This is a genomic window from Spirosoma sp. KUDC1026, assembly GCF_013375035.1.
Lineage (GTDB): Bacteria > Bacteroidota > Bacteroidia > Cytophagales > Spirosomataceae > Spirosoma.
This window is the reverse complement of record NZ_CP056032.1, coordinates 5,558,162-5,788,847: the sequence shown is the minus strand read 5'-3', so window position 1 is coordinate 5,788,847 and position 230,686 is coordinate 5,558,162. Positions and strand designations below refer to the sequence as shown.

General features: G+C 51.0%; 213 protein-coding genes, 2 tRNA genes and 1 pseudogene (2 of these 216 cut by a window edge). 118 read left to right on the top strand and 98 right to left on the bottom strand.

Features of this window, described 5'->3' with window-relative positions:
• A protein-coding gene (gene thrA / locus HU175_RS24490; RefSeq protein ID WP_176569066.1) for a bifunctional aspartate kinase/homoserine dehydrogenase I crosses the window boundary here: on the top strand, positions 1–1,781 show its 3' portion. 691 nt of this gene lie to the left of the window's left edge; only the last 1,781 of its 2,472 coding nucleotides appear in the window; its start codon lies beyond the left edge, outside the window; its stop codon occupies positions 1,779–1,781.
• Between the two features lie 70 nt (positions 1,782–1,851).
• Here thrA and HU175_RS24485 read toward each other — a convergent pair whose 3' ends face one another.
• Positions 1,852–3,597, bottom strand: coding sequence for a hypothetical protein (locus tag HU175_RS24485; RefSeq protein ID WP_176569065.1), 1,746 nt, complete (start codon positions 3,595–3,597; stop codon positions 1,852–1,854).
• A gap of 147 nt (positions 3,598–3,744) precedes the next feature.
• Here HU175_RS24485 and upp point away from each other — a divergent pair, with 147 nt between their 5' ends.
• On the top strand, positions 3,745–4,398 hold the full coding sequence (upp, locus tag HU175_RS24480; protein ID WP_176569064.1) for a uracil phosphoribosyltransferase: 654 nt from the start codon (positions 3,745–3,747) through the stop codon (positions 4,396–4,398).
• A 64-nt stretch (positions 4,399–4,462) separates the two neighbouring features.
• Here the strand turns inward: upp and HU175_RS24475 are convergent, their stop codons facing one another.
• The 4 genes from HU175_RS24475 to cysM form a co-directional block, all read right to left on the bottom strand.
• Complete coding sequence (locus tag HU175_RS24475; RefSeq protein ID WP_176569063.1) at positions 4,463–5,086, bottom strand: LolA family protein; 624 nt, start codon at positions 5,084–5,086, stop codon at positions 4,463–4,465.
• Between the two features lie 133 nt (positions 5,087–5,219).
• Positions 5,220–7,865 carry an FtsK/SpoIIIE family DNA translocase gene (locus HU175_RS24470; RefSeq protein WP_176569062.1) on the bottom strand — a complete coding sequence of 882 codons (2,646 nt, stop codon included), beginning with the start codon at positions 7,863–7,865 and terminating at the stop codon, positions 5,220–5,222.
• 117 nt (positions 7,866–7,982) lie between these two features.
• Positions 7,983–9,059: a quinone-dependent dihydroorotate dehydrogenase gene (locus HU175_RS24465; RefSeq protein WP_176569061.1), complete on the bottom strand. Its 1,077-nt coding sequence runs from the start codon at positions 9,057–9,059 to the stop codon at positions 7,983–7,985.
• A gap of 50 nt (positions 9,060–9,109) precedes the next feature.
• Positions 9,110–9,982 (bottom strand): cysteine synthase CysM, encoded by an 873-nt coding sequence (cysM, locus tag HU175_RS24460; RefSeq protein ID WP_176569060.1) that lies wholly within the window; start codon positions 9,980–9,982, stop codon positions 9,110–9,112.
• Between the two features lie 251 nt (positions 9,983–10,233).
• Between cysM and HU175_RS24455 the strand changes: the two genes are divergently transcribed.
• Positions 10,234–10,683 carry a LytR/AlgR family response regulator transcription factor gene (locus tag HU175_RS24455; RefSeq protein ID WP_228724266.1) on the top strand — a complete coding sequence of 150 codons (450 nt, stop codon included), beginning with the start codon at positions 10,234–10,236 and terminating at the stop codon, positions 10,681–10,683.
• A gap of 299 nt (positions 10,684–10,982) precedes the next feature.
• Here HU175_RS24455 and HU175_RS24450 read toward each other — a convergent pair whose 3' ends face one another.
• Positions 10,983–12,689: an AMP-binding protein gene (locus HU175_RS24450; protein ID WP_176569059.1), complete on the bottom strand. Its 1,707-nt coding sequence runs from the start codon at positions 12,687–12,689 to the stop codon at positions 10,983–10,985.
• A 491-nt stretch (positions 12,690–13,180) separates the two neighbouring features.
• On the opposite strand from HU175_RS24450, the gene HU175_RS24445 reads away from it, so the two are divergent.
• Positions 13,181–14,503 carry a sugar porter family MFS transporter gene (locus tag HU175_RS24445; protein ID WP_176569058.1) on the top strand — a complete coding sequence of 441 codons (1,323 nt, stop codon included), beginning with the start codon at positions 13,181–13,183 and terminating at the stop codon, positions 14,501–14,503.
• Between the two features lie 72 nt (positions 14,504–14,575).
• A complete protein-coding gene (locus tag HU175_RS24440) occupies positions 14,576–15,484 on the top strand; it encodes a carbohydrate kinase family protein (protein ID WP_176569057.1) in 909 nt (302 codons plus the stop codon).
• A 36-nt stretch (positions 15,485–15,520) separates the two neighbouring features.
• Here the strand turns inward: HU175_RS24440 and HU175_RS24435 are convergent, their stop codons facing one another.
• Positions 15,521–16,066, bottom strand: a complete 546-nt coding sequence (locus HU175_RS24435; protein WP_176569056.1) for a dihydrofolate reductase family protein — start codon at positions 16,064–16,066, stop codon at positions 15,521–15,523.
• 146 nt (positions 16,067–16,212) lie between these two features.
• A complete protein-coding gene (locus HU175_RS24430; protein WP_176569055.1) occupies positions 16,213–16,980 on the bottom strand; it encodes a Mut7-C RNAse domain-containing protein in 768 nt (255 codons plus the stop codon).
• Positions 16,981–17,174: 194 nt separating this feature from the next.
• On the opposite strand from HU175_RS24430, the gene HU175_RS24425 reads away from it, so the two are divergent.
• The gene (locus HU175_RS24425) at positions 17,175–20,627 is read left to right on the top strand and encodes an ATP-binding protein (protein ID WP_176569054.1); all 3,453 of its coding nucleotides are present in this window, start codon (positions 17,175–17,177) and stop codon (positions 20,625–20,627) included.
• A gap of 23 nt (positions 20,628–20,650) precedes the next feature.
• Here the strand turns inward: HU175_RS24425 and HU175_RS24420 are convergent, their stop codons facing one another.
• Positions 20,651–21,094, bottom strand: a complete 444-nt coding sequence (locus HU175_RS24420; protein WP_176569053.1) for a hypothetical protein — start codon at positions 21,092–21,094, stop codon at positions 20,651–20,653.
• Positions 21,095–21,266: 172 nt separating this feature from the next.
• Between HU175_RS24420 and HU175_RS24415 the strand changes: the two genes are divergently transcribed.
• Positions 21,267–22,058 (top strand): phytanoyl-CoA dioxygenase family protein, encoded by a 792-nt coding sequence (locus HU175_RS24415; protein WP_176569052.1) that lies wholly within the window; start codon positions 21,267–21,269, stop codon positions 22,056–22,058.
• Positions 22,059–22,061: 3 nt separating this feature from the next.
• On the opposite strand, the gene HU175_RS24410 is transcribed toward HU175_RS24415, so the two are convergent.
• The 9 genes from HU175_RS24410 to HU175_RS24370 all read right to left on the bottom strand — a co-directional run bounded on the left by HU175_RS24410 (position 22,062) and on the right by HU175_RS24370 (position 33,291).
• A complete protein-coding gene (locus HU175_RS24410) occupies positions 22,062–23,291 on the bottom strand; it encodes a glycosyltransferase family 61 protein (protein ID WP_176569051.1) in 1,230 nt (409 codons plus the stop codon).
• Positions 23,292–23,574: 283 nt separating this feature from the next.
• The gene (locus tag HU175_RS24405) at positions 23,575–23,745 is read right to left on the bottom strand and encodes a hypothetical protein (protein ID WP_176569050.1); all 171 of its coding nucleotides are present in this window, start codon (positions 23,743–23,745) and stop codon (positions 23,575–23,577) included.
• A 48-nt stretch (positions 23,746–23,793) separates the two neighbouring features.
• Complete coding sequence (locus tag HU175_RS24400) at positions 23,794–25,152, bottom strand: hypothetical protein (RefSeq protein WP_176569049.1); 1,359 nt, start codon at positions 25,150–25,152, stop codon at positions 23,794–23,796.
• 195 nt (positions 25,153–25,347) lie between these two features.
• Positions 25,348–25,419: transfer RNA gene (locus tag HU175_RS24395), tRNA-Arg, on the bottom strand.
• Between the two features lie 77 nt (positions 25,420–25,496).
• Entirely contained in the window at positions 25,497–26,183 is a 687-nt protein-coding gene (locus HU175_RS24390) for an NUDIX hydrolase (protein ID WP_176569048.1), read from the bottom strand.
• 370 nt (positions 26,184–26,553) lie between these two features.
• On the bottom strand, positions 26,554–28,764 hold the full coding sequence (locus HU175_RS24385) for an alpha/beta hydrolase family protein (RefSeq protein WP_176569047.1): 2,211 nt from the start codon (positions 28,762–28,764) through the stop codon (positions 26,554–26,556).
• A gap of 83 nt (positions 28,765–28,847) precedes the next feature.
• Positions 28,848–29,369: a DinB family protein gene (locus HU175_RS24380; RefSeq protein WP_176569046.1), complete on the bottom strand. Its 522-nt coding sequence runs from the start codon at positions 29,367–29,369 to the stop codon at positions 28,848–28,850.
• A gap of 362 nt (positions 29,370–29,731) precedes the next feature.
• Positions 29,732–31,879 (bottom strand): S46 family peptidase, encoded by a 2,148-nt coding sequence (locus tag HU175_RS24375; protein WP_176569045.1) that lies wholly within the window; start codon positions 31,877–31,879, stop codon positions 29,732–29,734.
• Positions 31,880–31,953: 74 nt separating this feature from the next.
• Positions 31,954–33,291, bottom strand: coding sequence for an NAD(P)/FAD-dependent oxidoreductase (locus tag HU175_RS24370; RefSeq protein ID WP_176569349.1), 1,338 nt, complete (start codon positions 33,289–33,291; stop codon positions 31,954–31,956).
• 258 nt (positions 33,292–33,549) lie between these two features.
• On the opposite strand from HU175_RS24370, the gene HU175_RS24365 reads away from it, so the two are divergent.
• The gene (locus tag HU175_RS24365; RefSeq protein WP_228724265.1) at positions 33,550–35,934 is read left to right on the top strand and encodes a TonB-dependent receptor domain-containing protein; all 2,385 of its coding nucleotides are present in this window, start codon (positions 33,550–33,552) and stop codon (positions 35,932–35,934) included.
• A 2-nt stretch (positions 35,935–35,936) separates the two neighbouring features.
• On the top strand, positions 35,937–36,860 hold the full coding sequence (locus HU175_RS24360) for a DUF4249 domain-containing protein (RefSeq protein ID WP_176569043.1): 924 nt from the start codon (positions 35,937–35,939) through the stop codon (positions 36,858–36,860).
• Between the two features lie 79 nt (positions 36,861–36,939).
• On the opposite strand, the gene HU175_RS24355 is transcribed toward HU175_RS24360, so the two are convergent.
• Entirely contained in the window at positions 36,940–38,043 is a 1,104-nt protein-coding gene (locus HU175_RS24355; protein WP_176569042.1) for a chorismate mutase, read from the bottom strand.
• Between the two features lie 254 nt (positions 38,044–38,297).
• On the opposite strand from HU175_RS24355, the gene HU175_RS24350 reads away from it, so the two are divergent.
• Entirely contained in the window at positions 38,298–39,524 is a 1,227-nt protein-coding gene (locus HU175_RS24350) for a proline dehydrogenase family protein (RefSeq protein WP_176569348.1), read from the top strand.
• Positions 39,525–39,659: 135 nt separating this feature from the next.
• Positions 39,660–40,430, top strand: a complete 771-nt coding sequence (locus HU175_RS24345; protein WP_176569041.1) for a lipoprotein signal peptidase — start codon at positions 39,660–39,662, stop codon at positions 40,428–40,430.
• A gap of 74 nt (positions 40,431–40,504) precedes the next feature.
• On the opposite strand, the gene HU175_RS24340 is transcribed toward HU175_RS24345, so the two are convergent.
• The 4 genes from HU175_RS24340 to HU175_RS24325 all read right to left on the bottom strand — a co-directional run bounded on the left by HU175_RS24340 (position 40,505) and on the right by HU175_RS24325 (position 44,977).
• Entirely contained in the window at positions 40,505–41,374 is an 870-nt protein-coding gene (locus tag HU175_RS24340) for a flagellar motor protein MotB (RefSeq protein ID WP_176569040.1), read from the bottom strand.
• Between the two features lie 551 nt (positions 41,375–41,925).
• Complete coding sequence (locus HU175_RS24335) at positions 41,926–42,921, bottom strand: ScyD/ScyE family protein (RefSeq protein ID WP_176569039.1); 996 nt, start codon at positions 42,919–42,921, stop codon at positions 41,926–41,928.
• A 147-nt stretch (positions 42,922–43,068) separates the two neighbouring features.
• Positions 43,069–44,610 (bottom strand): YifB family Mg chelatase-like AAA ATPase, encoded by a 1,542-nt coding sequence (locus HU175_RS24330; RefSeq protein WP_176569038.1) that lies wholly within the window; start codon positions 44,608–44,610, stop codon positions 43,069–43,071.
• Between the two features lie 154 nt (positions 44,611–44,764).
• Positions 44,765–44,977 carry a hypothetical protein gene (locus tag HU175_RS24325; RefSeq protein WP_176569037.1) on the bottom strand — a complete coding sequence of 71 codons (213 nt, stop codon included), beginning with the start codon at positions 44,975–44,977 and terminating at the stop codon, positions 44,765–44,767.
• Between the two features lie 241 nt (positions 44,978–45,218).
• Between HU175_RS24325 and HU175_RS24320 the strand changes: the two genes are divergently transcribed.
• The 3 genes from HU175_RS24320 to HU175_RS24310 all read left to right on the top strand — a co-directional run bounded on the left by HU175_RS24320 (position 45,219) and on the right by HU175_RS24310 (position 48,289).
• The gene (locus tag HU175_RS24320; protein ID WP_176569036.1) at positions 45,219–45,431 is read left to right on the top strand and encodes a hypothetical protein; all 213 of its coding nucleotides are present in this window, start codon (positions 45,219–45,221) and stop codon (positions 45,429–45,431) included.
• Positions 45,432–45,697: 266 nt separating this feature from the next.
• The gene (locus tag HU175_RS24315) at positions 45,698–46,837 is read left to right on the top strand and encodes a helix-turn-helix domain-containing protein (RefSeq protein WP_176569035.1); all 1,140 of its coding nucleotides are present in this window, start codon (positions 45,698–45,700) and stop codon (positions 46,835–46,837) included.
• Between the two features lie 69 nt (positions 46,838–46,906).
• Positions 46,907–48,289, top strand: a complete 1,383-nt coding sequence (locus tag HU175_RS24310) for a serine hydrolase (protein WP_176569034.1) — start codon at positions 46,907–46,909, stop codon at positions 48,287–48,289.
• Positions 48,290–48,413: 124 nt separating this feature from the next.
• On the opposite strand, the gene rsmH is transcribed toward HU175_RS24310, so the two are convergent.
• Positions 48,414–49,325 (bottom strand): 16S rRNA (cytosine(1402)-N(4))-methyltransferase RsmH, encoded by a 912-nt coding sequence (rsmH, locus tag HU175_RS24305; RefSeq protein WP_176569033.1) that lies wholly within the window; start codon positions 49,323–49,325, stop codon positions 48,414–48,416.
• Positions 49,326–49,379: 54 nt separating this feature from the next.
• On the opposite strand from rsmH, the gene HU175_RS24300 reads away from it, so the two are divergent.
• The 4 genes from HU175_RS24300 to HU175_RS24285 all read left to right on the top strand — a co-directional run bounded on the left by HU175_RS24300 (position 49,380) and on the right by HU175_RS24285 (position 54,286).
• Positions 49,380–50,636 (top strand): peroxiredoxin family protein, encoded by a 1,257-nt coding sequence (locus HU175_RS24300; protein ID WP_176569032.1) that lies wholly within the window; start codon positions 49,380–49,382, stop codon positions 50,634–50,636.
• 75 nt (positions 50,637–50,711) lie between these two features.
• Positions 50,712–51,182: a MarR family winged helix-turn-helix transcriptional regulator gene (locus HU175_RS24295; protein ID WP_176569031.1), complete on the top strand. Its 471-nt coding sequence runs from the start codon at positions 50,712–50,714 to the stop codon at positions 51,180–51,182.
• A gap of 12 nt (positions 51,183–51,194) precedes the next feature.
• Complete coding sequence (locus tag HU175_RS24290; protein ID WP_228724264.1) at positions 51,195–51,794, top strand: DUF6036 family nucleotidyltransferase; 600 nt, start codon at positions 51,195–51,197, stop codon at positions 51,792–51,794.
• A 56-nt stretch (positions 51,795–51,850) separates the two neighbouring features.
• Complete coding sequence (locus HU175_RS24285) at positions 51,851–54,286, top strand: 3-hydroxyacyl-CoA dehydrogenase/enoyl-CoA hydratase family protein (RefSeq protein WP_176569030.1); 2,436 nt, start codon at positions 51,851–51,853, stop codon at positions 54,284–54,286.
• 60 nt (positions 54,287–54,346) lie between these two features.
• Here HU175_RS24285 and HU175_RS24280 read toward each other — a convergent pair whose 3' ends face one another.
• From HU175_RS24280 to HU175_RS24265, 4 genes are all read right to left on the bottom strand, one after another.
• A complete protein-coding gene (locus HU175_RS24280; RefSeq protein ID WP_176569029.1) occupies positions 54,347–54,997 on the bottom strand; it encodes a DedA family protein in 651 nt (216 codons plus the stop codon).
• A gap of 87 nt (positions 54,998–55,084) precedes the next feature.
• Positions 55,085–56,974, bottom strand: coding sequence for an ABC-F family ATP-binding cassette domain-containing protein (locus HU175_RS24275; RefSeq protein WP_176569028.1), 1,890 nt, complete (start codon positions 56,972–56,974; stop codon positions 55,085–55,087).
• A 6-nt stretch (positions 56,975–56,980) separates the two neighbouring features.
• Complete coding sequence (locus HU175_RS24270; protein ID WP_176569027.1) at positions 56,981–57,208, bottom strand: DUF2442 domain-containing protein; 228 nt, start codon at positions 57,206–57,208, stop codon at positions 56,981–56,983.
• Positions 57,205–57,453, bottom strand: a complete 249-nt coding sequence (locus HU175_RS24265) for a DUF4160 domain-containing protein (protein ID WP_176569026.1) — start codon at positions 57,451–57,453, stop codon at positions 57,205–57,207. The genes HU175_RS24270 and HU175_RS24265 overlap by 4 nt, the downstream gene beginning before the upstream one ends.
• A gap of 90 nt (positions 57,454–57,543) precedes the next feature.
• On the opposite strand from HU175_RS24265, the gene HU175_RS24260 reads away from it, so the two are divergent.
• A complete protein-coding gene (locus tag HU175_RS24260) occupies positions 57,544–58,557 on the top strand; it encodes a formylglycine-generating enzyme family protein (RefSeq protein ID WP_176569025.1) in 1,014 nt (337 codons plus the stop codon).
• A gap of 75 nt (positions 58,558–58,632) precedes the next feature.
• Positions 58,633–59,115 carry a 2-amino-4-hydroxy-6-hydroxymethyldihydropteridine diphosphokinase gene (folK, locus tag HU175_RS24255; RefSeq protein ID WP_176569024.1) on the top strand — a complete coding sequence of 161 codons (483 nt, stop codon included), beginning with the start codon at positions 58,633–58,635 and terminating at the stop codon, positions 59,113–59,115.
• A 277-nt stretch (positions 59,116–59,392) separates the two neighbouring features.
• Here the strand turns inward: folK and gldG are convergent, their stop codons facing one another.
• A complete protein-coding gene (gene gldG / locus HU175_RS24250; RefSeq protein ID WP_176569023.1) occupies positions 59,393–61,060 on the bottom strand; it encodes a gliding motility-associated ABC transporter substrate-binding protein GldG in 1,668 nt (555 codons plus the stop codon).
• Positions 61,061–61,081: 21 nt separating this feature from the next.
• Positions 61,082–64,942: a putative LPS assembly protein LptD gene (locus HU175_RS24245; RefSeq protein ID WP_228724263.1), complete on the bottom strand. Its 3,861-nt coding sequence runs from the start codon at positions 64,940–64,942 to the stop codon at positions 61,082–61,084.
• Between the two features lie 209 nt (positions 64,943–65,151).
• Between HU175_RS24245 and HU175_RS24240 the strand changes: the two genes are divergently transcribed.
• Together HU175_RS24240 and HU175_RS24235 are read left to right on the top strand one after the other, a co-directional pair.
• Positions 65,152–65,982, top strand: a complete 831-nt coding sequence (locus HU175_RS24240) for an N-acetylmuramoyl-L-alanine amidase (RefSeq protein ID WP_176569022.1) — start codon at positions 65,152–65,154, stop codon at positions 65,980–65,982.
• A gap of 177 nt (positions 65,983–66,159) precedes the next feature.
• Complete coding sequence (locus tag HU175_RS24235) at positions 66,160–67,182, top strand: MlaD family protein (protein WP_176569021.1); 1,023 nt, start codon at positions 66,160–66,162, stop codon at positions 67,180–67,182.
• A 15-nt stretch (positions 67,183–67,197) separates the two neighbouring features.
• Here HU175_RS24235 and gldD read toward each other — a convergent pair whose 3' ends face one another.
• The 7 genes from gldD to HU175_RS24200 form a co-directional block, all read right to left on the bottom strand.
• The gene (gldD, locus tag HU175_RS24230; protein WP_176569020.1) at positions 67,198–67,785 is read right to left on the bottom strand and encodes a gliding motility lipoprotein GldD; all 588 of its coding nucleotides are present in this window, start codon (positions 67,783–67,785) and stop codon (positions 67,198–67,200) included.
• Positions 67,786–67,899: 114 nt separating this feature from the next.
• On the bottom strand, positions 67,900–68,190 hold the full coding sequence (locus HU175_RS24225; protein ID WP_176569019.1) for a hypothetical protein: 291 nt from the start codon (positions 68,188–68,190) through the stop codon (positions 67,900–67,902).
• Between the two features lie 77 nt (positions 68,191–68,267).
• Positions 68,268–69,014: a hypothetical protein gene (locus HU175_RS24220; RefSeq protein ID WP_176569018.1), complete on the bottom strand. Its 747-nt coding sequence runs from the start codon at positions 69,012–69,014 to the stop codon at positions 68,268–68,270.
• 89 nt (positions 69,015–69,103) lie between these two features.
• Positions 69,104–69,883: a TIGR00266 family protein gene (locus tag HU175_RS24215; RefSeq protein ID WP_176569017.1), complete on the bottom strand. Its 780-nt coding sequence runs from the start codon at positions 69,881–69,883 to the stop codon at positions 69,104–69,106.
• A 37-nt stretch (positions 69,884–69,920) separates the two neighbouring features.
• A complete protein-coding gene (locus tag HU175_RS24210) occupies positions 69,921–70,226 on the bottom strand; it encodes a hypothetical protein (RefSeq protein WP_176569016.1) in 306 nt (101 codons plus the stop codon).
• Positions 70,227–70,367: 141 nt separating this feature from the next.
• Entirely contained in the window at positions 70,368–71,909 is a 1,542-nt protein-coding gene (gene gltX, locus HU175_RS24205) for a glutamate--tRNA ligase (RefSeq protein WP_176569015.1), read from the bottom strand.
• 82 nt (positions 71,910–71,991) lie between these two features.
• Positions 71,992–72,372 (bottom strand): Rid family detoxifying hydrolase, encoded by a 381-nt coding sequence (locus HU175_RS24200; protein ID WP_176569014.1) that lies wholly within the window; start codon positions 72,370–72,372, stop codon positions 71,992–71,994.
• Between the two features lie 188 nt (positions 72,373–72,560).
• On the opposite strand from HU175_RS24200, the gene HU175_RS24195 reads away from it, so the two are divergent.
• Positions 72,561–73,694 carry an App1 family protein gene (locus HU175_RS24195; protein ID WP_176569013.1) on the top strand — a complete coding sequence of 378 codons (1,134 nt, stop codon included), beginning with the start codon at positions 72,561–72,563 and terminating at the stop codon, positions 73,692–73,694.
• A 1-nt stretch (position 73,695) separates the two neighbouring features.
• On the opposite strand, the gene HU175_RS24190 is transcribed toward HU175_RS24195, so the two are convergent.
• The 3 genes from HU175_RS24190 to HU175_RS24180 form a co-directional block, all read right to left on the bottom strand.
• Entirely contained in the window at positions 73,696–74,646 is a 951-nt protein-coding gene (locus HU175_RS24190; RefSeq protein WP_176569012.1) for a sugar phosphate isomerase/epimerase family protein, read from the bottom strand.
• Positions 74,647–74,864: 218 nt separating this feature from the next.
• Positions 74,865–76,553: a hypothetical protein gene (locus tag HU175_RS24185; RefSeq protein ID WP_228724262.1), complete on the bottom strand. Its 1,689-nt coding sequence runs from the start codon at positions 76,551–76,553 to the stop codon at positions 74,865–74,867.
• On the bottom strand, positions 76,550–77,746 hold the full coding sequence (locus HU175_RS24180; RefSeq protein ID WP_176569344.1) for a hypothetical protein: 1,197 nt from the start codon (positions 77,744–77,746) through the stop codon (positions 76,550–76,552). Before HU175_RS24180 ends, HU175_RS24185 begins: the two co-directional genes overlap by 4 nt.
• Positions 77,747–78,026: 280 nt before the next feature.
• Here HU175_RS24180 and HU175_RS24175 point away from each other — a divergent pair, with 280 nt between their 5' ends.
• Both HU175_RS24175 and nfi read left to right on the top strand, forming a co-directional pair.
• Entirely contained in the window at positions 78,027–78,650 is a 624-nt protein-coding gene (locus tag HU175_RS24175) for a hypothetical protein (RefSeq protein ID WP_176569011.1), read from the top strand.
• 12 nt (positions 78,651–78,662) lie between these two features.
• Positions 78,663–79,355: a deoxyribonuclease V gene (gene nfi / locus HU175_RS24170; RefSeq protein WP_176569010.1), complete on the top strand. Its 693-nt coding sequence runs from the start codon at positions 78,663–78,665 to the stop codon at positions 79,353–79,355.
• Here the strand turns inward: nfi and cydB are convergent.
• Together cydB and HU175_RS24160 are read right to left on the bottom strand one after the other, a co-directional pair.
• Positions 79,349–80,383, bottom strand: coding sequence for a cytochrome d ubiquinol oxidase subunit II (gene cydB, locus HU175_RS24165; RefSeq protein ID WP_176569009.1), 1,035 nt, complete (start codon positions 80,381–80,383; stop codon positions 79,349–79,351). The two genes, nfi and cydB, sit on opposite strands and share 7 nt — an antisense overlap.
• A gap of 105 nt (positions 80,384–80,488) precedes the next feature.
• Entirely contained in the window at positions 80,489–81,874 is a 1,386-nt protein-coding gene (locus HU175_RS24160; RefSeq protein ID WP_176569343.1) for a cytochrome ubiquinol oxidase subunit I, read from the bottom strand.
• A 349-nt stretch (positions 81,875–82,223) separates the two neighbouring features.
• Here HU175_RS24160 and HU175_RS24155 point away from each other — a divergent pair, with 349 nt between their 5' ends.
• The 6 genes from HU175_RS24155 (at position 82,224) to HU175_RS24130 (ending at position 89,264) form a co-directional block, all read left to right on the top strand.
• Entirely contained in the window at positions 82,224–82,757 is a 534-nt protein-coding gene (locus HU175_RS24155) for a hypothetical protein (protein ID WP_176569008.1), read from the top strand.
• An 80-nt stretch (positions 82,758–82,837) separates the two neighbouring features.
• On the top strand, positions 82,838–84,199 hold the full coding sequence (locus HU175_RS24150; protein WP_176569007.1) for a M20/M25/M40 family metallo-hydrolase: 1,362 nt from the start codon (positions 82,838–82,840) through the stop codon (positions 84,197–84,199).
• Positions 84,200–84,270: 71 nt separating this feature from the next.
• The gene (locus tag HU175_RS24145) at positions 84,271–85,233 is read left to right on the top strand and encodes a glycoside hydrolase family 43 protein (protein WP_228724441.1); all 963 of its coding nucleotides are present in this window, start codon (positions 84,271–84,273) and stop codon (positions 85,231–85,233) included.
• 175 nt (positions 85,234–85,408) lie between these two features.
• Positions 85,409–86,575, top strand: a complete 1,167-nt coding sequence (locus tag HU175_RS24140) for a pyridoxal phosphate-dependent aminotransferase (protein ID WP_176569005.1) — start codon at positions 85,409–85,411, stop codon at positions 86,573–86,575.
• A gap of 80 nt (positions 86,576–86,655) precedes the next feature.
• Positions 86,656–88,227 carry a flavin monoamine oxidase family protein gene (locus HU175_RS24135; protein ID WP_176569004.1) on the top strand — a complete coding sequence of 524 codons (1,572 nt, stop codon included), beginning with the start codon at positions 86,656–86,658 and terminating at the stop codon, positions 88,225–88,227.
• Between the two features lie 38 nt (positions 88,228–88,265).
• Positions 88,266–89,264: a Hint domain-containing protein gene (locus HU175_RS24130; protein WP_176569003.1), complete on the top strand. Its 999-nt coding sequence runs from the start codon at positions 88,266–88,268 to the stop codon at positions 89,262–89,264.
• A 71-nt stretch (positions 89,265–89,335) separates the two neighbouring features.
• On the opposite strand, the gene HU175_RS24125 is transcribed toward HU175_RS24130, so the two are convergent.
• On the bottom strand, positions 89,336–89,788 hold the full coding sequence (locus HU175_RS24125) for a type II toxin-antitoxin system VapC family toxin (RefSeq protein WP_176569002.1): 453 nt from the start codon (positions 89,786–89,788) through the stop codon (positions 89,336–89,338).
• Positions 89,778–89,993 (bottom strand): hypothetical protein, encoded by a 216-nt coding sequence (locus HU175_RS24120; protein WP_176569001.1) that lies wholly within the window; start codon positions 89,991–89,993, stop codon positions 89,778–89,780. Before HU175_RS24120 ends, HU175_RS24125 begins: the two co-directional genes overlap by 11 nt.
• Positions 89,994–90,032: 39 nt before the next feature.
• Here HU175_RS24120 and HU175_RS24115 point away from each other — a divergent pair, with 39 nt between their 5' ends.
• A complete protein-coding gene (locus HU175_RS24115) occupies positions 90,033–91,826 on the top strand; it encodes an enoyl-CoA hydratase-related protein (RefSeq protein WP_176569000.1) in 1,794 nt (597 codons plus the stop codon).
• Between the two features lies 1 nt (position 91,827).
• On the opposite strand, the gene HU175_RS24110 is transcribed toward HU175_RS24115, so the two are convergent.
• The 4 genes from HU175_RS24110 to HU175_RS24095 are packed head-to-tail and all read right to left on the bottom strand — an operon-like array spanning position 91,828 to position 95,316.
• The gene (locus HU175_RS24110) at positions 91,828–92,403 is read right to left on the bottom strand and encodes a ribonuclease HII (protein ID WP_176568999.1); all 576 of its coding nucleotides are present in this window, start codon (positions 92,401–92,403) and stop codon (positions 91,828–91,830) included.
• 2 nt (positions 92,404–92,405) lie between these two features.
• Positions 92,406–93,479 carry a VWA domain-containing protein gene (locus tag HU175_RS24105; protein WP_176568998.1) on the bottom strand — a complete coding sequence of 358 codons (1,074 nt, stop codon included), beginning with the start codon at positions 93,477–93,479 and terminating at the stop codon, positions 92,406–92,408.
• 2 nt (positions 93,480–93,481) lie between these two features.
• The gene (locus HU175_RS24100; protein ID WP_228724261.1) at positions 93,482–94,453 is read right to left on the bottom strand and encodes a hypothetical protein; all 972 of its coding nucleotides are present in this window, start codon (positions 94,451–94,453) and stop codon (positions 93,482–93,484) included.
• Positions 94,450–95,316 (bottom strand): DUF58 domain-containing protein, encoded by an 867-nt coding sequence (locus HU175_RS24095; RefSeq protein WP_176568997.1) that lies wholly within the window; start codon positions 95,314–95,316, stop codon positions 94,450–94,452. The genes HU175_RS24100 and HU175_RS24095 overlap by 4 nt, the downstream gene beginning before the upstream one ends.
• An 83-nt stretch (positions 95,317–95,399) precedes the next feature.
• Between HU175_RS24095 and HU175_RS24090 the strand changes: the two genes are divergently transcribed.
• From HU175_RS24090 to HU175_RS24080, 3 genes are all read left to right on the top strand, one after another.
• Complete coding sequence (locus tag HU175_RS24090; RefSeq protein ID WP_176568996.1) at positions 95,400–95,780, top strand: DUF4296 domain-containing protein; 381 nt, start codon at positions 95,400–95,402, stop codon at positions 95,778–95,780.
• Positions 95,777–97,123, top strand: coding sequence for a protoporphyrinogen oxidase (gene hemG, locus HU175_RS24085; protein ID WP_176568995.1), 1,347 nt, complete (start codon positions 95,777–95,779; stop codon positions 97,121–97,123). Before HU175_RS24090 ends, hemG begins: the two co-directional genes overlap by 4 nt.
• Before the next feature lie 72 nt (positions 97,124–97,195).
• Positions 97,196–97,996, top strand: a complete 801-nt coding sequence (locus HU175_RS24080; RefSeq protein ID WP_176568994.1) for a polyprenol monophosphomannose synthase — start codon at positions 97,196–97,198, stop codon at positions 97,994–97,996.
• Positions 97,997–98,042: 46 nt separating this feature from the next.
• On the opposite strand, the gene HU175_RS24075 is transcribed toward HU175_RS24080, so the two are convergent.
• From HU175_RS24075 to HU175_RS24060, 4 genes are read right to left on the bottom strand one after another with little or no spacing between them, the layout of a single operon-like run.
• A complete protein-coding gene (locus tag HU175_RS24075; protein WP_176568993.1) occupies positions 98,043–98,309 on the bottom strand; it encodes a DUF167 domain-containing protein in 267 nt (88 codons plus the stop codon).
• A complete protein-coding gene (locus HU175_RS24070) occupies positions 98,306–99,217 on the bottom strand; it encodes an SDR family oxidoreductase (RefSeq protein WP_176568992.1) in 912 nt (303 codons plus the stop codon). Before HU175_RS24070 ends, HU175_RS24075 begins: the two co-directional genes overlap by 4 nt.
• Before the next feature lie 20 nt (positions 99,218–99,237).
• A complete protein-coding gene (locus tag HU175_RS24065; RefSeq protein WP_176568991.1) occupies positions 99,238–99,942 on the bottom strand; it encodes a peptidylprolyl isomerase in 705 nt (234 codons plus the stop codon).
• A gap of 9 nt (positions 99,943–99,951) precedes the next feature.
• Positions 99,952–100,578: an ABC transporter ATP-binding protein gene (locus tag HU175_RS24060; RefSeq protein ID WP_176568990.1), complete on the bottom strand. Its 627-nt coding sequence runs from the start codon at positions 100,576–100,578 to the stop codon at positions 99,952–99,954.
• 127 nt (positions 100,579–100,705) lie between these two features.
• On the opposite strand from HU175_RS24060, the gene HU175_RS24055 reads away from it, so the two are divergent.
• A complete protein-coding gene (locus HU175_RS24055) occupies positions 100,706–101,284 on the top strand; it encodes a phosphoribosylglycinamide formyltransferase (RefSeq protein WP_176568989.1) in 579 nt (192 codons plus the stop codon).
• A gap of 14 nt (positions 101,285–101,298) precedes the next feature.
• On the top strand, positions 101,299–101,688 hold the full coding sequence (locus tag HU175_RS24050) for a hypothetical protein (protein WP_176568988.1): 390 nt from the start codon (positions 101,299–101,301) through the stop codon (positions 101,686–101,688).
• Between the two features lies 1 nt (position 101,689).
• On the opposite strand, the gene HU175_RS24045 is transcribed toward HU175_RS24050, so the two are convergent.
• Both HU175_RS24045 and HU175_RS24040 read right to left on the bottom strand, forming a co-directional pair.
• Positions 101,690–101,920 carry a DUF4834 domain-containing protein gene (locus HU175_RS24045; RefSeq protein ID WP_176568987.1) on the bottom strand — a complete coding sequence of 77 codons (231 nt, stop codon included), beginning with the start codon at positions 101,918–101,920 and terminating at the stop codon, positions 101,690–101,692.
• Positions 101,921–102,038: 118 nt separating this feature from the next.
• Complete coding sequence (locus HU175_RS24040) at positions 102,039–103,544, bottom strand: M28 family peptidase (protein WP_176568986.1); 1,506 nt, start codon at positions 103,542–103,544, stop codon at positions 102,039–102,041.
• Between the two features lie 134 nt (positions 103,545–103,678).
• Here HU175_RS24040 and HU175_RS24035 point away from each other — a divergent pair, with 134 nt between their 5' ends.
• Entirely contained in the window at positions 103,679–105,454 is a 1,776-nt protein-coding gene (locus HU175_RS24035) for a DUF6044 family protein (RefSeq protein WP_176568985.1), read from the top strand.
• A gap of 11 nt (positions 105,455–105,465) precedes the next feature.
• On the opposite strand, the gene HU175_RS24030 is transcribed toward HU175_RS24035, so the two are convergent.
• The 3 genes from HU175_RS24030 to HU175_RS24020 all read right to left on the bottom strand — a co-directional run bounded on the left by HU175_RS24030 (position 105,466) and on the right by HU175_RS24020 (position 108,431).
• Entirely contained in the window at positions 105,466–106,368 is a 903-nt protein-coding gene (locus HU175_RS24030) for a LysR family transcriptional regulator (protein ID WP_176568984.1), read from the bottom strand.
• Between the two features lie 9 nt (positions 106,369–106,377).
• Positions 106,378–107,706: a UDP-N-acetylglucosamine 4,6-dehydratase family protein gene (locus HU175_RS24025; RefSeq protein ID WP_176568983.1), complete on the bottom strand. Its 1,329-nt coding sequence runs from the start codon at positions 107,704–107,706 to the stop codon at positions 106,378–106,380.
• A 209-nt stretch (positions 107,707–107,915) separates the two neighbouring features.
• Entirely contained in the window at positions 107,916–108,431 is a 516-nt protein-coding gene (locus HU175_RS24020; protein WP_176568982.1) for a DUF2480 family protein, read from the bottom strand.
• A 185-nt stretch (positions 108,432–108,616) separates the two neighbouring features.
• Here HU175_RS24020 and dnaN point away from each other — a divergent pair, with 185 nt between their 5' ends.
• From dnaN to HU175_RS24005, 3 genes are all read left to right on the top strand, one after another.
• On the top strand, positions 108,617–109,756 hold the full coding sequence (gene dnaN, locus HU175_RS24015; protein WP_176568981.1) for a DNA polymerase III subunit beta: 1,140 nt from the start codon (positions 108,617–108,619) through the stop codon (positions 109,754–109,756).
• A gap of 104 nt (positions 109,757–109,860) precedes the next feature.
• The gene (locus HU175_RS24010; RefSeq protein WP_176568980.1) at positions 109,861–111,081 is read left to right on the top strand and encodes a TCR/Tet family MFS transporter; all 1,221 of its coding nucleotides are present in this window, start codon (positions 109,861–109,863) and stop codon (positions 111,079–111,081) included.
• Between the two features lie 15 nt (positions 111,082–111,096).
• Entirely contained in the window at positions 111,097–111,984 is an 888-nt protein-coding gene (locus tag HU175_RS24005) for a hypothetical protein (protein WP_176568979.1), read from the top strand.
• A gap of 6 nt (positions 111,985–111,990) precedes the next feature.
• On the opposite strand, the gene HU175_RS24000 is transcribed toward HU175_RS24005, so the two are convergent.
• The 7 genes from HU175_RS24000 to HU175_RS23970 all read right to left on the bottom strand — a co-directional run bounded on the left by HU175_RS24000 (position 111,991) and on the right by HU175_RS23970 (position 117,536).
• Complete coding sequence (locus HU175_RS24000) at positions 111,991–112,551, bottom strand: YceI family protein (RefSeq protein WP_176568978.1); 561 nt, start codon at positions 112,549–112,551, stop codon at positions 111,991–111,993.
• A 4-nt stretch (positions 112,552–112,555) separates the two neighbouring features.
• Positions 112,556–113,227 (bottom strand): hypothetical protein, encoded by a 672-nt coding sequence (locus tag HU175_RS23995; protein WP_176568977.1) that lies wholly within the window; start codon positions 113,225–113,227, stop codon positions 112,556–112,558.
• A gap of 16 nt (positions 113,228–113,243) precedes the next feature.
• Entirely contained in the window at positions 113,244–113,708 is a 465-nt protein-coding gene (locus tag HU175_RS23990; RefSeq protein WP_176568976.1) for a ubiquinol-cytochrome c reductase iron-sulfur subunit, read from the bottom strand.
• Positions 113,709–113,777: 69 nt separating this feature from the next.
• Complete coding sequence (locus HU175_RS23985; RefSeq protein WP_176568975.1) at positions 113,778–115,241, bottom strand: hypothetical protein; 1,464 nt, start codon at positions 115,239–115,241, stop codon at positions 113,778–113,780.
• Positions 115,222–115,800 (bottom strand): RNA polymerase sigma factor, encoded by a 579-nt coding sequence (locus HU175_RS23980; RefSeq protein ID WP_176568974.1) that lies wholly within the window; start codon positions 115,798–115,800, stop codon positions 115,222–115,224. The genes HU175_RS23985 and HU175_RS23980 overlap by 20 nt, the downstream gene beginning before the upstream one ends.
• Before the next feature lie 19 nt (positions 115,801–115,819).
• Positions 115,820–116,656 (bottom strand): hypothetical protein, encoded by an 837-nt coding sequence (locus HU175_RS23975; RefSeq protein ID WP_176568973.1) that lies wholly within the window; start codon positions 116,654–116,656, stop codon positions 115,820–115,822.
• A 109-nt stretch (positions 116,657–116,765) separates the two neighbouring features.
• Positions 116,766–117,536: an SDR family oxidoreductase gene (locus HU175_RS23970; protein WP_176568972.1), complete on the bottom strand. Its 771-nt coding sequence runs from the start codon at positions 117,534–117,536 to the stop codon at positions 116,766–116,768.
• A 195-nt stretch (positions 117,537–117,731) separates the two neighbouring features.
• Between HU175_RS23970 and HU175_RS23965 the strand changes: the two genes are divergently transcribed.
• Entirely contained in the window at positions 117,732–118,748 is a 1,017-nt protein-coding gene (locus HU175_RS23965; RefSeq protein ID WP_176568971.1) for a YncE family protein, read from the top strand.
• 77 nt (positions 118,749–118,825) lie between these two features.
• Here HU175_RS23965 and prfB read toward each other — a convergent pair.
• Positions 118,826–119,903 (bottom strand): peptide chain release factor 2 gene (prfB, locus tag HU175_RS23960; protein ID WP_176568970.1). Its coding sequence is split into 2 segments (ribosomal slippage): positions 118,826–119,842 and positions 119,844–119,903, totalling 1,077 coding nucleotides; the frame shifts between segments, so codons are not numbered across the junction.
• Positions 119,904–120,057: 154 nt separating this feature from the next.
• Between prfB and lpdA the strand changes: the two genes are divergently transcribed.
• The 31 genes and pseudogenes from lpdA to carA all read left to right on the top strand — a co-directional run bounded on the left by lpdA (position 120,058) and on the right by carA (position 138,616).
• Complete coding sequence (gene lpdA, locus HU175_RS23955; protein ID WP_176568969.1) at positions 120,058–121,458, top strand: dihydrolipoyl dehydrogenase; 1,401 nt, start codon at positions 120,058–120,060, stop codon at positions 121,456–121,458.
• Positions 121,459–121,930: 472 nt separating this feature from the next.
• Complete coding sequence (gene rplC, locus HU175_RS23950) at positions 121,931–122,551, top strand: 50S ribosomal protein L3 (protein ID WP_176568968.1); 621 nt, start codon at positions 121,931–121,933, stop codon at positions 122,549–122,551.
• A gap of 3 nt (positions 122,552–122,554) precedes the next feature.
• Positions 122,555–123,184: a 50S ribosomal protein L4 gene (rplD, locus tag HU175_RS23945; protein ID WP_176568967.1), complete on the top strand. Its 630-nt coding sequence runs from the start codon at positions 122,555–122,557 to the stop codon at positions 123,182–123,184.
• A gap of 4 nt (positions 123,185–123,188) precedes the next feature.
• The gene (gene rplW / locus HU175_RS23940) at positions 123,189–123,476 is read left to right on the top strand and encodes a 50S ribosomal protein L23 (RefSeq protein WP_176568966.1); all 288 of its coding nucleotides are present in this window, start codon (positions 123,189–123,191) and stop codon (positions 123,474–123,476) included.
• 26 nt (positions 123,477–123,502) lie between these two features.
• The gene (gene rplB / locus HU175_RS23935; protein ID WP_176568965.1) at positions 123,503–124,327 is read left to right on the top strand and encodes a 50S ribosomal protein L2; all 825 of its coding nucleotides are present in this window, start codon (positions 123,503–123,505) and stop codon (positions 124,325–124,327) included.
• 9 nt (positions 124,328–124,336) lie between these two features.
• On the top strand, positions 124,337–124,615 hold the full coding sequence (gene rpsS / locus HU175_RS23930; RefSeq protein WP_176568964.1) for a 30S ribosomal protein S19: 279 nt from the start codon (positions 124,337–124,339) through the stop codon (positions 124,613–124,615).
• Between the two features lie 77 nt (positions 124,616–124,692).
• Entirely contained in the window at positions 124,693–125,085 is a 393-nt protein-coding gene (rplV, locus tag HU175_RS23925) for a 50S ribosomal protein L22 (protein WP_176568963.1), read from the top strand.
• A gap of 6 nt (positions 125,086–125,091) precedes the next feature.
• On the top strand, positions 125,092–125,952 hold the full coding sequence (gene rpsC / locus HU175_RS23920; protein ID WP_176568962.1) for a 30S ribosomal protein S3: 861 nt from the start codon (positions 125,092–125,094) through the stop codon (positions 125,950–125,952).
• 38 nt (positions 125,953–125,990) lie between these two features.
• Entirely contained in the window at positions 125,991–126,419 is a 429-nt protein-coding gene (gene rplP, locus HU175_RS23915) for a 50S ribosomal protein L16 (protein ID WP_176568961.1), read from the top strand.
• 20 nt (positions 126,420–126,439) lie between these two features.
• Positions 126,440–126,637 (top strand): 50S ribosomal protein L29, encoded by a 198-nt coding sequence (gene rpmC, locus HU175_RS23910; RefSeq protein ID WP_176568960.1) that lies wholly within the window; start codon positions 126,440–126,442, stop codon positions 126,635–126,637.
• Positions 126,638–126,793: 156 nt separating this feature from the next.
• Positions 126,794–126,997, top strand: a complete 204-nt coding sequence (rpsQ, locus tag HU175_RS24995) for a 30S ribosomal protein S17 (protein ID WP_255433140.1) — start codon at positions 126,794–126,796, stop codon at positions 126,995–126,997.
• Between the two features lie 3 nt (positions 126,998–127,000).
• Positions 127,001–127,369 (top strand): 50S ribosomal protein L14, encoded by a 369-nt coding sequence (gene rplN / locus HU175_RS23900; RefSeq protein ID WP_012930232.1) that lies wholly within the window; start codon positions 127,001–127,003, stop codon positions 127,367–127,369.
• A gap of 3 nt (positions 127,370–127,372) precedes the next feature.
• Positions 127,373–127,729 (top strand): 50S ribosomal protein L24, encoded by a 357-nt coding sequence (rplX, locus tag HU175_RS23895; RefSeq protein WP_176568958.1) that lies wholly within the window; start codon positions 127,373–127,375, stop codon positions 127,727–127,729.
• Between the two features lie 21 nt (positions 127,730–127,750).
• Positions 127,751–128,308: a 50S ribosomal protein L5 gene (gene rplE / locus HU175_RS23890; RefSeq protein WP_176568957.1), complete on the top strand. Its 558-nt coding sequence runs from the start codon at positions 127,751–127,753 to the stop codon at positions 128,306–128,308.
• A gap of 9 nt (positions 128,309–128,317) precedes the next feature.
• Positions 128,318–128,587, top strand: coding sequence for a 30S ribosomal protein S14 (gene rpsN, locus HU175_RS23885; protein ID WP_163941461.1), 270 nt, complete (start codon positions 128,318–128,320; stop codon positions 128,585–128,587).
• A gap of 89 nt (positions 128,588–128,676) precedes the next feature.
• Positions 128,677–129,075 (top strand): 30S ribosomal protein S8, encoded by a 399-nt coding sequence (gene rpsH, locus HU175_RS23880; protein WP_176568956.1) that lies wholly within the window; start codon positions 128,677–128,679, stop codon positions 129,073–129,075.
• A gap of 12 nt (positions 129,076–129,087) precedes the next feature.
• Positions 129,088–129,645 (top strand): 50S ribosomal protein L6, encoded by a 558-nt coding sequence (gene rplF, locus HU175_RS23875; RefSeq protein ID WP_176568955.1) that lies wholly within the window; start codon positions 129,088–129,090, stop codon positions 129,643–129,645.
• A gap of 116 nt (positions 129,646–129,761) precedes the next feature.
• A complete protein-coding gene (rplR, locus tag HU175_RS23870) occupies positions 129,762–130,115 on the top strand; it encodes a 50S ribosomal protein L18 (RefSeq protein ID WP_176568954.1) in 354 nt (117 codons plus the stop codon).
• Between the two features lie 7 nt (positions 130,116–130,122).
• Positions 130,123–130,641, top strand: coding sequence for a 30S ribosomal protein S5 (gene rpsE / locus HU175_RS23865; RefSeq protein WP_176568953.1), 519 nt, complete (start codon positions 130,123–130,125; stop codon positions 130,639–130,641).
• A gap of 12 nt (positions 130,642–130,653) precedes the next feature.
• The gene (gene rpmD, locus HU175_RS23860) at positions 130,654–130,833 is read left to right on the top strand and encodes a 50S ribosomal protein L30 (RefSeq protein WP_176568952.1); all 180 of its coding nucleotides are present in this window, start codon (positions 130,654–130,656) and stop codon (positions 130,831–130,833) included.
• A gap of 95 nt (positions 130,834–130,928) precedes the next feature.
• Complete coding sequence (gene rplO / locus HU175_RS23855; protein ID WP_176568951.1) at positions 130,929–131,405, top strand: 50S ribosomal protein L15; 477 nt, start codon at positions 130,929–130,931, stop codon at positions 131,403–131,405.
• 31 nt (positions 131,406–131,436) lie between these two features.
• Positions 131,437–132,752: pseudogene (gene secY / locus HU175_RS23850) on the top strand (preprotein translocase subunit SecY).
• A 4-nt stretch (positions 132,753–132,756) separates the two neighbouring features.
• On the top strand, positions 132,757–133,596 hold the full coding sequence (gene map, locus HU175_RS23845) for a type I methionyl aminopeptidase (RefSeq protein ID WP_176568950.1): 840 nt from the start codon (positions 132,757–132,759) through the stop codon (positions 133,594–133,596).
• Between the two features lie 7 nt (positions 133,597–133,603).
• Positions 133,604–133,822, top strand: coding sequence for a translation initiation factor IF-1 (gene infA, locus HU175_RS23840; RefSeq protein ID WP_018618718.1), 219 nt, complete (start codon positions 133,604–133,606; stop codon positions 133,820–133,822).
• 63 nt (positions 133,823–133,885) lie between these two features.
• Complete coding sequence (gene ykgO, locus HU175_RS23835; RefSeq protein WP_018618719.1) at positions 133,886–134,002, top strand: type B 50S ribosomal protein L36; 117 nt, start codon at positions 133,886–133,888, stop codon at positions 134,000–134,002.
• 2 nt (positions 134,003–134,004) lie between these two features.
• Positions 134,005–134,382 carry a 30S ribosomal protein S13 gene (gene rpsM, locus HU175_RS23830; RefSeq protein ID WP_020603978.1) on the top strand — a complete coding sequence of 126 codons (378 nt, stop codon included), beginning with the start codon at positions 134,005–134,007 and terminating at the stop codon, positions 134,380–134,382.
• A gap of 100 nt (positions 134,383–134,482) precedes the next feature.
• Positions 134,483–134,878 (top strand): 30S ribosomal protein S11, encoded by a 396-nt coding sequence (gene rpsK / locus HU175_RS23825; RefSeq protein ID WP_176568949.1) that lies wholly within the window; start codon positions 134,483–134,485, stop codon positions 134,876–134,878.
• 79 nt (positions 134,879–134,957) lie between these two features.
• The gene (gene rpsD / locus HU175_RS23820; RefSeq protein ID WP_176568948.1) at positions 134,958–135,563 is read left to right on the top strand and encodes a 30S ribosomal protein S4; all 606 of its coding nucleotides are present in this window, start codon (positions 134,958–134,960) and stop codon (positions 135,561–135,563) included.
• A 166-nt stretch (positions 135,564–135,729) separates the two neighbouring features.
• On the top strand, positions 135,730–136,719 hold the full coding sequence (locus HU175_RS23815; protein WP_176568947.1) for a DNA-directed RNA polymerase subunit alpha: 990 nt from the start codon (positions 135,730–135,732) through the stop codon (positions 136,717–136,719).
• 88 nt (positions 136,720–136,807) lie between these two features.
• Positions 136,808–137,425 carry a 50S ribosomal protein L17 gene (gene rplQ, locus HU175_RS23810; RefSeq protein ID WP_176568946.1) on the top strand — a complete coding sequence of 206 codons (618 nt, stop codon included), beginning with the start codon at positions 136,808–136,810 and terminating at the stop codon, positions 137,423–137,425.
• An 87-nt stretch (positions 137,426–137,512) separates the two neighbouring features.
• Positions 137,513–138,616 (top strand): glutamine-hydrolyzing carbamoyl-phosphate synthase small subunit, encoded by a 1,104-nt coding sequence (carA, locus tag HU175_RS23805; RefSeq protein WP_176568945.1) that lies wholly within the window; start codon positions 137,513–137,515, stop codon positions 138,614–138,616.
• Between the two features lie 21 nt (positions 138,617–138,637).
• On the opposite strand, the gene HU175_RS23800 is transcribed toward carA, so the two are convergent.
• Positions 138,638–142,792, bottom strand: coding sequence for an AAA domain-containing protein (locus tag HU175_RS23800; protein WP_228724260.1), 4,155 nt, complete (start codon positions 142,790–142,792; stop codon positions 138,638–138,640).
• Between the two features lie 29 nt (positions 142,793–142,821).
• Positions 142,822–143,898 (bottom strand): TerC/Alx family metal homeostasis membrane protein, encoded by a 1,077-nt coding sequence (locus HU175_RS23790; RefSeq protein ID WP_176568944.1) that lies wholly within the window; start codon positions 143,896–143,898, stop codon positions 142,822–142,824.
• 132 nt (positions 143,899–144,030) lie between these two features.
• Here HU175_RS23790 and HU175_RS23785 point away from each other — a divergent pair, with 132 nt between their 5' ends.
• The gene (locus tag HU175_RS23785; RefSeq protein ID WP_176568943.1) at positions 144,031–144,774 is read left to right on the top strand and encodes a glycosyltransferase family 2 protein; all 744 of its coding nucleotides are present in this window, start codon (positions 144,031–144,033) and stop codon (positions 144,772–144,774) included.
• On the opposite strand, the gene HU175_RS23780 is transcribed toward HU175_RS23785, so the two are convergent.
• Entirely contained in the window at positions 144,731–145,918 is a 1,188-nt protein-coding gene (locus HU175_RS23780) for a type III polyketide synthase (RefSeq protein WP_176568942.1), read from the bottom strand. The two genes, HU175_RS23785 and HU175_RS23780, sit on opposite strands and share 44 nt — an antisense overlap.
• Before the next feature lie 115 nt (positions 145,919–146,033).
• On the opposite strand from HU175_RS23780, the gene HU175_RS23775 reads away from it, so the two are divergent.
• The 4 genes from HU175_RS23775 to HU175_RS23760 all read left to right on the top strand — a co-directional run bounded on the left by HU175_RS23775 (position 146,034) and on the right by HU175_RS23760 (position 149,032).
• Positions 146,034–146,897 carry a UbiA family prenyltransferase gene (locus tag HU175_RS23775; RefSeq protein WP_176568941.1) on the top strand — a complete coding sequence of 288 codons (864 nt, stop codon included), beginning with the start codon at positions 146,034–146,036 and terminating at the stop codon, positions 146,895–146,897.
• Between the two features lie 121 nt (positions 146,898–147,018).
• Positions 147,019–147,094 (top strand) — tRNA-Gly (locus tag HU175_RS23770).
• A 127-nt stretch (positions 147,095–147,221) separates the two neighbouring features.
• Positions 147,222–147,737, top strand: a complete 516-nt coding sequence (locus HU175_RS23765; protein ID WP_176568940.1) for an HNH endonuclease signature motif containing protein — start codon at positions 147,222–147,224, stop codon at positions 147,735–147,737.
• Between the two features lie 365 nt (positions 147,738–148,102).
• The gene (locus tag HU175_RS23760) at positions 148,103–149,032 is read left to right on the top strand and encodes a metallophosphoesterase family protein (RefSeq protein WP_176568939.1); all 930 of its coding nucleotides are present in this window, start codon (positions 148,103–148,105) and stop codon (positions 149,030–149,032) included.
• Between the two features lie 85 nt (positions 149,033–149,117).
• On the opposite strand, the gene HU175_RS23755 is transcribed toward HU175_RS23760, so the two are convergent.
• Complete coding sequence (locus HU175_RS23755; RefSeq protein ID WP_176568938.1) at positions 149,118–149,984, bottom strand: helix-turn-helix transcriptional regulator; 867 nt, start codon at positions 149,982–149,984, stop codon at positions 149,118–149,120.
• Positions 149,985–150,129: 145 nt separating this feature from the next.
• Between HU175_RS23755 and HU175_RS23750 the strand changes: the two genes are divergently transcribed.
• The 4 genes from HU175_RS23750 (at position 150,130) to HU175_RS23735 (ending at position 155,061) form a co-directional block, all read left to right on the top strand.
• Positions 150,130–151,035: a dihydrodipicolinate synthase family protein gene (locus HU175_RS23750; RefSeq protein ID WP_176568937.1), complete on the top strand. Its 906-nt coding sequence runs from the start codon at positions 150,130–150,132 to the stop codon at positions 151,033–151,035.
• Between the two features lie 79 nt (positions 151,036–151,114).
• Positions 151,115–152,119 (top strand): 4-hydroxyproline epimerase, encoded by a 1,005-nt coding sequence (locus HU175_RS23745; protein WP_176568936.1) that lies wholly within the window; start codon positions 151,115–151,117, stop codon positions 152,117–152,119.
• Positions 152,120–152,217: 98 nt separating this feature from the next.
• Complete coding sequence (locus HU175_RS23740; RefSeq protein ID WP_176568935.1) at positions 152,218–153,459, top strand: NAD(P)/FAD-dependent oxidoreductase; 1,242 nt, start codon at positions 152,218–152,220, stop codon at positions 153,457–153,459.
• A 54-nt stretch (positions 153,460–153,513) separates the two neighbouring features.
• The gene (locus HU175_RS23735) at positions 153,514–155,061 is read left to right on the top strand and encodes an aldehyde dehydrogenase (NADP(+)) (RefSeq protein ID WP_176568934.1); all 1,548 of its coding nucleotides are present in this window, start codon (positions 153,514–153,516) and stop codon (positions 155,059–155,061) included.
• Between the two features lie 84 nt (positions 155,062–155,145).
• Here HU175_RS23735 and HU175_RS23730 read toward each other — a convergent pair whose 3' ends face one another.
• The 4 genes from HU175_RS23730 to HU175_RS23715 form a co-directional block, all read right to left on the bottom strand.
• Entirely contained in the window at positions 155,146–157,263 is a 2,118-nt protein-coding gene (locus HU175_RS23730) for an acylase (RefSeq protein WP_176568933.1), read from the bottom strand.
• A gap of 40 nt (positions 157,264–157,303) precedes the next feature.
• Positions 157,304–157,801, bottom strand: coding sequence for a hypothetical protein (locus HU175_RS23725; protein ID WP_176568932.1), 498 nt, complete (start codon positions 157,799–157,801; stop codon positions 157,304–157,306).
• Between the two features lie 41 nt (positions 157,802–157,842).
• The gene (locus HU175_RS23720) at positions 157,843–158,196 is read right to left on the bottom strand and encodes a PadR family transcriptional regulator (RefSeq protein WP_176568931.1); all 354 of its coding nucleotides are present in this window, start codon (positions 158,194–158,196) and stop codon (positions 157,843–157,845) included.
• A gap of 234 nt (positions 158,197–158,430) precedes the next feature.
• A complete protein-coding gene (locus HU175_RS23715; RefSeq protein ID WP_176568930.1) occupies positions 158,431–158,838 on the bottom strand; it encodes an Hsp20/alpha crystallin family protein in 408 nt (135 codons plus the stop codon).
• Positions 158,839–159,101: 263 nt separating this feature from the next.
• Between HU175_RS23715 and hemC the strand changes: the two genes are divergently transcribed.
• The 3 genes from hemC to HU175_RS23700 are packed head-to-tail and all read left to right on the top strand — an operon-like array spanning position 159,102 to position 161,777.
• Complete coding sequence (gene hemC, locus HU175_RS23710) at positions 159,102–160,028, top strand: hydroxymethylbilane synthase (protein WP_176568929.1); 927 nt, start codon at positions 159,102–159,104, stop codon at positions 160,026–160,028.
• Positions 160,025–160,456, top strand: coding sequence for a GNAT family N-acetyltransferase (locus tag HU175_RS23705; RefSeq protein WP_176568928.1), 432 nt, complete (start codon positions 160,025–160,027; stop codon positions 160,454–160,456). The genes hemC and HU175_RS23705 overlap by 4 nt, the downstream gene beginning before the upstream one ends.
• Before the next feature lie 49 nt (positions 160,457–160,505).
• Positions 160,506–161,777, top strand: coding sequence for an ABC transporter permease (locus HU175_RS23700; protein WP_176568927.1), 1,272 nt, complete (start codon positions 160,506–160,508; stop codon positions 161,775–161,777).
• An 88-nt stretch (positions 161,778–161,865) separates the two neighbouring features.
• On the opposite strand, the gene HU175_RS23695 is transcribed toward HU175_RS23700, so the two are convergent.
• The 4 genes from HU175_RS23695 to HU175_RS23680 all read right to left on the bottom strand — a co-directional run bounded on the left by HU175_RS23695 (position 161,866) and on the right by HU175_RS23680 (position 168,025).
• The gene (locus HU175_RS23695) at positions 161,866–162,912 is read right to left on the bottom strand and encodes an adenylate/guanylate cyclase domain-containing protein (protein ID WP_176568926.1); all 1,047 of its coding nucleotides are present in this window, start codon (positions 162,910–162,912) and stop codon (positions 161,866–161,868) included.
• Positions 162,909–163,286, bottom strand: a complete 378-nt coding sequence (locus HU175_RS23690; protein WP_176568925.1) for a response regulator — start codon at positions 163,284–163,286, stop codon at positions 162,909–162,911. The genes HU175_RS23695 and HU175_RS23690 overlap by 4 nt, the downstream gene beginning before the upstream one ends.
• 85 nt (positions 163,287–163,371) lie before the next feature.
• Entirely contained in the window at positions 163,372–164,745 is a 1,374-nt protein-coding gene (locus HU175_RS23685; RefSeq protein ID WP_176568924.1) for an ATP-binding protein, read from the bottom strand.
• Between the two features lie 118 nt (positions 164,746–164,863).
• Positions 164,864–168,025, bottom strand: coding sequence for a cyclic nucleotide-binding domain-containing protein (locus HU175_RS23680; RefSeq protein WP_176568923.1), 3,162 nt, complete (start codon positions 168,023–168,025; stop codon positions 164,864–164,866).
• 321 nt (positions 168,026–168,346) lie between these two features.
• On the opposite strand from HU175_RS23680, the gene HU175_RS23675 reads away from it, so the two are divergent.
• Entirely contained in the window at positions 168,347–171,103 is a 2,757-nt protein-coding gene (locus HU175_RS23675) for a 2-oxoglutarate dehydrogenase E1 component (protein WP_176568922.1), read from the top strand.
• Between the two features lie 84 nt (positions 171,104–171,187).
• Positions 171,188–172,807 (top strand): 2-oxoglutarate dehydrogenase complex dihydrolipoyllysine-residue succinyltransferase, encoded by a 1,620-nt coding sequence (gene odhB, locus HU175_RS23670; protein ID WP_176568921.1) that lies wholly within the window; start codon positions 171,188–171,190, stop codon positions 172,805–172,807.
• A gap of 88 nt (positions 172,808–172,895) precedes the next feature.
• On the opposite strand, the gene gpmI is transcribed toward odhB, so the two are convergent.
• The 4 genes from gpmI to eno form a co-directional block, all read right to left on the bottom strand.
• On the bottom strand, positions 172,896–174,473 hold the full coding sequence (gene gpmI / locus HU175_RS23665; RefSeq protein WP_176568920.1) for a 2,3-bisphosphoglycerate-independent phosphoglycerate mutase: 1,578 nt from the start codon (positions 174,471–174,473) through the stop codon (positions 172,896–172,898).
• Positions 174,474–174,551: 78 nt separating this feature from the next.
• Positions 174,552–175,058 (bottom strand): low molecular weight protein-tyrosine-phosphatase, encoded by a 507-nt coding sequence (locus tag HU175_RS23660; protein ID WP_176568919.1) that lies wholly within the window; start codon positions 175,056–175,058, stop codon positions 174,552–174,554.
• A 68-nt stretch (positions 175,059–175,126) separates the two neighbouring features.
• Positions 175,127–175,438, bottom strand: a complete 312-nt coding sequence (locus HU175_RS23655) for an FtsB family cell division protein (RefSeq protein ID WP_176568918.1) — start codon at positions 175,436–175,438, stop codon at positions 175,127–175,129.
• Positions 175,439–175,582: 144 nt separating this feature from the next.
• The gene (gene eno / locus HU175_RS23650; protein ID WP_176568917.1) at positions 175,583–176,863 is read right to left on the bottom strand and encodes a phosphopyruvate hydratase; all 1,281 of its coding nucleotides are present in this window, start codon (positions 176,861–176,863) and stop codon (positions 175,583–175,585) included.
• A 253-nt stretch (positions 176,864–177,116) separates the two neighbouring features.
• On the opposite strand from eno, the gene HU175_RS23645 reads away from it, so the two are divergent.
• Together HU175_RS23645 and recA are read left to right on the top strand one after the other, a co-directional pair.
• Positions 177,117–177,605: a hypothetical protein gene (locus HU175_RS23645; protein WP_176568916.1), complete on the top strand. Its 489-nt coding sequence runs from the start codon at positions 177,117–177,119 to the stop codon at positions 177,603–177,605.
• Between the two features lie 282 nt (positions 177,606–177,887).
• Positions 177,888–178,982, top strand: coding sequence for a recombinase RecA (recA, locus tag HU175_RS23640; RefSeq protein ID WP_176568915.1), 1,095 nt, complete (start codon positions 177,888–177,890; stop codon positions 178,980–178,982).
• Positions 178,983–179,343: 361 nt separating this feature from the next.
• Here recA and HU175_RS23635 read toward each other — a convergent pair whose 3' ends face one another.
• The 3 genes from HU175_RS23635 to ffh all read right to left on the bottom strand — a co-directional run bounded on the left by HU175_RS23635 (position 179,344) and on the right by ffh (position 183,721).
• Positions 179,344–180,627 carry a citrate synthase gene (locus HU175_RS23635; RefSeq protein ID WP_176568914.1) on the bottom strand — a complete coding sequence of 428 codons (1,284 nt, stop codon included), beginning with the start codon at positions 180,625–180,627 and terminating at the stop codon, positions 179,344–179,346.
• Between the two features lie 259 nt (positions 180,628–180,886).
• On the bottom strand, positions 180,887–182,155 hold the full coding sequence (locus HU175_RS23630) for a metal-dependent hydrolase family protein (RefSeq protein ID WP_176568913.1): 1,269 nt from the start codon (positions 182,153–182,155) through the stop codon (positions 180,887–180,889).
• Between the two features lie 246 nt (positions 182,156–182,401).
• Positions 182,402–183,721, bottom strand: coding sequence for a signal recognition particle protein (gene ffh / locus HU175_RS23625; protein ID WP_176568912.1), 1,320 nt, complete (start codon positions 183,719–183,721; stop codon positions 182,402–182,404).
• 557 nt (positions 183,722–184,278) lie between these two features.
• Here ffh and HU175_RS23620 point away from each other — a divergent pair.
• From HU175_RS23620 to HU175_RS23530, 19 genes are all read left to right on the top strand, one after another.
• Entirely contained in the window at positions 184,279–184,635 is a 357-nt protein-coding gene (locus HU175_RS23620) for a hypothetical protein (protein WP_176568911.1), read from the top strand.
• 577 nt (positions 184,636–185,212) lie between these two features.
• Positions 185,213–186,256: a hypothetical protein gene (locus HU175_RS23615; protein WP_176568910.1), complete on the top strand. Its 1,044-nt coding sequence runs from the start codon at positions 185,213–185,215 to the stop codon at positions 186,254–186,256.
• An 81-nt stretch (positions 186,257–186,337) separates the two neighbouring features.
• On the top strand, positions 186,338–187,042 hold the full coding sequence (locus HU175_RS23610) for an OmpW family outer membrane protein (RefSeq protein ID WP_176568909.1): 705 nt from the start codon (positions 186,338–186,340) through the stop codon (positions 187,040–187,042).
• Between the two features lie 198 nt (positions 187,043–187,240).
• Positions 187,241–189,139, top strand: a complete 1,899-nt coding sequence (locus HU175_RS23605; RefSeq protein WP_317167771.1) for a YjbH domain-containing protein — start codon at positions 187,241–187,243, stop codon at positions 189,137–189,139.
• Between the two features lie 20 nt (positions 189,140–189,159).
• Positions 189,160–189,963, top strand: coding sequence for a polysaccharide biosynthesis/export family protein (locus HU175_RS23600; RefSeq protein WP_176568908.1), 804 nt, complete (start codon positions 189,160–189,162; stop codon positions 189,961–189,963).
• A gap of 11 nt (positions 189,964–189,974) precedes the next feature.
• Positions 189,975–192,302: a GumC family protein gene (locus HU175_RS23595; RefSeq protein WP_176568907.1), complete on the top strand. Its 2,328-nt coding sequence runs from the start codon at positions 189,975–189,977 to the stop codon at positions 192,300–192,302.
• Between the two features lie 114 nt (positions 192,303–192,416).
• Positions 192,417–193,085, top strand: coding sequence for a sugar transferase (locus HU175_RS23590; RefSeq protein ID WP_176568906.1), 669 nt, complete (start codon positions 192,417–192,419; stop codon positions 193,083–193,085).
• A 133-nt stretch (positions 193,086–193,218) separates the two neighbouring features.
• Entirely contained in the window at positions 193,219–194,502 is a 1,284-nt protein-coding gene (locus HU175_RS23585) for a lipopolysaccharide biosynthesis protein (RefSeq protein ID WP_176568905.1), read from the top strand.
• Between the two features lie 17 nt (positions 194,503–194,519).
• Positions 194,520–195,113, top strand: coding sequence for an acyltransferase (locus HU175_RS25045; protein WP_176568904.1), 594 nt, complete (start codon positions 194,520–194,522; stop codon positions 195,111–195,113).
• A 40-nt stretch (positions 195,114–195,153) separates the two neighbouring features.
• Positions 195,154–196,425: a hypothetical protein gene (locus HU175_RS23575; protein ID WP_176568903.1), complete on the top strand. Its 1,272-nt coding sequence runs from the start codon at positions 195,154–195,156 to the stop codon at positions 196,423–196,425.
• 19 nt (positions 196,426–196,444) lie between these two features.
• Complete coding sequence (locus tag HU175_RS23570; RefSeq protein WP_176568902.1) at positions 196,445–197,641, top strand: glycosyltransferase family 4 protein; 1,197 nt, start codon at positions 196,445–196,447, stop codon at positions 197,639–197,641.
• An 8-nt stretch (positions 197,642–197,649) separates the two neighbouring features.
• Positions 197,650–198,807 (top strand): glycosyltransferase, encoded by a 1,158-nt coding sequence (locus HU175_RS23565; RefSeq protein WP_176568901.1) that lies wholly within the window; start codon positions 197,650–197,652, stop codon positions 198,805–198,807.
• Between the two features lie 843 nt (positions 198,808–199,650).
• A complete protein-coding gene (locus HU175_RS23560; protein ID WP_176568900.1) occupies positions 199,651–200,817 on the top strand; it encodes an XrtY-associated glycosyltransferase XYAG1 in 1,167 nt (388 codons plus the stop codon).
• Positions 200,818–200,970: 153 nt separating this feature from the next.
• Entirely contained in the window at positions 200,971–202,095 is a 1,125-nt protein-coding gene (locus HU175_RS23555; RefSeq protein WP_176568899.1) for an XrtY-associated glycosyltransferase XYAG1, read from the top strand.
• 116 nt (positions 202,096–202,211) lie between these two features.
• A complete protein-coding gene (locus HU175_RS23550) occupies positions 202,212–202,790 on the top strand; it encodes a putative colanic acid biosynthesis acetyltransferase (protein ID WP_176569339.1) in 579 nt (192 codons plus the stop codon).
• A gap of 8 nt (positions 202,791–202,798) precedes the next feature.
• Positions 202,799–203,668 (top strand): glycosyltransferase family 2 protein, encoded by an 870-nt coding sequence (locus tag HU175_RS23545; protein ID WP_176568898.1) that lies wholly within the window; start codon positions 202,799–202,801, stop codon positions 203,666–203,668.
• 60 nt (positions 203,669–203,728) lie between these two features.
• Positions 203,729–205,009: a WcaI family glycosyltransferase gene (locus HU175_RS23540; RefSeq protein ID WP_176568897.1), complete on the top strand. Its 1,281-nt coding sequence runs from the start codon at positions 203,729–203,731 to the stop codon at positions 205,007–205,009.
• A gap of 183 nt (positions 205,010–205,192) precedes the next feature.
• Positions 205,193–206,167, top strand: coding sequence for a glycosyltransferase family 9 protein (locus HU175_RS23535; protein ID WP_176568896.1), 975 nt, complete (start codon positions 205,193–205,195; stop codon positions 206,165–206,167).
• A gap of 464 nt (positions 206,168–206,631) precedes the next feature.
• The gene (locus HU175_RS23530) at positions 206,632–207,054 is read left to right on the top strand and encodes a Fic family protein (protein WP_176568895.1); all 423 of its coding nucleotides are present in this window, start codon (positions 206,632–206,634) and stop codon (positions 207,052–207,054) included.
• Between the two features lie 454 nt (positions 207,055–207,508).
• On the opposite strand, the gene HU175_RS23525 is transcribed toward HU175_RS23530, so the two are convergent.
• Both HU175_RS23525 and HU175_RS23520 read right to left on the bottom strand, forming a co-directional pair.
• The gene (locus tag HU175_RS23525) at positions 207,509–208,282 is read right to left on the bottom strand and encodes a tyrosine-protein phosphatase (protein WP_228724259.1); all 774 of its coding nucleotides are present in this window, start codon (positions 208,280–208,282) and stop codon (positions 207,509–207,511) included.
• 352 nt (positions 208,283–208,634) lie between these two features.
• Positions 208,635–209,084 (bottom strand): hypothetical protein, encoded by a 450-nt coding sequence (locus HU175_RS23520; protein WP_176568894.1) that lies wholly within the window; start codon positions 209,082–209,084, stop codon positions 208,635–208,637.
• 348 nt (positions 209,085–209,432) lie between these two features.
• Between HU175_RS23520 and HU175_RS23515 the strand changes: the two genes are divergently transcribed.
• Positions 209,433–210,296, top strand: a complete 864-nt coding sequence (locus HU175_RS23515; RefSeq protein ID WP_176568893.1) for a sugar phosphate isomerase/epimerase family protein — start codon at positions 209,433–209,435, stop codon at positions 210,294–210,296.
• 434 nt (positions 210,297–210,730) lie between these two features.
• Positions 210,731–211,900, top strand: a complete 1,170-nt coding sequence (lepB, locus tag HU175_RS23510; RefSeq protein WP_176568892.1) for a signal peptidase I — start codon at positions 210,731–210,733, stop codon at positions 211,898–211,900.
• 147 nt (positions 211,901–212,047) lie between these two features.
• On the opposite strand, the gene HU175_RS23505 is transcribed toward lepB, so the two are convergent.
• The 3 genes from HU175_RS23505 to HU175_RS23495 form a co-directional block, all read right to left on the bottom strand.
• Positions 212,048–213,118, bottom strand: a complete 1,071-nt coding sequence (locus HU175_RS23505; protein WP_176568891.1) for an aminotransferase class I/II-fold pyridoxal phosphate-dependent enzyme — start codon at positions 213,116–213,118, stop codon at positions 212,048–212,050.
• Positions 213,115–214,167, bottom strand: coding sequence for a dipeptide epimerase (locus HU175_RS23500; protein ID WP_176568890.1), 1,053 nt, complete (start codon positions 214,165–214,167; stop codon positions 213,115–213,117). The genes HU175_RS23505 and HU175_RS23500 overlap by 4 nt, the downstream gene beginning before the upstream one ends.
• An 84-nt stretch (positions 214,168–214,251) precedes the next feature.
• Entirely contained in the window at positions 214,252–214,872 is a 621-nt protein-coding gene (locus HU175_RS23495; RefSeq protein ID WP_176568889.1) for a response regulator transcription factor, read from the bottom strand.
• Positions 214,873–215,298: 426 nt separating this feature from the next.
• Here HU175_RS23495 and HU175_RS23490 point away from each other — a divergent pair, with 426 nt between their 5' ends.
• Entirely contained in the window at positions 215,299–216,975 is a 1,677-nt protein-coding gene (locus HU175_RS23490) for a hypothetical protein (RefSeq protein WP_176568888.1), read from the top strand.
• A 1-nt stretch (position 216,976) separates the two neighbouring features.
• On the opposite strand, the gene trxA is transcribed toward HU175_RS23490, so the two are convergent.
• Both trxA and HU175_RS23480 read right to left on the bottom strand, forming a co-directional pair.
• Entirely contained in the window at positions 216,977–217,282 is a 306-nt protein-coding gene (trxA, locus tag HU175_RS23485; RefSeq protein WP_176568887.1) for a thioredoxin, read from the bottom strand.
• A 151-nt stretch (positions 217,283–217,433) separates the two neighbouring features.
• Complete coding sequence (locus HU175_RS23480) at positions 217,434–218,723, bottom strand: bifunctional 3,4-dihydroxy-2-butanone-4-phosphate synthase/GTP cyclohydrolase II (RefSeq protein ID WP_228724258.1); 1,290 nt, start codon at positions 218,721–218,723, stop codon at positions 217,434–217,436.
• Between the two features lie 1,389 nt (positions 218,724–220,112).
• Between HU175_RS23480 and HU175_RS23475 the strand changes: the two genes are divergently transcribed.
• The 3 genes from HU175_RS23475 to HU175_RS23465 all read left to right on the top strand — a co-directional run bounded on the left by HU175_RS23475 (position 220,113) and on the right by HU175_RS23465 (position 222,587).
• On the top strand, positions 220,113–220,985 hold the full coding sequence (locus HU175_RS23475) for a gliding motility-associated C-terminal domain-containing protein (protein WP_176568886.1): 873 nt from the start codon (positions 220,113–220,115) through the stop codon (positions 220,983–220,985).
• Positions 220,986–221,062: 77 nt separating this feature from the next.
• Complete coding sequence (locus HU175_RS23470) at positions 221,063–221,395, top strand: YbaB/EbfC family nucleoid-associated protein (RefSeq protein ID WP_176568885.1); 333 nt, start codon at positions 221,063–221,065, stop codon at positions 221,393–221,395.
• A gap of 163 nt (positions 221,396–221,558) precedes the next feature.
• Positions 221,559–222,587, top strand: coding sequence for a glycosyltransferase family 2 protein (locus tag HU175_RS23465; protein WP_176568884.1), 1,029 nt, complete (start codon positions 221,559–221,561; stop codon positions 222,585–222,587).
• Positions 222,588–222,609: 22 nt separating this feature from the next.
• On the opposite strand, the gene HU175_RS23460 is transcribed toward HU175_RS23465, so the two are convergent.
• A complete protein-coding gene (locus tag HU175_RS23460; RefSeq protein WP_176569336.1) occupies positions 222,610–222,831 on the bottom strand; it encodes a PspC domain-containing protein in 222 nt (73 codons plus the stop codon).
• 315 nt (positions 222,832–223,146) lie between these two features.
• Here HU175_RS23460 and HU175_RS23455 point away from each other — a divergent pair, with 315 nt between their 5' ends.
• Entirely contained in the window at positions 223,147–223,353 is a 207-nt protein-coding gene (locus HU175_RS23455) for a cold-shock protein (RefSeq protein WP_012930831.1), read from the top strand.
• A 64-nt stretch (positions 223,354–223,417) separates the two neighbouring features.
• Here HU175_RS23455 and lysS read toward each other — a convergent pair whose 3' ends face one another.
• On the bottom strand, positions 223,418–225,187 hold the full coding sequence (lysS, locus tag HU175_RS23450) for a lysine--tRNA ligase (protein WP_176568883.1): 1,770 nt from the start codon (positions 225,185–225,187) through the stop codon (positions 223,418–223,420).
• 206 nt (positions 225,188–225,393) lie between these two features.
• Between lysS and HU175_RS23445 the strand changes: the two genes are divergently transcribed.
• A complete protein-coding gene (locus tag HU175_RS23445; protein WP_176568882.1) occupies positions 225,394–226,263 on the top strand; it encodes an SPFH domain-containing protein in 870 nt (289 codons plus the stop codon).
• A gap of 111 nt (positions 226,264–226,374) precedes the next feature.
• Positions 226,375–226,566 (top strand): ribbon-helix-helix domain-containing protein, encoded by a 192-nt coding sequence (locus HU175_RS23440; protein WP_176568881.1) that lies wholly within the window; start codon positions 226,375–226,377, stop codon positions 226,564–226,566.
• Here the strand turns inward: HU175_RS23440 and HU175_RS23435 are convergent.
• The 5 genes from HU175_RS23435 to rpmH form a co-directional block, all read right to left on the bottom strand.
• Complete coding sequence (locus HU175_RS23435) at positions 226,547–227,323, bottom strand: type III pantothenate kinase (protein WP_176568880.1); 777 nt, start codon at positions 227,321–227,323, stop codon at positions 226,547–226,549. The genes HU175_RS23440 and HU175_RS23435 overlap by 20 nt on opposite strands.
• 101 nt (positions 227,324–227,424) lie before the next feature.
• Positions 227,425–228,117 (bottom strand): tRNA (adenosine(37)-N6)-threonylcarbamoyltransferase complex dimerization subunit type 1 TsaB, encoded by a 693-nt coding sequence (tsaB, locus tag HU175_RS23430; protein ID WP_176568879.1) that lies wholly within the window; start codon positions 228,115–228,117, stop codon positions 227,425–227,427.
• 107 nt (positions 228,118–228,224) lie between these two features.
• Positions 228,225–229,895 carry a S41 family peptidase gene (locus HU175_RS23425; protein ID WP_176568878.1) on the bottom strand — a complete coding sequence of 557 codons (1,671 nt, stop codon included), beginning with the start codon at positions 229,893–229,895 and terminating at the stop codon, positions 228,225–228,227.
• A gap of 14 nt (positions 229,896–229,909) precedes the next feature.
• Positions 229,910–230,305, bottom strand: a complete 396-nt coding sequence (gene rnpA, locus HU175_RS23420) for a ribonuclease P protein component (protein WP_176568877.1) — start codon at positions 230,303–230,305, stop codon at positions 229,910–229,912.
• Positions 230,306–230,366: 61 nt separating this feature from the next.
• Entirely contained in the window at positions 230,367–230,534 is a 168-nt protein-coding gene (gene rpmH, locus HU175_RS23415) for a 50S ribosomal protein L34 (RefSeq protein WP_080241397.1), read from the bottom strand.
• A gap of 143 nt (positions 230,535–230,677) precedes the next feature.
• Between rpmH and HU175_RS23410 the strand changes: the two genes are divergently transcribed.
• Positions 230,678–230,686 carry the 5' portion of a M61 family metallopeptidase gene (locus HU175_RS23410; protein WP_176568876.1) on the top strand. Its footprint extends 1,554 nt past the window's final position, so only the first 9 of its 1,563 coding nucleotides appear in the window; it begins with the start codon at positions 230,678–230,680; the stop codon falls past the right edge of the window.

Sequence of the window (230,686 nt, the reverse complement as noted above, 5' to 3'; positions counted from 1 at the left end):
CGGATGTCGACGGGATGATGACGGCTGACCCGCGGAAGGTACCCAATGCGTTCAATATTCCGACCATTACGTACGCCGAAGCGATGGAACTGTCGCATTTCGGCGCGAAGGTGATTTATCCACCCAGCCTGCAGCCCGCTTTCGCCCGCAACATTCCGATTCGGGTGTTAAATACGTTCAATCCGGAGCACGACGGAACCCTGGTGAGCCGCACGGCCGAACGGCGGCAATACACCATAACGGGTATTTCAAGCATTGACTCCATTGCACTTGTCAACGTTCAGGGATCGGGTATGATCGGCGTGGCGGGGGTGTCGGCTAAGCTGTTTGGCGTACTGGCGGCCCATCGAATCAGCGTTATCCTGATCTCGCAGGCTTCGTCCGAGCACTCGATCTGTTTTGCTATTGACCCACGCGGAGCCGAGGATGTAAAGATTATTCTCGAAACCGAGTTCGCCACTGAAATTCAGCACGGGTATATCGACAACATTGCCATTGAACGCGATCTGTCGGTCATTGCTACGGTAGGCGAGGGGATGCGCAAAAGCTCGGGTATTGCCGGAAAGTTGTTTTCTGTACTAGGTAAGAATGGGGTGAACATTGTTGCCGTCGCGCAGGGATCTTCGGAAATTAATATTTCGGTGGTCATCAACCGGAACAACCTGTCGAAAGCGCTTAACGCGCTGCACAACATCTTCTTCCAGTCTGAAGCGCGGATTCTAAATCTGTATCTGGTAGGAACGGGCCTGATTGGCCGGACGCTGCTGAAACAGATCTGTGATCAGGCGGCCTTCCTGCGGGACGAACGACTGCTGAAAGTGTGCGTCGTCGGGATGGCCAATACCAAAAAAATGCTGCTCGATCCCAAAGGAACATCACTGACGGACTGGACTGAGCGCCTGCTGACCGAGGGGGTTACGACATCGTTACCGGCCTTTGTCGAAAAAATTAAAGATTACAACCTGCCCAACAGCGTATTTATCGACTGCACATCCGACAAGGACATTGTTCAGTTTTACGAATCGCTGCTGGACGCCAACATCTCGGTCGTTACGCCGAATAAAGTAGCCAACTCGGGACCGTACAGCGAATACCGTCGTCTGCAACGTACCGCCCTGAACCGGGGCGTCAAGTTCCTGTACGAAACCAACGTAGGCGCTGGCCTGCCCATCATCAACACGGTGCAGGGGCTAATGACCTCCGGCGACCAGTTCCTGAAAATCGAAGCAATCCTGTCGGGAACGCTGTCGTTCATTTTCAATACGTTCCGACCCGGCGTGTCGTTTGCCGAAGTGGTACGGGAAGCCAAGGAAAAAGGGTATACCGAACCCGACCCGCGCGATGATTTAAGCGGTCAGGACGTAGCCCGGAAAATTCTGATTCTGGCCCGCGAAGCCGGTTTTCCACTGGAACCAGAGGACGTAACGATTAATAATTTGCTGCCGGAATCCTGTCTGGCGGCTCCTACGATTCCGGCTTTCTTCGACGAACTGGAACGTAACAACGACTACTTCGAAAACCTGCTGACCGAAGCGGAAGCAACGGGGCAGAAGCTGCGGTTTGTAGCTAGTTTTGAAAACAACAAGGCTGTTATTGGCCTTCGCCCAGTCGGGCCGGAGCATCCGTTCTACATGCTGTCCGGCTCTGACAACATCGTTTCATTCACTACGGAGCGCTATAAAGACCGGCCACTGGTAGTAAAAGGGCCGGGTGCCGGTGCCGAAGTGACAGCCTCGGGTGTATTCGCTGATCTGGTTAGCATCGGCAGCTATCTGGCGTAAACTAGTTGCGCCTAACGCAAAAGGGCCCGGTTTTGAAACCGGGCCCTTTTGCGTTAGATGGTCACTTGCCTTAGAACACCCAGTTGCGGTAAGGGATGTTCCAGCGGACGGCCAGGCTGGCGACCTGATCGCTGTAGCGGGCGGGCCGATACTCACTGTCCTGAAAACGATACAAATACCGGGCTTCCAGAAACACATTGTGCCGGATCATGTAGGAGCCCCGAATATCGCCGTAGGTAATAATGGTTTTGCGACCCTGACCAATGTGGTTTCCATCCTCACCGATGCGGGTGTTGTAATCCTGAAGAATATTACCACCGTAATTTCGGTCCGGCGAAGGATCGGCACCATACATCATTATCCCGAAAATACCACTAGCGGATAGCTTCTGACGCTGAAAACGAACAATACCCAGGCCTTCCATAAAATTCGCACCCAGCGGGTGAGCCAGGGGCTGGCTGTAGTGAACATAGTTGGTTTGACCAGGGCTAACTGTCGAAGAGCCACCGTGTGAGTAGGTGTAGGGCCGGGCAAGGTTCATTTCCAGCTGTAAATCCAGGTTCGGTACGTCGAACGCGTCGATGTATTTACCGCCCAGCTGCACGGCGAACTTGTTGGTCCAGCTGCCCCGGCCGCGTGTTAACTCACGTAGTACAAACTCATCCAGCATGACCTGTCCGTAGACCAGAAACTGCGACAGGAAATTGACTTTAGCATCCAGACCAATCAGGGCGTTGTCGGCGCTGCCCTGGCTGGATTCGACGTAGCGGTAGAAAATGATGGGGTTCAGGTAGCTCAGATCGACCCGGTCGCGGCTGAATACTTCGGCTTCAAACAGACCAATGTTGACGTGGTCGCTGACGTTGACACTCAGGTGGTGCATAGCCGCGAACTTGGGCGGAATCAACACATTCATGGCCGCTGGTAGGTTCTGGCTATTCTGTAAGTGCGTAAATAGGTTGGTATATTGAATCCGTTTACCCAGACGGGTCGAGAATTTGGCGAATAGGTATGGGGCGCTGTTATCGGATAAAAGCAGCGATCGGAAGCCGTTACCGATAAAGTTACGATCGTGACCGAACTGAATATTGATGACCTTGAGCGCGTTGAATGTGATATAGCCCCGTGCCGACAGGAAGTCGACGCCATTTGTCCGGTAATTCTTCGTAAAGCCCTCCCCGGGCGCTGAGCCTTCTTCGCCATTATACCGGCTGTACGTTCTGCCGTACTGCTGAATATATTCCGGGTAAATAGCCTGGTTTTCGGAAAAGAACGAGTAGAAACCTAATTTTTTGCCGATTGACCCCCGAAGCTCAACCCCACGGGAATTAATGAAATTCAGTTTCTGACCATCAGCTGGATTACTTGCCTCGTAGGATGCGCGTTCGACACCAGCGCCAAAATAAACGGCCGGGCTGATGTGGAGGTCGACATCTTCGGTCTGCAGGTTATAGAAATCCGCTTTCTTCTTGTAGAAATGTCTGAACAGCGGCTCGCGGCTGTTGCCTGGCTGGGGGTCGTCGGCCGTTGGCTTAACCCATTCCCAGCTATCATCCCGCAAGTAGTCCAGATTGAAATAATCGGAGTCGGAGAGATCGCGGGTTGGTTTTGCTAAAATACTGTCCGTCAGCTGAATAATACTTTGCCGGTTGTAGGGCTTAATGCTGCTGTGAAACCCGTCCGCCCATCGATCCTGCCGAATTTCGAGCCGATCAATCAGGTGATAATAATCGGAATTAAGCGGTGCGAAGGGACTTTGTGCGCGAACGGACAGGGAAAAAAAGAAAAGGCAAAGAAGGTAAACGTTATTACGCATGTGCGGTACTAGCTGTTGGTGCCCTACAATTCTGTTTTGCGACCGGGCCGCGCCACGGTGGCGTCGAGTAGGCCGGTTAAATTAGGCAATTGGTTTGGATATACGGTAACGGCGGGGCTAATTTACGGCGAAAGAAGCCTTACATCCATGTTTGTATTTGCTCAGCATTCTTCAGTTGCTAATCAGTTCATTGCCGAATTACGGGACGTAACGGTCCAGAAAGACCCGCTGCGCTTTCGCCGGAATCTGGAACGGATTGGCGAACTGATGGCCTACGAAATCTCCAAAACGTTGTCGTACAACAACGCATTGGTACAAACGTCGCTGGGCAAAGCCGAAGCACAGCTGCTGCGCCAACAACCTGTATTAGCAACAATCATGCGGGCGGGGCTGCCCTTTCATCAGGGATTTCTGAATTATTTCGACCGCGCCGAAAATGCCTTTGCGGGGGCTTACCGGGGTTACGCCCCGGATGGGGACGGGGAGGAGCAGTTTGAGATCGAAATGGATTACATCGTGTCGTCGGACCTGAGCGGTAAAACACTGATTCTGTGCGACCCGATGCTGGCTACCGGGCGCTCGCTCGAGAAAGTCTATCACGCCATGTTACGCTACGGCATTCCGGCCCAGACGCACATTGCCGCCGTGATTGCCAGCGCCGATGGCGTGCGTTACGTACAGCGTCAGCTTCCCCAGTGTCATTTATGGCTCGGCGCAATCGACCAGCACCTGAACGATCATGCGTATATCGTTCCCGGCCTGGGCGACGCGGGCGACCTGGCCTTCGGACCGAAAGTATAAAAAAAGGGACGTGGCCAGCGCTACGTCCCTTTTCACTTAGTATCGTGTTGTTTATTGATCCGTCTTACCGCAGGTCGACCACTTCCACCCCTGGATGTTTTGCTTTGTCGAAGACAAAATACGTGTCCGGTACATTCACGTTTGGTGTGAACGAGGTGATGGTGTAGGTTGACTTCTTGCCGTTTTTGTCGGTGATCAACCAGTTACGGATTGACTTGTCGGCTTTGTCAATCGCGAGCTGCACCGACGCTACGTTGATTTTCTTTTTGTTCGGTGTCAGCTGAATGATTTCCATCGTGCGACCGCCCTGTTTCTGCTCCCTGACAAATTTATAGTCGAAACCTTTTTTGTACAGGTTGTAAATCTGGGTGGGGTTCAGCTCGCTGGCGCCCTTTTCCTGATCCTGTATATTCAGTTCGTTCGTTTCCTTAATGAAGGTCGACATCGTTTTTCCATCACTGAATACTTCCTGATCACCCATAGCAAGCCGGAATTTCTCGTTTTTAACGGTCAGGTCACCTTTGTAGGATTCGGCTCCGGTGTACGAAAAGGCCGCTTTGTAGGAGTTCAATGATTTATATTTCTGGCTCATTGCGTCCAGAATGGTCTGCGCCTTTTTGTCTTTCTGCGCAAAGGCCGGGCTGGCTATCAGTAATGCCAAGCCCAATATGTATGCAAGATTTTTCATTCGTGAAAAGAATAGACTAAGTGGCGATCCGCCCGGATAGCCGTTCGCCCTGTTTTGTTAACTGATGCATCAGTTAGACCAAAAACAGGGCGAAAAGTTTAAGAAGTAGGCTGTGTTTTGCTACGCGATTGATTTACAGCTGTTTCAATATTTCTTCCAGCGTTTGCAGATCGTTGACCAGTACGTCGCGGGCTTTGCTGCCTTCGAATGGACCGACGATGCGGGCGGCTTCCAGCTGATCGATCAGGCGACCCGCGCGGTTGTAGCCGAGCTTGAGCTTTCGCTGAATCAGCGACGTACTGCCCTGCTGGTGAATGACGATCAGCCGGGCCGCTTCGTCGAACATGGGGTCGCGGTTATCCAGGTCAACGTCTTTTTCTTCGGACTGACCACCATCGTCACCCACGAACTCGGGCAGATGATACGCGTCTTCGTAACCACGCTGTCCACCCACGAAATCGCAGAGATCTTCAATCTCATTCGTATCGACAAAGGGACACTGGAGACGGATTAGGTCCGAATTGGATGACAAGAGCATATCGCCCATGCCCACCAGCTGTTCGGCACCACCCGTATCCAGAATCGTCCGGGAGTCAATTTTTGACGTTACCTTGAACGATAGCCGGGCCGGGAAGTTAGCCTTAATCAAACCCGTAATGACGTTTACTGAGGGACGCTGCGTCGCCACTACCAGGTGAATCCCGATAGCCCGCGCCAGCTGCGCCAGTCGGGCAATGGGCTGCTCGACTTCCTTCCCGGCCGTCATCATCAGATCGGCCAGCTCATCGATGATCAGGACAATATAAGGAAGGTATTTATGCCCTTTTTCGGGGTTCAGTTGCCGTTTGACGAATTTGGCATTGTACTCCTTTAAATTGCGGCAACCAGCATCTTTCAGCAGGTTGTAGCGGTTGTCCATCTCGATACAAAGCGAATTGAGCGTATTGACAACCTTCTTGGTATCGGTAATGATGGGTTCGTCGGCGTCAGGCAATTTGGCCAGGAAATGCCGCTCCAGCTTATTGAAGAGAGTTAACTCTACCTTCTTTGGATCGACCAGCACCAGTTTCAGCTGCGAAGGGTGCTTTTTGTAGATCAGCGAAGTGAGCAGTACGTTCAAACCCACCGACTTACCCTGACCCGTGGCGCCGGCCATAAGCAGGTGAGGCATTTTGGCCAAATCAGCAATGAAGATTTCGTTGGAGATCGTTTTGCCCAATACGACGGGCAAATCGAACTTGCTGTTGGCAAACACATCGCTCGTGATGACCGACCGCATCGATACCATCTCCCGATTTTTGTTCGGCACCTCAATCCCGATGGTACCCATGCCCGGCATGGGCGCGATGATCCGGATGCCCAGTGCCGACAGGCTTAGCGCAATATCATCGACCAGCCCTTTGATCTTCGAAATCCGGACTCCCTTCGCCGGGATGATCTCGTATAGGGTTACCGTTGGCCCGATGGAGGCCTGAATGGAATCAATCTCAATCCCGAAATTACGTAACGTCGTTTCGATCTTCTCTTTGTTGGCCGTCAGCTCGTCATCTGATACCTGAGCTTTCCGGTTGTTCTGGTAGTCGGTAAGCAGGTCGGTGGTCGGGGGTTGGTACTGCGGCAGATCCAGTGTTGAATCGTACAGACCGTGCTGGGCTACCAGATCATTGTCGTCAGGCAGGTCAACATCAAATGTCGGCGTCACGTCAACCGGCTCGGCGGGGGCTACAGCTACATCATCGTCGGCATCCCGGTTCTTGATTGTCAGCGTAACACCGTTGGATTTTACGGCGGTGGGCACTGCGTTTGGCGTTGGGCCTGGATAGACCGTTACGGGTGGTTCGGGTTCACTGACGGGCGGCTCGACGAAAGGCTCTGGTTCGGGGTCAACGTCGTGTCTGATAAACTGGTTAATGGGCGCCGTTGTACGGGGCACTATAGGTGTATCGTCATCCTCATCCTCGGGATCAGCATACCTATCCGCAGGGGTGACGTCCTCCTCTGTTTCATCGTATGTTTCGTCGTAGGTCTGCAGGGTACTATCGGCCTCCGGAGAGAAACGTGGGCGTTTGGCTACCGAGAACTTCGGCAGTTTCCAGCTGCGGATATCCGCGAAATACACCAGGAAAATAAACAGCAAAAACAAAATGATCGCCAGGTTGCCCCAGCCGAACAGGCTGTGGAGCGCTACGTTGATTTCGTAGCCGATACCGCCACACCAGACGCTGCCCGTTTCGGCCGAATCGGTTACCAGCACAATATAACCCAGGAGCAGACTCGTCCAGACGGCCGTGAAGATCAGACCCATCGTTGTCCGGTTCAGGGGGAGCAGCTCCCGTTGTAACGTCAGTTTATAACCGGCTAAAAATGGGATAAACGGCAGGGCGAGGGCGCCGACGCCAAACCAGCGAAAGACAAACACATGAGCTACCGAGGCTCCTACCAGGCCCAGCAGGTTCCGGGTTTCGGTACCTGACTCCGCCAGCGGTTCAGTCAGAGCCGCCCCCACGACGCTCTGATCGGCGGGGCCGTGCAGCAGGTACGACACGAAGGCAATCAGTAAACCAACGCCCAGACCCATGAACAACACCCCCAGAATCAATGAAGAACGCTGGTCGCTGCGAATCCGGTTGAAATTAATGGCCCAGTCCGACGATGGTTTTGGCGCCCTCGGCGGAGGAGACTGGGTATCCCGGTTCGTTCGGGGGCTGTTACCCCGCGGCCGCTCGGTAGCGGGTTGACGAAGTGTATTCTGACGGGGGGAGGTAGTTGGTTGAGCCATGCTGATAAACGCTGACTAGCGAAGTCAGAAGTAAATTTGCCATTTTTTCACGGAAAAAGCGCGAAGGAAAATTCCGATTCAGCCGGAACGGAGCTGCTACCGTAAAATAGACGGAATTTATGAGGGAACGGCTGGGGCTGAAACCCAATTTTCGGCAAGCAGGGCTTTGTTAATCTGTTTGGCCAATCCCGGGCCTTCGTAGATGAAACTGGTGTACACCTGAATCAGGCTGGCCCCAGCCCGGAGCTTTTCCAGGGCATCGGCCGGGGTGGCAATACCGCCTACACCAATGATTGGAAACGCTCCGCCCGACTGCTGATGCAGATACCGGATGACAGCCGTTGCCCGTTCTTTCAGGGGCTGCCCGCTAACCCCACCCGCGCCCATCTGGGTAACAATAGCCGGGTCGGTAGCCAGACCCTCACGGCTGATGGTTGTGTTCGTGGCAATAACGCCCGCAATTTTGGTATCGTTAACAATGGCGATAATGTCGTCCAGCTGCCCGTCGGTAAGATCCGGCGCAATCTTTAGCAGGATGGGTTTAGGAGCCGACTTTTTTCTGTTTTCGTCCTGCAAAGCGGCCAGGAGTCGGGTGAGAGGTGCGCGTTCCTGAAGGTCGCGCAGGCCGGGCGTGTTCGGTGAACTAACGTTAACGACGAAGTAATCGACGACGTCGAACAAATCCCGGAAGCTGAGCAGGTAGTCATTCAGCGCTTCGTCGTTGGGTGTGTCTTTATTTTTACCGATGTTGCCACCAACAATAACCCGTCGTTCGCCCCGGTTCTTCGCAAACTCGCGCAACCGGCCCGATGCGGGTCCGGCGCCTTTGTTGTTGAATCCCATCCGGTTAATGAGCCCTTGGTCGGCTTTAAGTCGGAACAGACGCGGCTGGGGATTACCCGGCTGCGGGCGGGGCGTAACGGTGCCGATCTCCACGAAGCCGAATCCCAGATCGCTTAGCTCGCTTACCAGCTCCGCGTTTTTGTCGAAGCCAGCCGCCATACCGATCGGATTGGGAAACGTCAGCCCAAATACCGTCCGGGCCAGTCGCGGATCATCAACAACGTAGAGCTTGCGGCAAAGGAACGATACACCGGGGATAGCCAGCGCAAAGCGGAGCAACGACGTAATGGTATGATGAATGGACTCCGCATCGAAGCGGAATAGCAACGGGAGAATCAGGCGCTTGTACATGCGGCAAAAATACGCAAATGTGACACCGGACGTAGCAAACTCACCGACAATCAACCAAACAGATCCGACGAAAGGTAACGGTCACCCCGGTCGCAGATGATGCAGACGATTACGCCTGATTCCAATTCCTGCGCCAGTTTCAGGGCGGCCCAGGCGGCACCGCCACTGCTCATACCGGCAAAAACACCCTCAACGCTGGCGAGCTGGCGAGTTGTCTGCGTAGCGTCTTCGGCCGAAACCTCGATAACGCGGTCAACCCGCGACGGATCAAAAATTTTAGGCAGGTACTCCACCGGCCATTTACGGATACCCGGAATCGATGAGCCATCTGTTGGCTGGCATCCCACGATCTGCACGTCTGGATTCTGCTCTTTCAGATAGCGCGACGTACCCATGATGGTACCGGTCGTACCCATTGATGAAACAAAATGGGTGACTGTCCCGGCCGTGTCACGCCAGATTTCGGGACCAGTGGTGTTATAGTGCGCCAAGTAGTTATCCGGATTGGCGAACTGGTTGAGGAGGTAGTAGCCGCCCTTTTCTACCTGAGCTTCGGCATAATCGCGGGCGCTTTCCATCGTTTCCGTCAAGATGACTTTCGCCCCGAAGGCTTCCATGGTCAGTACGCGCTCGCGCGTGGAGTTTTCGGGCATGATCAGTTCCAGCTCGAGGTCATAAAGCCGGGCAATCATGGCCAGGGCAATACCGGTATTGCCGCTCGTGGCTTCGATCAGCTTCATGCCCGGTTTCAGCTCATTCCGGGCCAGAGCGCCCTGAATCATACTGGCCGCAGCCCGGTCTTTTACGCTGCCACCGGGGTTGTTGCCTTCCAGTTTACCGTAAATTTTAATGTTGGGATTAGGATTCAGTCGGTTCAGTTCAACGAGGGGAGTGTTTCCAACCAAATCGAGTAGGGTAGCCATGGGAGTCAAATAAACCTGTTTGCTTTTCCAAGGTTAAAGGCGCTCAAATAGTTCGCAATGATCGGGTTAACCCGCTTTTTAGAGCCCGGTACCAGACTGTGTTCAAAAAGGGGGATCAAAAAATACGGTCTACTAAACGGTTGATAATGAAAATTTTGTAAACTTGCTTGTGATTCGGGTCAAGGCTACGGGTATGTATCGCTGGACTGATCTGAGTTTACAATTTATTCACACCATATCTAATCCTGTTTATGAAAGTAAGTCTGCAATCCGGACTGCTCAGCAGTACGCGCCGTGAGCAAATCGCCCATCAGTTTGCTATGTCAGACCTGGTATTACCGTTCTGGGGATACCGCAAAAAAATGCCGATGCATCAGATCGTTCGGCTGGAAGGTGAAGGCAACTACACCGTTTTTCACTTTGCCGATGGTACTCAGCTAATGGTATCGCTCACGCTCAAAAAGCTGGAAAGTCGGCTCTCGCCGAAAGTATTTGTCCGGCCCCACAAGAAGAACATCATCAACCTGCTTTATCTGGAAAGCATTAATCCCGACCGGCAGCAACTGAGCGTTAGTTTGTTAAATGGCGATCGGGTGGACGTATCGCGCCGGAAAGCCACGGCCTTCATGCAGCATCTGCGCGGCTTCCAGAAAGAGCTTGTACTGCTAGAAACACAGCCCGAACTGGCCGTAGCGGCCTGATTGATATAGCCTCAACCCCAGTCCTTCTCCCAACACCTAATCTTGTCGGGATCTTGTCGGGGTTTAGCTCTTACCACCGGCACGGGCCGCCCCGCCTAGCCCCTCCTAAAACAGGAGGGGAACGAGCAGAAGCGACCTTTTTAACACCCCCTCCTAATTTTTTAACGGTCCGCCGTTGCGGGAGGGGGCAGGGCGGGGCGGCCCGTGCCGGTGGTAGCTAGCAGCAAACTAGGCCAGAATTCTCTAACTCATAAAACCCCTACAATACTAGCTTTCTGGAGTCGGGGGTAACTGAATAATTACTTCGTCGCCAGTTTGGCCAGCGCTTCGTCCCGTAGCGGACGGCGCAGGATTTTGCCGACGTTGGACTTCGGCAGCTCATCCCGGAATTCAATGATACGCGGCACTTTGTATGCTGTCAGGTTTTCCCTGCAGAACGCTTTAATCGTGTCGGCGGTCAGTTCTGGATCTTTTCTGACGACGCATATTTTGACAACCTCGGTCGATTTCTCGTCCGGTACGCCGATACAGGCTACTTCCAGGACACCGGGGCACTGGGCTACTACGTCTTCTACCTCATTTGGATAAACGTTGAAGCCCGATACCAGAATCATATCTTTTTTTCGGTCGACGATTTTGAAGAAACCATCCTCGTTCATAATGCCGATGTCGCCGGTTTTGAACCACTCGCCCATCATGGCGTTGGCGGTTTCGTCAGGGCGATTGTAGTAGCCAACGAAAACCTGTGGTCCTTTAGCAACTACTTCGCCACGCTCGCCAATGGCGGCATCAGTCCCATCGTCATTGATGATTTTCATGTCGGTACTTGGCCAGGGAACACCAATCGTTCCAACCCGTACCGACCCATCCGTGGGGTTCGACGACAGCACCGGCGAGGTTTCAGTCAGGCCGTAGCCTTCACAGGGTGTAACGCCGGTCAGCGCCTTCCAGCGTTCGGCTACGCTCGTTTGCAGCGCCATGCCCCCCGCCGACGTAATGGTCAGTTTGCTGAAGTTGACTTCTTTGATGCGCGGGTGATTCAACAGGCCGTTGTAAAGCGTGTTTACACCCGTAAAGGCCGTAACCGTGTACTTTTTAAGATCATCAATGAAAGCATTCAGATCCCGCGGATTGGTAATAAGCAGATTCATGGCACCGGTACGTAGCCCCGCCAGGGCATTGGTTGTCAAGGCGTACACGTGGTAGAGGGGGAGGGCCGCCACAATGATTCCTTCCCCGTCGGGAATGCCGCCGGGTTGCATCCAGTAGTATTGCCCCTCTACGTTGGCGATCAGATTCCGGTGCGTCAGCATAGCGCCTTTTGATACGCCGGTTGTGCCGCCGGTGTATTGCACATAGGCCAGATCCGAACTTTTGATGGTTACAGGCGTGAATGGCTGCCGTTTGCCCCGGCCCATGGCGTCGCTGAACGAGATGGCGTTCGGTAGTTTGTAGGACGGCACCAGCTTCTTGACGTATTTGACAACGGCGTTAACGATCTGCTTTTTTGGAAAACCCAGCAGGTCGCCCAGTTCGGTTACAATAACGTGCTGAATATCGGTCTGCTCCAGAATCTTTTCCAGGTTGCTGGCAAAGTTGGCCAGGATAACTAGGGCTTTCGTTCCCGAATCTTTGAACTGGTGCTGCATTTCGCGGGGGGTGTACAATGGATTTGTGTTGACCACCGCCAGGCCCGCCCGCAGTGCCCCAAACATCACTACCGGATACTGCAACGTATTAGGCATCTGAATCGCCAGCCGGTCGCCGGGTTTCAGACCCAGATCATTCTGCAGGAACGACGCAAACTGTTTTGACAACGCATCCACTTCGCCGAACGTAATCTCCTTGCCCATGCAACTGTAGGCCGGCCGGTCGTGAAACCGTTGGCAGCCATCGTCCAGCAGGGCGGCTATCGAGGAATAAGCATCCGGATTGATCTCGTGAGGAACGCCTTTAGGATAAAAGCGTAACCACGGGTAGGGCTTCGTCACTGCTTGCGTTTCCATGTCAGTCAATTGCATGTTTTGTGGTAAAAATAAAACGAAAGAGAGAAGGTTTTCTATACAGTGGTTAAAATTTCAGCTACTGCCTTATTCGTAACAACTAGAAACCCCCAAAGTATAATCGTTTCTGGCTTGTAAGGCCTTAGAATTTAGAAATTCTGGTCGCTTGCTTCACTGTCTGGAAGCTCTCGATCTGCGTAGAACGGGCGTCGGGGCTGGGGGGTACTGGATGAGGAGCCGGGAAAGAGAAACGAAATTAAACGATAGCCCAGGCAATCAATAGGGTTATCCGGGCTGTTTTGGTTTAGCGAATAACTGGCCTGATCGCTATATTGGTCCCTCCAAGGCAAAAACGGTTGCCGTTTTATGGAGTAAACTGGTTGTCAGTCAATGCTTTGGCCGATGCGCAATTAGATGAAAATCGGCGCGTGATTACGCCTTTTTCTTCCTGTATCTTACCATAAACCCGTCGTGCATAGCGATTCTTTCTACGTATGAGTCAGAGCCAACGCATATTTCTTTGGTCGATTACGGCTGCCCTGGGCGGCTTTCTGTTTGGCTTTGATACCGCGGTTATCTCCGGCGTAGAACAGACGCTTCAATCGCTCTGGAACCTCAGCGACGCCGAACATGGTCTGACCATATCGGTAGCTCTGATCGGTACGGTCATTGGCGCCATGACGGGTGGTATTCCCGCCGAACGATTGGGACGCAAGCGGACCCTGTTCTGGATTGGGGTTATTTACCTGGGCGCTTCACTTGGTACGGCGCTGGCGCCAACTTGGGGATTTTTCTTCTTTTTTCGCTTGCTGGGCGGGCTGGGAGTCGGTGCATCGTCGGTAGCGGCTCCGATGTACATTTCCGAGATTTCCCCGGCCAAATCGCGGGGGCTGCTGGTCGCGCTGTTTCAGTTCAATGTCGTACTGGGTATTCTGATTGCCTACGTGTCCAACTATTTTCTGCAAAATTTCGGGGCTGAGCCCTGGCGCTGGATGCTGGGTGTTCAGGCCATTCCGTCGCTGATCTTCCTGGTTACCGTTCTGTATATTCCCGAAAGCCCGCGCTGGCTCCTGCTCAAAAAAGGAAAAGTTGCCGAAGCCAAGGAAGTGCTGAACATGATCGATCCGGAAACGGCCGATGCCACGCTGGCTACGTTACAGCAGCACGCCGATCAGCCCCAGACGGTCAGCCTGTTTTCCGGCAAATACAACACTCCCATTATGCTGGCGGTGCTGTTTGCGTTCTTCAACCAGGTGTCGGGGATCAATGCCATTCTGTATTACGCCCCCCGTATTTTCGAAATGACAGGCCTGGGTAAGAGCTCGGCCCTGCTGTCGTCGGCGGGGGTGGGGTTGGTCAACCTGATCTTTACGATGATTTCGATGAACCTGATTGACCGCTTTGGCCGCCGGACGCTGATGCTGGTTGGTTCCGTCGGGCTGATCGTGATGCTGGGCCTGGTGACACGGGCGTTCTATCTGGAAGAGTTTAATGGCCTGTCGGTACCCCTGTTCCTGTTCGGCTACATCGCCTTTTTTGGTTTCTCGCAGGGGGCTGTTATCTGGGTATTCATCTCCGAAATTTTTCCTAACGAAGTACGTTCCAGCGGGCAGGCACTGGGCAGCTTTACCCACTGGATCATGGCCGCCATAATCACCTATACCTTTCCGTATCTGACCGGCCAGTTCGGGCCTGCTGCGTCGTTTATGTTCTTTACGGTCATGATGATCCTGCAACTGCTGTTCGTCTGGAAGCTGATGCCCGAAACGAAAGGCACCAGCCTGGAGCAGATCGAACGTACCTTTGTCGGTCATTAAAACAGGCTGGTGCCGGTCGCCTGACGGATTTCAATGACCAGGTAACCGCCTACTCACGTAAAACCAATACCCATGAATCAGACAATCACCTGCTTCGGCGAGATACTCTGGGACGTACTGCCCACCAGCAAACAGGCGGGCGGTGCGCCCATGAACGTAGCGGCCGATCTTCGTAATTTTGGGTTGAACGCCCAGATCATCAGCCGCGTTGGCACTGATGAATTAGGCACCGAGATGCTGGCTTTCCTGAAAGACAAAGAGCTACCGCTTGATCTGGTCCAGGTTGGACAAACGCACCTGACCGGTGTGGCCAAAGCCAATATCTCCGACCGGAATGAAGTGACGTACAAGATCGTTCAGCCCGTGGCCTGGGACTATATTCAGCTGGAACCGGGCCTGACGGAGGTCGTTCAACAAAGCGAATTCTTTGTCTACGGTAGCCTGGCAGCACGTAGTACCCGCACCTACGAAACCCTGCAGGCCCTGCTGGACGTAGCGCCGAAAAAAGTATTTGATGTCAACCTGCGCGCCCCCCACTACGAACGGGACATCGTAGAAGCGCTGATGCATCAGGCCGATATGGCCAAACTGAACGAGCACGAACTGGCCGAACTGGCGGGCTGGTACGGTGACGCGAGCGATCAGGAAAAGGCCATGCAGCAGCTGCGCGAACGGTATACACTTGACACCGTATGCGTAACGCTGGGCGAAGAGGGAGCCATTTTACTGAACGAAACTGGCTTTGTCCGGCAGGGCGGTTTCCCGGTCGAGGTGGCCGATACGATTGGGAGCGGAGATGCGTTTCTGGCCGCTTTCCTGTACAAAACCCTACAGGGCGATACCCCCCAGCAGATTCTGGAGTTCGCCTGCGCAACGGGGGCTTATGTCGCCACGCAGCGGGGCGCTACGCCCGATTTTACGGAGGCAACCATCCAGTCGTTTCTGCAGCTTAGCCGGGTGAAAACTCATTCGGCCGATTAAACCGCAGAAACAAAACCCGTTCGTTAGCCCAACGAATCAATACGTAATGGCATACGACAACCGCATCATTCCGTTGTCGTATGCTTTACTTTCCAGCAGATTAAGTCTGACCTGGGTCGTGCTGGAACCGAACAGCCGAACCCCTTCCCCGAACACAATTGGATTCAGCTTGATGATCAGTTCATCGATCAGGTGCGCATCCAGCAGCAGCCCCGCTAGTTCACCTCCGCCACAGAGCCAGAGCGGTTTTCCTTCCTCGGATTTCAGCTGGCGTACTACGTCCAGTTCGTCGTTTGAAACGAGTTGAATCTGGTTGTTGGAGTCAAAGTCAATTGACTTCGAAAAGACGTAGTTCTTCAGCCGGGGATTAATCTGTGTGTAGGTTGGCTGGCCTTTCTGCAGGCCGTAATCATAGCCGTACTCGTACGTTTTTCGCCCCATCAGCACCGCCCCGTAGTTGCGGATCGCTCCGATAAAGTCCTGAATAAATTCGCCCTCGGTCAGAAAACCGGTTGTTGAGCCGTCCGGGTGGGCAATGAAATTGTCGAGGGTAGCCGCGACATGATAAATGAGTTTCCGCATCGGTTGTAGTGGTATAGGTTTTTTTGGACAGGATTAAGAATGGACAGGATTACAGCCGGGCCGCCGGGCGGATTTGATTAATTTTTAGATCCTGAAAATCCGCCCGGCGGCCCGGCTGTAATCCTGTCCATAAATCTTCATCTGCTTTAAGCGTAACGCTGAGTCGGTGGTGGATTCGTATGCAACAACGCCTGAATAAACGCCTGCATCCGCTGAAAGTGGGTGCCTTCCCAGTAGAGTCGGTTGCAGGTGTCACACCGCCAGAAGGCCTGCTGCCCTTCCCGTACGAGCGGGGACAACTGGTCCTTAACTGTTTCTTTCGCAACGGGCTCCATCGACCCGTTACAGACGAGGCAACGTTGGAACGGATGTATCTGGTCGGCTAATGGATAACGCGATATAATCTCCGACAACTGCTGCTTCGGGTTGGTACTGCGAACGTAATAACCGTACGTAACGCGGCTCCGCATCAGCAACTCCCGGTCGCGGGTGAGTAGTACGCGGTCATCTGTACTGGAAATCTCCGCCAGTTCCGGATCGGTGTAATCGTTGCGGTAGAGCGTATCGATACCCAGCATCCGCAGATACGTAGCGAGTTTGCCCAGGTGCGTGTCTAGTACGAATCGGTACGTAGCCAGCGGGGGCGGCTGCACCAGCGACACGACATTGAGGTCCGGCAGATCGACGAGTGGATAAACCAGAAACGTATCGTCCGGCCGAACGAGATGGGTGAAATCAATTGACTGCCCATTCGCCAGCAATAAACCAATTTCCGGATGCGGCACCCCCAGCGATTCAATTACGTCTTTGACGGATGTTCGCTGGCTGACCGGCCAATTAATGTCGACGGCTCGCTGCCGGGCGGGTAAAAAATCATTCAGACTACTGTAAAAGCGGAACGTAGCGTCAGCCATAATCCATGTTGTTCAGTAACGGTATAACCATCAGAAACCAGTGTTGTCCACATAACGCTTGATTTAAGCAGACGTAGTAACAGATTTGAACAAAGAAGCAGGCTACTAAAGCAGAAGTGAAGGATACCACCATCAGGAGAATGATGATTTATTACTTTTGTTGTTTATCCTTAGTATCCCATACAGATAACAATATGATTGAGGCTGAATCGTCGGAGCAATTTCTGGCGGGGGGCGGTGAAATGGGGCAGTTGATTCGGTCAATGGACTGGTCCAGAACACCACTTGGGCCCATATCGACATGGCCTCAGAGTCTACGAACCTCCGTTAGTTTGTGCCTTTCGTCAACATTCCCCATTTTGATTGCCTGGGGCCCCGAAACCATTCAGATCTACAACGATAGTTACCGACCCATCTGCGGAGCAAAACATCCGGAATCGATGGGGCAGAATTTCCGGATCTGCTGGGAAACGGCCCTGCCCGTGGTGGGCGACGCATTCAGCCGGGGACAACAGGGAGAAGGGACATACATCAAAGATCAGCGCATGTTCCTCGACCGGTATGGTTACCTGGAAGAAGCGTTTATGACTTTTTCCTTTGCGCCAATCCGGGATGAGTCGGGCCAGGTAGGTGGTATTTTTCACCCCATCACCGAAACAACCGACAAGATGCTGAGCGCTCGTCGGACACAGGTACTGCGGGACGTGGCGGCCCTGACCAGCCAGGCGAAAACGAACGAAGAAATTTACGCCAGTTTGACGGCGGCAGCGGTCGATTTTGCGCTGGATCTACCTTTCTTGCTTTTCTACGAACTGGACGATGAGGTATCCTCGGCTCAACTGGTGAGTAGCGCTGGCTTGGCACCCAACCAGCCTTTTCCCGAGGAGCTTGCCCGACTGAACGTAGCAGCCACCGAATGGCTCAGCGACCTGACGAAGTTGCAGGTCATCGATCAACTGACAAAACGGGTTGGGCGGCTGGTGGGCGGGCCATATGAGGAGTCCCCGCACACGGCCGTATGTCTGCCCGTGACGTTGTCGACGCGCGAACAGCCGATTGGTTTTCTGCTGGCCGGAATCAGTCCGCACCGGGCGCTGGATCAGGATTATCTTAACTTCTATGCCCTGCTGGCCAATACCATCAATACGGCTTTCTCCAACGTGTATGCCTATCAGGAGGAGCAGAAACGGGCCGAAGCACTAGCCGCTATCGACCAGGCAAAGACGGCCTTCTTCAATAACATCAGCCATGAATTCCGGACGCCCCTGACACTGATGCTGGGACCGTTGGAAGAGTTACTGCGCGATCCCGAACTGCTGGCATCCCCGTACAAAGTCCCTATTGAGGCCACTAACCGGAATGCGCTACGGCTGCTGAAACTGGTGAACAACCTGCTCGACTTCAGTCGGATCGAAGCTAATCGGGTCAAAGCCAGCTTCCGGCCGGTAGATCTGGTCAATCTGACGGTTGATCTGGCCAGTAGCTTTCGCTCGCTGATCGAACGGGCAGGCCTGGCGTTTATTGTTGACTGTAAGCCTCTGCCGTCGGTGGTGTATGCCGATGCCGAGATGTGGGAAAAGATAGTGCTCAACCTGCTCTCGAACGCGTTCAAGTATACGCTGCAGGGCAGCATCCGGGTCAGTCTGACAGTGGAGGAGGGTAATGCGGTGCTGCAGGTTACCGATACGGGCGTTGGTATTCCCGAGCGGGAACTACCGCACATGTTCGAGCGCTTTCACCGGGTCGAAAACGCCGGTGGCCGTACCTACGAAGGCAGCGGTATTGGGCTTTCGCTGGTGCATGAACTGGTTCGTTTCCACGGCGGAATGATTACCGTAACGAGTGTGGAAGGCGAGGGCAGTACGTTCACGGTTCGGCTGCCACTGGGAAAAGCGCACTTACCCGCCAGCCAGGTCATCGAAGGCGAACATGAAGCTACGATGAGCCGCTTGGCCGATACATTCCTTCAGGAAGCGAGTACAATGCTCGAAGATCTCCGGTCTGCTACGTCGGCCGACGCGCTGCCGGACGAGTTTCCGGCAGATCAGTCCACGAAGATTCTTGTCGTAGATGATAACGCCGACATGCGCGCCTACCTGACCCGGTTGCTGGAGCCTTACTTCACCGTGAATACAGCCGCGAATGGCGCTGATGCGTTGCAGCAACTGGGTAGTTACCAGCCTCAGTTGATTCTGAGCGATATTATGATGCCGGTAATGGATGGCAAGGAACTGCTGAGTACGCTCAGGCAAAACACGGCCACGGCGCATATTCCCCTGATTTTCCTGTCGGCCCGTGCCGGGCAGGAAGCTCGTATTGATGGGCTGGAAACCGGTGCGGACGATTATCTGGTCAAACCGTTTTCGGGGCAGGAACTGCTCACGAAAGTAAAGGCGCAGATCAATCTGAACCAGTCGCGTCGGCAGGCCGAAACCCGGCTTCGGAACCTGGTTCAGCATGCGCCGGTAGCCATGCTGCTGGTCAAAGGCGACGACTTGATAATCGAGCTGATGAACGAAGCCATGCAGACACTCGTTCAGCGCGATTCGAATGCCCTGGGTAAATCCTTGTTGTCGGTATTTCCGGAGCTTACCAAGCAGACGTTTGTCAGTCGGTTCCAGCAAGTATATCAGACGGGTGTTTCTGATCAGGGGGTGGCGGTAGAACTGCCCGTGTACCGGAACAGCGAGTTGCAGACAGGTTACTTCGACGTATTACTGACGCCGTATTACGAGGGAGATAAATTGACCGGAGTGCTGGAAATATGCACTGAGGTAACGGAGCAGGTGCAGTCAGGCAAAGCGCTGGCCAAAAGTGAAAACCGCTATCGGCTGCTGTCGGCTGAGCTTGATGAGCAGGTACAACAGCGGACCACTGAATTACAGGCCACGGTATATGATCTGCAGCGTTCAAACGATAACCTACAGCAATTCGCTTACGTAGCGTCGCACGATCTGCAGGAGCCGCTGCGCAAGATTCAGTCATTCGGTGATCTGCTGATGGGGCAGTATGCTGCCGAACTGGGTAACGGCGCCGATTACCTGACGCGAATGCAAATGGCCGCCAACCGGATGTCTATCCTGATTCGGGACCTGCTGGGCTTCTCCCGTATATCCACTCGTCAGGAGACGGCTGCGTCGGTTGCATTGGGAAAACTAGTGCAGACTGTACTGGCCGATCTGGAACTGGCCATCAAGGAAACTGAGGCTATCGTGCACGTTGACGTACTGCCGACGGTTATGGGCGATCAGTCACAATTGCGGCAACTGTTTCAGAATCTAATTTCAAACGCACTTAAGTTTCATCGAACGAGCCCATCCGGTACGCCGGTGGCGCCTGTACTTACGATTCGATCCTGTGAGGTGAACGTGAGCGATCTGCCCGCAGCAGTACGGCCAACGCGAGTGGTACCTGTGTACTATCAGATTGACGTAGCAGACAACGGAATTGGATTTGACGAAAAATACCTGGATCGGATTTTTCAGGTTTTTCAGCGGTTACATGGAAAGAATACCTTTGCCGGAACCGGAATTGGTCTGGCCATCTGCGAGAAAGTTGTGGCTAACCACGGCGGGGGTATCACTGCTGCCAGCCAGCCGGGTTTAGGCGCTACCTTTTCGGTCTATCTACCCGTACCCGAACTCTGACAAGGACGCCGATAAAGGCGTCGTTATTGAGTAGGGAACTGCCTATGTAACTCCTGCAACTGCCGGGCTGCCAGTAGCATATACTCGTAGTCCAGCTGAAACTGCATATCGAAGGGTTCTGCGTAGAAGGGCGTATCGGCCCAGGTGGGAGAAGCCAGCGCCGACATAGCAACCTGAACGGTAAACTGATTCTCGCCCGAAGACGTAGCACCGAATAACAAGCCTGGCTCAAGCAGCACCACCGGGGGCAGGGCAGCCCCCGCGGCAATTTGACCGAACCAGTTTCCCAGCGAGGAAAGTTCGTGGGTGGCCATCAGGCCAGCGGTTACTATGGAAGAACGGTCTCCGTCTTTGACCTGAATACTGATGTGTAACAGATTTTTATCCTGCCGGTAGGGAGAGTCTTTGTCTTGATAATCAAGCACATCTAAGGCAAAGTAGTGGCTGCCTGTTCCTAACGTAAACATGAACTTACAGAATGGTTAGCTAAAAGAGGGGGCAAACGTTGCCGAAAAATACTGATTTTAGAGTAAAAGATACAGAGTAAAACCTGGCAGTGACATCTTTTTTTGTGCCATTACGGGTGTCTGATCTTATTTTAATCTAAAATTTAGTTCGACCACGAACAGCCGCCAGCCTATGGGACCAGCATTGACACAAGCGCAGATTCAGGCATTTATCCAGGATGGTTTCGTTCGGGTGGATCAGGCGTTCCCGCGCGAGTTGGCCGATGAAGGCCGGGCTATTCTGTGGGCCGATACAGAGTTTAGTCCGCATAATACAGCTACTTGGCTGCAGCCCGTTATCCGACTGGGCAATTATAGCCAGACTCCGTTTCGGCAGGCGGTCAATTCGCCCCGGCTGGTGTCGGCCTATGATCAGTTGGTTGGCGTCGGTCGGTGGCTGCCCCGAACGAGTCTTGGTACGTTTCCAATCCGGTTTCCCAGCCCCGACGATCCGGGCGACGCGGGCTGGCACATCGACATGAGCTTTGGTACCGATAGCCCCAATTTTATGGATTGGCGTGCCAACGTAACGTCGACCGGGCGGGCGCTGTTGATGCTGTTTCTCTTTTCGGATGTGGGACCGGATGATGCACCGACCCGGATTCGGGTGGGCTCACACCTGACAATGGCCCAACTGCTGGCTCCCGCTGGCGAAGCTGGTTTGTCGTTACGTGAACTGGCGGCCAATAATTTTGACGAAACGGCTCACTGCCCAGAGGTGACCGCCGTGGGCGATGCCGGGACGGTTTATTTGTGCCATCCGTTTCTGGTGCATGGCGCCCAGGCTCATCGCGGCACAAGGCCCCGTTTTATGGCGCAGCCACCCCTTTTGCCCTCCCAGCCATTCCAGCTCGACCGACCCGACGGCAGCTACTCGCCCGTTGAGCAGGCCATTCGGCTGGGGATTTCTGGGGCGGTAACGTAGCTATTAGCTGGCTTCCGGTTCCGGGCTGGTCGTCAGGTACATCATCAGGTATTTTTCTACTTCGGGGATCGACACCAGAATGTTGTCGGTCAGGCCCAGCGCCCAGTCGTCGGTTTCGGCGGGGCCGTGGAAATAGGCGGAATAGTGTAGACCCAGCAGCCCGGCCATGTAACGGAAAAACTCCGGGTAATAGGCCGGAGAAAACAGCTCGAACAGGTGCGTACCGGGCTGGCACCACAGAATGTTGGTCATAGACGCGCCGTGGGGACCAATAATAAATTCGGCCTGCTGGTAGATAGCGACCTGCTCCGCCACCGATCGGGGAACGTCTTCGATGATCTGAAAGTCGTACGCTTTCAGCAGGGCAATCAGTTCGGTTTCGTTGAGGATACTCCGCCGACCGGCGCGGCTCATGTACACCCGGTTGCGCTTGCCGGCCGGAGCCGGAAACTGCGAAAGAATGTGTTTCCGGATGGCGTGAATATCGGCGGGATTGGGGTAGAACCAGTGCCCTACATCGGCCAGCACGCACCGATCAAACGTAACACTCGTTGTCCGGCTATCAACAACCCGGTCGGGCGGAATCCCCAGTAGTGCCAGGTATTCCCGCTCGTAGGACGTACCGAAAAGCGGATAGGCAACAAGTGCTTCGTCGAAGGTAGTTTCGGGCAGTACGTCTTTCATGCGGCACAGCTTCCCCAGCACCAGGAGCACAAAGTCGTAATACCCTCCCCACATAAAGCCATCCTGATAATGACTCCAGGGCGCAATCAGCGTTGGGGTATGGCGGGAGGTGCGTTTCTGTCGGTTCAGGACATTGCGGAAAAAATCGACGTCGTTCACATCCAGGCAAAGGACTTGCTGCTGGGCGACAATACCGCCGTAGGGGAGTTGGTACGTATGCCTATCGGTGACGTTGTAGTGCCAGACCGAGACTGGCTCGGGCTCGGCCAGCGTGGCCGGAAAGTAGATTTTTTCGGATTGACCAGCGTCTGTTACCTCTGGTAGAAATACGGCGTCGGGGGGATACGTCACCAGTGCGGAAGAAGCCAGGAACTCGTCCGTTTGTTTTTTATTCAGAAACTGAATCCCCCGCAGTCGGTATATACCACGAATTCCCCTGGTCAGCAAAATGCGACGAAGTTCGGCCAGAACCTGCTTTAGCCACCGTACTGGTTTCGACCAGATCGAGTGTCCAAACAGTAGTTTCCGAAATGACGATGGAGGGGTCATGTCGTTCAGTTATGTAGTTGGATACGTAAGCCTGTGTAGCCTGTTGTTACCTTATCGGTAAATCGATTTACTAATCTGTCTATCAGCTTTTTATGCTAAATAGACTTGTTAGTCACTATACTTACTTAGGACTCTGGTACAGGGGTCCCGTCATGTTTATCGGCAGCAGAAGAGAGATGTTTTTAGTGTATGTACAGGTAGATTGTCAGACGGTGGCAATAAAAAAATCGGAATCTGAAATTGCTTCAGATTCCGATTTAGTAAGTAGTAATACGGTGAGTGATCAGAACCAGTACGTATTCTCGCTGATCTGTTTTTTGTAGAGCCTACAAAGAATATTGAAGCCGTCGGTTTGCAGGCTGATCTCACGAACTCGGATGAGTGAATCCTGGGTGTAGCCTGAGGCCGTAAAAAGGAAAATTGACACAAGGAGGGCTGCGAAAAACGTTTTCACAAATAAGTTTGACGTGGTATGAGCGTCAAACTTATCTTTCCCACATCGCTATTTGTCGGGTACGTACCAGAACGGTATCGTTGTTATGGCCTGCGGTTTGGCCAGGGAGTCAGGCTGTAGGCTGATGCGAATCGTATTTTTCCCGGTTCTGAGATTGGAAGGAATCAGTACCGTTTTCCAGCCACGTTGCTGTTGGGAGCCCCGTTGCGCGAACAACAGATCCGGGCGACGATACACGGAATCGTTAACGGCAATCTGCATCATGTTGGTTATTTGTTGATGACTCCATTGCGCAAATCGACGGCGTGTCTCAGCCCTGGACAGCGTGTCGCTCCAGATGGGTTTTGGGGCTACTTTCGTCAGGAGCGTATCCAGGTCTTTGGGGTAAGCGATGAAGACCTGGATAAACGGATCACGGATTACGTCGGACTGAATGGAGGCCGTTGGTACGTATTCTCCGTCGGCTAACTGGTCGTCGTAAGAGGATGGATTGCTAAACAGGCTATCGAGCCGGGTCGTGTATAAATGCCGTCGGTCAAACGATACGCGTCGGTCAACCCGTGACAAGCTAGAGAAAACCTCAACCCCAATGAACGCAATAAAGACGAGAAAGAAAATCCCAATAGCCCGTACTATTTTTTTGTAAGGTAGATGGCTGTAGAAGGTATTGATAATGAAGCTGAAAGGAACGTGCATACCCCAGAAGAGGACCTTTCCGGCAGTTGTAAGTTTATAGTGCAGTTTCTCTCCGGTTGGGTGAGCTTTAATGGAAGGTAAACTTAGTACAGTGCTGGTAATGAGGTAAACGGCGAAGAAGGCGTATGAAATGAGTTCAAGAATATGCCTGATTTCCGCCGGAATCATTGGGCGAAAAATCGAAGAAACCAGCACAACGAGGATATAAGTGCCAGCAACGGCAATCAGGAATATGACAAACAGAAAGGCAACGGCAAAAACAATGTTGCACCGCAGGTCGAGCCGTAGAATATAACGGTCGAGGGGCCCCATCTCGGCGGCCATTCGTTTCTGCGTGTAAGGGGTCGAGAATGGAATCCGGTCGTAATGAATACCGCTTGGGTAGACGGCGAGCAGGCCGACCAGCCCTACCCAGAACGCCCGCATCACAAAGTTGGTCAGGAAGGCCAGAAACAGCACGTAACACATTGCTTTCATCATGCTGTAAGCCAGCAGGGGTAACAAATCCTGTACACCACCACCTTTAACAGAAGCAACATTGTACTGGAAATAGTCAAATGCCTGATCCAGCAGGTCGGGTAACTGCAATACGGCAAACAGGGCCGCGCCCGATATGACTAATTCGAGGTTCCAGCTTTGAGCCGTCAGCTCACGTAATTTTTCTTGTTGATCGGGCGGGAGGGAGGGTTGAATAGGATCTAGTTCGGCCATGATGGTCGTGAAGCAAGCGGACGGGAATGTCTGTTAGGGTGGTCGTTAACTACCCGCAAAATAAGAAAAATTCCTAGCAAACCGGCTGGCCTACTGTATGTTGCATTAGAAGACTACAATGTTTCATAATGCCCAACAGATTGGTAGATTAAAAGCAAAAAGCCTTCGTACACTGCGTACGAAGGCTTTTTCTTGTGCTCCCGAAGGGATTCGAACCCCTATCGTCGGTACCGGAAACCGAAATTCTATCCATTGAACTACGGAAGCATGTCCTTTGGGAGTGCAAAGATAGCAATACATTCCGCTAAAAGACAATAGGTCGGCTAGTATTTTTTGTCATAGGATTATAAGAGCCGCATGGTGTCGTAATCGCCCACGTGCTTTAGATACAGAAAATGGATCAGTAAACCGTTGACGTTCGTCACCAGTTTGTGGGCTTCCGGCAGAGTCGTCACGACCGTCGTGATCCGCTCGTGCTCCGATTCACTCCCCATATTCTTGTGGTGAAAGGCCATGATGTCTGCCCGGCTCATTTCCTGTTCCAGATAATAGAAGTGCATGGATTCGTCGCTGGTGCCGGTGCTGGGGTACCAGAGCGTGGGGTTGAGTTTAGTCAGTACCGAGGGGTCGACGAACAGACCGATTTCTTCACCCAGTTCGCGGGCCGCTACGTCGGCAGGATCGTCGCTGGCGTCGACCATACCCGCTGGGTGTTCGTACGTATGCGAGCCGTCGGAAATGCGCCGTTGCCGCACCAGCACCACGAATTTCTCTCTGGTTTCCTGCTCGATCAGGCAGACCAGCATCGATACCGCGTGCCCCTTCAGGAAGAGTGCCGGGGGGATCTTGTCGCCTTCGGGTGTGTCGGCATCCACTTCGAGCATGGCGAACAGCACTTCACCATTGTGCCTGTAGCGAATGTAGAAGTCTTTGATGTCGTTAATTTTCAGGCCATTCGCTTCGGCCTGCGATTTCCAGAATTTGAACTTCGGGGCCTCCTGTAAGGCCTCACGTTTTTGCTTATCACTCATGAGTTGACTGTATCTGCTTCGTAAAAAAGGATTCAAAGGCATGAAGACGGAAGAAGAGAGACGTAATATGAAAGAGTGATAATCGAGGGGATCTTGTCATATCAGTTTTTGTCATCTCGCACAGAGGGATCTTGTCGGGGTGTGGCTCTTACCACCCCCCGGCCCCCTCCGCAACGGCGGCTCGGCTAGAAAAATAGGAGGGGGAGAAAAAGGCCACCTCTGCCTGTTCCCCTCCTAAAACAGGAGGGGCTAGGCCGGGCGGCCGGTGCCGGTGGTAAGAACGTCCCCGACAAGAGTACCTCGATTATCACTCTTTCATTTTCCGTCTTTTCTCTTTCATCCCGTAATCCCTGTGTTGAAAAAACAAAGACTACTTCTGCGTTACGCCCTGCGCATCCGGGCCGACGTAACGTTCGAAGAATTCGTAGATGCGCAGCAGCCGGTCGATCCGCTGGCGAACGTTACCCGTGCGGCTCAGCTCGTGCGTAGCACCCGGCATCCGGACGTATTCTACGGGACGATTCAGAATTTTCAGGCTTTTGTAGAGCATTTCACTCTGCGCTACGCCCGTGCGGAGGTCATTTTCGCCATGTTTGATCAGCAGGGGCGTCTTGATGTTCTGCACGAATGAATACGGCGAATTGGCATCCAGCACCTTAGCGTCGGCATCCCAGGGATACACGAAGTAGTTTGGCACCAGGCGCCAGGCGTTGGCCTCGCCCATAAATGTTGTCAGGTCATACACGCCCCGCTGCGCGAAAGCCGCTTTGAATCGGTTGTCGTGGCCCACAATCCAGGCCGTCAGGTAGCCCGCGTAGGAGCCACCCGTAATCACCTGCCGACTCGTATCAACCCAGGCTTCTTTGGCAGCATTCGTAGCCGCTGCTAGTACGTCTTCGGCCGGACCGGTGCCCCAATCCTTGATGTTGGCCCGCTGGAAGTTGATGCCATAGCCGCCCGATCCGCGTGGGTTGGCGTACACGATACCGTAACCCTGCGATGCCATGTACTGAAACTCGTGCCACATCGACGCTTCGCCGGGGCCCCACATCGCCGTTGGCCCCCCGTGCATGTTCAGCAGCAGCGGGTGTTTTTTGTTGCTCTCCACTACCGTCGGCTTCATGATCCAGTAATCAACCGTCTGCCCGATGGAATTCTTGTACGTCCGTTTCTCCGGCAGGCTGAGCTGCCGCTGGGCTACCCAGTCGTTGTGATTGGTCAGCTTAATTTGCCCCTTGGCCTGCGCGTTCGCTGCATACAGTTCGGATGGGTTAGCCACTTCGGTTTTAGCAAACACTACCTGGTCGCCCACTACGTCGAACGCCGTTACGCCACTCGTAAAATCCGTAAGCTGGGTCACCTGCCGCGTGGCGGGGTCAAGTCGGTACAGCGGCACCCCGCCATTAGCCGACGCTGTGAAGTAGATTGCGTAGGCCGTGCTGGCTTTTTTGCCTTTACCACTGGCAGGCGCGCTGGTCCAGGTCACGTTACTGGCTGCCCGGTCGAACGTAACGAGCTGCATCCCCGATGCGCCGGTACCGGTAAACGTAGCAAGGCCAACCTGCGCAAAGTTAACCCCCTGCGATGGACTCACCTGGAACGCCAGTTGCTTGCCATCAGGCGAGAGTTCGGGCGATCCGTAGCTTTTACCTTCTTCGGCCAATACAGTGCTGCGTTTTCCCGATCCGTCGGCGGCAATGAAAACGATGGCGTTGTCCTGCTCCCGGTCCGGGTGTTTGAGCGAGTCGCGATCCGTTACGGCCAGGAGCCCTTTGCCGTCGGGGAGCCAGTTTCCTGCCTGGAACGACGTAAAACCACGGGTCAGCGCTTTGGCTTTGGCTCCTTCCTGCACGCTGATCACGTAAAGGTGGGTGAAACTGGGATCAGGCTCGGTCGTGAACTCACCCTGGAAATTCAGGCGGTTGATGACTTTGGCTTTTTTGTCTTCAACGTCTTTCTGTAGGTACGCGCGAATCTCGGCCAGCGAGCCATCGGGATTAGCTTTAGTTTTTTTGTCGGCCTTGACGAAGTTGTTGTTCGCAAAACCCGGTTTCTCCAGCGACCAGGCCGGTCCGCCTTTCGACGGGTTGAGGATGGAGTCGCCCATCATCTCGGCCATCGTTACGTTCGAGGAGAACGCAATCTGCTTCCCATCCGGCGACCAGACCGGATTCGACGCGCTGTATTTGCCGTTGGTAAGTTGCCAGGCTTCACCACCGTTTAGCGGCATAATGAAAATCTGGCTCTTGCCCTTCAGCGACCGGACAAACGCCAGGTGCTGTCCATCCGGCGACCAGACTGCCTGCCGGGCGGATTCGGCACCATGGGTCAGGGCTTTGGTATCGCCCGCTTTCAGGTTGGTGAGGTAGATGTGAGTGTGGTAGTCGTATTCCTCGGGCTTGGCGTCGGGATTGGGCTCGATGGTTGTGAGCGTATAGACCGCCCGTTTTCCATCGGGTGATAGCTCAATGCCGCCCACCTGTTTAAGGCGGAGTAGATCGGTCACCAGCACTTTTGATTTCGTCTGGGCGTAGCCAAACTGCGTCGCCAGCAGGATGAGGAAGGTAGTTCGTTTTAACATGGTTCGTCAGGTAGATTCCGGCGAACTTACAAAAAAACGGGCTGCGAATTTCCAGTTTTCGCAGCCCGTTTATGAATGGCCCTTCAGGAAAGGAGCGGAACGTAACGCTCCTGGATAACGGTAACATGGTGTCTGGCGTGGCCAACCAGCACATAACCCAGCGCCAATGCAGAGATTGGCTTACCGGACGCCGTTCCCTCCCGGATCAGCATGGCCGCGTCCAGACTACGAAAGAGCAGGATGCTCGACTGCCGAACGGCCGCGTATTCGTCGTATAAATCGGCGATAGACCGGTGATTTGCGCCTGTATTTTCGGCGTAGGCGTTCTCATCGAAACCGGGTAGGGGAGTCGGGTCATTACGCCCAATCCGCAGGGCGCGGTAGCTCATGATGCGTTCGGTGTCGATAATATGCTGCAAAATATCTTTTACGCTCCATTTGCCGGGTGCATAACGCAGGTCGCCGAGGGCTTCCAGCGTTTCTTGTCCGATCAGCTTATCGAACGTAGCGGTCTGGGTCAGTGCATCGAGAACATTGATGTCGTCGACCTGATTGATATACCGGTCAAAAAACGGCGGTAAGCTAGGTAAATCAGCTTTTGTCATGGGGTAGGGGAATTAACGGGCGCGGCAAGATAAGTGTTTATGAGTTGACCTTATTCCTCGCCATAGCATTGGCGGACTGCCAAAAACCTAAGCGGGTAGCACCACCCCTAGCCCCTCCTAAAACAGGAGGGGAACACGCAGAAGTGACCCTTTTCAATTACCTCATCCCCTTGATAAGCACCCTGTGTAGGCTGTCGAAACGTCCAAAGTACCCTTTCACCTCCCCCTCCTAATTTTCTAACGGTCCGCCGTAGCGGGAGGGGGCAGGGGGTGGTAGATAGCGAAAAACTAAGCCAGCCCGATCCACTACCTTATGAAACTCCTGCAAGATTATGTTTTAGGAGCGATAACTAACCAAACCCTTACTTACGCACATTTGCCGTTTTGCCGGCTTCGGTCCCCAGTAATTCCGTAATCAGCCGGTCGGCTTTGTAGATGTAACGCATGGCCGCGATGATCCCCCCCGCGTGGACCGAGATACTGCGGTTGGCGTCGGGTACGAAGATGAACTCGCCCGGCAAACTTTCGATGTTACCGTCGAATACCAGCCCAACAGCCTCCCGGTTTTTGTTGATCATCGGACTGCCTGAGTTGCCACCAATAATGTCATTGGTGCTGATAAAGCACATAGGCTCTTTCAGCAAAGCCGCTGGCGGATTTTTCCAGCGGGCCGGCAGGTTCCAGGGGGCTTTGTCGTTGAACGAGTAATTCCGGTCGTACAGCCCGGCGAAGGTTGTTTTGATGGGGGCTACCGTACCGTTGTAGGCGTATCCTTTCACCACCCCATCGTTGATACGTAACGAGAAGGTAGCATCGGGAGGAACGGCCGTGCCATACACGTCATACAGCATCCGCCCCAGCTGGCTACGTAACACTTCCTGTTGCTGAGCGATCTGCCGGGCCTGCCGGGCGGCAGTCAGGTAGCGCTGGAACCCAATACGGGCCAGCGCCAGCAGTGGATCGCTGGATGAATTGATGGCTCCTCCCCGAACGGCCAGGTCGCTCACAAAAGCCGGGTCGTTGAGTTTGCTGGATTTGATCAGATAGGCCGCAGCCTGGGCGGGTGTTTGTTGTTTGCCGTCCGGACCCGTTAGAGCCGCTTTCACATACGGATCATCACTGCCCAGACCCGCCAGCGCTTCGGTCAGGTGAGCCGCCAGGTAACCTTCTTCCAGCTTCATACTGACTATGTTTGGCGTAACGACCAGCGAGCGGGCTCGTTCGGCATCCTGCGGGCGGGTGGCCGCCAGCTGTCCGTACTGCGTCAACACATTGGCGAAAGTAAGTAACTCGCCCATGGTGCGCTCACTGGGCGCCAGGTAGTTTGCATCCCGGAACAGGCTGCGTAGCTGCGCCGTATTGCTGGCAATGGCGTTCCAGGTGTTCAGTTGCTCGGCCGGAAGGTTTTTAGCTTTGGCGTCGGCCTGAAACCGTTGCTCGAAGGTGACCTTGCGCGCCATCAGTGCTGGGTCGCGCAGCCCAGCTAACTGACCGTTGTAGGCTTTCAGGCTGTTCTCATAGCTGAAAATTTCGTTCAGAATACTGTCGCTTTTTGCCGTGGCGTTGTAGGCCTGCAGAGCCGCCGACCGGTTTTTGATCAGCTGAATTGTAGCGGGTGTCTGCAGATCACGGTCAAATTCGAGTTCGGCTACGGTTTTAAGTCGCTCAGTACGGCCGGGATTGCCAATCACGAAAATCGGCTCGTTCTCCCGAATTCCGTCCGGGTTGAATTTGAAAAAATGCGTCGTTTGCAGCGGTTTGCCGTTGTCGTATACCCGGAAGAATGAGCAGTCTAGCGCGTAGCGTGGATATGTAAAGTTGTCGGGGTCACCGCCGAAAAAGCCCAGCTGCAGCTCGGGCATGAACACCAGCCGCACGTCGGAATAGCGTTTGAAGCCGTACAGCGCGTAGCGGCCCCCATTGTAGAACGTAATGGTTTGCAGTTCAAGTCCCTGCCAGTCGGCTTTTGAGCCATACTGCTGCTTGACAGCGGTAAACACCTGCTCACGGGCCTGAAGCTGTGCCTGGGCTTCGGTGCCGGCTTTAGCCACAGCTTCCTGCACCTGCTTCGTTATGTCCTCAATTTTGACCAGTTGATCAACGAACAGCCCATCAACCTTCCGTTCTTCGGCCAGGGTCTTGGCGAAGAAACCCGTTGCGTTCAAATCCTCGCCCTTACGCGTTACGGCCGTTCCCGACTCACGCGCGCAGTGGTGATTGGTCATGACGAGGCCGTTGGCCGATACGAACGAGGCTGAGCAGTAATCGGCAAACCGGAGAGCGGCCAGCCGTGCTTCGTCAAACCATTTCTGGTCGGCGTTGAACTTGTATGTTTTCTGAAAAAAGGCGTTAGGAGGATTGTCGAAGGTCCACATCTTGCCCAGATCGAGTGGACTGCCTTTTACCGTATCGTTCGTAACATAAGGCGAGGTCTGGGCGCTGGCTGACGATAGCGTACCCGCCAGTAAAAGTCCCAGCAGGAGGGCAGGACGGTAACGAGGAATGTGCATAGGGCTGACATAAAAAAAGCCCATCGCTGCCAGCAGGGACAACGATGGGCTGGTTACGCCCTATAAAGCTAAATTTAGCTCATTTGGTTTTTGACGACGAACTCCTGACCGGCTTTGTCATCCTTACGAACGTACGGTCGGATGATGATCCGCGTACCGCGCTCGTAGGTGAACAGGCGGTACATCCAGTTGCTGAAAACAATCAGCTTGCTCCGGAAACCAACCAGGTACCAGATGTGAACGAACAGCCAGGCCATCCAGGCGAAGAAGCCACCCAGGGTCATGTTCCCCGGCAGATCAGCCACGGCTTTCATCCGTCCTACAATGGCCAGCGACCCTTTGTCGAAATACTCGAACGGTTCGGTTTTTTCGTTTTTACGCATCCGGCGAATGTTTTTCGCCAGGTGCTGCGCCTGTTGAATAGCGGGCTGTGCGACGCCAGGGTGCCCTTTCGGGTATTTCTCCAGCTTCATCAGAGCGATGTCACCGATGGCAAAGACGTCTTTCAGTCCCTGTACCTGATTAATGGGGTCGACCAGAATCCGGCCGCGCTCAACAGATGCTTCGGGTAAACCGTCAATCAACGCGCCCGTAACACCGGCACTCCAGACCAGCGTCTGCGTTTTGATCTGTTCTCCGCCCTTGAACGTAACGGTCGTACCGTCGTATGATTCAACCAACGTGTTCAGTCTAATATTGACACCCAGGCTTTCGAGATAAGACTGTGCCTTCTTACCCGCTTCGTCGGACATCGGCGGCAATACTTTGCCTAGCCCCTCCACGAGGTAAATATTCATCTGCGTGAAATCCAGTCCTGGATAATCGCTCGGCAGGACATTCTTCCGCATTTCGGCGAGCGACCCCGCCATCTCAACGCCTGTTGGACCGGCGCCGGCAATGACGAAGTTCAGCAGACTTTGCCGGTCTTCGGGGTCGGTAATGCTGGCCTGCTCGAAGCACTGCAGAAACTGACTCCGTACGTCGAGTGCTTCGGGTACGGTCTTCAGCGGGAAGGCGTATTTCTCAATTTCTTTGTTGCCAAAAAAATTGGATTTGGAGCCACTGGCAATAACCAGATAATCGTAAGTCAGATCGCCGATAAGCGTTGTGACGGTCTTGCTGGCGGGATCAATTTTATTGACCCGTACCATCCGGAAGTGAAAATCGTCGTAACCGTCGAACATCTTCCGGAAAGGTTCTGAGATAGCGTCGGGTTCCAGGCCCGCTGTTGCTACCTGGTAGAGCAGCGGCCAGAAACCGTTGTAATTTTGTTTGTCGAACAGGACAACCTGCATGTCCATGTCACGCAGGCTTTTAACCAGATTCATACCGCCAAATCCACCGCCGATGATGACAACGCGGGGCTTGGTAGTGTCAGGTATATTTAAAGAGAGTTTGTCGTATTGAAGCATGGCAATTTCGTCTGTATTCATGCCAGATATTCCTATAATAGTACTTGGTAATTAGTCGTTTTGTTCCGCATATTCCGTAAAAGTGAGCAATTCACCCAGCCAGCCTTTGTTTTGTTATACGAATACTTCTATAAGCGCTGTTAACTAATTAAGAATGGGGAAAAGCCCCTGCCGAATGACCGGCCTGACGCTGGTTTGCCTATACCTGTCGATTCACTTTTTAGCATGCCGGTACGAATACTTTTTGTGAGTTTACTAATGCTTGCTGCGCAGCTGTCCAGGGCGCAGTCGTCGGCCGGTCGAAACACCATCAGCGGCTACGTCCGGGAGGTGGGTAGTCAGGAAGCGCTGATTGGGGTAAATGTCTATATTCCCGGTACATCGACGGGTACCACAACCAATACGTACGGGTTCTACTCGCTCACCCTGCCCGCCCGCGACAGTGTGCGGCTGGCCTTCTCATTTGTGGGCTACAACACCCGGCAGGCAACGGTCGCGTTGCAGAAAAACGCCAGCCTGAACATCAGCCTGCAACCTGGACAGCAACTGGCCGAGGTCAACGTAGCGGGGCAGGCGACGGACGAAAAAGTGAGCGAAACGGCCCAGATGAGCCAGATTGATATTCCGATCACGCAGATCAAGAAAATTCCGGCCTTTCTGGGCGAAAAGGACGTATTGAAAGTGCTGCAGCTGATGCCCGGCGTACAAAAAGGCTCAGAAGGACAGACGGGTATCTACGTGCGTGGGGGCGGACCCGACCAGAATCTGATTATTCTGGACGACGCCATTGTCTACAACGCCAATCACCTGTTCGGCTTCTTTTCGGTCTTTAACGGCGACGCTATCAAAAGCATTGAGCTAACCAAAGGTGGCTTCCCCGCGCGGTTTGGCGGTCGGCTTTCGTCGGTGATCGAGTTGAACATGAAAGACGGCAACCGCGAAAAACTGCACGGTGAAGGCGGTATTGGTCTGATCTCGTCACGGCTGATGCTGGAAGGACCGCTGACTAAAAACCGCAGAGGTTCGTTCGTCGTTTCCGGCCGGCGTACGTATCTGGATGCCATTACGGCTCCGATCATCCGGGCGCAGAGCAATGGCGAAACGCAGGCGGGCTACTATTTTTACGACCTGAACGTGAAAGCCAATTATGACCTGGGGCCAAAAGACAAGGTGTACCTGAGCGGCTATTTCGGTCGGGATCGGTTCTACGCGCGTGAACAGTCGGCGGGTACCGATGTCAGTCTGGGCTGGGGGAATGCTACCAGTACCTTCCGGTGGAATCACCTGTTCAGCCAGAAGTTATTCTCGAACCTGTCACTGATTTTCAGCGATTACAAACTACAGATTTCGTCCGATCAACCCAGCACGCAGGTGAATGCCGCCGACCAGTTTTCGTTGCGGTACAGTTCGGGCATCCGGGATTTCTCGCTGAAGTACGATCTTGATTTTTACCCAACGCCCCAGCACTCAATACGGACAGGCGTGCAGACGATCTATCACCGGTTCACGCCCAGCGCCGTGGTGCTTCAGAACGCCAGTGATGCCGAATTTACCTCGACGGTTGAGGCCATCGACGCGGTAGAATCGGGCGTGTACGTTGAAGATAACTGGCGTCCGTCGGATCGGTGGCGAATTAACGGCGGAGTGCGTTTGAGTCATTTTCAGCAGAAGAACGCGGGGTATCTGCGGCCCGAGCCGCGGCTGTCGATGGGTTACACGCTACGTCCCAACTTGTCGGTCAAAGCGTCGTACGCACTGATGAATCAATACGTACATCTGCTGTCCAACACGGGTATCGGCTTGCCAACGGATCTGTGGGTGCCTACCACGGGCCGGGTCCTGCCGCAGCAGTCCCAGCAGGTAGCGGCTGGAATAGCCAAAGATTTTGCCGGAGCCGGTGCGCTGACCAAAGGCCTGACGCTAACCGTCGAAGGGTATTACAAAACCATGCGGAACATCATCAACTACCGCGAGGGCGCCAGTTTTCTGCTCATCTCCGATCCCACGTCGACTCGCCCGGTTAGCTGGGAGGATAACGTAACGACCGGGCGGGGCTGGTCGTACGGGGCCGAGGTGCTGTTACAGAAAAAAGTAGGTCGCCTGTCGGGTTGGCTGGGCTACACGCTGTCCTGGACGCAGTGGCAGTTTGCGGAGCTGAACGGCGGACGTCCTTATTTCCCCCGCTACGACCGACGACACGACATCTCGCTGGTGGGTATCTACGAACTGAGCAAAGGCATCACGCTCTCGTCGACCTGGGTGTACGGTACCGGGCAGGCGCTGACCGTGCCGGTGGGACTGTACGATACGTACCAGCCGGGTGGTACGCCCTTCAGTACGAGCAGCGGGTTGGTGCAGCGGCTATTGCAGCGCAACCGACAGGTGCAGGATTACGGAACCGAAAAAAACAGTTTCCGTGCCGAAGCGTATCATCGGATGGATCTGAGCCTGCAATTCCACAAGCAAAAAAAACGACACGAACGGACCTGGGAGATAAGCGTTTATAACCTTTACAACCGCCGGAACCCATTTTTCTACCAGCTCGAATCGGTCAATCAAACAGGTCAGGCTCCGCGAACGGCTTTGTACCGGTATTCTGTATTCCCGATTGTACCGTCTATCAGCTATAATTTTACATTTTGATCATGAACCTACAATACGGCTGGTGGCTAATCGGTTGTTTGTTCCTGCTAACGGGCTGCGGTAGTCTGCGCACGGAAGTAAACCCGGAGTTTCTGAACCGGGAGTCGGGCAAACTCGTCGTTACGGGCTTCCTGTCCCCGCAGGACACGGTGCTGGCGGTGAAGGTATCCCGCTCCCGGACGGTGCTGGGCGACAGCATTAATACAGGCGCTACCCAGAACATTCAAAACGCCGTGGTTACCATTCAGGAAGGTGGCCGATTAGTTGCTCTGAATAATAAGAACAACACGGCAGACTATTACAGCATTGAGGCCCGGTTCCTGCCTATTATTGCCGGCCGGACGTACAAACTGGTGGTGCAGACCCCTGGTGGTGAGCGGGCCGAAAGCAGCTGTACCATTCCCAGTATTGTCAGACTGGATGGTATTGCGTTTGATTCGGCTATCATCAATCAATTCTTTAATCAACAGAAACGCTACTACGTCCACGCCAGCTGGACCGACCAGCCGAATCAGGCAAACTACTATCAGCTAACCGGTTTGTTTCAGTTCATTAATGCCGACTCGGCCGGTCGTCGGGAGTACCGTAACGTCCGCTTTGATGCCGCGAACGGGAGTCTGCAATCTGACGAGAACCGGGACGGGGACCAGATCTTTTCGGAACGGGCGTATATCAGCCGAATCGACGTTAATAGCCCGGCGGCCCAGCGTAGTTTTTCGAGCCGGTTCCGGGATGCAATTGTTACGGTCAACCTGCTGAATATCGAGAAAACGTATTACCAGTACCAGACTGCCGCGGGGCTGCAGGCGCAGTCGTCCGGTAATCCCTTTGCCGAGCCGGTGCTTATTCCGTCTAACATACAAGGTGGGCTGGGGTGCTTTGCGGGCTATAACCGCTCCACCATGCGACTGAGGGTAAGCCGGTGAAGCTTTGTCTGGGCCAGTAGCAACAAAAAATCCCTCAGTTCGTGCCGAACTGAGGGATTTGACAAAACCAGCGTTCGGTTTAGGCGTTCTGCACCGAGCTGTTCATGATTTCGGTCTGCTTCCGGATCGACTCCATGTGGATGATTTTGTAAATCTCTTCCACTACTTCTGGATACAGATTCAGTTTCTTACCCAGGTCGGCCCGCGATTGCAGGATTTCTTTCCAGCGATCAGGCTGGAACAACGTAACGTTATTATCCCGTTTGTACTCAGCCAGGCGTTCAACCAGTGCCATCCGGGCCGCCAGCATCTCAACGATCTGCCGGTCAACGTTGTCGATGTTCCGACGGCTTTGCTCCATTACGCTCTGAAATTCCAGATTCTGTGATTCAACCTGGCGGATCTGCAGATGATCGAGCATTTCACCGAACGCGGCAGGTGTCAGTTGCTGAGCAGCATCACTCCATGCTTTATCGGGATCGATATGCGATTCAACGATCAGACCGTCGTAGTTGAGGTCCATCGCCATCTGCGCCAGTTCGTTGAGGTAGGCCCGCTTACCGGCCATGTGGCTGGGATCGCCAATGATTGGCAGTTGTGGGAAAATCGATTTCAGTTCGATGGCCATCTGCCACATCGGTACGTTCCGGTACTTGGTCGCTTCGCCCGTCGCAAATCCGCGGTGAATAGCGCCCAGTTTCGTGATGCCGGCTCCGGCAAGACGCTCGAAAGCACCGACCCACAGGGCCAGATCCGGATTAACCGGGTTTTTAACCAGTACAGGTACGTCAACGCCACGCAGGGCATCGGCAATCTCCTGAACGTTGAATGGGTTTACCGTTGTCCGGGCACCCACCCACAAAATATCAACACCGTATTTCAACGCCAGCTCAATGTGTTCCGGCGTCGCTACTTCAACGGCAAACGGCAGACCCGTTTCCGCCTTCGCCCGCTGAATCCAGGGGAGAGCGGCTTCGCCCATACCCTCGAAGCTGCCCGGCCGGGTACGGGGTTTCCATACACCCGCCCGAATCACATGCACCGCGTTCAGCTCTTTCAACTGACGGGCAGTTTCCACTAACTGGTCTTCGGTTTCAGCGCTACACGGACCAGCGATAATCAGAGGTTTGCCGTTGGTATCTATCCAGGATCCAAGCGGTTCTACGGTTAATTCTACTTTCATACAAAACGCGTAATTGGTCAATAACCAGGTACTCTATAAGGAACTTTTTGATGCAAATTTATGGTATATTTGCGAAGGGAATTGACTGTTTTTCAGGTCAGTTCCTTTATTTTTCTACTGTTGTTTCTAATTTGTCGAACAAGCCGCGCCGGTGAGCTTAACGGATAGGCCGAAATTTCGTTATATATTTCGACCGTGTTAACCGACACGCACCTAACGCTATGGAAGTAGCACCGTCAAAACGGAGCACTGATATGTCGAACCGAAGTAATCTTTTTCCGGAAACCGTCGAACGGCCAACGGAAGCAGTGCCAGTTTCATTTGAAGACACTTCGATTGCCTTTTCTGCCCAGTCGAATTCCAAACTTCGAAAGACCTACTGGTTATTTGCGTTGATGAATAAGGGATGGCTGGTAAATTTAGGGACTTTTTTCATAAAGATCGCCCTGCGTTTACATCTCCCCATCAAATTCCTTATTAAGAATACCATTTTTGAGCAGTTCTGCGGGGGCGAGAGCATCCGCGATTCGGAGCACACCATCCAGCAACTGCACAAGGCTCATATCGGGACCATTCTCGACTATTCGGTCGAGGGGGAAGAAACCGAAAAAAGCTTTGATGAAACCACGCTCGAGATTCTGCGTACCATCGAGCGCGCCAGCGAAGCGACTGATATTCCCTTCTCTGTTTTCAAAGTAACCGGACTGGCATCGACCGAATTACTGGAAGCCGTACAGATTGGCGACTCGCTTAATAAAGAGCAGAAAGCCGAATTTGACCGGGTGCTGAAGCGGGTCGATACGTTATGTCGCCGGGCTCACGAGCGGAACGTGCGGATCTTTATCGACGCCGAAGAAAGCTGGATTCAGGATACCATCGATACGCTCTCGTATGAGATGATGGATCGCTATAACCACGAGCGGCCTATTGTTTATAATACGTATCAGATGTACCGCTGGGAAAGTTTGGCTCACCTGCGTCGCGATACTGAAGAAGCGCGTGCCAAAGGATACTACTTGGGGGCCAAGCTGGTTCGGGGTGCTTACATGGAAAAGGAACGGGTACGCTCGCACGAAGACGAGTACCAGGATCCCATCCAGGCGACGAAAGAGGATACAGATCGTGATTTCAACGCGGCTATTGATTACGCGCTGGAAAACCGGGATGTCCTGTCGATCTGCCTGGGTACGCACAACGAGTACAGCTGTCAGTACTGTGTTCGGCGGATGCAGGAAATGGGTATTCCCGCGAATGATCCGCACGTTTACTTTGCCCAGCTGCTGGGCATGAGCGATAACATTTCGTACAACCTGGCCAGTGCTGACTACAATGTGGCGAAATACGTACCTTACGGTCCTGTTGAAGCGGTAATGCCATATCTATTCCGGCGAGCCGACGAGAACAAGTCTATTGCTGGTCAGAGCAGCCGGGAATTCACGCTGGTCGCTAACGAGTTGTGCCGGCGTAAAAGCTGCAAGTAATTTATCGTACAGATACGCACATACGGAGGGCATGGTTGCCGGAGCTGATCGACGGACTTTCCCGGATCAACGCCGACGCCAGACCCTCCGTATTTCTTTTAGTACCTATCAGGCTGGGTCTTCTATCTTTGCATCATGATTCAGAAAAATCCCCTTAAGTTTTTTTTACTGACCTTACTGCTGATTGCCGTGGATCAGGGCGTTAAGCTGGGCGTTCATTACTACATGGCTCCCGGCTTTGCGGGTCAGATCAATCTGATTGGCGACTGGTTTAAGCTGCACTACGTACTGAATCCGGGTATGGCCTTTGGTATGCAGTTAGGCTACGAGTACGGCAAATTATTGCTGAGCGTTTTCCGCCTGTTTGCTATGGTAGGCATTGGCTATTACCTGGTGTACCTGGCGCATCGGGGCGCTCCCAATGGTCTACTCTGGGCGATGGCGATGATTCTGGCCGGAGCTGTCGGCAATGTGATTGATAGTACGTTCTACGGGGTTTTTCTGAATAACGCACCCTATGGTTCTCCAACGCCCTGGTTTCATGGGCAGGTGATCGATATGATCTTTATTGACGTCTGGGAAGGTTTTATTCCCGAATGGGTACCGGTATGGGGAGGACAATATTATTCGACGCCGATCTTCAACGTGGCCGATGCCTGTATCTTCATTGGGGTTTGTATCATCCTGTTTTTCCAGCGTCGTTTCTTTGGTGAGCAATCGGCAGAGGGCGGGTTGCTACCTGCGTCTGGCCCGGATGCTACTGAAGCTGAAGTATTACCAACAACCGAGTATCTGGCTGAAGAAGGGGAAAAGGCGCCGTCCACTGAGCCCGACGATAACACTGTCACGTCGGCTTCCTCGGTTGATACGGACGAGCCAAAAACGAAAGAAGAAGATAAGCTATAACGCAATCACTTAATATGAAAAAGCCCCGCTGGCAATTGCCAGCGGGGCTTTTTCATATTAAGTGATTCAATTGATTATTTACCGTTCGACAGCAGGTTAAAGAACTGATCGAGTTTCGGCGTGATGATGATCTCCGTCCGGCGGTTTTGCTGACGACCAACCGACGTAGAGTTGTCATCTTTTGGCGAAAACTCCGAGCGGCCACCGGCCGTCATCCGTTCTGGCGATACACCAAATTTGGTTTGCAGCGTCCGGACAACCGACGTAGCCCGCAGAGCACTCAGGTCCCAGTTGTCTTTGATCGACGCCGTCGAAATGGGGACAGCATCCGTATGGCCTTCTACCAAGATGTCCAGCTCTTTGTGGTCGTTAACAACTTTGGCTACTTTGCCCAGTACGTTCTCGGCGCGCGTGGTGATATCGTAGCTACCCGAACGGAACAGCAGTTTGTCGGAGATCGATACATACACAACCCCTTTCTTTACCTCAACCGTTACGTCCTGATCATTTACATCGTCCAGCGACCGTTTCAGGTTCATAACCAGCGCCAGGTTGATCGAGTCCTTCCGCTGAATCGATGCGTTCAGGTTATTGGTGTATTTGGTTTGCTCATTCAGCGTTTCGAGCGACTTTTTGATACTCTCGGCGCCAGACTTACTTACAATCGACAGATCCGACATGCGGTCGAGCAGGTTGGTATTTGTCTTTTTCAGGTAATCAATCTGGGCTTGTAAATCACCAACCTGCTTCGTTTTGCCTTGCAGGTCAGCGTCTTTTGTTGTCAGTTGCGAACGCAGGTCAGCCGTACGCTGATCACAATCATTTAAGGAAGCTACTGCTTTATCGCGGGCTTCTTGAAGAGATTTGATTTCAGCCAACCGTTTCTTACTACCACAGGAAGAAAGCATAGCCACGGCGGCAAAAACTACTAATACGCGTTTCATACAATTAATTTTGGACTTGTTAGAAGGGTAACGAAAAGTTAGGTTTGACTGGTATTCACCCCAGTGAGCAGGCTAAACCATTCCACAAAAATAAGAATTTCTAACCGAAATGGTCAACAAACTCCCCAATTGCTGTGAAAAAAGTCTGACTATCAGGTAAATATACTTACGTGTATTTTTCTAACGTACCAGTAGTACTGCTCTTCTCAACTCCTGCTTTAGCCGAAATTTCCTGGCTGCTATCACGAACATTCGTGAAGAAATTAGCGAGTACATCGTCGTCTGCGTAAGGTTCAAAGCGAATTGCCCTGACGGGCTCGGCTTCACGGAAGGCCGCAGGAACAAAACAAGTTTAACGGGCAGACGAAAAAATCGTAAGCACCCTATTTGTATCGGTCAATCGTGGAGTTGGGTCTCAAGCTTCAGATGCATAAGGCAACATTTGTTGGTACCAGAATAACGCTACTCACGTTCCGTAAATCCCGAAAAAAAAAGTGCCGACGTTCTTCTTATAAGACGTCGGCACGATAAAAACTAACAACTGGAACGGGTTAATACGTAATCTTCTGGATTTTACCCGAACCCAGGCTAGTCATATAAAACGTGTTGGCGGCTCCGGCTTCCAGATCGGTCGGTAGGTTCAGGCCGCTGAGCAACGTAGTGTTTTGCCCGCTGGCAAACTGGGTAATCGTACCTGTGTTCGGCGTTGGACCCATCTGGCCAAACTGCGCTACGCTCAGAACGATTGGTCGTTTGTCGGCGCCCAGCAGAATATCGACTAAGCTGGTATAACCTTCCTGAAACAATGATACGTTGCCAGCCATGTCAACTTGATAAATCCGGGCTTTACCCGCTGGAAAAGGAAAGCCAAGCAGCGTTGTTACCAGCAGTTTCTGCCCGTCGAATGCCACGCCGGTGGGTACCGCCTGCACGTTGGGTGGGCCAACCGCCGTCGGATTCGGTATTCCCGGAATGGGGGCTAAAACGCTCAGTGTGCCAGATGGCGTCCGTTTAATAACGGCATTGGCGGCTGCGTCGGCAATAAACATGTCGCCGTTGGGCGCAAACGTGAGGTTATACAGGTTCGACTCGCCGGTATCTTCCGCAAACTTATAGTCGACGACAAACTGGCCGATAGGCTCGCTGGCCAGGCTGCTGGCCATCATCGGCTGATCGCCGGGTTTGAACGAACTGACGTTCACTTTGTACAGCTTATCGTCGACGCCATGCAAAATGTACAGCCAGCCGTCGCGATAGGCCAGGTGATTGAGACCGTCGGGCATGTTTTCCGGACTCAGGGCAACCGTAAATCCGGTAATAGCGGGATAACTCTTTCCGTCGGGCGTAACAACAGAAACCCGCCCGGTGGCTACTTCCGTAACCCAGAGCTGACCTTTGGGGTCCATAGCCATACCAAGAGGACCCGCCAGACCGGTGGCGTAGTCTTCTACCCGGAGTTGAGAAGGGGAGGTCAATTCGCGGTGATCCAAGCAGCCTGCCAGGAACAGGAGACTGGCAATCAGAGCAGTGTTGAAGAGTTTGTGCATATGATTTCGGAAAACGCCGACTAGTTCTCAACCGCTGAAAACCAAGCCGACAAGGTTGAGCCACAAACTATCGCAACAATTCTGCGAAAAAGAACTAATTTATAGTAATCGGTTATAAAAAGATCGTATGGTATTAATAGTCAAGTATTAACCAGCCCAACTCTCCCGGTCCAGACTGCGATATTGAATGGCTTCGGCCAAGTGTTCGATACGTATTTCCTCCGTGCCCGCCAGATCGGCAATCGTACGCGATACCTTCAGGATCCGGTCGTAGGCGCGGGCGGAGAGCCCCAAACGTACCATTGCCGTTTTGAGCAGGGCCCGCCCGGCATCATTGATCTGACAAATCTCTTTCACCATCTGCGAAGGCATCATAGCGTTGGAATAAATTCCTGGTTGTTCGGCAAAGCGAGCCGTCTGCAATTCCCGCGCCCGGATGACCCGCTCCCGGATGATCTCGCTGGACTCGGCAGGTCGGTTGGCAGTCATCTGATCAAACGATACGGGTGTCACCTCAACGTGCAGATCAATTCGGTCGAGGAGGGGGCCGCTGATTTTGGCCAGGTATTTCTGAACGACGCCCGGCCCGCAGACGCATTCTTTTTCGGGGTGGTTGTAATAGCCGCAGGGGCAGGGATTCATGCTGGCGATGAGCATAAAACTGGCCGGAAACTCCACCGCCCATTTGGCCCGCGAGATACTCACTTTCCGATCTTCGAGCGGCTGACGCATCACTTCCAGCGCCGAGCGTTTGAACTCGGGCAACTCATCGAGGAACAGTACGCCGTTATGCGCCAGGGAAATTTCGCCCGGTTGCGGAAAACTACCGCCACCTACCAGAGCCGCGTCGGAAATAGTATGGTGGGGAGCGCGATACGGCCGGGTCGCAATCAGATTGGCCCTGGTACCCAGCTTGCCCGCTACCGAATGAATTTTGGTTGTTTCCAGCGCTTCCTGCAAGGTGAGCGGAGGCAGAATGGTTGGCAGACGTTTGGCCAGCATCGTCTTGCCTGCTCCCGGCGGACCAATCATAATGACATTGTGCCCACCAGCAGCCGCAATCTCCAGCGCTCGCTTGATGTTTTCCTGTCCTTGCACGTGTGAGAAATCAACGTCATACGCGTTGATCTGGCTCAGGAATAGATCGCGCGTGTCGCTTACCACCGGATCAATATCTTTCTTGCCTTCAAAAAACTCGACGGCTTCCTGCATGTTTGTTACGCCGATCACATCCAGGTTGTTGACAATGGCCGCTTCCTGCGCATTCTCGGTGGGCAGGACAAACCCTTTGTAACCCCGCTTTCGCGCTTCGATGGCAATAGGAAGGACACCCTTGATAGGACGTAGCGTACCGTCGAGGGCTAACTCGCCCATGATAACGTAATCTTCCAGGCTGCGTTTGGTACTGATCTGTTCGGAAGCTTGTAGGACGCAAAGCGCAATCGGCAAATCGTAGGCTGACCCTTCCTTGCGCACATCGGCGGGGGCCAGGTTGACGACTACCTTCTGCCGGGGCATTCGGTAACCGAAAAATTTAAGAGAAGCTTCGACGCGTTGCTCACTTTCCTTAACGGCGCTGTCGGGCAGACCGACCAGATGAAAGTGGAGTCCCTGAGCAACAACGACTTCAATAGTAATAAGGCTGGCATTGACGCCATAAACGGCAGCGCCATAGGTTTTGGCAAGCATGATCGATTATACGTGTACGGGTGGGGCGATATGCACCAAAACTACAGTCTGAACTGCCGGAAAAAAAGTATTGATTGGAATAGGGGAAGATAAAGTTGTTTTACCGCCCCTTCCCCAATATACCCAGCTCTCTACGTACTAAGCCAGCGACCGCCTAGTCGGTTGGTTCGTCTGGCAAAGACTGGTTGTCTGCGTCAAGCGTGCTCTTTAACGCTTCTTCGCCATACTCACGCTGAAGATTACCTAGCTCCTTATCGGAGCGAGCATCCGTTTGGTCAGGGTTACGGACAGTTCCTGGTACTAAGTCGTGTTTCTTTTCCAGATTACCAACTTGGATGTCCGAGCGGTCTTTGCGGGTCTTGCTCATGATCGGAGAGATTGAATTTGTTTTTGTGTAGTATACAGGATGAGTAGGGTGTTTGTTCGACCTTTGTTGCTCATCCTCGACATTGCAGCAACTAACTTTTATTCGCCTTACATCAGAATAGGTCTTAAATATCTGTTTAACACCTGTTGTAAAGCGAGAAACTTACGCATATTTGGCTATGCTCATAGTGGGAATGATTGTGATGGTGATAATGGGTGCAGCTGGATTGCTTCAACGACGGATGGATTCAATGCGAGAGAAAGCGGCCGATCAGCAGCGAACGATTCAGACATTGACTAACCGAATGAATCAGTTAGAAGAATTGAATCGGGTGGGCTGGCAAAAACAGCAGGCAATGGTCAATCGATACGAAAAGAAAATACAGACTCAACAGGAGTTGATTGACGAGCTGGCTCAGCAACTGCAGGCGAACCGGCGTCTGCACGATAACTAGGCATGGCTCACAAATCAGCAGCATTGCCACCGGATAGAAGCCAGATTAGCTCCGTTACTTACTACCAGGTTTTAAGGCTTCCCAATGAGACAATGAAGAGTCATTACATCACTTGAATGTATCATTTTGCAGAATGATTACGGGACTACTTAAAGAAGCTAATCCTCAATTGAGACCACTTATAATTCTTCAGAAAACCGTGCGGGATTAAGTAGGTAGCCAAGACTATCCTGTTTAGAAAGTGAGTGCTTCCTGCTCATCTAATGATGAATGTATCCTTTTTCGATCTGCTTATTCTACTAGGTTCTCTGCAAGGGGTTATTCTGGCAGTTCTCCTCTGGCGAAACCGGCAGGGTAATTCGCTTGCCAACCGATTGCTGGCCGCTTTGATGGCAATACTGGCCGCGGCCTGCTTCTCTATCGGCGTACCCCTGAATCAGTGGACCAGTACGATGCTCGATTTGGTCCCCCTGATTATCGTCATGCCTGTTGGACCGATCATTTACTTCTATACCAAAGCCTCGCTTGATCCCAACTTCCAACTCGGCCGCCGACAGCAACTGCATTTTCTCCCCGCTATACTCGATATCAGTAAACAAGGCATTATCTGGGTGTACCTAATTGCCCTATGGACGGGCTTAACTAGCTACGAAAACCGGGGGTGGTGGGCCGACCTTAAAAATGGCTACGATACGTTGGTCGATATTCCCGGCTGGCTATCACTAACGTTTTATCTGGGATTAGCCCAACGCCGGATAAGCCAGCACAAACGAATAAATCCACACCCTTCAACGGAAGCTAACTATCAACTCCGCTGGCTACATACGCTCCTGAACGTCTGGTGCGGCTTTCAACTACTATGGCTTCTGTTTCTGATTCCTTACCTGTTGCCAGACTTCCGAAACACACTGCTTAATAGAGTAGGCTATTATCCGCTCTACATTCCTCTGGCCGGGCTCATCTATTGGATTGGGTTGCGTGGCTATTTACACACACTACGTACATTCGAACCCCAGAAACGGAAAGAGCCCACCCCGGCCCGGTCCGCTGGTCTGATCGAGACAACTCTTCAGCGGCTTCAGCAAGCAATGCAGGAAGACAGGCTATACCTGGATGCCGAATTGACTGTCGAACGGGTAGGTAAGCATCTAGGTATAGCTCCCAAACTCATCTCAGCCGTCCTAAATCAGCACCTGGGAAAAAGCTTTAATGCATTCATCAATGAGTACCGGGTGGCCGCTCTTCAAGCGAAGCTACTCGACCCCGCCCATCAAACCTCAACTATTCTAGGCCTGGCCTACGACTGCGGCTTCAATTCGCAGGCTACCTTTCAGCGAGCGTTCCGGGGGGTGACCGGACAAACCCCCAAGCAGTACCTACAAAACGAGCAGTATTTGAAGAAATAAGGATCAAATCCGGATTTGAGTAGCTATTAGGAGCAACCATGACGGTATTGCGCCCTAAAACAATCACTCATGAAGACGATTTGTTCGCTGCTGCTGACGAGCCTGTTACCCTTATTTTCTCTCTTAACCCAGTCACCGAGTACTGGAAAAATTCCCCAGCAAGTAGATCAATACCTTACGGCGGCTTACCGGGAAGACCGCTTTAATGGCGTTGCGCTGGTGCTTCATCGGGGGACGGTGTTATTCCATAAAGCTTACGGAATCCGCCATGTTGCTACCAAAGCGCCTAATGATACGACTACCCGCTTCCCTCTGCTGTCGATTACCAAATCATTCACAGCCGCGTTGATCCTGAAGCTACAGGAGCAGGGGAAATTATCCATCGATGACAAGTTAAGCCAGTACCTACCTGGTTTTGCCAAAGGGGATTCGATTACCCTTCATCAGTTGCTGACCCATACCTCGGGATTGTTCAACTACACGGAGCTGATTGATGAAGCCGACTCCGCGCTGGTCTGCCATCCGGTTCCTAAAGAACGTATCGTCGATATCATCCGGGACAAACCGATGTCGTTTAGTCCGGGTAAGCAATTCAGCTATTGTAACTCAGGCTATTTTCTGCTCGGTCTGGTCATTGAGAAAGTCACGGGGAAGTCCTATGAGCAGAGCATGCGCGAGCTGATCTTGCAACCGCTGGGGATGAGCCAGTCGGGCTTCGATTTCATCAACCTCCCCGCCCAGAGCCGAGCTTTTGGCTACGATACCTTGACAGCTAGGTATTCTTCTCCATATCCCCACCCTGACTCGACTGTTTTGTATGCCGCGGGGGGGCTCTACAGCACCACGGGCGACATGCTGCGGTGGGCCAAAGCCGTTACCAACCGGCAGCTGCTATCGGCTCATTCCTGGCAGCTGGCTTTTACGCCCCGCCTGAACGGCTACGGCTACGGCTGGCAAAACGATCAATTTGGTGGCAAACCATACCTGCGCCACAGTGGCGGCTATCCAGGATTTATGTCTGAGTTTGTGCACTATCCGAAGGAAGAGCTCACTATCATCCTGTTCAACAATTTCGGCAATTACGGTGATTCACTATTTCCCATCGTGCAAAGCTTATCGGTCATTGTCTTTGGGATGCCTGATGAGCTGTGGCTACCCAAGCAGGAGGTCGTTCTAGAACAGAAGCAGTTAGAGCAATACGTTGGCCGCTACGTGGCCGACCAACCAAGCGGTTACGGAGCGAATGTCGTCTTGCGGGATGGCCGCTTGTATTCCCTGGGGCATCACCCGAATCAACTGCCGGAACTGGCTTTGTATGCCAGTAAAGTGGACCATTTTTTCCCCCAGATGTATAACAGCCGTATGACGTTCCAGCGCGATTCATCGGGGAAAGTGATTAGCTGCGTTATCCAGGAGAATGGCCAGCGCTTTGAGTGGAAAAGGGTTGACTGAGGGAACGATTCGCTGAGCTGTTTCAAAGATTCCTTCAGCGATAGGCCAAACGTAGCCTTGACTGACCGATCTCTCGAGTGGCCCACCTAGTTTCATGGGCCAGCTTACGAACCAGAATAGCTCGTTAAATCTTCTCGGCAATACGCAGTTTGGCACTCCGGGCGCGTGGGTTCCGGGCAATCTCGTCGGGTGTTGCTTCGATGGGTTTGCGGGTTACCGAACGTAGTGGTTTCAGCTCATTACCGAACAGATCCTTCTCGACCTCCCCCTGGAATTTCCCTTTATTGATGAAATTCTTCACCGGCCGGTCTTCCAGCGAGTGATACGACATGACAACCAGTCGGCCGCCCGGCTTCAGGATGTCCGGCACCTGTTCCAGAAACTCTTCCAGCACCTGCATTTCTTCGTTCACTTCGATACGTAACGCCTGGAAAACCTGCGCGAAGTATTTATTTTCCTTGCCGCGAGGAGCAAGTCGTTGTAGGGCTGCTTTCAGATCATTAACGGTCTTCAGGCCCCCCGAACGGTTCGAACGGGCAGCGACCAGTGCCGTGGCGGCCGTACGGGCGTTGGTGATTTCCCCGTACATGCCCAGAATCCGGTGCAGGTCGGCTTCGCTGTATTCGTTAACAACGTCGCGTGCTGTCTTGTCAGCGTGCTGGTTCATCCGCATGTCCAGGTCAGCGTCGAAGCGCGTTGAGAAACCCCGCTCGGGTGTGTCGATCTGGTGCGATGAAATACCCAGGTCAGCCAGGATACCGTCTACCTGTTCGGCTTTGTAAAGCTTCAGGTAACGCTTGATGTTGCGGAAATTAGACGCGACAAACGTAAGACGCGGATCATCGATGGCCTGGGCGTTAGCGCGTGCGTCTGGATCCTGATCAAAAGCGAACAGGCGACCTCCTTCAAGCTGCCGCAGAATTTCGCGGCTGTGGCCACCACCGCCAAAGGTAATATCAACATAAGTGCCGCCGGGCTTCAGGTCAAGTCCTTCGATACAGGCCTGTAATAAAACGGGATCGTGGTAATTGGTCATTCAGAAACTAAGCTTATACAGTGCTCGTTACAAACGTATTCGTTCTTTTGTGGTATGAAAAAGCTCTTCCTTGCAGCCAGCGCGCTGTTCATTACACTCACAGGTTGCGCAGGCCAGTCGAAACCGGCAACTCTTCAATCCGGTACCTACCGAGCCACGTTGAAAACCCGTGGCGGTATTCTTCCGTTCGGCCTGTTAGTGCAGAAAACCAGTCAGGCAGATACCTATACCGTTATGGCTGTCAACGGCAATGAAAAACTACCTATGGATGCGGCCACCGTAAAAGGTGATTCGATTTACATTCCCATGTCGCTGTTCGATTCAGAACTGGTGGCAAAGATAGATGAGAATACGTCCGGAACGCTGCGGGGTGTCTGGCGTCGGCGGCAGGCGACAAAGCAATACCAGAGTTTACCTTTTGAAGCCAGGCTGGGCGATACGTATCGGTTTGTACCAGATAGCAAACAGGCCGCTACAAGCCTGACCGGCAAATGGGCTACTGAATTTGGTAACAAAAGCGGCAAGGTCGATACGGTCAATGCTGTTGGTATATTCGATCAGAAAGGAAACCGCGTAGCCGGTACGTTCCTGACACCCACGGGCGACTATCGCTATCTGGATGGCAACGTAGTGGGCGATAGTCTGTTTCTGTCCTGCTTTGATGGCTCGCACGTGTTTCTCTTCAAAGCTAAATACAATTCGGCCGACCAATCGCTGAGGGGGGGGATGTGGGCCGGTATTGCCGGATACGATTCGTGGGTAGCCAGGCTGGACCCCAAAGCGGAACTGCCCGATCCGGCTAAGCTGACCTATCTGAAACCCGGTGCTAAAACGCTGAATTTCTCATTCCCAACGCCCGATGGCAAGACCGTATCGCTGTCCGATCCTCAGTTCAAAGGTAAAGTAACGGTTATTCAGATCATGGGCTCCTGGTGCCCAAACTGCATGGACGAAACTAATTTTCTGAGTCCGTGGTACAAGCGTAACAAAAAGCGAGGGGTCGAAATCATTGGCCTGTCATTCGAGCGCTCGGCGGACATGGCGGTGTCCGGTCCTAAAATTGAACGGATGAAAAGCCGGTTCGCCATCGATTACCCGGTTGCGCTGGCCGGCACAAACAACAAAACAGAAGCGGCCAAATCTCTCCCCGAGCTGAACGCCGTTGTTGCTTTCCCCACGACTATTTTCGTCGACAAAAAAGGGCAGGTGCGGCATATTCATACGGGTTTTTCTGGTCCCGGAACGGGTAAATACTACGATCAATACGTGGATGAATTCAATCGGCTAATCGACAAATTACTGACAGAATAAAAATGGTATGCTTGCATACTATTTACAAAAAAATAGTAGATTTACACGTCTGAATAGGACAAAGCGACATCTACTATGAAAAAGGAAAAGACCGTTGATTTTCATATAAAGTGGGCCTGGCATGCCATTTCGCGCATGTATAATGCCCACGCGGGTCAGTTCGGGATCACGATGGCAATCGGCTACGTACTGCTCAACATCGATCTGGACGAAGGAACACCTGCCACGAAAATTGGCCCACTACTTGGTATGGAACCCCGTTCGCTGGTCAGGATGCTCAAGAATCTGGAAGAACGGGGACTCATTCGCCGGGAGATTGACGGCAACGACAAGCGCTTTGTTCGCGTTTTCCTGACCGAGGCCGGGAAGGAAAAACGGGAGATGGCCCGCGAAGGCGTGATCCGGTTCAACAACCTGATCCGGGAAAATATTCCACTCGACAAGCTGGTTACGTTTTTTGAGGTCATCAAAGACATTAACCGTTTGGTTGAAGACGAAAACGCCAAGATCAAAACCACCGAGACCGAAGAACTACCGTTGGATTAATCCCGATACGTCATGCCAGTTACTATCAACCATAACGCGGAAAACAGACTGAAAGCGTTTACCCGGCTAATGGCACTGGCATCAAAACTTTATCATGCTAATCCGAAAAACCGGGCAAAATCTATGGATATCACTGATCGGGACGTACAGCAGTTGCTGGAGAGCCTGAATCGTTATGACGTCAAGTTTATGCTGGTTGGCGGTACGGCAGGTGTAGTTCATGGTCATGTCAGAACGACACAGGACATGGACCTTTGGTTACGGTCAGATTCGCTCAATAAGACTAGCTTGATTCAGGCGCTTAAAGAAAACGGAGTCGCTGGCGCTGATTACCTGAAGGACGTGCCATTGCTGTTTGGCTGGACGTCGGTAGCAGTTGGTAAGCATGGTTTTACGCTGAATATGGGATACAGTCTGAAAGCATTTGCCGAAACAGACTTCGATGCCTGCTACGAACGGGCTATTGACGTAGTGTTCGATGATATCCCTTTCAAAGTAATTCAGCTTAATGATCTGATTACTGAAAAGAAAAAAGTGGGCAGTCCGAAGGATCTCAACGATGTAGATGAATTAACTAAACTAAACCAAGAGCGGGACGAGGATATTTTGTAGAAGGATAGCGCCACAAACGCTTCCTGTTATACTCTCAACGTCGCTTTTTCCGTAGTATGGAAGCAACCCTGGAAAAACCTAAAACCCAAGTCAAGAATCGTACTATCCGGCGAGTGGCCGTGCTGGGGTCGGGTATTATGGGCTCGCGCATTGCAGCTCACTTTGCCAATATTGGCGTTGATGTTCTGCTGCTGGACATCGTGCCGAAAGAACCTAATGCCGCCGAACAGGCCAAAGGACTGACTACTGAAAGTCCCGTGGTACGTAACCGCATTGTGAACGACGCGTTTCAGACGATGTTGAAAGCTAGTCCGGCCGCGTTGTACAGTGCTAAGTTCGCCAGTCGGATCAAGCTGGGCAACTTCGACGATAATCTGAAAGAGATTACCGCTTACGACTGGATTATTGAAGTGGTTGTGGAGCGGCTGGACATCAAACGGTCGGTGTACGAACGTATTGAGCAATACCGCAAGCCCGGCACACTGATTACATCGAACACCTCGGGGATTCCGATGCACCTGCTCACGGAGGGCCGGAGCGACGATTTCAAAAAGAACTTCTGCGGAACGCACTTCTTCAACCCACCTCGTTACCTGCGTCTGCTGGAAATTATTCCTGGTCCGGACACCGATCCGGCCGTAATCGATTTCTTGATGAAGTACGGCGATTTGTATCTCGGCAAAACGACAGTGTTGTGCAAGGACACACCCGGTTTCATCGCTAACCGGCTGGGTATTCAATCGCTGATTCAGACGATTCGGGTGGCCGAAGAACTGGGGTTGACCGTTGAGGAAGTAGATAAACTGACGGGACCTGTCGTTGGGCGGCCTAAATCGGGCACGTTCCGGCTATCGGACGTAGTGGGGCTGGATACAACGGTAAACGTTGCCAGTAACCTCGTCAAGATGGAGCACGACGAGTCGCGGGCGTCGTTTGAACTGCCGTCATCGGTAGTCAAGCTGATGGAGAACAAGTGGCTTGGCGATAAGACGGGGCAGGGGTACTATAAGAAAACGAAGGATGCCAACGGCAAGACGGAAATTCTGGCGCTGGACCTCAAGAGTTACGAATACAAACCTTCTGCTAAGGTCAAATTCGCTACGCTCGAAAGTACCAAAGCGATTGACAACCTGCGGCAGCGGTTCCCCGTTTTAATCGACGGGAAAGACAAAGCGGGTGAGTTTTATCGCCGGACCTTTGCCGACGGATTCCGGTACGCTACGTATCGCATCCCCGAAATTTCAGACGAACTGTATCGCGTTGATGCCGCCATTACGGCTGGCTTCGGCTGGCAGCTGGGCCTATTCGAAACCTGGGATGCTATCGGTGTTCGCAAGGGTGTAGAACTGATTGAAGCGCTCGGTCAGAAACCCGCTCAGTGGGTGTATGACATGCTGGACGCGGGTTTCGATAGTTTTTACAAGATCGAGAACGGCATCCGTAAGTATTACGACATTCCGAGTAAAAGCTACAAAGCCATTCCGGGCACCGAATCATTTACGATTCTCGAAAACTTGTCGAATAACGTTGTCTGGAAAAATAAAGGAGCCAACATTATTGACCTGGGTGACGGGATTCTAAACGTCGAGTTCCGGAGTAAGATGAACACCTTCGGTCCCGAAGTGCTGGAAGCGGTCATGAAGGGTATTTCGATGGCCGAGAAAGATTTCCGGGGCCTGGTGATTGGGAACGACGATACAGCGGCCTTCTCGGCGGGAGCAAACCTGGGCGCTTTGTTCATGTTTGCTATTGAGCAGGAGTTTGATGAGGTGAATCTGATGATTGCGCAGTTCCAGAAGATGATTGCACGCATCCGATATTCGTCCATCCCGGTTATCGTCGCTCCGCATACACTGACGTTGGGGGGAGGCTGCGAGGCCGTACTGCATTCAGACCGGGCCGTTGCTCACGCCGAAACGTATATGGGACTGGTTGAAGTCGGTGTCGGTTTGATTCCGGCTGGTGGCGGAACGAAAGAAATGGCCGCCCGGGCGTCGGATCTGTACCAGTCTGGTGATCCTGAGCTGAACATTCTGCAAAACATCTTTATGAACATTGCTACGGCGAAGGTCTCTACTTCGGCGCAGGAAGCGCTGGAAATGAGTTATCTGCGGTCAACCGATCAGATTGTACTGAACCGGAGCCGTCTGATTGCCGAAGCCAAGCAGGCTGCTATTGAACTGTCAGAAAATGGCTATACGCAACCCAAGCCACGCGCGGATATTAAAGTACAGGGTAAAACGGGAATCGCGCTCTTCAAAGCTGGAATAACGGCCATGAAAATGGGTCGTTATATATCCGACCACGACGCCAAAATTGCTGACAAGCTGGCGTATGTCATCTGCGGTGGAGATCTGAGTGCTCCTCAAAACGTATCCGAACAATACCTGCTCGATCTGGAACGCGAAGCCTTCCTGTCGCTGAGCGGTGAGAAGAAAACGCTGGAGCGGATTCAGAGTCTGCTGACGGGCGGAAAGCCACTACGCAACTAAGGAGGACATAGAACATAACTGGAATAACAAAAGCGGCCAGTTCATAACTGGCCGCTTTTGTTATTCCAGTTTGGCTTTCTCGGCCCGCCGTTCACGCCGGGCGTTCAGGTAACCGCGGACGACGGTGAACGTGGTAACACCGAGGAAGAAAATGATGATCCAGTGAACGTAATTGATAATCCAGGGAAACTGCTCGCCGAAGAAGAAACCACCGCCAACCAGCGTAACGACCCAGATTGCGCCCCCCGTAACGTTATACAGCATGAAGCGACGGAAATCCATGTGAATCAATCCTGCCAGCACCGGAGCAAACGTGCGGACAATAGGCAGAAAACGGGCAACGATGAGCGCGCTGGTGCCGTATTTTTCAAAAGCAACCCGTGTGTTCGTAATGTACTCTTTCTTGAATAACAGGGAGTCCGGGCGGTTTTGCAGCCGTCCGCCGGCGAAATAGCCCGTCAGGTAGCCGGTGAGCGATCCGAGCACGGCCGCACCGAAAATACAGGCCAGTAGTAACCAGAGTGATACGTCGAGCAGCCGTGTACCCGCAAAGACGCCGGACAAAAACAGGAGGTAATCGCCGGGTAGAAAAAACCCGAAAATGACTCCGTTTTCAATAAAGATGATAAGGGTAATCAGCACTAGCCCCCCCGTCTGAATGATTTCTTCGGAGTTGAGTAAGTACCTGAAAAACTCAATAATCTGATCCATTAGTAAAGAGCGAAAGAGCGAATGAGTGAAAGAGCGATTAATGAGTGATAGTAAATTTACTCTTTCGCTCTTTCATTCTTTCGCTCATTAAATATATTCTGCCAGCTCCAGCCAGCGGTCTGATTTTTGGGCTACATCCTGATCAATCTGTTCAATTTCGCGCGCCCAGGCGGTCAGTTGCTCGTGATGACCACCGGCGTTGAGCAGTTCGACAACTTCGGTTTTGCGCTGTTCCAGTAACTCGATATCCTTCTCGAGCGTTTCGTACTCCTTCATTTCCTTAAAAGACAGCTTCTTTTTGACCGTGTTGCTCGCCGAATCCGCCGATTGAGTCTTGGTACTACTGGCGGCAGATGTGGGCTCCTTCCGGGTATTGTCTGATGCCGTAATACGTTTGGGTTGGGCGTCGCGCCATTCGCGATAATCGGTGTAGTTACCAGGATAATCGCGCACTTTGCCCTCACCTTCCAGCACAAATACGTGGTCGACCAGCCGGTCCATGAAATAGCGGTCGTGGGTAACGATCAGCACACAGCCACCGAAGCTCAGCAGAAAGTCTTCCAGTACGTTCAGCGTCGTGATATCGAGATCGTTAGTCGGCTCGTCAAGAATCAGGAAGTTCGGGTTCTGCACGAGCACCAGCAGCAGCTGAAGCCGTCGTTTTTCGCCCCCGCTTAGTTTCGCTACGTAATCGTATTGCTTGGCGCGGTCGAAGAGGAAACGACTGAGCAGTTGCGTTGCCGTAACGGTATCGCCATTCGCCAGTTTCATCACTTCAGCTACATCCTGCACAACGTCGATAACCCGCTGATTTTCGGGTAAATCCAGTTCGTTCTGCGTGTAATAGCCAAATTTGACGGTTCCTCCCGTTGTAATCTTGCCGGAGTCGGGCCGAAGCTCGCCCGTCAGCATATTCATCAGCGTGGTTTTACCCATGCCGTTCTTGCCAATCAGGCCAACGCGGTCGAACCGTTTGAAGGTGTAGGTAAAATGATCGAGCAGCACCTTGTCGCCAAAACGCTTACTTAGGTTTTCCACTTCCAGAATCTTGCTGCCTAGCCGGGTCATGCGCAGGTTCAGGTCCAGTTCGCCGTCGTTCCGTTTTCCGCTGGTTTTTTCTTTCAGGTTTTCAAACGCGTCGATCCGATACTGGGCCTTCGTACCCCGTGCCTTGGGTTGGCGACGCATCCATTCCAGCTCCCGCCGGAACGTATTACGGTCTTTCGCCAGCTCTGATGCCGCTGCCGCTTCGCGCTCATCCTTCTTTTCGAGGAAATACGCGTAGTTTCCTTTGTAGGTGTATAATTGACCTCCATCCAGTTCCGCAATCTGGTTACAGACCCGATCCAGGAAGTAACGGTCGTGAGATACCATCAGCAACGTACCATTGTTGGTATTCAGGAAGCTTTCCAGATACTCAATGGCTTCCAGGTCGAGGTGGTTAGTGGGCTCATCCAGAATCAGCAGATCGGGATTCTGAATCAGCACCCTTGCCAGTGCCACCCGTTTCCGCTGTCCACCCGAGAGTGAGCCAACCCGTTGGTCGACGTCCTGAATACCGAGTTCACCCAGAATTTGCCGGATCTGGGCTTCATAATCCCAGGCTTCGAGCTTTTCCATATCGCTCATGGCCCGTTCGAGTGCGTTCGGGTCGTCGCTTACCAGTGCCTGTTCGTAGGCACGTACGGCATCGAGCTGGGCACTTTCGCCCGCCAGCACTACTTCCATGACGGTCAACGCATCGTTCAGATCGGGTTGCTGATCAAGGTAGCCAATGCTGATGTCTTTCCGGTGACTGACGACGCCTTCTTCGGGTGGAACAGCCCCCGCCAGGATAGACAGGAGGGTGGTTTTGCCGGAGCCGTTTGCGCCGACAATAGCGACCTTATCGCCCCGATTGATCCCGAAGGTGAGATTACGGAACAGAATACGGTCGCCGTATGACTTGGTTAAATTTTCGGCTGAGAGGTAATTCATAATTACTTATTTGCGGAAAGTAAGCATACCTTCCACGGACAAATCTTCATCAAGGTCTTCCCAATGTACACCAGTTCCTCCTGCAATAAGCTCCCATTTATTTTTCTGCTCTATAGGCGCTTTATCAAGACGAGGAAACCACTGCGTGGGGCAACCAATAATTCGGCCGTCAGACAGCTCCATAAAAATCCTGTTTTCTGAAAACCAGACGTTTGAGGCAGTAAGACGGCTCATTTTAATTCGTTTTTATCGCCAAAATATTCTTTCCAGCGGTTATTGATTACGTCAGTATTTTCTTCGATTATACCTTCCGCAATTTTGAGGTCTTTGGATTTCATGCCATTATTCTCAATCAATAAAATAGGGTTAAGAGCGAATTTGGCATCTCCATCAGCATTACGTACGTGTACATGAACCGGAAGGTGTTCATTACTGTAAAAGAAGAACCGCATTCCATAAAACCTGAAGAGTTCGGGCATCCTGGTTATTTTTTACAAAGGTACAACAAAGGAGATCGTTCGTACTTTTAGCTTTTAAAGAGGATCAACCCTTTTTGTCTGAAACGAAAAATGCAATCGAAACATCTCCTGATAGCCGTACTCATAACGATGTTGTGGGGCAAAAACGCAGCCGCACAAACCACAACTGACTTTAAATCATACACTCAGGTCATTCCCGGTAGTAACCAGGTTTACGCCATGGTCGCCATTCCGGGCGGCAAGGGTTTGATTGGAAGTCTGCCCGATCAGAAAGGACATCAGGCCGACGAGGAACCTGTACATGGCGTAACGATCGAGCCGTTTTACATGGGGAAATACGAAGTAACCTGGGATTTGTACGATCTGTTTGCCTTCACGAATATGGAAAAGGAGATGGCCGCCAAGTACACCCAAACGGACGCGAATCTGAATAAAACGGACGCAACCACCCGACCAAGTCCGCCTTATGTCGACATGTCGTTTGGAATGGGCCGGGCTGGCTATCCGGCTATCAACATGACGCAGTATGCCGCCATTAAATTCTGTGCGTGGCTGTATGCAAAGACGGGTGTGTTTTACCGCCTGCCAACCGAAGCCGAATGGGAATACGCCTGCCGGGGCAACGACAAAAACGCAACGCTGGCCTATTCATTCGGAAATGACCCCAAGCAGTTGGGGGAGTATGCGGTTTACAAAGGCAACAGTAACGGGTCGTACAAGAAAATAGGTACGAAGAAGCCAAACTCCTTTGGGTTGTACGATATGCACGGTAACGTCATGGAATGGACGCAGGACCAGTATATCCCGGATTACTACAAGCAGGTTGCCAGCGGGGCTGTAAAAGAACCTTACGCGCCAACCACCCAGCTGTATCCTAATTCCGTTCGCGGGGGCTCCTGGGATGATGAACCCGAGGTGTTACGTTCGGCGGCCCGGACGCCGTCGGCACCAGCCTGGAAGGTGCTCGACCCACAGAGCCCCAAAAGCGACTGGTGGCTGACATCGGCTTCATTCGTTGGCTTCCGGATCGTGCGTCCTGCCAAAGCGCCCAGCGCCGAGGAGATTAAGACGTACTACGATATTCAACCAATCAAGGACTATTAAATTTAAAGAGCGAAAGAGTGAAAGAGTGATTTCCCGGAGGCTTCACTCTTTCACTCTTTCGCTCTTTCGCTCTTTATGACCTATCTCCTTCTTGGCGCTAATCTTGGTGACCGGGTGGCTACGTTGGTCCGGGCGGCCCAACTCATTAATGGCCGGGTGGGGAGCGTTGTTCGGGCATCGGGATTGTATGAAACGGCACCCTGGGGCGTTACGGATCAACCGTCATATCTGAATCAGGTGCTGGCGGTTGAAACGGACCTGAAACCGGAGGAATTGTTGCAACAAACGCAGGCGATCGAGCAGGAGCTGGGACGCGTTCGGCTTGAGAAATGGGGGGCACGGGTAATCGATATTGACGTACTGTATTACGACCAGCTCGTCTGGCAAACGTCTACACTGACTGTGCCGCATCCATACCTGCACCAGCGACGCTTTACGCTCGTGCCGCTGGCCGAAATTGCTCCGGATTTCGTGCATCCTGTCTTACAAAAAACCAATCGGGGACTGTTAATGGACGTAGATGATCCCAGTGAGGTGACACGCTACGTGCCTGCATGAGTTTATAGTTTCCGCTACTTTATAATTAGACGGCTGCTGTTCCGCGTTTATCGCGTCGGCGTTTCAATTCTGTAACGGCCGCCTGGATGAGCGGGTCAGTGTGGAAGTTATCGACGATGTCCTGCTCGGCCTGGCGTTTGTCGTCGATGAGCCGTTTCAGGATGGCCGCTGCCTGCTGGTGGGGTGTCTGCGTTGATGCTGTTTTTTCGTTCGTTTCCGTGAGTAGCAGATTATCAGCTAAGCATACGACGACTTGTCCAGAAAATGTTCATAGCCGTTACTGACCGTATCGACGCTTCCGAACGACTTGCCATACTACGCCAACCAGACCCAGTAGAGCCAGCGGCCCGAGTACGTTTACCGCCTGCCAGCCCGTACGGTTCGCATTGACGCGGATCTTGTCTAATGGACGGAGGGTCACCTGGCGGGCGCGGGCGGCAATAACGCCGTTCGGATCGACCAGGTAATCAATGGCGTTCAGGGCAAAATCCTTGTTGGCAAACGTAGTACGCGTAAAGCGATCAAAGCCTAGTGGATAAGGCGTGTTGCGTTTATAATCTACGTCGTTAACAACCAGATCGCCGTCGGAGCAAATCAACACCCGCGACGCATTGCCTTGTGCCTGAAAACCGTTGGCGCGTGGATCGCCGGGAAGAATCTGGTTGGCATAGATCGATTGAAAACGGCCTTCCAGCAAACAGCTCACCAGCTGATGGCCGTCGCTGTAGGTACTGGGATCAGGTTGCTGCCGGGCTTCGTTGTACGAAATCAACGCCGGTGTTTTCAGGATTTTTGTGTATTCTGACGTGAGCAGCAGTGGGGTCTTTTTGATACCCGTTGCCTGTACGGTATCCATAGTGCTGACAAAACGAGCTAGCACCGCATCCAGATTACGTACGATGGGGTTACCACTGGTGCCGAAATTGTTCAGCAACGGATAGAATCGCCAGGGGAGAAGCTGAATGTTAGGCTTATCGCCCGTGTTGCCCACATTGAGTGGGATGGGCGCGCAATACATGTCTTTGACGATGTCCCGATTGATGCGAATGCCCCACCGGAAGAACAGATTGTCGAGATTCAGATTGAGCGGCTGGGCGTAGGTACCTTCGGCATTGACGCTGTCGACGCGCTGGCCATCCACAAAAAACAACGCCCGTCCCCCTTTTACTACGTATTGGTCGAGTTTGAAAATCTCATCATCTGAAAACGGCACATCTGGTTTAAGGACAAGGACCGCATCTACGTTGGCGATGGGATCGGGTTTGCTCATGTCGACCAGAAAGAGGTCGTAGTTTTCCTGAACCGAAGCCAGCAAATCGGCGAAACGGGAGGGCGGGACCTGCGTGTGTCCGAAGATCAGGCCAACCCGGCGTTTGTTTTCTTCCGTCCGGGTTAGCCGGCGAATGGCAGACGCCAGTTGAAATTCAACCCCTTCGTATGATTGGTTCAACTGCTCCTCGGACGAGGCAGCCTTATTTCCTTTCAGCAATAAGACACCCGTTTCCTTGCCCTTGTAGTAAATCACCACTCCCGGAAAAATCAGTTTCTCGGTACGTGTCCCGCCCTCGTTGGCGAAGACGTTGGTGGGCAGTAATCCAACCTGCTGCAATCGATCGATCAGCTTATTTTTCTGCTCCGTGTTCGTAATTAGGGCTGAATCGATGGCTCGGTACGTAATCCGGTTACCTGCTACGGCCTGAAACTCATCCAATGTTTCACGAATGGCATTCTCGAGCCGTTTGAAGCCGGGCGGTAGGTCGCCCGTGAGGTAAACATCGACATGTACATCATCAGGCAGTTCTGCCAGCAGCGACTGGGTGGCTTCCGACAAGGTGTAGCGTTTCTCCTCGGTCAGATCGAGTCGAAAAAAGACAAAAGCCGAGAGAATATTGACGGCTACCAGAGCCGCCACGATTGTAAGCGTGCGAAGGGTTGTCGCTTTCATGCGTAGCTGTAACGAAAACAATTAGCGTCCGTAGAAACCGCCGGTATCGTAGAAACTCCGACGACGGCTGAGCTTAAGCTCCTGTAGAATCGACGAGCGGGCCCGCAGATCGAACGAGTAGTTTCCCGAACGGATGTTGCTGCCGGAGTAGGGCGTCCAGTTGAAAGCCATTTCCCAGCAGTGCAGATCGCGGTTGATGCCGATGGTTGTCAGCGTCGGGCTCTTGAACTGGAAGTCATAACCCGTACTAATCGTTATTTTCCACTTCGGTGTCAAGCTCAGATCGCCGGTTAGTGTCAGTGCCTGAAGGACCTGTGATACTTCCGGCGTCAGTTTGTTCAAGCCGAACGTATAACTAACGTTGAACGACCAGGGGATGTTGAAATCAACGTACAACTCAGGGTTATTATTGATTGCTTTCATCGTGGCGTCCGTCGCGTTATTGCTCGTCTTGGGCTTCTGCGACTGTTTGGGAGCGAATCGGGCGCTCAGATATGCCTGTAAATTAGTCAATCGGGCAATTCCCTGGCCTTCGGTGTAGGCAAATCGATTAACCCGAGCGTACTGCTGACCTGTATAATCAATGACACGTAAAATCGCAGGGGAGTACGTCAATGGCGTAGGCGTAAACGTAGAGCTAGTGTTAGTATACGTTTCCAGCTCATAGACGCCTGTGCCTCCGTAAGCTACCTGAGCATAAGGGTCGAATGTCGATGAAAAGTTAAAGCTGATGTTCTTGAAAATCTGGGTATTCGCGCTTACCGTAATTGGCGATAGTTTATACTCCGGGGCCAGGAAGTTGTAACTACCATTCAGGCTGATGTTGTCAAAGATCGGAACCTTCTTGAAGTCATTACCCGTCGAGTCATTACGGGTTCGGACTCTCATTTCCAGCTGGTTTACGATACCGAAGGAGACAAAGGCCGCCTGGGTACTGGTGCCGCTGCTTCCCGTACCGTTTAAGCCCCGAAACACAGAGAGCGTACGACGATAAAGAGGAAGATTATTGATCTGAGAACCCGGAGGTCCCTCAATTACTGCAAACTGACCAAACGCCGGATTAGTGAAATCGGGTACGTAGCTGAATGAAATCGATGGCGCTACCGTATGGCGAATAGCATCGATCCGTTTTCCCCTAATTTGATACGTGCCGTAAAAACGCGTGTTCACACTGGCATTAACGGCGAAGTTATAGGAAGGGAAAAACCCTTTTGCCGTGTCGGCACGTACGGAATCACGCGCACCGTTGCGGCCAGGAACGTACACATAATTTAGTTTCTTGGTGTAAATATTCCCCTGCAGCGAGAAACCTGGCGTAACGTTGATGTATCGCAGCAGTTTTATGTTGGGCAGCGTAATCGGAATGCTGTAGCGCGCCTGTACCAGCCGGTTTTCCCAGAGCTTACCCAGGTTGTCCCGATTAAACAGAATAAGCGTTGGATCCTGAAGAATCTGACCTGTTCGAAGCGCTATGGCACGATCTGCACTGTCCTGCGCCCGCTTGACAGGGTTAGTCGCTGCTAGTCGGGTAATGACCGGGAATCCCAGTCCACTTGTGTCCACCTGCGTCCGGATGGTGTTGTTAACCGTAATCGAGCCGCTCACGTCCAGGCCAAAGCGGAAGCTTTCGTACCAGCGCCCCGAACCACCCCGTAGTGCGAACGGTGCTATCTGGTTCAGACCAAAGTTGAAGTCTGACGAAACGTCCGTTTTGCCGTTCACACGTCGGTTTGTAACCGGATCCAACTGCCCGAATTGCTGGTTAACGCGCAAATTAGCTCCTGCCCGGGCGTATTGACCAAGCGTCCGGCTGTACTGAACCGACGATCCCGCTACGTTGGAAATATAAGCATTGGTGCCGGTATAAGCGTTGATCTGATTATAGCTGTTACTGCTGACGTTTACGTTGGCGGAAAAACTTCCCCGTCCCCGCGGCACCGGCGTATGCGACCAGGTGAAGGAGAAATCGTTACGGGCCGGCGTTACGTCGACAGGGTCACCAGTGCGGTTGCGGGCAAACTGCAGGTTGACGCCCCCGCTGTATGTGTACCGTTTATTGTAGGCCGATGATACGCCTACGCCCCAGCTGCCGCGGGAATAAATCTGTCCCTTAAACTGAAGACCAAGGTTTTCATTGACCGCCCAGTAATATCCGCCATCGCGCAGGTAGTACCCACGTCCGTTTGGCTCTTCACCGTACTGCGGCATGAGAATTCCCGACACGCCAATCTCTTTCCGTTTCGGAAATGGGAAAAAACCAAAGGGCAATCCCAGTGGTAACGGAATCTGGTTGATGACCAGGTTAAACGGCCCGGCAACGACCTGTTTATTGTGGATGACTTTCAGTTTGCTGGCATTGATGTGGAAGTGGGGAGTCGCCAGGTTACAGGTTGTGTAAATGGCTTTCCCGATGTAGAGATTATCCTCGTCGTCTTTCTTGACGTTCTGCCCCCTGATATTTCCCTCCCCCTGCTGCGTGATAACGCCCTGAATCTTGCCTTTCTTCGATTTGAAGTTATAGCGAATCTCCTTGGAGTCGTATTTCCCCTCGCCATCCTGAAAAACAGGGCGGCCAATCAGCTTATTCTGCGTAGAGTCGAAGCGGCCACGGGCATAAACCTCATTGGTGAGGTAGTTGAGCCGGATGTAGTCGGCTTTGAGGGAGATGTCGCCGTAGATGACGCTGGCATCCCCGAACAGCTCAACGGTCTGCCCGTCGGCCGCGTAAATGGTTGAATCCTTTGCCTGATACTTGACTGTCGTTTTGAACGCATCAGCCGAGTTCGCCGAATCGGCAGCGGCCGAATCTTTCGCGGTTACCCGTAACGTATCGCTGCTCAGTGCGGTCCGGCTCTGTGGCTGAACAATATTTGGTGAAACGATGCCCGGCTGTAGGACGCGCTGTGGAGGTGTCGTCGTCTGCGAAGCTGGTGCAGTCGTGGTCGCACTAGCCGGCGCGCTGCCCGACGCCGGGTTACCCGCGGGGGTCGTCATAGCCGGCGAATTGCCGGATGGCGCTCCTGACGGCGCGTCCGGAACGCGCTGTGCTGGTACCGTAGCGGGTGGAATTCCCCCTTTACCCGGCTCCTGCGGGAGCGGTTTTGCCTGAACCGGTGCGCTGCCCTGCGCCGGAATAGGTCCTGTTTGGGCGGGCGTGACCGTACGTGAACCCGCCGGCGTTACTGTTGCCGACGTCGGTTTTGCTGTTGGTTGAGGGGTTACCTGAGCGGGTGTTGTACTTCGGGGCGGTGTAACCCCCGTTTTAGCTGGAGATACGGTTCGTGAACCCGCCGGCGTTACCGTTGCTGATTGGGGCTGAGCCGTTATCTGAGCGGGTGTTGTCGTCGGGGGGGGAGCAATACGAGTGTTAGTAGGTGTGGCGCTTACTGCCTGCGGCCTTGCCTGAACAGGCACGGTAATTGGCACGGGCGTAGCTTTGGGCGCTGTTACTGTCCGTGATTCAGTTGGCGTTATGACCGTCGACGATGTTCCGGCCGTGACTTGGGGTGGTTTGACCGTCGTGTTTACCTTACCCGGATCTCGTTGGACTGGAATGGACTGGACCTGACGAGTAGAGTTTGTATCTTTTCTGACCGGTTTGGCAAATCTGGGTGAAATAGATTCCGGGCGGCTCGGGCTGGGACCAAGTCGGTTCGGGCGCGAATACCGGCGGTTGAGCTGGCGTTCCAGATCGCTCTCTTCGGTTACGCTGCTGGCGGGATTAGTTGACGAAGCTGGTAATGAATCCTTCCTGGGCGTAGAAACTGTGGCAGTCTGTGAAGCCGGAACCGTCTGTTGACCAGATGGTTTACGCGTTGAGTTGCTCTGTCCCAGTACGTTGAGTGCGCAGAGGAGCCAGATAAGGCAAAAAGAAAGACGCATCAACATGGGGTATAGTCGGAAGGGCCGCAAAATAAAGTATCCCTTTTTCTGTTCTATCAAAAAAATTACATTTGCTATAAGGCCGTTAAGCTTATAGTACCACAAAGTTATTCACGAACAGTTATCCCTTCATTGCTTTGAAACTGTTTCCCCTGTTAAAAAAATTAAAATCAACGTCTACTGATTTACCGGTAACGACTCCCGGAATAATGACAACCCTGTTGCTGGTGACAATTCCATTGCTGGCACTGACGGTTATTCCCGGTCCGGATGCCCTGATTCAGGATACGGTGCGTCGGTCAGAAGCCGAGGCTACCGAGACCAGCTCGCCTACGCAACTACGTACCGTCGTGATCGATGCGGGGCATGGCGGCAAAGATCCGGGCTGCGTAGGGCGCCGGACGCGGGAATCCTGGGTCGTGCTTAAACTGGCGCTTCAACTGGGTCGTAAGATCAAGCAGGAAATGCCGAAGGTCCGCGTTATCTATACCCGCTCCTCCGATCACTTTGTCGAGCTGGCCGAGCGCTCGGCAATTGCCAACAGAAATCGGGCCGATCTGTTTATCTCGCTGCATTGTAACGCTAGCCCAAGCTCCAGTCGTGTGTATGGTACCGAAACCTACACCATGGGTCTGCACAAAACGGAAGGGAACCTGGACGTAGCGAAACGCGAAAATGCCGTAATTCTGAAAGAGGACAACTATCAGCAGACGTATAAAGGCTTTAACCCGAACTCACCACTGGCGCATATTATGCTGGCTAATTATCAGCACGCGTTTATGGGTAGCAGCATAAACTTCGCTGAGAAAGTAGAACGGAGTTTCCGCCGGAATGCCGAGCGTACCAGCCGGGGTGTAAAACAGGCGGGGTTTCTGGTTCTCTGGCGCACAACTATGCCCAGCGTGCTGATCGAAACGGGTTACCTGACAAACCCGACCGAGGAAGCGTTCCTGATGACACAGGAGGGGCAGGAACAAATCACGAATGCCATCTACAAGGCGTTCGAGCAATACAAAGAAGAAATTGACAGTGCTGGCTGAGAATACTAACAGCAGATAAAGGAAACGAGGGGGACCGGGCCGGTTCTCCTCGTTTTGTTTTAGCAGGTAATGGCTTGCAGCTTTTTGCGGTTCTTTGAGACAAATAGCCGCGAATGTTGGTTATACGTTCAGCCATATTGATTTGGGCAGCTCAACGGTTGTTCACTACATACACGCATGAAAATTTCTCAGGAAGTAAAAGTTGGTTTATTGGCCGTTGTTACGTTGCTGATGCTCTACTTCGGATTCAACTTTCTGAAGGGAACCGACTTCTTCTCTTCGTCTCACAAGTACAAAGTTATTTATAGTACCATCGACGGCCTGACAACGTCTAATCCGGTACGGATCAACGGGCTGGCGGTCGGTAAGGTTGACCGGATCGACATTCTGCAGGATCAGGGAAACAAACTGCTGGTCACCCTGGACATCAACAAAGATATTCGCATTACACGGGGCACCCGGGCAGTACTGGCTGATGACGGACTGCTGGGGGGCAAGGCGATCCGGCTGGGTATCAATCCCCGGGGGCAGGAACTGGAAAGCGGTGATACACTGGTTTCGGCTAAAGAATCGGCACTGTCGGCCCTGATCCGGGAAAAAACGCTGCCGGTATTGAACAATGTAGATTCGCTGACTTACCAGCTCAACAGAATTGTCGCCCAGTTCGATCAGACGGGTGTTACGTTAAACCAAACGCTACGTAGCGCCAACGCCGGACTGAAAACGCTGGATCTGACTATTGATGAAAATCGTGCTGGCCTGCGTACCACGCTGGCGAACGTAAACAAACTGTCGGCATCATTGATTGAGACGCAACAACAGTTGAAGCCAATCCTGGCCAAGGCTGATACGTTTGCCGATTCGCTCCAGGCGCTTCAACTGAAGCAGACGCTGGGCAGTGTGAATAAAACGGTGGATAACCTGCAGCAACTGCTGGCCAACATCAACAAAGGACAGGGTTCGCTGGGCAAACTCACCTCCGACGATCTGCTCTATCTAAACGTGAACCGTACGACAGCCAGCCTGGAACGCTTACTGACCGATCTGCGCGAAAACCCAAAACGATACGTGCATTTCTCGCTATTTGGTAAGAAAGACAAGACACCACCGCCACCCGTAACCCGGGTACCGACACTCCCCGTCAGTACGACAGTGACAACCGTCACAACCTATGATGCTGATACGACCCAGCAGCGCTAGCTATTAACCAGAAAGTCAATTCCGCCATTTCAATGTATTCAGCATGTGGATAATGTCCTTGCGAATGTAATCAATAACGGGCTGCAGGGAGTCGTTTTCCGTAGCCGTATTGAAATACAGGGCCCCGCGCAGAAAGTGCTTTGTCGAATCAGTCGTAACGAACTGAACCTGGCTGGGAACCTCTCCCGCCAGATCAATAATGCTAGCTTCCAGCCCCGACTTTAGCCGGATCTTCCGCTGCTCAATCGCCGTAGCCCGGATTTGGTGCCGGGATGCGAGCTTATACGAATCTTCCAGCATAGCCCGCAGCCGGTTGATGTCGTTTTTTACCGGCTTGTACGTCAACTGAACGCTGGCGTGATAGGCGGGGTAATTGATGAAAATCCAATCGGGTTCCGAGCGGGCGAAACTATCGGGCAGAATTCGGGCCGCTTTGTTGTATTCAAAAGTATACGGATGCGTTGGCTCAAGTTGTTTGTATTCCTGGGGAGGTAGGTCAATGCGGGGATATCCTTTCGGTTTCGGGACGTAGTTGTCCGACGAGCCGCCACCGCAGGCAGCTGCTGTAAGGCCAAGCAACAGGAAAAGTGAATAACGTAGCACAGAATCTAGGCGAGTTGACTGGAAAACGACCGGCAGCGCGAGCCGGATACGCAAAGAACGAAAAAGCCCGGCCTTTTGGTGCCGGGCTTTTCTCGTGTTTAGTATCTAGACAAGCTAAACGTTAACGTCTTCCAGTTCTTCCTTCATCACGGGTTGACCCAGCAACGTAGCGAACCGATTCACGTTAAACGTAGGTTCGAACCAGACCTCGCCCATAACCGGGTGTTTAACAGGAACTTCGGGGTTCTGAATTTCCTGCAGCAGCACACCCGTATCGCCGGTGGTATGCCGCTTCACCTGACGGATGGTATAAAGCTGATCGCGCTTGGGGGTTTGCACGCCAAACTCAGCGTAAAATGCCAGCACCGGCGCGGGAAAATTGTCGTTTGTGCAAATAACTTCCATACGAATAGAAACTTTCGTTTTCTGGCCGTGTAACAAAAATAGTTGACTTTTGGTGCGAATAAAGGCAAGTCGGGTTATCAATTTCGATTGGTTACCTTCGAAACTAACGTTACGCCGATCTGTACAAAGAGCATATTCGAACGAAAACTAGCCAGCTCGTTGACAGTACCATCGCCGTAACGCCACGTTTTACTACGAACCAGCGGAAGCTGATAACCAACGCGCGCACCTACCCTGAAATCATCATAGAAGCTTTTTAGCCAACCCGTTTTGTAATCGGCGCTGATTGCACCGGTGAGATTGGTGTAGAAACCTTGTCGTAGCCGTACCGTACTGTAATAAGTTGGATTGGCGATGATGTTTGACAAATTTAGGTTTTGAGGGTCTTTGGGTAGAATTCGGAGCCGGTACCACATGAAATCGACCCCTACGGTAGGGCCAACCATAAACCGTTTGGTATCAGCTAGTTTAAACGTCTGGGTTCCGCCAAAGCCAAAGCCATAAAAAACAACGCTTTTGTCAGTATTCGTGGTTGTGGGGTCAACAGTATTCGAATTAACGTACAAAATTCGACTCTCAGTCAGAACTTTCTGTCTGTCTCTAACAAGCGATAGAGCGGTTGTCACAAAACGATTCCCTATGCCAGATGCGTCAACGCCAGTCTGCTGAAACTGCTGCTGGAGGATACCAAGGCTTTTGTTGTTCAAGAGACTGATATCTGACGAGATACGAACGCCAATCCGGGCTTTTGTGTAAGTAGAATCCTGAGCGTTAACAGAAAAGAGACTTGTACACAGGATTACTGGTAGAAGAAATTTTGTCATGATTTAGTTGAACAGGTGCTGAGTGGAAAAAGAAAAAGCCCGCCCTAAACTCATCATTTAGGCAGGCTTTATTATTAAATCATGATCGATTAATCCTCAAAGAGATTACCTAGCTGACCCAATACCGAACCTCCTTCTTTATGGGCCTGACCACCGGTAGGCGAGAGCCGCTGTACCAGTTTTGAGATCGGCATCGACTGAATCCAGACTTTACCGCTGCCCCGCAACGTAGCAAGGAATAAACCCTCGCCACCAAATACCATGCTGCGCAGGCCACCAGCCCGTTGAATATCAAAATTAATACTAGGCTCAAAACCGACCACGCAGCCTGTATCGACACGTAGCATCTCGTTGTTGAGCGTACGTTCAATCACGACGCCCCCAGCATGAACAAAGGCCATGCCGTCGCCCTGTACTTTCTGCAGGATGAAGCCTTCGCCCCCGAAGAAACCGGATCCCAGCCGCTGGTTAAACTGAATGCTCAGTTTAGTACCCAATGCCGCACACAGAAACGCATCTTTCTGCACGATCAGCGTATTTCCGTACACGTTTGCCAGGTTAATCGGCATGATCGTGCCTGGGTAGGGAGCTGAGAACGCTACCTTCCGTTTGCCATAACCCCGGTTGGTGAAGTGGGTCATAAAGAGCGACTCGCCTGTAATCAGCCGGGAACCCGCCTGGAAAATCTTACCCATAAACCCCTGATCGGGCTGGGAGCCGTCGCCCATTTTGGTTTCAAACTGGATGCCATCTTCCATGTAGAGCATGGCACCAGCTTCGGCAACTACGGTCTCGTTGGGGTCTAGTTCGACCTCAACAATCTGAATGTCTTCACCAATAATTTTGTAATCGATCTCGTGGGAGTACATGGTAAAAATGGTTAGAGGAAGGGTAATTTTATGCGTATCAGCGCCGTTTTGGCGCTTTTTTTGGCGTTTCGTCCATGTCGATGTCCTCGTCGTCAAGGTTCAGTTCATCGTCCGATTCTTTGTCCGTTTGGTCGTCGGGTTCCGGATCACCTTTTAAATTCAGGTCGGTCCGGTGCCGCAGTTTTTTATCATCGACCGTCTTATTCAGAAACTGGTTGATCTTGTCAATATCGAAACTCGTGGTGATCTCGCCAAACGAGTTGATCTGAATATCGAAGCCTTCGAGTTCCTTATGGACGCGGGGTTTCTCGTTTTCGTCGGGGTTTATTTTTTTCTTAGCCATAGTCGTAGTTCAAATACTGTTGTTACTCAAAACCCTGCTGGGCTGAATGAGTTACGGAAAGCTCGAAAAAAATGCCCGACCTGCCAAAAGTAATCGTTTGGAAAGGTCGGGCAATGGTCCGTTTTGTCAACGGTCAAAATTCTAGTTAGTCGGCGTTTTTAGCGTATTGAGTGCCTTATTCAAGCGACTGATGGTTTCGTCTTTGCCAATGATTTCCATGGTTAGCATCAGGTCTGGCCCTGCACCAAGCCCCGTCAGGGCTACACGCAGGGCCTGCATGATTTTGCCTTGTTTGATACCCGCCTGCTGCATCGTATCCGACAATAGATGTTTAATGTCATCGGCTATAAAGCTATCCTCAAACGATTGTAGGGCATCGTGGAAAGCAGTGACGGCTTTAACGGCATCTGCATTCCACTTGGCGGCTACTACGGTTTCATCGTAGGCCGTTGGGGCGTAGAAGATGGTAGCCGCTTCGCCGAAAATTTCGTGGGCGAAGTTGACACGTCCTTTCAGCAGGGCGGTAATTTTCTCGGCTTTCTCCAGCGAGCAGGCAAACCCTGCGGCTTCGGCCTGCTGCTGAACGGCGGGCGCTAACGTAGCATCCGGCTGTTCACGGATATACTGGTGGTTGAACCACTGTGCTTTCTGAATATCAAAGCGCGCACCAGCTTTGTGCACCTGGCTGATGTCGAAACTGGCGATCAGTTCGTCCATCGTGAATAACTCCTGTTCAGTACCGGGGTTCCAGCCCAGCAAAGCCAGGAAATTAACCGTAGCTTCGGGTAGGTAACCGTCCTCGCGGAAGCCGCGTGCTACGTTGCCCGTAAAGGGATCTTTCCACTCCAGCGGAAACACTGGGAAACCGCCCAGATCGGCGTCGCGTTTGCTAAGTTTACCGTTGCCTTCTGGCTTTAACAACAGGGGCAGGTGAGCAAACTGCGGCATGGTATCTTCCCAACCCAGGTAGCGATATAGCAGTACGTGCAAGGGGGCCGACGGTAACCATTCTTCGCCCCGAATTACATGGGTAATGCCCATCAGGTGGTCGTCCACAATGTTGGCCAGGTGATACGTAGGCAACCCGTCTGATTTGAGCAGGACCTTGTCGTCAATGGCTGATGAATGCACATTCACCCAACCGCGAATAAGGTCGTTCAGCCGAACTTCTTCCTTGCGGGGCGTTTTCAGGCGGATAACGTAGGGATCACCGGCATCCATGCGCGCTTTTACGTCCTCTGATGACATCGTCAGTGAGTTGCGCATCTGCATCCGCGTAATGGAGTTATACTGCGCAGCGGGCGCATTCGCTTCTTCAAGCCGCTTCCGCATGGCATCCAGTTCCTCGGCCGTATCGAAGGCGTAATAGGCTTTCCCTTCCGACACGAGCCGCTCAGCTTCCTGACGGTAAATGTCTTTACGTTCGGACTGGCGGTACGGCGCATGGGGGCCACCGGTTCCCTGTCCTTCGTCGATGGTAATGCCCACCCATTTCAGGGCTTCCAGGATATAATCTTCGGCACCGGGCACGAAGCGGTTCTGATCCGTATCTTCAATACGTAGCAGCATCTGACCACCCATCTTCCGGGCGAACAGGTAATTGTATAGGGCGGTACGTACTCCGCCAATGTGCAGCGGCCCGGTTGGACTAGGCGCAAACCGGACACGAACAGGTTGGGACATAAGAATAATGGCGAATGAGCGAATGAGCGAATGAGTGAATGCGATAAACAATCACTCTTTCATTCTTTCGCTCTTTCACTCTTTAGATCGCTATTACAGAAATTTCAACATTGACGTCTTTGGGGAGACGGGCGACTTCGACCGTTTCGCGGGCGGGTGGCTCCGACAGGAAGAAACGACCGTATACTTCGTTGATGGCTGCGAAGTTATTCATGTCTTTCACGAAAATGCTGGCCTTCACGATGTTTGAATAGTTCAGACCGGCTGCCTTCAGAATTTCGCCGATGTTTTCCATCACCTGCTGCGTCTCGGCCTGAATGTTGCCCGTAGCCGCTGCATCCAGCGCAATCTGACCCGATACGAACAACATGCTCGCTGGCGAAGCGATAGTTACTTTAACGGCCTGACTATATGGCCCGATAGCCGCGGGGGCTTTTTCGGTAAAAACAATTTGCTTGCTCATTGCTTCTTTTGGTGAGTCAATCAGCAGGAACGTGCTCGAACCGGCTGACTGAAAATTGTGCCCGCAAGTTACCACCGCTTCGGCGGTCCAACAAACCTACAGCGGTTCAAATGTCCCGATTCAGCCAGGAGTGAGGCAGAAAGCAGTCGGGGTTAAAAAGGTCGTTAATCGGCAGAAAACGGAGTTATATGACTACCTGGAAGGATTTTTTGGTTAACACATCGGCGGAGGCCGAACAGCAGTTTGATCGGCTTAAGAACAGATTATTTGGCCGACTTGATAAAAACAAACCGTATCGAATTGTCTATTACCGCGGATTTGGTAGCCCCACAGCTGTCTGGCTTAAAGGCCGGGTGCTGCGCGAACGGGATCTGAGTACGCCTTCCGATAACGATACGTTCTGGCAGAATCTATTGGCAACGTACCAGCGGTTCGAGAGTGACGAAGTACCTGGTGTTACGGTTCGAGTCGAGGCATTTGACCAGTCGCACACGACGGTAACTGATGAAGAAGGCTATTTTGAGGTAACCATCAACCCGCCCAATGACCTGCCGCCCGGCCGGGCCTGGTTTCCAGTGCGGTACTCGCTGGAGGGTATAACCCAGCCGACAACTGGCGAGCCTGTTTTTAAAGACGGCCACCTGATGGTCTCGCCAACCTACAGTCAGTTTGGTATCATCTCGGATATTGACGACACGGTGCTGGTAACGGGGGCAACAAGTCTGCTGCAAACGGCCCGGCTGACGTTCCTGGGAAATGCGTACACCCGGTTGCCTTTTGCGGGCGTAGCGGCTTTCTATCGGGCGTTGCAGAGCGGACCGGTCACTACGTTGTTCAACCCACTGTATTTCGTGTCGAGCAGCCCATGGAATCTGTACGATCTGCTGATCGATTTTTTCCGGATTCAGGGTATTCCGAAAGGACCTATTTTGCTGCGCGATCTGGGTTTTGATCCGTCGCTGCTTTCGTCGCAGTCGCATCATACGCACAAGCTGGCAATGATCCGGAAAGTGCTGGACGTGAACCCGCAGCTGCCCTTCGTGCTCATTGGCGATAGTGGGCAGCAGGATCCAGAAATTTACGCGCAGGTCGTGCGCGACAACCCCGGTCGCATCAAAGCCATTTATATCCGCGACGTATCGACCGAAGACCGGCGCGACGAAGCCGTGCGGGAGTTGATCCAAACGACCAGTGCCTTCGACGTACCTATGCTGCTGGTGGCCGATACGGTTGAAGCGGCCGAACACGCGGCAACTCTTGGCCTGATCGATCCCGACACCATCCCCGAAATCCGGGCCGACCGGCAGGCGGATAAGGAATAGCTTAAACGCCGGCGATCATTGCCTTCATCTTTGTAATGGCCGTGTTTGCAATCGTCTGAGCGTCCTGCGCGTAATACGTTTTGTTGAACACTTCCAGCGAAAGAATGACGGGCCGATCGGTACGTTTGATCTGCTTCAGAATATCCTTGATAGGCGCAACTCCATCGCCCGGAAAGACCCGATCTGCATCGGTAATGGTTTGTCGGGGCATGTTGGCGAGATAATCGTTAACGTGGAAAATCTCAATGGCGGGTTTGCCCACCAGCGGCAGACTCGCCAGGCTGGAGCCGCCTTTATAGAGGTGATACACATCGAGCAGAAGCCGGGCGGAGGGGTGGCCGCTTTCGATGGCTACGTACATGACCTCGCTCAGCTTGTTCAGGTTTTTGGAAAAACCCCAGAGTTCAAGCTGCGGCACAACGCCCGTCTGATCGCTTAGTTCCAGAATCTGGCGATAGCGTTCGGCCACTTTTGGCAACTCGACAATGGACGCATCAGGGGCTTGGGCGCCAATGGGGGGCGTTGCAATACGTTTACAACCAATCTGCGCCAGTAGCTCCATTTCCTGCCTGAGCTGATCGACGCCTTTCCGACGGGCACTGTCATCCTCCACAATCCAAGGGGCAAAGCCGATGGCGTTCTCTACCCGAACGTTCAGATCGGTCAGCCGTTTTTTCAGTTCCGCCGTTGTGCCGCCGTTTTTCAGGTATTCCTGCAACGAATCAATCCAGATCTCGACGGCCGGGAAACCCGCTTTGGCGGCTGTCTCCAGTTCCTTCACCAAACCGAGTTTGTGCCCCCGGATAGTACTCATGTTCAGGCAGAGCGTGAACGGCGCGGGTGCTGTCGGAGCAGCGGCAACGGTTGATGCGGGTAAGGTAGAAATGGCTGAAGCACCCAGTAAGGAACCTAAAGCAGTCAGCGCCTGCCGACGGGAGAAGCGTGTAGTCATGAAGAGAATCGGCGGGCTGTTTGGATTACAGAAAGGCCCGGTTGCAGTACGATAAATTAAAAAGAAGCCTTATTCTACTGATCAGGCGGGTTTGGTGGAATGTTGGTAACGTTTCGATTTCTCTCTATTCGGTTGGTAGCGTTAAGACTTCGGACCATGTTTTTTGCTACTGTGCGCAATCAAATCTACCGGAGTTGGCGTTGGTTCTGCCGGATTATTTACATCAACGGATCGTCAACCTGTGTATCGAAAACGCCCGTCAGCACCTGCCCGTTACGTTTCACCTGGACCCAGATGCGGTAATGGCCGGCTTTGGGAAACGCGTAGGGAAACTGCACCATGTTGTTGACTGCCATAGTGTGGTTCATCTCGGGCATACTGGCCATTAGAAGCTTGTTTTTCTCGGCCTCCGGCAGTGTTTTAAGCCGCGCTACGTAGGTGTCAATGCTATCCCGGAATCGGCTGGCGTTGGGATAATGAAACGTTCGGCTGGTGTCGGCAATGCGGCTGGTAAGCGAGCCTTCGGCTGCCATCGAGTACGTCCCAACGGGGTGCAGGTGGATATAAACCGAGCCGTCCGAGCGGAGAATAGCCGCGTGACCACCCATGCCGAGATACGGTTCCAGCGGAGCCGCTTTTCCCTGCGCATCCGCCACGGCAAATTTCAGCGTGTACAATTTCCCCGACTCCAGAACTTTACTGGGTTTATCAGTCCAGAGCATGGTCGAGCCGTCAGCTAGCGTTACGCTGGCACTGGGTTTGCCACAAACCACCATGTCATTGTCCAGATGCGGTACATTCACTGCATTGGCTTTGACGCCCATTGGTTCGGCTACGAGCCAGCTATCGTCCGGATCGGATGGCTTCGACGTAGCGAGAGCCGTCGCGGTGGACGCGGGAATAATAAGCGTATCAGTCAGGGTTTCGGCGTAACCGCTGCGATACACGACATCGGCATATAGCAAATACTTGCCACCCGGCAAAGCAGGAAGCGTCGCGTCGTAATTCAGCGTATCGCGCCGGTTGGGGTGGAGATGAGCGAAGGCGTCGAGGGCTGGCATTCGGACAAGAAACGCGTGCATTAGCTTGCCGTGGTCAGGCAATACGTAGCTGACCGCCCGCCGTTTCTGCCAGTTATGCGCAAAGCCAGTGGTATCGAACTGAATCGTCAGCTGCCGCTGCGGACCAATACCTCTGACTGACGTTTGAATCGGCATGGGTTGATAGAGCTGCTCAGTCCGGTAGTTTTCGGCGGATCTAACCCACCACGAACGCCAGCCCGTCAGCATCAACGCCAGCACAACCGTTCCGATACTCATACCAACCAGCCGTCGGCGTCGGAACGTTTTGGGCAATTGCTGCCCTGGCGGAACGATGCCATCGGCATTACTGGCTCCGATGATCGTAATCATCATGATAACCAGGAGCAGACCTAATGCAGCCAATATGAAACCCGTTCCGACCGGCATATCACGCTGCGCCGTGGCTACCGACATCAGCGGAACAACGACCTGCGCTTTTCCATCAGGGCCGTCAATGGCTAACTGAACGCTGGACGAGCCGGAGTCCATGAGCCAGACAACGCCTTCGTAGCGGTTGCCGCCCAGAGCCGTTAATACGTCATGGGTAGGCGCTCCTTCTTCGCCGGAGTTGAAGTAGATCGGGCGGGCCTGAATGGAACTAACGCGCCCCTGTTCAACAAAAACCGTTACGGTAGCTGTACCAGGTACTACGTCGGGCGGCATGACGCTAACGAGCAGTTGGTACGGCCCCGCCTTTTTCTGCACGATAACGCCAGCACTGCCAACATGGGCAAAAACCAGCGAGTTGCTTAGCAGAAGAAATGTAAGAAGGAGCGTGCCAGGCTGCCTAATCATGCTGAATACCTGATCGAAATAGTGTTTCATCGCTGTACTCGTTTCATCCAGTTTCCCCAAAACAAACCTACCCGCGCCGACACCATCGCGAGCAGAATGGCTTTACCAAAGCCCATCAGAAAACCAGCGGGAGTCTGCAAACGATAGGGCGCGAAAGCGTAGCGGTATTTCCAGTCGGGATCGTTGGAATAAGACCAGGATTCGCTCAGGAAAAACCAGTTTCGGGCATTGGGCGACGTGTGCAGAAATTCGCCGAAGGGCCACTGGACGGCGAGTAACGGAATCATAAAAACGACACCAGCCAGCACGGCCAGCCACCAGTCGTTGATCCTTCGTGAATTTGCCGAGTTGTCGAATCGATGCAGTAGCTTGTCCAGGAAGAATCCTGGAACAACCAGGACCACGGGAAACATAAACGCCTGATAGTGGGTGATTGGATTGATAATCGGCCCTAATCTGGGTGTAGCCGGAAAAAGAGGCAGTACCCAGTTCGGAATCAACATAGCGAGCATATAAATCGCCGTGATGACTGTAATCGGGTAACGCAGCTTCGACGCTCGCCCAACCGCCAGCAGAAAGAACGGAAAGATGATGGCCGCAAAGAGGTAGTAGGTTGACTGATGCGACCGGCTCTTGGTAAGCGTCTCGGCAAGCAGGGTGAACAGCGTGCATAGTACCAGTCCGGCCGCAACGGCAAACAGTATCTTCAGTACTCTATTCGTTGACTGGTTTTCCGAATCCTGGGTAATCTGATTCTGCGGGGCCAGTACGCCAACCATAGCCCCGAACTGGAGCACCATAATGCCAACTGCCAGGATGGTGTGCGGTGGGGTCAGTATCTGCACATCGAGGCCAAAGGTATTATGCCACCAGTCATCAAACGGCGCCGAGGTCAGCATGGCCAGTGCCCCCCAGACGCAGAACATAGCACCCAGTGGCGCGTAGAACACCCCCCAGAAACGTACCGCTCCGGCCCGTTCGGGGTTGTTTTTCTGAAGCGTCAAACGAAGAATCTGGTAACCCGAAAACAGGCCCGATACAACAGCGCCTACGTAGATAACCAGGTGGGGCGGGGCAAACAGGCCATCCCGGCCGATGCTCATATGCCACATAATGTCCCAGAGCAGGCCCCAGACCACGCAGAGCGACGCAAAGACAATGGCGTAGACATAGACGGGAACTGAGGTGATTGAGGTAATCGTTGGCGAATCCGCCGGACGCATGGTGTGCGGGTTGGGGGGCAGGCTATGGGTGCGGGGGAGGGCTGTCTGCATAGCGACAAAAGCTGATTGAGGTAGCGAAACTAAAAGTAGAAAAAGTTGCTCAGTTTATACCGATTTTTAGTCTGAAGTATCTAAAAATCAACAGGAAAGAAGCTGAATAGGTAGCAGCGTGAGCAAGCCCCCGGCCCCAGGCTGGTAGATAACATTTTACCCATCGGAACAATAACCTATCTGATTTACAGCGTTATTCGCAGTAGAATTAGTTGATTGTTTTTCTCCCATGCGTCATTATCGCCACTCTTACCGGCACTCGCTCCTCATTACGACTTCGCTGCTTGCCAGTCTGATTTTTCTGATGAATGCCTGTATTCCGGATTTCCTCGTCTCCAACCCCGAATGGGTGACGATTGAAGCGGGTGACCATGAACCGCTGCCCAAACGTAAAGTTGGAGTCGACTTAAAACCTACCGAATTATCGGCTACCGTTACGTTTGACAGTACCTGTATTTATGACATTGGCGCCGTTGACGAGCAGGACTGGAACAAGGTGATCGGGCTGGGCTTTGTGGGTTCGAGCACCGACGACATTACCAGTGGCGTACCTCCGCATCAGATCGACGGGGTTCGGATTGGCTGGCGCTGGAATCCGCAACGCCAACGGATCGACCTGGGCGCTTACGTATACATCAATGGGCAGCTGACATCGTTCAAAATTGCTGAAACGCCGATCAACCAGCCTACGCAATTGACGATTAAAGTCGATTACGACCGGAAGCTGTACCAGATTATGGGTGGCAAACCCATTGCGTTCACGCACGGCAAAACATTTGCCTACAAGACGGGTCTTTACTTTGGCGGCAACCAGCCAGCTCCTCACCAGATTCGGGTGAAGATTGTGTATTAACGACCTATTTCCATGGCGCACTATCAGGCGCTTCACGACTGGAATGTATCGCCGGCCGAAGCGGTAGCGTTGCAGCAGCAACTCCGCACGCAGATACGGATTGAACCGCTGACGAAAACACCCGAAACGATTGCGGGCTGCGATATTTCCTTCAACAAATTCGAAGAAACGGTCTACGCGGGTATCGTCGTGCTGCGGCTCGATACATTGGAAACTATTGCCGAGTCGGGTGTTGTCAGCACCGCGCCGTTTCCTTACATTCCGGGTCTGCTTTCTTTCCGTGAAATTCCGGCCCTGCTTGAAGCCTGGCAAAAACTAACCGTCGAACCCGATGTGGTCATGTTCGACGGCCACGGTACGGCCCACCCCCGCCGGATTGGCATCGCTTCCCACGGCGGCCTGTTTTTGAACCGACCTGCGTTTGGCTGCGGCAAGTCGGTGCTGGTGGGTAAATACGACGAGCCAGCGCCGGAACGTGGTAGTTGGTCGCCCATGCGGCACTACGGCGAGGTCGTCGGCGCTGCGTTGCGGACTAAGAACAACGTAAACCCCGTCTACGTATCGCCCGGCCACCTGATTGATCTGGAAACCGCCATCGCCCTGACGCTACAATGCAACGGCGGCTACCGCATTCCTGAACCAACCCGCCGGGCGCACAACCTAGTCAACGCACTACGTCGGGGAGAGAAAGAGGCTAATCAGTAACTGTGCTTTTCCAGTTTTACTTTTCCCCGGAACGTCCAGAACATAAAAATGGTGTAGGTCGCTACCAGCGGCATACCGATGGCAGCAAACAAAAGCATGGTACGTAACGATCCGTCGGACGAGGCTGCGTGATAGATGCTGATATGGCCGCGTGGGTCAATGCTCGATAAAACCAGATTCGGGTAAAGTCCCATGGCAAATAGAATCAGCAGCAACGCAGTCGTGATGGCTGATGAGGCAAACCCTCGCGCGTACTGACGCTTTTCAATACTCCGACGAATGTTCAGCACAATCAGTACCGCAGCCAGCGGAAGTACAAACAACTCCGGGTGGGATTTGAAAATAGCAGTCATGTGCGGTACGTAAATCAGCGTGGCCAACGAGGTTGCCATGAAGCACAGAATAAAGAACTTACTGGCGTTATTGGCAATGATGGTCAGCCGAGCGTAGATCCGATCCTCCGTTTTCATGATCAGGTACATGGCTCCGTGCATAGAAAATAAAGCCAGTACCGTAACCGCCGTCAGGATCGCGTAGGGGTTGAAAAAATCCCGGAGCCGCCCGACAAACTCATGGTTGGCATTCAGCGGAATCCCCTGAATCAGGTTGCCCAGAATCAGCCCCAGCAGTAGGGAAATGACAATGCTGGATACAGAATAGCTGATGTCCCACATTTTACGCCACCAGGCCATCTCCTCCTTACTTCGGAACTCGATGGAAATAGCCCGGAAAATAATGGCCATCAGGAATAGCATGAACGGCAGGTAGAACACTGACAGAATGGTGCCGTACACCATTGGGAAAGCGGCAAACAGGGCACCTGCGCCGATGACAAGCCATACTTCGTTGCCATCCCAAACGGGACCAATGGCGTTGAGCGCAATCCGGCGACTTTCTTCTTTGCGAAAAAATAAGTGCACGGCACCCGCACCCAGGTCAAAACCATCAAGAATGCCATAACCACTGATCAGCGCGCCAATCAGCAAAAACCACCAGGTCGGAAGATTTATACCAAGAACTGTATCCATGAGATAAAGAGCGAAAGAGTGAGAGAGTGAATGAGTGAATGAGTGAGACAGCAAAGAGCGATAACCAACCGGAAGGATATTTCGCTCTTTCTGTCTTTCGCTCTTTCACTCATTAAGAATTGGTGACAGCGACGGATTCATGCGGGAGGTCGTTTCGTCCTGATCGTTACTTATGTCGGGGCCGTGCTGAATTTTCTTGTTGAGCAGATAAAGAAACAAGAGAAACAGCATCAGGTAAATCAGTGTGAACATGATCAGGGAGGTCAGGACGTGCTCCGCTTTGACGGCCTGCGACAAGGCATCGGACGTACGTAACAACCCATATACAACCCAGGGCTGACGCCCTACTTCGGCGGTGTACCAACCGACCTGATTAGCGATCTGAGGCAGCAGCACTGAAAATACAAACACCGTCATCAGCCAGCGCGTCTGGAAGAGTTTGCCCTTGTAGAGCAGAAACATGCTGAACAGAGTCAGGCCAATGATTGCCATACCGATAGCTACCATCAGGTGATACGTCTGAAAGACGAAATTGACGGCGGTCGGACGATTCTCGGGAGCGATGCTGTTCAAACCGGGAATGGGCTTCTGGAAATCCTGGTGCACCAGAAAGGAAAGTCCGCCGGGGATTTTGAGGCCTGTTGTCGTTTGAGTTTTCGCATCGACCCAGCCCATCAGGTACATATCGGCCGGGGCCGATTTTTCGAAGTGACCTTCCATCGCTGCGAGTTTCGCGGGCTGGTGTTCGGTAACGACTTCCGCCGATTTGTGACCGGTAAATAACTGGCCCAGCGCTGATACAGTCGCTACCCAGAGTGCAATCCGGAAGGCAGCTTTTGCGTGAACCAGATACTCACCTTTTCGGATGTACCAGGCGCTGACGCTCAGTACCAGGAAGGATCCCGCCAGAAAGGCACCGATCAATACGTGCGAATATCGTTCGATCGACGACGGATTGAAGACCATCGCCCAGAAGTCGGTTACGATGGCGCGGGCTTCCATACCTTCGCCTTCGATGCGGTAGCCCGAAGGCGTTTGCTGCCAGGAGTTGGCAATAACGATCCAGAGAGCGGAGAAGATGGAACCCAGCGCGACCAGCACTGTCGCCATGAAGTGCACACCGGGGCTGACCCGGTTCCAGCCGAAAAGCAGAATCCCCAGGAAGGCCGATTCCAGCGCGAACGCAAAGATCCCTTCGGCCGCCAGCGCCGACCCGAAAATGTCACCCACGTAGCGCGAGTAGGTAGCCCAGTTGGTGCCAAACTCAAATTCCATGACAATTCCCGTTGCCACGCCAATGCCGAAAATGAGGGCAAAAATTTTAACCCAGAACTGGGTCAGTTCTTCATAAACCTTGTTTTTGGTTTTCAGATAAAGCCCTTCCATCACGACCAGACAAACGCCGAGGCCAATGCTCAGGGGCGGGTAGATGTAGTGGAAAGCAATCGTAAACGCGAACTGAATTCGGGAGAGTAATTCAACATTGTCCATACGTGCGGGATAGCTGGACAGGTCGCCGAGGTCGAAAAGAGGAACTACGCAGATAGCGGCAAAGCAGGTACGCTCGGCGAGCAAACTATCGGGCGAAAGGTACGACTGAATGCTGATTCAATGGGTCCAGCAACAGAATATTTTGCACCAAACCAGCCGGTTTCATTGGTCAGCGGGTATCATCAAAAATGCCTGGCCAGACAAGGTTTCTGTTTAGTTCGATAAATAGGAACGTACTGCTGAAAGCAGATGAGCGTTAGCAGGAGTATGCAGGCCTGTGTACTTTTGAACGCGGTAAAGCTATGGAAGCCATCAAGCCAGCTGGCCTTGTCGCCAAAATCTGCTGTTTATGCGTACAACGTTACTAATCGTTCTTCTTTCGCTGGGCTGTTTCCTGAGCGGTCAGGCCCAGAGCCGTCGTTCTGACGATACGTCCCACTACCGCAACGAACCCATTCCCGATCACCTCCGACCCATTGAGCGAGGCTATGGTTCGTCGGCATTTGGTAGTGTTTACTACTACGGTGGCAAACGACTCTCGTCGCCGTATTCGCTCGAAATTCCGTTTTTCGAGATCAATGATCCGATCGTAACCCATCACTTTAAAAGCTTCCGGACGCTAACTAGTATCAGCCGGTTAACCTCCGTAGCTACGCTGGTGTACATCATTTTCGACCGGCAGCGGGGGGGCGTTTACTGGACCGTTTATGGCGGATCGATAGTCGCTTCCGTAGCGTTGGCGATGGTGGCCAACGGTCATGTTAACAAAGCCGTTACGCGCTATAATGAATTACTGCGGCAGCCGCGCGTTGGTTTATCCGTGGCGCCCGTACCCCTAACGGGGCAGGCAGCGATTGGCGCGGGTGTGTCCTGGAAATTCTGAAACGTATGACGGTCAATCCATAGGCGCGGGCATCTTGTCCGCGCTTTTTCGTTAGTTTCGCCAGCCCAACTATCGTCTTCATGAAAAAACAACTTCTATCGCTGGCGCTTGCTGCGTCTACTATCCCGGCTTTGGCCCAGACTACCGTCAACCGCGATCCGCAGATTGCCGAGCTGGTTAGCCAGATCTCGGCCGATAGCCTGCGGGCGCACGTCAACGGTCTGGTGAGCTTCGGAACCCGGCATACGCTGAGTACAACGTCGGACAAACAAAAAGGAATTGGTGCCGCCCGGCAGTGGATTCTGGGCAAATTCAACCAGTACGCCAAGCAGTCGGGGGGACGCATGACGGCCACTCTCGATACGTGGACCCTGCAACCCGACGGGCGTCGTATCGACAAGCCTGCTGACATGGGCAACGTTATGGCGACGCTGAAAGGTACTGATCCCAGTGATGATCGGATTTTCATTGTACAGGGTCATATGGACAGCCGCGTAACCAATGTCATGAACCGCGAGGCCGATGCGCCGGGTGCCAATGACGACGGATCGGGTACGGCGGCCGTGATCGAACTGTGCCGGGTAATGAGCAAGTCGTCCTTTCCAGCGACCGTTGTGTTTGTTACGCTGACGGGCGAGGAGCAGGGGTTGCTGGGGGCTGAGCACCTGGCCGAGCGGGCTGTTAAGGAAAAGTGGAATCTGGAAGCGGTGCTGAACAACGACATCATGGGCAGCAATAACAGCAACGAAACCAACATTATCGACAACACCCGGCTGCGCGTTTTCAGCGAGGGACTACCCGGTAACCTGGTGAACGACACAACCGGACGTGTTGCTCGGATTCGGCAGTTTGGTAACGAAAACGACGGTAAAGCCCGTACGCTGGCCCGCTACCTGAAAGAAGTTGGTGAACGCTACGTCGATAACCTGGACGTAGTGATGGTGTACCGCAACGATCGGTACCTGCGTGGGGGCGATCATACGCCTTACGTGCAGCGCGGATTTGCGGCCGTTCGGATGACCGAGATGAACGAAAATTACAACCACCAGCACCAGGATCTGCGTACCGAAAAAGGCACCGAGTTTGGCGACTATGCCAAGTTCATGGACTTTGAGTATCTCCGCAAAAACACGGCCGTTAACCTGGCAACGTTGGCCAACCTGGCCAAAGCCCCCGCCGTTCCCCAGCAGGTAACCGTAGATGTACGCAACCTGACCAACTCGACGGCGCTCTACTGGCAGGCGCCTAAAGCCGGGAACGTGAAAGGATATTACGTCCTGATGCGCGAAACGTACTGGCCATTCTGGCAGAAGAAGTTCTTCACGACAAAACTGGGTATGACGCTGCCATACTCAAAAGACAATTACTACTTCGCCGTACAGGCCGTTAGTGGAGACGGAAATGAAAGTTTGCCCGTGTTGCCTGTACCAAACCTGCGTTAATCTTAAACAAGACCTTAATCAACTACGTATCAGTTATGAAAAAAGTGTGGGTTAGCCTGCTGCTCATCGGAATGACGCTGCCGACGTTGGCACAGCAGACCGAAAAAAAAGAACGAAGTGGAAATCCAATTTTCCCCGGCTGGTATGCCGACCCGGAAGGCATTGTTTTTAAGGACAAGTACTGGGTCTACCCGACCTATTCGGCTCCGTACGAAAAGCAGGTGCATATGGATGCGTTCTCCTCACCTGATCTGGTGACCTGGACCAAACACAGCAACATTATCGACACTACGTCCATCAAATGGGCGAAACGGGCGATGTGGGCACCCGCCGTACTGGAAAAAGACGGGCGTTACTTCCTGTTCTTCGGGGCGAATGACATTCAGAACGATAAAGAAAAAGGGGGTATCGGCGTCGCCGTAGCCGACAAGCCGGAAGGGCCGTTTAAAGATCACCTCGGCAAACCGCTGATCGACAAGTTCCATAATGGTGCGCAACCCATCGACCAGTTTGTGTTTAAGGACAAAGACGGGCAGTACTACATGATCTATGGCGGCTGGCGTCACTGCAATATCGCAAAGCTGAAGCCCGATTTTACCGGTTTCATTCCGTTTGACGATGGTACTACGTTCCGGGAAATCACACCGGAAAGTTACGTCGAGGGGCCGTTTATGTTCATGCGTAACGGCAAGTATTACTTCATGTGGTCGGAAGGCGGCTGGACGGGGCCTAACTATTCCGTTGCCTACGCCATTGCCGATTCGCCGTTTGGCCCTTTCAAGCGGGTTGGTAAAATACTGCAGCAGGATCCGACTGTTGCTACCGGTGCCGGCCACCACTCCGTTATCCAGGTACCGGGCACTGATCGGTGGTATATTGTGTATCACCGTCGACCGCTGACTGAGACGGATGGAAACCACCGCGAAACCTGTATCGACCCCATGTACTTTGACGAGCAGGGTATGATTAAACCGGTAAAAATTACAGTAGAGGGTGTGAAAGCCGAACCCATCGGAAAAGCCAAAGCAAGATGATCTGACTACTCATTATTTGGTGATACGTTATTTTTGCGGAATATAAAACGGCAATTCACAAAATGAATTGCCGTTTTATTGATATTTTAGCGTAGTTTCACCACGTAGTAGTCGATAGACTATTGCTTTGCCGAAAAGTTGAAATTTCTCTCGATAAAGTTCAAAAACTACTAAAATGTCTTTCTCTCTTTCGCGCCGGGAATGGCTTCGGGCCAGTGGTCTGTTAACAGCCGGTCTAACAGTAGGCCAACTTGAACCTTCGTCGGCGGCTACGCCGGACGAGTTGACACAAGCAAGTTTTGTGGACGAATTTGAGTTTGTCAGTCCCCCCGAAATGCCCAAACTGCGGGCGCGGTTGCTGGCTAACGAAAATCCGCTCGGTATTGCCCCCAGTGCCAAAGAGGCCATCATTAAGGCAGCTGATAGCGGAAACCGCTACGCCTTTTCTGAATTTGGCCAACTGAAGCAATTGATCGCTACGGACGAAGGGGTAGGCCCCGAAACGATCATGATGTCGCCGGGCTCGTCGGATATCCTGATGGCCGCAGCGGATTACTATGCCAAAGGGGGCGGAACAATTCTGACAAGCGCCATGACGTACGACGACCTGCTGAGCCGGGCCGAGAAGTTTGGCGCCAAGATCGTGGCCCTGCCTATGAAGAAAGATTATACCTTCGATCTGGAAGCGATCAAGGCCAAGTTAACGCCCGATGTAAAGCTGGTATACATCGTTAACCCGAACAACCCAACGGGAACGATCCTGCCGACCGCCGAGCTGGAAGCCTTCTGCCGCGAGGTATCGCCCAAAGTGCCGGTGTTCATCGACGAAGCTTATATTGATTTCTACGAACCTGCTGAACGGCCTAAGCTGGGGAAGCTGGTGGCTGAAGGGAAGAACGTGATTCTGGCGCGTACATTCTCTAAAATTCACGGGTTTGCTGGTCTTCGTCTGGGATATGCCATTGCTCCACCTGACGTGCTGAAAGCCCTGAAGCCTTATACCAATGGTGAGTTTGCGGTAAGCATTACAACCCTGATGGCGGGTATTGCCAGCTACAAAGACAAAGAGTGGCAGAATCACTGCCGGGCCGAAAACGCCAAGGCACGTGCCTACACAACGAAAGCCCTGACCGATATGGGCTACGACGTAATTCCCTCGTCGGCCAACTTTATTCTCTTTCCAATCCGGATGAAGTCCAAGACCTTCTCAAACCAGATGTTTGCGAACGGAATTGGTATTCAGGGCCGCGAATTCGACGGGCAACCCTTCTGCCGGGTCAGCGTTGGTACCATGGACGAAATGGCCATGTTTATCGACAGCTTTAAGAAAGTAGTTGGGTAAGTAAACAAGATCGGCCCGGTACATTCCTGGCAGGCTGTACCGGGCCGCTGCTTTCCCGCGTTTTTCTCCTTCCTCTTTTTATGACAAGACGCGATTTTATCAATTCAACGAGTGCCAGCTATGCCAGCCTGCTGGCATGGGGGATGTTACAACCGGCCCCGGCGTCGGCGCTGGATTTACCGGCCAATGGTCGGAGTGCCGACGGAAAAGCCCGCAAAGTGATTATTCTGGGCGCAGGACTGGCCGGTATGGCCACGGCTTACGAACTGGGTAAACTAGGCTACGACTGCACCGTACTAGAAGCCCGCTCCCGCTCGGGCGGCCGTGTCTGGACCATCCGGGGCGGCACAAAAGAAACTGAAGTCGGCGGAACGCCCCAAACCTGCTCGTTCGAGAATGGCCTTTACTTCAACGGAGGGGCCGCCCGGATTCCCCATCACCACCAACTGACGCTGCAATATTGCCGCGAACTGGGGGTACCGCTCGAAATCTTTAACGGCAACAACGAAGCCGCATATCTCTACAACGATGGCGGTACGGGTGATCTGGCCAACCGCCGACTGCGTATCAAAGAGTATCATAATGATATGCGCGGCTATACGTCCGAGCTACTGGCCAAAGCCCTCGATCAGTCGGCGCTGGATCAGCAACTGACTAAAGAAGATGTTGAAAAACTGGTCGACTTTCTGAAAAACGAAGGCGATCTGAATACAACTCACCTCTACAAAGGCACGAATCGGCGCGGTTATAAAAGTAAGATGGAGCCTGGTGCCGGCACACTGCCCGGCGAAATGACCGATCCTTACGGCCTGACTGATCTGTTACGTTCCGGCTTCATGCAACCTGTCTTCTACAACGTGGGCGATTACATCTACGAACAGCAGACTACCCTGATGCAGCCGGTTGGCGGGATGGACGCGATCCCTCGGGCACTGGAGAAAAAATTGACGGGTAAGATTCTGTTCAACGCGCCCGTTACGCAGCTCCGCAAAACGGAAAACGGCGTAAACGTAACGTACCAGAAAGATGGAAAACCTGTAGAAGTAGCCGCAGAATTCTGCGTGTGCACCTTACCGCTACCGATGCTGAAAAATCTGGACTCGGATCTGTCGGGCACGATCAAACGGGCGGCTGATTTTGTGCCGTACATCAAAACCGGTAAAATCGGTCTGCAATTCAAACGACGCTTCTGGGAGGAAGACGACTGGATTTACGGTGGCATCTCCCGTACCAACATGGACATCAATCAGATCTGGTATCCATCGTTCGGGTTTCAGGGTAAAAAGGGCGTCCTGATTGGCTATTACAATTTTTATAGTCGCGGTGAAGCCGTGGGCGCGTTACCAATTGCCGAACGGGAAAAGATGGCACTGACACAAGGTGCCAAAATTCACCCGCAATATCCGGCTGAGTTTGAGAACTCATTCTCGCTGGCCTGGCACCGGATTCCGCACAACGAAGGGGGCTGGGCTACCTACGATGATTCAACCCGGAAAAAATACTATCCAGCCCTGCTCGAACCTGACGGAAACGTATATTTCGCCGGAGAGCACACTACGTACCTGACGGCCTGGATGGCGGGGGCTCTGACCTCGGCGCGTCGGGCGGTTGAATCAATTCACGCGCGCGTGGGTGAGTACACAAAGAAATAACCAGCCTGACGATTTTAGATTAAGATAACTAAGACTCCATGAAAAATAACCTCCTTGCTATTTTCTGTTTTGTTTGCTGCGCGATCGTTACGCAGCTATGCACCCAGCGGGTATGGGCGCAAACCGCGTCGGCGGGTATGACGCTTGAGCAGGCAAACGCGGTTAAATCCATCAAGATTGCTAACCTGGATAAAGATACGTACTTCAAATCGGGCGGCTTTATTTTGGATCGTTACGAAGAACGTCCTGCTTACGTCTTCACATACAGCGATGGCATCACCCGGAAAATTTATCTCTACAAAATCTTTTCGGCAGCCGACACTAAAGATCTGGGCCTGCTGGCAATCTATCAGAACGGCAAAACTAACGAGGTAAAGCCGTTTGTTATTCCCGGTGCGAACGGCGACCGAAAGGCATGGGACGCCTACATTGACGATCTGAAATACGTGGGTGAAAAAGAACCCGGCCTGATGTCGACGCTGGGTTTTGTGCTCTCGCGTGAAATGGCAAACCTGATGGCCGGTGGCGGTGGCAAATCGGAAGATGGCGACAAGAAAAAAGAGGAATATAACTTCTGCTTCGCGGCTGATGCCCCCGTTACCATGCCCAACGGCACGGAGAAGGCAATCCGCGACATAAAAGCTGGTGATGTAGTAGTAGGCTACAACGCCCAAACGAAGTCGCTGGCGCCAACCCGTGTTACGAAAGTAGAAATTCATACCGGTGAGTTCAAACTGGCCGGTGTGTGGCTAGCGTCGATGAATGAACTGACGGCTGGTACGAGCAGTGCATTAGTAGCGCCTGTCCTGCTGGAAGCAACGGCGAATCACCCCGTTCTGACGGCGGCTGGACGCAAAGCACTGGGTGACGTTAAAGCGGGTGATGTGCTGTATCGTTATGACGCAACGGCTAAGGGCGTAGTCGCCTACAACGTTGTTCGTACCGAAGCAGCAGTCCGGTCAACGAAGCAGGTCTATAACTTGGTTACCGAATCAGGCGCCTATCTGATCGGCGAAACCGTCGTGCTTGATAAATAGGGCCTAATCCATAATACAAAACGGCGGCAGAGAAAGCTCTTTGCCGCCGTTTTGCGTTTAAAAAACAGGAGTCAGTCAAGGTCGTCAATTTGTTGAATGAGTTTGATTTCTTCTCCTGCACAGGCGGGACCGAAATCATTATCGTAACTGGCCAGGTACGTAACACCGTGAAGTTTACAGGTTGCCAGGATCAGCGCGTCATTAGGCAACAAGTTGTACCGCTGCATCAGGCGAAGATATTCGGTGATGATGCTATTGTCCAGCTCCAGATAAGTGATGCTTTTCAGCCAGTTGACAGGATTATGATCGCGAATGATTGAGGAAATAGCCGCGTCTCTTTTCAGGGTAACGGGGGCTTTTCCTCCTTCAATAATGAGTAGATAAAAAGTGTATTCGCTTAAAACAGTCTGATTGATGCACAAATCCTGGCTACGATAAGCAAAGAGAAAATCAAACAGGTCTGGTTTAGTGCCCTTGGTTTTCTCCACTAGGATTGAACTATCGAGAAAGATTTTACTGCTCATAGACATTAAAATCAGACTCGTCGAAATCTATTTTTTTGCGTTCAAGCTTACTGAAGAACTCATTTGTTAAGTCTGCCAAGGACATCGATGTATCTTCCCGCACTGGATGAAATTCGATGACAATTGTCTCGTCGCGCATGTCGTCCGGGACAGTAAACGTAATCTGGCCGTTTTGAGGTTTCTGAATGAGTCGGATCGCTCCCATAGCAGTCTTTGTTTACGTAAATGTACAAAAGCGTTCAGCATGATACACTACACGGTTGACCAGAACATTGCCATTATTAGCTGGGCTATGACCTCGGCACCCATGAACGTATTAAACGACGAATCGATCCCCCAGTTTGAAGCCGCTTTACAGCGAGCGTATGACGACGATACCGTCAGTGGCTTAATCATTACGTCGGCAAAGCCGGAGTTTGTTGCGGGGGCTGACCTGAAGATGATTCTGCGAAACAGTGAGAAAAACCCGGCAGAGATACGGAAGATTTCTAGTGAGTTGAACCGAATATTCCGCAGTATGGAAACGTCCGGCAAGCCCGTCGTCGCGGCTATCAACGGAACAGCGCTGGGGGGTGGCTATGAGATCTGTCTGGCCTGTCACCAGCGAATTGCGCTCAACAATCCGAAAACGCTTATTGGTCTGGTCGAGGTAACGATTGGCCTGTTGCCGGGTGCGGGCGGGACCCAGCGGCTCCCTCGTTTGGTTGGCGTTGAAACGGCCCTGCCGCTCATGCTGGAAGGTCGAAGAGTTAATGTACCGGAGGCTTTGCAACTGGGCCTGATCGATGACGTAGCCAACAGTCCAGAAGAACTAATGACAAAAGCCCGTGCCTGGATTCTGGCGAACCCGACGCCATTGAAGCCCTGGGATAAAATAGATTACCACTCGGGACGGATTGTTGGGAAAGATGACTTTCAGTCGCCAGGAGCCAGCGGACAAACATTGGACATGGTAGTTGAGATGGCGACTGCATCCGTGCAGGAGCAGACACATGGTAATTACCCCGCTCCGCTCGAAATAGTAGCCTGTGTCAGTGAAGGGCTGCGAGTGTCCATCGAGCAAGGTGTAGCGATCGAAGCACAGCATTTTGTGAACGTAGCAACGTCTAAAGTCGCCCGGAATCTGATTCAGACGATGTTCCTGGGCATGAATGAGGCCAGCAAAGGAATAAGCCGGCCCAAAAATCAACCTCGGACAGATGTTACGTCGATCGCCGTTCAGGGGAGAAATGCAGGAATCACCAGTATCGCAGCGAAAGCCGGTACCGAGGTCATCCATCTGGATACGACGAGCGCCCCGGATTTTAACAACTGTGAACTGGCGCTCGTGTCCGACAGATTTTTGAGCCAACTACCAGCAGGGCAATTATCCCAAGCCGTCTTGATCGTTGCGTCGCCCGAGCAACCTCTGGCTGACCTGACGGCTGGGTTCGAAAATCCCGAGCGCATATTAGGAATGAACTGGATTCCGTCGGCAGAAAAAGCAGTACTTGTTGAGCTGATCAAAGGGCCACAAACGTCGGATCAGGCGCTGGCTATGGCGATTGACTTGGCGCGAAAAATCAGGAAAATGCCCATCGTCGTTCGTGATTCACCAGGTTACTACGTAGCTCGCTGTTCGGCCGTGTTTATCGATGAAGGACAACGGTTACTGGCCGAAGGTGTTTCTGAAACACTGATTCACAAAGCCAGCATGCAGGCGGGTATGGCAATCAGTCCGGTACCTGGCACCGAAGCCAGCAAATCGGCGGCTGGGGAGCAGCCATCGCTTGATGTAATCAAAAAACGGCTATTATATCGGCAGTCGCTGGAGGCTGTCCGCTGTCTGGAAGAAGGCGTAATCTGCACTAAGTTGGAAGCCGATCTGGGGTCTATTCTGGGTTGGGGTTTCCCGACCTACACCGGAGGAGCCGCATCATTCGTTGATTTCGTGGGGACTACGCTATTCGTTGATACCTGCGATCAACTGGCAGCTTCCTTTGGCGATCGATTCCTGCCAACAGGACAACTACGAGCGCAGGCGAGTCAACCAGCTTAACTCAGATAAGCCGGAAGCTCATGCGGTGATGCTTGGTTGGACCAAACTCCCGAATGGCAGCCCGGTGCAGTGGCGTCGGGTAACCTACATTCTTCGCCCAGCCATACGCTGGAAAATCGAGACTTAAGCGTTCCATCAGATCATCGCGGTACGTTTTCGCGAGAATCGACGCGGCCGCAATCGACAGAAACTTGGTGTCGCCCTTAACAACGCAGGTGTGCGGGATCATGGGATAGGGCGTGAACCGATTTCCGTCAATCAGCAGGTGTTCCGGACGTATTATCAGCGCGTCGATAGCGCGGTGCATAGCCAGGAAACTTGCTTTCAGAATATTAATCTGGTCGATAACCTCATGCGATACTTCGGCAACGGCCCAGGCCAGCGCATCGCGTTCAATATCCAGCCGTATTGTTTCGCGCTGAAGCCGGGAAAGCTGTTTAGAGTCGTTCAATAGGGGGTGGGTGTAGTCGGAAGGCAGAATAACGGCAGCGGCCACGACAGGACCAGCCAGGCATCCCCGGCCCACTTCGTCCAGGCCAGCCTCAATTACGTCGGTACTATAAAACGATTGTAGCATAACTAATCTTCCAGAATATTCCCCACGATCGTCACTTTCAGGAATAGTGATACCAAGAGAAAAACGACGCCCCAGTACAGGTAAACCCGGTAGAAATCCTGAATGTCTTCGTGAACCAGTATTCGGACCGGTGCTTTTTCCAGTTGGTTGATCTGAGCAAAAACCGCTTCAAGCCGCCCTGCGTCGGTAGCGCGGAAGAAATTGCCCTGTCCAATCGTGGCGATGGTTTTCAGAATCCCTTCGTCTACCGAAACGGTTTGGTCCCGGGACCGCTCTGGTCGGCCGACGGCAATTGTGTACAGGCGAATTTTGAAGGCGCGGGCCAGCCGGGCAGCCATGACGGGATCGAGGTTTCCGGCGGTGTTATCCCCATCGCTCAGCAAAATAACCACCTTGCTACGCTGATTATCGGACTCGGCCGCTACGGTATGCGTGCTGTCGGTGGTGGGACGGTCGCGCATCCGGTTGATGCAGCGGGCCAGCGCGTCGCCAATGGCCGTTCCTGACGTACGAATCATCTGGTCGTTGAGGTTCGTCAGGTACTGCTGAACCAGGGTGTAGTCGGTGGTGAGCGGACAGAGCGAAAATGCTTCCCCGGCGAATACAACCAGGCCAATACGGTCATTCTTACGACCTTTCACAAAGCGCTGAGCCACCCCACGGGCGGCAGTGAGCCGGTTAGGCGCTACGTCCGTTTCACTCATCGAAGATGATACGTCCATCGCCAGCATAATATCGATTCCTTCGGCCTGCTCATCGCGCCGTTCCCACACGATTTGTGGCCGGGCCAGCGACACAAGCAGCAGGCTGACAGCGATAAACATACTGATTGGCAATAGAAAGCGAAGACTGCTCATAACGTACTGCCCGAAAAATGACCAGCCGGTTGATGAACGAGTCGTAAATACAGGATTCAGAGACATGTTGAGCCGCTGCTGGGCGTTGCGGTAGAGGTAATAGCGCAGCGCAAACAGCAGCAGCACGGCGGGGATCAGGTACAAGGCCAGGGAATAGGCAAAGCGGAACTGCTGCCATTGCGTCGGGCTAAACCAGCTAAGTGAATACCAGGGCGTCATAATCAGGGGGTAAGAGCGGAAGAAGCCTCGCTGGTTTCAGGGGGTGCCGATGTTGGCTGACCCGCAATGGACTGCATTTCGCGCCGACGGCGTTGATAAATGCGTTCGGCCAGATCGCTCAGTACCTGCAGGGACGACTGCGACTGGGAGAGAAAAACGTTGCCGTAAATCATCAGATCGGCATCGCGCAGAGCAGCCGTAACTTTTTCCTCGTTGAAACGCTCCGCCAGTTCGGAAGTGGTAAGCGACGTATAGGATTGCCCATCCAGTTCTTCCAGGTAACTTTTCCAGAGAATTACGGCCTGGTTGGCGTTGTCGGCTGCATTCTGGGCATTAATACTTCGGCTCAGGCGGTTAAACTGCTGCTGAAACCGCCGGTAATGCCGGTCCAGTCGGCTGAGCCACCAGAGCCGCTGAAGTGGCTGACGAAACAGAATAAAGAGCAACGTACTTAGTACACCAATAACCAGGAGGCTGGAAACCAGCAGCGGATAATTGAACTGCTGCCGCAGGGGCGTCAGGGTTGTTTCAGTAGCCAGCGTAAATGAATGCAGTCCGGTTGAATCGGTCTGCGGAAGCCGAGAGCGGAGAAATACCGTATCTGCAGCTGTATAGAGCGCGGTACAATCGTTGGCAGAGATGATCCGGATAGGCACCCGCAGCAACTGGATGGAGTCCGTTTCGAACGAGACCAGCGTATATACCGCGCTGTCCCGGCTAATAGCCTGCGCGCCGGTACCCGTCGTTTGGGTTGTAAATGTTGCTACGTCCTCAACGCGGTAAGGAGCAAAATGGCTGATCGTATCCGGAAAAATCAGATCGACTGTAGGGCGGTGGGAATACGTAAGCGAATACCGGAAAGGCCGCCCAATTTCAATGCTGTCTGTCAGAAAACGGCCAACAGGGGCCTGTTGTGCCTGGATCGTCCAGCACAGGCTAAAAAGCAGGGAAAAACAGGCAACAAATCGAATCATTGGTATCTTCTTACCCGGAACAGATCAACGAGTTTAGGGACAAAATCTTCCTGCGAGTTAATGGCAAGATAGTTGGCGTTATACTGTTTGCACAACCGCTCGAGCCGGATCTGATTCTGCTGAAATGAGTTACGTAACCCTTGCCGAAACTGCGCTGAAGACGTATTTATCCATACCGTACGGCCGGTTTCGGTATCGTGTACCGGCACAATCCCCAGCCGGGGCAGGTGAACTTCCCGCTGATCGAACAGGTGAATAACGACGAGATCGTGCTTTTTCGCCAGCGCCTTCAGGTTGTGGTCGTAATTCTGATCGATAAAATCAGAAATCAGAAAAACGACACTACGTCGTTTCAGGCTGTTGAGTGTAAACAGGAGGGCATCCGAGATATTCGTCCGGCTCGACTCCGGCTGTGACTTATACAGACTCGTAATGAGCTGATAGCCGGTTTTCATCCCGTTTGCCGGTTTGATGTACTGCTCCTTCCGGTCGGAAAAACAATAGAGTCCGACGTGGCTGGCTTCGCGGATGGCCGACAGCGCAAGAACGCCACAGATCTCTTTGGTGGCATCCAGCTTGTTCCGCTGGCGTGGACCCACCTGCTGGGAGGCACTCACGTCGACCACAAAAAAAACGGTCTGGTCTTTTTCCTCGCGGAACACCTTCACGAACGTACCATGACCCTTGGACGATACGTTCCAGTCGATCACCCGAACGTCGTCGCCGTACTGATACGTCCGCAAATCGCTGAACTCGAGCCCCGTTCCCTTAAAAACGGACCGGAAGCTGCCGCGCATCTGCGAATTTACCGCTTTACGGATGCGAATATCAAAATTGCGGATCCGGGCCAAGAACTCATCCATTAGCAGGTGGCGTTATACTTTTTTAACAACCAATCCCGAACTTTGCCGGGCGGGAGCAGCTTACAAAATTACGATATAAACCTATGCTTCGACACGTATTCAATTCCGGCTTATCATTGTCTGTGCTGCTGGGCGCGTGGCTGATGCAGGCCTGTTCCGCCGTCGACGATACCAAACCCGACAATTTGCTGCCCGAAGAGACAATGGTCAGCATCCTGACCGATATTCACCTGGCCGAAGCGCGGGTTGGGCAGATGGGCCTTCGGTCCGTAGATTCGTCCAACATCGTGTATAACCGACTGGAGAAGCAAATTTTCAAAAAATATAAGCTCGACACGGCCCGCTATAACGCCAGCTATCGGTACTACTCAACCCACCCCCGCGAAATGGAGGCTGTTTACAAAGAGATTACCGGGAGGCTGCAAAAAAAGCTGGACGTGGCTAAAAAACCTACTAAGTTATGAGCATCGGGATCATTGGCGCCGGGATTTCAGGGCTGACACTGGCCTACGAGCTGGAGAAGCTTGGTATTGACTACCATCTTTGGGAAGCGTCCGATCAGCCGGGTGGGTACATCCGGTCGAGCCGGGAGAAAGGACAAGAAGCGGGTCGAGCGTACCTGCGGGAATTAGGGCCTAACTCTCTCCTGGGTGACGATGCGTTGCTGAACTGGTTGGACGAGTTGGGTCTGACGCCTGAGCTGACGTTCAGCAAACCGGTCAGTAAGGCGCGCTACATATTCCGGAGTGGCCAGTACCGCACTTTGCCCTCGGGACCGCTGTCGCTGCTTTTCGGGAATTTCTTTAGTTGGAAAACCAAACTCGCCATCTGGCGGGAGCGTAACAATAAAACATTATCTCCTCCCGGCGAAACGCTGGGCCAGTTTTTCCGGCGTCGCTTCTCGTCGGAGCTTGTCGAGTATGCACTGGGGCCTTTCGTCGCCGGAATTTATGCTGGTGATCCGGAACGGCTGCTGGTATCGGAGACCTTCCCAAGTCTGCTGGCATTCGAGAAAGAATACGGTTCCGTACTGCGTGGCTTCATGAAACAGCAGGGGGGCGCCCGCAAACAATCGTTTAGCTTCCGGGAGGGAATGCAGGCGCTGCCGCTGGCGCTGGCCAACCGGCTGAACAAATTGTCGCTGAACGATCCTGTTCGTCAGATTGCTCACACGCCCTCCGGCTGGCAGGTCGACAGCAAGTCTGGGACCGTAACGGTCGATCGACTCGTGTTGGCCGTCGGAACCGATGCCGCGGCCCGGCTTGTGGCTGGTTATAACGATAGTTTTGCCACGGCCTTGAGTCAAATTGCGTATCCACCCATGACAGCGGTCCACTCCGTGTTCAAACGGGCCGACGTAACCCATCCGCTCAACGGCTTCGGTGGGCTCAACCCAAAGGTGGAAGGTCGGTTTGCTGCCGGTCATATCTGGAGCAGTTCCGTATTCGAGGGACGTTGCGCTGACGACGAAGTGCTGATCACAACTTTTGTGGGTGGACAGCAGAATCCAGCGAACGCCCGCTTGTCTGACGAACAGATCGAGCAGGGTGTACAGAACGAGTTGGAAGAAGGCTTTGGCGTCCGTACGTCGACGCCTGTTTTCAGAACGATTACGCGCTGGGAGCGGGCAATTCCACAATATGACGCGCAGATCGTAGCCGTGAAGCCCTGGGTGAAGCGTGCCGAAGAAGATGACCTGTTCGTTTGTGCCAACTGGTACGGCGGAATATCGCTGTCCGACTGCATCGGCAAAGCGATAAAGCTGGCGGCTGAACTGGCGGGCGAATCTGTGATTAACAATTTTTAATGTTTAATTTGTACAAAAACGTAGGGCTTCCCTGTTGTACAGATACTACCTCACTAACTTACCGGAAAGCCTGTGAAAGAGCGCCTGGTCGTTATTCCGACATACAACGAGATTGAAAATATTGAAGCAATCATCCGCAAGGTATTTAGTCTTGTGGAGCCGTTCGACGTACTGATCGTTGATGATGGGTCACCGGACGGGACTGCCCGGCGGGTTCGGGAGCTCCAAGAAGAGTACCCGGCGAACGGAACTATAAACCGGCTGCATCTGCTCGAACGGCGGGGTAAGCTGGGCCTGGGCACAGCCTACATTGATGGCTTCAAATGGGCACTGTCGCGCGGGTATCAATACCTGTTCGAGATGGATGCTGACTTCTCGCATAATCCGGATGACCTTATCAAGCTTTACCATGCCTGCGCCGATGCCGGACCCGAACGGGCTGACATTGCGGTTGGGTCGCGCTACATCCGGGGGGTCAACGTAGTGAACTGGCCAATGGGGCGGGTGTTAATGTCATATTTCGCCGGGGTGTATGTTCGCTTCGTAACGGGCATGCCGGTAATGGACCCCACGGCGGGCTTTGTCTGCTACCGGGCCGAGGTGCTGGAAGTGATTCTGCACAATCCGATCAAGTTCGTGGGCTACGCTTTCCAGATCGAGATGAAGTTTACCTGTTGGAAATACGGTTTCCGCATCAGTGAAGTCCCGATCATCTTTACCGACCGGACCAGGGGTGTGTCGAAAATGTCGTCTAAAATCTTCAAGGAAGCTGTTTTCGGCGTACTGCAAATGAAAATCAGCAGCTTCTTCCGACACTATATTCCACGCCGGGAAGCCGCCGTCAAAAATGAAGAGCCTGTAGAGGCTGTCTAGGAAAGAGAAATCTAACAAAACCCCTGGAATGACTCTCAGGGGTTTTTTATGTTCGATTAATAGTTGACAGAAAACGCTCGAAGACTTCTGATGTTACGTTCAGTTCGATACGCTTGTGTGGACTTGTGAAACCCGCCACAACCGTTACGTTCGCTTTGGCGACGCCCAGCCGTTTGGCCAGAAAATCAATTAGATAGGCATTTGCTTTGCCTTCCTGAGCGGGCGCTTTTATTTTAACAGTCAGAAGCCCGGCAGCATCGTAGAAAATTTGATCTACTTTGCTGCCGGGCTTCACTTTTATGGACAATATCATGCGGGTTGCTGCAACTGGCCAGCCAGTACGGCGATTCCTGCTTCGAAGGTATGTGGGTTGTAGCCCAGTTCACGCTGCGACTTGTCCAGAGTGAAACCGGTACGGGGTGGACGACGGGCGGTCTGCGTGAACGTCGATGCGTCGGCCTGCGCGATTAGCGACTTGTCCAGTCCAAAATAATCGGCGGTTTTAATCGCCATGTCGTAGGGCGTCAGAACTTCTTTGCCCGAGATATTAAAGATACCTTTGGCTTCTTTGTCAGCAATCAGGTAGCAACCCATAGCCAGATCTTCGGCCAGTGTTGGGCTCCGCCACTGATCCGTAACGACTTTGATATTCTTGCCGTCCTCCAGCGATTTCTTCACCCACAGGATGATGTTGCTGCGGCTCATATCGTGGGCAATGCCATACACCAGTACCGTACGGGCAATGGCCCAGCGGAGGTTCGAATGAATGACTACTTTCTCGGCTGCGTACTTGCTCCAGCCGTAAAAACTGATTGGATTACCTTCTGCCGTTTCGTCGTAAGGGCCAGCCGTACCATCGAAAATGAAGTCGGTCGATACGTGCAGCAGGAATGCGTCTGTGTTCCCACAGGCTTCAACCAGGTATTCCACCGCCTGAACGTTCTGCGCCCAGCAGGCATCTTTCTGTAATTCACACTTATCCACGTCAGTCATAGCGGCCGTGTGGATAACTGCATCCGGCCGTACGTCGCTGATAACATCCAGGACCTGCTGCCGATCCGTAATGTCCATCGACCGGTACGTATAACCGTCTGAGTAGGGAAGACGGTTGTCGCCCCGGGCGGTAGCCGTAAGTTCGATGCCTTCCTGCTGAATGAGCAAGTCAACTAATTTCTGACCCAGAAGCCCGTTCGAGCCGGTGAGAAGAATTCGTTTTTTCATACGATCTGGTTGTGAACGAGCTATTGATACCGATAGCCGAACTGTTTGGTAATTTTCTTTTTCTTAACCCAGTCACCCGTCATGCTCATGTGAATGTCTTTCTTGGGACGATCCTGCGCGTCGCGGGGTTGTTTGGCAATGCTATCCACAATGGCCAGTCCGTCAATAACCTCGCCAAAAACGGTGTAGTTACCGTCGAGGTGGGGCGTTCCGCCGAGGGTTTGGTAGACTTGTTTCTGCTCCAGGGTCGGCACATGCCCTTTCAGGCTCTGAATACGATCGACCTGCTTCTGTAGTCCTTCATCATCCCAGGTTTTGCCCTGTACGATGTAGAATTGACAACCACTGGAAGCTTTCTCCGGATTATTATCACGGGCAGCCGCTAAAGCCCCTTTTTTGTGAAAAAGCGTCGGTACGAATTCCGCCGGGATGCGATAGCCAATGTCGCCACTGCCGAGTGGTTCACCGGCTTTTACCTGTCTGGATTTGGGATCACCCCCCTGGATCATAAAGGCAGAGATGATCCGGTGAAACAATAGCCCGTCGTAAAACTTATCGTTCACGAGCTTGATAAAGTTTTCTTTATGCTTGGGCGTCTGGTCGTATAGTACCAGGTGCACGGGGCCGTAGTCGGTCTGGAGCGTAACGAGGTAATCTTTCTTTTTGCGATTCTGGGCTAGTGATAACACCGGAACCAACAGGAGAAAATAAATAAGCTGTTTCATAGGAGCCGATTAGAGATTGACGCGATTCGGGAAAACGTCTTTCAGGCGCTGGTCGTGCGTTACTACCACCAGGCTGGCGCCGATCTGCTCAGATTGTTCGGTAAGCAGTTTAATAACCCGATCTGTATTTTCATCGTCGAGGCTGGACGTAGGTTCGTCGGCCAGAATCAGATCCGGCTGGTTCATCACCGAACGGGCAATGCTAACCCGCTGTTGCTCGCCCTGGCTGAGCTGGTGCGTTCGCTTATCGAGGTGATCGCCAAAACCCAGTTGCTGGGCCAGACTGCGCGCCCGATCCCGGTCCTGAGGTTTGTTCGCCAGGTAATTGGCCATCAGTAAATTATCCATGACGGACAACGAACTGACGAAATGAGGTTTCTGGTAAACGATGCCTACGTGCTTGGCCCGGAAGGCAGCCGTTTCGGCCGCGCTGAGCTGTGTTAGATCGGTCTGGTTTATAGTGACGGAACCGCTCTTTGGCTTCAGCAACAAGGCGAGTAGATGCAGGAAGGTTGTTTTGCCCGTTCCCGACCGGCCCAGAATCAGCAGCGCTTCGCGATTGGCGCAGTGAACATCAGGAAAAGCGAACTGTTTGGCAGGGCCGTACGCAAACGTAAGTTGGTGAGTTGACAGCATCGGATTCGGTCAGGTACCCACAAAAATAGGTAAAAGTTGTAATTTCGCCCGAATAGACAAATGGGGCTGATTCGTATAATCGTTGGAATTAGCTGCTTGTCCTGCTTACACGACTCCCGAATTATCTGTGAAACGAATTGCTCTGTTTGCTTCTGGCTCCGGTAGTAACGCCGAAAAAATTGCTGCGTATCTGGCCAATCAGTCCGAAATCACGATATCGTTCGTTCTATCGAACAACCCCAAAGCCGGGGTGATCGACCGGGCGCGTCGTGGTTTTAACGCCGGGCAGCACGTACCGGTCATCCTGTTCGACCGGAAAACATTTTACGAAACGGAGCGGATTACGCAGCTTCTGCGGGATCAGGAAATAGATTTGATCGTATTAGCGGGATTCATGTGGCTTATGCCTGCTGGGCTGGTGCAGGCATTTCCGAATAAAATTGTCAACATTCACCCGGCCTTGCTACCCAAATTTGGTGGAAAAGGAATGTACGGCCATTTTGTGCACGAGGCTGTCGTGGCGGCTGGCGAAACAGAGTCAGGAATCACCATCCATTACGTCAACGAGCACTACGACGAGGGGCAGATTATTTTTCAGGCCAGTTGCGCCGTGGCCCCAACCGACTCGCCGGAGGACGTAGCACGGAACGTTCAGGTGCTGGAACACGAGCACTACCCGCGCGTGGTTGCTGAACTGCTGGCTTAAAATAGACGAACAGAATGAGAAAAGCCGGCCTTTATTTACTCTTGGTAAGTACGCTGACGAGCTGCTTTCAATCGGCAATTCCCCTGAACAGCAAGAAATGGGGAAAGTATGCGGTCGACGTTTTCTACGGCGACGATCGCCCGACGCGCCCTTATCTGCCCCTGCAGGAATTGCAGATGCGGCAGGAAATACCGCTGGCCGATCGGCAGTCAAAAAACGGAATGATGCTGAGTCGGGGAAATAACGTTGAACAGAAACAGTTACTCCTGAGCCGATTGGCTACTCAGGCTGACCGACTCGGTGCCGACGCACTGGTCGAGGTAAAATATACCTACTTTACGTCCGTGACGGAGAATGGCTACGTAATGACTGGCGTAGCGGTGAAATACAAAGACGAATTCTGATCTATTTGACTTCTTCGTAATCGACATACTCGCCGTCTGACTGGCGCTGGCCGTTGTTCTTGCCTGGCTGACGATCGACCCGAATGTCGCCTTCCCGGCGCTGGTTCTTAATGTTCTGCTGCTTCTGTTCATTGACCAGCTGCCGCCCAACGAGCAGGTAAAATACAAACCGGCGAACGGGTGGTACAAACAGGATGATAAGCGTGATGATGAACAGATATTTGAGCAGCATAACAGAATCTTTGTTAGTTAATAAACGTAGGGGATGAACGATTAGTTTTCCCCGGATAATTTAACTTGATTGTCCGGTTATCAGCCTGCCTGAGCGGACTGATAACCGGACGAATGGTTTATTGACCGTAGAGCGCTTTCCCGGCGGCTTCATACTTATCGCCGGCTATCCATTGCGGCCGATTGGCCCGGTTGGCAATCAGACGGGCGGTATGCGCGAACGCCTGGCAGAAGCGTTGCACGTAATTGTAATTCAGCGATTCAGGGTTGTCAATGGCTTGGTGGTAATACTTGCCAATCGCATCATCAAAAGCTTTGAACCCTGGCGAGAACGTTGGTGCCGGAATGCCCTTTGCCGCAAACGCTACGTTGTCCGACCGGTCAAACAGGCCCTGTTCGGGCGCGGGTTCTGCGAAAACACTCAGGCCAAAAGTTTTAGCCCCTGCTTCAATTTCGGCTTTGGCACCGGTCCGCTCCAGCCCGATTACTGAGACAATCGTCGTGTCGTTATAACCCGCCCCATCGGTATTCAGATCGAAAATCGTTTGTTTTAGCGGCACCAGCGGATGTTCCGCGTAGTAGCGACTACCCAGCAAGCCAACTTCTTCGCCCGTCAGCGCCACAACCAGTACCGACCGTTTAGGGCGTTGCTGGGCCAGAACTTTAGCCGATTCCAGAATCGCAACCGTACCGAAGGCATTGTCCCGTGCCCCGTTGAAAATACTATCACTGGGTTCGTAAGCACTACCGCCCTGTTTGCCCACGCCAACGTGATCGTAGTGGGCCGACAGAATAATGTACTCGTTCTTGAGTTTTGGGTCGGTACCTTCGATGATACCTGCAACATTGGCCGAAGGAGCGGCAGCCCGCTCGCGGCCCGACGTACGTAACGTAACGGTCTGGCCGGATTCTTTCAATTGCTTGTATTTATTGTTGGCGTTGTTGATCCAGAGGTGAGCGGGCGCATTTGGACCGGCGGGCATAGCAGACGTAATCTGCTCGCGGTTGAAATACTGATTGACAAATCCCCAGGGAATCGACTCGCTGTAGAGTTCGATAAGAGCGGCTACGCCTTTCTCCGCAGCCAATTTACGTTTGGCCTCGGCCGCTGAAAAGATCTCGCGCGGGCTTTTTGCGTCGGGCGAGCCGCCCTGCGCCACGACAATACGTCCTTTCAGGTCGCGGCCTTTGTAGCCGTCTTCGCCGTCGGTCAGGCCGTAGCCAACATATACTACTTCGCCCGTTACGTTGGTGGGGTTACCGGCCATAACGACCAGCTCTTTTCCCAGTTTCAGTGTATCGTTCCCAATCAGCAGCGTAGCTGAACTGGCCGCTCTGATTTTTTCAAAAGGAATTGTCTGTAAATAGCCTTCCTGGCCCGGTGGTGTCTTGAGGCCATAGAGCCGGAACTGCTCGGCAATATACCGGGCCGCCACGCGGTTACCCGCTTCACCGGTCCGACGGCCCATCAGTTCATCGGAGGCCAGAAAGTACGTGTGTGCTTCAACCTCAGCGCGGCTGATGGTATATTCGGGGAGTGATGTCGAGGCTTTAGGTCGGGGCTGGGCTATGCTTACAGAGGCTGGAATTGACGCCAGCAGAAGCAAGGTAGAAGCTAGTTTCATAGCAGGGAATTGAGTTGGCTGTAAAACTACAAAAAAGAGAGACTCCGCCGGTGTCGACCAATTTCAGTACTTTCGCGGTCTAAACGGCTTCGGTATACTGCCCAATGTTGGTTGTCCGTTGGTTTACTTTGCTTATGTCCCGCTCGTCTTTAGCCGCCAGGCAATCTACGCAACTAACCAGTTCTGAACAGAATTATCTGACAATTGCGCTTGCCCTGCTGGGGCTGTACGTATTGCCCTATGTCTGGCTCGGGGAAGGCGCTCATCTGACGGTTCATGATAATCTGGACAGCGATTTTCTGTACCTGTACCTGCTGAAGATCACGAACACGGCCTTTGATTTCGATCTGAATACGATCATTCCAAACGTAATGAGTGGCGGCCCGTCGGCCGGAATCCCGCGCTCGGCTTTTCGGACGGGGCTGAATCTGGAAGTACTCTCGTTTTATCTGCTGCCGCCTTATACGGCGCAGGTCGTCAATTTTATAGCTGTCCACGGCATTGGCTTCTTGGGCATGTTTCTACTGCTGCGGAAACACGTCCTGCCCGAAACAAACTGGGTACTAACCCGCGTGGCGCTGGCTTTTCTGTTCGCCCTGGTGCCGGGTTACATCGTTCATGGCGCTTCGGTAAGCGGACAGCCGCTGCTGTTATACGCCTTTCTGAATCTGCTTTCCCGAACGATAAAACCCCGCTGGACAGACTGGCTGGTTATTACCTTGTTCCCGTTCTACTCGTTCTTCGTCTGGGCCGGACTGTTTATCTGCATTGTGCTGGGGGGGATTGGAGTTGTTGTGATGTACCGGCGCGGGGCAGTTCAGTGGCGTTACGTAGTGGGACTGGCTTTGTTGTCGGTGCTTTATCTGGTAAGCGAGTGGGAATTGATTTACGGCTTCATCCATGAACGCTATATCTCGCAACGTATCGAGTTTGATTATAGCCGACTGCGGTCGATGAAAGTCATCGATAGCTTACGCAGAAGTGCCGATCTGTTCGTCTGGCCGATGTTCAATACCGGCGCTTTTCTGACGCTGGGTATTCTGGCACTAGCGTTGGCGGGGGCCTGGCGTGCCTACCGGAAACAGGATACGCAGGCGCTGAAATGGCTGATTGGCTTACCCGTCCTGGCGGGCATTTTTTGCCTGATTCACGGCTTTTACCACTACCTCGTTGTTGATCTGGGCACCAGCTGGCTGGGCTTGAAACTGCGGGTTTTCCAGTTCGACCGTTTCTACTTCATGCTACCTACGCTCTGGTTTTACCTGTTTGCACTGGCGCTGCGGCAGTTCAGAAACGAGCGAACGATTAGTCAACTAGTGCTGGCGGGGCAACTGATTTTAATGATCGTTGCTAATAAGGAATGGCTGATCAACGTGGGTAAAATGGCGGGTATTGTAACCGAAGCGCAGTATCCGTCTTATCGGGCGTTCTTCGCCGAGCGGCAGTTTGCCCGAATCCGAAATTACATTGCCCAGCCGCAATCCGATTACCGGGTTATCTGCCTGGGCATGCATCCGTCTGTGGCCCAGTACAACGGCTTTTACACACTGGACAGTTACCAGAATAACTATCCACTGGCTTACAAACATGCGTTTCGCCGGATAATTGCCACCGAACTGGCAAAGGGAACCCCTAAAATGCGGGCCTATTACGATGCCTACGCTTGTCGGGCGTATCTCTATACGGCTGAACTGGGAATGAATTACCTGTTCGGGAAAACCGAAAACCGTGACGTGAAGCGTTTGCAGATTAATACGTCGGCGCTGGCTGCGATGGGAGGGAAGTACCTGATCTCAGCAGTCCCCATCCGGAATGCTACTCAAAACCGGCTTGTCCTGCAGCAGATCGTCAACGATTCGGAGAGCTACTGGAAAATATGGCTGTATAAAGTGGACGTGGCAAAAAGATAAATCCGAACCGATTAGCTGCCCTCGTTCCGGTAATGATGCCGGGCAAAACGCATGAACGTATCGGCCAGCCCTTCGTTCACGCCCTGTAGCTGAATTGAATAAAAATCCCGCTGAATACTTAGTCCCTGAATATCCAGAATTTTCAGGCTCCCAGCCCGTAACTCGTCCTGCACCGCAAAGACTGACACGAACGCCATACAGCGCGAACTGCTGAGGTAGGATTTGATGCTTTCAGTACTGCCCAGCTGCATCTCGATCGTCAGATCTGTCAGGCGCAGGCCTGCCCGCCGTAGGGCGTGCTCAACCACCTCCAGTGATCCCGAGCCCCGTTCGCGCAGCAGAATGGGAATGGTTTTCAGATCGTCGAGCGTGATTTCGTCGAAATCGGCGAGCGGATGATCGGGGCGACAGACTAGTACCAGTTCGTCCTTCACGAATGGCGTGTAGCGAATATCGCTATGGTGCGTTCGGCCTTCAACCAGCCCCAGATCGATGTCCTTATTGAGAAGTTGCTGCTCAATCTGTTCTGTGTTCCCGCTCAATAAAGAGACTGTTACGTCGGCGGTACGTTCGCGGAAACGGGCCAGCACGGGCGGAATGACGTACTGCGCTACGGTACTGCTGGCCCCTAGTCGAAGCGTGCCGCCCGATTTCCCCTTCAGCGCGTTGATGTCGAATTCCAGTTGCCGGTAGGTAGCGACGATTGTTTCGGCATGACGCAAGAACACCTCTCCGGCTTTGGTCAGGCTGATCTGATTACCACGTCGGTCGAAGAGAGCCGTTCCGAACTGGTTTTCCAATTCCTGAATATGTTTGGTGATGGCGGGCTGCGTAACGAACAGTTCGGCCGCAGCTTTGGTGAAGCTGAGCCGCTTGGCGACGGTGTAAAAAACGTGCAGACGAAAATCGAGCATACCCCAAACTTACGGATGAATCGGCATCGATTCACTTTCCTTAACAACAGGCGCGATGCAGTTGAGAACACTCCTGGTAGATAACATAAAATCTCGTTGACCATACAACGGATTTCGACTTGTGTATTCAGGAACGACTTTCTGTAAAAACTGCACCAGTGTACTATCGTCTGCATAGGGTAATATGCGAGCCAGCTCCCGTAAGGCACGCTGGGTTTGATAAGCATCCGGCGTTTCTAGCCGGGCAGCCTGGATGCGGGGGTGACGGGTGAGGAGTGCCGTTTCTGTGGTATGCAACAACTCTTCGTGTAGTTTCTCCCCCGGACGCAGCCCGGTGAATGTCAGTTTGATAGTTGTATTGACCTCATAACCCGCGGCCTGAATTAATTGCCGGGCCAGATCGGCGATACGAACGGGTTCGCCCATATCGAACACAAATACTTCGCCACCGCTGCCGAGAATAACGGCTTCCAGCACGAGGTGACAGGCTTCCGGAATAGTCATGAAATAACGGGTAACGTGTGGATGTGTTACGGTTACCGGCCCTCCGCGGGCTATCTGCTGCCTGAACAGGGGCAGAACTGATCCACTGGAGTCCAGCACATTGCCAAACCGGGTTACCACGAAGCGCGTGGCTGACTGTTGGTTAAGTCCCTGGACATACATTTCGGCCAGACGTTTAGTCGCACCCATAACGCTGGTTGGGTTGACCGCTTTATCGGTGGAGATCAGGACGAATTTCTGCACGGCAAAGCGAACCGCCATGTCTGCAACGAGCTGGGTTCCCAGCACATTCACGTTGATGGCTTCGTAAGGGTGTTGCTCCATCAATGGTACATGCTTGTAGGCGGCCGCGTGAAAGACAAGGGCGGGTCGGTACGTAGCAAAGATCCGGTGTATCCGGCCTGCATCAGTGATATTGGCAATCTGCACCACTACGTTGACAGCGCTGTCATATTCCTGACGTAGGGTTGCCTCCAGCGTGTAGAGCGCCGACTCTGCCTGATCGATTAGAATAACCTGGCTGGGTTTCTGTTGCAACACCTGCCGAACCAGTTCGCTACCAATCGACCCTGCTGCGCCGGTAATGAGCACCGTCTGGTCGCGGATAAAATGCTCTGACTTTGGATCTGAAACCTGGTTGAAGGAGGGACCGGAGAGCTGCGGAGTAAATGAGGGGGCGACTCCTCGTCGTTGACTCCGACGGCGGAAAGTCATCCGGAGGAAATGCCGAAACGTTGTGGAGCGTGGACCTGGCCAAAAGCTGACGGCGAAAACCATGGCTGACAGAAACAGCGACAGTGGACTCAGCGCTTGGGCGGGGAGCAGAGAAATCATATCGGTAAGGGCGTCGTACGGTGGCTCCGCAACTCGTTCGCGTTACCGGGGACGAGCGACGGATTGACCAAATATAAACGGCTTGCCGACAGAAGGAAGTGTCAGGTAACAATAATGTGCCCGCGTGGGCACATTATTAACTTTTCGGTATGGATAGTTATGGGTCCGGTGTAATCTATTGTAAACCAGTAGATAAACATCCTCTTTGATTACGCCTGCTTTGGGCGTTTGTACAAAGGCACCGTACTGCACGGTTCGCCAAACAGCAGACTTTGCACTACAGGACGTAATACGCGGGTGAGCTCTACGTAAGCCGCTACGGGAACGGGCACATCCGAACAACCTTTGACAACCACCCGGGCATCCTGATAGTCGGCTACATCAATGCTGGCAATGGCGTCGAAATATAATTTTTCTTCCAGATCTGTGAGCGAACCGTAAACGATCGACTTGGCGTAGGGCTGCAACTGTAACGTCAGTAACATATACGCCCAGGTTGGAATGATCGCATCTTCAGTGCAGGTGATGGCCACGTGTTTGCCCGCGTACTGGCTCCAGTCGTGTTCTTTCAAAAAGGCCCGGAAGTCTTTTTCTTTCAGAATCAGACCCATAAAGAGGTTGTCTTTCAGGTCATATAGCACCCGGTCGCCGGAAGCGTAATAGTCTTCGAGATTCAGCGTAACGAGGCCGCTGCCGGCCACCCGGTTAATAATTTCTGTTTCCATAATTCAGGGCTGATAATCAGTAGCTAGATACCCACCGATTACTTTTAAATTGTCGGGTAGATAACCCTGAAAAAAAGTAAAAAGGTTCTGCCTAACGAATCATAAGAAGGCACCCGCGGTCGGCTTTTTTTTGCTACTTTTGTCAACTAGTCTAAATCATAAGCACTCCTTCAAACGATTGATATATGAAGTTTATCGTTTCTTCTTCTGTCCTGCTCAAGAACCTCCAGAATATAAATGGTGTGGTGGCCACGAACCCCATCGTGCCTATCCTTGAAAATTTCCTGTTCCGTATCGACGTTGACGAAAATGCCGCGGGCGGAACCCTGACCGTAACCGCGTCGGACCTGCAGACGACGATGACGACGCAGATTCCGGTAGAAGCCAGCGAAAGCGGTTCGATCGCTATCCCGGCGAAACTGCTGCTGGATACGCTGCGCAGTTTGCCCGAACAGCCCGTAACGGTCAACATCGACACGGATACGTTTGGCACCGAAATTCTGACCGATAATGGCCGGTACAAACTGTCGGGCGAGAACCCGATTGATTTCCCGAAACTGCCGACCGTGAGCAAAACCATGGGTGTTGAAATGCCATCGGAAGTTTTGTTAGCCGCGATCAACAATACGGTTTTCGCGACAAGTACCGACGACTTGCGTCCAGCGATGACGGGGGTGTTTCTGCAGATGAATACCGACAACGCTACGTTCGTTGCCACGGATGGACACCGCCTGATCCGCTATCGCCGGACGGATCTGAACGCGGCTGCCAGTTCGTCGATCATCATTCCTCGTAAGGCGCTGCAACTGCTGAAGGCGTCGCTGCCAGAAGGTATCCCCGTTACGGCTGAATTCAGCCAGGCGAACGCGTCGTTCACATTCGGGCCAACGCAACTGATCTGCCGCCTGATCGACGAGCGTTTCCCGGATTACGAAAATGCCATCCCGACCAACAATCCAAACGTAATGACGATTGGCCGGACTGATCTGCTGAACTCGCTGAAGCGGATTATGATCTACGCCAACCGGACGACACACCAGATTCGTCTGTCGCTGAAAACCAACTCGCTGACCATCTCGGCCGAAGATCTGGATTACTCGAACGAAGCCAACGAGAAACTTCTCTGCGATTACGACGGTGATGCCATGGAAATCGGCTTCAACGCCAAGTTGATGGCCGAGGTGCTCAGCAACCTGAGCGCAAAAATGATCAGTCTGGAACTGTCGGCACCAAACCGGGCCGGCCTGCTGATTCCGGCTGACAAAGAAGAAAACGAAGATATCCTGATGCTGGTGATGCCAGTGATGTTGAATACATACGCATAGTAAATAAAGGAGGAAGGGGACGAAAGGGACGAAAGGGAAAAGGGTGCTGAAACCCCTTTCGTCCCGCTTCTCCCTTTCGTCCCCTTCCTCTTTTTTCCTCTTTCATGCCCAAACGGTCTACTGCTCCCGCGCTTGCCTTTATTTTCGTTACGCTGCTGATCGACGTAACAGGCCTTGGTATCATTATCCCGGTCTTTCCGAAGCTAATTGAACAGCTCATCCACGGTAACATCAGTCAGGCGGCAAGCTGGGGCGGATGGCTGTCGTTTTCCTATGCTGCCATGCAGTTTCTTTTCTCGCCCATTCTGGGTGGGTTGAGCGACCGTTTTGGGCGTCGGCCCGTGTTGCTTTTTTCGCTCTTCGGATTTGGGCTCGACTACATACTTCAGGGATTTGCCCCCACGATCGAATGGCTTTTTATCGGCCGTTTGCTGGCCGGTGTAACGGGAGCTAGTTTCACCACGGCTACCGCCTACATTGCGGACATCAGCACACCCGAAAAACGGGCACAGAATTTCGGCTTGATCGGGGCCGCGTTTGGCGTGGGCTTTATTCTTGGTCCGGCTGCTGGTGGGTTTTTAGGGCAATACGGCCCGAGAGTACCCTTCTTTGTGGCGGCCGGATTAACCATGGTTAATTTCCTGTACGGCTTTTTCATTCTGCCGGAGTCACTTGCCCCCGAAAACCGACGTCCTTTCGACTGGCGCCGGGCGAATCCGATCGGCTCGCTGATGCGACTGGGAAAATATCCGGTTATTCTCGGGCTGGTGGCGTCGCTGGTGCTGGTTTATATTGCTGGCTTCGCGGTGCAGGGTACATGGACATTCTACTCGATGGAGAAATTCAAGTGGGACGAAAAAACGGTTGGTTTATCGCTGGCTGCTATTGGCCTTTCGTTCGCCATTGTGCAGGGCGGCCTGAGCCGGATCATCATCCCTAAAATAGGTCAACAGCGGGCCGTTTATGTGGGGCTGATGTTCAGCGCGATGGGTTTTCTGCTCTTTGCCATTGCCACGCAAAGCTGGATGATGTTTGCCTTTATGATGGTCTACGCCATGGGCGGTATTGCCGGACCATCTATTCAGGGTATTATCTCCAATCAGGTGCCGGCCAACGAACAGGGTGAATTGCAGGGGGCGCTGACTAGCCTGACTAGTACGACCTCTATTTTTGGCCCCCTCATTATGACGAATCTGTTCTCATATTTTACATCACCGGCCGCCCCGATCTATTTACCCGGAGCCCCCTTTTATCTGGCGTCGGTGCTGGTGGTGATTAGCGCTTTCCTATCCCGGCGTGGCCTGAACCGGTCCATTGCTGCGTAGTTAAAAGGGACTTATATGCTTGGTAAACTACGCAGCTACATCCAGCTCTTGAAACAGACCCGGTCGGATTTACACGCCAACCGGCTGCTGATGGGGCAGCTGATGGCGAAAAGCACCGCGGGCGCAACGACGCTGGCGAGGGCCGAATTCAAAGCGTTTTCCCAGTTTGGCGACGACGGGATTATCCAATATCTAATTCAGCACGCCCAGCTTCGGGATCGCAGCTTTGTGGAGTTTGGCGTTGAAAACTATCAGGAAGCCAATACGCGCTTTCTGCTGCTCAACAACCGCTGGCGCGGACTTGTAATGGACGGTAGCCAGACGCATATTGCCGATATTCAGGCTGAGGAACTGTACTGGCAGCACGACATTACGGCGAAGACCGCTTTTGTCTCAGCCGAAAATATCAATCAGCTATTGACTGAAGACGGCTTCAACGGGCCGATTGGGTTGTTGAGTATTGATGTCGACGGAAATGACTACTGGATCTGGCAGGCTGTGACGGTTGCCGACCCGGACATTGTCATCGTTGAATACAACAGCGTGTTTGGGCCAGAGCGGTCAGTAACAGTGCCTTACCAGCCGGATTTTGTCCGTAGTAAAGCCCATTACAGCCATCTGTATTTTGGCGCGTCGTTACGTGCTCTCTGCGACCTTGCCGAGACAAAAGAATATGCGTTTGTGGGATGCAACAGCGCCGGTATCAACGCCTACTTTGTCAAGCAGTCGCAGCTAGGCTCGTTGACGCCTGTTTCGCCCGAGGAGGGATTTGTTGATTCGGCGATTCGGGAAAGCCGCGATCAGGCGGGAAAACTTTCTTTTATGGGTGGAAAGAAGCGGGCAGATTTGCTGAAAGGCCTGCCGGTGTACAACACACGTACGAACTCTGTCGAGCCGTTCTAAGGAACCCTAGTTAACCGGAAAAACAACGTTGAATTTTAAGGTCATCTGATCTTCGGTTTTAACACCCATCAGCGAGGGACGCTCAATATTGTACGTAGCCATACTCACCGGAAATTCGCCGGTGAGCGTCATTTTGCCACTCTCTTCCTTCCGGGTTGCCTGCAGCGTAACGGGCTTGGTAACGCCGTGAAAGGTTAGGTTGCCTTTCGCGACCAGGTTACCGTTATCCCCCGCTTTGATATCCGAGCTGACAAACGTTACGTTTGGGTATTTGATCCCTTCCAGCACCTCTACAGCGTGGGAGTCCCGGTTATTATTCTGGCTATCAAACGAGGCTACTTTAACCGAAACCGCCAGATTTTCGGGTAGTTTGGTGTCGTCGTTGTAGATCATCGCGCAGTTCACCTCCCGGCTAACGCCCTCCCATTTATGAAGCGGATGGACGGCTGCGTACGTGATGGTAGACTTCGATTTGTCGGCCACTATTTTACGTTTGGCCGTTGGGTTTTTGAAGGCAACAAGAAGCCCGATGGCTAGGAGATAGCCACAGAAAAGATAGTTTTTCATACGTTTAGAAAGTTAACGCAACGATTGAAGCTGCGTATGCCCCGAAGGTGGTATAGGCTGCTATCCGGTGATATGGTTTTAATTCGTAATTCGTCTGGATCATGTGTGCCAGCACGTTGGTGGCTACCATGCCCGTCAGGTGAACAACGGCCAGATACCGGTGCAGTTTAATGGTCGTAAAACCACGTTTTGATCCGACGATTGGTGGGGGCGTTGTGAGTGACAATGCCAGGGTCGTGCCGTACGATACGTTGATAAAAGTCGCAGCCCCTTCGTGCAGGCGTTTGATTCGGGTATAATCCTCGCCAAAAGCATTGTAGAGCTTGGCGCCCAGAAAACCCTGGGCGATAAAACCGGCCAGCGTAACAAAACCACCAATCTGGTGAGCCGTCAACATCCCCCGGCGGATTTTCAGTTCTTTTGTCCGCCCCTCGGGCGTAAGTGGGGCTACGTTCATCACGCGCAGTAATCCTTTGGGACCCCAGAACGCTCGCTGCGTAAAAATCATTTTGCGCGGCAGCAGTGGCTGCGCTTCGGTTGAGTCCGACAGACCTGCCAGCAGCGCGTCAGCATCACCAGTTGTCTGAGCAGAGTCTCGCCGAACGGCTGTGGTATCCTGCGCCCGTAACGATCCCATCGCCAGGAAGGCGAAACAAACTAGAAAGAACTGTTTCATAAAGGAGCGAGTCGGGTTAAGCCGTGATCGTTAACGTATTTCCATCCGCACTTAAGGCTGTCTTATAGACCGCTAAAGCCTGCGTTGCCGGTCCCATTTCAACAGCCCCCGTCGTGCTGAACTCTGAACCGTGGTTAGGGCAGTAAAAATCGTTCTGCGTCAGGCGGTACTGTACGTTTGTTCCCTGGTGGGTACAGGCTTTCGCCAGAGCGACGTAACCACCTCCATTAACCCGGGCTATGATCATACTGCCCTGGTAGATGTAGCCGCCTACTGTTTTCAGGGCGCTGGCCGTTGAAGAAGTTAGATCAATACTCGTGTTGGTTCCTGGCATTGGGGCAGGGTCACTGCTGTCACTTTTGGAGCACGACGTCAGTGTCGTTCCCATGCAATAGAAGGCCATCATGGCCGCGCTGCTTAAGCCCAGGCTGCGCAGGAATTCGCCACGGTTCATTGATTCGGTAGTTGGATTGGTCTTCATGGTATTAATCTGATTACAGTTGTTGATACGTATAAATTAGCTCCGCTGTTGCACGGGTAAACGACTCACTTACCGGAGCTTATACCGCAACGAGAAGAAAGCGCCGGTACTTATTAGGTTAAGTTTGTAATAACCAACGCCTTTCAGAGGTACTTTAAAAAAAGGCTCGATCTGCCACGATAAACGCTTACTGAAGGTTCGTTCGTATCCGGCTGATACATTCAGGTGGCTGAATCCATAGCCGCCGGTGCTCGTAGTCCACTGACGGGCTCTGTCATTAATCATTGGATCGACGGGATTCGCGTAGTTGTAGCTATAGTCCTCCCGTAGCATGATGTACGTAGTGACACCACTACTGACAAACCAGCGATTCTTGCGGCCATCCGGCCGGGGGCGAAGGGCAAAATCATAGCGTAGGTTAAGCGGAATGTCCAGCATGTTGCAACGCCCGTAGACACTTTCCGGCTGAACCAGCCAAGTATTGCTACTCCACTCGTAACGACCAGCGGGCGACTCGTAAACCTTTACGCTACGTAACACCCCCGCCTGAACCCGCCAGCGAGTGGCAAACTGATATTCGAGCAAAGCGCCGAAATTTGTACCCGGCCGCTGGAAGTCTTTCAGGCCAACGCTGCTTAGGTCCGGCGAAACCAGCAGCCGGACATTGAAACTCCTTTCCTGAACCGATGGAGTAACCATCGGTACGTCAACCACAGGTTGAGCGACTTCGTGTCGCGACAATGCATCTGCCGCTGGCCACCGGGCTTGCTTATTGGCTAAAGTATCCAGACCCGGTAACGCAACGGGCAAAGCCGTTTCCGGCACCAGTTGATCTGGATTCAGACTACCATCATTCGGCCGTGACGCCACCGGATTCTGATAAACAGGCGGTGGGACATTGCGCTGAACAAAAGTTGCCGCACTAGCTCCTCGATGGGCAGTAGTGCTGGGTTTACGTGATTGTGACACCCCCACCCGACGATCTGTTGACGGGACAAACGGAGCAGACGTAGGAGCTGATGATGGAACAACCCTTGCCCTTACTACTTCTGAACGGCGGCTAGTTGGGACAGAAATTCGACTCTCGGTTATCTTTTTCGCTGTTTCGGTACGTGCTTCTGCCGGTCCTCCAGGAATTGCTGTGATTACTTCACCAACGCGCGTTGGTTCGTCCTGGACTGGGGCGGGTTGATCCGGCAAAAGCTGCTCATAAGGTGGCTTGACAGAATGGAAAATAGGCTCCCCATCTTGTTTTGCTACAGGAACCTCTATTGATGAACCCGCTGTCACATTGATGGCAGCCGCAGGTTTTGGCCAGCGGTTTTCATAAACGTACCAACTACCACCCGTTACCAGGAGCAGGACCAGAGCGGGCATACCCCAGCGTAGTAACTTACTCCAGAACAGTGTTTTATCACGATCATTAAGTTGCTGCTGCATCGCCTGCCAAGCGGCTGCATCGAACTCTGGCTCAAACTCTTCAGCCGACTTTCTGAAGAGTCCGTCCAATTGGTCATCGGTTAACTCTTGCATACTCGTCCTGATTGATTTGCTTCAATAATTGGCGCAAGTTTTCCCGAGCGCGGGCCAGATTTGATTTAGACGCGCCTACCGAAATGCCGAGTTGTCCGGCAATTTCTTCGTGCGTAAATCCATCCATAACATACAGGTTAAAAACCAGCCGATAGGCTGGTGATAGTCGCTGAATCAACATCAGCAGGTCTTCGTGAGCCAGTTGGCTGTACGCATCGACAGCATCCGGTGCGCTAAGCTGCTCGGCCTGCTCAAGGTTGTCCTGGTTGTGGTGACGCACTTCCTGCCGGTAATGATCAACGGCCGAGTTGATCATGATCCGCCGGAGCCAGCCTTTGAACGGTTGAGCGGAGTCATACTGATCCAGGCGGGTAAATACTTTCAGGAAACCGTCGTTCAGAACCTCCAGTGCACTGTCGCGGGTAGGGGCATAACGCAGACAAACGCTCATGGCATACCCGTAAAACTGCTTGTATAGCAGCTCCTGACTCTGCCGCTGGTTGCGCAGGCAACCGGCCAGCAGGTCGGGTAGGGGAGGCATGTGGGGTACGTTCGCCATCGTTACGACTTAAGTCAACTTAGTTAGCTGGTGCGTCTGCTGTGGTTTTATAAACAACCGGCCAGACGCCGGGTCTTGGTACGCTTACTCCCTTCGTGCTTCCCCGCTTGAATTGATCATTACCGAAATAATAAAGCGGCCAGCCCTTATACGTAAGCTGCGTGCGACCAAAGACCGAAGTCGTACTGAAATCAGCTTTGCTCAGCGCCGACGGAATCTCACCAACCGAGCTTTCAAATAAGGGCCAGACAGGGTTGTTGCTCAGATCAGCTTTGGTATAATTGTTTTTGTTCTTCTTATCGTTGGCGAAGGCGTAGAGGGTAGTCCCGAGGCTGTCTGTTAAAAACAGCGAATTACCTGTTCCTTCTTTTGTGTCACTCGTGTAGTTCTTGCCATCCTGACCAACAAGTTGTCCCGAACCAATCAGGACGGTGTAATTGGGCTTCGCTACGTACCACACGTTGCCGATGTTCTCCCCGGCTACGTCGCCCGCCTTCGTATCATTTTTGTAGTAATACAGTGGCCAGCCTTTATAAGCGGTCTGCTTGTCACCGTCCGCCCGGGTGATGGTGGTAAAATCTGCGGCTTTGAGATTACCACCTAACATCGGCGTTTCCTGGTAAAAAATAGGCCAGGTTTCGCGGCAGGTTCCCGTGCAATTCGCATTGCCGTTCGCGTCGGGAGCAAAGAAGTAAAGTGTTCGACCGGATTCTGCTGTCAGGACATTACCTAGCGACGTACTACCAATAGCCAGATCCGGTGCCGGCGTTGTATCGCTCTGACGGCAGGAAACGATCAGTACAGTAAGCGCAGTAACCACTACCATCAGGCGAGCGGATTTGATGAATGAATACATTGTGTCAACTGTGTTTAAGATGAAAAACTGAACAGTTGAACCGGTTCATTCGCCAATACGGAGGATTCCCGAATCGGGTTGCGTTGCCAGAAAAAAAATGTGAAACTAACTAATACCCCCAGGCCAGCAGACCGCCATCGGCCGCAAGCGTCTGACCCGTTACGTAGCTCGACGCGGGCATACTGAGGAACGAAACGATAGACGCGATTTCTTCGGGATCACCCACCCGTTTCATGGGAGTACGGGCCAGTATACCCGCCATTTTTTCGGGATTGTTGAGGACGGCGGCTGCCAGTGGGGTTCTGATGTACCAGGGCGCCACAGCATTTACCCGAATGTTATCGGCAGCCCACTCAACAGCCAGGTTGCGCGTTAGTTGGAGAAGCGCGGCTTTTGTCATGCCATACAGCGAACCGCTGCTGGTATGCGTAAGGGCAGATACCGACGACACCATTATGATCTTACCGTTGCCGGATGTTTTTAGTAGTTGATAAGCCGCCTGACACAGTTCGTAAACCGACCGCATGTTGGTCGTAACGACATGGTCGTACTCAACAGGACTATACTCGATGGTGGGTTTTCGGATGTTGGTACCAACGTTATTAACCAGAATATCCAGACGATCCCATTCCTGACTTACGGCCTGTATGATCTGGCTGGCGGTTCCTGGCTGGCTCAGGTCAGCCGCCAGACCGAACACGGTGTGTCCCTGCTGGCGGTACGTCGTAAGTTGCTCTTGCAGGAGGTCATTATCACGAGCCACAATAAATACGGAAGCCCCAAAATCCAGAAACTGTTGAACGATTGCTTCACCGATTCCTTTTGTGCCACCCGTGACTAGGGCGCGTTGCCCCGCCAATGACCATAATCCCTGTTTCATCTGCCCCCTGTACCGGGATTTACCCGGTCGATTTATCAATACGTTTTAAAAGCAAACCTAGCACGTCTATCTTTGTAATCCTCACGATGGGCAATATTTTACCGCCCTCCTGATAAACCTGGGGGCATTGGCTCCATCATTTCCATGAAGAAACAAAGGTTAGTCAGATCCGTACCAGCATTACTAATGTTGTGTTTGACGGGCTGCCGAGTAACCGAACCCGAAGTGCTGCCTTACGAATCGGGTGCTTACGTCGTTAACACGGGCAGTGCTAACAACGGGTCTATTACGTTTATCCCCCGGGCGGGGGGGGCTTTTGAATTCGATGTATTTAACGCCGTCAATGCCAGAACGCTGGGTGGATCGGTACAGGACTATGCCGAGATCAACGGAAAAGGCGTAATCCTGGTTGACAACAGTACCGCCGGACAGGACAAAGTCGAGATTGTCAGCGTGGGTACCTTTGCTCAGCTGGCATCGCTTTCCGCTCCCGATGTAGAGAATCCTCGATTTGTTGGGGCCGCCGGTCCAAATAAAGCATACATCACCTGCCGGGGTACTGACAGCAACGCGGCTTCCTACGTACTGGTCGTTGATCTGGCGGCCCGAGCCGTAACAAAAAAAATTCCGGTAGCTGCCGGTGCCGAGCGCGTTGTGGCCGCCGACTACGAAGCGTTTGTTGGCAACGTGCAGGGAGGAGCTTCACTGACGGTAATTGATACTGAAAAAGATCTAGTAAAAGAGCCTGGAATTGTAGTGGGCACCAACGTAAACCCCATTGCCGTTGATGCCAATGGTAAATTATGGGCATACGTACTATCGACCCGGGAGATGGTCCGTATCAACCCAAGTAGTAAGACGATAGAAACCCGGTTTGTGGTGGGCACAGGCAATCAGAACCCCGTTTCAATCTCGCTGAGCGCCGATAAGCAAACGTTTTACGTCGTGAACGCTTATTTTGATCCGTTAGTGAACCGACTAAGAGGAGCGACATACCGGGTCCTGGTAACTGATACGAGTTTACCGCCTGTTCCCTTCATTTCGCGCGTGTTTTCAAGTATAGGAACCGACCCAAGAACGGGGGTGATCTATGGCGGGATTGCGGCACCGGCTGGACAGTTCGGCTATGTGTTACGGTACCAGCCGGGCGGAGCTCTAATCGACTCCACTGTGACGGCGGGAACGGCAACGAAGTTTGTTTTCCGGGATTGATGATACGCAGCATAAACAACAGGAAAGCCCACTGAATCAGAAATCAGTGGGCTTTCCTGTATATACCTGTCTGAAAATTATTCCTGCTCGAGCAGGAATGCCTTGATAAACGGATCAATGTCTCCGTCCAGCACAGCTTCAGTATTGGATGTCTGATAACCAGTGCGGTGATCCTTTACCCGACGGTCGTCCAGTACGTATGAGCGTATCTGCGATCCCCATTCGATTTTTTGCTTGCCCGCTTCCACTTCGGCGCGGGCCGCGTTCCGTTTTTGCACTTCGATCTCGTAAAGCTTCGATTTCAGTAAACGCATGGCCACCTCTTTGTTCTGGAGCTGGCTCCGTTCCTGCTGGCATTCGATAATCAGTCCCGAGGGTTTGTGGCGAAGGCGAACGGCAGTTTCTACTTTGTTTACATTCTGGCCGCCAGCTCCCCCCGAACGGAACGTATCCCAGTCAATATCGGCTGGATTGACGTCGATTTCGATCGTATCATCGACCAGCGGGTAGGCAAAAACAGAGGCAAATGACGTATGGCGCCGGGCGTTCGAATCGAATGGTGAGATGCGTACCAACCGGTGCACACCGTTCTCAGACTTCAGAAAACCATATGCCAGCGCCCCGTCGACTTCAATCGTCGCCGATTTAATACCGGCCGTATCGCCTTCCTGGTAATCGACCTGCTTCAAGTTATAGCCGTGCTTTTCAGCCCAGCGCATATACATCCGGTACAGCATGTCGGCCCAGTCCTGGCTTTCGGTACCACCAGCACCCGCGTTGATTTCCAGAACGGCACTTAGCTGGTCTTCCTCGTTACCAAGCATTTTCTTGAGTTCCAGTTCCTCGAGCGTTGAGTTGACTTTTTCGCCTTCGGCATCAACTTCGTCTTCGCTCACATCCCCCGCTTCATAAAACTCGAATAGCGTTTCCAGATCGCCAAACTGACTGTTCAGACGCTCGTAGCCCGTCGTCCAGCTTTTTAGACCCCGCACCTGTTTCATTACGCCTTCGGCGCGGGCCGCATCGGTCCAGAACTCCGGCTGGAACGTCTGCTGTTCAAGTTCGGCTAGCTGCGTTTTCTTGTTGTCGTAGTCAAAGATACCCCCTTAGAGCCTCTACTCTGGCCCTCAAGTCGGTCAACTGATCAGTTGTCATGAACTTGTCGTTTGTTAAAATTTAGACTTGGCAAAGATAGAACAAAAGAAGGTCCTTAATGGGTTTGGCTCCGGTATCAACTTTTCCGCCTACCTTTGCGTTCTGTTTTTGAGGGTAGTACACCTGTTTAATCCATATTAGTCAAAAGAGAATAATGGCTGCACAATACGACGTCATCGTTGTGGGTAGCGGGCCTGGCGGTTACGTAGCCGCCATTCGGGCATCGCAATTAGGGTTAAAAACGGCCGTTATCGAGCGCGAAAGCCTCGGCGGTATCTGTCTGAACTGGGGATGCATCCCCACCAAAGCGCTGCTGAAGTCAGCGCAGGTTTTTGAATATATCAAACACTCTGCCGATTACGGAATCACCGTTCAGGGTGAATCAACGGCTGATTTCGGTGCCGTGATCAAACGGAGCCGGGGCGTTGCCGATAGCATGAGCAAGGGCGTCCAGTTCCTGATGAAGAAAAATAAAATCGACGTTATCAGTGGCGTTGGTAAAGTTCAACCAGGTAAGAAAGTTGAAGTAACGGATAAAGATGGTAAAACGACGGTATACGAAGCCAAGCATATTATCGTTGCTACCGGTGGCCGGGCGCGTCAACTGCCAAACGTTCCCATCGACGGCGAAAAAGTCATTGAATACCGGAAGGCAATGACGCTGGAGAAAAAACCAGACACCATGCTGGTTATCGGTTCTGGCGCTATTGGTGTTGAGTTTGCTTACGTGTATGCTAGTATGGGCACGAAAGTAACGATCGTTGAGTTCCTGCCGAACGTAGTACCTGTTGAAGACGAAGATATCTCGAAAGAGCTGGCTAAGCAGTACAAGAAGTTAGGGGTCGATATCTTCACAAAATCCGAAGTAACGAAAGTCGATACCAGCGGTAATGGCTGCAAAGTGTTCGTGAAGACGCCGGACGGCGAGAAAACCTTTGACGTAGACGTAGTGCTGTCAGCGGCTGGCGTAGTTGCCAACGTTGAGAACATCGGTCTGGAAGAAGTAGGTATCGCCCTGGATCGCGGTAAAATCGTTACGGATGATTACTACCGGACCAACGTAGAAGGGTACTATGCGATTGGCGACGTAACGAAGGGGCAGGCACTGGCACACGTAGCCTCGGCCGAAGCCATTATTTGTGTCGAGAAAATCGCTGGTCAGCCGCACGTTGAACCGTTGAACTACAACAACATTCCCGGCTGTACGTACTGCACGCCCGAAATTGCGTCAGTAGGATACACTGAAAAAGCAGCTCGCGAAGCTGGTTACGAACTAAAAGTTGGTAAGTTTCCATTCACCGCATCGGGTAAGGCCAAAGCCGCTGGTACGCCAGAAGGTTTTGTAAAAGTTATTTTCGATGCGAAATATGGCGAGTTCCTCGGCGCTCACTTCATCGGTAACAACGTAACCGAAATGATTGCTGAGGTAGTAGCCGCTCGTAAACTGGAAACCACGGGCGAAGAAATTCTGAAAGCGGTTCACCCGCACCCAACCATGTCGGAAGCTATTAAAGACGCTACCGAAGCTGCCTACGGCGAGGCAATTCACCTGTAGGAGAACGATAGAATTGATAAGGCACCGTCAGAACAATATCACGTATATTGACTGACGGTGCTTTTTTTATGGAAGACTACGGGCATTGCTCTGATTTTGCCGCTTGTTTCTTGATAATCAAAACTTTCTTTCAGAAATATTTTTTGAAAGCAGAAATAAATTTCTATTTTTGCACTCCCAAACTCGCAACGACGGGTAACGACATACGAGGGTGAAGGTCCGCTGCGGTCAATACGATCCGGTAGAAACCACATCTGACTTTTGGGCAAACAAACCTTGCTAAGCTAGGTATTGTCTGCCCGTGATGAGTCAGGTGCAGCGCGTCTGACTTTTTTTGTGTCTTTTGGGCCTTGATTGTGAAGCAGATATAGGATTCGTCTGATAATCTGTCTACCTTTGCGGCCCGAATACCCGGAAGGACCGGGTGCGGGAATGTACCTATTTTTTACCTGCTTACTTTAAACAAACACAAATGTCTGGTTTAATTGGCAAGAAAATCGGGATGACCAGCGTGTACAATGCGGACGGGCAGGCTCTGGCATGTACAGTGATTGAAACGGGTCCCTGTGTCGTAACTCAAGTCCGTAGCGTCGAGAAAGATGGCTACAAAGCTGTGCAGCTGGGTTATGGCGACAAAAAAGAAAAGCACAGCAACAAGCCGGAGCTGGGTCACTTTAAGAAAGCTGGCACCACGCCCAAGCGCAAACTGGTTGAATTCAAAGAATTCGAACAGGAACTGAACCTTGGCGAAGTCCTCACGGTAGCCGATGTATTCTCCGAGCAGGAATTCGTTGACGTAGTCGGTACGGCTAAAGGTCGCGGTTTTCAGGGCGTTGTGAAACGTCATGGCTTCGGTGGGGTTGGCGGTCAAACGCACGGTCAGCACAACCGGGGTCGTCACCCAGGTTCGATCGGTGCCTGCTCGTTCCCATCGCGGGTATTCAAAGGTCTTCGTATGGCCGGCCGCATGGGCGGCAATCGCGTAACGGTTCAAAACCTGCGTGTGCTGCGTGTTCTGCCTGAGCAAAACCTGCTCGTTGTTAGCGGTTCGATTCCCGGCGCTAAAAATTCATACGTTATTATCGAGAAGTAAGCCATGGAAGTAATCGTATATAACAGCAAGGGAGAAGACACAGGCAAAAAGGTCACCCTTTCGGAGGAGGTTTTCGGCATCCAGCCAAACCAACACGCGATCTACCTCGACGTGAAACAATACCTGGCTAACCAACGTCAGGGTACGCACAAAGCGAAAGAACGTGCTGAAAATGCACACTCGACCCGCAAACTGAAGAAGCAAAAAGGAACCGGTGGTGCTCGGGCAGGTAGCTTGAAATCGCCAGTTTTCGTTGGTGGTGGTACGATCTTCGGACCTCGCCCCCGGGATTATAGCTTCAAACTGAATAAAAAAGTAAAAACGCTGGCTCGCCAGTCTGCTTTCGCCGTAAAAGCACAGGCTGAGAAAATCTCGGTTATCGATAGCCTGACGCTAGAAGCTCCTCGTACGAAAGATTATATCCAGTTCTTGAGCGCATTGAACGTAGGTGGTCGTAAGACGTTGCTAATTCTGCCCGAAATAGACACGAACGTAGTACTATCGAGCCGGAACGTACAGAAAACGAAAGTAACGACAGCGGCTCAGGTAAATACCTATGACCTGATGAATGCAGACCAACTGCTGATCAGTGAAGAAGCGCTGTCAACCATTCAAACGTTGTTCGACAAATAAGATCATGAGCGTACTGAAACGACCAATCGTCACTGAAAAGATGACGGGCCTTAACAAGCAAGGGAAGTATGCTTTTGAGGTTGAACTAAAAGCCAACAAGCTCGAAATCGGCAAAGCCATCGAGAAAATGTACGGCGTTAACGTAGAAGCTGTACACACGATGCGTGTTTTCGGTAAGCGCCGGAGCAAGAACATCAACGGACGTGTTGTAACGGGGAAAACCCCAACCACCAAGAAAGCAATCATTACGGTTGCAGAAGGCGAAGTAATAGATATCTACGCTGACCTGTAAACCAGCATTGCACCAATAAATCAGTCATGGGAGTTAAAAAACTAAGACCAATAACGCCAGGTACCCGTTTTCGCGTGGCGCCTGACTTTGCGGAAATAACCACCTCCACGCCGGAAAAAAGCCTGCTGGAGCCCCTGAAGAGAACCGGCGGCCGGAACAGTGAAGGCCACCGCACTATGCGCTACATTGGTGGAGGTCATAAGAAGCATTACCGCATCATTGACTTCAAGCGCGATAAAGTCGGCCAGCCAGCCGAAGTTTTGACTGTAGAGTATGACCCAAACCGTTCGGCCCGCATTTCGCTGGTTCAATACGCTGACGGTGAAAAACGCTACATTATCGCCCCTCAAGGCATCACGGTAGGCCAAACCATCCAGTCGGGTGAGGGCGTAACGCCGGATGTCGGTAACGCAATGCCAATGTCGGCTATGCCGATTGGTACAATTATTCACAACATCGAGCTGACGCCTGGTAAAGGTGGTTCGATGGCCCGCTCGGCTGGTACATACGCACAGCTGGTTGGTCGTGAAGATAAATACGCTATCCTGCGTCTGCCATCAGGCGAAACCCGCCGGGTACTAAGCATCGGCATGGCAACGGTTGGTTCGGTATCGAACTCCGACCACATGAACGTTGTGCTTGGTAAGGCTGGCCGGAAACGCTGGTTAGGTCGTCGCCCCCGCGTTCGTGCTGTAGTTATGAACCCTGTTGATCACCCGATGGGTGGTGGTGAAGGCCGGGCATCCGGTGGTCACCCACGGTCACGGAATGGCCAGTTCGCGAAAGGTCAGAAGACCCGTAACAAGAACAAGGCTTCTGAAAGTATGATTATCAGCCGACGCAAAAAGTAATAGATAACAATGGCACGTTCACTTAAGAAAGGCCCATACATTGATTTTCGTCTGGATAACAAAGTACAGACGCAGAACGAATCGGGCAAAAAGTCGGTTATCAAAACCTGGTCGCGTCGCTCGATGATCTCTCCAGATTTTGTAGGCCACACCTTTGCTGTACACAACGGCAACAAATTCATACCTGTCTATGTAACCGAAAACATGGTCGGTCACAAACTGGGCGAATTCTCTCCAACGCGTAACTTCCGGGGACACACCGCGAAGAAAGACAAGGGCAAACGATAAATAAGCGCAGGGTGCAGGGCGTAGGGCCTGGGTGGTTTTACCCTTAGCTCCAAGCCCCAAGCCCCAGCCATGAAACTATGGAAGCAGTAGCAAAACTTAAAGATGTGCCCACGTCTCCCCGTAAGATGCGGTTGATCGCCGACCTTATTCGTGGTCAGCGTGTTAGCCGGGCGTTGGGTCTCCTGAAATATCAGCCACAGGCTGGTGCCGCAACTCTACAGAAAGTATTGTTGTCGGCCGTTGCCAACTGGCAGCAAAAGAACGAAGATGAGCGAATTGAAGACGCTGATTTGTACGTAAAAACGATCTTCGTTGATGGCGGTCCGATGCTGAAACGCCTGCGCCCTGCTCCCCAGGGTCGTGGTCACCGGATCCGGAAGCGGTCTAACCACATCACGATTGTTGTAGACAGTGCTGCCAAACCCGTACTGAGCCAGGCAGAAGCAGAAACTCCTGAAAACGAACAATAAAAAGAAATGGGACAAAAAATAAATCCAGTTGGCCTGCGACTTGGTATTGTTCGGGGCTGGGAATCGAGCTGGTACGGCGGTAAAGAGTTTTCGGAAAAACTCGTTGAAGACGAAAAAATCCGGAAATACGTAGCAGCCCGTATTCCAAAAGGCGCCATCGCCCGTGTTGTTATCGAACGCACGCTGAAACGTATTACGTTGACGATTCATACGGCTCGTCCAGGTATCGTTATCGGTAAAGGTGGTGGTGAAGTTGACAAGATCAAAGAAGAGCTGAAAAAGATCACGGGCAAAGATGTCCAGATCAACATTTTCGAGATCAAACGACCCGAAATCGACGCTAAACTGGTTGGTGAAGCAATTGCTCAGCAACTACAGGCTCGGATCTCGTTCCGTCGTGCAATGAAGCAAGCTATTCAGTCGGCCATGCGCGTTGGTGCCCAAGGCATCAAAGTGAAAGTATCAGGCCGGTTAGGTGGTGCTGAAATTGCTCGCTCGGAGCAATACAAAGAAGGTCGTGTTCCTCTGCACACCCTGCGGGCTGACATCGATTACGCTATCTCTGAAGCACAGACCGTTTATGGTAAAATCGGCATCAAGGTGTGGATTTTCAAGGGTGAAGTGTACGGTAAGCGTGATCTGTCTCCAGCAGCAATGATGAGCCAGGCACAAGCCGGCGAACGTAGCGCTGGCGCTAACGATCGTGGCGACCGTCGTGGCCCACGTGGCGATCGCGATGGCAACGACCGTGGTGGTCGGAACCGTAACGAACGCGGTAATGATCGTGGCGGAAACCGTGGTGGTCAGGGCGGTGGAAACCGTGGCGGCCAGGGCGGTGGAAACCGTGGTGGTGGACAAAGACGATAATCTTAACGGCTAAAAGCCCTATATAGTAAGCAAAGGCCATGTTACAGCCAAAAAGAACTAAATTCCGCAAACAGCAGAAAGGCCGGATTCCTGGTATTGCATCACGCGGCCATGAGATTGCCTTCGGTACCTTCGGTATCAAATCGCTGGAGCCGGGTCGGATTACGGCCCGTCAGATTGAAGCAGCCCGGATTTCGGTAACCCGCGCAATGAAACGGGAAGGTCAGGTCTGGATTCGTATTTTCCCAGACAAGCCGATCACGAAGAAGCCGGCTGAAGTACGGATGGGTAAAGGTAAAGGTGCCCCAGAATACTGGGTAGCCGTCGTAAAGCCCGGCACGATTATGTTCGAAGCAACGGGTGTTGATTTAGCAACGGGTCAGGAAGCCCTACGTTTAGCGGCTCAGAAATTACCAGTTCGGACCAAGTTTGTGGTTCGTCGTGATTACCAAGAGCAAGGCGCGTAATCCCCCAAGCAACGAGCAAGATGAAAAAAGAAGATTTGAAAGGACTGTCAGCCGACGAGATTCGTACTGAAATTGGTGCTGAACAGGATCGTCTGTTAAAATTGAAGTTTGCGCATGCTGTCTCTCCAATTGAGAACCCGATGCGCATTCGCGAGAGCCGTAAACGGATTGCTCGCCTGAACACGGAACTGACGGCTAAATTAGCACAAGCCCAATAAGACACGACAATGGAAGAGCAACAAGCACCGCAGGCGGAACCTACACCGGTAGTAGCCACTGAGCAGCCGCAAACCACGAGCGTTGCCGCAACCGAAGCAGCTGCTTCAGAGCGTAACGCCCGGAAGGAGCGGATTGGACGGGTGACCAGCAATAAAATGCAGAAAACTATCACCGTTGCCATCGAACGCAAGGTGAAACACCCACTGTACGGCAAGTTTCAACACAAAACGAAGAAACTGACCGCACATGACGAGCAAAACGAGTGCGGTATCGGCGATATGGTTCGCATCATGGAAACCCGCCCGTTGAGTAAAAACAAACGTTGGAGATTAGTCGAAATCATCGAAAAGGCGAAGTAAGCCATGGTACAGCAAGAATCAAGATTAGGAGTAGCCGATAACAGTGGTGCTAAAGAAGTGCTGGTTATCCGCGTCCTGGGCGGTACAGGCAAGCGGTATGCATCGGTCGGTGACAAGATTGTCGTGACGGTGAAGCAAGCGCTGTCGTCCAGCAACATGAAAAAGGGCACGGTATCAAAAGCCGTTGTCGTTCGTACCAAAAAAGAAGTACGTCGTAAAGATGGTTCTTACATCCGGTTCGAAGACAACGCAGCTGTACTGCTGAACAATAACGATGAGCCACGTGGTACCCGGATTTTCGGACCTGTTGCTCGTGAGTTGCGTGAGAAACAGTTCATGAAGATTGTATCGTTAGCCCCGGAAGTATTGTAAGCTATGGAAAAGAAAATAACACTGCCAAAGCACAAATTCCACATCAAGACTGGCGATACGGTTCTTGTAATCGGTGGGAACTCAAAAGGCCAGCGTGGGGTAGTGAAAGAGGTGATCGTTGAAAAAGATCGGGCTCGCGTTGAAGGTGTCGCAATGATCACCAAACACGTGAAACCAACCGCTTCAAACCCACAGGGTAGCCTGGTAAAAACGGAAGGATCAGTTCATATCAGTAATTTGAAACTGGTTGATCCTGCCACGGGTGAAGCAACCCGGACGGGCCGTAAGTTGAATGACAAAGGTAAGTTGCAGCGCTTCTCGAAGAAGACCGGCAACTTTATCCCGGATGTTCGTAAGTAACACTAGAACAGGTCTAAGAAAATGGCAACGCCAAGACTGAAAGATAAATATTTGAGTGAGGTCGTACCTCAGTTGAAAGACAAGTTTCAGTATAAGTCGGTAATGCAAGTACCGCGTCTGAGCAAAATCGTCATCAACAAAGGGATCGGTGCCGCTGTCGCAGATAAGAAACTGGTTGACGTAGGCGTCGAAGAATTAACGACGATCACAGGACAGAAAGCCGTTCCGACGATGTCGAAGAAAGCGGTATCGAACTTCAAACTGCGGGAGAAAATGCCGATCGGTGCGAAGGTTACGCTACGTGGCGTAAAAATGTATGAATTCCTTGACCGCCTGACCGCGGTGTCGCTCCCACGGGTTCGTGATTTCAAAGGGATTAGCGACAAAGGTTTTGACGGTCGTGGTAACTATACGTTCGGTATTCAGGAACAAATCATTTTCCCGGAAATCAGTATCGATAAAGTAGCGCGTATCTCTGGTATGGATATTACGTTCGTAACAACGGCTAATACCGATAATGAGAGCTACGAACTGTTGAAAGCAATGGGAATGCCGTTCGCAAACACCGGCAAGAAATAACCAACCGACATGGCAAAAGAATCAATAAAAGCACGTGAGCGGAAACGCGAAGCCCTGGTGGCTAAATACGCTGCAAAGCGGGCTGCCTTGAAAGCCGCTGGTGATTATATCGGACTTGACAAGCTTCCTAAAAATGCTTCGCCTGTTCGGTTGCATAACCGGTGCAAACTGACCGGCCGTCCACGGGGATACATGCGTAAATTTGGTATTTCTCGGGTAACGTTCCGTGAAATGGCATCAGCAGGGAAAATTCCAGGCGTAACCAAGTCGAGCTGGTAATTCCAGCATCACTTCTATTTGTAATTCAGTTTCCGTAATTTTGCGAACTTTCTCAAAAACAAGGGTTTGCAAGTAACGCAACGCTAAGAATGAATACAGATCCAATAGCAGACTATCTGACACGTGTCAGAAACGCCATCCGCGCAAAACACCGGATTGTGGAGATCCCTGCTTCAAATATAAAAAAGGAGATTACCAAAGTATTGTACGATAAAGGCTTCATTCAGAACTACAAGTTCGATGATAGTACCCCACAGGGCAGCATCAAAATCGCTCTGAAGTACAATCCAACAACGAAGCAATCTGCTATCGTTGATCTACAACGCATCAGCCGTCCAGGTCTGCGTCAATACCGTGGAGCCGATAACCTGCCGCGTATTTTCAACGGACTAGGTGTTGCCATCATCTCTACCTCGAAAGGTGTGATGACTGACAAAGAAGCCAAAGTGCTTAACGTAGGTGGTGAGGTTTTGTGTTACGTGTATTAATCTGAACGAACGATGTCACGCATAGGTAAGAAATTAATTGCCCTGCCCACGAACGTTACGTTATCTGTTGATGACCGTAACATTGTGACGGTTAAGGGACCAAAAGGTACGCTGACTCAGGCGGTTGATCCGGATATTTCGGTCGCCGTTGAAGATGGTCAGATCCAGGTAACGCGTCCAACGGAGCAAAAGCGCCACAAAGCCCTGCACGGTCTGTATCGCGCTCTGGTAAACAACATGGTTACAGGTGTAAGCGAAGGATTTAAACTTGATCTGGAAGTGATCGGGGTTGGTTACAAAGCATCGGTTACCAATAACGTATTAGAACTGCAACTGGGTTATTCGCACAACGTTTACGTAGCAGTACCTCAGGAGGTAAAAGTTACGGCTGTAACGGAAAAAGGACAGAACCCAAAAGTTTATCTGGAAGGTTCGGATAAGCAACTACTTGGCGATGTTGCGGCTAAAATCCGTTCGTTGCGCAAAGTTGAGCCATATAAAGGCAAAGGTATCCGCTTCATCGGTGAACAAGTTCGCCGGAAAGCTGGTAAGTCTTCGTCTAAAAAATAAGGTCACCAGGTCATTGATTGTCGGTATCTGGCTACAACAGATGTACTTGGCAATTAATGGCTACAGTGAACCAACAATGATCATTTAACGAGCCAATTTGGTCGGAATCAAATAACATGGCAACGAATAAACAAGAGAGAAGACAACGGATTAAGTTTGGCATCCGGGCTAAGGTTTCCGGGACGGCTGAACGCCCACGGCTTTCCGTTTTCCGTTCAAATAAAGCGATCTACGCGCAATTGATCGACGATATCGCTGGCCGTACCGTCGCGTCGGCCTCGTCGATTGAATTGAAAAGCGAAGTAGAAGGAAACACTGCTGATACTGCGAAAAAAGTAGGACAGCGGTTAGCCGAAAAGGCGGTTGCACAAAACATCAGTAGTGCTGTGTTTGACCGCAACGGCTATCTGTATCATGGTAAAGTAAAAGCATTGGCCGATGCAGCCCGTGAGGCTGGCCTCAAGTTCTAAGCAAGCAATGGTAACGAACGCAGCAAGACCGACAAAGTATAACGAAGCGGACCTCAAGGAAAAGGTAGTTGCTATCAACCGGGTCGCTAAGGTGGTAAAAGGTGGTCGCCGGTTTAGTTTTTCGGCGATTGTCGTCGTCGGTGATGGTAATGGTGTTGTTGGATACGGACTGGGTAAAGCCAATGAAGTAACTGACGCTATTGCTAAAGGAGTTGAAGATGCTAAGAAAAACCTGGTGCAGATTCCTCTTCTGAAGCATACTGTTCCTCACGAGATGGAAGGTAAATTCAGCGGTGGCTTCGTCCTGCTGAAACCAGCAGCTCCTGGTACGGGACTGATTGCTGGTGGTGCTATGCGTGCTGTGCTGGAATCAGCTGGCGTGCGTGACATCCTGGCAAAATCGAAGGGTTCTTCTAACCCTCACAACGTAGTAAAGGCAACGCTTGATGCCCTGCTGAAGATGCGTTTGCCTCACCAGGTAGCGTTCCAGCGGCAGGTAAGTCTGGCTAAAGTGTTCAACGGTTAAACGACACCACTTATGGCACGGGTACGTATTACACAGGTCAAAAGCACGATTGACCGTCCGCAAACGCAGAAAAACGCTATCAAGTCACTGGGCTTGGGCAAAATCAACCGGAGTATTGAACTGGAATACAATGATGCACTACGTGGTGCCATCAACAAAGTTCAACACTTAGTGAAGGTTGAAGAAATTTAAGTATCTTTGCGATTCTTTTGGTTTTCTATAGTCTGGGTTTTCATAATAAAGCCCTGTAGAAAGCCAGAAGAATCATCTTTTATATCTATACAATAATGAATTTAAGCAACCTTAGACCGGCAAAAGGTTCCGTCAGAGAGCGCAAGCGAGTCGGACGCGGGCAGGGATCAGGCATGGGCGGTACGTCTACGCGTGGTCACAAAGGGGCGCAGTCGCGTTCCGGGTACAGTCGTAAAGTTCACTTTGAAGGTGGTCAGATGCCCCTTCAACGTCGTGTACCGAAATTTGGTTTTAAGAATATTAACCGGGTTGAATATAAGCCGTTGAACCTGGATTCGATTCAGGCATTGGTGGATGCAACAAGCGTAACCGTAGTTAACCTTGAGTTTCTGCGTGAACATGGTCTTGTTAGCAAAAAAGACCTCGTTAAAGTGCTGAGCCGTGGTGAGCTGACGACCGCTGTTGAAGTGCATGCGCATGCCTTCTCAGTTAGTGCGAAGGAAGCCATCGAAAAAGCAGGTGGTAAGGCAATCTTACCTTCTCAAGAAACGAAAGAAGAAGCAGCGAACTAAGTCGTGAGCACGGCGTAAGCCGTTATATTCCATGAACCGACTCATCACCACGTTTAAGAATATTTTTGCAATTGACGAGTTGCGGACCCGTATCCTCAACACGTTGTTGTTTATCACGGCGTTTCGTCTTGGTTCGGCTATCGTGCTGCCAGGTGTGGACCCGAGCAGATTGAATCTGAATCCTCAAGGATTACTTGGTCTGTTAGACACCTTTCTTGGTGGTGCATTTAGTAAGGCGTCAATTTTTGCGCTGGGCATCATGCCTTATATATCGGCATCGATTGCTATTCAGTTGCTAACACTGGCATTGCCTTACTTTCAAAAGATGCAGAAGGAAGGGGAGTCGGGTCGTAAACGGCTGAACCAAATTACCCGGATCCTGACGATTGGGGTAACGGCTGTTCAGGCTATTACGTATGTAAGTACGACGATTCCACCCGAAGCTCTGTTAATCGACCGGGCGCTGTTCAGAATTGCATCTGTGTTTATTCTTACGGCAGGTACTATTTTTTGTATGTGGCTGGGTGAGCGTATCACAGACAAAGGAATTGGAAACGGTATTTCAATGATCATCATGATTGGGATTGTGTCACGGCTGCCAGGTGCCATCTATGGCGAAGGGTTGTCACGGGGTACATCGCAACTATTGATTTTCGTTCTTGAGTTAGTAGCCCTTTACTTCGTCGTCATGGGCGCTGTAGTACTGACGCAGGCGGTACGCCGGATTCCAATTCAATATGCTAAGCAGGTTATCGGTAATAAAGTAGTAGGGGGCAACGTCAGTATTTACCGCTGAAGTTGAACGCTGCTGGTGTAATGCCGATCATTTTCGCTCAGGCGCTGATGTTCATTCCAACGTATGTGGCAGGTCTGTTTGCTGAAAAGAGCGATTTCGCGGCCAGTGTGCAGAATGCATTCCAGAGCTATACGACCTGGCAATACAATCTGCTGTTTGCGTTTTTAATTATCGTCTTCACGTTCTTCTATACGGCTATTTCGGTTAACCCTAACCAGATAGCAGACGATATGAAACGCAGCGGTGGATTTATTCCCGGAGTAAAGCCTGGTATCCAGACGTCAGAATACATTGGTACTGTTCTGGACCGGATTACATTACCAGGTGCTGTGATGCTTGCTGTCGTAGCTATCCTACCTGCTATTGCAAATCTATTCGGTATGACAAGCGGGTTTGCACAGTTCTTCGGTGGTACATCGCTTCTGATTATGGTCGGTGTAGTATTGGATACTCTGCAACAGGTAGAAAGTTATCTCCTCATGCGCCGGTACGAAGGGCTGATGAAGTCAGGTCGTATTCAAGGTCGCACGAGTGAAACTGTAGCAGCCTAATTACATGGCCGGTTCTGACAAAAAGGAAAAAACGATTTTTATCCGGAGCGATGAAGAAATCGATCTGATAAAAATAAGTGCTCAGGTTCTCGGAAAAGCACATGCCGAAGTGGCTAAGCTTATTCGGCCGGGTGTGAAAACCAAGGAACTGGATCGGGTAGCAGAAACGTTTATCAAAGATAACGGGGGTATCCCGTCGTTCTTAGGTTACAATAAATTTCCTGCTTCTTTGTGTATATCAGTGAATGAGGTCGTTGTTCATGGTTTCCCCAGCGGATACGAATTAAAAGACGGCGACATCATCTCCATCGATTGTGGGGTAAAGCTGAATGGTTATCACAGCGACAGTGCATACACATATCCTGTAGGTGAGGTAAATCAGTCAGTTCGCAAATTGCTGGCTCGGACGAAAGAATCACTATACGTTGGTCTTGAGAAAGCAGTTGACGGGAATCGGGTGGGTGACATTGGTTACGCAATCCAAACGTATACGGAAAAGTTTGGGTATTCGGTAGTGCGGGAATTGGTAGGACACGGCGTCGGCCAGGACCTGCACGAAGCACCCGAAGTGCCGAACTACGGTAAACGGGGACAAGGACCAAAACTACGTGAAGGTATGATTCTGGCCATTGAGCCGATGATTAACTTCGGTAAGAAAGGGGTTGTTCAGGAGCGTGATGGATGGACAATCCGTACGGTAGACCGGAAACCTTCTGCCCATTTTGAGCACACAGTAGCAGTACGAAAAGGGAAGCCTGAGATTCTGACTACTTTCGAATACATTGAAGCCGTCACGGCAAATACCAGCCTGATGGTTGACACACAGGAACTGACGGCGGCTTAACGTAAACATGGCAAAGCAGAATTCTATCGAACAGGATGGCATCATCCTGGAAGCGTTATCAAATGCAATGTTCCGGGTCGAACTGGCCAACAAGCATGAAGTAATCGCTCACATATCAGGTAAAATGCGGATGAACTACATCAAGATTTTACCTGGTGACCGAGTTAAGTTAGAGATGTCGCCCTACGATTTAAGTAAGGCGAGAATCGTGTACCGGTATAAATAAGCGCGTAACTCCTGACCAAACGGTTAGGAGACCGTACTTCAAGGGTCATAAATTGTAAATCACATGAAAGTCAAAGCGTCTATTAAGAAGCGCAGCGAAGACTGCAAGGTGATCCGTCGGAAAGGGAAGCTGTACGTGATCAACAAAAAGAATCCCCGTTATAAACAAAGACAAGGTTAAGCATGGCGCGTATTGCAGGTGTTGATATTCCAGATAAGAAGCGTGGTGAAATTGCGCTGACTTACATCTACGGCATTGGCCGCAGCCGGGCAAAGAAAATTTTGACCGACGCCGGTATCAGTGTTGACAAGAAGGCCAGCGAATGGTCTGATGATGAAGCGAGCGCAGTACGTAACGCTATCTCGAATGAGTACAAGGTAGAAGGTCAGCTACGTTCTGAAGTTCAGCTGAGCATCAAACGTCTGATGGACATCGGTTGCTACCGGGGTCTTCGTCACCGGAAAGGGCTGCCTGTTCGTGGTCAGCATACGAAAAACAACTCACGTACCCGGAAAGGGAAACGGAAAACTGTTGCTAACAAGAAGAAAGTAACGAAATAATTAATCGGTCGCTCATCGTCATACGGCGCATTTGTGGTCATCTGGTTACTGGATGGCAAGTAATGAAGGCTGGTGACACATTGACGATTACCTAACAACAATGGCTCAAGCAAAACGCAAAGACAAAGCGAAAAAGCGGGTAGTAGTTGTTGAATCCGTAGGTCAGGTTCACATCCGGGCTACGTTCAACAATATCATTATCTCGATCACCAACATGAACGGGCAGGTTATTTCCTGGGCATCGGCGGGTAAAATGGGCTTCCGTGGCTCAAAGAAAAATACGCCATATGCTGCTCAGACAGCCGCTTCTAACTGTGCTGCCGTTGCCCACGATCTGGGAATGCGCAAAGCAGAAGTTTTCGTGAAAGGTCCAGGATCAGGTCGTGAATCGGCTATCCGTACTATTCAGAACTCAGGTATCGAAGTAACAACGATCCGTGATATTACCCCGCTGCCGCACAATGGGTGCCGGCCGCCAAAACGTCGTCGTGTATAATATACGGATGGCATGAATAAGGGCAGGCGACATTCAGTTGTGTCTGTCCGATGTTTCACAATTATTCATTCATTAAAGAATGGCACGTTACACAGGGCCAAAAGCCAAAATTTCGCGCAAGTTCGGTGAACCAATCTTAGGCACCAGCAAAGCGCTTCAGAAAAAGAATTATGGACCGGGTATGCACGGTCGCGGTCGTAAACGGAAGCAGTCCGAATACGCCGTCCAGTTGATGGAAAAACAAAAAGTAAAATACACCTACGGTATTCTGGAGCGTCAGTTCCGGGCCCTGTTCCACCGCGCTCAGGTTCGTGAAGGTATCACTGGTGAAAACCTGCTGAAACTTTGCGAAGCTCGTCTGGACAACACGGTTTACCGGTTGGGTATCGCTTCATCACGTCGGGCAGCCCGTCAGCTGGTTGCTCACAAGCATATTATTGTTGACGGTGAAGTCGTTAACATCCCTTCTTATTCGTTGAAACCTGGTCAGTTGATCGGCGTTCGTGAAAAATCGAAATCGCTGGAAGCTATTGCCGGAAGCCTGTCAGCCCGTAGCACTAAACGCTACAACTGGGTTGAGTGGGACGGACAGCAAATGACGGGTAAGTTCATCAGCTATCCCGAGCGGGATCAGATTCCTGAGAACTTCAACGAACAGGCTATCGTCGAATTGTATTCGAAGTAATTCAGCTGGCAGAACTCTTCATGGGTTCTGCCGCCTTTAGTATAAATAGCGTTCGATCAGTACATTTGCCGCCAACTAGTCACAAAGGCGTTGTCGGCGTATAGAGTCGAAGCTTGTTTCAGTCTTCACTCCCAGGCAGAGAACTGCTGTAAACAATACGAAACGTATGTCAATTTTAGCGTTCCAAATGCCCGACAAAGTCGTAGTGGAGAAAGCCGACGACTTTCACGGGGTGTTTGAGTTTAAACCTCTTGAAAAAGGATACGGTGTAACCATCGGCAATGCGCTACGGCGTATTCTGCTGTCATCACTGGAAGGCTACGCCATCACCAGCGTAAAATTCCCGGGTGTGTTGCACGAGTTCTCCTCGATCGAGGGCGTTGTTGAAGACGTGACCGAAATTATCCTGAACCTGAAAATGGTTCGGTTCAAAAAGATTTCGGACATGGTTGACAACAAAATTACGGTCAACATTAAAAAACAATCGGTTCTTAAGGCCGGTGATATATCGAAGTTCTCGCCTTCGTTTGAAGTGCTGAATCCCGATCTGGAGATTTGCCACATCGATGACACGCGTGATCTCGAAATGGAAATTTTTGTCGAAAAGGGCCGTGGTTACGTTCCTGCCGACGAGCCTCGGGTAAACGAATTGCCATTTGGACATATTCCAATCGATGCCATTTATACGCCAATCAAAAACGTTAAGTTCAGCGTTGAAAACACGCGGGTTGAACAGAAAACGGACTATGAGCGGTTGTTGCTAGACATCGAAACTGATGGTTCGATTCACCCAGAGGAAGCGCTTAAAGGAGCGGCCTACATCCTGATTCAGCACTTCATGCTGTTCTCGGATCAGACGATGACGTTTGAGACGACGAAACCAGAAGAAGAAAATGTGGTTGACGAAGAAGTACTGCACATGCGCAAACTTCTGAAAACATCGCTGGCGGATCTGGATCTATCCGTTCGGGCGTACAACTGCCTCAAGTCGGCCGACGTACGTACGCTGGGTGACCTGGTTCGTCTGGAGATTTCTGATATGATGAAGTTCCGTAACTTCGGTAAGAAATCGCTGACTGAGCTGGAGCAACTGGTTGCTGAGAAAAACCTGACGTTCGGTATGGACGTCGCTAAGTACAGACTAGACGAAGATTAAAACACAAAGGAGAAAGGAGTAAGGAAAAATGGAGAAAGGGTACTACCTTACTCCTTTCTCCCTCCTCCCTTCCTCCCTTCACCAGACAATGAGACACGGTAAAAAAGATAATCACCTAAGCCGGACGCACTCGCACCGCGAAGCGATGTTGCAGAACATGGCTTCGTCGCTCATCCTGCATAAGCGTATTGAGACGACGGTAGCGAAAGCGAAAGAGCTTCGCAAATTTGTGGAGCCTATCCTGACGCGGGCGAAGGACGATACGTACCAGAACCGCCGGATTGCGTTCCAGTATCTGAACGATAAAGAAACGCTGAAAGAACTGTTCGGAGCGGTTGCTGATAAAATTGCAAGCCGTCCGGGTGGCTACACGCGGATCATCAAACTGGGTAACCGGTTAGGTGATAATGCGCAGACCTGCCTGATCGAACTGGTTGACTTTAACGAAGTACTGCTGGCAGCTGCCGCTGAGAAAGCTACGGCTACTACCAGAACTCGTCGTAGCCGTCGTGGTAGCTCGAAAGCTGCTGACGCACCAGAGGCAACTGTTGCTACGGCTCCAGTTGCTGCTGAAGCGACCGAAACTGAAGCTCCTGCTGAAACGACTGACGAAGCGCCAGTCGCTGAAGCAACGCCGGAAGCACCAGCTGACGAAACGCCTGCTGCTCCTGAAGCATCTGCTGACGACGAAACGCAGAAGAGCTAATGACCTTGTCATTATCCATACAAATTAGGGGTTAGCCGGTAACGGTTAGCCCTTTTTTTTAAACTTTCAGATAATCCCAATCACAGCATGAAACATACGAAGCAACCCGAAGCGCTATTGGTTTTACAGGACGGAACCGTTTACCGGGGCCTGGCACTTGGAAAGATTGGCACTGCTGGTGGCGAAATTTGCTTCAATACCGGAATGACGGGCTATCAGGAAATTTACACTGATCCCTCTTACTACGGGCAGATTGTTATCAATACGACCTCGCACATTGGCAACTACGGTGTCCTGAATAATGCCGAGCAGGAATCGAACGGCATCAAGATTCGGGGTATGGTGTGCAATTTCTTCTCAGATATTCACTCCCGTTACACGGCTGACGGCTCACTTCAGGATTATTTCGAACGCGCAGGGATCGTAGGTATTCACGGCATCGATACGCGGCAGTTGGTTCGTTATATCCGGTCGAAAGGCGTGATGAACTGCATTATTTCGTCTGAGATTCTGGATCCTGCCGCGCTGCTGGCTAAACTACAGGAAGTGCCTGATATGGCCGGGCTGGAACTTTCATCAATTGTGAGTACGCAGGAAGCGTATGAATCCGGCGATCCGGAAGCGGATCTGCGCGTGGCGGTACTGGATCTGGGCGTTAAGAAAAGCATCATCAGCAATTTCAACAATCGGGGTGTGTTCTGTAAAGTGTTTCCCGCCCGGACGCCCTACAGCGAACTGGCCGAGTGGAAACCCAATGGCTATTTCATTGCTAACGGTCCCGGCGACCCGGCTGCCATGCCTTACGCGGTCGAAACCGTAAAACAAGCACTTGATTCCGATAAACCTCTGTTCGGTATTTGCCTGGGGCATCAGATTCTATCGCTGGCTAGCGGCATTTCAACCTACAAAATGCACAACGGCCACCGTGGCTTGAATCACCCCGTTAAAAACCTGATTACAGGCCATTGCGAAGTAACGTCGCAAAACCACGGTTTCGCGGTCAGCGCCGATGAAGTGCAGGACCACGCCAATGTGGAGGTGACGCACGTCAACCTGAATGATAAAACGATTGAAGGAATCCGCCGGAAAGATAAGCCAGCTTTCTCGGTGCAATACCACCCGGAATCATCGCCGGGGCCGCACGATTCACATTACCTGTTCGATCAGTTTGTGGATATGATGAACGAATAAAAACAAAGCCTGGCGAAATCGTCAGGCTTTATTTTTTAGCTGATTTCGCCAGTATTCACGGCTCCAGACGCGTTGAAATGGCCAGTTATGCTGCCGGAGTGCCAAGGGCAGGTAAGCGTGAGCCTGCTTTGTTGTTTGTTCGTAATACGCACCGTCATCGGTGATAATGAGTGATTTGTATTGATCACCCTTCTTCTCCGCTAAATCCGCGAAGGGAAGCTCAGGCTGCCAGTCCGGGTAGGAGTGGCTTAGCTTTGTTTTAAGCAACGAAGCCGCTGACAATGGTGTATCTTTTGCAATAGCGGGCTTAAAGTATCCCTGATCGACGGAAAAGGCGTAAGCGAGATACGCTTTCAGCAATTTAGGGCCGTCGTTAGCTGTCGTCTCAACCTGTAACTGCTCGGGCCAGAGACTGGTGATAACATAGATGCGTTCCCGTGCCCGTGTAACCGCTACGTTCAGGCGATTCCCGCCACCACTGACATTCAGACTGCCGAACTGCATGGATAGGCGACCTTTAGCATCGGGTGCGTAACCAACAGAAAAAATGATGATGTCCCGCTCGTCGCCCTGAACGTTCTCGATGTTTTTAACGAACAGCTGTGGGATGGCGAAAAGGGATGGGTTTTCTTCCAACAGATCCTGAATAAGCTGCTGCTGTGCGTAGTTGAACGTAACGACACCAACCGAAAACTCGGGCATTTCCTGATGAAGTTTTTTCAACAAATCAAGAACAGCAGCAGCCTCAACTGCATTCGTGTTGTGTTGCCAGATACCCATTACGTTCTGATAACGAATGGCAGGCTGATGCTGATTTACGTCCTTAAAATAGGGGAGGAGGTTAAGTTGATTCTTGTAAAAATATTGATTAGAAAACGTAATGAGATCCAGCGAGCGGCTTCGGTAGTGTTCGGTCAAGGAAATCTGCGGCAGTTGCTGGGCAGCCAGACCAAGCAGGGAGGGCACTTCCAAGGCGCTTGCCAATTCATCATCGGGCTCAGGTTCGTCCAGACGGGTCTGGTATAAATCACTCGGCTGAAGCTGCTGACTGTCGCCCGTAACAACCAATTGCCTGGCTCGGGCGATCGCGGGAATGCCGTTTTCAGCGAAGCATTGCGAGGCCTCGTCAAAAATAACCAGATCAAATAATTCAGCACGTAACGGAAAGATCGCCGAAATCGATTCGGGCGATGCGAGCCAGCAGGGAATCAGCTTGAACAGTTCATCGGCAAAGGCACTCAGCAATTTTCGGATGGGCCAGACATTGCGCTTTTTGGTTGTCTGATGCAGCAGATCGCGATACGTAACAATATTGTTCAGCCGGTTAAATGTTAGGTTCCGGTACGTCTGCTCGCGCAATCTCATCAATAAAATATCGCGGCTCAGCGCCTGTTTCCGCTGAATACTGTCTTGGAGAATTTGTTCAGACTGCGTAAGCCGAAGCGACGAAACACTACGCAGTTCGGGCTTTTGCTGCTCAATATGATCAATCCAGGCTAAGCGCAGTGAGTTCTGAAAAACAGCTGACCAATCAGCAGGAGAATATGAAGCAAGTCGGTAAATGATCTCCAGTTCTACGTTTGAAAACTGCGCATATAGCCGATCTGATTCAACCAGCAGGTCAAAATCCGTCGACAAGGTCTGACGTAGCACAGTAGCAGGCGTAACATCCTGCCAAAGCAACTCCCGTTGTGATTGTGTCAGATAGAGCTGATTCTGTTGTTGCTCTACCCGTCCGGCTAAGACCACTAAACGATTGACAACGTGATCGACCTGAGTAGAGATCTGCCAGATTGGCTCTGGAAGCTGATTTAGCGCTGGAATTGATGCTATAACTTGAATCAGCTCGATCGCCTGTCCAATAATACGTAAGCTCTCAGGGACGTCGGGCAGGCCTGTATTACTCAGTAAAGGAGCCACCCGTTGGCGAATCATTTCCAACTGCTCCCGTTTGTCAACTTTGATATGCAGCGTATGGAGATCCTCAGCAGACAACGTTAACTTGTTGGCTGTAGCCATCTGCTGGAGCCAGGCCTTCTGATCGTTGGTCATCAGCCACCAGTTCCACTGCAGCCAGGTGGCCCGTACGCGCTGCGCGTCTAACAGGACCTCGCGGAAGCGATTGAGATTCGGTAATGGAATATCTTCGGCCGGCCCCGGCGAACTAAGCGCCGATTCCCATTGAGTTGCTGCCTGCTCTAGCAAATCGCCGGTAGCAGCCAATGCTGGATGACCGGGTTGGCGACGAAGTTGTAGAACGACAGTCCAGACGGTCTGACTGGTTTTGTTGAGCGACGTACTAAACTGATGAATAACGGGTCGATGGTCCAGCCATTGCATCAACTCGGTCAGCGCAAGGGTACGGCCAACTAAGGTAGTCGTTGCCTCTTTAGCATCCTGTACGAGTTGTACCCAGTTTCTGAGCGCCTGGTCAAGTTTCGATTGGTCGGCAGCAGAAAATGCAGAAAAGGAAACCCGATCTTTCCAGGCATGGGCTGAGCCTACTTGCTGCTGGTAAGCTGCATAAGCCTGCAGACGGCGTACAAACGGTTCTATTTCTGTTAACCGAAACTGCTGATAATGATCACCCAGTGGAATAGACGGTGCTTGGGGATCGCTGGTTAGATAAAGCTCTTTAATAGAAATGCCGCATTCCGTTGTGTCGAAGAGAGCCTGTTTGAAAACCTGTAATATCTCCACTGCCTCATCAATTCGGCGGCTTTCAACGTCGAAATCACGTTCCAGCAATACGGTATTCAGGCTGTTGTTTTGTTGTCTGTACGTATCAAGTTGATTGATTTGCTCGGCGATCTGCGCATAAAGAGCCCGACGATCGTCCTGAAAATCGTGGATTAGCGCCATAAATGGAGCCATACCCACCTGCTGAAGTCGCTCCTGCACAACGTCGAGTGCGGCCCGTTTCTGGCAAACCAATAAAACCCGCTTACCCGTAGCGGCCGCATCAGCCATAAGATTGGCAATTAGCTGCGACTTTCCCGTGCCCGGTGGGCCCTGCACCACCAGCGACTGCCCCGATTTGACTGTACGTACTGCCATCTCCTGCGACGCGTCCATCGGCAAAGGCGTATGGATGAATCGCTCGGGGAGGGGGGGGGAGGGTGTGGGGTTAAGGGCGTGGGGCTGAAGGGTTAAGGGCGTGGGGGCTTGGGGTTGAGGGGCGTGGGGTAGAGGGCTTGGGGCGTAAATAGAGTTATACTCCTGCTCTATAGTTTGATCTTTATCTATTTCCCACTTCCCATCACCCTCAACCCCTTGACCTTGACTACTTGCCCAATCACCCAATCCCTCAACCCCTGGCCCTTTGCCCATTACATTCAACCCTATGCCCTCAACCCCTCGCCCTATACCCTCAGCCCCCCGCCCTTCACCCAGCAGTGCATCGTAATCGGGAACGAGAAAGGAGCCCGCCTGTGGGAAAATCCCCAGAACGGCTTCGGGATAAAGTTTTAGCTCGCCAATGCGTTCGAGTTGATCCAGCCCCTTTCGATTTTGCTGGTCGAAGATGGTCAGCTGATCGGCAAAGAGATTCTGGTTGAAATTGATGGCGAATGGACTCGTTTTCAGCCACTCGTATAACTGGGTACGAAACGCCAGTGGGTCGCGGTCAAACGATTCGAACGGGGGATTAGTAAACTCTTCTTTGAACTGAACCTGGTTGAACTGCCCATAAGCAAGGGCCAGTGTTGAATTGAACAATACAGATTCATCCCCTCGCCGGATAAGCTGCCACGTTTTGCCTGCCTGCTCGATCGCCACCGGGAAAAACAGCAATGGTGCGTGAATGACGGTACCATCCAGAAACTTCCCCCGCACGAACGGCCAGCCTACGTAGAGATCGTCGGTGCCGCGTTCGTCGCTGATGAACTGAGCTGTTCGCTGAATCTTGCGAATTTGCTGACTCAACTGATTGCTACGTTCCTGACGCGGGTCGAGAACATCGCAGAGCGGGATCGCCGGTTTCTGACGAATCAGATCGACGATCAGGCTAAACGATGATTTCCCTAGGACATGATCGGTTGCATGCAGATCCAGAAACTGACTGACGGGCAAATTCGTCAGCAACAGCGACCGGTTCCGGCTGCTGAGATTTGTTAGTCGTCGACGAAACGTCTTTAATACGCCTGACGGCAACGGCAGGGCCGACAATGCATTCATGCGTCAAACCAACGCGGGTGCGTGGCTGGTTAAACCGGGGTGCCGGTCTGGTTATCTTTTTTTTCCGGTATCAGCCAGGAGGCCAATACGCTTAAGCCCAAGATAGCGATAATAATATAGAGTGAGTAGACGGGCTTGAAGCCAATATCATGCAGCCAGTGTTCGGCCAGCATTTTAGCGCCAATAAACGTTAGTAAAACTGCTAGGCCAACTTTCAGGAAACGGAACTGATCCATAATGCTCGACAGGAAGAAGAACATTGACCGTAAGCCCATGATGGCAAATACGTTGGAGAAAAAGACGATGTACGGATCTTTCGTGATCGAAAAAATGGCTGGAATAGAGTCGACGGCGAAAACCAGATCGGTAAACGAAATAACAATCACAATGATGAACAGGGGCGTCACGAATAACTTGTGATTCACTTTGTCACGGACAAAGAAGTTATCCTCTACGTTACGCGGAAACACGTTCAGATATTTGCGGGCAAAACGCACAACAGGATGGCTGTTGGTGTCAATCTGTTCGTCTTCTTCCTTCTGGAAAAACAACTGGACACCCGTGTACACCAGGAATGCACCGAAGATATACATAATCCACTCAAACCGCTGAATGAGCGCCGAACCCAGGAAAATGAAGACAAATCGGAGAACGATAGCACCGAGAATTCCCCAGACCAGAATCTTTTTGTAGTACCGCTCTCGAACACCGAACGTATTGAAAATCAGAATAAATACAAAGATATTATCAGCCGATAACGAGTATTCGACCAGATAGCCGGTGATGTATTCAACCGACATATTGTTCTGAAACCGCTCCAAACTGGCCGCAAAATTGCCGGGAACGATAGCAACGTGTTCAGCGTACCGGCTTCTGATTTCCTCCAGCCGCGCCATGTCGGTGATGCCGTGGACGAGGTAGCCATAGTTTTTGAGGAAAAAGTAGAAGATGACGGAGAGAGCAACCCAGATGGCACTCCAGAAAGCGGCTTCTTTAAAATGAACGACATGGCTCTGACGCTTGGAAAACGCGCCCAGGTCCAGGGCCATGATGAACAAAACAAATGCTGCAAAGCACAGAAAAAATATCGTCTCGTTGGAAAGCATGATGAACGCTAAATGAATGTCCTAGGCTTAACGCACAGAAGAACAGACAAATCTACTAGCTAATGGCCGAATCAAGCGGCTTCTGTTTCTAAAATTATTGGCATACTGACCCTGACCCCTTAGTTTTGAACCATGTTTAACGGCAAGAAAGTAATTGTTGTCATGCCGGCTTACCGGGCCGCGCTTACCCTGGAACGCACCTACCGCGAAATTCCATTCGATTTAGTTGATGACGTAATTCTGGTAGATGACGCCAGTCCTGATAATACGGTTGAGGAAGCCCGCCGACTGGGTATAAACCATGTCATTCGGCACGATAAAAACAAAGGCTACGGCGGTAACCAGAAAACCTGTTACGCAAAAGCGCTGGAGTTAGGCGGAGACATTGTAATTATGCTCCACCCAGACTATCAATATACGCCTATGCTGTTGCCTGCCATGATTAGTATCATTGGTAACGGTTTGTATCCGGTTGTGTTTGCGTCCCGGATTCTGGGAAAAGGTGCTTTGAAAGGGGGGATGCCCATGTATAAATACATCGCCAATCGCTTCCTGACGTTCACACAGAACCTGCTGATGAACCAGAAACTGTCGGAATATCATACCGGTTATCGGGCGTTCTCAGGAGAGGTGTTACGTAGTCTGAATTTCACGCACAACTCTGACGATTTTATTTTCGACAACGAGATGATCGCGCAGATTTTCTACAAAGGATTCGAAATTGCCGAAGTGACCTGCCCAACCAAATACTTTGAAGAAGCCTCGTCGATCAATTTCCGCCGGAGTTCCATCTACGGCTTGGGTGTGTTACGTACTTCTATCCTGTATCTATTTACGAAACTAGGGCTGATGCGCTGGAATGTGCTGACGCAGTAAATGCTGGCTCCGGCATGATAGTTTCCAGAATCATTGACTCGAGCGTCAGGCCAGGACCGAATGCACAGCTCAATATATTGGGACGTTCCGGATCGATATCGGCTGTTCCCATAGCCAGATCCTGCCAGATGCCTTTTAAAACAAACAAGACCGTAGCCGACGACATATTGCCGTTCTGTCGCAGGACCTCGTAGGCGTAGCGGTTATCGTGGGTGCTAAGGCCGAGTTGCTGCTCAATTACTTCCAGGATTCGTCGACCGCCGGGGTGCAGGGCATAAAAGCCCAGCTTGTCCATGGCAAGTCCGGACTGGAACAGAAGCCGGCTCATCAACTGGCCAATGCCTTGCTGAATAAACGAGGGGACTTCGGAGGTCAGGGTCATTTCAAAGCCAAAATCACTGACGTGCCAGGCCATAGCGTGCTTCCCATCGGGCAGGAGATCGCAGTAAAACGACCGAAGCCGAAAGGACTGATCGGGACGAGGGCGGCTTTCGATCAGAACGGCCGCTGCCCCATCGGCAAACAGGGCATTGGACAGGATCTGATCAACGTCGGTTTTCTTTTGAAAATGGAGCGTACACAACTCCACGCAGACAAGTAGTACGTGCGCGTCAGGTTCAGCGCGGACGATGGCATCGGCTGCTTTCAGGCCATTGAAAGCCCCGTAGCACCCCATAAAATTAATTGCCAGACGCTGTGTTGTGTAAGATAAACCCAGCGCTTCGATTAGTTCAATATCAGGACCCGGTGCGTACAAGCCCGTACAACTTACTACAATCAGGTGCGTAATGGATTGCCGGTCAAAGTCGGGGTGCTGGTTCAGGCAATCTTCTACGGCCTTCACTGCGAGCGGAACGGCTTTCTGGCGATAAATGCCCATCCGCTGACTTACGGTTGGAAACGGTTCCAGACCGGGGGTGTTGGCGTAAAAGGTAAATTCCTCGGGAGTTCGGATATAGTCTTCCAGTACCGAATGCCGTTGGTCGATAGCGGTTTGCCGGTATAAAGCTTTAAGCCGACGGCTTTCGCGTTCATCCAGTTCCAGGGCGCTTGTCATAAACGCCACCGCCTGCTGCTGCGAAATAGTATAATCTGGTACAGCCGTACCTATTGAATTTATATAACTGCCAGGATGCTGTCTCATTACGTGGATACGTGGCCTGGCTATGTAGGACCAGATCGTTAATTAGCCGTTGGATACGTCATATAACTTGTACCTATGCCGAAAGTTATATTTTAGCCGTCGTAACTTTGATGTAATGACGCTTCGGACCATCTGGCTGCACCTGCGGGTGCCTTTCTCCTTTTTTCTGTTACCTATCTACTGGTTCGCGCTCAGTCAATCGCCCAGTGTCAACCCAGCATATGCTATTGCCGTACTGCTGATTGTTCATTTGCTGTTGTACCCGGCCAGCAACGCGTACAATAGTTATTTCGATAAAGATGAAGACAGTATTGGCGGGCTGGAGAAGCCTCCACCGGTAACTGTGGCATTATACTGGGTGTCGTGGGCGCTCGACGTGCTGGCTTTGCTATTAGGTATGTTCGTCAACTGGCCTTTTATCATCTACCTACTGGTTTATGGCTTCGTGACAAAAGCGTATAGCCATGATCGGATTCGTCTGAAAAAATACCCAATTCTAAGCTGGCTTTTGATCAGTATTCTGCAGGGAGGAGTTACGTATGTCATGACCTATGTATCGATCAGCGATCTGCCGCTGTCTTCGATAACAGAGCCACGCATATTGTTCGGCGGCTTACTGGGTACGCTGAATCTGCTGGCTCTTTATCCCGTAACGCAGGTTTATCAACACGAAGAGGATGCGCGCCGGGGCGATATGACTATTAGTCGGCTGATGGGAATACGAGGTACATTTCTTTCGGCTGCCATTGTTTATTTGCTGGCAGCCGCATCATTTTACGTGTATTTCGACGGGGGAAAGTTCTTCCTGCTGTATTTACTATGCTTGTCGCCCGCCATTTTATTTTTTCTACGCTGGTTCTGGCTCGTTTACCAGGACGTGAATCAGGCAACTTACAAGATGACGATGCGCATGATGTGGTTGGCGGGCGTGTGCCAAAACGTTTTTTTTCTGATTCTGGTATTTTTAACTCATTCGTAATCAGATTATAGAAGGCAAGCCAGTCAATTTGTGAGAATTTTTTGACAGCGGGACTTGACAAATATTGAAAATACGCCTAAGTTTGCATCACAATTCGACGAAACACAGCGAATTGGTAAATGCGAAAGTAGCTCAGCTGGTAGAGCGCGACCTTGCCAAGGTCGAGGTCGCGGGTTCGAACCCCGTCTTTCGCTCCACGAAAAGGCACCGACCAACGGTGCTTTTTTCGTAAACGCCGGGATGGTGGAATCGGTAGACACGCCGGACTTAGTTCTTTGATATTCTTGGTTTTATGCTGTACTTAGAACGTAAAGTCTCTATGTTATGGCGCGCTATTTATTCGATACCTCTTTTGAGCAAAGACTGATAGATGTTTGTCGCACTGCTGATAGTATGGCAAAAGCAGCTGTGATACTTGGTATGAACTACAAAACACTTTGTTTTCATGCTAAGCGATTAGGATGTTTCAAGCCAAATCAACCAGGCAAAGGACTTAGTAAAGAGCCATCTAAAATACCTATTGCTATTGCGAGAATATTTGATGGAACTCATACTACATATCAGACTCACAAGCTCAAAAAAAGATTATTGAAGGAAGGTTATAAACAAGCCCAGTGTGAACTTTGTGGCTTATCCGAATGGATGGGTAGGCAAATTCCATTGGAGTTGCATCACAGGAATGGAGTCAACATAGATAACTCTTTGGATAACTTAGAGTTACTATGTCCCAATTGTCATGCGCTGACAGATAACTATAGAGCCAAGAATATTAAGAAATTGAGTGCGCGGATGGAAACGTCCGCAGTAGAACCGCTTAAATTCGGGGAAACCTTATTGTGAAGGCAATTGGCAATCCCGAGCCAAGCCCACAACCGAAAGGTCGTGTGGAAGGTGTAGAGACTTAACAGGCGGCACCTACGTCTTAGTAATTGAGATACGGTGAAGAGAAAGTCCAGACCACAAATCTTTGCATTTGGCAAAGAGCAGCGAAAGCTGTAGTTGGTACGAAAATCCTGTGGGCCTCAAGCCCGTGCGGGTTCGACTCCCGCTCCTGGTACTGTAATTCGATAAGCCGCTGCAATTGCAGCGGCTTATTTTATTTTCGAGTATACTCCCCGGCGTTGCAAAAGGCTTAATTGAACCATAATCTTCTGGTAATAATCTAGTTACATACTTCGGCTTTCTTTGTGCAAACAAATGGAGGTATGAATCGGCGAGATGTAGTTAGGCGAATGGGAGCGGGGCTGGCTGCCTTTTCTGCTAACGACCAGACAGTACTGCAACGAACACCAACCAAACGACGCTTGTTGCGTGTAGCACACATAACGGATGTGCATATGCAGCCGTTGGTTGGTGCCGCTAAAGGATTCGAGAGATGCCTGCATCATATTCAGGGGTTGGCTGAAAGGCCAGACCTGATTATCAATGGCGGTGATGCCATTATGGAAGCCCACGGGCGGGGGCAGGACAGCGTCCGGCGGCAGTGGAAATTATATCAGGATATCCTGAAAAGCGAGAATGCGCTACCACTGCTGAATTGCATCGGTAACCACGACATCTGGTGTAAAAAGGAAACGCATGATGCGTTTATGGATGGTCGGCAGTGGGCGATGGATGAGCTTCAGATGAACCATCGCTACAACCACTTTATTCGAAATGGCTGGCATATTGTCTTGCTGGACAGCGTACAGCCTAAAGCGGACGGCAGCTGGTACACGGCTCATCTGGATGATAAGCAATTCCACTGGCTTGCGGACAAGCTGAAGGCCATCCCAACGGAACAGCCCGTGTTGATTGTTTCTCACATCCCTATTCTGGCTGCCTGCGTATTTTTCGATGGGTCCCGGTTTTCGGATGAAAACTGGACGGTTCCGTCCCGCTGGATGCACAGTGATACGGTGAAGCTAACCAATCTGTTTTCCAAATACCCGAACGTAAAAGCGGCTTTGAGCGGGCACATTCATTTGCTGGACCGGGTGGACTATAACAACGTTAGTTACTACTGCAATGGGGCAGTAAGCGGTGCCTGGTGGTTCAGCAACTATCATCATACATCAGCCGGTTATGCTCTCGTTGATTTATTTGACGATGGTTCTGTAACGAACACCTACGTAACGTATAGCAAGAAGAGCTAATCAGCAGCCTGTTTCCTGGCTACTGCCAGCTTGCGATAAGCCTCAGTAACCTGTAGTACGGAGGCTTTTTCAGTTTTAAGGCACTCTAGCTGTGATACTTGCGGATATACTCGCCGGGGGGCATACCCATGATTTCCTTGAATTGGCGATTAAAGTTGGATAGATTCGTATAGCCACAGGAAAATGCAATCTGACTGATCGACTGCTTCGATTCGCGCAGGTACCGGCAGGCATGTTCGACGCGAACCTCGTTCAGGAGCGTCGAAAAGGTTTTGCGGGTATGCTGACGGAAAAAGCGGCAGAACGCGCCGGGGGTCAGATTCGCGACATTCGCTACGTCCTCCAACGAAATCGGGGAGTGGTATTTCTCCAGAATATAGGAGAAAACGCGCTCCAGCCGCTGGTGATCTTCGGGGCGCTGCGGATGCTTAAACGCCGTTACTGATAAGACCTCCCGGTTGTCATTGGTCGAGAGGAAATCCAGAATAGACAATAACGTCAGCAACTGCTCGAAAGGACGCTGACCGGGCAACTGTTCGAACTTCTGAGCCAGTGGGTGATCTTCGTTGCAACGAAACCGGATGCCGTGTTGCGATTCCTGCAGAAGATGAAGCAGGTGCCGAGTTTCGGGCAGATTCAATACGTTGGGCTCCAATTGCTCGGTATGAAACAGAACCGAAATTGCAATGGAACGGTGCGTCGTATCGGGTAAAAAGTAGTCTGGATCACTACGTAGTACATGGGGCAGGTTTGATCCCAGCATCAGTACGTCGTTCGGACCAAACCGGTCGATCTTATCACCAACAATCAACGTTCCTTCGCCTTCCTTAATCAACGTCACCTGAATTTCCGGGTGAAAATGAAGGTGCCCATAGAAGTGCGGAAAGCTGTCCTGCTCAATCCGGAAGGAACGATCATCGACGGTTGGTACTTTAAAGAGCAGCGGTTTCATTGGTAGATTATTAGCAAAGTTAGTTGGTTGGTGATTCTATTTTAGTGAAAAAAATACCATAATTCACGAATCGCCGAAAAAAGTCTTTGAATTTGGGGACGTAATTTTACTCTGTATTCAAATCGTTATAACCTGACCAAATCCAATGAACGTTTCTGTCCAATGGGAAGGGGTGTACCCTGCTTTGCTGACTCCATTTACGGCCGACGATCAGCTTGATCTGCCGCTATTTGAAAAAAATCTTCGTGCTCAGCTTGACGCAGGTGTGCATGGATTCATCATTGGCGGCTCGCTGGGCGAAGCCAGTACGCTGCTAAGTGAGGAAAAAATTGAGTTGCTTCAGTCGGCATTAGCTGTGTGCGAGGGCCGGGTTCCCGTACTGGTCAACATCGCTGAGCAGTCGACAAAACAAGCCATTGCCCGTGCTCAGGAAGCAGAACGGAATGGGGCCGACGGACTGATGTTGTTGCCGCCCATGCGCTACCCTGCCGACGCACGCGAAACGGTTACGTTCTTCAAGGCTGTAGCGCAGGCAACTTCGCTGCCCATCATGATCTATAACAATCCATACGATTACAAGATCATGACGACGGTAGCAATGTTCGAGGAACTGGCTGAGTTGCCAAACATTCAGGCCGTGAAAGAGTCGACCCGCGATCTGACCAACATCACCCGCATGCGGAATGCTTTCGGCGATCGGTTCAAGCTGATGGGCGGTGTCGATACGCTGGCGCTTGAAGCTATACTACTGGGCTGTGATGGCTGGGTCGGTGGTTTGGTTGACGCATTCCCTGCCGAAACCGTCGCCATCTACGACCTGGCTAAAGCGGGTCTGGTTGCCGAAGCGCTGCCGCTTTACCGCTGGTTCATGCCGCTGCTGGAACTGGATATTCATCCTAAATTAGTTCAGTACATCAAACTGGCCGCTCAGGCAACGGGCATCGGCTCGGAATACGTACGGGCCCCTCGTTTGCCGCTCACTGGCGACGAACGCGAACAAGTTCTGAACATCATCGAAGCCGCGCTGGAAAAGAGACCGGTTTTAGTTTAGAATGATCGAGTGATTGAATGAGTGAATAAGCTGCCGCCTGTTCTTACTCGCTCAATCACTCATTCAATCATTACAGATCATGTCCGAGTTTCATTTTTTTTGCATTGATGCGCACACCTGTGGCAATCCGGTTCGGGTGGTTACGGGGGGAAGTATCCCCTTTCTAAAGGGAGCTTCCATGAGTGAGAAGCGACAGCATTTTCTGCGCGAGTACGACTGGATTCGCAAAGGGCTCATGTTTGAGCCACGCGGCCACGATATGATGTCGGGTAGTATTCTGTACCCGCCTACCGATCCGGCCAACGATGCGGGTGTTTTGTTTATTGAAACGTCAGGTTGTTTACCGATGTGTGGCCACGGAACCATCGGTACGGTAACCGTTGCCATCGAGCAGAACCTGATCGTTCCGCAGACGCCGGGCGTTCTGATGCTGGAAGTACCCGCCGGTCTGGTTCGGGCCGAGTACAAACAGGAAGGCAAAAAGGTAACGTCGGTGAAGATTACGAACATCAAATCGTATCTGGCCGCCGAACAACTGACGGTCAACTGCCCGGATCTCGGGCTGCTCACGGTGGACGTAGCGTATGGCGGTAACTTCTACGCCATCGTTGACCCCCAGCCGAACTTTCCCGGACTGGAGTATTTTAAAGCCGAGCAACTGATTGGCTGGGCGCGGACGATGCGGGAACGGATGAATGAGCAATACACATTCGTGCATCCCGAGAACCCAACCATCAATGGCCTGAGCCACATCCTCTGGACCGGAAAGCCGCTGCAACCAACATCGACTGCCCGGAACGCGGTGTTCTACGGCGACAAAGCCATCGACCGCTCACCCTGCGGCACCGGTACATCAGCGCGGATGGCGCAATGGTATGCCAAAGGCCTGCTCAAACCGGGTGATGTATTCGTGCACGAAAGCATCATCGGATCGATCTTCAACGGACGTATTGAAACCGAAACCGAACTGAACGGCAAATTGGCCATCGTACCCAGCATTGAAGGCTGGGCACGTATTCACGGCTACAATCATATTATTCTGGACGAGGAAGACCCCTACGTTCACGGATTTCAGGTAATTTAAAGAGTGAAAGAGCGAATGAGCGAAAGAGTGAAAAGCTGCTGACGCTGAGAATCGCTCTTTCGCTCTTTCGCTCATTCACTCTTTCGCTCTTTATAAAAATGCACGTAGGAATTGTCGGTGGAGGTATTGTGGGGCTTTGCTCAGCGTACTACCTGCACAAGGCGGGCCATCAGGTAACGCTGTTCGATCAGGCGCCCATTGCTGATGGCTGCTCGTTCGGGAATGCGGGCATGATCGTGCCCAGCCATATTATTCCCCTGGCGCAGCCGGGCATGATGGCCAAAGGAATGCGCTGGATGCTCAAATCGACCAGCCCGTTCTATGTCAAGCCCCGGCTTAATCTGGAGCTGATGCGCTGGGGCTGGTTGTTCTACCGCCACTCAACAACTGAGCACGTCGAGCGGTCCATTCCGGTACTGCGCGATCTGAGCCTGCTGAGTAAAACGCTGTACCAGGATCTGGCGGCCAACGGTGATCTGGCGTTTGAATGGCAGGAGCGAGGCCTGCTGATGCTGTACAAAACGGCATCTGCGGAACACGAAATGGCCGAAGAAGCCGACCTGGCCAATCGGTCGGGTATCGAAGCCCGAGTGCTTAATGGGCGTCAGGTGCAGGATCTGGAGCCTGATACGCGGGTTGATGTACGCGGAGGTATCTGGTATCCCGGTGATGCGCACATCAATCCCGGTGAACTGATCCGGTCGCTGGTCACCTATCTCCGGCAGGTCGGTGTTCAGATTCTGGAAACCCAAACCGTTACGGGCTTCGGCAAAACAAACGCCCACGTTGCGTCGGTACAAACGGCGCAGGGAGATTTTCCCGTCGATGCTATAGTCGTGGCCGGCGGGGCCTGGTCGCCAGCGATCGCTGAGCAACTTGGTATCAACCTGTCGATGCAAGGTGGCAAAGGGTATAGCTTCATGCTGCGGAACGTAGCAAACAATGTGCGTGTGCCGGCTATCATGCTCGAAGCGCGGGCAACCGCTACGCCTATGGGCCAGGATCTGCGCTTTGCCGGTACGCTGGAAGTGGCCGGGACGGACATGACCATCAACATGAACCGGGTACGGGGCATCGTTCAGTCAATTAACCAGTATTACCCGGAGATCCCGGTAGAAATGCCGGTCGTTGACAAAGTATGGCGGGGGTTACGCCCCTGTTCCCCCGACGGCCTACCGTATATTGGTCGTACCGATCGCTTTGATAACGTGATATTGGCAACCGGCCACGGCATGATGGGCCTGAGCTTAGGACCGGCTACGGGGAAACTGGTTAGTGAAGCCGTTGCCGACCAAGTAGCCAGCATGGACATTGCCGCTTTTAGTCCAGATCGGTTTTAACTTTGTTGCCAGTCAGTTCTCATTCTGGTGGAAACAACCTAACCTTTACTAACTATGATCGATACACAATCGTCGGCTGATACATTTCAGGGCATTAATCCGGCAACGGGGGAGGCCCTATCTGGAATTTTTACCGAGGCAACCGCTGACGAAGTGGCTCGGGCCTGCGAACAGGCCGAGAACGCTTTCGCTGAATACCGTAGAAAATCCGGGGCCGACAAAGCGCAGTTTCTGGAAGCAATTGTTACCGAAATCGAAGCGCTGGGCGACGAGCTACTGACGCGTGCGCAGGCCGAATCGGGTTTGCCACTTGCCCGACTAACGGGGGAGCGGGGCCGCACAACGGGTCAACTCCGTTTGTTTGCCGATTATCTGCGCGAAGGGTCCTGGGTCAACGCCCGGATCGACACCGCCCTGCCCGAACGCCAGCCGCTGCCCCGGCCCGACCTGCGGCAGATGTTACGTCCGCTGGGGCCAGTTGGGGTTTTTGGGGCCAGTAATTTTCCGCTCGCCTTTTCAGTAGCGGGCGGAGATACGGCATCGGCGCTGGCGGCTGGCTGTCCGGTCGTTGTCAAAGCGCATCCTGCCCATCCGGGTACCTCACAACTGGTAGGTGAAGCCATTCAACGGGCAGTTGCTGCCTGTGGGATGCCGGCTGGTACGTTCGCATTAGTACACGGTCGTACAACGGCGGTGGGGATGGCAATTGTTGAACACCCGGCCATCAAAGCGATTGGGTTTACCGGTTCCTTGCGGGGTGGTAAAGCGCTGTTCGATGCGGCCGCCCGTCGCCCGGAGCCGATTCCGGTCTATGCGGAGATGGGGAGTACGAATCCCGTATTTTTTCTGCCTGAAATCCTGAAAGAAAAAGGTGCCGCACTGGCGCAGAACTACGTTGGTTCGGTGACGCTGGGCGTTGGGCAGTTCTGTACAAATCCGGGGTTGTCGGTAGTACAGACGTCGGACGAGGCTGATACGTTTATTCAGGAAGCGGGCAAAGCTATAGGACAGGCAGCACCAGCGGCCATGCTGACACAGGGTATCCAACAGGCGTTCACCAAAGGTATTGATAAATTACGGCAGGTAAACGGCGTAGACGTGCTGGGCCAGGCGACCGCAGCCGACGGCTTTGCCAACGGTACGCCAACGCTGCTGACAACAACCGCTGAGGCCTTACTGGCACAGGCTGGTATCGCTGAAGAGGTGTTTGGCCCAAGTAGTGTAATTGTCCAGGCGAATGGCCGTGAGCAACTGCTAGCCGTAGCGAAAGGGCTGGAAGGCCACCTGACAGCAACGGTTTATGGTACCGATGAAGAACTGCTCGATTTCGCTGATCTGCTGGAAATTCTCGAACAGAAGGTGGGGCGGCTGCTGATTAACGGATTCCCAACGGGTGTTGAAGTGAGTCACGCTATGCAGCACGGTGGCCCGTACCCCGCGACTACTGATTCACGGTCAACATCTGTGGGAACGAATGCCATCATCCGGTTTGCCCGGCCCGTCTGCTATCAGAACTTTCCGGATGCGCTGCTCCCCGACGAGTTGAAAGCGGATAATCCGCTGCACATCTGGCGGCTGGTTGACGGGAAAATGACGAATTAATTTTCAGAAAGTGCTCATAAACGAAGGCCGACCTCTTGAACAGGTCGGCCTTCGTTTATGTAAGGCATTAATTAATTCCGGTCCTTACGGTTTTGCTGCGTACCGTAACGTTTCCTTTTTCTCCAGTTGCTGCATAATCGATGTCCTGTCAAGTAACGCTTCCCGAAGCGTTTTGTCAGACATTCGTTTCCAGTTATCACCGTTGTGTTTATGGCCGGGCTGGCTCGCATTACCATAGCTGAGCGATACCCGCGCCCGTGGCTTGTCGCTAAACTCGGTGATGGCTACGTAGGTATCGCCCGCCACCGCCCGGTTCTTTGTGGGTTGTTTAGGATCGGGCGCAAAATGAATATTCCGGTAAATACCATACTGTTCGGAACCGCCATTGGCCGGGAAATCCTGCCCAGCTGGACCAAATCGGTTTACGTCGCCCCAGGCAACATCCAGACTACCATAGCGCTGGCGAGTCTGCTGAGCCGCATTACGTAGCATCTCAACCGCTTTTTTGGGGTCGTTCAGACCATCAGGCGTACTCGACGGGCGTTGCGGGTCCCAGCCGACAGCGACCATGCCGGGGTTGAACTGATCAAACCAGGCTGTAAACAGAACGGCTCCTTTACTATCCCGGTTGGTTGTTTTGTCCCATGCTTTGAGCACCGTAGCAGCCTGCTGCGCCAGCGAATCGGGCTGTTGCTCAACGGCCGCTAAGAGGTCATCCAGAAAACGATCGGCGGCTTCCAGGCCAGTATTTAGTTTATAACCTACTAACTCATCAAAGCTGATCGATGCGTCGTCCTTGACCAGATTAAGGGACCGCTGAGGACGTAACCGCAGCGGCATACCCACCGGCGACATGTAGGCCGGAAACGTTTTTGGGTCCAGAACGGCCGGATACGTACAACTCCACGGTGCGTCATTGGCGTTCTGCACGAAGCCGGATGGTGGATTCAGGACGCGGGGAAGATCTTTATAGGGGTGCGTTTTCGTCCAGATATAGTTTGAGCTGGAACCATCAATAGCTCCCTGCCAAAAGCGCCAGTCGCCTTCAGGACGAACGGGAACGCTGCCGTCGAAAAGGTACATAATATTACCCGCCTTATCAGCATAGACGACATTGAACATCGGTAGTTGCATCCGCTGGAGCGCCGTCTCAAACTCCGCCAGGTTTTTGGCTTTAGCCATTGCATGATGCTGAGCGGCAATAGAAGGATTGTTCAAGCCCGCGAACCGAAAGGCATAGGTTTTCCCGTCTTTCGTGCTCATCACCGGTCCGTGCCTGCTGTATCGGTACGTAAGCGATTGCGGCTTGAGCTGCCCGTCGGGTTGGCGGACCTGAAGCGTGACGGTCTTTGTATCAAAAGCCTGTTTAACGCCATCCAGTACGTAGCCGTCATCCTGTGTCTTGAGCGCATATCGATCCGACGCGTCGATGGTATTCACGGTATGTGTCCAGCCTAAACTTTGGTTAAACGCGATATTGAGCACCGGCTGTCCGACCAGCGAAGCGCCGTAAGCCATAAAGTCCGGGCCGTTCAGGTGGGCTTCGAAAAAAAGAAAGAAACCTTCCCAGGGCAGGTGCGGGTTCGCCATCAACAGGGCCTTTTTCGACGCTGATTTGGTGGGCGCAATCGCGTAAGCATTCGAACCGGGCAGCATCACCCGAGCGGAGCCGGCTTCGTTGCCGCCGATGAATTCCAGACTAATTACCCGGCTGATGTGGGCTAATACGTCCTGGGGTGTAATGGGAAGCACCTGTCTGAATTCAGGTCCAATGGCTTCCGGGTGGGCTTGGGCGTAGGCGTTTAAACCGCTGACGAAGCTATCTAAATACGGTTTGTAATCGGCGGGCTGTTGAGCGTAATGCTTCTTTGCCTGCTCCGGTACGCCAAATAAGGTCACGATCTTGTCCGAATCCAGGTATCTGGCGCCCCAGTATTCAGCCGCCCGCCCTCTGGCTTGCCCGTATAACTGAAGCAGCAGGTTCGCGTGACTCTCCATCTGAGCGTAACCAAACCCGTAGTACATGGCTTCCAGACTTTGTCCGTAAATGTGGGGCACCCCAGCGCTGTCCCACAAAATCTCAGCCGTAGCAGAACGGATTGTTGTGGAACGTGTGCGCGTTGTGGGCTGAGCACTCGTAATAAAGCTCAGTAGCAATAAACAGGCCGTGAGAAATTTTCTCGGCAGGGAGTCAATAATCATCAGGGAAGGAGGTTAGGAAAGGGAACTGCTGGAGACAAAGTCAGGTAGTCTGCATCCGCTTCGGTTTACGGAGCCGACGAGTCAGCCACCACCGGAAAAGAGTTACACCCGATAATCCCAGCAACGCGGCTCCCCAGACGGGCTGAAACGCCCCGAGCGGGATGGCCAGCGGGCGACTGATCCCAACAAGGACACCCATTAAAAGCAGCAGAGTTATGACGCTGGACAGGAGCATATTCCGAAGTGGTTTGGCGGCTAAGCGGTGCCTGGATTTAACGCCTGCCCGGCCCGTAGCTGGTACCAAAAACCGGGACATGAACTCCCGCGCGTAGAGCTGTTCCAGGTGCGATAAGGCTTGTGGGCTCGCCTGTTGTTTGGCCTGATCAAAAGCAGTTTGAAAATCTGAACCCTGATCCATTCGTTGCTCAATAATAGTAGCCAGATGGTCTATCAATTCAGTCTGTAATGCCTGATGAGGATTAGTCTGCTGGATATGGTGCGACACCTGGTTTAGTTGGTCGCGGGAGAGTTTTTCCATGTGTCGGAGGGGAATAAAATAGGAATAGAACTATCCAGGGATTATTGGCCAAGCGGTACGCTTGGGGCAGGATTGATAAGTAAGCGTATCAGCTGCACAAAACGCTCAAAGTCGTCCGCTTTTCGAACCGCAACCTGATTGCCTGTTGGGGTAAGCATATAGTATTTGCGCAGGCGCCCGTCAACTTCCTGACTTTCGGTTGTTAATAGCCCGTCGGCTTCCAGTTTGTGAAGCACTGGATAAAGAGCACCGAATGTAAGGAGCAGTTCACCACCGGTTCGTTCCTCAACAGCCTGCGTAATTTCATAGCCATACATTCTCCCCTGCTGAGCCAGCAATCGGAGGACGATAGTTTTAAGCGTTCCCCGCAAGAATTCACCGTTTGTCGAATCCATATAGTTCTATACGTCTTGGTTTGTATGAAACAAAAATATATAAGAAAATTATATATAAAAATAATAATCTCAAACGAAGTATGGAAAAGCAGAAAAGACGGTACGTTTTTGAGAATGACGCGTAAATGATCAGACTTTATATAGCAGTGGGCCGGGGCAGAAACAAAAAGGCCGTTTCCGTAGAAACGACCTCGAGATGTATAGGCTACAGGGAAACAACCCCGGAAGGAATGATTAGAAAAGATCTTTAATATCAATGCGTCGGTGCATATGCTCTTCGTCTTTGAAAGGCAATGAAACCGTTACTTTTCCGTGTTCGTGCACAGCTTCAATATTGTCTGCATCAACGAACGAAGGAATGTCCAGAGCCCTTAGAAACATCGGAACGGCCAAGCGCTGACTGATACCTTCACCGCTCTGATTCATGGAATTACCGACCAAAAGTGTATATAAAACCAATTTATTACCTTCAACAAGTACGTTAAAAGAGTTGGTTTTTACGCCGGGAGCCGACAGGGTAATAAGCAGACGTTCATCTTCACGCTCTACATTCATCGTTGTCTGACTTGAACCGCCGTAGAGCGTATTCAGCAGATCGATCTGCCCGCCCGTACCCTGAAACACATTTTCTATTGCTTTCATAGGAATCGCTGTTTACTGTCTGATGTCTATTGATAAACAAACCACGTGCCTAAGTTATAAAAAGGCCCTGAGCGGTCAGAATGGCAGAAAAATGGGGAAGTCGCTACTCAGATTGCGACTTTTTGTCCCTTTATACCCTAACTAGTATCAAAAAGTGTGGAAAGCAGTGTTGCGCTTTTGGTCAAGTGTGGGGTTCAGCTTCTACAGCAGTAAGCGATTAAAGCCTGTTTTTCACACTATTTAGATCGTAACTTTGCGGAACTATGCATGTGAACATTGGAACGCGGGGGAGTTTGCTCGCCCGCTGGCAGGCCGAATATATTCAGCGTTTATTGGAAGCGGGTGGCATTGAAACGTCGTTGGTGATTATCCAAACAAAAGGCGACGTCATACTGGATCGCTCGTTATCTAAAATCGGATCGAAGGGCATATTCACCCAGGAGCTGGAAGATCAACTGCGTGATGGTTCGATTGATATTGCCGTACACAGCGCCAAAGATCTGCCGTCAAGTCTGCCGCCGGATCTGGAAATCATTGCCTTGACCGAACGTGAACAGGCCAATGACGTACTGGTTAGCCGTAATAAAAACCTGTCGCTCACCAGTGGCGAAGCGTTCCGGATTGGTACGTCGTCAACGCGCCGGGTAGCTATGTTAAAGCACTTTTGTCCACATCTGGCTACGGTCGATATGCGGGGAAATCTGCAAACGCGGCTGCGGAAACTGGACGAAGGCCAGTGCGATGCACTATTGTTAGCTTTTGCCGGCGTGCACCGGATGGGCTACGATGATCTGATTGTGGAGCACCTGCCCGTGACTGATTTTACGCCCGCCGTTGGCCAGGGAAGTGTAGCCATAGAAGCGTCGGTTAGCCTAAATGCCGAGCTGAAACAGGCAATCCGCCAACTGGTAAACCATGAGGCTACCGAAGCGTGTCTGCTGGCCGAGCGTTCGTTCCTGGCGCGGCTGGAAGGGGGATGCAGTATCCCCTCGTTCGCGCTCGCAACCTGGACCGATGAGCAGACCATCAGTTTGACGGGTGGACTGGTAAGCCTGGACGGAAGCGAGTTTCTGCGAGAAAGCTTCGCGGGACCATCGTCAGAAGCGCCGGCCCTGGGGCACTCGCTGGCCGAAGCCATTCTGGAGCGGGGTGGTGATGAATTACTCCAGAATATCCGCGCTGCGCTATGACCATCCGTATCGCCCGGACCGATGAAGACATTCGTCGGTGTCTGCCCGCCATGCTGGCCCTGCGGTCGCAATTAAGCGAGGAGCTGGCGTTTGAACGGATTCGGTTTCAGCAGGCAAATGACCATTTCGAGCTGGCGTTTGTAGACAACGGCGATGAAAACGCACCGGCTGTTATGGGGTACCGCACGATGAATTTGCTGTATAGCGGTAAGACGCTGTATATTGACGATCTGTCGACGCTGCCCGAAGCGCGGGGAAAGGGCTATGCGGGAGCGTTGCTTGATTTCATTATCGATTTTGCCCGTCGGGAGGGGTATCAGAGTGTATCGCTTGATTCGGGGCAGAATCCGGCCCGGTACGATGCGCACCGGCTGTATCTGAACAAACGCTTTAACATTGCCAGCCACCATTTTAAACTGGACTTGTAACGTCACCTAGTACCCTCATTATCCAAATCTAGTCGATTGATCAAACCCAATGAATCTCTTCCGAATTAGCTGGAGTAACCTGAAAGACAAACCGCTGAACAGCTTCCTGAGTGGACTGCTGATGACGTTTGGAATCACCATTATCTCGTTGCTGCTGCTGCTCAACAAACAACTGGATGATCAGTTTCGCAAGAATATTCGGGGGATCGACATGGTGCTGGGCGCCAAGGGGAGTCCGCTGCAGCTGATTTTGTCAAGCATTTACCAGATCGATTCGCCGACGGGAAACATTCCAATGGAGGAGGCCGAAAAGCTGACCCGGAACCCAATGATCAAAACCGCCATTCCGCTGGCGATGGGCGACAATTACCGGTCGTTCCGAATTGTGGGTACTAATAAGAAGTACCTCGATCACTTCGGGGCTACGGTAGCGCAGGGGCGGCTGTTTCAAAAAGATCTGGAAGTCGTGATCGGGCCACGGGTGGCGCAGGTAACGGGCCTGAAACTAGGCGATACGTTTGCCGGTTCGCACGGTCTCGATGAAGGGGGCGATGTGCACGGCGATACGAAATACAAAGTGGTTGGAGTACTCAACGGCAGCAATACGGTAGCTGATCAACTGGTGCTGACACCGGTTTCCAGCGTCTGGGCCATTCATGATCATGAGCATGAAGAAGGTGAAGCCCACGAGGAGCACGATGAGCACCATGACGAGGGTGAAGGGCACGACGAGCATGAAGAAGGCGAAGTCCACGAAGATCATGATCACGAGGAAGCTCCGCGCGAAATCACCAGCATGCTGATCAAATTCCGGAATCCGCTGGGAATGATGATCGCGCGGGGAATCAACAGCAACTCTAAACTACAGGCAGCCCTGCCTAATATCGAGATCAACCGACTGTTTTCGCTGTTCGGCGTTGGTATCGAAACGCTACGTGGCCTGGCTATTGTAATTATGCTGATTTCAGGCATTAGCGTTTTTGTATCACTCTACAATTCACTGAAAGAACGGCGTTACGAAATGGCCCTGATGCTGTCGATGGGTGCGACGCGGGCGCAGCTGTTCGGCATGTTATTGCTGGAAGGGCTGGTACTGGCCTTGATCGGGTTCGTGCTGGGTATTCTGGTCAGTCGTGTCGGTTTATGGTTATTCTCCGCCAGCGTGTCGTCGGAATATCATTACGACCTGGCCGCGTTTGGCATTCTGCCCGAAGAGTGGATTCTGCTCGGGGTGGCCATCCTGATTGGCTTGCTGGCTGCGGCTCTGCCTGCTATCGGCGTTTATCGCATGAATATTTCCCGAACACTGGCTGAGGACTAATGAACCACCCAATACTAGTAAGAAGGCCAGTCTGCATAGACTGGCCTTCTTACTAGTATCGCTTTCTGTCTTTCGTTTATTTGTCGCTTTACCCCACTACGTTATACACCACAACCGGAGCCGTTTTATTTTTCAACGATACCTCGCCGATACGTTCGCAGGTGAACGATTCGGCAATGGTTTGCTGGGCGGTTTCGGAAATAACGATCTGCCCCGGCTGGGCCACGGATTGCAGGCGCTGGGCCGTATTAACCGCATCGCCAATGACCGTGTAATCGAGCCGTTTCAGCGCGGCCGAACCAATATTGCCCGATACCATCTCGCCGGTATTGATACCGATAGCTACCTGTGGATGATAGCCGGGCTGACCGGGTAGGTTATCTTCTAACTGACCAATCTGATTCCGTACCCCAATCGCGGCTTCAAGCGCCCGATCAAAATGGTACTCACCCCGAAAAACGGCCATTACCGCATCGCCCATGAATTTGTCAACGTGGCCGTTCTGGGCCAGAATTTCCTTGACCATTACGTCGAAATACCGGTTAACCAGCTTTACCACCCGATCGGCCGATTCGCGTTCGGCGATGGCGGTAAAGCCGCAGATGTCGATAAACATGACCGTAGCCATAATGGTCTCACTGGCTGAGAGCGAGGTTTCAAACTCGCTCCGGCTCATGAACGTCAGCACCGACTCATCGACGTACATCCGCAGAATGTTGTTTTCCTTAACGGCCTGCAGCGTTTGCCGAAGCTGGGCCACATGAGCCAGTGTCTTCTGCATCGTTACCTCCAGGTCATCGAAGTTAACAGGCTTGGTCAAAAAATCGAAGGCGCCCCGGTTCATGGCGGTACGAATGTTGTCCATGTCGCCATACGCCGATACGATAACCGCCTTCATCATGGGGTTGCTCTCGTGCAGACGTAATAGCAGCGTGAGACCGTCCATGCCCGGCATGTTCAGATCCGTCAGGACCAGGTCAATATCCGGCTGCTGATCAAGAAGGCTGAGTGCTTCGTGCCCATCGTGCGCAAAGACAAACTCGTACCGCTTCTCCCGAATCTGCCGCCGGAATTTCTGCTTGATCAGCAGCTCAAGATCGGTTTCATCGTCAACCACCAGTACTTTAGCATTCATGCCAGTTCACGAAGTTTTTGTTTAAGAATCGCAAAATCGAGCGGCTTGGTCAGAAAATCGTTAGCGCCCAGGGTTACCGCCTGCTCATGCGAACTGGAGTCGCCATAGGCGGTAATCATCATGACAACCGGCGGGGGCGGGGTTGTGAAATCACTACGAATATGACGTAGCAGTTCAAACCCGCTCATGCCCGGCATGTTGATGTCCGACAGAATCAGAACGACTTCTGATGCATGCCCCTGCAGGTAGGTCAGCGCTTGTTCACCGGAGTTGGCAAACGCCAGGTCGAACTCCCCGGCGCGGATTTCGCGCCGGAAGCGCTGTTCAAACAGGTCTTTGATATCGGCTTCGTCGTCAACTACTAAAATCTTCATGTAGGGCTGGTCTGAGCTGGTCAAAGATAAGCAATTTAGCCTGACCCCTGTTTCCGGGAAACAGAGGGTTCTAGTGTGAAATGCACTAGTAGAGCGGTAACGTAATGAAAAAGGTCGTTCCCTGGCCTTCCTGACTGTCGACAGTGAGGGTGCCGTTATGCCCCTTGGTTACAATGTCGTAGGCGAGTGAGAGCCCCAAGCCCGTACCTTCTCCGGTGGGTTTCGTCGTGAAAAAGGGCTGAAAGATTTTGGCTTTCACGTCTTCGGGAATACCCGTACCGTTATCGCTGACTGTAATCTGAACCTGATTGCCGATGCTCTGTGTCCGGACGGTAACGGTGGGTTTGAAATCCGCTGATGGATTTTGTTTCTGCCGCTGGTGAACGGCGTAAAAGGCGTTGGTGAACAGATTAAGCAACACTCGGCCCATATCCTGCGCCAACAACGGAATCGGTTTCAAGGAGGGGTCCAGTTCGGAGACCAGCGTAGCGTTAAAGGATTTATCTTTCGCTCGCAGGCCATGATATGCCAGGCGGAGGTATTCATCGGTTAGGCCATTCAGGTCGGTTGGTTCGCGCTGACCGGAACTGGTGCGGGAGTGCTGCAGCATCCCCCGGACAATGCTGGCGGCCCGCCCGCCGTGGTGGGTAATCTTTTCGAGGTTTTGCTTCAGGTCGGCCAGTATTTCGGCTTCCAGGTCCGGGTCGCGGTTGGATTGTTTTCGTTCTTCTTCCAGTTCATCGATCAACTCCGCACTGACCTCAGAAAAGTTATTGACGAAATTGAGCGGATTCTGAATTTCGTGGGCGATCCCGGCCGTCAATTCACCGAGCGATGCCATTTTCTCACTCTGGATCAGTTGCGTCTGCGTGGCTTTTAAGTCGGCCAGCGCTTTTTCGAGGTCTTCTTTCTGGCGGGTAATCTCGGCAGTACGTTCGGCTACGAGTACTTCCAGTTCCGACCGGCGGGCTTCGATAACCTGCCGGGCTTCCGCTTCCTGCTGCCGTTCGAGCTGGAGCTGCTCCTCAGCTTTTTTCTGCCGGTTGGCGACGTAGATAAAAGCAAATAACCACAGGTAAGTAAACGTAATGGCCGACTCGAAGTAATCGTTGTTGACTTTGTGAAATTTGGGTGCGATAGCTGCGATCAGACTATTCAGAAACAGAATCCCGAAGAAGGGAGCCAGTGCTGTTAACACCGGCCGGGCCGGGCGAAAATCACGCATCTGCCAGACCACGTAGCAGAGAAACGCACCCGCCCCGCCCCAGAACCACCAGGCCGTTATATCCCTGATGTGCAGAAGCGCGCCGATACCGTACAAAATACCGACGAATGGCCAGAACAGCCCCAGTAGTTTATCCCATTGGGGAACACGATTTTTCGTGTCCAGAAACTTCCGCAGGTACTGGATAAGAAAGCCGACGATAACAAGCGAACCGATACCTTCTGGAGTAGACATACTGGCAAACGCGTAAGGGTTTAGGTTGCCAAAATACGGTATTCGTAATAAATGCACTACAGCTGTCTGATGGATTGACGATTGTAGCGGATGAAGTGTCGTTGTAGGCCCGGTATGCTTAGTGGACTCCGGCCGCCGATCGACCCGCCAGCAAATCATTCTGCCGCCGGATGCGTCCCGACAGGCTGCGAACGATGCTTCGGAGCACTTCGCTCCGCTCTTCCATCAGATCGAAAAAATCGTCTTGGTCCAGCCGAAGCAGTTTGACGTCGAGCACGGTCTGCGCCGTCGCCGACCGCGCTTCGGTGTCGAGCAGAGCCAGCTCGCCGAAGAAGTCACCCCGGCCAAAACGAGCCAGCTCGGTCTCGCCATCCAGAATGCTGACCTCTCCCGAATAGATAACGTACATGCCCGTTCCCAGATCACCTTTGCGGAAAATAACTTCCCCTGCCCGGTGCTGCTCCTCTTTCATAATGGGCGTAATACTGGCCAGAACGTTTTCGGGAGTTTGGGCGAATAGACTGGTTTTAGCCAGCAGCAGTACCCGATCATACTCGGGAATAGAAGAAACTTGGTGCACGGAGTGACTCATAGACGACGGGGAAGTAGAAAGCAGCGCTTGTGATGAACTGGTCGTTTCCTGGTTCGGGGAAAGACGATACACCGCATGAACGGTCCAGCTGGAAAAAACGGTTTCGCCCGCCTGCGCTACATAGGCCTGAATAGACTCCTGGGCATTATACGCGCCTAGTTCGGCATCGAGCGTCCGGACCCGTTCGGCGCGGGGCAGTTCGTCGATCAAGACCTGCATGGTCTGGTACACCCGGCGTGGGATCAGGTTGTCGAGTATTTCGAGCGCATTAGCCCGGCGTTCGCGAGCGGGGTGGCCAACGCCCAGTCGTGCCCCGTTAATAGTGTCCGTATCATACAACTGAGCCAGAATGTCGAACAGCCGCTGGGTCAGTACGCCTAGTTCATAATCCAGCGTTCGGGCTAGTTCTGGCGCGTCCAGGCTACCATGCAGCAGTCGTTGGGCCAGCAGGAGTTCGTCGGTCAGCAGTGCCCGGAAAATAGCGTCGTCGTCCGGTTCATTCGAGAATCGGCGTAAGGCACGTAACGCAGCGCCCCGCACACCAAGATCGGGTTGCTGAACTAAGCTGTTTAGAATCTGGCGACTTTCGGGCGTGCGGATGGTACCGCAGATCGTAGCCACCCGTTCGACCAGCAGACGGCTGGGCGTAGTACGAAGCGCTTGTTTGAGGACAGAAATCGTACCTGGTTGTCCTGATTTCAGTGCCGTCAGCGCAGGACGCCCCAGGGATTCATTCGTCAGCTGATCGACCAGGTAGCTGGTAAGCTCCGGCGTGGCAAGCTGGCTGGCCGTTAGCATGGCCTGGTGAACGAGCGCCGGTTCTGGTCGGGTTAGCCGCTGTTTCACCAGCGCCGACAGATCCGTTAAGTGCAACGTAGCAATCAACTTCAGGCCAGCCTGTTGTTCTTCTATGCCTGAACTGTTGACCAGGTCCAGCAAACTCTGCCGGGCAACACTATTCTGTCGGTTCGCTTCCAGTGCCCCCCGAATACCACCCTGTCGAATGGCCAGATCGGTGTGGTGCAGTAACGTACCGAGTTCTCCCGCCCCGGCGTTGATCCGACGACCCAGTAAATAAGACGCCTGCTGACGAAGATCAGACTCGGCATCAGTCAGGGCAATGTACGATACCGCCTGTACTGGTAATTTCTGGTTCAACGTAGCCAAGCTGACCAGCGCCCGGCGCCGAACGGAAGCGTCCGAATGACCCAGTAAAACGGGCAGATGATCCGTTAGTTCGTCGGGTTTGTTGATGGCCAGCCAGTTTAATGCCGTCAGAACTTCTTCCGGATTAGCACTACTCAATTGGTTCACCAGTCCCGCCTGGGCAGCCTTGGGCATAGCCAGCTGATCGCGTTCCAGAAACCGGCGCCCGATGGCATCGTTTAATTCGATCAAATAGTAACGATACGTGTAGAGCAATAGCCAGAGCGCCGTGGCCAGCAGGATAATCCAGATAAAGGGCATCAGCTTCGACAGCGATGGAGCCGAATGAAGCAGATACAGAAAAAAACCTGCCAGCCCCAGGCCAACGGGTTCGTAAAGGCCTTTAGCGAGTGTATGGCCAGTCAGACGCTGGGCCGGAGCCAGCGGCTGAAACAGGACGAGAAAGACCGGGTCGAACAAGGCACGGCGAATGACCTCGAAGAAAAGATACAACCCGCAGAAATAGACGACCAGCGTCGTTTCATCCGTCGTAAACTGATTCAGCAGCGCCAGTCCTACAATACCCGCCAGGCCTATCGAAGGGAGCAGCAACAACGATCGCCGAACGCCAAACCGGTCGAGCGCCTGCCGCGACAGCAGCAGCTTGACTACCATCGCTACGCCATAGGTCAGTGTCAGCACCAGACTGACGTAGTAAATCACCTCGGCCTGGTCGTGGAAGCGGTGTTTGACGTTGACGAAAAAATTGTACTCGATCTCGGTCGCAACGGCGGCCAGAGCAGCCATGCTCAGGCACATGAAAAAAACCAGCTTACTGCCGCCAAAAGCCTGCCCCAATAAGCGGGATGGTGGGCGAACCGGCCGGGCCGAACTGTGGGGCGCATGTACCTCGTGCGACTGAATGGTTAGTCGTAACGTATAGAGGGCACCCAGGAACGTAGCAAAAGCCAGCAGCAGCAGGCGTAGAATATCAGCATGAGCGTGCACTAACGCAGCCAGCACGGCCCCCAGGGCTTTCGCGGGCATATCGCCGGAGCTAATTACACTGAATAGGCGCTTGCTCTGACGCGTGTCAAATACCACTGCCGACACCCCCCAGAACTCCAGATTGCTCAGCAAATAGATGAGTCGATACCCCACCATAATAGAAATGGCGGCTGCTACCGAATGGCCAACGACGACCAGAACCGCCACAATAGCTGTCATGACGGTAACGGCCAGCAGCACCCGAATGGCCAGGTTATTGAGCGGAAGATGGTGCTCGAAGTAGGCATACAACTGGCCTACGCCAATCATTGCCAGCGCCGATGCGATATAGGCAATGGGGAGACTGGATTCCGGATGGTTTTCGAGCAGGATAGCATTGGCCGATACGTAGATCAGAATCGTACCGATACCCAGGAGAAAGTTGTGCGCAAAAAATAACCCCACCGTTCGCGCTTCACCCGGCCGTATTCCGAAGAGACGCTGCCAGCGTGGCGGGGCAGAAGTATCGTAAGATTGGTCTGTACCAGCGTACATAAGCAATGAGAACAGCGGATGACAGGTCAAATATAAGCACCAGCCGATGAGTAGCGGTAGCACAGAGGTGGAATGTCGATACGTAGCCGCTATTTATATACGCTCATTTTACCCGAAAACTGGTGAAATCTACCCATCTCAGCCCACGAATTCGGGCTATTTAAACGATTGTCAGTAAACTCAACCAAACCGGCGTTTATGCTGTTGTAAGAGGAAGGACGTCGTAACCCGAGCCGAATAGGATAAAAACCCTAAATTTTGCGGTCAAGTGTTTGACTGATAAGCTACCTTTGCGGTTTAAAACAACGACGCGCCCCCGTCATGGATCAGTATTCATACATAGCCAATTCCGATGCGGCCTACGTAGATCAGCTCTACCAGGCATACAAGCAAGACCCTCAAGCCGTTGACGAAAGCTGGCAGCAATTTTTCAAGGGATTTGAATTTTCCCTCACCTATGGCGAAACCGCCAATAGTACGAACGGTGCAACGTCAAATGGCAACGGCCAGACGGCAGCGCCCAAGCCCAGTGCCAGCCACGCTGAGAAAGAAGTGTCTGTTGCCAGCCTGATCAAGGCCTATCGTTCGCGGGGTCACCTGCTGGCGAAAACTAACCCACTGCGGGAACGTAAGGACCGTCAGCCACGGGTTGACCTGCCCGACTATGCGCTGTCAGACGCGGACCTGGATACGGTGTTCGAATCGGGCAAACTGCTCGGTATTGGGCCCGCTACCCTGCGGACCATCATGGAGTCGCTCAAAAAAATATACTCGGGCAATATTGGCTTTGAGTATATGTACATCCGCGAGCTGGACGTAAAAAACTGGCTGCGCAACAAAATCGAGAAAGAAGCGCTGACCTTCTCCCCAACGGGCGATGAGAAGAAACGGATTCTCGAAAAGCTGAACGAAGCGACCGTTTTCGAAAACTTTCTGGCTACGAAATACCTGGGTCAGAAACGCTTCTCGCTCGAAGGGGGCGAAGCAACCATTCCAGCGCTGGACACCATTATCAGTCACGCGGCTGAGTTTGGCGTTGAAGAAGTAATGATTGGGATGGCCCACCGCGGTCGTCTGAACGTACTGACTAATATTCTGGGGAAATCGTACGAAGCCATCTTCGATGGTTTCGAAGGGAACATCCCACAGCAGGCTCATGGCGATGGTGACGTGAAATATCACCTCGGTTATTCCAGCCTGATCGAAACCAAAACTGGCAAGAAAGTCAACCTGAAACTGGCGCCTAATCCGTCGCACCTTGAAGCGGTCAACCCCGTAGTCGAAGGATTCGTCCGGGCGCAGGCCGATGAAGAATATTCGAGTGACTTCACCAAGATCATGCCGATCCTGATCCATGGTGACGCTGCCGTAGCCGGACAGGGTATCGTTTATGAAGTAACGCAGATGGCCAAGCTGCCGGGTTACCAAACCGGGGGTACGGTTCATTTTGTCATTAACAACCAAGTTGGTTTTACGACCGATTTCGACGACGCCCGTTCGTCGATCTATTGCTCGGACATCGCCAAAATCATCGACGCGCCGATCTTCCACGTCAACGGCGATGATCCGGAAGCTGTCGTTTTCTGTGCGAAGCTGGCCGTTGAGTTCCGCGAGAAATTCAAACGGGATGTGTTTATCGACATGGTTTGCTACCGCCGGTACGGCCATAACGAGTCGGACGAACCGAAATTTACGCAGCCGACGATGTACAACATCATCGATAAGCACGACAACCCACGGGAGTTATACAACAAACTGCTGATCGAGCGGGGGGACGTGGATGCGGAGCTGGCTAAACGGATGGATAGCGAGTTCAAAAAGCAGCTGCAAGATCGGCTCGACAAGGTGAAGCAGAAAGCCGAAATTCCGTACAAGCCACTCCGGCTCGACCGCGACTGGGCGGAACTTCGCTTTGCCGAACCAGAAGATTTCGATAAATCGCCGGAGACGGGTGTATCGCAGGACGTAATTGATACCGTCGGAAAGGCGCTGGTAACGGTTCCGGAAGGCTTTAAACCGCTGAAGCAGATCGACAAGCTGCTGAAAGACCGGCAGACGATGCTGAACGACACCAAAATGGTGAACTGGGGTACGGCAGAACTGCTGGCCTACGGCTCGCTGCTGCTGGAAAACAAACCGGTTCGTTTGAGTGGACAGGACGTACAGCGGGGAACCTTCTCGCACCGTCATGCCGTGCTGCACGATGCCGAAACGAACCAGAACTACTCGTCGCTGGATCACATTAAAGAGGGGCAACCTAAATTTCAGGTTTATAACTCGCTGCTGTCGGAGTATGGGGTGCTGGGCTTTGAGTATGGCTATGCCATGGCAAACCCACAGGCGCTGGTTATCTGGGAGGCTCAGTTCGGTGATTTCTCGAACGGTGCCCAGCTGATCATCGACCAGTTCATTGCTGCTGCCGAGTCGAAGTGGGGCATCATGAACGGGGTGACCATGTTGCTGCCGCACGGGTACGAAGGCCAGGGCCCTGAGCACTCAAACGCCCGACCTGAGCGTTACCTGCAGCTCTACGCCGAGTACAATATGATCGTAGCGAACGTAACGACACCGGCCAACTTCTTCCACCTGATGCGTCGCCAGCTGACATGGCAGTTCCGGAAACCCCTGGTTGTGATGTCGCCAAAGTCGCTGCTGCGTCATCCAAAGTGCGTATCGCCGTTGGAGGACCTGACGAAAGGAAGCTTCCAGGAAGTACTGACCGATACCTACGCACAGGCGAAAAAAGTAAAACGCGTACTGCTCTGCACCGGTAAGGTTTACTATGATCTGCTGGAAAAACAACAGGCCGATCAGCGCGACGACGTAGCTATCGTTCGACTGGAGCAACTGGCTCCATTACCGAAGAAACAACTGGATGCCGTGCTGGAACAGTACAAAAATGCGAAGGTGTTCTGGGTACAGGAAGAACCCGAAAACATGGGGTACTGGACGTACCTGTTGCGGGTTGGCATGAATCTTCCGATTATTGCCCGCAAAGCCGCAGCATCGCCCGCTACCGGCTACGCAAAAATGCACACCCAGGAGCAGGCTGACATTGTCCGGAGAGCGTTCGAATAACTAAAAACCAATTCAGCCCGGTTGACTACGTACCGATTCGTCGGTTGTGGTCAACCGGGTAACCTGTATATCTACTCTGAAAATATGGCTGTTGACATGAAAATCCCCGCCGTAGGGGAATCCATTACCGAAGTGACGGTTGGGACCTGGTACAAAAAAGAAGGTGACCAGGTGAAGATGGACGATGTTCTATGCGGACTCGACTCAGATAAAGCAACCTTCGAACTAACAGCCGAAGCGGATGGAACACTGCACATCCTGGCTCAGGAAGGCGATGTCCTGCCTATTGGGGCTAGTATCTGCAGCATTGATACGGATGGTAGTGGAGCCGCTCCGGCGCCCGCACCCGCCAAAACGGAAGCTCCTGCCGCCGAAGCACCCGCTCCGGCAGAAGCTGCACCAGCACCACAACAGCCCGCTCCGGCGGCTGATGCTAGCACCAGCGTTATCGAAATGAAGGTACCCGCCGTTGGTGAATCGGTAACGGAAGTGACGATTGCTTCATGGAATAAAAAAGACGGTGATCAGGTAGCGCTGGACGAAGTCCTTTGCGAACTGGAATCGGACAAAGCGACGTTCGAACTGCCTGCCGAAGCAGCCGGTACGTTACGTATCGTGGCGCAGGCAGGGGAAACGCTGCCAATCGGCGCGCTGATTGCAAAAATTGAAGTAGGTGCGGCTTCGGCTCCAGCGGCTGCCCCGGCTCAACCAGCCCCCGCTGCGGCACAGCCAGCCGCCAATGGCTCGAATGGCGCTAGCCAGAACGGCAGTGGCTATGCGGCACATCATGCGTCGCCGGCTGCCGCCAAAATTCTGAGTGAAAAAGGAATTTCGTCGCAGGATATTCCGGGAACTGGCGTTGGCGGACGTATCACCAAGGAAGATGCGATGAAAGCAATGGCCTCTCAGCCATCGGCACCCGCGCCAGCAGCAGCAGCCCCCACGCAACCAGCCCCGGCTAAAGCTGCACCGGCCCTACAGCCCGCTCCGGCGGCTTCGGGCGAACGTGGTCAGCGTCGTGAGAAAATGACCTCGTTGCGTCGTACCATCGCTCGTCGTCTGGTAGCCGTGAAAAATGAAACGGCCATGCTGACTACCTTCAACGAGGTAGATATGAAGCCGATCATGGATCTGCGGAATAAGTTCAAAGACAAATTCAAGGAGAAACACGGCGTAGGGCTTGGCTTCATGTCATTCTTCACGAAGGCGGTTTGCGTAGCGCTGAAAGACTTCCCAGCCGTAAACGCGCAGATTGATGGTGACTCGATGGTCTTCAACGACTTCTGTGATATCTCAATTGCCGTATCGACTGACCGCGGACTGGTAGTACCTATTATCCGGAACGCTGAGCAGATGAGCTTTGCGCAGATCGAAAAAGAAATTGGCCGTCTGGCTGGCCTGGCTCGTGATAATAAGCTCACGATCGACCAGATGACGGGTGGTACGTTTACCATCACCAACGGTGGTACGTTCGGTTCGATGCTGTCGACACCAATCATCAACGCGCCACAATCGGCTATTCTGGGTATGCATAATATCATCGAGCGGCCGGTTGCCATCAATGGTGAAGTGGTTATCCGCCCAATGATGTACCTGGCGCTGTCGTACGACCACCGGACCATCGACGGTAAAGAATCGGTAAGCTTCCTGGTACGGGTGAAACAGATTCTGGAAGATCCTTCCCGGATTCTGTTTGATATGTAAGAGAAAGGTTTCTAACATAGATACAAAAAGGCCACTCCGAATATCGGAGTGGCCTTTTTGCAAAGAGTTGATAAGATATATGTAACGCTTATCCCTTAATCAAACTCACGCCCGTCATTTCTTCGGGTTGGGGAACGCCCAATAGCTGAAGAATCGTAGGAGCGATATCGGCGAGTTTGCCGTCGTTCAGTTCCGGATGGTAGTCGTTGTCAACCAGAATGCAGGGAACCAGGTTAGTTGTGTGCGCCGTGTTGGGCGAACCATCCTCATTCTGCATAAACTCGGCGTTGCCGTGGTCCGCAATGATAATCGTTGCATACCCATGGGCCAGGGCCGCTTCCGTAACGGCCTGGGCGCAGGCATCAGCGGTTTCTGCGGCTTTTACAACGGCCTCGAACACGCCCGTATGACCAACCATGTCTGTGTTGGCGAAGTTGAGACAGATAAAATCTACTTCTTCCTTCTCAATTTCCGGAATGATAGCGTCCCGGATATCGAAAGCTGACATTTCTGGCTTCTGATCGTAGGTTTTAACCGGAACGGCCGTAGCGTTGCCCTGCTCATCATATACCGTCATTTCTTTCGGTGACGGGCACAGCAGCCGTTTTTCGCCCGCAAAAGGCTCTTCGCGGCCACCCGAGAAGAAGAACGTAACGTGCGGGTATTTTTCCGTTTCGGCAATCCGGATCTGTTTCCGACCCGCGCCAGCTACTACTTCGCCCAGCGTGTTGTTCAGATTGTCTTTGTCGTAAATGACTTTTACACCCGTAAATTCGCTGTCGTAGTTGGTCATCGTGATGTAATACAGCGACAACTTCTTCATCCCCACTTCCGGAAAATCCTTCTGGGTCAGAGCCTGCGTGATTTCACGGCCCCGGTCGGTACGGAAGTTGAAGCAGAGTACTACGTCGCCTTCTTCGATGACAGCTACCGGTGAACCATCTGCTTTAACGGCAACGATTGGCTTGACGAACTCATCCGTTACGTCATTGTCGTATGAATTCTGAAGCGCACCGATGATGCCGGCAGGTGATACGTTCAGACCTTCACCATTCACCATGGCATCATACGCTACCTTGACCCGTTCCCAGCGATTGTCGCGGTCCATGGCATAATACCGACCCACTACGCTGGCAATCTGCCCGGTTGTAGCGCTCATGTGCTGCTCCAGATCAGTCAGGTAACCGACGCCACCTTTGGGATCAGTGTCGCGTCCATCGGTGAAAGCATGCACGTACACGTCGGTCAGGCCACTTTCTTTCGCAATTGATAAGAGTCCTTTCAGGTGATCGATATGCGCGTGCACACCACCGTCTGATACCAGACCGATAAAATGAACTTTCTTACCCTGCGATTTGGCGTAAGCCAGTGCATCTGCCAAAACCGGTTCTTTCTCCAGCGTATGCTCTACTACGGCCTGATTAACTTTAACCAGATCCTGGTAGACAATCCGACCGGCGCCGAGGTTCATATGGCCAACTTCAGAGTTACCCATCTGACCGGCTGGCAGACCCACCGCCAGGCCAGACGCTTCCAGCGTACTATGCGGATACTTTGGGTACAACGACCGCATAAACGGTGTACTGGCCGCTTCAATGGCCGACACTTCAGGTTTGAGGGGAATGCCCCAACCGTCGAGGATAATAAGAATTACTTTCTTGTTCATGAGATTTAAAAAGTAAAGGAGCGAAAGACCGGGTCGCCGGTGCGATGAAAGAGCGAAACCATCCGGAAAATCGCTCTTTCATTCTTTCGCTCCGCTTCGGCGGTCCGATTCGCTCTTTAGATACGTTAATAGTTGCTGGCAGCAGCGGAGAATGATTTGATATACTTCTTCAAATACCTCCGGGCCTTCATAATACGGATCGGGTACGTTCGGCTCATCGCTTACCTGCGGGTCGAACTCACGGAGGAGGAAGATAGTGTCTGCCGTGTGCAGGCCCGTACTGCGGTAATTGAGTTTTTCGATGGCTTCGAGGTTCATTTCATCCATCGCCACGAAGTAGGTAAACTGAGCGAGGTCTTCACCCAGCAAACGGCGGGCGCGGTGCGTAAGGGTCAGGCCGTGTTCCAGTGCGTTCTCACGGGTACGCTGGTCGGGGAGCTGACCAAGGTGAAACGAAGCCGTACCCGCAGAGTCACACTCAATCTGGTCACTGAGCCCTGCTTCGGCAACCAGCGTACGGAAAACACCTTCAGCAACCGGCGATCGGCAGATATTGCCGTAACAAACGAAGAGAACGCGAATCATTCGGTTTGGTGAGTTTCGAAGACGTAGCGCAAACCAACCGATCTCACAGGCCGTAACCTGAGTTCGGCTTACTTCTCGAGTGGTTCATTGTGTTCATCAACTACCACAAAAACGTCCTCGGTTGGTTTTTTCATCAGGTACTTCTCGCGGGCGTATTTCTCGCGCAGGCGGTCGTTTCCCAGTACTTCGCGCCGTTCGGTCTGCACCGTCTTGATCTGGTCTTTGTAGAACGTAATCTCGCGATCAAGCTCGCGAAGCTTCCACCAGTTGCGAACCTGCATAGGCAGATCGTTGGCGTCGATAAACGTCATCCAGACGAGCAGACCCAGACTGGTCGCTACGTAGAAATTCTGCAGAAGACGGAAGCGTTTAGGAAGCATGGGGAGCAGGCGTTGGGTTGAGGGGGTAGGGCTTGGGGCGAAGGGCTGGGGGTAGAGGGTGAAGGGCTGGGGGTATGTTGCCCAGTTCCCCTGTACCCTTAGCCCCCAGCCCTAAACTCCAAGCCCCGTGCCCTAAACCCTATGCTAAAACTTCAAGCCGGGGAAGTAAGCGGTTTCGCCTAGTTCTTCCTCGATACGCAGCAGCTGGTTGTACTTTGCCATCCGGTCCGAACGCGACGCTGAACCCGTTTTGATCTGACCTGTATTCAGGGCTACGGCTAAATCAGCGATGGTTGCATCTTCGGTTTCGCCCGAACGGTGCGACATAACGCTCTTGTACGAATTACGTTTCGCCAGGTTAACGGCGTCGATCGTTTCGGTCAGCGAACCGATCTGGTTTACTTTAACCAGGATCGCGTTAGCGATGCCTTTATCGATACCTTCCTGCAGACGCGTTACGTTCGTTACGAACAGGTCGTCGCCCACCAGCTGGGTGTTAGTACCTTTCAGCTCGTCGGTGTGCATTTTCCAGCCGTTCCAGTCATCTTCGGCCATACCGTCTTCGATCGACAGGATTGGGTATTTGCTAACCCAGTCTTTCCAGTAACCCGCCATTTCTGACGAGGTCAACTTGTCGCCGGTCGATTTTTTGAAGTGATAAACGCCTGCGTTCGCATCGTAGAACTCCGACGAAGCGGCATCCATCGCGATCCAGACATCTTCGCCCGGCCGGTAACCTGCTTTCTCGATGGCCTGAATGATGGTTTGAATGGCTTCTTCGTTCGATTTGATGTTCGGCGCAAAACCACCTTCGTCACCAACGTTGGTTGCTAAGCCCATCTTCTTCAATACACCTTTGAGCGTATGGAAGATTTCGGTACCCATGCGCAGCGCTTCCGAGAAGGTTGGCGCGTTAGCGGGCATGACCATGAATTCCTGGAAGTCGATCGAGTTATCGGCGTGCGAACCACCGTTCAGGATGTTCATCATCGGAACAGGCAGCGTATTGGCATTGACGCCACCGATGTAGCGGTACAGGGACAGCCCTGCTTCCTGCGCAGCTGCTTTCGAAGCCGCCAGCGAAACGCCCAGGATAGCGTTGGCACCCAGCCGACCTTTGTTCGGCGTACCGTCCAGTTCGAGCATGATTTTGTCGATCAGGCTCTGGTCAAAAACCGAGATACCTGCCAGTTCTGGGAAAATCAGTTCGTTAACGTTTGAAACGGCTTTCAGAACGCCTTTGCCGACGTACACTTTCGAATCATCGTCGCGAAGTTCAACAGCTTCGTGGGTACCCGTAGAGGCTCCTGATGGCACAGCCGCCCGACCCAGAAAGCCGTTTTCGGTACGAACGTCTACTTCAACCGTTGGGTTACCACGCGAATCCAGAATTTGTCTGGCATGAATGCTTTGGATGGTACTCATTGCAGAGATAAAAAGGGGTTAACAACGAAAAGCCAAATTTTGGGTTGTGACTACCAAGCCCTTAGGCTGGTTGGCTTACCGGTGGCAAAGTAACGAAATACGGGGCAAAACTTCAGACCACAAAGCGGAAAAGACGTGTTTGCCCCGCATCTGCCCACAAACAATTCGGGCGGAGGGGGGTTCTAAACGGAAGTTATCCGAAAAAGTTGTCTATTTGCGACGACACAAACTGTACTTAAAATCAATCACCGCCATGCGAGGCATTCTTTACTTCTTACTGTTTTTATTAGTCGTTTTTGGTATTCTCTACGGCCTGACGGGCTGGAGTTATAGCGACGGCGAACGCGCAGGTACCGTATCCAAATTTAGCCGCCGGGGATTTGTTTTTAAGACGTACGAAGGCGTTCTGAACGTGGGCGGCTTTTCGGGCGAAACGGGGTCGCTGACCCCCCAGTATTTTGATTTCTCCGTGAAGGACGACGAGGTGGCCAAAAAAATTACCGACGCGGTTAAAACGGGACAGCGGGTGACGCTGCATTACGAAGAAAAGATATTAAAATTCCCCTGGAACGGCGAAACCAAATACTACATTACCAACGTCGAGGAGCTGGGACCTGTAAACCCGCGTCCGTACGGTGATGGTTCGGCCTATCCGGGTTATCAGCCGACGCAGCCCCAGCAAACACAACCGGCACAGCCTGTACCAACTCCGCAACCAATACCAGCTGACTCAACGATATAGGCATAAAAGGCCATTTTCAGGGGTAAAGAAGAAGGAAGAAAACGAAAAGCCGCGCCGGTCAGGGACGGTGTTTTCGTCTTCTTCCTTTTTTATAGAAATAATAGTTTATGTATGCTTTTGATAAAGTTAGTAATATTCTGGTAATGAATAAGTTGTGTTGAGATTTTGGGGGCGGGGTCAATGTGCTATACCGATGCGTAAAGGCGGCTGATTATTTGCGAAAACGGTTTGGAAATTCGGTCAATTTTAGGTAATTTTAAATGCTTAAACAACCATCCAAACATGGCAAAATCGGATACGGCGCAAGCCACAGCATCTGCTACTGACAACAAGCTAAAGGCCCTTCAAACGACCATTGAAAAACTAGATAAAGCATTCGGTAAAGGTACCGTAATGCGGCTCAGCGAAAGTAAAGTTGTCGACGTTCCTGTCATTTCGACCGGTTCGCTCGGACTTGACCTGGCGCTGGGTATTGGTGGTATGCCACGCGGTCGGGTCGTTGAAATCTACGGTCCTGAATCATCGGGTAAAACCACGCTGACCATGCACTGCATTGCCGAAGCGCAGAAAGCCGGTGGGCTGGCAGCCTTTATCGATGCTGAACACGCTTTCGACCGGGTATACGCCGAGAAACTGGGTATTGATACCAAGAACCTGCTGATCTCGCAACCGGATAACGGTGAACAGGCGCTTGAGATCGCCGAACACCTGATCAGCTCGGGCGCTATCGATATCATCGTTATTGACTCCGTTGCCGCGCTGGTACCTAAAGCCGAGATTGAAGGCGAAATGGGCGAAAGTAAAATGGGCTTACAGGCTCGTCTGATGTCGCAGGCGCTACGTAAACTGACCGGTACGATCAATAAAACGGGCTGCTGCTGCATTTTCATCAACCAGCTTCGTGAGAAGATCGGTGTGATGTTCGGTAACCCAGAAACAACGACCGGTGGTAACGCTCTGAAATTCTACGCATCGGTACGTCTGGATATTCGTCGTATTGGCCAGATCAAAGAAGGGGCCGATAACGTAATCGGTAACCGGGCCAAAGTAAAAGTTGTGAAAAACAAACTGGCGGCTCCATTTAAAGTCGTCGAGTTTGACATCATGTACGGACAGGGTATTTCGAAAGTAGGCGAGATCCTCGACCTGGCTGTTGAAATGGAGATTGTTAAGAAGTCTGGTTCGTGGTTCTCATACGGTGCCAGCCGCCTGGCACAGGGCCGTGATGCCGTGAAAGAACTCCTGCTCGACAATCCGGAACTGATGGCCGAAATTGAAGGTAAGATTCGTCATATCATCAAAGAAGACGAAAACGCCCTGCTTGACCCCGTCCTCGAAGGTACGGACGCCGACGACGAAGGCGCTATTGAAGATTAGTTTTTCAACACAGAGTTCACGGAGGGGTTTGGTTAGACCAAACCCCTCTGTTTTTTTACTGCTAAACCGCCTAACTATAGTAGCTCTCTTGTGATAGGCTTGTTAGGGTTCAATAAGGTAATGAATCTGGCTGTTTGTTGTTGCTTACCACCCCCCGGCCCCCTCCTAGAAAAGTAGGAGGGGGAGATCAAAAGGTCATCTCTGCTTGTTCCCCTCCTGTTTTAGGAGGGGCTAGGGGTGGTAAGAGCAAACACCTACTAAATTGCCCGGTCGGAACGAAAGCGGTAAAACCCTGTATTGAAAAGAAAAGCAAAAAAGGGCAGGATTCACATCCTGCCCTTTTCTTGTAATGTAGCGTCTCTTACCGATTTTCCATTGGAACGAACTCACGTAGTTCTGAGCCAACGTAAATCTGGCGGGGACGCCCGATTGGTTCTTTTGTTTCGCGCATTTCTTTCCACTGCGCAATCCAGCCCGGCAGGCGACCGATGGCGAACATCACCGTAAACATATTCGTTGGAATGCCTAGTGCGCGGTAGATGATACCCGAATAGAAATCGACGTTGGGGTACAGCTTGCGCGAGATGAAGTATTCGTCGTTCAGGGCGGCTTCTTCCAGGCCTTTGGCAATTTCCAGAACGGGATCATTCACGCCCAGTTTGCTCAGTACGTCGTCGGCCGCTTTCTTAATGATCTTGGCGCGGGGGTCGAAGTTTTTGTACACGCGGTGGCCAAAGCCGAACAGCCGGAAGCCGGTTGTTTTCGCGTTCTTCGCCATATCTACGTATTTCGCTACGTCGCCACCACCGGCTTTGATTTCTTCCAGCATTTCGATCACTTCCTGGTTCGCACCGCCGTGCAGGGGGCCCCAGAGTGCGCTGATCCCCGCCGAGATCGACGAGTACAGATTAGCCTGCGACGAACCAACCAGCCGAACCGTTGAGGTCGAGCAGTTCTGTTCGTGGTCAGCGTGCAGGATCAGGAGGATGTTCAGCGCTTCGGCAATGACCGGATCGACTGTGTAGTCTTCTACCGGCAGTGCGAACATCATATGCAGAAAGTTCTGAATATAATCGAGGTTGTTCTGGGGGTAGTTGATCGGGTGCCCCTGCGACCGTTTGTACGACCAGGTAGCAATGGTTGGCAATTTCGCCATGAGCCGGATAATGTCCCGATCCGATGTATCGGTCGTTCCTTCGTACGAATCCGGATAGAACGCGCTCATGCCGCTTACCAGCGACGCCAGCACGCTCATTGGGTGGGCATTGATGGGAAACCCTTCGAGCATTTTCCGCATGCCCTCGTTGACGAGTGTATGCCGACGAATAGCGTTTTCAAACTCGGAGAACTGTTCCTGGGTAGGCAACTCGCCGTAAATGAGCAGATAAGCCACCTCCAGAAAGGACGCTTTGGCGGCTAAATCTTCAATCGAGTAGCCGCGGTACCGCAGGATTCCTTCTTCGCCATTCAGGAACGTGATTGCACTTTTGGTAGCACCGGTGTTCTTGTAACCCCGGTCAAGCGTAACGTAACCTGTCTGATCGCGAAGGCTAGAGATATCGAAGGCCTTTTCGTGCTCGCTTCCTTCTAAGGTTGGAAACGAATACGATTTACCATCGACGGTTAATTCAGCAGCGTTTGCCATACAAAAAAATGGGTAGAGAATATGCTGTGATAAAGGATTAGGCAGTTAAATACGCCAAAAGGCGAAAGTTAGTCCAAAAAGCCCAATAACAGACGAAAGCGGGGGAAAAAACACGCAAAGGTAAATGAGCGAAAGGGCAAACGAGCGGAAGAGCGAATGATTGAATGAGCGAAACCGGACCACCGGCCGCCAGCGAATAATAGCTTGTTTCATAGCAGGTTGAATCCAGGGACGCTGGCAGCCTGCCGGATTCGAATCGTTAACGGGCTACTGTTGCCGGATCATAGATTTTACCCCCTTTCAGAACCAGCTTTACGTTCGACGACCGAATCGCGTCGATCTGCCTGGTTGGGTCGCCGGTTACGATAACCAGATCGGCCAGCAGACCCGGCTTGACGCGGCCCCGGTCGTTGAGGTGAAAGACATCGGCGTTGGTGGCCGTGGCAGAACGTAATACGTCCAGCGGTTTCAGGCCGTAGTCAACCATCATGACCAGCTCACGGGCGTTATCGCCGTGCGAAAATACGCCTACATCGCCCCCAGCGCAGATGGTGACGCCCGCATCCAGTGCCTGTTTAAACGTAAGGCGTTTCTGCTTGATCCGTTCTGGCTCCGGTTCCTGGCCTTTCTTCCAGCCGCGGTACTGACTCACGGCATCGCCAGCCGCCAGGGTAGGGCAGAGGGCCGTACCGTGCTGCTTCATCAGAGCAAAAATCTCGGGGGTTCCGGCATCGCCATGTTCGACGGTTTCGCAACCCGCCAGAATCGCCCGGCGCATTCCTTCGGCGGTACTGGCGTGAGCCACTACGCCCCGGCCGCTGCTTTTGGCGACCTCAACAATGAGTTTTAGTTCGTCCAGCGTAAATGTTGGTTTAGCGTCGGCCATGAGGCCCCAGCGGTAGTCGGCGTAAATTTTAATGGCGTCGGCTCCCTTGCCGATCTGCCGCCGAACCGCGCGAATGAGCGCATCCTGCCCGTCGGCTTCCTCAGCCCCCTGCGGTACATCGAGGTCGGGGCTGAATCCTTTCGGACCGTAACTCCCCGACGCGATCAGCGCCCGCGTCACGACCATCATCCTCGGACCGGGAATAATGCCCTGGTTAATAGCCTGTTTGATACCGACGTCGTCATAGTCTGCCCCTTCAGTACCCAGATCGCGGACGGTAGTAAAACCAGCCAGCAAGGTACGCTGGGCGTGAACCGTTGCCCGCGATACACGTAACGAACGAGGCTCGCGCAGCACCTGATCGTCCCAAGACGTTTCATTATACGGGTGAAGCAACAGATGTGAGTGTCCTTCGATCAGGCCGGGCAGCAACGTAGTCCCTTTCAGTTCCAGCACCGTAGCGCCCGTTGCTGAAACCGAACCAGCGGGTCCGACGGATTCGATTTTTTCGCCATTCGTACGGACGACCCAGCCTTCATGCACGCGCTCCCCGTCGAAAACACGGTCGGGTTTGAGCAGATAAATGGACTGAGCAACCAGGCATGTCGGGAAGAAGAGCAGAAGAAGGAGACGTTTTTTCATTCAGGTAGGAAAGGGAATGTACGAAAATAGAAAAAGCTGGATAGCCTTCACTACCCAGCTTTTTCTATTGACAGGATTACAGGTTAAGAAGATCAGTGAAAATACTTTAGACTAAAGCTCGTTACCCCCAAATCCCCTAAAGGGGATTTGGGGGTAACGAGCTTTAGTCTAAAGTATTTTCACTGATCTTCTTAAAAGAAATTGTTTCATGGCACTCTTGTTAATCTTGTAATCCTGTCAAAAAACTTACTTCATGAGTTTGCTTAGCTTGCCGGTTGCCTGCATGGTGTTCATTTTTTTCATCATCTTCCGCATCTCGTCGAATTGCTTCAGTAGGTTGTTCACCTGCTGAATGCTCGTACCACTACCGGCTGCAATGCGTTTTTTGCGGCTGCCATCGATGAGTTCCGGACGGCTACGTTCTTTGGGCGTCATTGAACTGATAATGGCTTCTATGGGTTTGAACGAATCATTATCGATGTCCAGATCTTTCACCATCTTGCCCATCCCCGGAATCATACCCAGCAGATCCTTGACGTTACCCATCTTTTTGATCTGCTGCAGCTGCGAAAGGAAGTCATCGAAGTCGAACTGGTTCTTTCGCATCTTGGCGTTGATACGCTGCGCTTCCTCCTCATCGAAGGCTTGCTGCGCCCGCTCCACCAGCGAGATTACGTCGCCCATGCCCAGAATCCGGCTGGCCATTCGATCGGGATAGAAAACGTCGAGCGCTTCCATTTTCTCCCCCGTACTAATGAACTTGATCGGCTTGCTGACTACCGTCTTGATCGACAGGGCAGCACCACCACGGGCATCACCGTCCAGTTTCGTCAGGACGACACCATCGAAATTGAGTCGGTCGTTGAAGGTTTTAGCGGTGTTAACAGCATCCTGACCCGTCATGGAGTCGACAACGAACAGCGTTTCGCTGGGGTTGATCGCCTTCTTAACGGCTTCAATTTCCTGCATCATCGCTTCGTCGACGGCCAGACGACCGGCGGTATCGACGATAATGATACGCTTACCCGTCTTGCGGCCGTGTTCAACGGCGTTTCTGGCGATGCTGACAGCGTCTTTGCTGTCCGGCTCCGAGTATACTTCCACGCCAACCTGCTCACCCAGTACTTTTAACTGGTCGATAGCAGCCGGACGGTACAGATCATCCGCCACGAGCAGCACGTTACGGCCCTGCTTTTTCAGGTACGACGCCAGTTTGCCCGAGAAGGTCGTTTTACCCGAACCCTGCAGACCAGCGATCAGGATAACAGCGGGATCACCTTTGATATTGATCCCCTGCGCTTCGCCCCCCATCAGTTCGGTCAGTTCTTCCTGCACGATCTTAACAAAGAGCTGCCCCGGCTCAACCGAGATCAGTACCTTGCGGTCGATGGCTTTGTCGCGAATACGATCGGTAATTTCTTTCGCTACCTTATAGTTTACGTCGGCATCCGTTAGGGCACGACGTACCTCTTTGATGGTGGCAGCAACGTTAATTTCAGTAATGCGGCCCTGCCCTTTGAGGCTTTTTATGGCCTTATTGAGCTTATCCTGAAGATTCTCGAACATAGTGTATTCCTAACAGTGTAGCAAAGATAACAGTTTCCAGCGGTGTATAGCTAATCTGGTAGGGGTTTCAGGAGGTGGTGAATTGAGCTCAGTTTGTCGCTGCTACCACCCCCCGGCCCCCTCCTAGAAAAAAGGAGGGGGAGGTGAAAAGGTTACTTGTGTATATTCCCCTACTGGTATAGCCGGTCCGCCGTTGCAGAGGGGTAGGGATTTCATAATGTGGTGAATTGAGCTTAGTTCGTAGCTACTTACTACCCCTAGCCCCTAGAAAATAGGAGGGGGAGGTTAAAAGGTCGCTTCTGCATGTTCCCCTCCTGTTTTAGGAGGGGCTAGGGGCACCCAGAGTGCCCCCTCTACCACACTATCGTGTAAACACAGGAAGATACCGCGGCTTTGCTAATCCGCCCAGCGGCCACCGTAACGCGGACCGGTTGTAGTCCTGTTCATGAAAATATAGCAAAAATATACTGATATAATTCAATTGTCGTTATGTTTGTGTTTACTTCGCTTTTCGGTATATAAGCGAAATTTTATTAACGTATCATCTGCTTACTGGTATGCAAACCCTCGCGACCTTCGTTGTTTTAAGCCGTCTGGCGGTAAGTCTATGCATCACTGGCTCGCTGGCGTCGATGTCCACTACAGATGTACTGGCTCAATCGGGCAGTAAGCGGATTACGTACGCTGAGAATACCTCAGCCTCCCGAAACCAGGCGACCAAACTCAACGTGGGGCCGGTGCTGGCGCGTAACGTAGCCCCAAAGGCCGAAGCCACCACAACGCCAACCGCAACGAAAGTCACCCCGCCAGCTAATAAAAACGCAAAGCACGACCCTAAAGCCGTTGGTCGGTGCTGGAACCGACTGATGGAAATGATCCGGGAAGCCAGACAGGCTCGCCGGGGCCAAGATTGAGTAGATCTACTCCCAAATAGTTTGAGCAGGCATGGCCCTGGACGATTTTTGAAAATCGTCCAGGGCCATGCCTGCTTTTTTTACGATCAGTTTACCGGGTTATTTTGTGCGGCTTGGCAGGTTATATATTAACAAATAAAAAAAAATTCAATCAATTGAATAGGTTTGATTGTTAGTTTGAAAACTTTGCTTAAGTTTACGATTAGTATTAATGATTAACAAAGAGTTTTCTTTTTCGTAAAATATTAATATGCACACGTAGCAGATGGGCAAATAAAAACTACCGGATAATAAAGTCGGCAGAATAACTAGATATTGATAGTTTTGTTTCAGAGCAGAGGCTTTTTAACGAGATTTTTATATCTATATTTGTCGCCGATAAATGCAGTCTATTGCCAATAGACTGCATCGATAAGAAATAGATATTGATAGATGTATCTAATAAAGGAATAAAAGGCACATGTGGTAACTACTTAGGTATCGCATTCCTGTTAATACTACTTACTTAAACAATGCCAACCCGTTTCATTTAACCACGCGTTCAATCTCCAACCAATTTACTCATATTTCACTGTCTATGAACACAATTACTCGCAAGCTCAGTTGGTTAGCTTATGGCGTATGCCTGGTAGCTTCGGTGTACAGCTGTAAGACTAAAGACGTCGATGCTGTCGATCCATTCACGTACTCTTTCAAGGAACTGGAAAATATCCAGCTGCCCACGGTTACACCCACGGCTCCCGCTGCCGTAACGGTTGTTGAAGCAAAAATGACTTCGTCGACACAGGCGGCTGCCGTTAGCGCCGGTCTGGCCAACCTGACTGCCGGTGGACAGGTGCCTGCCGCTGTGCAACAGGCAGGAGCTGAGGTTGAAAAAGCGGTTTCTGCGTCAAAGGCAGCTGAACTGAACGCAGCCTTTACGCCTACCCTGATGTCAAGTCTGGCGACCGGTGGTAAACTGCCCGACAACCTGCAGAAGGAAGTAGCCAGCCTTGCCTCAAATCCCGCGCTGCAGGCGTATCTGCCCACGTTTACGTTGCCCCAGGTAAACGGTAAAACCGTGGGTGCTCGTATTGGAGCGCCTGTCAAACCGGTGGTGGTGACAATGGACCAGGAATCTGCAGATGCCTGCCGGGCAGCGGCTACTGCCGCATTCAACGCGGCCAAAGCGCGACTCGATGCGCAGCTTTCTGCACAAACCGGACCTGTTACGAATGCCTACAACACAGCCGCTGCTGCTGCTGCTGCTGAAGTGGTAGGCTGTCAATCGGCTGTTCCGGCGAAATACACGCCAATGATCACGGCGGCTACCACGCAGTTCAATACGGGGATCGCCAACCTGAACGCGGGCCGTGCCGTATTAGGCGAGACACTGTACAACCTGCTGACTGCTCTGTATAATGTAGCGTATGCGCAATCTCTTTCAGGAATCGCTACACTGCAATCGGCTGATAACAATCTGTGTACAGCAACGAGTGCCGCAAAAGTAGCCGCTGCTGTGGCTGCGCGTGATGCCGACCTGAACACGATCAATACGAACTACAACACTCAGATTGCTGCAGCCCAGGCATCGGTAAATACGGCTACTGCCGCCTGCCACAACCAGGGCGCAGGCCGGTAATCACTAATCCTCATATCCTCATCACCGCTTAGCGCGTCATGCGCTAAGCGGTGGAACTAACACCATTGGTCAACCCAATTCATGAAAAAACTATCTACCTTCCTTTCGTTCGCTGTTTTATCATTCATTTCTGTAGCTACCGCACAGGCGCAGGTTAACCTGAAAAGCATCAGCATTGGTGCCAGCTACTGGAAACCTTCGCTGGATTACTGGAACGAACGTTCCTTCCTGCGGGACTATAACAACGGCCAGGGCGCTAAGCTCGAAGGGGCCGTTATGCCGACTGCTGCCCTGGAAATTGGTTTGGTTAAAGGACTATCAATTGGTGGACGTGTTGGCTACTGGAGTAAATCGGTATCCAGCCCGTTGACGATTGGTGGTGTCAACCGCACCGAAGATCTGCAGCTGTCCATCATTCCCGCATCGCTGGATCTGAAATACACCTTCGGCGAAACGACCACGACGGAGGAAGGCGCGAAAAAACCATTTGTCACTCCCTACATCGGAGCCAGCGTAGCCCGGTATTTCATCAGTAACAAGTTTAACCGGCAGGTGACCAATGGTGACGGTACGTTGAGCCAGACCCAGACGGGCAACAACTACGGTTTACAGGTGTTCGTGGGTGCCGAACGGCAGCTGGTTAAAAAGCTCTACCTGGCGCTCGACGTACGGTACCACATCGGTAGCTACAAACAGGCCGTAGCCGAAGGAACGACTAGCACAACCGAAAAAGTAAGCCTGAACGGTGTGGAAGCTGGCCTGTCGCTTCGCTTCAAACTCAAATAAGCTTTATACGCTGTGTGATGTGTCACTCTGGGAGACGTGTCCAGGCTACCCTTGGCCGTATGCCCTCAGGTAGTATTCAGGACAATTATGTCTGTGAGCGACCACCTACAGCCTGAAGACGATATTTTCTACTAATCTATAGAATATAAAAAGAGAAGGGTTTACGTATATAGGTTACCGTTAGGATGTGCTGTTGATATGAAGACCGGAAAAAAAGATATTCTCCTGCTGATTACTGCCGTTTGCATGCTATGCACGACGACAGTATGGGCGCAGGTGAATATTTCTGGCAAACCGGGGTTGATCTACATCCCATCAGCTGACATACTAAAAGATGGCACTTTCCTGGCCGGGTATAATTTCAATCCGGCAGGTTATGCTTTCAAGTACAATAAAACAAACTCAGAAAGTATAGCCTACGTACATCTGGCCGTATTACCCCGATTAGAAATCAATATCAACTTGCTGAATGCCAATGGACCAATTGCCTTCAAACGACGAGGTATTGGCGATCGGCAGCTAGATGTTAAATATGGTGTGTTATTAGAAACGGCTAAACGTCCATCAGTAGCCGTAATTTTATCCGCTCCGTTTGGTGCTGACAACTCTTTAATAACACAAGCTCTTGTTGCTACTAAACATAAAGCACTAACAAAGTCAATTGAGTTAGCAATCACTGCTGGAATTGGTAGCCCTTATGCTATAGGGAGAAAAGGCAATACAAACAACATACTAGCTGATTTTCAATTACTAAATAAACGAGACTCTGCCTATCGCTATTTATTAGGGCCTTTTGGAGGAGTCAATATAAATTTCAACCGTAAAGGGGGCGTAATGGCTGAATGGGATTCCCAACACCTGAATGTAGGTGCTTACGCTACGCTATTCAAACATCTAAATCTTCAGGCTGGTCTGATCAACGGTAAGCAGTTGACGTTTGGAGCTGCCTATACAACAAACCTGTTACGCACTTATTCACCAATACGTAACCAACAGCCGAAGTATGAAGACGGGGGCGAAACCGACGACGAACCAGTAACGGCTTATCAACAACCCTTGGAGGGCTTATCTGATTACGAAAACCTGACTATTGATAGCTCAGGTTTTCGGGTTAGTTACGAACAACGGCTATACCGAAACCCGTTTGTTGGCCTCATTAAACTGGCCCGATCGTTGACACCTAAGGGAGTTGATGAATTTGTTCCGCTCTTTCAGGGCGTACCGGTGGCACGCTACCGTTTAGGAGAAACTGTTGAAACACGGTTACTTTCCCGTAAGGAGCGGGCTAACTACGCCCAGACGCATCCGTTCGATGGACGGAACTACAAATTTGATTTCCGACTGCAGCCAGAGTTCATTGCTCAGTTTGGCTTCCGCGAGCGGGTTGTCGAAAGTAAGACCAATCTACTTCTACAAAGCCAGTTATTTCTTAGCCGTGGGTTAGTCCTGAACTGGGGCGTATTACTGCCCATTGTCAATCACCTGGATAACCAGGCGCTGAACGTACGGCCTGCCCCAACCTTCGTCAACCAGTTTCTGGCCCTGAATGACCGTAACTTCATGAGCCTGTCAGCGGGTCTGTTTTACAATGATCAGTATGGGTTTAATGCACAGTACCGACATGGGGACGTACGCAAAAACTGGTCGTTTGGGGTTGAGTCTAGCCTGACGGGTTTCTACTTCTTTCCTCAAAATGGCTTTTACTACGAAAAGCTACAGCAGCTTATGCTACTCGCTGACGTAGCCTATCGAATTCCCAAACGCGACATCACCATTAAGGTATCGGGGGGGCAGTATCTGGATAAGGACCGTGGAGCAAGGCTTGATCTGATCCGGCAGATGGGTAATGTTGAAGTAGGATTTTTTGCTACCCAAACCCGAAACGGAACGACGGGCGGATTCAATTTCGCCATTCCGCTTGGACCTGGTCGTATCGTACAGAGTCAGCGCGTGCGACTACGTACTACCGAAGAGTTCCGTTGGGAATACATGTACACGCGGGGATATAACATTGCCAGTCGGTACCGAACCGGCTATCAGTTGGATGCGCTGCTTCGGCAGTACCACCACAGTTATTTTCAAAATCAGTATCGTTAAGTTTAGTATTCACAACTTGTATGAATAAACGTTTTTTACAGCGCCAGCTTGGTTATTTTTTGGGATTGTGCCTATGCCTGGGGAGCTGTATTTCAAGCAAAGAACTGGTCCTCTATCAAAAAGAGACGGGTGGTAACGATTCTATGGCGTTGGTCGATCGATACATACCGACAATCAAACCGGGTGACGTGCTGTCGGTACAGGTGAGTAGCTTGAGCCCAGAAGCATCAGCTTTGTTTAATCCGTATGCGGCAATAAGCATGGCTGAACGCGCGGGAGGACCACAACAGATATCACAAACGTCGCCTTTGCAATATACACCTGGCTATCTGGTTGATGAAAAGGGACAGATTGAACTACCGCTCATCGGATCGCAAAAAGTGCAGGGTTTATCGAATGCGCAAGCCGCTGCACAGATCAAGCAGAAGTTGCTCGATTATCTGAAAGAGCCAACGGTGAACGTACGTAACCTAAATTTTCAGATCTCCGTTTCGGGCGAAGTGGCCCGACCATCACTGTTTTCAATTCCGAACGAGCAGATTTCATTACCTGCTGCGCTGGGCTTGGCCGGTGATATCACCATTTACGGCCGCCGGGATAATGTCCTGGTGATCCGGGAAGAGAACGGTCAACGAACCTTTAACCAGGTCGATCTGACGAAGCGGGATATCTTTAAATCGCCTTACTACTACCTGCGCCCAAACGACATTGTCTATGTCGAACCTGGTAAAGCCCGCGTAGCCAATGCCGATCGTACGTACCAGGTATTACCCATCATATTAAGTGCTCTATCCTTTATTGCCATTATTGTCAGCCGTATTTAACACCAAAAAACATGAATACCAATCCATACACGCCGTATCAAGCTTACGACATTGAGCCACAAGTTAATATACGGGCCATGCTCATGCGCTACGTACGCAACTGGCCCTGGTTTATTGCTGCCTTAGTGGTAGCAGTCGGCGCAGCTTACGTATATCTGCTTTATCAGGCGCCTGTTTACAAAGTGCAGGCTAGTCTGCTCATCAAGGATGAGAAGAAAGGAATGGCTGGCGAAAGTCTGATGAAAGAGATGGATATTTTCACCGATAGTAAAGTGGTGGAGAATGAAGTAGAAATACTGAAGTCATACACGCTGATGAACCGAGTAGTGAATAGCATGGGACTTGATGTGAAGTACTATCACCCAAGCAGTACAATCGATAAAGAGATTTACGGTGAGTCGCCTATTCGACTGCTGTTAGAAAAACCTAATTCACTGGTGTACGCTGAAAAACTGACCTGCGAATTCAAAGGTCCACAAATCGTAAGTCTGAACGGAAAAGACTATCCAATAGACCAGAGTATTAAAACGCCTTATGGTCAACTGCGCATTTTTGCCAAAAAGCCACTGACAGCGAAAACTGAGCCGGTAATTATGACGGTTGTTGACCAGGCGGCTACTGTTGAAAACTATCTGGGAAATCTGAAAGTCGAGCCGACGACAAAACAGTCAACGGTACTGGCTTTAAGTCTCCAGGAAACCGTACCTGACAAAGGAGAAGCACTATTAAATCAACTGATCGCTGAATACAATAAAGAGGCTGTTTTTGATAAAAACAAAGAAGCTAATAATACACTGACATTCATCGAAGATCGGCTAGCGCTTATTTCTGGTGAATTATCGACCGTTGAGAAAGAAGTTGAACTGTATAAGTCTACTCAGGGAATTACAGACCTAAGCGTACAGGCGCAAACCTTCCTGACGGCAGTTAAAGAAAATGACACGCAGCTTAATGAAGTAAACATCCGAATTAGCGGTCTGGATGATATTGAGCGGTACGTACAGAAGCAAGGAAGCGAAAAAACGCTGGCACCGGCTACGCTGGGGCTTAGCGATCCGGTGCTGACGGGGCTGCTGGCTAAAGTGTCCGAACTGGAACTGAAACGAGATGAGGTATCACGCACTATGTCGGCAAATAGCCCCATGTTGCAATCGCTTGATAGCCAAATACGAACTATCAAGTCTAGCATCAATGAGAATATACAAACCATCCGGCAGCAGCTAACCAGCAATAAAACACAATTGGTTGCCAACAACCGGCGAATGGAAAGTATGATTCGTACCGTACCTGGTAAAGAACGGGCACTGCTCAACATTACCCGCCAACAAGTAATTAAAAACGGCTTATATACTTACCTATTACAAAAGCGTGAAGAGACAGCACTATCAGCGGCTTCAACGGTTTCAAATAGCCGAACTGTAGATGCTGCACGTACCGGAAGTATACCTGTAAAGCCGGTTAAAATGACAATTTTTGGCTTGTTTGCACTCGCTGGTTTGCTCTTGCCCGTTGGTGTAATATCAGCCAAGGATGCATTAAACAACCGCATACTGCGTCGTTCGGACGTTGAAGAAGCAACGCAAACGCCTATTCTGGGCGAAATAGTGAAAAGCCGCCAAATGACAGGCGATAATTTGGTCTTTAAACCCCGCATGCAGTCAGTAATTGGCGAGCAGATCCGGGCGCTACGTACGAACCTACAATTCATGCGTAGTGATGCACAGCGTTCGCAGGTATTGCTCTTTACATCCAGTATTAGTGGTGAAGGTAAATCATTCATCTCCCTAAATCTAGGGGCTAGTTTGGCACTGGTAGACCGCAAAACGGTCATCCTGGAAATGGACCTCCGTAAGCCCAAGCTGCACAAAAGCCTGCACATGCTTAATGGATCGGGCTTAAGCAATTATTTAATTGGCGAAGCAACGGTCGATGAGTTACTACAGCCAATTGCGGGTTATGACAATTACTTCATTATTACAGCGGGACCACTACCGCCAAACCCGGCTGAGCTATTAAGCTCTCCCCGCCTGGCGCAGTTGTTCGACGAATTAAAAAAACGTTTTGATTACGTCCTAGTCGATTCGCCACCAATTGGTTTAGTGACTGATTCGCAATTAATTGCTCCTTTTGCCGATGCTACGCTGTTTTTAGTGCGGCACGACCACACGCCAAAGAATTACATTAAGATGGTTGATACGTTGTATAAAGAACAGCGCTTCCAGAAATTAGGAATCATCCTGAATGGTGTAGGTGAAGGAGAATCATATTATTACAGCTATAGCTATGGGGATTATTACGGCGGGTCTGATAAAAAAGCACAATTGACGAAAAGAGCATAATATTATACAGAATAATTGCTTACTATTTTTTAACAAAAAACGGTGGGAAATTATTCTGTTACATGTCGAATTAATAAGCGTAAAAGCTATTCAACACATTTCGAAACTTCTATCATGATTAGTCTTGATTCACACTACAAAGTCTTGTACGTGTATGCTGAGTCTCGATCTCAGCGAGGGAGCGCACCCATTAAACCTCAAGGAAAACGATTATTTGACGTAATGTTTTCTTTACTTGTTATCGTACTTGTTTTGTCTTGGCTATTACCCCTTGTGGGAATTTTGATCAAACTGTCATCATCTGGGCCAGTATTATTTATTCAGAAACGTACAGGTTACAAGGGTATACCATTCAACTGTTTAAAGTTTCGAACAATGGCCTACAACCCTAATGCTGATTTTAAACAAGCGACTCGTCATGATAATCGAATTACACCCATTGGTCGCTTTCTACGCAAAACAAACCTAGATGAAATTCCCCAATTTATTAATGTATTACTAGGAGATATGAGCATTGTAGGCCCTCGTCCTCATGCTTTACCACACAGTGCGCAGTTCTGGAATACTTTACCAGAGTATAGAAAGCGTTACCGGGTGAAGCCAGGAATAACGGGATTGGCGCAAGTACGTGGTTGCCGTGGCGAAACCGATCAGTTAATAAAAATGCAGCATAGAGTGAAGTATGATCGTTTTTATAATCGAAAAAAGTCTCCATTATTAGATGTATGGATTTGCTGGTTAACTATAAAAGCCATGATATTAGGAAATGTCAACGCTTGGTAAAATAGAGTTTGGCCTAAATGCATATGAATAGCTTATACAAAAATTTATGTATATAATTTAATGACTAACTCACCTAATCATAATTAAAATACTTCTTTACTTGATTATAAGTATGTGAATTAAATAAATATATATGTTATATAAAATAGAGACAATTCTAAAAATTCCAAAATACGTAAAAGTTGTTGAATGGATAAAAGTTTTACTATTAACAGGTTCATCTCAAATACTAATTCAACTGATTAGTGTGGTGAGTGGAATAATTGTTATCAGAACTTTATCGATACAGGAGTATGCTTACTATACACTATCTAATAATGTATTGGGAGCAATGACTATATTATCCAATGGTGGAATTGTATCTGGCGTCATGGCTGAAGGTGGAAAAGTATGGGATGATAAAGAAAAGTTAGGTACAGTTGTAAAAACTGGGATGTATCTTAGGAAAAGATTTGCTATATGGAGTTTGTTAATAACAAGTTCTGTACTAATTTACTTGCTAAGACAAAATCATGCGTATTGGTCAACTTCATTTATTTTAGTATTAACTCTAATGCCTGCTTTTCTATCAAATCTGTCTAGTTCGATGTTAGAAATAGGTCCAAAGTTAAACCAAGATATACTTTCACTTCAAAAGAATCAAATAGCAACTAATTTAGGAAGGCTAACTTTATTGTTAGCCAGCGTATTCATCTTCCCATACTCCTTTGTTGCCTTATTATCTGATGGAATTCCTAGAACAATAGCGAACTTGAGTTTGAAGAATATATCCAAAAAGTTTATTAATCTAGAAAGTAATAAAAATAGTGCTGTTCAAAAAAGAATATTGAGCAATGTAAAAAAAGTGCTTCCTATCGATATTTATAATATATTCTCAGCTCAAATTACAGTATGGATTTTATCATTAACAGGTATAACATCATCTATAGCTCAAATAGGTGCATTATTTAGAGTAGCTGCCATATTAAATATATTTAATGTAGTATTTAGTACATTAATAATTCCAAGATATTCAAGATTAAGAAATGACAAGTATTTACAAAGAAAAAGAATGATAGAAATTCAAATATTACTGGCTTTAGTTTGCATTTCAATTATTGGTTCAGTATGGTTGCTTTCAAAGAACATTGTTTGGTTGTTAGGGGATCAATATAAAAATCTAGAATTTGAACTAATATTGACAATTATTATATTTTCTTTGAATTTTTTCTCTAATGCAATTTATGCAATTTGTACAAGTAAAAGCTGGTCTATTAATCCTTTTATTCTTATATCAATAAATCTACTCGCTATAGTTTCAGGAATATATATTTTTGGAATGAATACTTTAAGAGAGGTGTTAATTTTTAATGTATACATATCAACTATAATGCTATCTATGCATATTGTTTATTCATTAAATAGGGTATCAAAATAAATATTTCATTAATCAAAATGGCAAGTTTTTCATATTTGTGGCAAAATAGAGCCAGGTTTTCATACAAGTCGATATTGTTTTATCGTGCATGGGCTAAAAGGTTGCTGTTACTTTGGGATTTGAAGAAAAGGAACAGTATTCGGAAAAGGCTAATTAAACAGGGTGCGAAAATTCATAAAACTGCAGAAATAGAGAGCACAAAAATATATGGTAAAAAAAATAAGCTTAATATAGGATCATTTACTTATGTGGGCGATGTTCATATAGCGCTACATGATAATATTGTAATTGGCAATAATGTATGCATTAATAATGGTGTATTTTTATTAAGTGCTTCACATGACATATTGGATCCTGCATGGAAACATAAAAAAGCACCTATCAAAATTGGAGATTACGTGTGGATTGCAACGAATGCAATAATATTACCTGGAGTCACAATCGGCAATGGAGCTGTCATTGGGGCAGGAGCAGTAGTTAGTAAAGATATTTATGATCATGAGATTGCTATTGGTAATCCAGCAAAAGCTATAGTAAAAAAGCGTGTAAAAGGCCTAAACTATAACCCTTGCGAATTCTTAGCAGCAAATCAAGCATGGTTAAAAGGTTAGCCGGTAATTAGTAATCAATATTTGATAAATCAAATATTTTATGGATAAGCATATTACTTTATTGTTGAAAAAAGGTATATGGATATATTTTATTTTATTAATTTTTGAAGGCGCTTTACGTAAATGGGTATTACCTAGCTTATCTACACCATTGTTAGTAATTCGTGATCCTTTTGCAATATGGATTTTAATAACAGCTTATAAATATGGTATTTATAAGCCTAATTTATATGTCATTGTATCATTTTTTGTCGTTGCTGTATCATTATTCACAACTATATTGATTGGTCATGGTAATATATATGTTGCATTATACGGTGCACGTATATTCGTGATACATTTCCCATTAATGTTTCTGATTGGTAGAGTACTTGATAAACAAGACGTATTACAAATTGGGTATGTTATATTGTGGATAGTATTACCCATGACATTGCTTATGGCATTTCAATTCTACAGTCCACAGTCAGCATGGGTAAATAAAGGTATTGGAGACGACAATGAAGGAGGGGGATTTAGTGGTGCAATGGGTTATTTTCGTCCACCAGGTACTTTCTCATTTATAAATGGATTAACATTGTTTTATAGTTTAGCAGCTTCATTCATTTTTTATTTTTGGTTAGATAACAAATTGAAAAAAGCGAAAAAAATGCTTTTGGTCGCTTCAACAATTTGTCTCTTTATAGCCATTCCTTTATCTATAAGCCGAACTTTACTTTTTCAAGTAGGTCTAACAGTTATTTTTACAGCTGTTGCTGTAGGCCGCAATCCAAAATATATCAGTAGACTAGTATTTTTTATTATAACTGTTACTATTTTATTGTCATTGTTAAATAATCAATCATTTTTTAAAACTGGTATAGAAGTTTTTAATGATAGATTTCAGTCTGCTAACGAATCAGAGGGTGGAATAATATCCGTATTTAACCGAGTATTTGGAGGGGCATTTAATGTATTTGGTAGCGAAAGTTTGCCATTTTTTGGATATGGAATTGGAGTAGGAACTAACGTTGGTGCAATGCTAACGACAGGGCGTATCAGTTTTTTATTTGCTGAAATGGAGTGGGGACGGTTGCTAGCTGAGTTTGGTCTATTATTAGGTGGAACAATAATTTGGGTGCGAGCTTTACTTATTATCAAAATTTCAATAGCATCACTTAAACAGTTGAAATACAATAATTTTCTACCTTGGTTTTTGCTGAGTTTTGGCTTTTACACAATATTGCAAGGACAATGGGCACAACCTACAGCTTTAGGGTTTGCTATATTTAGCGGTGGAATTATAATATCCTCCCTAAAAAGTATAAACTAAAAGATATTTTAAGAAATTTATGAAAGTGCTTTTAACTCACCCTCAAACTCAGCATTCATATAAAATTGCAAAACTTTTATATGAATGCGGAATTCTTTACAAATTTTATAATCCTTTCGTAATATCAAATAAAAATATTGAACTTATACCGGATTTTATTCTAAATAAAATTAAAACTAGAATTATTGAAATTCCTCAAAATTATATACAAACTGATTTAAAATTTGAAATTAAAAAAAACATAATTAGAAAAATATTTAAAGATAACTCTACATATAGATATTTTAAATTTAATGAGGAATTTCAAAACTCAATATCAAATAAGCTTATATCTAAAGCCGATTTGACTATAGGTTTCGATAGTTCTTCATGGATTCTAGCAAATAATGTAAAGCTAAAGAATAAAAAGTTTATTCTTGACCGAACTATAGCTCATCATAGCTTATCCGAACTTATATATTCAAAAAGTGAACATAAATACCCTGAATGGTCGAAGCAGTATAAGGTAGCAATGACTAAAGAATATATTGAATTAGAAAACAAAGAATTAAAACTTGCAGATACAATTTCGGTTGGAGGAACTTTTACAAAAAATAGTCTGATAGAATTTGGTGTTGATGAGCATAAAATCCATGTGAATCCTTATGGAGTTGATATCAATATGTTTACTCCATGTGTTAGAAAAAATAAAGATATAATAAATTTCCTTTTTTTTGGTACAATTGAAGCTAGAAAAGGCATTCCTTTATTGCTAAGTGCTTGGCGAAAAATTAATACTGTTAATGCTAGATTAATCTTGGCTGGGTATGGTAATATACCTAAAACTATAAGTTTGCCAAGAAATGTTAAGTTATTAGGTAGAATACAGCCCTCAGACAGAAATCAACTTTTTAGTGATTCACATGTTTTTGTTTTTCCTAGTTTATTCGAGGGTTTCGGGCAAGTTTTGACTGAGGCAGCTCTGAGCGGATTACCTATAATCACTACTTATAATACTGGTGGAGTTGAGCTTGTGCAAGAGGGGATAAATGGGTTTTTAATCAATGCTAATGACGAAGATGCGTTAGTAGAACGTATTCAGTTCTTTCTAGATAATCCGGAAAAAATAGATCAGATGGGAGTTAGTCGATTGCAGCAAATAAGAGAAAAATTTTCTCTAGATGCATATAAGGATAGATGGATGAAAATTATAAAATTAACAGTAGATAATAATTAATTTTTTTTATGATTGTAATAATTGCGCCTTACACTGGTACAGATATCACTGATATTGATATTAATTTAGGAGCATCAAAAAAAATACGGTTTTTTATAACTGCTTTAGCAAAATTATCTTCAAACATAATTCTAGTTAACTCGGCTCATAATAATTGTAGCAATACTTCTTTTATAATTAGAAAAATAAATATTTCAAATGTTATAATTACAGAAATTGTTTTACCAACAAAAAGAAATAGGTTAGTTGGTAAACTGTTCAATTTGCTAGATGCCGAAAAGGCTATTAGTATTGTATCCAGTTATGGTCAACCCCAGTTGATATGGTGCTACAACGCCTATGCTTTTGAAATGATTTTCGCCCGAAAGGCCTATTCTAAATTTAAATCTAAAATGATACTAGAGTTTGAGGACTGGCATTTCTCACGATCAAGAGGATATAGCCTTAAACCCTATATAGATATGTTGTTTTGGAGAATAGCTGCAAGATATTTTCAAAGAATATATGTAATAAATTCATATGTAAAAAACAAGAATGTTCCTTTCTGTAAGGATATACAATTGTTGCCAGGAGTTGTATCCAATGAAATTATTGAAATAGATAAATTGTCGCAACCATTTTCGTGCACTAATGGATATATTAATATTGGATATTTTGGGGGATTAAATAGAGATAAAGGTGCTAATATAGTTCTTGAATTGCGTGATCATTTACCATCAAATTATATTATTCATTCAACTGGTTCTGGAACGCTTAAAAATGATTTTTTAGAGAAAAGCAAGTTACATAAGGATACATTTATTTATCATGGAATGGTTAAGGATTATGATTTGATTAATATAATTGGCAAATGTGATATTATATTAAATCCTCATGTACCTGTAGCTAAATTTCAAAACGGAATATTTCCTTTCAAAGTAATCGAAGCTATTGCAAGCGGTAGATTACTGATATCCACTGAATTACCAACAGACGAGCTTGATGATTTATTAGATAATGTTATTTTTGTTGATTACTCATCTGAAAGTTTTGCAAATGCAATTATTGAAGGACGATCTTACTATGAAAAAAACTATAAGCTAATCAAATTGTCGGCTAAAAAAGCTAATAACTTGTTTAGTGAAAATGCTCTAGTAAATTCTTTAAGTAATTTTTTAGCACTATAAATAAATGTAAGATTCTATTGATTGTATTTCAAAAAAAGAACTTTAAGTCTTTATTGTTATATTTATAGTTAACTAATACTAATTGATAGCAGAAAGTAATATCGTATTAGCACAGTATAGAATATTTTAATAGATAGATATTAAGTTTTCACGAAGGAGGATGTTTTACTTTACGTAAATGTCATAATTTACTTCATAGTTGTGTGATGATTGTAAATATGAACTACAGAAATTTTTTTCTTTCTTGTGCTTTAATATGTTTAAGCTAATTTGACTGGTTTCAGTTGAAGCTAGAAACCTCACTCCCCTATCAGTTTTGATTGAAACTAGTCAAATTAGTTTCTTGGCAAAATGCGTTCAGATTATAATAGGGCTGCCTTACCCTCATTATTAGCTGTCAAACAATTCTTAAAACTAATTAAAAGTTAGTTATGGTTAAGAATTTTTTGACAGCTACTTATTTTCTGCTCATTTTCCTTATTCTATAGAAAATAGCATGAATAGATTTTAATCTATTCATGCTATTTTCTATAGAATGACTAAGTGATTCTTTCACATAAAATTATATAGCTATCAAGCTATAATATAACTCAATAGCTATATAATAAGCTGAAAACGAAGTCATCATAAAAATCTAATTTTGTTTAAGTTTCTTACTAAGAGAGAACTTAAAGTGAAGAAAGAATTGATATTGCTAACCATAAATAAATTAGGTTAAGGTTTGAGTAAATATACTTAAAAAAATGTAGTAATTATACTAGTAATTATAGCTTTGTATTAATATATTGCTTGTGCATTAATTTATTACAATCTTCTCATATTCATTTATATATAGTTTCAAAGATGAAAATTCTTCATGTTGTACCATCTTATAAACCTGCTTACATATACGGCGGACCAATTGTTGTAATTGCTCAATTAGCTGAAACGATGGTTAGCTATGGCCATGAAGTAACAGTTTACACAACTAACGCAAATGGTTCAAATGATTTGAATGTTCTTACAAATGAACCAGTTGACGTTGATGGTGTTGCAGTTTATTATTTTAATCGAATTACTAAAGACCCTACACAGGTGTCCTTTAAATTGTGGAGATTTTTAGATAAAACTGTTAATGATTTTGATGTAGTACATATTCATTCATGGTGGAATTTTCTGGTGATTGGTGCTGCGTGGATATGTGCTAAACACAATGTGAAACCAGTGTTGTCTCCGCACGGTATGTTTAGTGATTACATTTTAAGGACTAGGAATGCATATGTAAAAAAAATTATCCATAATTTTATTGCAAAGCGCTTATTGAAAAAGACATTTTTACATGTGTCGACTGATATGGAGTGGGAGGAATCTCAAAATGTAATATTAGATTGGAAAGGCCAAATAATCGCTAACATGGTTAATTTATCTAATGAAATTTATGTTCGCAAAGAAAATGACGTGTTTACAATAGGATTTTTGTCTCGTATAGATCCTAAAAAAGGGGTTGATGTGTTAATTAAAGCATTAAGTAAAGTTACTTTCAATTACAAGCTATTGGTTGCTGGATCTGGAGAAGAAGCTTATTTGCAATACCTTAAAGCTTTCTCTGAGAAATATGGTAATCGAGATAAGATAGAGTGGGTTGGCTGGAAAGATAATGAAACCAAATTCAAGTTTTTGTCTTCATTAGATTTGTTAGCCTTAACATCATATAGCGAAAATTTTGCTGTTGTTGTGATTGAAGCATTATCAGTCGGTACTCCCGTTTTACTTAGTAATAATGTTGGACTCTGTGAGTATGTCAAATCAAGGGACTATGGGTGGACTACGAATATGACATCTGAACAAATAGCTGATCGATTAACGGAGGTGTATAAAAATAGAATGAACTTAGTACATATCAATAATTTTGCTCCAGGAACTATAAAAGAAGAATTTAACGTACAGTCAATCTTAAATCAATATGTGCAATTTTATAACGAAGTGTATATTACAAACAACTTAAATAGCCAAGCTCTCCTAGAGTATTAGTAATTTATTTCCAATTTTGATTTGTAGTAAACATATCATGTACATATATTTGTATTAGACAAATGTATTACCAGAAATTTATGTATACGTCTTTCACAAATCTTATACGTATATTTTCTGAAGCTTTTAAAAGTGCATTTGTATGTATAGATTATGAAAATTCTGCATGTGGTACCCTCTTATAAACCTGCATATATATATGGAGGGCCAATAGAGTCGGTTGCTAATTTGTGTGAGGCTTTAGTTGAACGTGGCAATGAGGTAAGTGTCTTTACTACTACTGCTAATGGGGAAGCTGAATTAGATGTTAAAGCTGGTAAGGCTGTAATCGTAGATAATGTGTCAGTAATTTATTTCCCCCGGTTAACAAAAGGGAACACCCATATTTCACCTCAATTATGGAAGTATTTATATCAACATTGTGACGAGTACGATGTCATACATATTCATTCTTGGTGGAATATTTTAGTTATCATATCTGCAATTATATGTCATCATAAAGGATCAAGAGTTATTATATCTCCCAGGGGTATGCTGAGTGATTATATTATAACTAAAACACATGCAACAGCTAAAAAATGGATTCATGAAACTATAGGGAAAAGTGCTCTTCAAAAGGCAATATTTCATGCAACTTCTGAAGCTGAGTACAATGAATGCCAACATCTAATTCAAAATTGGAATGGTTTCTTGCTGCCAAATCTTTTAAATTTGCCGCTTCAGCCGATCAACCGATCAAATAATGAGGTATTTACTATAGTATTCTTATCAAGAATTCATCCTAAAAAAGGGTTAGAGTTTCTTTTTGAGGCAATTAGTCAAATCAGAATTCCAGTTAGACTAAGGATTGCGGGTACGGGAGAGGATAGTTACATTCAGAAACTAAAAGAAGACACAGTTGCGCTAAAGATAGATCATATAGTTGAATGGGTTGGCTGGCGGAGTAAAGAGGATAAATATATAGAGTTAGGTAACGCAGATTTGTTTGCATTGACTTCGTATAATGAAAACTTCGCCAATGTGGTTGTTGAATCGTTGTATGCAGGTACACCAGTGTTAATTTCAGATAAAGTAGGCCTAGCTCATTTTGTCGAAGAAAATGACTTAGGCTGGGTAACCCATCTTGAAGTAAGCTCAATAGTTAACTCTATTCGACAAGCAATAGGGGATAAAAGAAAAAGAGCAATTATTAACGCTATTGGTAGAGATAAAATCACTGAAAATTTTTCCAAAAAAATACTGATAGATAGATACATAGGCAAGTATAATTTAATTTAAAAGCATACTTTCTATTACAATTATTTAGTAAGGATAATGCTGAACATAAGCAGTCGAATGTTCAAGATAATTATATGCTAATTTTATCAATTATACAGAGCTTCTGCGTGAAAAATATGGATAACACATATAATGTAGATACAGTTTCTGGTCCTTCCTTTTCTATTCGTAACCGATTAGGACGAGCGGCTTGGAACGTAGTGTTTATTTTATTGTTCCGGATTTCTCCAAAGCCAATGCATGCTTGGCGTTCATTCTTGTTACGTTGCTTCGGTGCTAAGGTTGGTAATAACGTTCATGTATATCCAAAAGTAAGAATATGGGCCCCTTGGAATCTTGTCCTTGAGGATCAATGTGGTATAGGCAATGAAGCCGTTCTCTATTCCCAAGATTTAATTAGGATCGGACGGCGAGCTGTTATATCCCAAGGAGCACATTTATGCGCTGGTACTCATGACTATAATCAGCCTGGATTACCGCTGATTACAAAGCCTATCATCGTTGGAGATTTTGCTTGGGTTGCAACTGAAGCTTTTGTTCATCCAGGTGTGGTAATCGGTGATGGCTGCGTTGTGGGCGCCCGATCGGTGGTTACAAAAGATATGCCGGCCTGGATGGTGTGCGCTGGACATCCATGTAATCCAATAAAAGAAAGACAGCCGGTAGCAGCTTTTGAAAAGGCCTTACTGAAGTAATTAATGGTATGATATCTATTCTTATTCTTACTAAAAACGAAGAGCAAGATCTTCCAGATTGTTTAAGATCTGTTAGTTGGTGCGATGATATACATGTTTTTGATTCAATTAGTACAGATCGAACAATAGAAATAGCAGAGCAGTTTGGGGTTACTGTAACACTTCGAAAATTTGATAGCTATGCATCACAACGAAATGCAGCATTAGTTGATTTAAATTATAAATATTCTTGGTTATTAATCTTAGATGCAGATGAACGGGTACCGAGTGATCTATATAAAGCAATGCTTCAGCGTATTCAAACTGTCCCAGAACAAATAAATGGTTTTCGTATTCGTCGACGAGACTATTTGGGGCACACTTGGCTTAAGCATTCGCAGATTACCCCTTTTTACATACGTCTTATTCGAGTGGGTAAGGCTTATTATCATCGAGAGATCAACGAAGTGCTTGAAGTTGATGGAATAGTTGAAAATATGGATGGTTATTTCGAACACTATCCATTTTCTAAGGGGTATACTCACTGGTTGAATAAACATAATACCTATTCAACAATGGAAGCTAAGCGTTGGATCGACGAGCACAAGGGAGCAATAGATTTTTCACTCAAAAAGGCACTCTTTAGTAAGGACTTTAGTGAAAAGCGTTATCATCAAAAAGGTCTGTTTTATAAGATTCCAGGTAGACCATTAATTAAGTGGTTGTATATGGTTTTCTGGAAGAAATCATTTTTAGATGGGAAAGCTGGTCTGACAAATGCGACTCTACAAGCTATTTATGAATATTTTATCGTAATCAAGACTAGAGAATTATTGTCAAATAATCTATCTGGAGAGGCAGAACAAAAGCTTGTGCCATCTTCAACTGCTCCTGTATAAGAAATGGTAGCTGCTGAGCTGTTATCTATATAGCGTATAAAAGTTATCTGTATTGATTATATGAGAATACTAATTTACGGAATTAACTATTCGCCAGAATTAACAGGTATTGGCAAGTATACAGGGGAGATGGGCAGCTGGCTGGCCCGGGAGGGGCAAAATGTTGATGTCATTACGACTATGCCCTATTATCCGGAGTGGGCCGTTCATTCTTCATATAAAGGGAAATGGTGGTTTACGGAGCAGATCGACGGCGTGAATGTTCACCGCTGTCCGTTCTATGTCCCAATAAAGGTTAGTTCGTCTAAGCGTATTTTACATGAGTTTTCCTTTGTCCTAAGTAGTCTAATGTACTGGTTACCGATTTTCTTCGGCAAAAGGTATGACGTTGTAATTTGTCTATCGCCCCCTTTCCACCTAGGGGTTTTACCGGTACTCTATAGCAAGCTTCGTAACGTACCGATGTGGTGCCACATTCAGGACCTGCAAATTGATATGGCCAAAGAATTAGGTATGATTAAGAATAAGCGGTTTCTGGATATCATGTACAAGGTGGAATCTTTTATTCTAAAAAACTGTACGGTTGTCTCGACGATTAGTGAGGGTATGGTACGTAAGGTAAGGCAGAAGAAGGTTATACAATCTGACTGTGTTTTGTTCCCGAACTGGGTTGACGGTGATTATGTAAAGCCATTATCCAAAGCACAATCATTGCGCACAGAATTTGGCTTGAGGCCATCAGATAAAGTAATCTTGTATTCAGGCAGTCTGGGTGAAAAGCAGGGGCTGGAGATCATTGTTGAAGCCGCCAAGTCGTTTGTAGCCCGACCAGAAGTGAGGTTTTTGATTTGTGGATCGGGGGGAGGTAAGGAAAAGCTGGAAGCGCTTGTACAAGGATATGGGTTGACGAACGTCAAGTTTTATCCACTACAATCTTACGAAAAGTTATCTGCCCTGCTGGCAACGGCTGATATTCATTTAGTGCTGCAAAAGAAATCTGCTTCTGATCTGGTCCTGCCGTCAAAGCTTACGGGCATTTTAGCCGCTGGTGGCTGTGCACTGGTGTCGGCAGTACCCGGCACTACGCTATACGATGTTGTCAGTGAGCATCAGATGGGGATACTGATCGAGCCGGAATCGGTAGATGCCTTGAAACTGGCTATTACTAACGCGCTTTCTAGTGATTTGACGACGCATCAGGTCAACGCCAGAAAATACGCCGAGCAATACCTGAACAAGGAACGGACGCTACGTCGGTTCATGAAGGACTTACAGCGCCTGATCCAACAGAATGATCCGATACGGTCATTTCAAAATGTAGATAATGTGACTGTGGATTAACAGGCTACGGTTTGTTACTACAGGCTATACTATGTTGCCCTTCGCTATGGTTTAAAGCCACGGCAAAGGGCAATATTACTTATTGGCGAATCTGAAACAAGATTCTGTTTTCCTGTAAAACAGGCAGCTGTAGTGGCTAACTTTGTCAACGTTAACGCTGTCATTTAGTAGCCGACGTGACTTATGGCTAATCTAGCCAAAATCTTAATACTACGCTTTTCGTCCATTGGGGACATTATACTTACCACACCGGTTGTTCGGTGCGTTAAGCAGCAGTTACCAACCGCCGAGGTGCATTACTGTACCAAGCGGGGCTTTGCTACGCTCACCGAGAACAATCCATACATCGATAAGCGGTATTATCTCGATAAATCGCTACGTGTGCTTATTCGTGCCCTTCGCGCTGAGCGGTACGATTATGTCATCGACTTACACAACAACCTGCGGACGGGGCTGATTAAACGGGCGCTGGGTGTACGCTCGTATTCGTTTGATAAGCTCAACTGGCAGAAATGGCTATACGTGCGCTTCCACATCAACCGGATGCCGGAACAGCACATTGTCGACCGGTACATGGCTACCGTGAAACCGCTGGGCGTAACGAATGATGATCAAGGCTTAGACTACTTCATTCCGGCCAATGACCAGGTGTCAGTGCAAAGCCTGCCCCAGACCCACCGGCACGGCTACGTTGCCTACGCCATTGGGGGGCAGCATGCTACCAAGCGCTTACCCGTAGCGCGCATGATCGAGTTATGTCGGCAGATCGATAAACCGCTTGTGTTGCTGGGTGGGAAAGAAGATCGTACGGTGGGCGATACGGTCGTGCAGGCCGTTGGCGAGGAGCTGGTTTATAACGGTTGCGGGCTGTATACGCTGAACCAGTCGGCGTCGCTGGTGCAGCAGGCACAGGTCGTTTTTAGCCACGATACCGGTCTGATGCATATTGCAGCAGCACTTACCAAAAAAGTGTATGCCATCTGGGGGAATACCGTACCGGAGTTTGGTATGTATCCGTACCAGACGCCCCATGTTAATCTGCAGAAGGAGGGGCTGTCCTGTCGGCCCTGTTCAAAGATCGGCTTCGAGAAGTGTCCGCAAGGGCATTTCAAATGCATGCAGGAGCTGCCCTTTACGTTTGATCCGGGGGAATTGTGATGACAATGGTTACCTGTAAAGTACTCTCCAATATGGGTAGCACCTCAAAGATGCATAGTGGCACCGTAAGTAATGGTACTATATGTATAAGCTAGTAGATGGGTCAGTAGTGAGTTAATAATATATAAGGAGAAAGTAGTGACAGGAAATGATAAAGCAATACTAAAGCAACGATAAAGAAATATTTTCGGTTAGGTTTGTAGTAATGCATACAAACGCGAATTAATGTACCGTAGCGTTAATAGTATACTTACGAACGTCAATAACTTTACCGGACGGAGCTATGCGTAAAAAGGCAACTAATACAAGTGTATACAAGTCATCTACTACGGGGAGGTTTTGCGATGCACGGACAAAGGGAGGTGTCGTTATGGCAAAATCATCTTCGGTTAAAACCGGCAAGGTGCAGCAGGCGGTCAAAGATTTTTACGACAAGCACGGCGAAGCGATGACTACGCTGGCTTATGAGTAAACCCATACGGCGAATAGAACTCGATGAGTTTGCTGTTTTGGTCGATGCTGCCCGGTTGATTCACGCTAGCCGGGACGAACCGATACCGGAGTTAGCCCAGGACAACTGGGACAATGTCGAGTACGCACTTACCGCCCCGTTTGCCTACGTCTATGGCCATACGCCCTATCGAGGTTTCATTAAAAAGGCAAGTATACAGTTCTATTTGTTCGCGAAGGGGCACCGGCTCGTTAACGGTAATAAGCGCATAGCCTGCGTGTCTCTAAACTATTTTTGTATCAAAAACGATAGGACTCTCAATATTAGTAACGATGATCTGGTCGCGCTTGCCAGATACACAGCCAACAGCGATCCTCTGGCTATGCCGGAATGTCTTGACTACATCAATGACTTCTTAAAAGGGCGAATTACATGATATTATGTAATTCGCCCTTTCCGGCTTTAGCCGGGAGATATAAGCGACGCTTGCCTGTGGGCCGGGGGAGGGCAGCCTAGCCACCGGCACGGGCCACCGTGGCGTGGGCTAAGCTTGTAGGGCTTTGCTCTGCCTTACCACCCCTAGCCCCTCCTAAAACAGGAGGGGAACACGCAGAAGTGACCTTTCGCCCCCCCTCCTATTTTTCTAGGAGGGGGTCGGGGGTGGTAAGAGCTAAACTCCTACAAAATTAGCTCCTAAAACAGGAGGGGAACCAGCAGAAGTAACCCTGTAACCTCCCCCTCCTACTTTTCTAACGGTCCGCCGTAGCGGGAGGGGGCCGGGGGGTGGTAGAGGCAAATTAAACCAGATTCTCTAGTTCGTGAAACCCCTATGAAATTAGTTTAAGGATAGAACCAGGTCGTCGGTGCCATGACAAAAAATAAAAAGGTGCTCAGTAGATGTCCTGGTTGCGGAGAGGCTGTTGCTGCAGGAGTTTGTAGTCGGGGGACGAAAAGAGCGTTTCCAGCGACTTGAGATCGGAGGGGCGATGCAGGTCGGAGCCGATGAAGTCCACCCATTTCTGTTTGAGGAACTGCTGCGCCTGCTGTTTCACTTTGCTACCGTAGCGGCCCGTCAGCGAGCCCCAGTTCAGTTGAAAGAGACAACCTGCGTCACGGAGCTTTTGCAGTTCCTGGGGCGTCGGGAAATAATAGGTGTACCGCTCCGGGTGCGCCAGGATGGGTGTATAACCTTTGGTCTGGATGCGGAACAGGATCGTTTCGAGAAAGTAAGGGGCCGCCGACCAGCCGTTCTCAATCAGCACGTATCGCTCCTTCCCAAAGCTCAGGAGCTGGCCGCTGTCCAGTAACTCCAGAAAACGATCGTCAAGCAGGTATTCGGCGGCAATGTCGATGGTCAGGTCCAGGTTATGCTGAGTGACCAGTTCCTGTAGGGTTTCCCGCCCTTTGATCAGCGTATCGTAGGAATTAGGAAACCAGTCCTGGCTAACGTGGGGCGTGGTAATGACGTGCTCAATGCCCCAGTCGGCAAACTGCCGGAGACAGATAAGGGTCTGTTCTTCGGTGGAAACGCCATCATCGACGCCGGGGAGCAGGTGGGAGTGGATATCTGTTTTCCAGTAGCAAAGATTGTGGCTGTCTATCGGCTCACTTTTCCGGGCAAAAAGAGAGTCGGTGAAGGCTGCTAGCTTAGAACGTAAATCCATTCGTACGTGAATACAGTTTTCTCCCGGTGTGTTATTTCGTTATAGACGACTATCAGGCAACAAAGTTACCAGGAGTACCCAGTAAGAACGAAAAAGAGGGAGCAACCCGGTACAGATCGACAGCACTAAATAAACCAGACTGCTTTATAGCATTAATCGTATATTTTTTTGCTGTGATCGGTAACCAATCCGCAATATAACAGCCGGAAGACAACTATGGTTGTTTTTCGACAATAGCATTGACGCTTGATTGCTAAGTAGAAAAACTGACGTAGCGTGTAGACAAGGAAAAAGCGGTTGGACTCTGCTATGCTAAGAGAGTCCAATCGCTTCGAAATATAGATAACAAGAGCTACCGTTTGGCCTCGAACTTAAGTACAATAGACTCTCCAGTTTGCGAGTCTCGCGTGGTAACATCGAAATCAACGGTAGTACCGTCAGCAGTAGCTAACTGAGTGGAGCCCACGTGCAGATCATATTCATCGCCGTCAGGCCGAACCTCGACGTTATCAATAGGGAAGACGGCATCTGGCTCACCCGGCTCCTGTAGAGTCAGCTTCAGGCTCACCTGGTTCATTGCTTCCAAACGGGTAACCTCTAACTTACCCGTTATAATTTGACTACCCTGAACCGTATATGGTAAAGTAGGCAAATGATACGTACTGTCACCTCTCGTAAACAGGAACGAAGTAACTGAGTAAGTACCGGCTAAAGCCTCGCCAGCGTGGATTGGCTCAACATCTTTGCTGTTACAGCCTGCCAGAGCAAATAGGGCGAAGACAAAAACAAACAGATTTTTCATCGGGAAGATATAAGGTTGGTTTGAGAAGGACCCCGTACAAATCATAGACCCATCTCCTTTTTTTATCCTAGAATCAAAGACAGAAAAGTGTCTTTACGGATCAAATTGACCTATTTCTACTTCAACTTGTGCAAAATTTATTTTTGGTAAACGTCTGGTGACATATTAAATCCGCATTAAAATTCATGCCAATGGTACTCTATTCATACTATGTTTTTGCCTGGGTGGCATCGATTGCTCATGGTCGGATTGATGGGTGGGCGGGCTTTTTGCGCGTTGGCAATCAGTAAGCCCGCTGGCCAGATGGCTTTACAGGGCATCGATACTTTATTGAAAACTCATTCGCTTATGTTCGCTAAACTGTCTGTTGTGCTGGGATTATCACTGGGCTGGCTCGGGATGGAAACGGGCCTGGCGCAGTCGGGGAAACCGCTTTATACGTTTCCGCTGGGTGTGCAGGCCTATACGTACCGGCATACCTTTCCGAAGGACGTAGTTGCTACGCTGGACACCATCAAGGCGCAGGGGTTCACCGAGATGGAAGGGGGCGTTCCCAAAGGCCTGACGGCAGAGGCCTACAAAAAGATGCTCGATGAGCGGGGAATCAGTATGCCAGCAACGGGGGCCGGGTATGAGGAGATCGTCAAGGACCCGATGGCCGTAGTAAAGCAGGCGAAGGCCCTGGGTGCGTCGTACGTCATGGTGGCCTGGATTCCGCACCAGAAGAGCAACTTTACGCTGGCCAACGCGCAGCAGGCCGTGACTGATTTTAACCGGGTGGGTAAAATTCTGAAAGAAAACGGCCTGACCTTCTGCTACCACGATCATGGCTATGAGTTTCAGCCTTATCAGAATGGTACGTTGTTCGACTACATTGTGCAAAACACCGACCCGAAATACGTATCGTTCGAGATGGATATTCTCTGGACGACCTTCGGTGGGGCCGATCCGGTGGCGCTGCTGAATAAATACGGGAGTCGCTGGAAACTCATGCACCTGAAAGACCTGAAAAAAGGGATAACCGGTGACTTGAGTGGCGGCACCCCACCCGAGAATGATGTGGTGCTGGGGCAGGGGCAGATCGACATGCCCGCCGTGCTGAAAGCCGCCAGGAAGGTAGGCATCAAACACTATTTCATCGAAGACGAGAGTAATCAGGAAAGTGTGCAGGTGCCGAAAAGTGTGGCTTATCTGAAGGGGTTGAGGATGTAGGGTTGGGTAAAAGTGTATTACTGCCTCATGGTAGCGTACGTACGTTCCCGATCCCTCACCCCCAAGACCTAATCTTATCGGGGTTTCACGAGGTGGTGAATTGGGCTTTGTTGCTGGCGTTTACCACCCCCTGCCCCCTCCTAGAAAATTAGGAGGGGGTGGTTGAGAGGGTCACTTCTGCACGTTCCCCTCCTGTTTTAGGAGGGGCTAGGGGTGGTCAGAGTTAACCTCGACAAGATTAGGTTTTGGTAAAGAGTTCTGCAACGGTTATTCCGTTCAAAAATACCCCCTCAGTCCATTCCTGCCGCCGATTTAACCACTTGTGTAATAGCCTTCTCGTACCCTGTCCTGTCGCCTAGCTTTAGGAATAGGACAGGGTCTCTGTTGAAAGTAGGCCCGGTCGCATTAATTGTTATCATTAACGAGACGGAGCTATGTTCAACAGGAGAAAGAAGGCCGAGGAACGGTCGGCCAAAAGTAAAAAGTCAGCTTTGCGGGAGTGGCTGGATTCGGTGCTGTTCGCGGTGATAGCCGCTACGTTGATTCGGTTTCTGACGTTCGAAGCCTTTGCCATTCCGACACCGTCTATGGAGAACAGCCTGATGGTGGGCGACTATCTGTTCGTCAGCAAGCTCCATTATGGCATCCGTACGCCTAAAACGCCCCTGCAGGTGCCGTTGACGCACCAGAAAATCTGGGGGACGGATATTCCATCGTACAGTACGGCGATTCAACTGCCCAGTTTTCGACTCCCCGGCTTCTCGTCGGTGAAAAATGGCGATGTGGTCGTGTTCAATTATCCGCCCCACAAACCGGGTGAGCCTGCGTACCCTACCGATCTGAAAACCAACTTTATCAAACGCTGCATTGGGATTCCGGGCGATGTCGTCACCATCCAGAATCAGCAGGTGCTGGTCAACGGAAAAATAGCACCCATTCCGGTTCGGTCGGAAACGACCTACTTCATCAAAACGACCGAGGTGCTGGACGAGCGGTTCTTCCGGAAGTTCGATATTGTGAATGATTTCAAATCAGCCGAAGGGCCATTCATCAACTGGCAGCCGCTCGAAGCCTATAATGAGGTGACCAAAACCAATACGCTGGTTGGCTACCAGATCAACACGACGGCGGAGGTTATTGAACAAGTCAAAACGTTTGCCTGGATCAAGGGCGTTGACCCCATCGTGGCACCAGCGGGTCAGGCCGAACCGGGCATCTACGGCAGTAAGGCTTATGCCTGGAATCAGGATAACTTCGGGCCGCTTACGGTACCCAGGAAAGGCATGACTGTGCCCATCAACCAACAGACGATTGCGGTGTATGGCCCCGTGATTGAGCGGTACGAGTCGAACGAACAGGTGGTCGTTACGCCCACGGCGATCCAGATAGGGGGCAAGCCCATTACGTCCTATACGTTCAGGCAGGACTATTATTTCATGATGGGCGATAACCGGCACAACTCGGAGGACTCACGCTACTGGGGCTTCGTTCCCGAAGATCACCTTGTTGGGAAGGCAGTCTTTGTCTGGATGTCTATCGATCCCGTTCCGGCTGACAGCTGGCACAAAATCCGCTGGAGTCGCGTGTTTCGGACGATTGATTAAACTACCAGCTTGCCGTCCGGTCGTGAAGCGAGATCGCAGCAACCTGTTCATAAGCAGAAGGGTGATCGGCGTTTGCTTCGTTGCTGAATCAACACTATCATCCCGACCAGTTGTGCGCTACGGAAGTCGACTGAGCTTCATGAGCGCTTAAAACATGTAGTCGTAGATCCGGTAAGCCAACTGCTGAATATCGGCCAGCTCATGAAAAGCGCTGATCACGATCCGGGTGTTGGCCGGATCGTGAACGGTTGGATAGGCGAAGGAATACAGGACAATGTTTCGCTCCAGCAGGTACGGATAGAGCTTGTCCTGTTCCGTAAAAAAGACGGGATATCCTTTCGCGTGGTTAAACAGAGCCGTTACGCCCAGGAGCTTTTCGGCCAGCGTCAGGTTCTGCTGTAGCTTATCGAACGCTTCAGTATACAGCGGCTCGGCTTTCAGGAACGCATCCAGGTAAGCCGGTGGAATAGGGGAGGAACCACCAAAAAAGGCTGTCTTCCGAAGTCGGTCCAGCGAGTCGGGATTGCCGAACACCGCTCCCCCCGGCAATCCCATGGCTTTGGCCAGTGAACCCGTTACCAGTAACTCTACATTTTCTTTTGTCGGCAGCTGTGGCCAGATACCGCGTCCACCGTTCAGGAGGCCAAGCCCGTGCGAGTCGTCGACGACAAGCGTGATGGGCCGGTCGTCCGGTAAATCATTCACCCAGTCAAACGAATAGTGATTCGAGTGAAGCGCGTCGATGGCGTTGGTCAGCACAACAATAGGTGCCGGCGACGTAACGGCACGGAGCTGTTCGGGTAACTGCTGAGTCCAGTCGGCGAAGGAGCCCGCAGGGAGGGCAGGGGCTGGTACGTTCCAGAGAGCGGGGTGAGCGCAGGGCGCATAAATGAACGTAGCCTCCTGCGCCCGAAAGGCCTGAACGACAACCTGCCCGGCCATCATGCCCGACGAAACCGTCAGGGCCGAGGTGCCGGGACCGCTGATACGGCGGGCCAGTTCAGCTTCGGCGGCTTCATAAATCGCCAGCCGCAGATTACCGTTGCGGGAACTACCGAAACTGGTACCATAGCGGTTCGTACCCTCAACCAGCAATTGCTGAAACGCGGGATTCTGCTGCAGACCGAGGTAGGCCGTTCCGCTAAAAAACAGGTATTCGCTGCCAGCGTGGGTTATCGTACGGCCGGGCAGATGGTCGATATCAAAACTTGTCGTCATTGAATTTCAGCTCCTTCCTCTAACAGCCATTGAACGCCGGTGCCGGGTTCATCGGCATAAATAACATGACCATTGTCAAACGTAACGCCCATTGCGGGATCGTTGGCGATAAGCATGGCACCGTCCAGATCGGCGTAGTCGAGCAGGGGGAGCAACTGCGCAATGGCCGAAATACCGACGCTGGATTCGGTCATACAGCCTACCATGACGGACAGGCCCAGTTCACGAGCGCGGGCAATCATCCGGCGGGCAGGGGTAATACCTCCGCACTTGGTCAGTTTAATGTTGACGCCGTGAAAATACCCCGCGCAACGGTCAACGTCGCTTTCGACAATACAGCTTTCGTCGGCAATGATGGGTAGGGCCGTTTCCTGAAAAACGGTTTTGGCACCTTCCCAGTCGTCGGCGGGCAGGGGTTGCTCGATGAATTCGACACCCAGTTCGGCCAGGGCGCGCGATTTTGTGATGGCGTCGGCGGGTTGCCAGCCGCAGTTCGCATCGACTCGGAACAGGGCGTCGGTATGGGCACGTAGCGTCCGGACCAGCGGCAGGTCACCTTCGTCCGGATTGGTGGTCGAGCGGCCCAGCTTGATCTTATACAGCGGCCAGGGTTTTTCCTGCATCTTGGCCACCATGCGCTCGGGGGTATCGAAACCAATAGTATAGTCTGTAATCGGACTGTTGGCCGGATCGAGTTGCCAGAGCTTGTAAAGCGGCTGGCCCTGTTTCTTGCCCCACAGATCCCAGGCGGCCTGGTCGAGGGCACAGAGCGCGAACGGCTTGTCGGCCAGGTGCGGCTGCATATCCGCCCAGAACGCTTCCGGATCGGTCAGTTCATACGCTTCGATCTGGTCACGAATGGCCTCCAGAGCGGCAATCATCCCGTCCAGCGTGATGCCGTAGTAGTGTGTAGCGGTCGCTTCACCAAACCCCCGGTACGAGCCATCGCGCAATTCAACAATCAGCGACGGCTGCTCATCGCGGCTGTCGTGCGCAATGGTGAACGTATGCGTAAGTCGGAGTGTAACGGGATGAAATAGCAGCTGCATCGGATCGTCATTTCGACAAAGATAAGCGCCAGCCCGTCCGGTCGACAGGCTGGCGCAACGTAATGACGAAGAAAGAAGTGCTGTTTACAACGTAACGAGTCCCTCCTGCATGGCTTTAATGACCATGCCCACCCGGGTGCGAACGCTCATTTTCTGAAAAACGACCTCGCGATAGCCATCGACCGTACGCGGACTAACGCACATCTGGTCGGCGATTTCATTGTACGTCAGCTCGCTGCACGCCCACCGCAGGAAGTTGTATTCGCGGTTGTTGAGCTGCGACGAATTGGCTACCGATGGTAGTAGTACCCGGGCGGATGGCTTAGGGAAATAGGACCCAGTTGTGATCAGTTCACGCAATGCCTGCTGAAATTGTTCAGGGCGGCTCTGCCGAAGTAGATACCCATGAACACCAAGTCGCTCGATCCGGGCAACAAATACGTCGTGGCTGGGAACAGAAAGAACCAGCACCCGCAGGGACGGATACCGGCGACAAAGCTGCGTGACGGCGTCGAAATTTCGGATCAGGCTCATGTCCAGCAGCAGTACGTCGGGTGGGGGGACGACCTGACGAAGCTGATTCAGAACGTGATCGTACGTTTCGGCCGTGAAGACAATGGAATAGTCGCCTGATTTACGAACCAGATCGGCGAGGGCCTCGGTCAGGAGGTGGTAGTCGTGGGCAATGGCAATCCGGGTAGGCATACGTAAGGCGGTTAAACGAGTTAGGCTCTGAAAATTAGATACTTACTCGTCCGAGCGCAATACCCGGATTATGGGATATGTGGGAACGGTGTATTTGTTACTGAGCGGTAGACAGGTCGATTCTACGACATATTACCTACTGTACCAATGACCGAATAATAAACTTTTATGACTGCAATGAGCATTTTGCGACCAATCATGTTTGATATGAAAATATTTATAATGAGTTGACTTATATCTGAGATATACTCAACGGTCGGGTTTTTTGTAAATGAACTCGTCAAATTAGCATCCTTAGTTGCTTGTTTCTATATCATATGATAGTTACTCCACCCTGATAAGTTCTGCCTAACTGCCTTCTGCATCATCGCTACATGATGCGGTTTCCTCGTTTACCATATACCACAATTTTCAATTTACGAATACATGCGTCGCTCTGGCCTTCTGACAAGATTGGCTCAGGTCAATCTATGTCCTCTTTTATTTGTTTTTCTTGCCGCCGTTCCCGTGGTTGTGTATTACTGCCTGGTGATTGGACTGCAACGAAACCTACCCATCTTCGACGATTATATCCTTGAATTAGATATGGTCCGGCTCCGTGAAGCCACGACCTGGACCGATAAAATTCAACTTCTTTTTTCGCAGCTCAACGAACACCGGCTGGTCTACGTACGCGGTTGGTTCTGGCTAGTATACTGGCTGCATGGGCAGATTTCTTTTTCTGCTCTGATCATCATCGGAAACCTGGCGCTACTGGGCCTCGGCTGGCTACTGGTGCGTTTGTTATGGCAGCTATCAGTACCCATAGTTGTTTGGGTACCGGTCTGCTGGCTACTCTTTCAGATGCATTTCTACGAGAATTCGCTCTGGGCCATGGCTTCTCTGCAGAATATCACTGTGCATCTGTTCTATGCGTTGCTCTTTGTGCTGGTCGTCAATCCAGAACGCCGTTCCTGGTGGGGGGCGTGGGCGGTTGCCGCACTATTGTGTTACACATCCGGAAATGGCTTTATTGCTGTAGTACTGGCGGGAATCGCGTTACTTGTTCAAAGGCGTTGGCGCGATGCGGGAGCCTGGCTTATCCTGTTGACCGTGTTAATGAGTACCTACTTCTGGGGGTACGAGCGACCAGCTATTTTATCGGGTGTTGATACGTACAGCTTGTTGGACAAGCTATCAGGGGCTATGATTTTCCTTGGTGCTTACTTTAATATATACCCCTTTACTGATACGTACCAGGAGAATTTGCTGGTTGGGGGAGTCGTCTGTGTAGGGGTTGCGGGCATGAGTGTCTGGCTGATCAATCGATTGTTCCGCGTTGATTCGGCCACCCGGCTGACTGTCGTCTATCGAGCCAGTCTGGTAACGCTGCTGCTGGCCAGCTTTCTTGTGTTGTCGGCCGGAGCGGTGGCCAACAACAGGTTATCGTTTGCCGGCTGGCGGGGACTGATGCTAAGCCGGTATAGTCTCTATAGTACGATGTTCGTTATTACTGGGTATATCCAGTTCGTACTGATTGCCAGGGAAAGAGGATGGCCGTTGCGACTTGTGGGAGGGAGCGTACTAGCCGCTAGTATTATCTTCTGGATCGGTATTTTCCAGCACCACCTGGCCGGTATGTATAACTTCCGGAGTCGAAGCCTGGCTTTTTACTACAACTTTAGACAAACTCAATCGGAAGAAATCAAGCAGCAGGTAGCAACGGTGTTTCAGCCCGTTGGTGCCGACCGAAGGCTGTTAGCTCAACTGGAAAGAAAGGTGGCAAAACCCTGGCAGAACTACCCAAATGGAGACCAGTTGATTTCTGCTTTTGCTGAGGGTAATGATGAGGTTACTATTAAGAACAGTTGGTTTCACAGTAGCCTACAACCGGATAACTGGGTGTGGGTTTTATTGAAAGGAGATGACCATACCCTGTTATTCCCGAGCCGTCGGGCGACAAACCTGGGACTGCGATCGTTCTGGTTGCAGCAGACTTGGTTTGGCAACGGGTTTGAGACCCAGGTGTACCGGTCGTTCACACGCAAACAGCCCTATCATGTCGGCTTGATTCAGAAAAACAAGCAGGAGATTCGGGTGTATCGAACCAGTCGCGTTCTATAGTTCACGCACCGTATTGCCGGGCCAGCCCCTCCAGCGTTTGCAGCGACTGAACACCCGACTGCCGCCAGACAACTTTTCCGTTCTTGAACAGAATCATCGTCGGAATACTGCGTATCTGGTATTGTTGTGCCGCCTTCTGACTCTGATCGACATTAACTTTCAGTACTCTGATTTTATCCCCGTTCCGGTCGGTGAGCTGCTTGAGGATTGGGGCCTGCTGGCGGCAGGGCGCACACCAGTCGGCGTAGAAGTCAACTAATACGGGCGTATCGCCTTTAATAATATCTCCGAATGCCTGTTTAGCCATAGCGTTGAGGGCTGTTTTACTGTCAGCTATCTCTTAAACGCACAAATGCGGATCTGGGTTCTACCCCCTTGATCCGCATTTTTTTACGAACAGGATTACAGCCGCGCCACGGTGGCCGCCGGGCTGTGATCCTGTCTATAAAATAGTATCGTTAAAGCTGCTGTTCGTGGTTGACTGGCTCGTTCATGATGGTATGGCCCATCTTGTCGCGTTTAGTACGCAGGTAGCGCTCGTTATGCGGATTCGACGGAATCTCGATGGGGACGGTCTCCACGATTTCTAGTCCATACCCCATCAGACCCGCCCGTTTTTTGGGGTTGTTTGAGATCAGACGAAGTTTCCGGATGCCCAGATCCCGCAGAATCTGCGCACCAACGCCGTAATCGCGGGCGTCCATCGGCAGGCCCAGGTCGAGGTTGGCTTCGACCGTATCGCGGCCCATTTCCTGGAGTTTGTAGGCTTTCAGCTTGTTCAACAAGCCAATACCCCGTCCTTCCTGAAACATGTAAACGATCACGCCCTTGCCCTCGGCTTCTACCATTTTCATGGCGCTGTGTAACTGCGGACCGCAGTCGCAACGGCACGATCCGAAAATATCGCCCGTGACACAGGACGAATGGACACGAACCAGCACCGGCTCGTTCGGTTCCCAGCTACCTTTGATGAGGGCCAGGTGCATATCGCCGGTATTGCTTTGTTTATACGCAATCAAATCAAAATGACCCCATTCGGTCGGCATATCGACGCCGATCTCCCGATGAATAAGGGATTCGGTCTGGAGCCGGTAGCTGATCAGATCCTGAATGCTGATCAGCTTCATGCCAAAGCGGTCGGCCAGTACACGGAGTTCGGGGAGCCGCGCCATGGTGCCGTCTTCATTCAGCACTTCGATCAGGACACCCACGGGCGACAAACCCGCCATGCGCGCCAGATCGACGGCCGCTTCGGTATGACCCGCCCGGCGGATAACGCCCCCTTCGACGGCCCGCAGCGGGAAAATATGCCCTGGGCGACCCAGATCGTCGGGTTTGGTGTTGGGATCAACCAGCGCCTGAATGGTTTTGGCCCGGTCGGAGGCTGAGATACCCGTCGTGCAGCCATTGCCCAGCAGGTCGACCGATACGGTAAACGGCGTGGTATGAACCGACGTATTGCTGCTCACCATCATGTCCAGCCCCAGCTCTTCGCAGCGCTCCTGGGTAAGCGGGGCACACATGAGTCCGCGGGCTTCGCGGATCATGAAATTGACCATTTCGGGCGTAATCAGCTCCGCTGCGCAGATCATATCGCCCTCGTTTTCGCGGTCTTCATCGTCCACTACCAGAACGATTTTACCGGCTTTGATATCAGCGATGGCGTCCTCAATCCGATCCAGACGAATTGGACTGGAGGCTTCCTGATTTGCGGCCGAACCGGTGATGTTGGTACTATTATTGCTCATCTTCTTGATCGATGCGTGTCGGCGTAATTACCTTTGGTATCCAGTTTGGACGCAAACGTACGCAGCGCCGTACTACGTTGTGCTTTTCTAAAAACGCGTAAAGAAACGCTGTTTTGACTGAAAAACTGTTTTTCAGGAAGATACGTTTCGCCAGGCGCGAAAATGTCGGAGACAGCGTTTTACGGAAAGAATCCCATAAATCTCTGGTAACGAAAATTTTTACTCTCTGTGCGAATTTTACAAGGATGGCGGACTGAAGTGGGCAGTGAGCTTAGAATAATGATATTAGTATTCATGTTTTTTGGGCTAGTTAGTCATACCCAAGGACAGACCGACCTATGTAATCCTGCTAACCGTACTCCAAATACTCAAGAAGGGGGGTTCACTCTCAATAAAAGAAAAATATGTATCGGTGATTTTGTTTCTGTTACAAACACAAAACCAGTTGCAACTGGCATAAAATATATATACGGCTATACTAAAGACTCCAGTTTAGTGACAGCTGGTACTGTTTCGACAAGGTATCAATTTAAGACAGCTGGTGTATATAAAATTTTGCAGGCAGGTAGTCTTAATGGAACCGCAATGCTTCACTGTGAAGAAGTCGAAGTCCTTCCGCTTAATCCAGTCAAAATATCGTCTGTAAAAACCTGCGCTGGGGGCCAGGTGCAAGTGACAATAGATCCGGCGACATTGGGGCAGTATGACTTTTATACAATTCGCTGGGGAGATGGCCGTGTGGAAACCAAAACGAGAGCGCAGGTAGCCTCAACGTTTTCGTATGCGTATTCAACCACCGGTGGCAACACATCCTACACCTTTTTTATCACAGGGTCATACGGTGACCCGAATACAGGAGCTTTCACTGGCTGTACAAGCACTGAAGAGAAACAGGTTGTTAATCTGGCCGCTGCAACAACACCGCCTATTATTAATAAGTTAACGACCACCAGTGATAATTCAATTTCGATTGTGTACCAAACGGGTGGTGCAACATCTGCAGAGCTTTATTGGAAGAATGCAAGTGGAATCTATGAAACTACGGGTCAAGGGGGAACAGGAGCTGTAGCATTTAATGTGACGGAAGTTGGAGGTAAACAGATTGATACTAAGCAAGTTCAATGTTTCCAGTTAGTAGTAAAAGATGCTTGTAATAGTACACCAATCAAGTCAGATGAAGTATGCAGCTTAGTAATGACTGCTCAAGCTGCTAGCAAGGAGAATGTTCTAAATTGGCCAGCCTATGCAGGGGTTTCATCTTCTGCACGTCCAATAATTTATAGGATTGAAAAAAATGGAGTATTAGCTGGAGGAACAATTTCTGATCGGTCTTCAAATACTTATACAGATGCCAAAGATATTCAGTGTGGAGTTCAGTACTGCTATAGCTTGAATGCCGAAGTAGGACAAGCTACGATTATATCAGGACCAGTCTGCGTAACCGGTGTCGGTGGTGATGCACCCAGTGCGCCAGGCAACACGGTCGTGTCTATCGAAAACAACCGCCCCCGGCTGGTTACTACGTTGCCACTGACGGGTACGGCCACCAGTTATACCCTGGCCATCAGCCGGGCCAATAGTCCGACGGGCTCATTCGGGCAAATTTCCGAGCAGTTCAGTAACAATACGTTTATTGATCAGGACGCTAACCCGAACATCAGTTCGTACTGCTATCAGGTGACGTATCAAAATACCTGCGGTCAGGTGTCGCCCCCGTCGCAGCCCGCCTGTACGGTTTATCTCTCTTCTAATTCCGCCGACGGAATTGACTGGACCAGTGCTACGCCATTTTCAGATGCACCCTCTGCCGGTTATACCGTCGAAATTCTGGACGACCTGAACGGGACAACGCGGGTTATTCAGGTTGGTATGGATACGGAATACACGCCCGACCCGAATGAGCAATCGCAGAAATACCGAATCGTGGCTACGTCGAATACGGGTGTGTTCAGCTACTCCAATTACTTTACGCTGCGCCGGTCGTCCCGGATTCTGGTGCCCGATGCCTTCACCCCCGATGGCGACGGAATGAATGATACGTTCGTCGCCAAAGGAGTTTTTGTCGAACGCTTCCGGATGACGATCTTTGATCGCTGGGGCGGGGTGATCTACAGTACGACCGATCGAACGCTTGGGTGGGACGGTACGATCAACGGCACGATGGCTCAGGATGGTAAGTACGGGTATTATATTGAGACCGAAGATCAGACCGGAGAGAAAACCGTTCGGTCGGGTTCGCTGTTACTGATACGCAGACAGTAGCGCACGCTCCCTGCCAATAACCCATAACTGACAGGTGCCGTTCTGGTACAATCGCCTGTCACTAACCAAGAATTGCTATGGACATGATGAATATGTTCGGGAAGATGAAAGAAGTTCAGTCCCGGATGCAGGAGGCTCAGGCCACACTCAGTACTATTTCCGAAACGGGCGAAGCCGGTGCTGGTCTGGTACGCGTAACGGTCAATGGGTTGAAAAACGTACAGAATGTTGAGATTGATCCTGATCTGCTGAAATCGGCCGACGACCGGGAAATGCTGCAGGACCTGATTGTGGCGGCTACGAATAAGGCCATGAACAGCATCGACGCGAAAGCCAAAGAGCACATCCGGCAGGCGACCCAGGGGCTGCTGCCCAATATTCCGGGCCTGAATCTGGACGGGCTGATGTGAAACGATGGCAGGAGACCAGGCCAGCGTTCGACTAGGTATTACCTAAACGCTGGCCTGGTCTCCTGCCAAAATCCTGGAAAAAGCCGTGAGGTTGGTAGCCAGTGCCTGTCTGGAACGCTACCTTTGTGCCGGTCTTGGACCGACTACCAACCAGACCTTTTCTGTGGATACCCTTGCAATTGTCATTCTTAATTACAACGGACGGGCGTTTTTAGCCAGGTTTCTGCCTACCGTTCTTGCCCATTCCGACGGTTATCCGGTCTACGTAGCGGATAGTGCCTCAACCGACGATTCTGTTGCGTTTGTCAAAGCCAACTTTCCCCAGGTTCGCGTGATTGAACTGGCCCGAAACGAAGGGTACGCGGGTGGTTACAACCAGGCTCTTCACCAAATTCGCAGCCAGTATGGCGGGGCTGCGTACTACGTACTCCCCAATTCCGATATCGAGGTAACGCCCAACTGGCTCACGCCGGTGCTGGCGCTCATGCAGGCCAATCCACAGATAGCGGCCTGCCAGCCTAAAATCCGCTCGTACCAGGATCGCCATTTGTTTGAACATGCCGGAGCCGCCGGTGGCTTTGTCGACTGGCTGGGCTACGTATTCTGTAGAGGGAGGATATTTGCCACCTTTGAACCCGACCAGGGCCAATATGATGATAACCGGCCTGTCTTCTGGGCAACGGGTGCCTGTTTGTTCATGCGGGCCGACGTCTTTCACCAGACGGGCGGTTTTGACGCTGATTTCTTCGCGCATATGGAAGAAATCGACTGGTGCTGGCGCGTGCAGCGGCTCGGCTACCAGGTCTGGGCCTGTGGCGAATCGACGGTGTATCACGTCGGTGGAGGCACACTACCCAAAGCCAATCCCCACAAAACGTATCTGAATTATCGGAACAGCCTGTTCATGCTCTACAAAAACTGGCCTGCCGATGGCTGGTTATGGGGCAAAATTCTGCTGCGGCTGGTGCTGGACGGCATTTCGTCACTGTTATTCCTTAAGCAGGGTCAGTGGAAGGACGTATGGGCGATTGTACGGGCGCACTTCGCCTTTTATGGTCATCTGCCCCGCCTGATCGGTCAGCGTCGCGCGCTTCGGCGACAACAGACAGCGGATGTAGCGCTGTATCCGCACAGCGTGGTATGGCAGTATTTCAGTGAAGGAAAGAAGTTATTCAGCGAACTGGACAAGTAGACCTGCCTGTCCTACATACGTATTACAACTCCCAGATGGTCGGATTGGCGTGACGACGCAGGTGCTTGCTCATTTCCATCCAGAAGGCCATAATGAGGTAAAGCACAACGGGGGATCCCAGCGTCAGGCATGAGGTGTAGATAAAATACAACCGGATGCTACTGGCCGAAATATTCATTTTCTCCCCCAGCAGGGTACAGACACCGAAGGCCTGTTTTTCAACAAAATACCTGATCTTATCCATGTGTGGCTTCTTAAGTACGCTGCTGTTACTAAGCAAAGCTAACAAAATGATGTTGTAGATTGTTTGCCTTTTGCTCATAAAAGCAGAATAAAGTGAGTGTTAATTAATAAAAACTTTCTTTTTCATTAGCTGAAGTCAGAACATTTTTATTTTATTTGCAATGCAACGGTCTGTTCATGAATTTCAGGCCCGTTGTTGGGTGAAGCCCGTTGATTCTCAGCTAAATGCCCTGGCCGTAGTTGTATTTAGTAGTACTCAGCGTTCTTTACTGCAAACTGACCCTTTTATTATTTAATTGTCTAATTATTACGTTTTATGCAAACAGGTGTAGTAAAGTTCTTTAACGAAAGTAAGGGCTACGGATTTATCGTTGAAGACGATACCAATCGGGACATCTTCGTCCACATTACAGGTCTGAATGGCATTACGATCCGTGAAAAGGATCGGGTGCAGTTTGAAGTCGTTGACGGCAAAAAAGGACTCAACGCTGTAAAAGTAAAGAAAATAGACTCCGACTATTAAGCAGCATCTATCTAACTATATAAAACCCCACCCGTTGATGGATGGGGTTTTTTTCGTTTACTTTTTAGTTACCGGTCCAGCCGCGCACGTCGTCCAGCGTAGGCATGGCTACGGTCAGCTTTAGTTTCTTACGCATACCGCCCAGGTCGTTGAACAGCTTGTTAGGGCTGGCGGTACGTAGTTGCTCGACCGTCATGAAACCAAGTTTCTGCACGGCAGGAACCCATTCGGCGGGGACGCCGACCGCCACGAAATCGCTTTCGTCCGACTGCTCCAGCTTTTTCTCCGGGCGCATCTGCGGGAAGAACAAAACGTCCTGAATCGATGGCTGGTTGGTCATGATCATTGCCAGCCGGTCGATGCCCAGGCCAACGCCAGCCGTTGGTGGCATGCCGTATTCCAGCGCGCGCAGGAAGTCTTCATCCAGCGCCATCGCTTCTTCGTCGCCCCGCTCGGCCAACCGCAGCTGTTCTTCGAAGCGCTCGCGCTGATCAATCGGATCGTTCAGCTCAGAATAAGCATTCGCGATTTCTTTTCCGTTACAAATAGCCTCGAAGCGCTCAACCAGACCTGGTTTGCTGCGGTGCTTCTTGGTCAGGGGCGACATCTCCACGGGGTAATCCGTAATGAAGGTCGGCTGAATCAGGTTGGGTTCGCAGGCATCACCGAACAGCTCATCGATCAATTTCGATTTGCCCATCGACGAATCGGTTTTGATGCCCCGACCTTCGGCTACCTCGCGTAGCTGATCTTCGTTCATCTCCGAAACGTCAACGCCGGTATATTCCTGAATGGCTTCGAACATGGTCAGGCGTTTCCAGGGACGTTTGAAATCGATGACGTTCTCGCCAACGGTTACTTTCGTCGTTCCCGCTACGTCCAGCGCCACTTTCTCGACCATCTCTTCGATGGTGTCCATCATCCAGATGTAATCCTTATAGGCTACGTAGAATTCGACCTGCGTAAATTCCGGATTGTGCGTCCGGTCCATACCTTCGTTCCGGAAATCCTTTGCGAACTCAAATACACCATCATAGCCACCCACGATCAGTCGTTTCAGGTACAGCTCGTTGGCGATCCGCATGTATAAGGTCATGTCCAGCGTATTGTGGTGCGTCTGGAACGGACGAGCCGTTGCTCCGCCGTGGATGGGCTGCAGAATTGGCGTTTCCACTTCCAGATACCCCTTCTGGCTCAGAAACTGCCGGATGGAGTTGACCAGCTTAGTCCGTTTCACGAACACGTCGCGCACCTGCGGATTCACGATCAGATCGACGTAACGCTGGCGGTAGCGTTGTTCAGGGTCGGTGAAGGCGTCGTAGGTTTCTTTTTCGCCCTGTTCATTCACAACCTCTTTCACTACAGGCAGCGGACGCAGCGATTTGTTCAGCAGTTTGAACTCCCGCACGTAGATCGACAACTCGCCGGTTTTGGTCGAGAAGACGTTACCACGCACACCAATGATGTCGCCAATGTCAAGCAGTTTCTTGAAAACCGTATTGTACAGCGTCTTGTCTTCGCCGGGACTAATATCGTCGCGCCGGAAATACAGCTGAATCCGACCGGTAGCATCCTGAATTTCAGCGAAGGAAGCGCTGCCACTTACCCGGAATACCATCAGACGACCCGCCAGCTGAATATTACCCCATCGCTCGTCGCCGGAGAGATCCATTTCGGGTTCAACGGAAGCGCTGGGCGCGGGTTGAAAAGCCGTACGGATGTCGGCGACGGTAGCGGTTACGTCAAATAGTTCGGCGGGGTAGGGGTCGATGCCCATCCGCATTAATTCTTCCCGCTTTTGCCGGCGGTTTATCTCTTGTTCGCTAAGCAGCATGATCGTCAGACAGTCGGCCGAAAAAAGGCCTTTGTTTAAAGGGGCAAAAATAGTGAAAAGGATTGGCGTTTACAGACCGGCCCGTAAAGAAGCCATCCGTGGAAGCCGGGTACCACTTATCCGATTTCTGACCGCTATTGTGCTAGAGACTGCTACCTTTATGCTATCAATTTGATATCAATTTCTTATCCTTAACGCCTACTTCCATGCAAGAAAAAAAGCTTACCTCCGTTTCGGGATACATATTCCTGTTGTTTGCCATCGGCTGTCTGGCCCTGGCGGTTCTGACGCTTGTTGTGTCTATCCAGGAGTACGGGCCTTTCCCGGCCATCGTACTGTTCATCATAAGCATCTTTATTTTCAAGGGTATCGTCATTATTTACCCGAATGAGGGTATGGCGGCTACGTTCTTTGGCGATTATGTCGGTACCATGAAGGAATCGGGTCTGCGGTGGGTCAATCCACTGTACAATAAAACCAAAATCAGCCTGCGCGCCCGTAACCTGAACGGGCAGATGATTAAAGTGAATGATAAGATGGGTAATCCCATCGAGATTGCTGCCGTGGTGGTCTGGCAGGTCGCCGATACGGCGAAGGCACTGTTTGAGGTGGATAACTACCAGACGTTTGTACAGATTCAATCCGAAGCCGCCGTTCGTTTTCTAGCCAGCTCTCATGCCTACGACAATATGGAGGATGAAAACAGCCAGGAGGGAGCCACGCTGCGCGATAATACCGGCCTGATCAATAAATTTCTGGAGCAGGAACTGGACGAACGACTCGGGCAGGCGGGGGTTCGTGTAACGGAAGCGCGCATCAGCCACCTGGCCTACGCTCCCGAAATTGCGGGTGCTATGCTGCAGCGCCAGCAGGCAACTGCCGTCGTCTCGGCCCGGAAGCAGATCGTTGAAGGAGCTGTCGGCATGGTCGAAATGGCCCTCGAACGACTTGAGCAAAAAGGCGTCGTCCGCTTAGATGAAGAACGCAAAGCGGCCATGGTCAGTAACCTGCTGGTCGTTCTCTGTGGCGAAAAATCCGTCAGCCCCGTTGTGAACGCGGGGACGTTATATAATTAAAAAGGAGGAAAGGGAGGAGGGGGAAGAAGGGGAGGAAAGGTAAAACGCTGGATCAGTGAAACACCTTTTCTCCCCCTCCTCCCCTTCTTCCCCTTCCTCCCTCTTTTCCCTATGCCCACTGAAAAAAAAGCATTCGTCCTGCGTATTTCGCCCGAAACGTTGAAAGAACTGGAACGCTGGGCGCAGGATGAGTTCCGGAGCGTAAATGGGCAGATTGAATATCTGCTCAACGATGCGCTGCGAAAACGAAAAAAACGAGATCGGGATAAACCGGATGAGCTGGCTACTGAGTCGCTGCCGTAACGCTTTCGCCAATGAGCCGGATGCCTTCCAGCGTCAGGGAAGGAACAATGTCGGTGAAAATATCCCGGAGCGACGGGATCCGGCCAGATAGTCCACCCGTAGCCACGGCGATGCAGTCACCGTTTAACTCCGTTTGAATCCGGCTGACAATCGAACGTACCAGTCCCTCGTAACCCAGGATAACCCCCGCCTGAATGGCGTGGGTTGTACTTGTTCCCAGCGCAGAGTCCGGCACTTCGATGGGGACTTCGGGGAGTTGGGCCGTATTGGCGAAGAGGGAGCGAATAGCGGTTCGCAGCCCCGGAGCGATGGCAATACCCAGAATTTTCCCCTCGCCCGACACCGTCGTGAACGTCAGGGCCGTACCAAAATCAACGATCACACAGGTCCGCTGGTAACGGGTGTAAGCCGCCAGCGCGTTGGCAACCAGATCGCTGCCAATTTCGTGAGGACGTAAGATTTCCAGAGGAAGCAGGGGGTAAATCCCCGGGCCGACAACAATTGGCGTAAAACCGAATAGCTCCTTCAGCATGGCCCGCATGGTGGGCGTCAGATCCGGTACGACGCTGCTGAGGACAGTAGATTGAATGGTACTCAACGATACGTTTGCTTCGAGCAGCCACAGCCGTAACCGCTTTTCGTACGATTCCGGACTTTCCTCGCGCCGGGCAGGTGTTCGCCAGACGGATCGCCAGGCGGTTTGGTCATAAAGGCCGAAAACGGCATCGGTATTGCCAATGTCAACAATAATCTGCACAGGAGCGAAAAGACGGTTGTCGGGGCGAAGTACGCAGAAAAAGGGCAGATTCCCGCAACTGGCCCTAACAGACCAAGTAGAACCGGCGCCTACGACTACGTTTATACCGCCAGCGGCTTTTTCGGGACCGTCGTCATAAACTCTTTGAGGTAGAACGGCTCGAAGGTCGCTACGTTCTCAAATTGTCCCTGCGCAAAAAGCGGAGTCGCTAGTGCGCCAATCGTCCGGGCGGAGGGCACGATTAGTTTATCAAGAAAAATTGCATTGGAATTACTGCCCAGTACGGATTGACACTTGGCGGCACCATCGCCGAAAAAGACAACCGGTCCCTGTGCCAACTGCTCACTGAACGATTGCTCGTCGATAATTTCCGCCGACGTAGTGCGTATCTCCTGGCCATCGACACCGTAAAACGCACAGTACACTTCCATCCGCCGGGCGTCGATCATGGGGCATAATACGTAGTCAACTGGGTAAAACGCCTGTACCTGAGCGGCCATGGCTGCCAGCGTGTTGACCGCCAGCATGGGTTTGTCGAGCGCAAAGCAAAGTCCTTTGGCCGTCGAGACGCCAATGCGTAACCCCGTATACGAACCCGGTCCCTTAGCGACGGCAACCGCGTCGACCATACTCAACTCAAAACCAGCCTGTTTCACTACGTCGTCAATCAGCGTCGTGAGCATAGCCGCCGACGTGCGCTCGGTAAACAGTTCGTAGCAACCCAAAAGCGTACCGTTCTGATGCAGCGCCACCGAGCAGGCAGCCGTTGACGTATCGAGGGAGAGGAGGAGCATAAAGGGGAGGAGGAAAGGAGGAGGGGGAGGAAGGAGGAAAGGTAAAAACACTGATTCGTAAAATTCCTTTCCTCCATCCTCCTCTCCTCCCTTTCCTCCTTTTAAAATTATTTCTTCTTCAAAATCGTACTATACCGGCCCATGTCTTTGAAGAGGTCGAGGGCGGCTTTCATTTCGGGATCGGTCGCAAATGAAGCTTCTTTAATCCCTTTTTGCAGATAGTAGTGACCCGCAATTTCCTGTTCCAGCAGGCCACGTAGTTCCGGCTTGAACGTCATCATGTCGGCGTCTTTGCTGTGCGACACTTTCGTTTTCAGGGCTTTTAGTTGATCCTGAATCTGATCGAAGTATTTTTCTTTCTTGGCCGACGCTTCCAGCGTGCCCAGGTCCTTCTCAACCTGCGTGGTGTAATCGTATTCCTTATCGGCCGTCCACTTCACAAAGTCAGCGTATTCCGCGTCGGTCAGGTGAAATTCGCGGGCGGGTTTGATCGTCGGGTGATCGTGGTGGTATTTGACGGCATAATCGAAAATCAACCCTTTGTTAGTCAGGCTGAGGGCGATCGGCGTTGGCGTTTGTGCATCGACCACCACGTCGGGCAGTACACCACCCCCGTCGTACACGACACGTCCCGCCTTGGTTTTGAATGCCGTTTTCAATGAATCCGGAATCTTGCCTACGCTGCCGTCGGGATTCCGGTGGCTGTAATCGATGGCCTGAATACAACGGCCGCTGGGTATATAATACTTGGCGGTCGTGATCTTAAGTTTCGTATTGAACGACAGCTCACGAGTCGCCTGCACCAGCCCTTTACCGTATGTCCGCTGACCAACCAGCACACCCCGGTCATAGTCCTGAATTACACCTGAGACGATCTCGGCGGCCGACGCGCTCCGGCTGTTCGTCAGGACAACAATCGGAATTTCCAGGTCCAGCGGAGCGTTCAAGGCCGTGTAGGTCTTGTTCCATTCCGTCACTTTGCCTTTGGTCGTGACGACTTCCGAATCCTTGGGAATAAAGGTGTTCGAGATGTCGATGGCCATGTTCAGGAGCCCGCCTGGATTTTCGCGGACGTCAAGGATCAGCTTTTTCATGCCCTTGCCCTTCAGGTCCTGGAACGCCGTGCGTACCTCGCGGGAGGCTGTAGCTGTAAAATCTTTCAGGTCAATGTAGCCAACATCGTCCGATACCATGCCGTAGTACGGTACATTGGTCATTTTCACTACGTCGCGGCTAACGCTGAGGTCGACGGGCGAGGGCTGCCCAAAGCGCTTAACGGTCAGCTTAACGGCCGTACCGTTCTGGCCTTTCAGCAGCTTGCCTGTATCAATACTGCCGTCACGCTCCTTGCGGGTTTTGATATCGACACCGTCAATTTTCAGAATCTCATCGCCGATCTGCAGGCCTGATTTTTCGGCTGGCGTACCTTCGTAAATCATCAGGACGATACTCTTGCCCTGCCGCTGACCAACGAGTGCCCCAATGCCGTTGTAGCGGCCGGTGGTCATGGTCATGTAATCCTCAATATCGTCTTCGGCGTAGAAGTTGGTATACGGATCGAGGGCTTTCAGCATAGCGTCGATACTGGTCTTCACCATCCGGTTCGGATTGACCTCGTCGACGTAATACTGGTTTAGCTCTTTGAAGAGCGTCGCGTAGATGTCCAGGTTCCGGGCGATCTCGAAAAAGCGATCGTCGGTTTTGAAAGAAAAGAAGCCAATGCCGCCTGCTACGAGAGCAGCAGAAGCCAAGAGCGAAATTCGTTTGGGGAAGCGCATGAGCGTAGCCGGGCTTAGAGTTTTCTTAAGGCTAATTTCATGCCTTTTTCTATCTCTTCAAACGAAATTATCTGCTTGGCGGTATATAAAAAGGCAATGTTAGCCGGTGGTACTTTGTCGGCTGGTAACAAGTGCTTATTCAGGCGATACGCTTCGCGAATGCGACGCCGAACGAGGTTGCGGTCAACGGCCCGTTTGAAGTTCCGTTTTGAGACCGTGATGACAATTGCGGGGAGAGGGACCTCGCCGGAGAGGGCGTCGGTCGGGTGGGGGCGATAGAGCACCCGAAACGGAAAAAGGTAGAACGTCTGGACGGTCGCATCGGGACCGGACGTACTACCTTTCTTAAATAACTCTCCCAGTACTTTTTTGCTGCAAAGCCGCTCGGATTTGGTGAAGGTTTGCCGCATGGAAACGTAATCAATAACGAATAACAGGTGAGCCGGGGATGAAACCGGCACGTACCGGTTACTACAGTTTGAAACGTTCGCCTTTTTTCTCGTCCGAAACGGTCAGTTTGTGGCGACCTTTTGCGCGACGACGGGCCAGCACCTGGCGGCCATTAGCGGTTGACATCCGCTCGCGGAAGCCGTGCTTGTTTTTCCGCTTCCGGTTCGATGGTTGGTACGTTCTTTTCATGATCTATATGTTCCTAAAACCCTTGTTTTCCAAATGAGTCCGCAAAGATAGACCAATAAAGGCAGTTTATCAAGCCTCGTTTTTAAGAAAAACGATTTTGATCCCAAGCCGTTACGTTTGTATTCGAAAGAGAATCAAGTCCTATGCATTAT

Coding starts and splice junctions, on each gene's coding strand:
- HU175_RS24485 (WP_176569065.1), bottom strand. CDS start 3,597: ATGCGTAATAACGTTTACCTTCTTTGCCTTTTCTTTTTTTCCCTGTCC.
- upp (WP_176569064.1), top strand. CDS start 3,745: ATGTTTGTATTTGCTCAGCATTCTTCAGTTGCTAATCAGTTCATTGCC.
- HU175_RS24475 (WP_176569063.1), bottom strand. CDS start 5,086: ATGAAAAATCTTGCATACATATTGGGCTTGGCATTACTGATAGCCAGC.
- HU175_RS24470 (WP_176569062.1), bottom strand. CDS start 7,865: ATGGCTCAACCAACTACCTCCCCCCGTCAGAATACACTTCGTCAACCC.
- HU175_RS24465 (WP_176569061.1), bottom strand. CDS start 9,059: ATGTACAAGCGCCTGATTCTCCCGTTGCTATTCCGCTTCGATGCGGAG.
- cysM (WP_176569060.1), bottom strand. CDS start 9,982: ATGGCTACCCTACTCGATTTGGTTGGAAACACTCCCCTCGTTGAACTG.
- HU175_RS24455 (WP_228724266.1), top strand. CDS start 10,234: ATGAAAGTAAGTCTGCAATCCGGACTGCTCAGCAGTACGCGCCGTGAG.
- HU175_RS24450 (WP_176569059.1), bottom strand. CDS start 12,689: ATGGAAACGCAAGCAGTGACGAAGCCCTACCCGTGGTTACGCTTTTAT.
- HU175_RS24445 (WP_176569058.1), top strand. CDS start 13,181: ATGAGTCAGAGCCAACGCATATTTCTTTGGTCGATTACGGCTGCCCTG.
- HU175_RS24440 (WP_176569057.1), top strand. CDS start 14,576: ATGAATCAGACAATCACCTGCTTCGGCGAGATACTCTGGGACGTACTG.
- HU175_RS24435 (WP_176569056.1), bottom strand. CDS start 16,066: ATGCGGAAACTCATTTATCATGTCGCGGCTACCCTCGACAATTTCATT.
- HU175_RS24430 (WP_176569055.1), bottom strand. CDS start 16,980: ATGGCTGACGCTACGTTCCGCTTTTACAGTAGTCTGAATGATTTTTTA.
- HU175_RS24425 (WP_176569054.1), top strand. CDS start 17,175: ATGATTGAGGCTGAATCGTCGGAGCAATTTCTGGCGGGGGGCGGTGAA.
- HU175_RS24420 (WP_176569053.1), bottom strand. CDS start 21,094: ATGTTTACGTTAGGAACAGGCAGCCACTACTTTGCCTTAGATGTGCTT.
- HU175_RS24415 (WP_176569052.1), top strand. CDS start 21,267: ATGGGACCAGCATTGACACAAGCGCAGATTCAGGCATTTATCCAGGAT.
- HU175_RS24410 (WP_176569051.1), bottom strand. CDS start 23,291: ATGACCCCTCCATCGTCATTTCGGAAACTACTGTTTGGACACTCGATC.
- HU175_RS24400 (WP_176569049.1), bottom strand. CDS start 25,152: ATGGCCGAACTAGATCCTATTCAACCCTCCCTCCCGCCCGATCAACAA.
- HU175_RS24390 (WP_176569048.1), bottom strand. CDS start 26,183: ATGAGTGATAAGCAAAAACGTGAGGCCTTACAGGAGGCCCCGAAGTTC.
- HU175_RS24385 (WP_176569047.1), bottom strand. CDS start 28,764: ATGTTAAAACGAACTACCTTCCTCATCCTGCTGGCGACGCAGTTTGGC.
- HU175_RS24380 (WP_176569046.1), bottom strand. CDS start 29,369: ATGACAAAAGCTGATTTACCTAGCTTACCGCCGTTTTTTGACCGGTAT.
- HU175_RS24375 (WP_176569045.1), bottom strand. CDS start 31,879: ATGCACATTCCTCGTTACCGTCCTGCCCTCCTGCTGGGACTTTTACTG.
- HU175_RS24370 (WP_176569349.1), bottom strand. CDS start 33,291: ATGCTTCAATACGACAAACTCTCTTTAAATATACCTGACACTACCAAG.
- HU175_RS24365 (WP_228724265.1), top strand. CDS start 33,550: ATGCTTGCTGCGCAGCTGTCCAGGGCGCAGTCGTCGGCCGGTCGAAAC.
- HU175_RS24360 (WP_176569043.1), top strand. CDS start 35,937: ATGAACCTACAATACGGCTGGTGGCTAATCGGTTGTTTGTTCCTGCTA.
- HU175_RS24355 (WP_176569042.1), bottom strand. CDS start 38,043: ATGAAAGTAGAATTAACCGTAGAACCGCTTGGATCCTGGATAGATACC.
- HU175_RS24350 (WP_176569348.1), top strand. CDS start 38,298: ATGTCGAACCGAAGTAATCTTTTTCCGGAAACCGTCGAACGGCCAACG.
- HU175_RS24345 (WP_176569041.1), top strand. CDS start 39,660: ATGATTCAGAAAAATCCCCTTAAGTTTTTTTTACTGACCTTACTGCTG.
- HU175_RS24340 (WP_176569040.1), bottom strand. CDS start 41,374: ATGAAACGCGTATTAGTAGTTTTTGCCGCCGTGGCTATGCTTTCTTCC.
- HU175_RS24335 (WP_176569039.1), bottom strand. CDS start 42,921: ATGCACAAACTCTTCAACACTGCTCTGATTGCCAGTCTCCTGTTCCTG.
- HU175_RS24330 (WP_176569038.1), bottom strand. CDS start 44,610: ATGCTTGCCAAAACCTATGGCGCTGCCGTTTATGGCGTCAATGCCAGC.
- HU175_RS24325 (WP_176569037.1), bottom strand. CDS start 44,977: ATGAGCAAGACCCGCAAAGACCGCTCGGACATCCAAGTTGGTAATCTG.
- HU175_RS24320 (WP_176569036.1), top strand. CDS start 45,219: ATGGATTCAATGCGAGAGAAAGCGGCCGATCAGCAGCGAACGATTCAG.
- HU175_RS24315 (WP_176569035.1), top strand. CDS start 45,698: ATGAATGTATCCTTTTTCGATCTGCTTATTCTACTAGGTTCTCTGCAA.
- HU175_RS24310 (WP_176569034.1), top strand. CDS start 46,907: ATGAAGACGATTTGTTCGCTGCTGCTGACGAGCCTGTTACCCTTATTT.
- rsmH (WP_176569033.1), bottom strand. CDS start 49,325: ATGACCAATTACCACGATCCCGTTTTATTACAGGCCTGTATCGAAGGA.
- HU175_RS24300 (WP_176569032.1), top strand. CDS start 49,380: ATGAAAAAGCTCTTCCTTGCAGCCAGCGCGCTGTTCATTACACTCACA.
- HU175_RS24295 (WP_176569031.1), top strand. CDS start 50,712: ATGAAAAAGGAAAAGACCGTTGATTTTCATATAAAGTGGGCCTGGCAT.
- HU175_RS24290 (WP_228724264.1), top strand. CDS start 51,195: ATGCCAGTTACTATCAACCATAACGCGGAAAACAGACTGAAAGCGTTT.
- HU175_RS24285 (WP_176569030.1), top strand. CDS start 51,851: ATGGAAGCAACCCTGGAAAAACCTAAAACCCAAGTCAAGAATCGTACT.
- HU175_RS24280 (WP_176569029.1), bottom strand. CDS start 54,997: ATGGATCAGATTATTGAGTTTTTCAGGTACTTACTCAACTCCGAAGAA.
- HU175_RS24275 (WP_176569028.1), bottom strand. CDS start 56,974: ATGAATTACCTCTCAGCCGAAAATTTAACCAAGTCATACGGCGACCGT.
- HU175_RS24270 (WP_176569027.1), bottom strand. CDS start 57,208: ATGAGCCGTCTTACTGCCTCAAACGTCTGGTTTTCAGAAAACAGGATT.
- HU175_RS24265 (WP_176569026.1), bottom strand. CDS start 57,453: ATGCCCGAACTCTTCAGGTTTTATGGAATGCGGTTCTTCTTTTACAGT.
- HU175_RS24260 (WP_176569025.1), top strand. CDS start 57,544: ATGCAATCGAAACATCTCCTGATAGCCGTACTCATAACGATGTTGTGG.
- folK (WP_176569024.1), top strand. CDS start 58,633: ATGACCTATCTCCTTCTTGGCGCTAATCTTGGTGACCGGGTGGCTACG.
- gldG (WP_176569023.1), bottom strand. CDS start 61,060: ATGAAAGCGACAACCCTTCGCACGCTTACAATCGTGGCGGCTCTGGTA.
- HU175_RS24245 (WP_228724263.1), bottom strand. CDS start 64,942: ATGCGTCTTTCTTTTTGCCTTATCTGGCTCCTCTGCGCACTCAACGTA.
- HU175_RS24240 (WP_176569022.1), top strand. CDS start 65,152: ATGACAACCCTGTTGCTGGTGACAATTCCATTGCTGGCACTGACGGTT.
- HU175_RS24235 (WP_176569021.1), top strand. CDS start 66,160: ATGAAAATTTCTCAGGAAGTAAAAGTTGGTTTATTGGCCGTTGTTACG.
- HU175_RS24225 (WP_176569019.1), bottom strand. CDS start 68,190: ATGGAAGTTATTTGCACAAACGACAATTTTCCCGCGCCGGTGCTGGCA.
- HU175_RS24220 (WP_176569018.1), bottom strand. CDS start 69,014: ATGACAAAATTTCTTCTACCAGTAATCCTGTGTACAAGTCTCTTTTCT.
- HU175_RS24215 (WP_176569017.1), bottom strand. CDS start 69,883: ATGTACTCCCACGAGATCGATTACAAAATTATTGGTGAAGACATTCAG.
- HU175_RS24210 (WP_176569016.1), bottom strand. CDS start 70,226: ATGGCTAAGAAAAAAATAAACCCCGACGAAAACGAGAAACCCCGCGTC.
- gltX (WP_176569015.1), bottom strand. CDS start 71,909: ATGTCCCAACCTGTTCGTGTCCGGTTTGCGCCTAGTCCAACCGGGCCG.
- HU175_RS24200 (WP_176569014.1), bottom strand. CDS start 72,372: ATGAGCAAGCAAATTGTTTTTACCGAAAAAGCCCCCGCGGCTATCGGG.
- HU175_RS24195 (WP_176569013.1), top strand. CDS start 72,561: ATGACTACCTGGAAGGATTTTTTGGTTAACACATCGGCGGAGGCCGAA.
- HU175_RS24190 (WP_176569012.1), bottom strand. CDS start 74,646: ATGACTACACGCTTCTCCCGTCGGCAGGCGCTGACTGCTTTAGGTTCC.
- HU175_RS24185 (WP_228724262.1), bottom strand. CDS start 76,553: ATGAAACACTATTTCGATCAGGTATTCAGCATGATTAGGCAGCCTGGC.
- HU175_RS24180 (WP_176569344.1), bottom strand. CDS start 77,746: ATGCGTCCGGCGGATTCGCCAACGATTACCTCAATCACCTCAGTTCCC.
- HU175_RS24175 (WP_176569011.1), top strand. CDS start 78,027: ATGCGTCATTATCGCCACTCTTACCGGCACTCGCTCCTCATTACGACT.
- nfi (WP_176569010.1), top strand. CDS start 78,663: ATGGCGCACTATCAGGCGCTTCACGACTGGAATGTATCGCCGGCCGAA.
- cydB (WP_176569009.1), bottom strand. CDS start 80,383: ATGGATACAGTTCTTGGTATAAATCTTCCGACCTGGTGGTTTTTGCTG.
- HU175_RS24160 (WP_176569343.1), bottom strand. CDS start 81,874: ATGGACAATGTTGAATTACTCTCCCGAATTCAGTTCGCGTTTACGATT.
- HU175_RS24155 (WP_176569008.1), top strand. CDS start 82,224: ATGCGTACAACGTTACTAATCGTTCTTCTTTCGCTGGGCTGTTTCCTG.
- HU175_RS24150 (WP_176569007.1), top strand. CDS start 82,838: ATGAAAAAACAACTTCTATCGCTGGCGCTTGCTGCGTCTACTATCCCG.
- HU175_RS24145 (WP_228724441.1), top strand. CDS start 84,271: ATGACGCTGCCGACGTTGGCACAGCAGACCGAAAAAAAAGAACGAAGT.
- HU175_RS24140 (WP_176569005.1), top strand. CDS start 85,409: ATGTCTTTCTCTCTTTCGCGCCGGGAATGGCTTCGGGCCAGTGGTCTG.
- HU175_RS24135 (WP_176569004.1), top strand. CDS start 86,656: ATGACAAGACGCGATTTTATCAATTCAACGAGTGCCAGCTATGCCAGC.
- HU175_RS24130 (WP_176569003.1), top strand. CDS start 88,266: ATGAAAAATAACCTCCTTGCTATTTTCTGTTTTGTTTGCTGCGCGATC.
- HU175_RS24125 (WP_176569002.1), bottom strand. CDS start 89,788: ATGAGCAGTAAAATCTTTCTCGATAGTTCAATCCTAGTGGAGAAAACC.
- HU175_RS24120 (WP_176569001.1), bottom strand. CDS start 89,993: ATGGGAGCGATCCGACTCATTCAGAAACCTCAAAACGGCCAGATTACG.
- HU175_RS24115 (WP_176569000.1), top strand. CDS start 90,033: ATGATACACTACACGGTTGACCAGAACATTGCCATTATTAGCTGGGCT.
- HU175_RS24110 (WP_176568999.1), bottom strand. CDS start 92,403: ATGCTACAATCGTTTTATAGTACCGACGTAATTGAGGCTGGCCTGGAC.
- HU175_RS24105 (WP_176568998.1), bottom strand. CDS start 93,479: ATGACGCCCTGGTATTCACTTAGCTGGTTTAGCCCGACGCAATGGCAG.
- HU175_RS24100 (WP_228724261.1), bottom strand. CDS start 94,453: ATGATTCGATTTGTTGCCTGTTTTTCCCTGCTTTTTAGCCTGTGCTGG.
- HU175_RS24095 (WP_176568997.1), bottom strand. CDS start 95,316: ATGGATGAGTTCTTGGCCCGGATCCGCAATTTTGATATTCGCATCCGT.
- HU175_RS24090 (WP_176568996.1), top strand. CDS start 95,400: ATGCTTCGACACGTATTCAATTCCGGCTTATCATTGTCTGTGCTGCTG.
- hemG (WP_176568995.1), top strand. CDS start 95,777: ATGAGCATCGGGATCATTGGCGCCGGGATTTCAGGGCTGACACTGGCC.
- HU175_RS24075 (WP_176568993.1), bottom strand. CDS start 98,309: ATGATATTGTCCATAAAAGTGAAGCCCGGCAGCAAAGTAGATCAAATT.
- HU175_RS24070 (WP_176568992.1), bottom strand. CDS start 99,217: ATGAAAAAACGAATTCTTCTCACCGGCTCGAACGGGCTTCTGGGTCAG.
- HU175_RS24065 (WP_176568991.1), bottom strand. CDS start 99,942: ATGAAACAGCTTATTTATTTTCTCCTGTTGGTTCCGGTGTTATCACTA.
- HU175_RS24060 (WP_176568990.1), bottom strand. CDS start 100,578: ATGCTGTCAACTCACCAACTTACGTTTGCGTACGGCCCTGCCAAACAG.
- HU175_RS24050 (WP_176568988.1), top strand. CDS start 101,299: ATGAGAAAAGCCGGCCTTTATTTACTCTTGGTAAGTACGCTGACGAGC.
- HU175_RS24045 (WP_176568987.1), bottom strand. CDS start 101,920: ATGCTGCTCAAATATCTGTTCATCATCACGCTTATCATCCTGTTTGTA.
- HU175_RS24040 (WP_176568986.1), bottom strand. CDS start 103,544: ATGAAACTAGCTTCTACCTTGCTTCTGCTGGCGTCAATTCCAGCCTCT.
- HU175_RS24035 (WP_176568985.1), top strand. CDS start 103,679: ATGTCCCGCTCGTCTTTAGCCGCCAGGCAATCTACGCAACTAACCAGT.
- HU175_RS24030 (WP_176568984.1), bottom strand. CDS start 106,368: ATGCTCGATTTTCGTCTGCACGTTTTTTACACCGTCGCCAAGCGGCTC.
- HU175_RS24025 (WP_176568983.1), bottom strand. CDS start 107,706: ATGATTTCTCTGCTCCCCGCCCAAGCGCTGAGTCCACTGTCGCTGTTT.
- HU175_RS24020 (WP_176568982.1), bottom strand. CDS start 108,431: ATGGAAACAGAAATTATTAACCGGGTGGCCGGCAGCGGCCTCGTTACG.
- dnaN (WP_176568981.1), top strand. CDS start 108,617: ATGAAGTTTATCGTTTCTTCTTCTGTCCTGCTCAAGAACCTCCAGAAT.
- HU175_RS24010 (WP_176568980.1), top strand. CDS start 109,861: ATGCCCAAACGGTCTACTGCTCCCGCGCTTGCCTTTATTTTCGTTACG.
- HU175_RS24005 (WP_176568979.1), top strand. CDS start 111,097: ATGCTTGGTAAACTACGCAGCTACATCCAGCTCTTGAAACAGACCCGG.
- HU175_RS24000 (WP_176568978.1), bottom strand. CDS start 112,551: ATGAAAAACTATCTTTTCTGTGGCTATCTCCTAGCCATCGGGCTTCTT.
- HU175_RS23995 (WP_176568977.1), bottom strand. CDS start 113,227: ATGAAACAGTTCTTTCTAGTTTGTTTCGCCTTCCTGGCGATGGGATCG.
- HU175_RS23990 (WP_176568976.1), bottom strand. CDS start 113,708: ATGAAGACCAATCCAACTACCGAATCAATGAACCGTGGCGAATTCCTG.
- HU175_RS23985 (WP_176568975.1), bottom strand. CDS start 115,241: ATGCAAGAGTTAACCGATGACCAATTGGACGGACTCTTCAGAAAGTCG.
- HU175_RS23980 (WP_176568974.1), bottom strand. CDS start 115,800: ATGGCGAACGTACCCCACATGCCTCCCCTACCCGACCTGCTGGCCGGT.
- HU175_RS23975 (WP_176568973.1), bottom strand. CDS start 116,656: ATGTATTCATTCATCAAATCCGCTCGCCTGATGGTAGTGGTTACTGCG.
- HU175_RS23970 (WP_176568972.1), bottom strand. CDS start 117,536: ATGAAACAGGGATTATGGTCATTGGCGGGGCAACGCGCCCTAGTCACG.
- lpdA (WP_176568969.1), top strand. CDS start 120,058: ATGGCTGCACAATACGACGTCATCGTTGTGGGTAGCGGGCCTGGCGGT.
- rplC (WP_176568968.1), top strand. CDS start 121,931: ATGTCTGGTTTAATTGGCAAGAAAATCGGGATGACCAGCGTGTACAAT.
- rplD (WP_176568967.1), top strand. CDS start 122,555: ATGGAAGTAATCGTATATAACAGCAAGGGAGAAGACACAGGCAAAAAG.
- rplW (WP_176568966.1), top strand. CDS start 123,189: ATGAGCGTACTGAAACGACCAATCGTCACTGAAAAGATGACGGGCCTT.
- rplB (WP_176568965.1), top strand. CDS start 123,503: ATGGGAGTTAAAAAACTAAGACCAATAACGCCAGGTACCCGTTTTCGC.
- rpsS (WP_176568964.1), top strand. CDS start 124,337: ATGGCACGTTCACTTAAGAAAGGCCCATACATTGATTTTCGTCTGGAT.
- rplV (WP_176568963.1), top strand. CDS start 124,693: ATGGAAGCAGTAGCAAAACTTAAAGATGTGCCCACGTCTCCCCGTAAG.
- rpsC (WP_176568962.1), top strand. CDS start 125,092: ATGGGACAAAAAATAAATCCAGTTGGCCTGCGACTTGGTATTGTTCGG.
- rplP (WP_176568961.1), top strand. CDS start 125,991: ATGTTACAGCCAAAAAGAACTAAATTCCGCAAACAGCAGAAAGGCCGG.
- rpmC (WP_176568960.1), top strand. CDS start 126,440: ATGAAAAAAGAAGATTTGAAAGGACTGTCAGCCGACGAGATTCGTACT.
- rpsQ (WP_255433140.1), top strand. CDS start 126,794: ATGCAGAAAACTATCACCGTTGCCATCGAACGCAAGGTGAAACACCCA.
- rplN (WP_012930232.1), top strand. CDS start 127,001: ATGGTACAGCAAGAATCAAGATTAGGAGTAGCCGATAACAGTGGTGCT.
- rplX (WP_176568958.1), top strand. CDS start 127,373: ATGGAAAAGAAAATAACACTGCCAAAGCACAAATTCCACATCAAGACT.
- rplE (WP_176568957.1), top strand. CDS start 127,751: ATGGCAACGCCAAGACTGAAAGATAAATATTTGAGTGAGGTCGTACCT.
- rpsN (WP_163941461.1), top strand. CDS start 128,318: ATGGCAAAAGAATCAATAAAAGCACGTGAGCGGAAACGCGAAGCCCTG.
- rpsH (WP_176568956.1), top strand. CDS start 128,677: ATGAATACAGATCCAATAGCAGACTATCTGACACGTGTCAGAAACGCC.
- rplF (WP_176568955.1), top strand. CDS start 129,088: ATGTCACGCATAGGTAAGAAATTAATTGCCCTGCCCACGAACGTTACG.
- rplR (WP_176568954.1), top strand. CDS start 129,762: ATGGCAACGAATAAACAAGAGAGAAGACAACGGATTAAGTTTGGCATC.
- rpsE (WP_176568953.1), top strand. CDS start 130,123: ATGGTAACGAACGCAGCAAGACCGACAAAGTATAACGAAGCGGACCTC.
- rpmD (WP_176568952.1), top strand. CDS start 130,654: ATGGCACGGGTACGTATTACACAGGTCAAAAGCACGATTGACCGTCCG.
- rplO (WP_176568951.1), top strand. CDS start 130,929: ATGAATTTAAGCAACCTTAGACCGGCAAAAGGTTCCGTCAGAGAGCGC.
- map (WP_176568950.1), top strand. CDS start 132,757: ATGGCCGGTTCTGACAAAAAGGAAAAAACGATTTTTATCCGGAGCGAT.
- infA (WP_018618718.1), top strand. CDS start 133,604: ATGGCAAAGCAGAATTCTATCGAACAGGATGGCATCATCCTGGAAGCG.
- ykgO (WP_018618719.1), top strand. CDS start 133,886: ATGAAAGTCAAAGCGTCTATTAAGAAGCGCAGCGAAGACTGCAAGGTG.
- rpsM (WP_020603978.1), top strand. CDS start 134,005: ATGGCGCGTATTGCAGGTGTTGATATTCCAGATAAGAAGCGTGGTGAA.
- rpsK (WP_176568949.1), top strand. CDS start 134,483: ATGGCTCAAGCAAAACGCAAAGACAAAGCGAAAAAGCGGGTAGTAGTT.
- rpsD (WP_176568948.1), top strand. CDS start 134,958: ATGGCACGTTACACAGGGCCAAAAGCCAAAATTTCGCGCAAGTTCGGT.
- HU175_RS23815 (WP_176568947.1), top strand. CDS start 135,730: ATGTCAATTTTAGCGTTCCAAATGCCCGACAAAGTCGTAGTGGAGAAA.
- rplQ (WP_176568946.1), top strand. CDS start 136,808: ATGAGACACGGTAAAAAAGATAATCACCTAAGCCGGACGCACTCGCAC.
- carA (WP_176568945.1), top strand. CDS start 137,513: ATGAAACATACGAAGCAACCCGAAGCGCTATTGGTTTTACAGGACGGA.
- HU175_RS23800 (WP_228724260.1), bottom strand. CDS start 142,792: ATGAATGCATTGTCGGCCCTGCCGTTGCCGTCAGGCGTATTAAAGACG.
- HU175_RS23790 (WP_176568944.1), bottom strand. CDS start 143,898: ATGCTTTCCAACGAGACGATATTTTTTCTGTGCTTTGCAGCATTTGTT.
- HU175_RS23785 (WP_176568943.1), top strand. CDS start 144,031: ATGTTTAACGGCAAGAAAGTAATTGTTGTCATGCCGGCTTACCGGGCC.
- HU175_RS23780 (WP_176568942.1), bottom strand. CDS start 145,918: ATGAGACAGCATCCTGGCAGTTATATAAATTCAATAGGTACGGCTGTA.
- HU175_RS23775 (WP_176568941.1), top strand. CDS start 146,034: ATGACGCTTCGGACCATCTGGCTGCACCTGCGGGTGCCTTTCTCCTTT.
- HU175_RS23765 (WP_176568940.1), top strand. CDS start 147,222: ATGGCGCGCTATTTATTCGATACCTCTTTTGAGCAAAGACTGATAGAT.
- HU175_RS23760 (WP_176568939.1), top strand. CDS start 148,103: ATGAATCGGCGAGATGTAGTTAGGCGAATGGGAGCGGGGCTGGCTGCC.
- HU175_RS23755 (WP_176568938.1), bottom strand. CDS start 149,984: ATGAAACCGCTGCTCTTTAAAGTACCAACCGTCGATGATCGTTCCTTC.
- HU175_RS23750 (WP_176568937.1), top strand. CDS start 150,130: ATGAACGTTTCTGTCCAATGGGAAGGGGTGTACCCTGCTTTGCTGACT.
- HU175_RS23745 (WP_176568936.1), top strand. CDS start 151,115: ATGTCCGAGTTTCATTTTTTTTGCATTGATGCGCACACCTGTGGCAAT.
- HU175_RS23740 (WP_176568935.1), top strand. CDS start 152,218: ATGCACGTAGGAATTGTCGGTGGAGGTATTGTGGGGCTTTGCTCAGCG.
- HU175_RS23735 (WP_176568934.1), top strand. CDS start 153,514: ATGATCGATACACAATCGTCGGCTGATACATTTCAGGGCATTAATCCG.
- HU175_RS23730 (WP_176568933.1), bottom strand. CDS start 157,263: ATGATTATTGACTCCCTGCCGAGAAAATTTCTCACGGCCTGTTTATTG.
- HU175_RS23725 (WP_176568932.1), bottom strand. CDS start 157,801: ATGGAAAAACTCTCCCGCGACCAACTAAACCAGGTGTCGCACCATATC.
- HU175_RS23720 (WP_176568931.1), bottom strand. CDS start 158,196: ATGGATTCGACAAACGGTGAATTCTTGCGGGGAACGCTTAAAACTATC.
- HU175_RS23715 (WP_176568930.1), bottom strand. CDS start 158,838: ATGAAAGCAATAGAAAATGTGTTTCAGGGTACGGGCGGGCAGATCGAT.
- hemC (WP_176568929.1), top strand. CDS start 159,102: ATGCATGTGAACATTGGAACGCGGGGGAGTTTGCTCGCCCGCTGGCAG.
- HU175_RS23705 (WP_176568928.1), top strand. CDS start 160,025: ATGACCATCCGTATCGCCCGGACCGATGAAGACATTCGTCGGTGTCTG.
- HU175_RS23700 (WP_176568927.1), top strand. CDS start 160,506: ATGAATCTCTTCCGAATTAGCTGGAGTAACCTGAAAGACAAACCGCTG.
- HU175_RS23695 (WP_176568926.1), bottom strand. CDS start 162,912: ATGAATGCTAAAGTACTGGTGGTTGACGATGAAACCGATCTTGAGCTG.
- HU175_RS23690 (WP_176568925.1), bottom strand. CDS start 163,286: ATGAAGATTTTAGTAGTTGACGACGAAGCCGATATCAAAGACCTGTTT.
- HU175_RS23685 (WP_176568924.1), bottom strand. CDS start 164,745: ATGTCTACTCCAGAAGGTATCGGTTCGCTTGTTATCGTCGGCTTTCTT.
- HU175_RS23680 (WP_176568923.1), bottom strand. CDS start 168,025: ATGTACGCTGGTACAGACCAATCTTACGATACTTCTGCCCCGCCACGC.
- HU175_RS23675 (WP_176568922.1), top strand. CDS start 168,347: ATGGATCAGTATTCATACATAGCCAATTCCGATGCGGCCTACGTAGAT.
- odhB (WP_176568921.1), top strand. CDS start 171,188: ATGGCTGTTGACATGAAAATCCCCGCCGTAGGGGAATCCATTACCGAA.
- gpmI (WP_176568920.1), bottom strand. CDS start 174,473: ATGAACAAGAAAGTAATTCTTATTATCCTCGACGGTTGGGGCATTCCC.
- HU175_RS23660 (WP_176568919.1), bottom strand. CDS start 175,058: ATGATTCGCGTTCTCTTCGTTTGTTACGGCAATATCTGCCGATCGCCG.
- HU175_RS23655 (WP_176568918.1), bottom strand. CDS start 175,438: ATGCTTCCTAAACGCTTCCGTCTTCTGCAGAATTTCTACGTAGCGACC.
- eno (WP_176568917.1), bottom strand. CDS start 176,863: ATGAGTACCATCCAAAGCATTCATGCCAGACAAATTCTGGATTCGCGT.
- HU175_RS23645 (WP_176568916.1), top strand. CDS start 177,117: ATGCGAGGCATTCTTTACTTCTTACTGTTTTTATTAGTCGTTTTTGGT.
- recA (WP_176568915.1), top strand. CDS start 177,888: ATGGCAAAATCGGATACGGCGCAAGCCACAGCATCTGCTACTGACAAC.
- HU175_RS23635 (WP_176568914.1), bottom strand. CDS start 180,627: ATGGCAAACGCTGCTGAATTAACCGTCGATGGTAAATCGTATTCGTTT.
- HU175_RS23630 (WP_176568913.1), bottom strand. CDS start 182,155: ATGAAAAAACGTCTCCTTCTTCTGCTCTTCTTCCCGACATGCCTGGTT.
- ffh (WP_176568912.1), bottom strand. CDS start 183,721: ATGTTCGAGAATCTTCAGGATAAGCTCAATAAGGCCATAAAAAGCCTC.
- HU175_RS23620 (WP_176568911.1), top strand. CDS start 184,279: ATGCAAACCCTCGCGACCTTCGTTGTTTTAAGCCGTCTGGCGGTAAGT.
- HU175_RS23615 (WP_176568910.1), top strand. CDS start 185,213: ATGAACACAATTACTCGCAAGCTCAGTTGGTTAGCTTATGGCGTATGC.
- HU175_RS23610 (WP_176568909.1), top strand. CDS start 186,338: ATGAAAAAACTATCTACCTTCCTTTCGTTCGCTGTTTTATCATTCATT.
- HU175_RS23605 (WP_317167771.1), top strand. CDS start 187,241: ATGAAGACCGGAAAAAAAGATATTCTCCTGCTGATTACTGCCGTTTGC.
- HU175_RS23600 (WP_176568908.1), top strand. CDS start 189,160: ATGAATAAACGTTTTTTACAGCGCCAGCTTGGTTATTTTTTGGGATTG.
- HU175_RS23595 (WP_176568907.1), top strand. CDS start 189,975: ATGAATACCAATCCATACACGCCGTATCAAGCTTACGACATTGAGCCA.
- HU175_RS23590 (WP_176568906.1), top strand. CDS start 192,417: ATGATTAGTCTTGATTCACACTACAAAGTCTTGTACGTGTATGCTGAG.
- HU175_RS23585 (WP_176568905.1), top strand. CDS start 193,219: ATGTTATATAAAATAGAGACAATTCTAAAAATTCCAAAATACGTAAAA.
- HU175_RS25045 (WP_176568904.1), top strand. CDS start 194,520: ATGGCAAGTTTTTCATATTTGTGGCAAAATAGAGCCAGGTTTTCATAC.
- HU175_RS23575 (WP_176568903.1), top strand. CDS start 195,154: ATGGATAAGCATATTACTTTATTGTTGAAAAAAGGTATATGGATATAT.
- HU175_RS23570 (WP_176568902.1), top strand. CDS start 196,445: ATGAAAGTGCTTTTAACTCACCCTCAAACTCAGCATTCATATAAAATT.
- HU175_RS23565 (WP_176568901.1), top strand. CDS start 197,650: ATGATTGTAATAATTGCGCCTTACACTGGTACAGATATCACTGATATT.
- HU175_RS23560 (WP_176568900.1), top strand. CDS start 199,651: ATGAAAATTCTTCATGTTGTACCATCTTATAAACCTGCTTACATATAC.
- HU175_RS23555 (WP_176568899.1), top strand. CDS start 200,971: ATGAAAATTCTGCATGTGGTACCCTCTTATAAACCTGCATATATATAT.
- HU175_RS23550 (WP_176569339.1), top strand. CDS start 202,212: ATGGATAACACATATAATGTAGATACAGTTTCTGGTCCTTCCTTTTCT.
- HU175_RS23545 (WP_176568898.1), top strand. CDS start 202,799: ATGATATCTATTCTTATTCTTACTAAAAACGAAGAGCAAGATCTTCCA.
- HU175_RS23540 (WP_176568897.1), top strand. CDS start 203,729: ATGAGAATACTAATTTACGGAATTAACTATTCGCCAGAATTAACAGGT.
- HU175_RS23535 (WP_176568896.1), top strand. CDS start 205,193: ATGGCTAATCTAGCCAAAATCTTAATACTACGCTTTTCGTCCATTGGG.
- HU175_RS23530 (WP_176568895.1), top strand. CDS start 206,632: ATGAGTAAACCCATACGGCGAATAGAACTCGATGAGTTTGCTGTTTTG.
- HU175_RS23525 (WP_228724259.1), bottom strand. CDS start 208,282: ATGGATTTACGTTCTAAGCTAGCAGCCTTCACCGACTCTCTTTTTGCC.
- HU175_RS23520 (WP_176568894.1), bottom strand. CDS start 209,084: ATGAAAAATCTGTTTGTTTTTGTCTTCGCCCTATTTGCTCTGGCAGGC.
- HU175_RS23515 (WP_176568893.1), top strand. CDS start 209,433: ATGTTCGCTAAACTGTCTGTTGTGCTGGGATTATCACTGGGCTGGCTC.
- lepB (WP_176568892.1), top strand. CDS start 210,731: ATGTTCAACAGGAGAAAGAAGGCCGAGGAACGGTCGGCCAAAAGTAAA.
- HU175_RS23505 (WP_176568891.1), bottom strand. CDS start 213,118: ATGACGACAAGTTTTGATATCGACCATCTGCCCGGCCGTACGATAACC.
- HU175_RS23500 (WP_176568890.1), bottom strand. CDS start 214,167: ATGCAGCTGCTATTTCATCCCGTTACACTCCGACTTACGCATACGTTC.
- HU175_RS23495 (WP_176568889.1), bottom strand. CDS start 214,872: ATGCCTACCCGGATTGCCATTGCCCACGACTACCACCTCCTGACCGAG.
- HU175_RS23490 (WP_176568888.1), top strand. CDS start 215,299: ATGCGTCGCTCTGGCCTTCTGACAAGATTGGCTCAGGTCAATCTATGT.
- trxA (WP_176568887.1), bottom strand. CDS start 217,282: ATGGCTAAACAGGCATTCGGAGATATTATTAAAGGCGATACGCCCGTA.
- HU175_RS23480 (WP_228724258.1), bottom strand. CDS start 218,723: ATGAGCAATAATAGTACCAACATCACCGGTTCGGCCGCAAATCAGGAA.
- HU175_RS23470 (WP_176568885.1), top strand. CDS start 221,063: ATGGACATGATGAATATGTTCGGGAAGATGAAAGAAGTTCAGTCCCGG.
- HU175_RS23460 (WP_176569336.1), bottom strand. CDS start 222,831: ATGGATAAGATCAGGTATTTTGTTGAAAAACAGGCCTTCGGTGTCTGT.
- HU175_RS23455 (WP_012930831.1), top strand. CDS start 223,147: ATGCAAACAGGTGTAGTAAAGTTCTTTAACGAAAGTAAGGGCTACGGA.
- lysS (WP_176568883.1), bottom strand. CDS start 225,187: ATGCTGCTTAGCGAACAAGAGATAAACCGCCGGCAAAAGCGGGAAGAA.
- HU175_RS23445 (WP_176568882.1), top strand. CDS start 225,394: ATGCAAGAAAAAAAGCTTACCTCCGTTTCGGGATACATATTCCTGTTG.
- HU175_RS23440 (WP_176568881.1), top strand. CDS start 226,375: ATGCCCACTGAAAAAAAAGCATTCGTCCTGCGTATTTCGCCCGAAACG.
- tsaB (WP_176568879.1), bottom strand. CDS start 228,117: ATGCTCCTCCTCTCCCTCGATACGTCAACGGCTGCCTGCTCGGTGGCG.
- HU175_RS23425 (WP_176568878.1), bottom strand. CDS start 229,895: ATGCGCTTCCCCAAACGAATTTCGCTCTTGGCTTCTGCTGCTCTCGTA.
- rnpA (WP_176568877.1), bottom strand. CDS start 230,305: ATGCGGCAAACCTTCACCAAATCCGAGCGGCTTTGCAGCAAAAAAGTA.
- rpmH (WP_080241397.1), bottom strand. CDS start 230,534: ATGAAAAGAACGTACCAACCATCGAACCGGAAGCGGAAAAACAAGCAC.